The 222787-nt window shown below is 71.0% G+C and carries 228 protein-coding genes, 1 tRNA gene, 1 other RNA gene, 7 pseudogenes, 1 riboswitch and 1 other annotated feature (2 of these 239 running past the window's edge); of the genes and pseudogenes, 148 read left to right on the top strand and 89 right to left on the bottom strand.

Features of this window, described 5'->3' with window-relative positions; translation table 11 throughout:
• From deoC to ABD213_RS03620, 3 genes are all read left to right on the top strand, one after another.
• On the top strand, positions 1–50 hold the final stretch of the coding sequence (gene deoC / locus ABD213_RS03630; protein WP_344324427.1) for a deoxyribose-phosphate aldolase. 670 nt of this gene lie to the left of the window's left edge; 50 of the gene's 720 nt are visible here — the last part of the coding sequence; the start codon falls outside the window, past its left edge; it ends in the stop codon at positions 48–50.
• Between the two features lie 280 nt (positions 51–330).
• Complete coding sequence (locus ABD213_RS03625; RefSeq protein WP_344324424.1) at positions 331–2556, top strand: bifunctional metallophosphatase/5'-nucleotidase; 2226 nt, start codon at positions 331–333, stop codon at positions 2554–2556.
• Positions 2553–5327, top strand: a complete 2775-nt coding sequence (locus tag ABD213_RS03620) for an ExeM/NucH family extracellular endonuclease (protein WP_344324421.1) — start codon at positions 2553–2555, stop codon at positions 5325–5327. The genes ABD213_RS03625 and ABD213_RS03620 overlap by 4 nt, the downstream gene beginning before the upstream one ends.
• Positions 5328–5435: 108 nt before the next feature.
• Here ABD213_RS03620 and ABD213_RS03615 read toward each other — a convergent pair whose 3' ends face one another.
• Together ABD213_RS03615 and ABD213_RS03610 are read right to left on the bottom strand one after the other, a co-directional pair.
• Positions 5436–7109, bottom strand: a complete 1674-nt coding sequence (locus tag ABD213_RS03615; RefSeq protein ID WP_344324418.1) for a phospho-sugar mutase — start codon at positions 7107–7109, stop codon at positions 5436–5438.
• 9 nt (positions 7110–7118) lie between these two features.
• Complete coding sequence (locus ABD213_RS03610) at positions 7119–7910, bottom strand: purine-nucleoside phosphorylase (RefSeq protein ID WP_344324415.1); 792 nt, start codon at positions 7908–7910, stop codon at positions 7119–7121.
• Positions 7911–7965: 55 nt separating this feature from the next.
• On the opposite strand from ABD213_RS03610, the gene ABD213_RS03605 reads away from it, so the two are divergent.
• The 3 genes from ABD213_RS03605 (at position 7966) to ABD213_RS03595 (ending at position 13291) form a co-directional block, all read left to right on the top strand.
• Positions 7966–9333 (top strand): NAD(P)H-quinone dehydrogenase, encoded by a 1368-nt coding sequence (locus ABD213_RS03605; RefSeq protein WP_344324412.1) that lies wholly within the window; start codon positions 7966–7968, stop codon positions 9331–9333.
• Between the two features lie 170 nt (positions 9334–9503).
• A complete protein-coding gene (locus ABD213_RS03600; protein ID WP_344324408.1) occupies positions 9504–10430 on the top strand; it encodes a peptidoglycan recognition protein family protein in 927 nt (308 codons plus the stop codon).
• Positions 10334–13291 (top strand): SpoIID/LytB domain-containing protein, encoded by a 2958-nt coding sequence (locus ABD213_RS03595; protein WP_344324707.1) that lies wholly within the window; start codon positions 10334–10336, stop codon positions 13289–13291. Before ABD213_RS03600 ends, ABD213_RS03595 begins: the two co-directional genes overlap by 97 nt.
• 71 nt (positions 13292–13362) lie before the next feature.
• Here the strand turns inward: ABD213_RS03595 and ABD213_RS03590 are convergent, their stop codons facing one another.
• Positions 13363–15144 (bottom strand): acetyl/propionyl/methylcrotonyl-CoA carboxylase subunit alpha, encoded by a 1782-nt coding sequence (locus ABD213_RS03590; RefSeq protein WP_344324405.1) that lies wholly within the window; start codon positions 15142–15144, stop codon positions 13363–13365.
• A 136-nt stretch (positions 15145–15280) separates the two neighbouring features.
• On the opposite strand from ABD213_RS03590, the gene ABD213_RS03585 reads away from it, so the two are divergent.
• Positions 15281–16447 (top strand): acyl-CoA dehydrogenase family protein, encoded by a 1167-nt coding sequence (locus ABD213_RS03585; RefSeq protein ID WP_344324402.1) that lies wholly within the window; start codon positions 15281–15283, stop codon positions 16445–16447.
• Between the two features lie 36 nt (positions 16448–16483).
• On the opposite strand, the gene ABD213_RS03580 is transcribed toward ABD213_RS03585, so the two are convergent.
• Positions 16484–16702 (bottom strand): hypothetical protein, encoded by a 219-nt coding sequence (locus ABD213_RS03580; RefSeq protein WP_344324399.1) that lies wholly within the window; start codon positions 16700–16702, stop codon positions 16484–16486.
• A 73-nt stretch (positions 16703–16775) separates the two neighbouring features.
• Positions 16776–17378 (bottom strand): Maf family protein, encoded by a 603-nt coding sequence (locus tag ABD213_RS03575; protein ID WP_344324396.1) that lies wholly within the window; start codon positions 17376–17378, stop codon positions 16776–16778.
• Positions 17379–17467: 89 nt separating this feature from the next.
• Here ABD213_RS03575 and ABD213_RS03570 point away from each other — a divergent pair, with 89 nt between their 5' ends.
• The gene (locus ABD213_RS03570; RefSeq protein ID WP_344324393.1) at positions 17468–18673 is read left to right on the top strand and encodes a hypothetical protein; all 1206 of its coding nucleotides are present in this window, start codon (positions 17468–17470) and stop codon (positions 18671–18673) included.
• A gap of 138 nt (positions 18674–18811) precedes the next feature.
• Here ABD213_RS03570 and ABD213_RS03565 read toward each other — a convergent pair whose 3' ends face one another.
• The 3 genes from ABD213_RS03565 to ABD213_RS03555 form a co-directional block, all read right to left on the bottom strand.
• Positions 18812–19468, bottom strand: a complete 657-nt coding sequence (locus ABD213_RS03565) for a hypothetical protein (protein ID WP_344324390.1) — start codon at positions 19466–19468, stop codon at positions 18812–18814.
• Between the two features lie 151 nt (positions 19469–19619).
• On the bottom strand, positions 19620–19868 hold the full coding sequence (locus ABD213_RS03560) for an acyl-CoA carboxylase subunit epsilon (RefSeq protein ID WP_344324387.1): 249 nt from the start codon (positions 19866–19868) through the stop codon (positions 19620–19622).
• Complete coding sequence (locus tag ABD213_RS03555) at positions 19865–21460, bottom strand: acyl-CoA carboxylase subunit beta (RefSeq protein ID WP_344324384.1); 1596 nt, start codon at positions 21458–21460, stop codon at positions 19865–19867. The genes ABD213_RS03560 and ABD213_RS03555 overlap by 4 nt, the downstream gene beginning before the upstream one ends.
• A 97-nt stretch (positions 21461–21557) precedes the next feature.
• On the opposite strand from ABD213_RS03555, the gene ABD213_RS03550 reads away from it, so the two are divergent.
• The 5 genes from ABD213_RS03550 to purE are packed head-to-tail and all read left to right on the top strand — an operon-like array spanning position 21558 to position 25663.
• Complete coding sequence (locus ABD213_RS03550; RefSeq protein ID WP_344324381.1) at positions 21558–22394, top strand: biotin--[acetyl-CoA-carboxylase] ligase; 837 nt, start codon at positions 21558–21560, stop codon at positions 22392–22394.
• Between the two features lie 54 nt (positions 22395–22448).
• Positions 22449–22955, top strand: a complete 507-nt coding sequence (locus ABD213_RS03545; RefSeq protein WP_344324378.1) for a PH domain-containing protein — start codon at positions 22449–22451, stop codon at positions 22953–22955.
• Positions 22939–23961, top strand: coding sequence for an adenylate/guanylate cyclase domain-containing protein (locus ABD213_RS03540; protein ID WP_344324375.1), 1023 nt, complete (start codon positions 22939–22941; stop codon positions 23959–23961). The genes ABD213_RS03545 and ABD213_RS03540 overlap by 17 nt, the downstream gene beginning before the upstream one ends.
• Before the next feature lie 43 nt (positions 23962–24004).
• The gene (locus tag ABD213_RS03535; RefSeq protein WP_344324373.1) at positions 24005–25159 is read left to right on the top strand and encodes a 5-(carboxyamino)imidazole ribonucleotide synthase; all 1155 of its coding nucleotides are present in this window, start codon (positions 24005–24007) and stop codon (positions 25157–25159) included.
• A 9-nt stretch (positions 25160–25168) separates the two neighbouring features.
• Positions 25169–25663: a 5-(carboxyamino)imidazole ribonucleotide mutase gene (gene purE / locus ABD213_RS03530; RefSeq protein WP_344324370.1), complete on the top strand. Its 495-nt coding sequence runs from the start codon at positions 25169–25171 to the stop codon at positions 25661–25663.
• 24 nt (positions 25664–25687) lie between these two features.
• Here the strand turns inward: purE and ABD213_RS03525 are convergent, their stop codons facing one another.
• Complete coding sequence (locus ABD213_RS03525; RefSeq protein WP_344324367.1) at positions 25688–26305, bottom strand: MSMEG_1061 family FMN-dependent PPOX-type flavoprotein; 618 nt, start codon at positions 26303–26305, stop codon at positions 25688–25690.
• Positions 26306–26325: 20 nt separating this feature from the next.
• Positions 26326–26913 carry a hypothetical protein gene (locus ABD213_RS03520; protein WP_344324364.1) on the bottom strand — a complete coding sequence of 196 codons (588 nt, stop codon included), beginning with the start codon at positions 26911–26913 and terminating at the stop codon, positions 26326–26328.
• Between the two features lie 98 nt (positions 26914–27011).
• Here ABD213_RS03520 and ABD213_RS03515 point away from each other — a divergent pair, with 98 nt between their 5' ends.
• Complete coding sequence (locus ABD213_RS03515; protein WP_344324361.1) at positions 27012–28175, top strand: acyl-CoA dehydrogenase family protein; 1164 nt, start codon at positions 27012–27014, stop codon at positions 28173–28175.
• An 18-nt stretch (positions 28176–28193) separates the two neighbouring features.
• Here the strand turns inward: ABD213_RS03515 and ABD213_RS03510 are convergent, their stop codons facing one another.
• On the bottom strand, positions 28194–29285 hold the full coding sequence (locus tag ABD213_RS03510; RefSeq protein ID WP_344324358.1) for an LCP family protein: 1092 nt from the start codon (positions 29283–29285) through the stop codon (positions 28194–28196).
• A 301-nt stretch (positions 29286–29586) separates the two neighbouring features.
• Here ABD213_RS03510 and ABD213_RS03505 point away from each other — a divergent pair, with 301 nt between their 5' ends.
• Both ABD213_RS03505 and ABD213_RS03500 read left to right on the top strand, forming a co-directional pair.
• Positions 29587–31065 (top strand): LCP family protein, encoded by a 1479-nt coding sequence (locus ABD213_RS03505; RefSeq protein WP_344324355.1) that lies wholly within the window; start codon positions 29587–29589, stop codon positions 31063–31065.
• Between the two features lie 82 nt (positions 31066–31147).
• Positions 31148–32608 carry an LCP family protein gene (locus ABD213_RS03500; protein ID WP_344324352.1) on the top strand — a complete coding sequence of 487 codons (1461 nt, stop codon included), beginning with the start codon at positions 31148–31150 and terminating at the stop codon, positions 32606–32608.
• Positions 32609–32646: 38 nt separating this feature from the next.
• On the opposite strand, the gene ABD213_RS03495 is transcribed toward ABD213_RS03500, so the two are convergent.
• Both ABD213_RS03495 and ABD213_RS03490 read right to left on the bottom strand, forming a co-directional pair.
• A complete protein-coding gene (locus tag ABD213_RS03495; protein WP_344324349.1) occupies positions 32647–32958 on the bottom strand; it encodes a hypothetical protein in 312 nt (103 codons plus the stop codon).
• A 66-nt stretch (positions 32959–33024) separates the two neighbouring features.
• Positions 33025–33690, bottom strand: a complete 666-nt coding sequence (locus ABD213_RS03490; protein WP_344324346.1) for a TIGR03089 family protein — start codon at positions 33688–33690, stop codon at positions 33025–33027.
• 161 nt (positions 33691–33851) lie between these two features.
• Between ABD213_RS03490 and ABD213_RS03485 the strand changes: the two genes are divergently transcribed.
• Genes ABD213_RS03485 through ABD213_RS03475 form a run of 3 tightly spaced genes read left to right on the top strand, consistent with a single transcriptional unit; the run spans position 33852 to position 38280 of the window.
• Entirely contained in the window at positions 33852–34106 is a 255-nt protein-coding gene (locus tag ABD213_RS03485) for a WhiB family transcriptional regulator (protein WP_344324343.1), read from the top strand.
• Between the two features lie 44 nt (positions 34107–34150).
• Positions 34151–36955 carry a glycosyltransferase family 2 protein gene (locus ABD213_RS03480; protein ID WP_344324340.1) on the top strand — a complete coding sequence of 935 codons (2805 nt, stop codon included), beginning with the start codon at positions 34151–34153 and terminating at the stop codon, positions 36953–36955.
• Complete coding sequence (locus tag ABD213_RS03475) at positions 36952–38280, top strand: DUF5719 family protein (RefSeq protein WP_344324337.1); 1329 nt, start codon at positions 36952–36954, stop codon at positions 38278–38280. Before ABD213_RS03480 ends, ABD213_RS03475 begins: the two co-directional genes overlap by 4 nt.
• A 24-nt stretch (positions 38281–38304) precedes the next feature.
• Here ABD213_RS03475 and ABD213_RS03470 read toward each other — a convergent pair whose 3' ends face one another.
• On the bottom strand, positions 38305–38760 hold the full coding sequence (locus ABD213_RS03470; RefSeq protein ID WP_344324334.1) for a metallopeptidase family protein: 456 nt from the start codon (positions 38758–38760) through the stop codon (positions 38305–38307).
• A gap of 48 nt (positions 38761–38808) precedes the next feature.
• Here ABD213_RS03470 and ABD213_RS03465 point away from each other — a divergent pair, with 48 nt between their 5' ends.
• The 12 genes from ABD213_RS03465 (at position 38809) to secA (ending at position 52544) form a co-directional block, all read left to right on the top strand.
• The gene (locus ABD213_RS03465) at positions 38809–39153 is read left to right on the top strand and encodes a DUF3499 domain-containing protein (protein WP_344324331.1); all 345 of its coding nucleotides are present in this window, start codon (positions 38809–38811) and stop codon (positions 39151–39153) included.
• Positions 39153–40550 carry a phosphomannomutase/phosphoglucomutase gene (locus tag ABD213_RS03460; protein ID WP_344324328.1) on the top strand — a complete coding sequence of 466 codons (1398 nt, stop codon included), beginning with the start codon at positions 39153–39155 and terminating at the stop codon, positions 40548–40550. Before ABD213_RS03465 ends, ABD213_RS03460 begins: the two co-directional genes overlap by 1 nt.
• Positions 40551–40559: 9 nt before the next feature.
• Positions 40560–40727, top strand: coding sequence for a Trm112 family protein (locus ABD213_RS03455; protein ID WP_344324325.1), 168 nt, complete (start codon positions 40560–40562; stop codon positions 40725–40727).
• 48 nt (positions 40728–40775) lie between these two features.
• A complete protein-coding gene (gene ahcY / locus ABD213_RS03450) occupies positions 40776–42236 on the top strand; it encodes an adenosylhomocysteinase (protein ID WP_344324322.1) in 1461 nt (486 codons plus the stop codon).
• Between the two features lie 79 nt (positions 42237–42315).
• Positions 42316–43011, top strand: a complete 696-nt coding sequence (gene mtrA / locus ABD213_RS03445) for an MtrAB system response regulator MtrA (protein WP_344324319.1) — start codon at positions 42316–42318, stop codon at positions 43009–43011.
• Between the two features lie 7 nt (positions 43012–43018).
• On the top strand, positions 43019–44563 hold the full coding sequence (gene mtrB / locus ABD213_RS03440) for an MtrAB system histidine kinase MtrB (protein ID WP_344324316.1): 1545 nt from the start codon (positions 43019–43021) through the stop codon (positions 44561–44563).
• A complete protein-coding gene (locus ABD213_RS03435) occupies positions 44560–46245 on the top strand; it encodes an LpqB family beta-propeller domain-containing protein (RefSeq protein ID WP_344324313.1) in 1686 nt (561 codons plus the stop codon). Before mtrB ends, ABD213_RS03435 begins: the two co-directional genes overlap by 4 nt.
• Positions 46246–46309: 64 nt before the next feature.
• Positions 46310–46972: a ComF family protein gene (locus ABD213_RS03430; RefSeq protein ID WP_344324310.1), complete on the top strand. Its 663-nt coding sequence runs from the start codon at positions 46310–46312 to the stop codon at positions 46970–46972.
• A gap of 121 nt (positions 46973–47093) precedes the next feature.
• Complete coding sequence (gene hpf / locus ABD213_RS03425; protein ID WP_344324307.1) at positions 47094–47711, top strand: ribosome hibernation-promoting factor, HPF/YfiA family; 618 nt, start codon at positions 47094–47096, stop codon at positions 47709–47711.
• Between the two features lie 87 nt (positions 47712–47798).
• Entirely contained in the window at positions 47799–48461 is a 663-nt protein-coding gene (locus tag ABD213_RS03420; protein ID WP_344324304.1) for a response regulator, read from the top strand.
• A gap of 64 nt (positions 48462–48525) precedes the next feature.
• A complete protein-coding gene (locus ABD213_RS03415) occupies positions 48526–49755 on the top strand; it encodes a winged helix-turn-helix domain-containing protein (RefSeq protein ID WP_344324301.1) in 1230 nt (409 codons plus the stop codon).
• 68 nt (positions 49756–49823) lie between these two features.
• Positions 49824–52544, top strand: a complete 2721-nt coding sequence (secA, locus tag ABD213_RS03410; protein ID WP_425546011.1) for a preprotein translocase subunit SecA — start codon at positions 49824–49826, stop codon at positions 52542–52544.
• A 30-nt stretch (positions 52545–52574) separates the two neighbouring features.
• Here the strand turns inward: secA and ABD213_RS03405 are convergent, their stop codons facing one another.
• Together ABD213_RS03405 and ABD213_RS03400 are read right to left on the bottom strand one after the other, a co-directional pair.
• Positions 52575–52907 carry an Rv3235 family protein gene (locus tag ABD213_RS03405; RefSeq protein WP_344324298.1) on the bottom strand — a complete coding sequence of 111 codons (333 nt, stop codon included), beginning with the start codon at positions 52905–52907 and terminating at the stop codon, positions 52575–52577.
• Positions 52908–53059: 152 nt separating this feature from the next.
• On the bottom strand, positions 53060–53929 hold the full coding sequence (locus tag ABD213_RS03400) for a LysM peptidoglycan-binding domain-containing protein (protein ID WP_344324295.1): 870 nt from the start codon (positions 53927–53929) through the stop codon (positions 53060–53062).
• Between the two features lie 138 nt (positions 53930–54067).
• Here ABD213_RS03400 and ABD213_RS03395 point away from each other — a divergent pair, with 138 nt between their 5' ends.
• Positions 54068–54577, top strand: coding sequence for a hypothetical protein (locus ABD213_RS03395; protein WP_344324292.1), 510 nt, complete (start codon positions 54068–54070; stop codon positions 54575–54577).
• Here ABD213_RS03395 and ABD213_RS03390 read toward each other — a convergent pair.
• On the bottom strand, positions 54567–54809 hold the full coding sequence (locus tag ABD213_RS03390) for a helix-turn-helix domain-containing protein (protein WP_344324289.1): 243 nt from the start codon (positions 54807–54809) through the stop codon (positions 54567–54569). The genes ABD213_RS03395 and ABD213_RS03390 overlap by 11 nt on opposite strands.
• Before the next feature lie 109 nt (positions 54810–54918).
• On the opposite strand from ABD213_RS03390, the gene ABD213_RS03385 reads away from it, so the two are divergent.
• The 4 genes from ABD213_RS03385 to ABD213_RS03370 are packed head-to-tail and all read left to right on the top strand — an operon-like array spanning position 54919 to position 58562.
• Positions 54919–55569: a hypothetical protein gene (locus tag ABD213_RS03385; protein WP_344324286.1), complete on the top strand. Its 651-nt coding sequence runs from the start codon at positions 54919–54921 to the stop codon at positions 55567–55569.
• The gene (locus ABD213_RS03380) at positions 55566–56765 is read left to right on the top strand and encodes a CpaE/TadZ family protein (protein WP_344324283.1); all 1200 of its coding nucleotides are present in this window, start codon (positions 55566–55568) and stop codon (positions 56763–56765) included. Before ABD213_RS03385 ends, ABD213_RS03380 begins: the two co-directional genes overlap by 4 nt.
• A 47-nt stretch (positions 56766–56812) precedes the next feature.
• Positions 56813–58225 (top strand): WS/DGAT/MGAT family O-acyltransferase, encoded by a 1413-nt coding sequence (locus tag ABD213_RS03375; RefSeq protein ID WP_344324280.1) that lies wholly within the window; start codon positions 56813–56815, stop codon positions 58223–58225.
• A 40-nt stretch (positions 58226–58265) separates the two neighbouring features.
• On the top strand, positions 58266–58562 hold the full coding sequence (locus tag ABD213_RS03370) for a hypothetical protein (protein ID WP_344324277.1): 297 nt from the start codon (positions 58266–58268) through the stop codon (positions 58560–58562).
• A 20-nt stretch (positions 58563–58582) separates the two neighbouring features.
• Here ABD213_RS03370 and ABD213_RS03365 read toward each other — a convergent pair whose 3' ends face one another.
• From ABD213_RS03365 to ABD213_RS03350, 4 genes are all read right to left on the bottom strand, one after another.
• On the bottom strand, positions 58583–59071 hold the full coding sequence (locus ABD213_RS03365) for a DUF2505 domain-containing protein (RefSeq protein WP_344324274.1): 489 nt from the start codon (positions 59069–59071) through the stop codon (positions 58583–58585).
• A gap of 91 nt (positions 59072–59162) precedes the next feature.
• Complete coding sequence (locus ABD213_RS03360) at positions 59163–59954, bottom strand: PspA/IM30 family protein (protein WP_344324271.1); 792 nt, start codon at positions 59952–59954, stop codon at positions 59163–59165.
• Positions 59955–59977: 23 nt separating this feature from the next.
• Positions 59978–61729, bottom strand: coding sequence for a TPM domain-containing protein (locus tag ABD213_RS03355; RefSeq protein ID WP_344324268.1), 1752 nt, complete (start codon positions 61727–61729; stop codon positions 59978–59980).
• A 53-nt stretch (positions 61730–61782) separates the two neighbouring features.
• Positions 61783–62994, bottom strand: a complete 1212-nt coding sequence (locus tag ABD213_RS03350; protein WP_344324265.1) for an HNH endonuclease signature motif containing protein — start codon at positions 62992–62994, stop codon at positions 61783–61785.
• A 164-nt stretch (positions 62995–63158) separates the two neighbouring features.
• Here ABD213_RS03350 and ABD213_RS03345 point away from each other — a divergent pair, with 164 nt between their 5' ends.
• The 8 genes from ABD213_RS03345 to ABD213_RS03310 are packed head-to-tail and all read left to right on the top strand — an operon-like array spanning position 63159 to position 68300.
• Positions 63159–64436: a TadA family conjugal transfer-associated ATPase gene (locus ABD213_RS03345; RefSeq protein WP_344324262.1), complete on the top strand. Its 1278-nt coding sequence runs from the start codon at positions 63159–63161 to the stop codon at positions 64434–64436.
• On the top strand, positions 64433–65284 hold the full coding sequence (locus ABD213_RS03340) for a type II secretion system F family protein (protein ID WP_344324260.1): 852 nt from the start codon (positions 64433–64435) through the stop codon (positions 65282–65284). The genes ABD213_RS03345 and ABD213_RS03340 overlap by 4 nt, the downstream gene beginning before the upstream one ends.
• Positions 65281–66183: a type II secretion system F family protein gene (locus ABD213_RS03335; protein ID WP_344324258.1), complete on the top strand. Its 903-nt coding sequence runs from the start codon at positions 65281–65283 to the stop codon at positions 66181–66183. Before ABD213_RS03340 ends, ABD213_RS03335 begins: the two co-directional genes overlap by 4 nt.
• Before the next feature lie 25 nt (positions 66184–66208).
• Complete coding sequence (locus ABD213_RS03330; RefSeq protein ID WP_344324255.1) at positions 66209–66376, top strand: hypothetical protein; 168 nt, start codon at positions 66209–66211, stop codon at positions 66374–66376.
• Positions 66376–66756: a TadE family protein gene (locus tag ABD213_RS03325; RefSeq protein WP_344324252.1), complete on the top strand. Its 381-nt coding sequence runs from the start codon at positions 66376–66378 to the stop codon at positions 66754–66756. The genes ABD213_RS03330 and ABD213_RS03325 overlap by 1 nt, the downstream gene beginning before the upstream one ends.
• Positions 66753–67184, top strand: a complete 432-nt coding sequence (locus ABD213_RS03320) for a TadE/TadG family type IV pilus assembly protein (RefSeq protein WP_344324249.1) — start codon at positions 66753–66755, stop codon at positions 67182–67184. Before ABD213_RS03325 ends, ABD213_RS03320 begins: the two co-directional genes overlap by 4 nt.
• Positions 67181–67585: a Tad domain-containing protein gene (locus ABD213_RS03315; RefSeq protein WP_344324245.1), complete on the top strand. Its 405-nt coding sequence runs from the start codon at positions 67181–67183 to the stop codon at positions 67583–67585. The genes ABD213_RS03320 and ABD213_RS03315 overlap by 4 nt, the downstream gene beginning before the upstream one ends.
• A gap of 28 nt (positions 67586–67613) precedes the next feature.
• A complete protein-coding gene (locus tag ABD213_RS03310; protein ID WP_344324242.1) occupies positions 67614–68300 on the top strand; it encodes a hypothetical protein in 687 nt (228 codons plus the stop codon).
• A gap of 22 nt (positions 68301–68322) precedes the next feature.
• Here the strand turns inward: ABD213_RS03310 and ABD213_RS03305 are convergent, their stop codons facing one another.
• Both ABD213_RS03305 and ABD213_RS03300 read right to left on the bottom strand, forming a co-directional pair.
• Positions 68323–68877 carry a hypothetical protein gene (locus ABD213_RS03305; protein ID WP_344324239.1) on the bottom strand — a complete coding sequence of 185 codons (555 nt, stop codon included), beginning with the start codon at positions 68875–68877 and terminating at the stop codon, positions 68323–68325.
• 84 nt (positions 68878–68961) lie between these two features.
• Entirely contained in the window at positions 68962–69378 is a 417-nt protein-coding gene (locus tag ABD213_RS03300; RefSeq protein ID WP_344324237.1) for an HIT family protein, read from the bottom strand.
• Positions 69379–69431: 53 nt separating this feature from the next.
• On the opposite strand from ABD213_RS03300, the gene prfB reads away from it, so the two are divergent.
• The gene (prfB, locus tag ABD213_RS03295; RefSeq protein ID WP_344324235.1) at positions 69432–70547 is read left to right on the top strand and encodes a peptide chain release factor 2; all 1116 of its coding nucleotides are present in this window, start codon (positions 69432–69434) and stop codon (positions 70545–70547) included.
• Positions 70548–70563: 16 nt separating this feature from the next.
• Here the strand turns inward: prfB and ABD213_RS03290 are convergent, their stop codons facing one another.
• A complete protein-coding gene (locus tag ABD213_RS03290; RefSeq protein ID WP_344324701.1) occupies positions 70564–71073 on the bottom strand; it encodes a DinB family protein in 510 nt (169 codons plus the stop codon).
• 149 nt (positions 71074–71222) lie between these two features.
• Between ABD213_RS03290 and ftsE the strand changes: the two genes are divergently transcribed.
• The 9 genes and pseudogenes from ftsE (at position 71223) to ssrA (ending at position 77688) form a co-directional block, all read left to right on the top strand.
• Positions 71223–71912: a cell division ATP-binding protein FtsE gene (gene ftsE, locus ABD213_RS03285; protein WP_344324232.1), complete on the top strand. Its 690-nt coding sequence runs from the start codon at positions 71223–71225 to the stop codon at positions 71910–71912.
• 10 nt (positions 71913–71922) lie between these two features.
• The gene (ftsX, locus tag ABD213_RS03280; RefSeq protein WP_344324229.1) at positions 71923–72837 is read left to right on the top strand and encodes a permease-like cell division protein FtsX; all 915 of its coding nucleotides are present in this window, start codon (positions 71923–71925) and stop codon (positions 72835–72837) included.
• 85 nt (positions 72838–72922) lie between these two features.
• Positions 72923–74257: a peptidoglycan DD-metalloendopeptidase family protein gene (locus ABD213_RS03275; protein ID WP_344324226.1), complete on the top strand. Its 1335-nt coding sequence runs from the start codon at positions 72923–72925 to the stop codon at positions 74255–74257.
• Positions 74258–74537: 280 nt separating this feature from the next.
• A complete protein-coding gene (gene smpB, locus ABD213_RS03270) occupies positions 74538–75014 on the top strand; it encodes an SsrA-binding protein SmpB (protein ID WP_344324223.1) in 477 nt (158 codons plus the stop codon).
• A complete protein-coding gene (locus tag ABD213_RS03265; RefSeq protein WP_344324220.1) occupies positions 75011–75925 on the top strand; it encodes an amidohydrolase family protein in 915 nt (304 codons plus the stop codon). The genes smpB and ABD213_RS03265 overlap by 4 nt, the downstream gene beginning before the upstream one ends.
• A gap of 43 nt (positions 75926–75968) precedes the next feature.
• Positions 75969–76121: pseudogene (locus tag ABD213_RS03260) on the top strand (cryptochrome/photolyase family protein); the annotation flags it as partial.
• A 124-nt stretch (positions 76122–76245) separates the two neighbouring features.
• Positions 76246–76470, top strand: a pseudogene (locus tag ABD213_RS03255) (hypothetical protein); the annotation flags it as partial.
• On the top strand, positions 76464–77222 hold the full coding sequence (locus tag ABD213_RS03250; RefSeq protein ID WP_344324217.1) for a cryptochrome/photolyase family protein: 759 nt from the start codon (positions 76464–76466) through the stop codon (positions 77220–77222). The pseudogene ABD213_RS03255 and the gene ABD213_RS03250, both read left to right, overlap by 7 nt.
• Positions 77223–77317: 95 nt before the next feature.
• Positions 77318–77688, top strand: a transfer-messenger RNA (tmRNA) gene (ssrA, locus tag ABD213_RS03245).
• A 196-nt stretch (positions 77689–77884) separates the two neighbouring features.
• Here the strand turns inward: ssrA and ABD213_RS03240 are convergent.
• Positions 77885–79060, bottom strand: coding sequence for a serine hydrolase domain-containing protein (locus tag ABD213_RS03240; RefSeq protein ID WP_344324214.1), 1176 nt, complete (start codon positions 79058–79060; stop codon positions 77885–77887).
• Between the two features lie 223 nt (positions 79061–79283).
• On the opposite strand from ABD213_RS03240, the gene ABD213_RS03235 reads away from it, so the two are divergent.
• The 9 genes from ABD213_RS03235 to ABD213_RS03195 all read left to right on the top strand — a co-directional run bounded on the left by ABD213_RS03235 (position 79284) and on the right by ABD213_RS03195 (position 86522).
• Positions 79284–80255: an alpha/beta hydrolase gene (locus ABD213_RS03235; RefSeq protein WP_344324211.1), complete on the top strand. Its 972-nt coding sequence runs from the start codon at positions 79284–79286 to the stop codon at positions 80253–80255.
• Between the two features lie 27 nt (positions 80256–80282).
• On the top strand, positions 80283–81332 hold the full coding sequence (locus tag ABD213_RS03230) for a helix-turn-helix domain-containing protein (protein ID WP_344324208.1): 1050 nt from the start codon (positions 80283–80285) through the stop codon (positions 81330–81332).
• A gap of 217 nt (positions 81333–81549) precedes the next feature.
• Positions 81550–81957 carry an SRPBCC family protein gene (locus tag ABD213_RS03225; protein WP_344324204.1) on the top strand — a complete coding sequence of 136 codons (408 nt, stop codon included), beginning with the start codon at positions 81550–81552 and terminating at the stop codon, positions 81955–81957.
• A gap of 7 nt (positions 81958–81964) precedes the next feature.
• Positions 81965–82786: an alpha/beta hydrolase gene (locus tag ABD213_RS03220; RefSeq protein ID WP_344324201.1), complete on the top strand. Its 822-nt coding sequence runs from the start codon at positions 81965–81967 to the stop codon at positions 82784–82786.
• Between the two features lie 38 nt (positions 82787–82824).
• Positions 82825–83994, top strand: a complete 1170-nt coding sequence (locus ABD213_RS03215; RefSeq protein WP_344324197.1) for a serine hydrolase — start codon at positions 82825–82827, stop codon at positions 83992–83994.
• A gap of 17 nt (positions 83995–84011) precedes the next feature.
• Positions 84012–84848, top strand: coding sequence for an alpha/beta fold hydrolase (locus tag ABD213_RS03210; RefSeq protein WP_344324194.1), 837 nt, complete (start codon positions 84012–84014; stop codon positions 84846–84848).
• A gap of 25 nt (positions 84849–84873) precedes the next feature.
• Positions 84874–85161 carry a 4a-hydroxytetrahydrobiopterin dehydratase gene (locus ABD213_RS03205; protein WP_344324191.1) on the top strand — a complete coding sequence of 96 codons (288 nt, stop codon included), beginning with the start codon at positions 84874–84876 and terminating at the stop codon, positions 85159–85161.
• Between the two features lie 233 nt (positions 85162–85394).
• A complete protein-coding gene (locus ABD213_RS03200; RefSeq protein ID WP_344324188.1) occupies positions 85395–85913 on the top strand; it encodes a hypothetical protein in 519 nt (172 codons plus the stop codon).
• 9 nt (positions 85914–85922) lie between these two features.
• Entirely contained in the window at positions 85923–86522 is a 600-nt protein-coding gene (locus tag ABD213_RS03195; RefSeq protein WP_344324185.1) for a DUF998 domain-containing protein, read from the top strand.
• Positions 86523–86529: 7 nt separating this feature from the next.
• On the opposite strand, the gene ABD213_RS03190 is transcribed toward ABD213_RS03195, so the two are convergent.
• Together ABD213_RS03190 and ABD213_RS03185 are read right to left on the bottom strand one after the other, a co-directional pair.
• Entirely contained in the window at positions 86530–87309 is a 780-nt protein-coding gene (locus ABD213_RS03190; protein ID WP_344324181.1) for a DNA-formamidopyrimidine glycosylase family protein, read from the bottom strand.
• Positions 87296–91915 carry an ATP-dependent helicase gene (locus ABD213_RS03185; RefSeq protein ID WP_344324178.1) on the bottom strand — a complete coding sequence of 1540 codons (4620 nt, stop codon included), beginning with the start codon at positions 91913–91915 and terminating at the stop codon, positions 87296–87298. Before ABD213_RS03185 ends, ABD213_RS03190 begins: the two co-directional genes overlap by 14 nt.
• Before the next feature lie 90 nt (positions 91916–92005).
• Here ABD213_RS03185 and ABD213_RS03180 point away from each other — a divergent pair, with 90 nt between their 5' ends.
• On the top strand, positions 92006–93010 hold the full coding sequence (locus tag ABD213_RS03180; protein ID WP_344324175.1) for a DUF3048 domain-containing protein: 1005 nt from the start codon (positions 92006–92008) through the stop codon (positions 93008–93010).
• Here the strand turns inward: ABD213_RS03180 and ABD213_RS03175 are convergent.
• Positions 93001–93717, bottom strand: a complete 717-nt coding sequence (locus ABD213_RS03175; RefSeq protein ID WP_344324172.1) for a TetR/AcrR family transcriptional regulator — start codon at positions 93715–93717, stop codon at positions 93001–93003. The genes ABD213_RS03180 and ABD213_RS03175 overlap by 10 nt on opposite strands.
• 140 nt (positions 93718–93857) lie before the next feature.
• Here ABD213_RS03175 and ABD213_RS03170 point away from each other — a divergent pair, with 140 nt between their 5' ends.
• Entirely contained in the window at positions 93858–94385 is a 528-nt protein-coding gene (locus ABD213_RS03170; protein ID WP_344324169.1) for a hypothetical protein, read from the top strand.
• Here the strand turns inward: ABD213_RS03170 and ABD213_RS03165 are convergent.
• Positions 94343–95197 (bottom strand): MerR family transcriptional regulator, encoded by an 855-nt coding sequence (locus ABD213_RS03165; protein ID WP_344324166.1) that lies wholly within the window; start codon positions 95195–95197, stop codon positions 94343–94345. The two genes, ABD213_RS03170 and ABD213_RS03165, sit on opposite strands and share 43 nt — an antisense overlap.
• A 17-nt stretch (positions 95198–95214) precedes the next feature.
• Between ABD213_RS03165 and ABD213_RS03160 the strand changes: the two genes are divergently transcribed.
• From ABD213_RS03160 to ABD213_RS03125, 8 genes are all read left to right on the top strand, one after another.
• Complete coding sequence (locus tag ABD213_RS03160) at positions 95215–95766, top strand: YqgE/AlgH family protein (protein WP_344324163.1); 552 nt, start codon at positions 95215–95217, stop codon at positions 95764–95766.
• 67 nt (positions 95767–95833) lie between these two features.
• On the top strand, positions 95834–96112 hold the full coding sequence (locus ABD213_RS03155) for a DUF3039 domain-containing protein (protein WP_344324160.1): 279 nt from the start codon (positions 95834–95836) through the stop codon (positions 96110–96112).
• A complete protein-coding gene (locus ABD213_RS03150) occupies positions 96105–97805 on the top strand; it encodes a DEAD/DEAH box helicase (protein ID WP_344324157.1) in 1701 nt (566 codons plus the stop codon). The genes ABD213_RS03155 and ABD213_RS03150 overlap by 8 nt, the downstream gene beginning before the upstream one ends.
• Before the next feature lie 58 nt (positions 97806–97863).
• Positions 97864–98802: an alpha/beta hydrolase gene (locus ABD213_RS03145; protein ID WP_344324153.1), complete on the top strand. Its 939-nt coding sequence runs from the start codon at positions 97864–97866 to the stop codon at positions 98800–98802.
• Positions 98803–98854: 52 nt separating this feature from the next.
• Positions 98855–99757 (top strand): oxygenase MpaB family protein, encoded by a 903-nt coding sequence (locus ABD213_RS03140; RefSeq protein ID WP_344324150.1) that lies wholly within the window; start codon positions 98855–98857, stop codon positions 99755–99757.
• On the top strand, positions 99732–100337 hold the full coding sequence (locus tag ABD213_RS03135) for an acyltransferase (RefSeq protein ID WP_344324146.1): 606 nt from the start codon (positions 99732–99734) through the stop codon (positions 100335–100337). Before ABD213_RS03140 ends, ABD213_RS03135 begins: the two co-directional genes overlap by 26 nt.
• 49 nt (positions 100338–100386) lie before the next feature.
• Positions 100387–101358 carry an LLM class flavin-dependent oxidoreductase gene (locus ABD213_RS03130; protein ID WP_344324143.1) on the top strand — a complete coding sequence of 324 codons (972 nt, stop codon included), beginning with the start codon at positions 100387–100389 and terminating at the stop codon, positions 101356–101358.
• Between the two features lie 74 nt (positions 101359–101432).
• The gene (locus ABD213_RS03125; RefSeq protein ID WP_344324140.1) at positions 101433–101573 is read left to right on the top strand and encodes a hypothetical protein; all 141 of its coding nucleotides are present in this window, start codon (positions 101433–101435) and stop codon (positions 101571–101573) included.
• Between the two features lie 4 nt (positions 101574–101577).
• Here the strand turns inward: ABD213_RS03125 and ABD213_RS03120 are convergent, their stop codons facing one another.
• Both ABD213_RS03120 and ABD213_RS03115 read right to left on the bottom strand, forming a co-directional pair.
• Positions 101578–102174 carry an isochorismatase family protein gene (locus ABD213_RS03120; protein WP_344324137.1) on the bottom strand — a complete coding sequence of 199 codons (597 nt, stop codon included), beginning with the start codon at positions 102172–102174 and terminating at the stop codon, positions 101578–101580.
• A complete protein-coding gene (locus ABD213_RS03115) occupies positions 102167–103483 on the bottom strand; it encodes a nicotinate phosphoribosyltransferase (protein ID WP_344324698.1) in 1317 nt (438 codons plus the stop codon). The genes ABD213_RS03120 and ABD213_RS03115 overlap by 8 nt, the downstream gene beginning before the upstream one ends.
• Before the next feature lie 46 nt (positions 103484–103529).
• On the opposite strand from ABD213_RS03115, the gene clpS reads away from it, so the two are divergent.
• The 11 genes from clpS to rdgB all read left to right on the top strand — a co-directional run bounded on the left by clpS (position 103530) and on the right by rdgB (position 110677).
• Entirely contained in the window at positions 103530–103829 is a 300-nt protein-coding gene (gene clpS / locus ABD213_RS03110; RefSeq protein WP_344324134.1) for an ATP-dependent Clp protease adapter ClpS, read from the top strand.
• Positions 103826–104407 carry a DUF2017 domain-containing protein gene (locus ABD213_RS03105; protein ID WP_344324131.1) on the top strand — a complete coding sequence of 194 codons (582 nt, stop codon included), beginning with the start codon at positions 103826–103828 and terminating at the stop codon, positions 104405–104407. The genes clpS and ABD213_RS03105 overlap by 4 nt, the downstream gene beginning before the upstream one ends.
• Positions 104408–104468: 61 nt before the next feature.
• Complete coding sequence (locus tag ABD213_RS03100; protein ID WP_344324128.1) at positions 104469–104963, top strand: M67 family metallopeptidase; 495 nt, start codon at positions 104469–104471, stop codon at positions 104961–104963.
• A 1-nt stretch (position 104964) separates the two neighbouring features.
• The gene (locus tag ABD213_RS03095) at positions 104965–105270 is read left to right on the top strand and encodes a MoaD family protein (protein ID WP_344324124.1); all 306 of its coding nucleotides are present in this window, start codon (positions 104965–104967) and stop codon (positions 105268–105270) included.
• Positions 105267–106217 (top strand): PLP-dependent cysteine synthase family protein, encoded by a 951-nt coding sequence (locus ABD213_RS03090; RefSeq protein WP_344324121.1) that lies wholly within the window; start codon positions 105267–105269, stop codon positions 106215–106217. Before ABD213_RS03095 ends, ABD213_RS03090 begins: the two co-directional genes overlap by 4 nt.
• Positions 106218–106286: 69 nt before the next feature.
• Positions 106287–107264 (top strand): ribose-phosphate diphosphokinase, encoded by a 978-nt coding sequence (locus ABD213_RS03085; RefSeq protein WP_344324118.1) that lies wholly within the window; start codon positions 106287–106289, stop codon positions 107262–107264.
• 117 nt (positions 107265–107381) lie between these two features.
• Positions 107382–107660: a hypothetical protein gene (locus ABD213_RS03080; protein WP_344324115.1), complete on the top strand. Its 279-nt coding sequence runs from the start codon at positions 107382–107384 to the stop codon at positions 107658–107660.
• A gap of 69 nt (positions 107661–107729) precedes the next feature.
• Positions 107730–108539 (top strand): glutamate racemase, encoded by an 810-nt coding sequence (gene murI, locus ABD213_RS03075; RefSeq protein WP_344324112.1) that lies wholly within the window; start codon positions 107730–107732, stop codon positions 108537–108539.
• On the top strand, positions 108536–109285 hold the full coding sequence (locus ABD213_RS03070; protein WP_344324109.1) for an MBL fold metallo-hydrolase: 750 nt from the start codon (positions 108536–108538) through the stop codon (positions 109283–109285). Before murI ends, ABD213_RS03070 begins: the two co-directional genes overlap by 4 nt.
• A 43-nt stretch (positions 109286–109328) precedes the next feature.
• Positions 109329–110051: a ribonuclease PH gene (gene rph, locus ABD213_RS03065; RefSeq protein WP_344324106.1), complete on the top strand. Its 723-nt coding sequence runs from the start codon at positions 109329–109331 to the stop codon at positions 110049–110051.
• Positions 110051–110677 (top strand): RdgB/HAM1 family non-canonical purine NTP pyrophosphatase, encoded by a 627-nt coding sequence (gene rdgB / locus ABD213_RS03060; protein ID WP_344324103.1) that lies wholly within the window; start codon positions 110051–110053, stop codon positions 110675–110677. Before rph ends, rdgB begins: the two co-directional genes overlap by 1 nt.
• On the opposite strand, the gene ABD213_RS03055 is transcribed toward rdgB, so the two are convergent.
• The 5 genes from ABD213_RS03055 to ABD213_RS03035 form a co-directional block, all read right to left on the bottom strand.
• A complete protein-coding gene (locus ABD213_RS03055) occupies positions 110670–111359 on the bottom strand; it encodes an SGNH/GDSL hydrolase family protein (RefSeq protein WP_344324100.1) in 690 nt (229 codons plus the stop codon). The two genes, rdgB and ABD213_RS03055, sit on opposite strands and share 8 nt — an antisense overlap.
• Before the next feature lie 110 nt (positions 111360–111469).
• On the bottom strand, positions 111470–112417 hold the full coding sequence (locus tag ABD213_RS03050; protein WP_344324097.1) for a glycine betaine ABC transporter substrate-binding protein: 948 nt from the start codon (positions 112415–112417) through the stop codon (positions 111470–111472).
• A gap of 42 nt (positions 112418–112459) precedes the next feature.
• Positions 112460–113248 carry an ABC transporter permease gene (locus ABD213_RS03045; protein ID WP_344324094.1) on the bottom strand — a complete coding sequence of 263 codons (789 nt, stop codon included), beginning with the start codon at positions 113246–113248 and terminating at the stop codon, positions 112460–112462.
• On the bottom strand, positions 113245–114432 hold the full coding sequence (locus ABD213_RS03040; protein WP_344324092.1) for a betaine/proline/choline family ABC transporter ATP-binding protein: 1188 nt from the start codon (positions 114430–114432) through the stop codon (positions 113245–113247). Before ABD213_RS03040 ends, ABD213_RS03045 begins: the two co-directional genes overlap by 4 nt.
• The gene (locus ABD213_RS03035) at positions 114429–115073 is read right to left on the bottom strand and encodes an ABC transporter permease (protein ID WP_344324090.1); all 645 of its coding nucleotides are present in this window, start codon (positions 115071–115073) and stop codon (positions 114429–114431) included. Before ABD213_RS03035 ends, ABD213_RS03040 begins: the two co-directional genes overlap by 4 nt.
• 154 nt (positions 115074–115227) lie before the next feature.
• On the opposite strand from ABD213_RS03035, the gene ABD213_RS03030 reads away from it, so the two are divergent.
• A complete protein-coding gene (locus tag ABD213_RS03030) occupies positions 115228–116379 on the top strand; it encodes an acyl-CoA dehydrogenase family protein (RefSeq protein ID WP_344324088.1) in 1152 nt (383 codons plus the stop codon).
• Positions 116380–116414: 35 nt separating this feature from the next.
• Here ABD213_RS03030 and ABD213_RS03025 read toward each other — a convergent pair whose 3' ends face one another.
• Positions 116415–116879, bottom strand: coding sequence for a tRNA (cytidine(34)-2'-O)-methyltransferase (locus ABD213_RS03025; RefSeq protein ID WP_344324085.1), 465 nt, complete (start codon positions 116877–116879; stop codon positions 116415–116417).
• 26 nt (positions 116880–116905) lie between these two features.
• On the opposite strand from ABD213_RS03025, the gene ABD213_RS03020 reads away from it, so the two are divergent.
• Positions 116906–117331, top strand: a complete 426-nt coding sequence (locus tag ABD213_RS03020) for an SRPBCC family protein (RefSeq protein ID WP_344324083.1) — start codon at positions 116906–116908, stop codon at positions 117329–117331.
• 2 nt (positions 117332–117333) lie between these two features.
• On the opposite strand, the gene ABD213_RS03015 is transcribed toward ABD213_RS03020, so the two are convergent.
• Positions 117334–118251 (bottom strand): carbohydrate kinase family protein, encoded by a 918-nt coding sequence (locus tag ABD213_RS03015; RefSeq protein WP_344324081.1) that lies wholly within the window; start codon positions 118249–118251, stop codon positions 117334–117336.
• 77 nt (positions 118252–118328) lie between these two features.
• Between ABD213_RS03015 and ABD213_RS03010 the strand changes: the two genes are divergently transcribed.
• Positions 118329–119561, top strand: coding sequence for a Fic family protein (locus ABD213_RS03010; RefSeq protein ID WP_344324079.1), 1233 nt, complete (start codon positions 118329–118331; stop codon positions 119559–119561).
• A gap of 23 nt (positions 119562–119584) precedes the next feature.
• On the opposite strand, the gene ABD213_RS03005 is transcribed toward ABD213_RS03010, so the two are convergent.
• From ABD213_RS03005 to bcp, 3 genes are all read right to left on the bottom strand, one after another.
• Positions 119585–120013: a GAF domain-containing protein gene (locus ABD213_RS03005; protein WP_344324075.1), complete on the bottom strand. Its 429-nt coding sequence runs from the start codon at positions 120011–120013 to the stop codon at positions 119585–119587.
• 16 nt (positions 120014–120029) lie between these two features.
• A tRNA-Leu gene (locus ABD213_RS03000) sits at positions 120030–120111 on the bottom strand.
• Positions 120112–120273: 162 nt separating this feature from the next.
• A complete protein-coding gene (bcp, locus tag ABD213_RS02995; protein ID WP_344324073.1) occupies positions 120274–120750 on the bottom strand; it encodes a thioredoxin-dependent thiol peroxidase in 477 nt (158 codons plus the stop codon).
• A 47-nt stretch (positions 120751–120797) separates the two neighbouring features.
• Between bcp and ABD213_RS02990 the strand changes: the two genes are divergently transcribed.
• From ABD213_RS02990 to ABD213_RS02980, 3 genes are read left to right on the top strand one after another with little or no spacing between them, the layout of a single operon-like run.
• The gene (locus ABD213_RS02990) at positions 120798–121046 is read left to right on the top strand and encodes a DUF3618 domain-containing protein (RefSeq protein ID WP_344324071.1); all 249 of its coding nucleotides are present in this window, start codon (positions 120798–120800) and stop codon (positions 121044–121046) included.
• Positions 121047–121077: 31 nt separating this feature from the next.
• Positions 121078–121371: a GroES family chaperonin gene (locus ABD213_RS02985; protein ID WP_344324695.1), complete on the top strand. Its 294-nt coding sequence runs from the start codon at positions 121078–121080 to the stop codon at positions 121369–121371.
• A gap of 11 nt (positions 121372–121382) precedes the next feature.
• Positions 121383–122498: an FUSC family protein gene (locus ABD213_RS02980; RefSeq protein ID WP_344324069.1), complete on the top strand. Its 1116-nt coding sequence runs from the start codon at positions 121383–121385 to the stop codon at positions 122496–122498.
• On the opposite strand, the gene ABD213_RS02975 is transcribed toward ABD213_RS02980, so the two are convergent.
• Positions 122444–123022, bottom strand: coding sequence for a hypothetical protein (locus tag ABD213_RS02975; RefSeq protein WP_344324067.1), 579 nt, complete (start codon positions 123020–123022; stop codon positions 122444–122446). The genes ABD213_RS02980 and ABD213_RS02975 overlap by 55 nt on opposite strands.
• A gap of 349 nt (positions 123023–123371) precedes the next feature.
• Here ABD213_RS02975 and ABD213_RS02970 point away from each other — a divergent pair, with 349 nt between their 5' ends.
• Both ABD213_RS02970 and ABD213_RS02965 read left to right on the top strand, forming a co-directional pair.
• Positions 123372–124019, top strand: a complete 648-nt coding sequence (locus tag ABD213_RS02970; protein WP_344324064.1) for a TetR/AcrR family transcriptional regulator — start codon at positions 123372–123374, stop codon at positions 124017–124019.
• A gap of 550 nt (positions 124020–124569) precedes the next feature.
• On the top strand, positions 124570–125784 hold the full coding sequence (locus ABD213_RS02965) for an HNH endonuclease signature motif containing protein (protein WP_344324062.1): 1215 nt from the start codon (positions 124570–124572) through the stop codon (positions 125782–125784).
• Between the two features lie 23 nt (positions 125785–125807).
• Here ABD213_RS02965 and ABD213_RS02960 read toward each other — a convergent pair whose 3' ends face one another.
• From ABD213_RS02960 to dapD, 4 genes are all read right to left on the bottom strand, one after another.
• On the bottom strand, positions 125808–126686 hold the full coding sequence (locus tag ABD213_RS02960) for an HpcH/HpaI aldolase/citrate lyase family protein (RefSeq protein ID WP_344324060.1): 879 nt from the start codon (positions 126684–126686) through the stop codon (positions 125808–125810).
• A gap of 11 nt (positions 126687–126697) precedes the next feature.
• A complete protein-coding gene (locus ABD213_RS02955) occupies positions 126698–127747 on the bottom strand; it encodes an HpcH/HpaI aldolase/citrate lyase family protein (RefSeq protein ID WP_344324058.1) in 1050 nt (349 codons plus the stop codon).
• A 78-nt stretch (positions 127748–127825) separates the two neighbouring features.
• Positions 127826–128665 carry a hypothetical protein gene (locus tag ABD213_RS02950; RefSeq protein WP_344324056.1) on the bottom strand — a complete coding sequence of 280 codons (840 nt, stop codon included), beginning with the start codon at positions 128663–128665 and terminating at the stop codon, positions 127826–127828.
• 6 nt (positions 128666–128671) lie between these two features.
• Positions 128672–129613, bottom strand: coding sequence for a 2,3,4,5-tetrahydropyridine-2,6-dicarboxylate N-succinyltransferase (gene dapD / locus ABD213_RS02945; RefSeq protein WP_344324053.1), 942 nt, complete (start codon positions 129611–129613; stop codon positions 128672–128674).
• A 35-nt stretch (positions 129614–129648) separates the two neighbouring features.
• Here dapD and ABD213_RS02940 point away from each other — a divergent pair, with 35 nt between their 5' ends.
• Positions 129649–130593 carry a quinone oxidoreductase family protein gene (locus ABD213_RS02940; RefSeq protein WP_344324051.1) on the top strand — a complete coding sequence of 315 codons (945 nt, stop codon included), beginning with the start codon at positions 129649–129651 and terminating at the stop codon, positions 130591–130593.
• Positions 130594–130639: 46 nt separating this feature from the next.
• On the opposite strand, the gene ABD213_RS02935 is transcribed toward ABD213_RS02940, so the two are convergent.
• Positions 130640–131716: a fatty acid desaturase family protein gene (locus tag ABD213_RS02935; RefSeq protein ID WP_344324049.1), complete on the bottom strand. Its 1077-nt coding sequence runs from the start codon at positions 131714–131716 to the stop codon at positions 130640–130642.
• The gene (locus ABD213_RS02930) at positions 131713–131847 is read right to left on the bottom strand and encodes a hypothetical protein (protein ID WP_344324047.1); all 135 of its coding nucleotides are present in this window, start codon (positions 131845–131847) and stop codon (positions 131713–131715) included. The genes ABD213_RS02935 and ABD213_RS02930 overlap by 4 nt, the downstream gene beginning before the upstream one ends.
• 426 nt (positions 131848–132273) lie before the next feature.
• On the opposite strand from ABD213_RS02930, the gene ABD213_RS02925 reads away from it, so the two are divergent.
• Together ABD213_RS02925 and ABD213_RS02920 are read left to right on the top strand one after the other, a co-directional pair.
• Positions 132274–132741 carry a DUF5994 family protein gene (locus ABD213_RS02925; RefSeq protein ID WP_344324043.1) on the top strand — a complete coding sequence of 156 codons (468 nt, stop codon included), beginning with the start codon at positions 132274–132276 and terminating at the stop codon, positions 132739–132741.
• Positions 132742–132789: 48 nt separating this feature from the next.
• The gene (locus ABD213_RS02920) at positions 132790–133137 is read left to right on the top strand and encodes a cupin domain-containing protein (protein ID WP_344324041.1); all 348 of its coding nucleotides are present in this window, start codon (positions 132790–132792) and stop codon (positions 133135–133137) included.
• A gap of 165 nt (positions 133138–133302) precedes the next feature.
• Here the strand turns inward: ABD213_RS02920 and ABD213_RS02915 are convergent, their stop codons facing one another.
• A complete protein-coding gene (locus ABD213_RS02915; protein WP_344324039.1) occupies positions 133303–133608 on the bottom strand; it encodes a HigA family addiction module antitoxin in 306 nt (101 codons plus the stop codon).
• Between the two features lie 25 nt (positions 133609–133633).
• Positions 133634–133915 (bottom strand): type II toxin-antitoxin system RelE/ParE family toxin, encoded by a 282-nt coding sequence (locus ABD213_RS02910; protein ID WP_344324036.1) that lies wholly within the window; start codon positions 133913–133915, stop codon positions 133634–133636.
• Between the two features lie 140 nt (positions 133916–134055).
• On the opposite strand from ABD213_RS02910, the pseudogene ABD213_RS02905 reads away from it, so the two are divergent.
• Positions 134056–134900: pseudogene (locus ABD213_RS02905) on the top strand (transposase).
• Positions 134901–134986: 86 nt separating this feature from the next.
• On the opposite strand, the gene ABD213_RS02900 reads toward ABD213_RS02905, so the two are convergent.
• Positions 134987–135928: a GlxA family transcriptional regulator gene (locus ABD213_RS02900; RefSeq protein WP_344324033.1), complete on the bottom strand. Its 942-nt coding sequence runs from the start codon at positions 135926–135928 to the stop codon at positions 134987–134989.
• Positions 135929–136036: 108 nt separating this feature from the next.
• Here ABD213_RS02900 and ABD213_RS02895 point away from each other — a divergent pair, with 108 nt between their 5' ends.
• Positions 136037–136348, top strand: coding sequence for a putative quinol monooxygenase (locus tag ABD213_RS02895; protein ID WP_015748766.1), 312 nt, complete (start codon positions 136037–136039; stop codon positions 136346–136348).
• 243 nt (positions 136349–136591) lie between these two features.
• On the opposite strand, the gene ABD213_RS02890 is transcribed toward ABD213_RS02895, so the two are convergent.
• The 4 genes and pseudogenes from ABD213_RS02890 to ABD213_RS02875 all read right to left on the bottom strand — a co-directional run bounded on the left by ABD213_RS02890 (position 136592) and on the right by ABD213_RS02875 (position 139956).
• On the bottom strand, positions 136592–137416 hold the full coding sequence (locus tag ABD213_RS02890; RefSeq protein WP_344324024.1) for a hypothetical protein: 825 nt from the start codon (positions 137414–137416) through the stop codon (positions 136592–136594).
• Positions 137413–138156, bottom strand: coding sequence for a helix-turn-helix domain-containing protein (locus ABD213_RS02885; protein WP_344324022.1), 744 nt, complete (start codon positions 138154–138156; stop codon positions 137413–137415). The genes ABD213_RS02890 and ABD213_RS02885 overlap by 4 nt, the downstream gene beginning before the upstream one ends.
• Positions 138153–138608 (bottom strand): tyrosine-type recombinase/integrase, encoded by a 456-nt coding sequence (locus ABD213_RS02880; RefSeq protein WP_344324692.1) that lies wholly within the window; start codon positions 138606–138608, stop codon positions 138153–138155. Before ABD213_RS02880 ends, ABD213_RS02885 begins: the two co-directional genes overlap by 4 nt.
• Positions 138609–138642: 34 nt before the next feature.
• Positions 138643–139956, bottom strand: a pseudogene (locus ABD213_RS02875) (IS3 family transposase).
• Positions 139529–139678, bottom strand: a sequence feature (AL1L pseudoknot). (Overlaps the previous pseudogene by 150 nt.)
• 151 nt (positions 139957–140107) lie before the next feature.
• On the opposite strand from ABD213_RS02875, the gene ABD213_RS02870 reads away from it, so the two are divergent.
• Positions 140108–140383, top strand: a complete 276-nt coding sequence (locus ABD213_RS02870; RefSeq protein ID WP_344324020.1) for a sulfate permease — start codon at positions 140108–140110, stop codon at positions 140381–140383.
• A gap of 754 nt (positions 140384–141137) precedes the next feature.
• Here the strand turns inward: ABD213_RS02870 and ABD213_RS02865 are convergent.
• From ABD213_RS02865 to ABD213_RS02840, 6 genes and pseudogenes are all read right to left on the bottom strand, one after another.
• Entirely contained in the window at positions 141138–141665 is a 528-nt protein-coding gene (locus ABD213_RS02865) for a hypothetical protein (RefSeq protein WP_344324017.1), read from the bottom strand.
• A gap of 36 nt (positions 141666–141701) precedes the next feature.
• On the bottom strand, positions 141702–142880 hold the full coding sequence (locus ABD213_RS02860) for a cytochrome P450 (RefSeq protein ID WP_344324015.1): 1179 nt from the start codon (positions 142878–142880) through the stop codon (positions 141702–141704).
• A gap of 23 nt (positions 142881–142903) precedes the next feature.
• The gene (locus tag ABD213_RS02855) at positions 142904–144790 is read right to left on the bottom strand and encodes an MMPL family transporter (protein ID WP_344324013.1); all 1887 of its coding nucleotides are present in this window, start codon (positions 144788–144790) and stop codon (positions 142904–142906) included.
• Positions 144791–144817: 27 nt separating this feature from the next.
• A pseudogene (locus ABD213_RS02850) lies at positions 144818–145060 on the bottom strand (MMPL family transporter); the annotation flags it as partial.
• A 39-nt stretch (positions 145061–145099) separates the two neighbouring features.
• Positions 145100–146452 carry an IS256 family transposase gene (locus tag ABD213_RS02845; protein ID WP_425546018.1) on the bottom strand — a complete coding sequence of 451 codons (1353 nt, stop codon included), beginning with the start codon at positions 146450–146452 and terminating at the stop codon, positions 145100–145102.
• 36 nt (positions 146453–146488) lie between these two features.
• Complete coding sequence (locus ABD213_RS02840) at positions 146489–147346, bottom strand: MMPL family transporter (RefSeq protein ID WP_344324010.1); 858 nt, start codon at positions 147344–147346, stop codon at positions 146489–146491.
• A 164-nt stretch (positions 147347–147510) separates the two neighbouring features.
• Here ABD213_RS02840 and ABD213_RS02835 point away from each other — a divergent pair, with 164 nt between their 5' ends.
• Together ABD213_RS02835 and ABD213_RS02830 are read left to right on the top strand one after the other, a co-directional pair.
• On the top strand, positions 147511–148140 hold the full coding sequence (locus ABD213_RS02835) for a TetR/AcrR family transcriptional regulator (RefSeq protein WP_344324008.1): 630 nt from the start codon (positions 147511–147513) through the stop codon (positions 148138–148140).
• Positions 148137–148625, top strand: coding sequence for a PaaI family thioesterase (locus tag ABD213_RS02830; RefSeq protein WP_344324005.1), 489 nt, complete (start codon positions 148137–148139; stop codon positions 148623–148625). Before ABD213_RS02835 ends, ABD213_RS02830 begins: the two co-directional genes overlap by 4 nt.
• Positions 148626–148965: 340 nt before the next feature.
• Here ABD213_RS02830 and ABD213_RS02825 read toward each other — a convergent pair whose 3' ends face one another.
• Positions 148966–149985 (bottom strand): helix-turn-helix domain-containing protein, encoded by a 1020-nt coding sequence (locus ABD213_RS02825; RefSeq protein WP_344324003.1) that lies wholly within the window; start codon positions 149983–149985, stop codon positions 148966–148968.
• A 109-nt stretch (positions 149986–150094) separates the two neighbouring features.
• Here ABD213_RS02825 and ABD213_RS02820 point away from each other — a divergent pair, with 109 nt between their 5' ends.
• The 7 genes and pseudogenes from ABD213_RS02820 (at position 150095) to ABD213_RS02790 (ending at position 159098) form a co-directional block, all read left to right on the top strand.
• On the top strand, positions 150095–150415 hold the full coding sequence (locus tag ABD213_RS02820) for a 2Fe-2S iron-sulfur cluster-binding protein (protein WP_344324001.1): 321 nt from the start codon (positions 150095–150097) through the stop codon (positions 150413–150415).
• A 22-nt stretch (positions 150416–150437) separates the two neighbouring features.
• Positions 150438–151823, top strand: a pseudogene (locus ABD213_RS02815) (cytochrome P450); the annotation flags it as partial.
• An 11-nt stretch (positions 151824–151834) separates the two neighbouring features.
• Entirely contained in the window at positions 151835–153037 is a 1203-nt protein-coding gene (locus ABD213_RS02810; protein ID WP_344323997.1) for an NAD(P)/FAD-dependent oxidoreductase, read from the top strand.
• Positions 153038–153120: 83 nt separating this feature from the next.
• Positions 153121–154749, top strand: coding sequence for a long-chain fatty acid--CoA ligase (locus tag ABD213_RS02805; protein WP_344323994.1), 1629 nt, complete (start codon positions 153121–153123; stop codon positions 154747–154749).
• Positions 154750–155062: 313 nt separating this feature from the next.
• Entirely contained in the window at positions 155063–156571 is a 1509-nt protein-coding gene (locus ABD213_RS02800) for an aldehyde dehydrogenase family protein (RefSeq protein WP_344323991.1), read from the top strand.
• Positions 156572–156585: 14 nt separating this feature from the next.
• Positions 156586–157413: an SDR family oxidoreductase gene (locus ABD213_RS02795; protein WP_344323989.1), complete on the top strand. Its 828-nt coding sequence runs from the start codon at positions 156586–156588 to the stop codon at positions 157411–157413.
• 23 nt (positions 157414–157436) lie between these two features.
• Positions 157437–159098: a GMC oxidoreductase gene (locus ABD213_RS02790; protein WP_010832713.1), complete on the top strand. Its 1662-nt coding sequence runs from the start codon at positions 157437–157439 to the stop codon at positions 159096–159098.
• A 219-nt stretch (positions 159099–159317) separates the two neighbouring features.
• Here the strand turns inward: ABD213_RS02790 and ABD213_RS02785 are convergent, their stop codons facing one another.
• Positions 159318–160436, bottom strand: coding sequence for an acyl-CoA dehydrogenase family protein (locus ABD213_RS02785; RefSeq protein WP_344323986.1), 1119 nt, complete (start codon positions 160434–160436; stop codon positions 159318–159320).
• A gap of 153 nt (positions 160437–160589) precedes the next feature.
• Between ABD213_RS02785 and ABD213_RS02780 the strand changes: the two genes are divergently transcribed.
• Entirely contained in the window at positions 160590–161267 is a 678-nt protein-coding gene (locus ABD213_RS02780) for a TetR/AcrR family transcriptional regulator (RefSeq protein ID WP_229662973.1), read from the top strand.
• Between the two features lie 4 nt (positions 161268–161271).
• On the opposite strand, the gene ABD213_RS02775 is transcribed toward ABD213_RS02780, so the two are convergent.
• Positions 161272–161601 carry a PaaI family thioesterase gene (locus ABD213_RS02775; RefSeq protein ID WP_344323982.1) on the bottom strand — a complete coding sequence of 110 codons (330 nt, stop codon included), beginning with the start codon at positions 161599–161601 and terminating at the stop codon, positions 161272–161274.
• Between the two features lie 444 nt (positions 161602–162045).
• Here ABD213_RS02775 and ABD213_RS02770 point away from each other — a divergent pair, with 444 nt between their 5' ends.
• Entirely contained in the window at positions 162046–162828 is a 783-nt protein-coding gene (locus ABD213_RS02770) for a lysophospholipid acyltransferase family protein (RefSeq protein ID WP_344323980.1), read from the top strand.
• Here the strand turns inward: ABD213_RS02770 and ABD213_RS02765 are convergent.
• Both ABD213_RS02765 and ABD213_RS02760 read right to left on the bottom strand, forming a co-directional pair.
• Positions 162762–163433, bottom strand: coding sequence for a transglutaminase-like domain-containing protein (locus tag ABD213_RS02765; protein WP_344323978.1), 672 nt, complete (start codon positions 163431–163433; stop codon positions 162762–162764). The genes ABD213_RS02770 and ABD213_RS02765 overlap by 67 nt on opposite strands.
• Complete coding sequence (locus tag ABD213_RS02760; protein ID WP_344323976.1) at positions 163433–164509, bottom strand: BtrH N-terminal domain-containing protein; 1077 nt, start codon at positions 164507–164509, stop codon at positions 163433–163435. The genes ABD213_RS02765 and ABD213_RS02760 overlap by 1 nt, the downstream gene beginning before the upstream one ends.
• A gap of 140 nt (positions 164510–164649) precedes the next feature.
• Here ABD213_RS02760 and ABD213_RS02755 point away from each other — a divergent pair, with 140 nt between their 5' ends.
• Positions 164650–165264, top strand: a complete 615-nt coding sequence (locus ABD213_RS02755; RefSeq protein ID WP_344323974.1) for a TetR/AcrR family transcriptional regulator — start codon at positions 164650–164652, stop codon at positions 165262–165264.
• A 263-nt stretch (positions 165265–165527) separates the two neighbouring features.
• On the top strand, positions 165528–165683 hold the full coding sequence (locus ABD213_RS02750; RefSeq protein ID WP_344323972.1) for a hypothetical protein: 156 nt from the start codon (positions 165528–165530) through the stop codon (positions 165681–165683).
• 508 nt (positions 165684–166191) lie between these two features.
• Here the strand turns inward: ABD213_RS02750 and glnA are convergent.
• Entirely contained in the window at positions 166192–167613 is a 1422-nt protein-coding gene (glnA, locus tag ABD213_RS02745) for a type I glutamate--ammonia ligase (RefSeq protein ID WP_344323970.1), read from the bottom strand.
• 174 nt (positions 167614–167787) lie between these two features.
• Between glnA and ABD213_RS02740 the strand changes: the two genes are divergently transcribed.
• A complete protein-coding gene (locus ABD213_RS02740) occupies positions 167788–168147 on the top strand; it encodes an RDD family protein (protein WP_344323968.1) in 360 nt (119 codons plus the stop codon).
• 9 nt (positions 168148–168156) lie between these two features.
• On the opposite strand, the gene ABD213_RS02735 is transcribed toward ABD213_RS02740, so the two are convergent.
• Complete coding sequence (locus ABD213_RS02735) at positions 168157–168867, bottom strand: DUF4191 domain-containing protein (protein ID WP_344323966.1); 711 nt, start codon at positions 168865–168867, stop codon at positions 168157–168159.
• Between the two features lie 16 nt (positions 168868–168883).
• Positions 168884–169855, bottom strand: a complete 972-nt coding sequence (lipA, locus tag ABD213_RS02730) for a lipoyl synthase (RefSeq protein ID WP_344323964.1) — start codon at positions 169853–169855, stop codon at positions 168884–168886.
• A gap of 43 nt (positions 169856–169898) precedes the next feature.
• Here lipA and ABD213_RS02725 point away from each other — a divergent pair, with 43 nt between their 5' ends.
• The 4 genes from ABD213_RS02725 to ABD213_RS02710 all read left to right on the top strand — a co-directional run bounded on the left by ABD213_RS02725 (position 169899) and on the right by ABD213_RS02710 (position 174009).
• Positions 169899–171200, top strand: a complete 1302-nt coding sequence (locus ABD213_RS02725) for a sensor histidine kinase (protein WP_344324689.1) — start codon at positions 169899–169901, stop codon at positions 171198–171200.
• A complete protein-coding gene (locus ABD213_RS02720) occupies positions 171197–171850 on the top strand; it encodes a response regulator transcription factor (RefSeq protein ID WP_344323963.1) in 654 nt (217 codons plus the stop codon). Before ABD213_RS02725 ends, ABD213_RS02720 begins: the two co-directional genes overlap by 4 nt.
• A gap of 93 nt (positions 171851–171943) precedes the next feature.
• The gene (locus tag ABD213_RS02715; RefSeq protein ID WP_344323962.1) at positions 171944–172822 is read left to right on the top strand and encodes an ABC transporter ATP-binding protein; all 879 of its coding nucleotides are present in this window, start codon (positions 171944–171946) and stop codon (positions 172820–172822) included.
• Entirely contained in the window at positions 172819–174009 is a 1191-nt protein-coding gene (locus tag ABD213_RS02710) for an ABC transporter permease (protein WP_344323960.1), read from the top strand. Before ABD213_RS02715 ends, ABD213_RS02710 begins: the two co-directional genes overlap by 4 nt.
• On the opposite strand, the gene lipB is transcribed toward ABD213_RS02710, so the two are convergent.
• Positions 173990–174775, bottom strand: coding sequence for a lipoyl(octanoyl) transferase LipB (gene lipB, locus ABD213_RS02705; protein WP_344323958.1), 786 nt, complete (start codon positions 174773–174775; stop codon positions 173990–173992). The two genes, ABD213_RS02710 and lipB, sit on opposite strands and share 20 nt — an antisense overlap.
• Before the next feature lie 64 nt (positions 174776–174839).
• On the opposite strand from lipB, the gene ABD213_RS02700 reads away from it, so the two are divergent.
• Positions 174840–175268, top strand: a complete 429-nt coding sequence (locus tag ABD213_RS02700) for a hypothetical protein (protein ID WP_344323957.1) — start codon at positions 174840–174842, stop codon at positions 175266–175268.
• Positions 175269–175289: 21 nt separating this feature from the next.
• Here the strand turns inward: ABD213_RS02700 and ABD213_RS02695 are convergent, their stop codons facing one another.
• The 3 genes from ABD213_RS02695 to lpdA are packed head-to-tail and all read right to left on the bottom strand — an operon-like array spanning position 175290 to position 179451.
• The gene (locus ABD213_RS02695; protein WP_344323955.1) at positions 175290–176180 is read right to left on the bottom strand and encodes a TIGR01777 family oxidoreductase; all 891 of its coding nucleotides are present in this window, start codon (positions 176178–176180) and stop codon (positions 175290–175292) included.
• 7 nt (positions 176181–176187) lie between these two features.
• Complete coding sequence (sucB, locus tag ABD213_RS02690) at positions 176188–178041, bottom strand: 2-oxoglutarate dehydrogenase, E2 component, dihydrolipoamide succinyltransferase (protein WP_344323951.1); 1854 nt, start codon at positions 178039–178041, stop codon at positions 176188–176190.
• A gap of 15 nt (positions 178042–178056) precedes the next feature.
• Positions 178057–179451: a dihydrolipoyl dehydrogenase gene (gene lpdA / locus ABD213_RS02685; protein ID WP_344323949.1), complete on the bottom strand. Its 1395-nt coding sequence runs from the start codon at positions 179449–179451 to the stop codon at positions 178057–178059.
• Positions 179452–179575: 124 nt separating this feature from the next.
• Here lpdA and ABD213_RS02680 point away from each other — a divergent pair, with 124 nt between their 5' ends.
• Entirely contained in the window at positions 179576–180148 is a 573-nt protein-coding gene (locus tag ABD213_RS02680; protein WP_344323947.1) for a hypothetical protein, read from the top strand.
• Positions 180149–180522: 374 nt separating this feature from the next.
• On the opposite strand, the gene ABD213_RS02675 is transcribed toward ABD213_RS02680, so the two are convergent.
• Together ABD213_RS02675 and ABD213_RS02670 are read right to left on the bottom strand one after the other, a co-directional pair.
• Positions 180523–181863, bottom strand: a complete 1341-nt coding sequence (locus ABD213_RS02675; RefSeq protein ID WP_344323945.1) for a serine hydrolase domain-containing protein — start codon at positions 181861–181863, stop codon at positions 180523–180525.
• Entirely contained in the window at positions 181860–183305 is a 1446-nt protein-coding gene (locus ABD213_RS02670; RefSeq protein ID WP_344323943.1) for a leucyl aminopeptidase, read from the bottom strand. Before ABD213_RS02670 ends, ABD213_RS02675 begins: the two co-directional genes overlap by 4 nt.
• Before the next feature lie 43 nt (positions 183306–183348).
• Between ABD213_RS02670 and gcvT the strand changes: the two genes are divergently transcribed.
• Complete coding sequence (gene gcvT / locus ABD213_RS02665; protein WP_344323940.1) at positions 183349–184461, top strand: glycine cleavage system aminomethyltransferase GcvT; 1113 nt, start codon at positions 183349–183351, stop codon at positions 184459–184461.
• A 19-nt stretch (positions 184462–184480) separates the two neighbouring features.
• Entirely contained in the window at positions 184481–184675 is a 195-nt protein-coding gene (locus tag ABD213_RS02660) for a hypothetical protein (protein WP_344323938.1), read from the top strand.
• A 10-nt stretch (positions 184676–184685) separates the two neighbouring features.
• Here the strand turns inward: ABD213_RS02660 and ABD213_RS02655 are convergent, their stop codons facing one another.
• Positions 184686–185249 (bottom strand): DUF3043 domain-containing protein, encoded by a 564-nt coding sequence (locus tag ABD213_RS02655; RefSeq protein WP_344323936.1) that lies wholly within the window; start codon positions 185247–185249, stop codon positions 184686–184688.
• A 56-nt stretch (positions 185250–185305) separates the two neighbouring features.
• Here ABD213_RS02655 and ABD213_RS02650 point away from each other — a divergent pair, with 56 nt between their 5' ends.
• The 11 genes from ABD213_RS02650 (at position 185306) to ABD213_RS02600 (ending at position 195699) form a co-directional block, all read left to right on the top strand.
• Complete coding sequence (locus tag ABD213_RS02650; RefSeq protein ID WP_344323934.1) at positions 185306–185986, top strand: PspA/IM30 family protein; 681 nt, start codon at positions 185306–185308, stop codon at positions 185984–185986.
• The gene (htpX, locus tag ABD213_RS02645) at positions 185961–186842 is read left to right on the top strand and encodes a zinc metalloprotease HtpX (protein ID WP_344323932.1); all 882 of its coding nucleotides are present in this window, start codon (positions 185961–185963) and stop codon (positions 186840–186842) included. The genes ABD213_RS02650 and htpX overlap by 26 nt, the downstream gene beginning before the upstream one ends.
• Positions 186839–187417 (top strand): PspA-associated protein PspAB, encoded by a 579-nt coding sequence (gene pspAB / locus ABD213_RS02640; RefSeq protein WP_344323930.1) that lies wholly within the window; start codon positions 186839–186841, stop codon positions 187415–187417. Before htpX ends, pspAB begins: the two co-directional genes overlap by 4 nt.
• 24 nt (positions 187418–187441) lie before the next feature.
• Positions 187442–188713 (top strand): aspartate aminotransferase type Ic, encoded by a 1272-nt coding sequence (locus tag ABD213_RS02635; protein WP_344323927.1) that lies wholly within the window; start codon positions 187442–187444, stop codon positions 188711–188713.
• Positions 188714–188732: 19 nt separating this feature from the next.
• On the top strand, positions 188733–189836 hold the full coding sequence (locus ABD213_RS02630) for a glycerate kinase (RefSeq protein ID WP_344323925.1): 1104 nt from the start codon (positions 188733–188735) through the stop codon (positions 189834–189836).
• Between the two features lie 115 nt (positions 189837–189951).
• On the top strand, positions 189952–190320 hold the full coding sequence (locus tag ABD213_RS02625; RefSeq protein WP_344323923.1) for a HesB/IscA family protein: 369 nt from the start codon (positions 189952–189954) through the stop codon (positions 190318–190320).
• 65 nt (positions 190321–190385) lie between these two features.
• Positions 190386–191369 (top strand): carbohydrate kinase family protein, encoded by a 984-nt coding sequence (locus ABD213_RS02620; RefSeq protein WP_344323921.1) that lies wholly within the window; start codon positions 190386–190388, stop codon positions 191367–191369.
• 128 nt (positions 191370–191497) lie between these two features.
• A complete protein-coding gene (ctaC, locus tag ABD213_RS02615; RefSeq protein ID WP_344323919.1) occupies positions 191498–192343 on the top strand; it encodes an aa3-type cytochrome oxidase subunit II in 846 nt (281 codons plus the stop codon).
• Positions 192343–194100 carry an aa3-type cytochrome oxidase subunit I gene (gene ctaD, locus ABD213_RS02610; protein WP_344323917.1) on the top strand — a complete coding sequence of 586 codons (1758 nt, stop codon included), beginning with the start codon at positions 192343–192345 and terminating at the stop codon, positions 194098–194100. Before ctaC ends, ctaD begins: the two co-directional genes overlap by 1 nt.
• Before the next feature lie 3 nt (positions 194101–194103).
• The gene (locus ABD213_RS02605; protein WP_344323915.1) at positions 194104–194499 is read left to right on the top strand and encodes a cytochrome c oxidase subunit 4; all 396 of its coding nucleotides are present in this window, start codon (positions 194104–194106) and stop codon (positions 194497–194499) included.
• 45 nt (positions 194500–194544) lie between these two features.
• Positions 194545–195699: a L,D-transpeptidase gene (locus ABD213_RS02600; protein WP_344323913.1), complete on the top strand. Its 1155-nt coding sequence runs from the start codon at positions 194545–194547 to the stop codon at positions 195697–195699.
• Between the two features lie 174 nt (positions 195700–195873).
• Here the strand turns inward: ABD213_RS02600 and qcrB are convergent, their stop codons facing one another.
• The 4 genes from qcrB to ctaE form a co-directional block, all read right to left on the bottom strand.
• Complete coding sequence (gene qcrB, locus ABD213_RS02595) at positions 195874–197574, bottom strand: cytochrome bc1 complex cytochrome b subunit (RefSeq protein WP_344323911.1); 1701 nt, start codon at positions 197572–197574, stop codon at positions 195874–195876.
• Positions 197571–198641, bottom strand: a complete 1071-nt coding sequence (gene qcrA / locus ABD213_RS02590) for a cytochrome bc1 complex Rieske iron-sulfur subunit (RefSeq protein ID WP_344323909.1) — start codon at positions 198639–198641, stop codon at positions 197571–197573. The genes qcrB and qcrA overlap by 4 nt, the downstream gene beginning before the upstream one ends.
• The gene (gene qcrC / locus ABD213_RS02585; protein WP_344323907.1) at positions 198638–199477 is read right to left on the bottom strand and encodes a cytochrome bc1 complex diheme cytochrome c subunit; all 840 of its coding nucleotides are present in this window, start codon (positions 199475–199477) and stop codon (positions 198638–198640) included. Before qcrC ends, qcrA begins: the two co-directional genes overlap by 4 nt.
• A gap of 99 nt (positions 199478–199576) precedes the next feature.
• A complete protein-coding gene (ctaE, locus tag ABD213_RS02580; protein WP_486303320.1) occupies positions 199577–200215 on the bottom strand; it encodes an aa3-type cytochrome oxidase subunit III in 639 nt (212 codons plus the stop codon).
• A 24-nt stretch (positions 200216–200239) separates the two neighbouring features.
• Here ctaE and ABD213_RS02575 point away from each other — a divergent pair, with 24 nt between their 5' ends.
• Together ABD213_RS02575 and trpD are read left to right on the top strand one after the other, a co-directional pair.
• Positions 200240–200650, top strand: a complete 411-nt coding sequence (locus ABD213_RS02575) for a response regulator (protein ID WP_425546009.1) — start codon at positions 200240–200242, stop codon at positions 200648–200650.
• The gene (trpD, locus tag ABD213_RS02570; RefSeq protein ID WP_344323903.1) at positions 200643–201707 is read left to right on the top strand and encodes an anthranilate phosphoribosyltransferase; all 1065 of its coding nucleotides are present in this window, start codon (positions 200643–200645) and stop codon (positions 201705–201707) included. Before ABD213_RS02575 ends, trpD begins: the two co-directional genes overlap by 8 nt.
• Positions 201708–201725: 18 nt before the next feature.
• Here trpD and ABD213_RS02565 read toward each other — a convergent pair whose 3' ends face one another.
• Together ABD213_RS02565 and ABD213_RS02560 are read right to left on the bottom strand one after the other, a co-directional pair.
• The gene (locus tag ABD213_RS02565; RefSeq protein ID WP_344323901.1) at positions 201726–202001 is read right to left on the bottom strand and encodes an Lrp/AsnC family transcriptional regulator; all 276 of its coding nucleotides are present in this window, start codon (positions 201999–202001) and stop codon (positions 201726–201728) included.
• 23 nt (positions 202002–202024) lie between these two features.
• Complete coding sequence (locus ABD213_RS02560) at positions 202025–203695, bottom strand: DEDD exonuclease domain-containing protein (RefSeq protein ID WP_344323899.1); 1671 nt, start codon at positions 203693–203695, stop codon at positions 202025–202027.
• Positions 203696–203768: 73 nt separating this feature from the next.
• On the opposite strand from ABD213_RS02560, the gene ABD213_RS02555 reads away from it, so the two are divergent.
• The 3 genes from ABD213_RS02555 (at position 203769) to ABD213_RS02545 (ending at position 206498) form a co-directional block, all read left to right on the top strand.
• The gene (locus ABD213_RS02555; RefSeq protein ID WP_344323897.1) at positions 203769–203990 is read left to right on the top strand and encodes a hypothetical protein; all 222 of its coding nucleotides are present in this window, start codon (positions 203769–203771) and stop codon (positions 203988–203990) included.
• Positions 203991–204126: 136 nt separating this feature from the next.
• A riboswitch (cyclic di-AMP (ydaO/yuaA leader) is annotated at positions 204127–204263 on the top strand.
• 4 nt (positions 204264–204267) lie between these two features.
• Entirely contained in the window at positions 204268–205254 is a 987-nt protein-coding gene (locus ABD213_RS02550; RefSeq protein ID WP_344323894.1) for a C40 family peptidase, read from the top strand.
• A gap of 5 nt (positions 205255–205259) precedes the next feature.
• A complete protein-coding gene (locus ABD213_RS02545) occupies positions 205260–206498 on the top strand; it encodes a gluzincin family metallopeptidase (RefSeq protein ID WP_344323892.1) in 1239 nt (412 codons plus the stop codon).
• Here the strand turns inward: ABD213_RS02545 and ABD213_RS02540 are convergent.
• The gene (locus ABD213_RS02540; RefSeq protein WP_344323890.1) at positions 206465–208222 is read right to left on the bottom strand and encodes an AMP-dependent synthetase/ligase; all 1758 of its coding nucleotides are present in this window, start codon (positions 208220–208222) and stop codon (positions 206465–206467) included. The genes ABD213_RS02545 and ABD213_RS02540 overlap by 34 nt on opposite strands.
• Positions 208223–208280: 58 nt before the next feature.
• Between ABD213_RS02540 and ABD213_RS02535 the strand changes: the two genes are divergently transcribed.
• From ABD213_RS02535 to ABD213_RS02515, 5 genes are read left to right on the top strand one after another with little or no spacing between them, the layout of a single operon-like run.
• Positions 208281–208694, top strand: a complete 414-nt coding sequence (locus ABD213_RS02535) for a hypothetical protein (protein ID WP_344323888.1) — start codon at positions 208281–208283, stop codon at positions 208692–208694.
• Positions 208694–209128 (top strand): SRPBCC family protein, encoded by a 435-nt coding sequence (locus ABD213_RS02530; RefSeq protein ID WP_344323886.1) that lies wholly within the window; start codon positions 208694–208696, stop codon positions 209126–209128. Before ABD213_RS02535 ends, ABD213_RS02530 begins: the two co-directional genes overlap by 1 nt.
• A complete protein-coding gene (locus ABD213_RS02525) occupies positions 209118–209339 on the top strand; it encodes a hypothetical protein (protein ID WP_344323883.1) in 222 nt (73 codons plus the stop codon). The genes ABD213_RS02530 and ABD213_RS02525 overlap by 11 nt, the downstream gene beginning before the upstream one ends.
• Positions 209336–210319 (top strand): ROK family glucokinase, encoded by a 984-nt coding sequence (locus tag ABD213_RS02520; RefSeq protein WP_344323881.1) that lies wholly within the window; start codon positions 209336–209338, stop codon positions 210317–210319. The genes ABD213_RS02525 and ABD213_RS02520 overlap by 4 nt, the downstream gene beginning before the upstream one ends.
• Positions 210319–211398, top strand: a complete 1080-nt coding sequence (locus tag ABD213_RS02515) for an ROK family glucokinase (RefSeq protein ID WP_344323879.1) — start codon at positions 210319–210321, stop codon at positions 211396–211398. The genes ABD213_RS02520 and ABD213_RS02515 overlap by 1 nt, the downstream gene beginning before the upstream one ends.
• On the opposite strand, the gene ABD213_RS02510 is transcribed toward ABD213_RS02515, so the two are convergent.
• Together ABD213_RS02510 and ABD213_RS02505 are read right to left on the bottom strand one after the other, a co-directional pair.
• Positions 211304–211738: a hypothetical protein gene (locus tag ABD213_RS02510; RefSeq protein WP_344323877.1), complete on the bottom strand. Its 435-nt coding sequence runs from the start codon at positions 211736–211738 to the stop codon at positions 211304–211306. The two genes, ABD213_RS02515 and ABD213_RS02510, sit on opposite strands and share 95 nt — an antisense overlap.
• Positions 211731–212501 (bottom strand): alpha/beta hydrolase, encoded by a 771-nt coding sequence (locus tag ABD213_RS02505; RefSeq protein WP_344323875.1) that lies wholly within the window; start codon positions 212499–212501, stop codon positions 211731–211733. The genes ABD213_RS02510 and ABD213_RS02505 overlap by 8 nt, the downstream gene beginning before the upstream one ends.
• An 81-nt stretch (positions 212502–212582) precedes the next feature.
• On the opposite strand from ABD213_RS02505, the gene ABD213_RS02500 reads away from it, so the two are divergent.
• From ABD213_RS02500 to ABD213_RS02490, 3 genes and pseudogenes are all read left to right on the top strand, one after another.
• Entirely contained in the window at positions 212583–213335 is a 753-nt protein-coding gene (locus ABD213_RS02500; RefSeq protein WP_344323872.1) for a lysophospholipid acyltransferase family protein, read from the top strand.
• Between the two features lie 25 nt (positions 213336–213360).
• Positions 213361–213702, top strand: a pseudogene (locus ABD213_RS02495) (DUF427 domain-containing protein); the annotation flags it as partial.
• A gap of 78 nt (positions 213703–213780) precedes the next feature.
• The gene (locus ABD213_RS02490; protein WP_344324683.1) at positions 213781–215115 is read left to right on the top strand and encodes a class II 3-deoxy-7-phosphoheptulonate synthase; all 1335 of its coding nucleotides are present in this window, start codon (positions 213781–213783) and stop codon (positions 215113–215115) included.
• Between the two features lie 22 nt (positions 215116–215137).
• Here the strand turns inward: ABD213_RS02490 and ABD213_RS02485 are convergent, their stop codons facing one another.
• The 3 genes from ABD213_RS02485 to ABD213_RS02475 all read right to left on the bottom strand — a co-directional run bounded on the left by ABD213_RS02485 (position 215138) and on the right by ABD213_RS02475 (position 218781).
• Positions 215138–215665, bottom strand: coding sequence for a carboxymuconolactone decarboxylase family protein (locus ABD213_RS02485; RefSeq protein WP_344323870.1), 528 nt, complete (start codon positions 215663–215665; stop codon positions 215138–215140).
• Between the two features lie 34 nt (positions 215666–215699).
• Entirely contained in the window at positions 215700–217679 is a 1980-nt protein-coding gene (gene pknB, locus ABD213_RS02480) for a Stk1 family PASTA domain-containing Ser/Thr kinase (RefSeq protein ID WP_344323868.1), read from the bottom strand.
• A gap of 61 nt (positions 217680–217740) precedes the next feature.
• On the bottom strand, positions 217741–218781 hold the full coding sequence (locus ABD213_RS02475) for a polyprenyl synthetase family protein (RefSeq protein ID WP_344323866.1): 1041 nt from the start codon (positions 218779–218781) through the stop codon (positions 217741–217743).
• 23 nt (positions 218782–218804) lie between these two features.
• On the opposite strand from ABD213_RS02475, the gene metF reads away from it, so the two are divergent.
• Positions 218805–219701 carry a methylenetetrahydrofolate reductase [NAD(P)H] gene (gene metF, locus ABD213_RS02470; protein WP_344323864.1) on the top strand — a complete coding sequence of 299 codons (897 nt, stop codon included), beginning with the start codon at positions 218805–218807 and terminating at the stop codon, positions 219699–219701.
• Positions 219702–219707: 6 nt separating this feature from the next.
• Here metF and ABD213_RS02465 read toward each other — a convergent pair whose 3' ends face one another.
• Positions 219708–220994 (bottom strand): phytoene desaturase family protein, encoded by a 1287-nt coding sequence (locus ABD213_RS02465; protein ID WP_344323861.1) that lies wholly within the window; start codon positions 220992–220994, stop codon positions 219708–219710.
• 9 nt (positions 220995–221003) lie between these two features.
• Here ABD213_RS02465 and ABD213_RS02460 point away from each other — a divergent pair, with 9 nt between their 5' ends.
• From ABD213_RS02460 to mraZ, 3 genes are all read left to right on the top strand, one after another.
• Positions 221004–221777: a class I SAM-dependent methyltransferase gene (locus tag ABD213_RS02460; RefSeq protein WP_344323859.1), complete on the top strand. Its 774-nt coding sequence runs from the start codon at positions 221004–221006 to the stop codon at positions 221775–221777.
• Positions 221764–222171 (top strand): DUF3040 domain-containing protein, encoded by a 408-nt coding sequence (locus tag ABD213_RS02455; protein WP_344323857.1) that lies wholly within the window; start codon positions 221764–221766, stop codon positions 222169–222171. The genes ABD213_RS02460 and ABD213_RS02455 overlap by 14 nt, the downstream gene beginning before the upstream one ends.
• 298 nt (positions 222172–222469) lie before the next feature.
• Positions 222470–222787, top strand: the 5' portion of a protein-coding gene (gene mraZ, locus ABD213_RS02450) for a division/cell wall cluster transcriptional repressor MraZ (protein ID WP_344323855.1). It continues 132 nt past the right edge of the window; 318 of the gene's 450 nt are visible here — the first part of the coding sequence; it begins with the start codon at positions 222470–222472; its stop codon lies off the right edge, out of view.

Genomic DNA, 222787 nt, shown 5'->3' with positions numbered 1-222787 from the left:
GCCACGAGGGCGAGGCGCCCACGGGCGCGGAGGACACCTCGTCCTACTGAGCCCGACCTGCTGAGCCCGTCGCGCTCGACCGGCCCTCCCGTGGATCGACGACGGGTCCGAGGCGCGGCGAACTTCACCGGATCGACACCGCCTCGTCACCGACCGACCGTTGACGCGGCCGTGGCTGGTGAGGTGTGATCGTTCCTGGTCCGGCACCGCCAGGTGCTCGGGGGGCCTGCAGTGCCGTGATCCTCGACGGTGACGTCGAGGCGCGTCTCGACGTCGTCCTCCGTCCCCGGAGTCCCCGGACCGGTCCGTCCGACCGACTCGAGGAACACCGTGACTGCCCCCTCCTTCATGCGTCGTGCCGCTGCTGCCCTCAGCCTGGCCACCGCCGCCGCCCTGCTCACCGTCTCGCCCGCCTCGGCCGCCGAACCGGTCGACATCACCGTGCTCGGCTTCAACGACTTCCACGGGCGCATCGACGCCAACACCGTCGCCTTCGCCGGCACCATCGAGGAGCGCCGCGCGGCAGCCGGCGAGGACTCCACGCTGCTGCTGTCCAACGGCGACAGCATCGGCGGGTCGCTGTTCGCCTCCTCGGTCCAGCAGGACCAACCCACCATCGACGTCCTCAACGCCCTCGGGCTGCAGGCCAGCGCCGTCGGCAACCACGAGTTCGACCGCGGGTTCGCTGACCTCACCGACCGGGTGATCCCGGCGAGCGACTTCCCGATCCTCGGTGCCAACGTCCGGAACGCCGACGGCTCGCCGGCCCTCGAGGCCTACGAGGTCGTGGAGGTCGGCGACCTGACCGTCGGCGTGATCGGCGCGGTCACCGAGGAGACCCCGAGCCTGGTCAGTCCCTCGGGCGTCGCCGACATCACCTTCACCGATCCCGTCGACGCCGTGAACGACGCCGTGGCCGAGCTGGAGGCCCTGCCCGACGCGCCGGACGTCATCGTGGCGCAGTACCACGAGGGTGGCGCCGGCGCGACGCTCGAGGCCGCCGTCGGAGCCAGCGAGGCGTTCCGCAGCATCGTCGAGGACACCGACCCCGCCGTCGACGCGATCTTCACCGGCCACACCCACCAGGTCTACGCCTTCGACGCCCCCGTCGCGGGCGGCGGCTCGCGTCCGGTCGTCCAGGCCGGCAGCTTCGGCGAGAACATCGCCGAGGTCACGCTCAGCATCGATCCCGACTCCGGTGACGTGGCCGCCCACGCCGCGGAGATCGTGCCGCGCACCACGACGTCGCCGACCGACCTCGTCAACGCCTTCCCGCGCGTGAAGGAGGTCAAGGACGTCGTCGACGAGGCGATCGCCCTGGCCGACGAGATCGGCCGCGAGCCGGTCGGCGAGATCACCGCCGACATCACGACGGCCTTCGCGAACGGAGCGCGTGACGACCGCGCGAGCGAGTCCACCCTCGGCAACCTCGTCGCCGAGGCGACCTTCGACCAGGTGTCCCGGATGCCGGCCGGCGCCGACCTCGCCGTCGTCAACCCCGGCGGGCTGCGCGCGGACCTGCTGGTCGAGGGCGACGGAGGTCCTGGGGTCGTGACGCTCGCCGAGGCCAACGCCGTGCTGCCGTTCGTCAACAACCTCAGCTCGGTCACCATGACCGGCGCGTCGCTGAAGACGGTCTTCGAGCAGCAGTGGCAGCGCGACGCCGCCGGAGCGGTTCCGTCCCGCCCCTACCTGCAGCTCGGGACGTCGGACAACGTGCGCTACACCTTCGACCCCACCCGTCCCGAGGGCGACCGCATCATGTCGCTTCGCGTCGACGGCGAGCCCATCGACCCGTCGGGCTCCTACCGCGTCGCCGTGCCGACCTTCCTGGCCGGCGGGGGCGACAACTTCCGTGCCTTCACCGAGGGGACGGCCGTCGACACCGGCGTCCTCGACTTCGAGGCGTGGTCGACGTACCTGCGCGAGAACCAGCCGCTCTCCCCGGACTTCGCCCGCCACGCCGTCCGTGTCGAGGGACTCCAGGACACCTACGAAGCCGGTGACACCGTCTCCTTCGAGCTGCCGAACCTCGACCTCACGTCGCTCGGCAGCCCGTCCAACACCGACGTGAGCCTCACCCTGGTCCAGGGCGACGAGGAGACCCCGCTCGGCACGTCGCCGGTCGCCGGTGGCGCCTCGAGCCCGGAGCTCACCCTGCCCGGCGGCGTGTCCGGTGACGCGGTCCTGAGGGTCGAGGCCACCCCTAGCGGCACCGTCGCCGATCTGCCGATCACGATCGAGGCGGGGGACGAGGTCCTGGCACCGGCGCGCGTGCAGGCCGACGCCCTCCCGGCGACCGTCCGCGGCCTACCGGTCCCGGTGCTCGTCCGGGTCGACGGTGACCAGGGCCGGGCGACCGGCCGGATCGAGGTCCACTCCGGCGAGACCCGCCTGGCCGCGGCCACGGTCCGTGGCGGCGTCGCCCTGGTGATCGTCGACAGCCGACGTCTCGGCACCGGACGCCAGAGCCTCGACGTCCGCTACCTCGGCGACGAGACCTACGCCCCGTCGAGCACGACGGTCGACGTCCGCGTGCTGGGACTCTTCCGATGAGGCGCCTTCGGTCGCTGACGGCGAGCGCGCTCGCCGTCGCCGTGGCCGGTGGCGCACTCGTCGCGGGTGGCGTCTCGGCTGAGGCCGCTCCTGACGGGTCCGGCCTGGTCATCTCCGAGGCCTACCTCAACGGTGGGAGCGCCGGGGCGACGTACCGCAACAAGTTCGTCGAGGTGCACAACCCCACCGACGAGGCCGTCGACGTCTCCGGGTGGTCAGTGCAGTACCGCGCCTACTCCTCGACCTCGCGCTTCACCGGTGTCATCCCGCTGGGCGACCGGCGCGTCCCCGCCGGCGGCACCCTGCTCGTCAGCGGCAACAGCAACGCCGCCAACGGCGAGGTGCTGCCGACCCCCGACGTCTCGTCCTCCATCGCGTTCTCCGGGAACACCAACGGGGGCACCCTCGCCCTCGTGAGCTCCGGCACCGCCCTGGAGGGTGACCGCGACGCGGTCCTCGCGGCCGACGACCTCGTCGACCTCGTCGGGTACGGCGCGTCCACCACCTTCGAGGGCGCGGCGCCGGCGAGCGGGTACTCCGTGACGTCGTCGTTGAACCGCACCGAGGGTCGCGACACCGACGACAACGCGGCCGACCTCACGGCGGGAGCACCGACGCCCACGCCCTGCGGCGCGGCGTGCGACCCCGAGGCGGCCGAGCCCGTCGACCCGACGCCGATGCAGATCGCCGAGATCCAGGGTCCTGGCGCGAGCAGCCCCGTGCAGGGCGACACCGTCGTCACCACGGGTGTCGTCACCGCGGCCTACCCCACGGGTGGCTTCGACGGCGTGTACCTGCAGACCGCCGGCACGGGCGGCGAGGACCTGGACGACCTCACGGCGTCGCACGCCGTGTTCGTCTCCTCGCTCGACCTCGCCCGCGACGTCCAGGTGGGCGACCACGTAGAGGTCGTCGGCGTGGTCGAGGAGTCCTTCGGCCTGACCCGCGTCGTCGCCGACGAGCGCTACCGCGTCCTCGACGAACCGGCTGCGTCCGTCAAGGCCACCGAGCTGGCCCTCCCGCTCGACGCCGCCGAGCGTGAGCGGCTCGAGAGCATGCTCGTCGCGCCCGTCGGCGACCTCACCGTGACCGACAACTACTCGACCCACCAGTACGGCGAGATCGGTCTCGCCTCCGGTACCACGGCGCTGCCGCAGCCGACCGACGTCGAGCGACCCGGCACGGAGGCCTACCGGGCCCTCGTCGCCGAGAACGAGCGCAGGCTCGTGACGCTCGACGACGGCCGCGGCACGAACTTCCTGTCCGGCACCGCGCGCAACGAGCCCGCGCCGTGGTTGCGGCCCGACAACGAGGTGCGCGTCGGGGCGCCGGTCACGGTCACCGACCCCGTGATCCTGGACTTCCGGTTCGGACTGTGGCGGTTGCAGCCGACGGCACCCTTGACGGCCGAGGAGGAGCCGGCGACGTTCGGCTCGACCCGCAGCGCCGCCCCGTCGGTCGACGGCGACGTGAAGGTCGCCGCCTTCAACGTGCTGAACTACTTCGTCACGACCGGCGCCGACTACGAGGCCAACGGCCTGGGCACGTGCACGTACTACACCGACCGCGCCGGCGCCCCGGTCACCGTCAACCGTTGCACCGGGGTCGGGCCGCGCGGAGCGGCCGACGACGCCAACCTCGCCCGCCAGGAGGCGAAGATCGTCGCCGCGATCAACAGCCTCGAGGCCGAGGTCGTCGCCCTGCAGGAGATCGAGAACTCCGCCGCGTTCGGCATCGACCGCGACACGGCGCTGCGGGCGCTCGTCGCAGCGCTGAACGAGGACGCCGGCCGCGAGCGGTGGAGCGTGGTCGCCTCGCCGGCCGACGTGCCCCAGCCCGAGGACGTCATCCGCACGGCGTTCATCCACGACACCGACGCGATCGAGACGGTGGGGGAGTCGGTCATCCTCGACGACCCGGCCTTCGACAACGCCCGTGACCCCCTGGCGCAGACCTTCCGACCCGTCGGGGCCGGCGCCGACGACGACTTCGTGGTGATCAACAACCACTTCAAGTCCAAGGGCTCGGGGACGGGGGAGGACGCCGACGCCGGCGACGGCCAAGGCGCGTCGAACGCCTCGCGCGTCCGTCAGGCCCAGGCGTTGACGACGTTCGCCGCAGAGCGCGCCGAGGCCGCCGGGACCGACCTGACGTTCCTCACCGGCGACTTCAACTCCTACAGCCGGGAGGACCCTGTCGAGGTGATCCGCGACGCCGGGTTCGTGGACGCTCCGCGCGAGCTCGACGCGGGAGCCACCTACCTCTTCGGTGGACGGGTCGGTTCGTTGGACCACGTGTTCGTCTCCGAGGCGGGCTTCGAGCGTGTCACCGACGCGGCGATCTGGAACATCAACGCCGTCGAGTCGGTGGCTCGCGAGTACAGCCGGTTCAACGGGAACGTCACGAACCTCTACGACGCGTCGGTGTTCCGGGCCAGCGACCACGATCCCGTCGTCGTCGGGTTCTCCACCACGTCGGACCCGGGACCGGAGCCCGAGCCGGGTCGGTCGCCGTCGACGATCACGGTCGAGTCGGCCAGGATCGGCCTCCTCGGTCGCCTCGCGGTCACCGTCGACACACCGGGTCGAGTGGTCGACTCCGGTCTCGTCGTCGTGCAGCGCGGCTTCCTGCCGGTCGGGTTCGGCATCGTCCGCGACGGCCGCGCGACCGTGTACGTCGCTGGGTTGAGAAGCGGCGTCGACTGCCGCCTCACCTACTCCGGCGACCGACGGACGGCGCCGTCGTCGCTGATCCACCGCGTGGCGCGATAGCGGCGGTGGACTCCGAGACCCCGTCCGCCCGGGAGCCCCGCTGGGGGGCGGGTCCCGGGCGGACGGCCAGGACCGCGCACGACCACGCTCTGCGGAGAGCCCTGACGTTCAGAGGCCGAGGGCGACGGCGAGGTCGTCGCGCAGAGCCGCGGTGACACCCTCGGCGCGCTCGCGTGCGGCATCGAGCCCACCGTCGGTCGACGCGACGACCTCGAGGTAGCACTTCAGCTTGGGCTCGGTGCCCGACGGGCGGCAGATGATGCGGACGCCGTCGATGCCGTCCCCGGGAGCGAGCTCCAGGCGGATCCCGTCGGTCGCGGGCAGGTCGCGCCAGCCCGTGGCGAGGTCGTCGATCGTCGTCACCTGCAGTCCGGCGAGGCGGGACGGGGGAGCGCTTCGCAGCGTCGTCATGGCGGCGGCGATGATCGCGACGTCCTCCACGCGCACCGAGAGCTGGGCGGTGTGGTGCAGCCCGTGCTCGCGGTAGAGGTCGTCGAGGCGGTCCAGCAGGGTGCGCCCCTCGGCCTTGAGCTCGGCGGCGAGCTCGAGCACGGCGAGCACGGCGGTGACACCGTCCTTGTCCCGTGCGATGTGCGGGGCGACGCTGTAGCCGAGCGCCTCCTCGTAGCCGTAGGCGAGGTCGGCGATCTTGCCGAGCCACTTGAAGCCGGTGAGCGTCTGCTGCCATGCGCCGCCGTCTGCCGACACGACCCGCCCGAGCATGTCGGAGCTGACGACAGACGCCGCGTAGGTGCCCGAGACCCCGCGCCGCAGCAGCAGGTCGCCGAGGAGGACGCCGACCTGGTCGCCGCTCAGCATCGTGACCGTCCCGTTGGCGGCACGGACGCCGACGGCGCACCGGTCGGCGTCCGGGTCGTTGGCCAGCACGAGGTCGGCCTCCACCTCGGCCGCCTTGGCAAGGGCGAGGTCCATCGCGCCCGGCTCCTCGGGGTTGGGGAAGGCGACGGTGGGGAAGCGAGGATCGGGCTCGGCCTGCTCCGCCACGACGTGCAGGGGCGCGAACCCCGCGTCCTCGACGACGCGGACGACCGTGTCGCGTCCGACGCCGTGCATGGGGGTGTAGACGGCGCTGACCGCCCGCCGGTCGGTGCCGCTGGCACCGAGGGTCTGCGAGAGGCTGACTGCCGCCGTCCGGTAGGCGTCGGCGACGTCGGGGCCGAGCACCGTGTGAGCGTCGCTGCGCTCGAGCTCGTCGACCCTGCCCACGGCGTCGATCGCCGCGGAGATGTCGGCGTCGGCCGGCGGGACGATCTGGCTGGTGTCGGCGAGGTAGACCTTGTACCCGTTGTCCTGCGGCGGGTTGTGCGAGGCGGTGACCATGACGCCGGCAGAGCTGCCCAGGTGTCCGATGGCGAAGGCCAGGACGGGGGTCGGCGTCGGCTCGGGCAGGAGGTAGGCGTCCAGACCCAGCCCCTGCGCGATCTCGGCGGTGTCGCGGGCGAAGACGTCGGAGTTGAAGCGCGCGTCGTAGCCGACGACGATCGACGGGCGTCCACCCTCGCTCGCCTGGTCCAGCAGGTACCGGCACAGGCCCGCGGCCGCCTGCGCGACGACGACCCGGTTCATGCGGTTCGGGCCGGCACCGAGAGCCCCGCGCAGTCCCGCGGTGCCGAACTGCAGTCGTCCGGCGAACCGGTCCTGCAGCTCGGCGACCGCGTTGCCGCGGAGGAGGCCCGTCAGCTCCTCGCGCGTTACCGGGTCGGGGTCCTGAAACAGCCAGTCCTCGGCGGCGGAACGCAGGTCGTCGGGCAGGGTCTCCATGGTCGCTCCTCAGATCCGGGGCAGGACGCGTCCGAGCAGGTCGCCCATGCGGGTCGCCGCGGTGCGTCCGGCCTCGAGCACCTCCTCGTGGTTCAGGGGCTCACCGGACATGCCGGCGGCGGCATTCGTGACCAGGGACAGTCCGAGGACCTCCAGGCCCGCCTCGCGGGCGGCGATCGCCTCGAGGACCGTCGACATGCCGACGAGGTCGCCGCCGAGCGTGCGGATCATGCGGATCTCGGCCGGCGTCTCGTAGTGGGGGCCGGGCAGCTGGACGTAGACACCTTGGTCGAGGCTCGGGTCGACCTCGCGGCACAGGTCGCGCAGGCGCGGCGAGTAGGCGTCGGTGAGGTCCACGAACCGTGCACCCTCGATGGGCGACGTGGCGGTGAGGTTGATGTGGTCGCTGATGAGGACCGGGGTACCGGGTGACCACGCCGGGTCGAGACCGCCGCACCCGTTGGTGAGCACGACCGCGCGGCACCCCGCGGCAGCGGCGGTGCGCACCCCGTGGACGACGCTCGCGACGCCGTGACCCTCGTAGAAGTGGGTCCGGCCGAGGAAGACCAGCACGTCGAGGTCGCCGGCGCGGACCGAGCGGACGGTGCCGCCGTGCCCCTCGACCGACGGCGCCCGGAAGCCGGGCAGGTCGGCAGCGGGCAGCTCGGTGCGGGTCTCGCCGAGCCGGTCGGCCGCGGGCAACCAGCCCGAGCCCATCACCAGGGCGACGTCGTGCCGCTCGACGCTCGTGCGCCGGGCGAGCTCGGTGGCGGCCTGCTGGGCGAGTTCTGCGGTTCTCACCTGCCGAACCCTAACCGAGACCCGACCGCCCGGCGTCGGCTGCGACAATGGGCCCGTGACTCATGTGGCGATCGTCGGTGGAGGCCCCGGAGGATACGAGGCGGCGCTGGTCGCTGCCCGCCTGGGAGCGAAGGTCACCCTCGTCGAGAGGGACGGGGTGGGCGGCTCGACCGTGCTCACCGACTGCGTGCCGAGCAAGACGCTCATCGCGACGTCCGACCTGCTGACCGAGGTCGAGTCCTCCGCCGAGCTCGGTGTCGAGGTGCCGTCCACCGTCCGTGCCGACCTCGCCGCCGTGAACCACCGCGTGATGCGCCTGGCCGCGGCCCAGTCCGAGGACATCGCGACGCGACTGGACGCGAGTGGCGTGACGGTCCTCGACGGTCGCGCCCGACTCGTCGACGCCACCTCGGTCGAGGTCACCACCGAGGAGGGGACGCGGGTCGTCGACGCCGACGCCGTGCTCCTGGCCACCGGTGCCCACCCGCGCGTCAGCCCCGACGCGCAGCCCGACGGTGAGCGGATCCTGACGTGGGAGCAGGTCTACGCTCTGCGGGAGATCCCTCGGCACATGATCGTCGTGGGCTCCGGCGTCACGGGCGCGGAGTTCGCCAGCGCGTACAACGGGCTCGGCGCCGAGGTCACCTTGGTCTCCAGCCGCGACCGGGTGCTGCCCGGCGAGGACGAGGACGCCGCCGCGCTCATCGAGGAGGTCTTCACCGAGCGTGGGATGACGGTGATGGGCACGTCCCGCATGGCCGCGGTGGAGCGCTCGGGCGACGGCGTCGTCGTCACCCTCACCGACGGCCGCACCGTCGAGGGCTCGCACTGCCTCCTCGCGCTCGGCTCCATCCCGAACACCCAGGACATGGGTCTGGAGGAGGCGGGCGTCGTCCTGGACGACGGTGGGTTCGTGCGTGTCGACCGGGTCTCGCGCACGTCGGTCCCGGGCGTGTACGCCGCCGGCGACTGCACGGGCGTGCTCATGCTCGCGTCGGTCGCCGCGCAGCAGGGGCGCATCGCCATGTCGCACCTGCTCGGCGACGCCGTCCTCCCGCTGGATCTGCAGAAGATCTCGAGCAACATCTTCACCTCGCCCGAGATCGCGACGGTCGGGCTGTCCCAGCGTCAGATCGACGAGGCCGAGATCCACGTCGAGTCGACGATGCTCCCGCTGGCTGCCAACGCGAGGGCCAAGATGCAGGGGGTGCACCACGGCTTCGTCAAGCTGTCGGCGAGAGCCGGCGGCGGTGGCGTGGTCGGCGGCGTCGTCGTCGGGCCCCGGGCCAGCGAGCTCGTCCACGCGCTCTCTCTGGCGGTCTCGACGGGTCTGACGGTCGATCAGGTCGCGGAGGCGTTCACGGTCTACCCCTCGCTGTCCGGGTCGGTCGCCGAGGCCGCGCGCCGCCTGCACCGGCTCTGACGGACCCGTCGATCGGCGTCGGCGCGACGCATTGCCCCTGACCTGCGGAAATGACACCAATGTAGTTCTGCAGATCAACCGATTGCGGTGGACAGAGGCCCACCCGGCGGGTGAGGATTCGAGTCACGACTCGTCACATTCGTCACACCAGTCACACGATCGGCTTCCCCATGATCCCCTGGTCATCCGTCCACCGAGCCCTGGCGCTGGGCCTCGTCGGTGCCGTCGCCGCGGCGACGGTCCTCGTCGGCCCGAGCGACCCGAGCGACCCGTCCGACACCACTCCCGTCTCGGCGGAGGGTGAGGACTCCACCCTGCAGGAGCAGGCCGTCCCCCTCGTGGACGACCCGGAGGCCGAGCAGGCACCCCCGGAGACGCTGCAGGAGGACCCGCAGGAGGACCTGCAGGAGCCCCAGGACGACGCCGGCGGCACCGGCCGGGGCGGGGGAGACCCCGAGGCCCCCGTCGCCGAGCTCGAGCGGACCACGACCGACCCCTTCAACATGGTCGGCGTGACGTGGGAGGGCGGCGCCGACCTGCGCGTCGAGGTCAGCTACCGCACGGCGGGGCAGTGGAGTGCGTTCGAGGACCTGGAGGTGGAGCCGGTCGACCCCAACGAGGGCGGGCGAGCCGGCACCGAGCCGTTGTGGATCAACGACGGCGCCGACGGGGTCTCCGTCAAGATCACCTCGGCCAGTGGCGAGCTCCCGCGCGACGTGAAGGTCGCGACCATCGACCCCGGTGAGGACGGCCTGATCGCGCCGACCTCCGGCGCCGCAGGCCAGCCGCCGATCATCATGCGATCGTCCTGGGGTGCGAAGTCGGCGAGCTGCTCCACGGGCCGCCCCGCCACCCGTGGCGCGACGATCCACCACACCGCGGGCAACAACACCTACAGCCAGGCGCAGGTGGCCGGCATCCTGCGCAGCTACCAGGACTACACCGCAGCCGCGGGTGGTGCGACATCGGCTACAACTTCCTCGTCGACCGCTTCGGCCGGATCTACGAGGGCCGCATCGGCGGCATCACCAACATGGTCCGCGGCGCCCATGCCGGGACGAACGACGCCAACACCTACACCGTCGGCATCGCGATGATGGGCACCTTCACGAACGTGCAGCCGGTCCTCGCGACGCGCGCAGCCGTTGCCGACCTCGTCGCCTGGCGCTTCCGCCTCGCCGGCCTGCCGGCCCGTGGCACCCACACCCTCGACGGCAAGTCCGTGCAGCGGATCATCGGCCACCGCGACGTCAAGGCCACCGAGTGCCCGGGACGGCTCGGCTACGCCTGGGTCACCAGCGGACTGCGCAGCTCGGTCCATCAGCGGCTGTCCGCGGCACCCCCTGCTGCCAATCCGGCTCCGACCCCGACGTACCGATGGCCGGCCCCCAGCAACCTCCGTGTGACGGGCTCCGACGCCTCATCACTGTCGTTGGCATGGAACCAGGTCGAAACGGCCAAGGAGTACGTCGTGCAGGTCTCGACGAACGCGTCCATGTCAGGTGCGACGTCGCGGGCGTTCTCGACCACCTCGGGGCGCATCACCGGACTGAAGGCTTCGACGACCTACTACGCGCGGGTGATGGTGCGCCACTCGAAGGACGGGTCCGCGTTGAGTCCATGGACGGCGCCGCTGTCGCGCCAGACGGCCGCTCCGGCGCCGACGTATCGGTGGCCTGCTCCGGCGAACTTCAGGGTGACGGATCGTCAGGCGACGTCGTTGGCCTTGGCGTGGAACCAGGTGTCGACGGCGAAGAAGTACGTCGTGCAGGTTTCCGAGAACGCGTCGATGTCCAAACCGATGCACTTCGCCTTCTCGACGAATAGCGGCCGGGTGACGGGGTTGAAGCCGTCGACCACGTACCACGTGCGCATCGTGGTCAGGCACTCGACGACGAACGAGGCGCTCAGTCCGTGGAGCTCCGTGATCTCCGGGTCGACGTTCCGTTGGCCGGCTCCGGCCAACCTGCGGGTCACGGGGTCGGACGGCACGTCGCTGGCCCTGGCGTGGAACCGGGTCGACACGGCGAAGAAGTACGTCGTGCAGGTCTCCGAGAACGCGTCGATGTCCAAGCCGAGGTACTTCGCGTTCTCGACGACCAGCGGCCGCGTGACGGGTCTCGACCCGTCGACCAGGTACCACGTGCGGGTGGTGGTGCGGCACTCGATCACCAACCAGGCGCTCAGCCCGTGGTCGCCCGTGGTCTCGGAGACGACGACCGCCGACGTGCCACCACCGCCGACCTACCGGTGGCCGGCGCCGGCGAACTTCAGGGTGACGGGCTCGGACGCGACGTCCATGTCGTTCGCCTGGAACCGAGTCGAGACGGCGAAGAAGTACGTCGTGCAGGTCTCGAAGAACCCGTCGATGTCCAAGCCGATGCACTTCGCCTTCTCGACGAACAGCGGCCGGGTGACCGGCCTCGACCCGTCCACGACGTACCACGTGCGGGTGGTGGTGCGGCACTCGATCACGAACCAGGCGTTGAGTCCCTGGACGTCGACGGTGACGGGTTCGACGACGGCGCCCGCTCCGCCCGGTCCGACGTACCGGTGGCCGGCGCCGGCGAACTTCAGGGTGACGGGCTCGGACGCGACGTCGATGTCGTTGGCGTGGAACCAGGTGGAGACGGCGAAGAAGTACGTCGTGCAGGTCTCCAGGAACGCATCGATGGCCAGCCCGCAGCACTTCGCCTTCACCTCCCCGAGCGGTCGGGTGACGGGCCTGGACCCGTCGACGACGTACCACGTCCGAGTGATCGTGCGGCACTCCGTGTCGAACGAGGCGCTCAGTCCGTGGACGGACGTGGTCTCCGGCTCGACCAAGGCGGCCGCCGGCGGGTCCGGGGTGAACGATCGCACGATCGGCTCGGCCACGAGCATCCCCTTCAAGGGACGCGGGTTCGGGCACGGGATCGGGATGAGCCAGTACGGCGCACTCGGGGGCTCCCAGAGCGGAGCGATGGCCTCCACCATCCTCGCGCGCTACTACCCGGGTACGACCCTCGCCGACAGCTCCCGGTACATCAGGGTGCTCGTCACGGCGGACAACGACGGCTCGCTGGCCGTGCTCGCCGCCTCGAACCTGCGCTTCCTCCAGGGCTCGCGCTCCATCGCCCTGCCGACCAGCGTCAACGGCGCGAAGGTCTCGCACTGGCGCATCGAGCCGCTGGCCTCGGACCGGCGCCAGTCGACGCTGCGCTACAAGTCGGGCTCGACGTGGCGCACCTACCAGGACATGACCTGGAGCGGAGCGGCCGACTTCGCCGCCCCGACCATGCGGTTGGCCATGCCCGGCGGTGGGACGGTCACCTACCGCTACAAGCTGCGCGCGGCTCAGGCCAGCTCGACGTCGACGACGCGCCAGACGGTCAACGTGGTGCACCTCGACGACTACGCCCGCGGCGTCGTGCCTCGCGAGGTCCCGGCCTCCTGGCCGGACCAGGCGCTGCGAGCGCAGTCCATCGCCGCGCGCACCTACGGGCTCCGCTCGATCAGCTCCGGTGGCTGGTACGACATCTGCGACACGACGTCGTGCCAGGTCTACGGTGGCGCGTCCGCCGAGACGGCCAGGACGGACGCCGCCGTCGCGTCCACCGCCAAGCGGGTGCTGCTGTACCAGGGCTCTCCGGCGTTCACGCAGTTCTCGTCCTCCTCCGGTGGCTTCACCAACCAGGGGTCGCAGCCCTACCTGCGTCCGGTCAACGACCCCTGGGACGCCACGACCGCGAACCCCAACCGGTCCTGGACGCAGAACGTCCCCGTCTCGACGATCCGCGCGCGGTACCCGAGCATCGGCACGCCGCAGCGGCTGCGGATCACCCAGCGCAACGGTCACGGCGCCGACGGTGGGCGCGTCACGTCGATGCAGATCATCGGCAGCTCAGGCACGGTGACGGTGACGGGACCGGCGGCCCGAGCGGCCTTCGGGCTGAAGTCGGACTGGTTCGCCTTCTGAGCCGGTGACACGACGAGGGGCCCGGTCCGATCGGACCGGGCCCCTCGTCGTCGGCCTGGGACGGGTGCGGCCTACTCGGCGTCGACGATCTCGGCGATGACCTCGCCGGCACCGACGGTGGCGCCGATCTCGGCCTTGAGGCCGGTGAGCGTGCCGCTCTTGTGAGCGGTGATGGGCTGCTCCATCTTCATGGCCTCGATGACGACGACCTGGTCACCCTCGGCGACCTGCTGGCCCTCCTCGACGGCGATCTTGACGACGGTGCCCTGCATGGGCGAGGTGAGGGAGTCGCCGGAGACGGCCGCGGCGCCACCGCCACCGCCCTTGCGCTTGGGCTTCTTGGCAGCGCCGGCCGCCGGAGCGGCGGCACCCAGCCCGCCGGGCAGCACGACCTCGAGGCGCTTGCCCCCGACCTCGACGACGACGCGCTCGCGCTCGGAGGGCTCCGCGGACTCCGACCCGCCACCGTACGGCTCGAGCTGGTTGTCGTAGTCGGTCTCGATCCACGTCGTGTAGACGTCGAAGGAGCCCTCTCCGTCCTGCGTCGGGAGGGCGTTGTAGGCCGGGTCGTCGAGGACGTCGCGGTGGAACGGGATCACGGTGGGCATCCCCTCGACGACGAACTCGTCGAGCGCGCGCCGCGACCGCTCGATCGCCTGCTCGCGGGTGCGCCCGGTGACGATGAGCTTGGCGACGAGGGAGTCGAAGGCGCCGGGCACCGTCTCGCCCTCCTCGTAGCCACCGTCGAGGCGCACGCCGGGGCCGGCGGGGGGAGACCAACGGGTCAGCGTGCCGGGGGCGGGCAGGAAGCCGCGTCCGCCGTCCTCGGCGTTGATGCGGAACTCGATGGAGTGTCCGATGATCTCCGGGTCGTCGTACCCGAGCTCCTCGCCCGCGGCGATGCGGAACATCTCGCGGACGAGGTCGATGCCGGTGACCTCCTCGGAGACGCAGTGCTCGACCTGCAGACGCGTGTTGACCTCCAGGAAGCTGATGGTGCCGTCGCGGGCGACGAGGAACTCACACGTCCCGGCACCGACGTAGCCGGCCTCCTTCAGGATGGCCTTGGAGGAGTCGTAGAGACGCTGCAGCTGGTCGTCGGACAGGAACGGCGCGGGCGCCTCCTCGACGAGCTTCTGGTGGCGGCGCTGCAGCGAGCAGTCACGGGTGGACACGACGACGACGTTGCCGTGCTGGTCGGCCAGGCACTGGGTCTCGACGTGGCGCGGCTTGTCGAGGAACTTCTCCACGAGGCACTCCCCGCGACCGAAGGCGCCGACCGCCTCGCGCACAGCGGAGTCGAAGGCGTCGGGGATCTCCTCGAGGGTGCGCGCGACCTTGAGACCGCGGCCGCCGCCGCCGAAGACCGCCTTGATCGCCACGGGGAGGCCGTTCTCCTGCGCGAACGCGACGACCTCGTCGGCGTCGGCGACGGGATCCTTCGTGCCGGGAGCGAGCGGCGCGTTCGCACGCTCGGCGATCTGCTTGGCCTTGGCCTTGTCACCGAGGGCGTCGATGGCCGCGGGCGGGGGACCGATCCAGATCAGCCCGGCGTCGAGGACCGCCTGGGCGAAGTCGGCGTTCTCCGCGAGGAACCCGTACCCGGGGTGGACGCTGTCTGCGCCTGAGCGCTTCGCGACGTCGACGATCTTCTCGATCGAGAGGTAGGAGTCGGCGGGGGTGGCGCCCTCGAGCGAGTAGGCCTCGTCGGCCATGCGCACATGGATCGCGTCCCGGTCGGGCTCGGCGTAGACCGCGACGCTGGCGATCCCGGCGTCCTTGCAGGCACGGATGACGCGTACGGCGATCTCGCCGCGGTTCGCGATCAGGACCTTCTGCAGGGGCTTGCTCACGTGGTGCTCCTCGTCTCGACCGACACGTCTGCGAGCCGAGTGTAGGGCCAAGCATGGACGTCCGACCGATGAGGTACGTCACGCCCGGTGGAACGACCGACGCCCACACAGGTTAACGAGTGTTAACCTTGGGCGCATGGCTGCCCTCTCCACGAACGAGCACGAGGACTTCCGCCGCATGGTGCGTGAGTTCGCCCGGACGCGCATCGCCCCGCACGTCGCGCAGTGGGACAAGGACCACCACTTCCCCGTCCACGTGGTGCGCGAGATGGGCGACCTCGGTCTGTTCGGCATCACCGCCCCGGCGGCGTACGGCGGCTCCGAGGCCGACTTCACGAGCCTGTGCATCGCCATCGAGGAGCTCGGTCGCGTCGACCAGTCCATCGGCATCACCCTCCAGGCGGGCGTCGGTCTTGGCATCAACCCGCTCGTCGCGTACGGCAGCGAGGAGCAGAAGGAGCGCTGGCTGCCCGACCTCGTCGCCGGCCGGGCGCTCGCCGGCTTCGGCCTCACCGAGCCGGGCGCCGGCTCGGACGCGGGCGCCACCCGCACCAGGGCGGTCCTCGACGGCGACGAGTGGGTCGTCGACGGGGCCAAGCAGTTCATCACGAACTCCGGCAGCGAGATCACCTCCCTCGTCACGGTCACCGCCCGCACCGGCGAGCGGGCTGACGGGCGTCCCGAGATCTCCGCGATCTGCGTGCCGGCCGGCACGCGCGGGTTCGTCGCCGAGGCGCCCTACGACAAGCTCGGTTGGCACATCTCCGACACCCACGCCCTCACGCTGACCGACGTCCGCGTGCCCGCCGACCACCTCCTGGGCGAGCGCGGACGCGGGTACGCACAGTTCCTCGCCACGCTCGACGACGGCCGGATCGCCATCTCGGCCCTCGCCGTCGGCTGCCTGCAGGCGTGCCTCGACCTCTGCGTGGAGTACGCCGGCCAGCGCGAGACGTTCGGCGTCCCGATCGGCGCCAAGCAGGGCGTGGCCTTCCAGGTCTCCGACCTCGCCGTCATGCTCGAGGGGGCGCGAGCGCTCACCTACCGTGCGGCCCGGTTGAAGGATGCGGGCGCTCCGTCGGCGGAGGTCAAGCAGGCCGCGTCGATCGCCAAGCTCTACTCCACGGAGGCCGCCGTCACCGGGTCGCGCATCGCGACGCAGGTCTTCGGCGGCTACGGCTTCATGGAGGAGTACCCCGTCGCACGGTTCTACCGTGACGCGAAGATCCTCGAGATCGGGGAGGGAACGAGTGAGGTCCAGCGGATGCTCATCGCCCGTGGGCTGGGGCTGCCGGTCGAGTGAGCGGCGGCAGCGACCGGCACTCGTCAGTGCCGGTGCTCAGAGGTGCTCGAGGCGTGACGTCGGCAGGATGATCCGCCGCACGGACCCGGCGAAGTCCACGGTGACGGCCGTGGCGCGCTCCACCGACACGACGCGGCCGATGCCCCAGCCGTCGTGGGACACCCGTTCGCCCACCTCGTACACCGGATGGACCACCTCCGGCTCGGCCTGGAAGGGGCTGGACGCGTGGTAGCGACGGCGCGGCGTGGGAGGCATCGTGCTCCATTGTCCACCTTCGCACCCAGGATCGTCGTCATTGGCCCCACCCGGTCGCGTGCCTGGAGCCGGGTCAGGACCGGGGTGGCACCGCCCACAGCTCGGTCCACCGGACCTCGACGTCGGCGAGGAGGTCGCGCAGCATCGGGAGGCTGATGCCGACGACGGTGTGGTGGTCGCCCTCGATGCCCCGCACGAACGCACCGCCCAGGCCGTCGATCGTGAAGGCTCCGGCGACGTGCAGCGGCTCCCCGGTGGCGACGTAGGCGTCGATCTCGTCGTCGGTGACGTCGGCGAAGTGCACGATCGTCGAGGCACCGTCGACGACCTCCTTGCCGCCTCGGCGGACGCAGTGACCGGTGTGCAGCACCCCGGAGCGTCCGCGCATGCGATGCCAGCGGGTCCGGGCGACGTCGGCCGTGAGGGGCTTGCCGAGGATCTCGCCCTCGAACGCGAGCACCGAGTCGCAGCCCACGACGACGGCGTCGGGGTCGTCGATCTCGGCGGCGACCGCCCGGCACTTGAGCTGGGCGAGCGCCGCCGCCAGGTTCGCGGCGTCGTGGGTGGTCACCTGCGACTCGTCGACGCCGGAGACGACCACCTCCGGCTCGACGCCGGCCGACCGCAGCGTCGCGAGCCGGGCCGGGGACTGGGATGCGAGGACGAGCCGGACCATGGCACCATCATGCCGCTGCCCCGTGCCGGACGGCCGGACGCCCGTGCCGATGCGAGGGGGCCCTGCCGCCCGTTGCCTCGAGGGGACCCATGAGCGACGAGCCCGACCCGCTGCACACGACGACGACCCGCGCGGACCTGCTGGCCGCGTGGCGAGCACGGGAGGTCGCCCTGCGCGCGCGCCTGCTGGCACCGGGGGCGGTCCTCGCCGTGCGGCGGCTGCCACTGCTGATGGCCGTCGTGAGCCTGCTCGCCGTCGTCCCGGCGGAACCGATGGCGGTCGCCATCGCCCTCGAGATCCTCACGTGGTGGGCGACGGCCCGATTCCTGCCGGGTGGGCGGATCGTGCGACACCTCGCAGGGGCGGCGGCAGCGCTCGTCGCGGCCGTCGGCTACCTCCTCCTCCCCGGTGCCGACACGTCCGCGGTGGCCGAACCCGTGGCCGCGGCGCTCGGTGTCCTCACCGTCGGTCTGTGCCTGTCCTCGATGATCCGCGACGTGCGTGAGCAGGTGGCTGTCCGGCGTGAGCTGGAGGACGGGCTGCAGCAGCTGCGCCGTCCGGCGGCCAGAGATCTCCCACCCGGCGGGGTCGGCCGGCACGACGGCGAGGTGCACGACCTGCGTGACGACCCCGACGGCCTGCTCGCCGCCGACGGTCCACTCGCACGGGCCCACGCGCGCATCGCTCCTCCCGCCGCGGCGGTCGTGGCGCTCCTCGGCGTCCTGGCCGGCACGGCGACGATGCTCATGGGCTCGTTGCCGTTCGTCGCGGGGCCGGCGAACCTGGTCGCGGCAGCCGTCGCTGCCGGTGCCGTCGCACTCGGTCTGGTGGTCCTCCTGTGGGCCGCCCTCTTCTCCTCGCTGGTCCTGCCGTGGTCCATGAACCGGGAGCTCGGGCGGTCCCGCGTGGAGGCCGAGGTGCATCTCGCGCGGGTCGCCGTCGCGCGTGGCCAGGAACGTCCCGCGGTGCGTCACGGTCCCGCGCCTCGAGTCGCCGTGGTCGCGATGCTGCTCGTGGGGACCGGCCTGCTCGTGGCGCGGCTGGTGCTGGACCCCACGGTCGGGATCGTCGTCGGTGCGGTCGGTCTCGCCGTGGTCGTCGCCGCAGTCGTCACCGTCGTGGCGGTGCGTGCGCGCGCCACGCGGACGATGCCGCTGCACGGTCGTTGTGACGACGTCCGCGGTCTGCCGTCGACGCGCGTCGAGCTGGTCCTCGACGACGCCGTCCTGACCGTGCGCCCGACGGCCGGGACCGTGCTCCGTGGAGCATCGATCGCGCTCAGGTGGTGGCGGTGACCCCGGTTTGGCCGGGCGTGCTCGACTCTCGAGGAATCGGCATCGCGACCGCCGGCGGCGACGTGCTGGTCGTCGTCGGGGGCGGCGTCCGCCGACATCGGGCGGTGCTGGCCCTCGATCGGGACCTCCGGTCGCGGCTCAGCGAGGTGAGCCCGGCTCCCGAGGTGCCCACGGGTCCGTGGACCGCGCCTCCAGCCCGCCGTTCCTGAGCAGGGCCTCCGCGAGACGTGCCGAGCCGCCGACGGTGAGCTCGTCGGCGTCGACGTCGGAGGCGATGCACCAGGCCCGATCAGCGGGCCAGGTGAACGACGCCTGGGGCAGGTCGGACGGCCACCCCGGTCGCGGCGGACGCGCGGGCCAGGCGCCGACGTCGTGCGTGGCACCGACGAACAGCAGGTAGGACCGCACGCCGCAGAGGTCGACGCGCGGCCCGGCGAGGACGTCCGGACCGAAGGCCGGCACGGCCTCGACCGGGCGGGGCGCCGAGAACATCCGTCCGAACAGCCGATCGGAGTCCATCGCGGTGTAGGTGCGGCCGCCGTCGATCTCGCCCCAGCCGTCCCACAGCGCGAACCAGGCGCGTTCCGGCGTCGTGGTGTGCTCGGCCGCGAGACGCGTCACCTCGGCCACCAGCTCCGGATCGGGTCGGTAGTGGTCCGTGTCGTCACCGTCGAACCGGACCGTGACGTAGGCCTCGAAGCCGGGCGGCCCGTGCGCGGCGAGGACGTCCCAGGGGGCGTCGGCGGCGACGATCCAGTCGGCGACCGACACCTCGGGCTCGTGGCGCAGGCTCATGGTCGGGTCGTGTACCTCTTCGCTCGGTCTCGGCGAGTGGCGCAGTCACGGACTCGAGTGGCGCAGAGGCGCCCCCGAGTGGCGCACCGTGGGGCGACACGCCGTCTCGGAATCCCCGGATCGCGCCACTCGCGGGACCCGGGGCCGGGCGTCACGCCCAGGCGGAACGCCGCCAGGCGTCGGGGCCGACCCGGTGGGGGGTGCGGTGCGCGCGGACCGGGTGCCCCCACTCGCTGCGCGGACGAGGACGCGCCGCCGCCGCGGCCGCGTGGGCGGCCGCGGCATTGCGGGCGGCCACGACGGCCACGAGCGCCGCGAGCTCCTCCGGCGTCGGGTCGCCCTTGACCACGCGCAGGACCGGCTGAGCCGACGTCGCGGCGTCCTGGTCGTCGCCGCTCACAGCGGGATGTTCCCGTGCTTCTTGGGCGGCAGCGTCTCGCGCTTGGTGCGCAGCAGGCGCAGGGCCTTGACGACCTCCGCACGCGTCTGCTGCGGCTCGATGACCGCGTCGATGTAGCCCCGCTCCGCTGCGATGTACGGGTTGCAGAGGGTGTCCTCGTACTCCGTCATCAGCTCGGCGCGACGCGCCTCCGGGTCGTCGGCCCCGGCGATCTCGCGGCGGTACAGGATGTTGACGGCGCCGGAGGCACCGACCACCGCGATCTGTGCGGACGGCCAGGCGATGTTGATGTCCGCACCGAGGTGCTTGGACCCCATCACGTCGTAGGCGCCGCCGTAGGCCTTGCGCGTGATGACGGTGACCAGCGGGACGGTGGCCTCGGCGTAGGCGTAGATGAGCTTGGCGCCGCGTCGAATGATGCCGTTCCACTCCTGCTCCGTGCCCGGCAGGAAGCCGGGCACGTCGACGAAGGTCAGCACCGGGATGTTGAAGGCGTCGCACGTGCGCACGAAGCGGGCCGCCTTCTCGGAGGCGTCGATGTCGAGGCAGCCGGCCAGCTGCATGGGCTGGTTGCCCACGACGCCGACGCTGCGGCCCTCGACCCGGCCGAAGCCGATGACGAGGTTCGGGGCGAACAGCGGCTGGACCTCCAGGAAGTCCTCGTCGTCGAGCGTGGCCTCGATGACGGTGCGGATGTCGTACGGCTGGTTCGCGGAGTCGGGGATCAGCGTGTCGAGTGCGCGGTCGGTGTCGGTGGGCTCGAGGTCGTAGTCGGAGGCGTCGTAGGGGTCGGCCTCCTCCATGTTGTTCTGCGGCAGGAAGGACAGCAGCGCCTTGACGTACTCGAGCGCGTCGTCCTCGTCGGTGCCCATGTAGTGCGCGTTGCCACTGCGGGTGTTGTGCGTGCGGGCACCCCCGAGGTCCTCCATCGAGACGTCCTCGCCGGTGACCGTCTTGATGATGTCGGGGCCGGTGATGAACATGTTGGAGGTCTTGTCGACCATCACGACGAAGTCCGTCACGGCGGGGGAGTAGACGTGACCGCCGGCGTTCGTGCCCATGATGAGGCTGATCTGCGGGATCACGCCGGAGGCGTGCACGTTGCGCTGGAAGATCTCGCCGTACAGGCCGAGCGAGACGACCCCCTCCTGGATGCGGGCGCCGGCGCCCTCGTTGATGCCGATGATCGGGCAGCCGGACTTGATCGCCAGGTCCATGACCTTGACGATCTTCTCCCCGTAGACCTCCCCGAGGCTGCCACCGAAGATCGAGAAGTCCTGCGCGAAGACGCAGACCTGGCGGCCGTCGATCGTGCCGTAGCCAGTGATGACGCCGTCGCCGAGCGGACGGTTCTCCTGCAGGCCGAAGGCGGTGGAACGGTGGCGGGCGAGCGCGTCGAGCTCGACGAAGGATCCCTCGTCGAAGAGCTGGTCGATCCGCTCGCGGGCACTCTTGCGGCCCTTGGCGTGCTGCTTCTCTGCCGCGCGCTCGGCCACCTCCACCGTGGCCTCGTCGCGCCGCCGCTGGAAGTCGGCCAGTCGGCCGGCGGTGGTGTGCAGCTCCGGGTGTTCTTCGATCTCTGCTTCGCTCACGGGTGCCCTCGCAGTGTCGTCGGGCGCCGACCGGCTCGTCGGCGCTCGCGCACAGAGTAGCGATGGATCGCGTGCGCCGATGTGTGAGGCTGGTCCCATGGATGGGCCTGGACGCTTCGCCGACCTCGACCGACCGCCGTTGCAGGCCGACGTCCTGACCACTTCCCTGGTGCGAGAGGCGGGCCTGTGGCGGCGCGTGGACGTCGTCGAGAGAACGGCCTCGACCAACACCGATCTCGCCGCGCGCGCCCGCGCCGGCGCGGCTGAGGGGGAGGTCCTCGTCGCCGAGACCCAGACGGCCGGCCGCGGCCGGCTCGACCGATCCTTCACGATGCCCGAGCGGTCCGGTGTCATCGTCTCGGTGCTCCTGCGACCGCCGTCGTCGGTCCCGGCGTCGAGGTGGGTCTGGCTGCCGCTGCTCGCCGGCCTCGCGGTCGAGGCCACCGCCCGCGAGTGCGGCCTCGAGGCCGGCCTCAAGTGGCCGAACGACGTCCTCGTCGACGACCGCAAACTGTGCGGCATCCTCCTCGAGCGCGTCGAGCCCGACGCGGGGTCCGACGTGGGACCCGCCGCGGTGGTCGGCATCGGGCTCAACGTCACGATGACCGAGGCCGAGCTGCCCGTTCCCACCGCGACGTCGATGCGCCTCGCCGGAGCGGACCAGACCGACCGCACGGTCGTCCTGAGGGTCCTGCTCCGCGCGCTGGAGCGGCTCTACCTCGCCTGGGTGCGCTCCGACGGCGACCCGGCGGCCGGCGTGGCCGACTCCTACCGCCGCCGCTGCCTCACCCTCGGCTCGAGCGTCCGGGTCGAGCTGCCCGACGGCACCAGCCTGGAGGGCACCGCGGACGACGTCGACGAGCACGGCCGTCTCGTCGTCGACGGGCGGGCGCTCAGCTCTGGCGACGTGACCCACGTGCGCCGGCTGGCGTGACGTGGCTGGACCGATCGGCTGCCCGACGTCCTCGCGGCGTGACAAGATCGGGACATGGCGCTGTCGTCGAAGTTGTTGATGCCGGGGGAGACGGTCCTCGAGACCACCCGCACCCACGTGAAGGTGCTGCTCGTCCCCCTGCTCGTGCTGCTCGCCTGCAGCTTCGCCGGCGGGTTCCTCGCCGCGCAGGCGGGCGGCTCCGGCGACGGCTGGGTGCGGTGGGGCGTCGTCGCCCTCGCCGTCGGCATCGCGCTGTGGTTCGCGGTGCTGCCGTTCGTCCGGTGGTTCCTGTGGACCTACACGCTGACGAGCAAACGCATCGTCGAGCAGAAGGGCATCCTCACCCGCGAGGGTCGCGTCATCCCCCTCAGCAGGGTCAACGACGTCTCCTTCGAGAAGAACCTCAACGACCGCCTCCTGCGCTGCGGGACGCTCATCGTGCACACCGCGTCGGAGGAGCAGGGGCTGCTGCTGCGCGACATCCCGCGCATCGAGGACTTCCACCGCACCGTCAGCACGCTCGTCTACGAGGCTCACCGCCGCCATGACGAACCGATCTGAGCTGCGCGAGGAGCTCGCACGGCTGCTCCTCGGCGAGGAGCCCACGCTCACCGGACTCGAGGCCACCGAGCGCGGTGGGCTCGGGGTCGAGCAGGGCGAGCGGCTGTGGCGGGCCCTCGGCTTCCCCAACGCCGGCGAGGCCGCCGCCTACGGCGAGCGTGACGTCGAGGCGATCGAGGTCGTCGTCTCGATGATGCGTGACGACCTCGTCGACGAGGCCACGGTCTTCCGGCTGACCCGTGCGCTCGGACAGACGATGGCCAAGCTCGCCGACTGGCAGGTCGCGACGATCGTCGACCAGGTCGAGAACGACGTCGCAGCCGGTCGTGCCGAGAGCCGCCTCGTCGAGTCGGTCGAGATCGCCCAACGGATCGCACCTCGCTTCGAGGCTCTGCTGCTCTACGCCTGGCGGCGCCACCTCGCCGCCGCCGCCGCGCGCCTCGAGGCCCTCGGCGCCGTCGACGCCGAGCTGCTGAGCACCACCATGACCGTCGGGTTCGCCGATCTCTCCCGCTTCACCGCGATGTCCAACGCCCTGGACCAGGCAGCGCTCGGGGCGCTCGTCGAGGACTTCGAGAACCGTGCCACGGACGTCATCGCCTCCCACGGTGGCCGGGTGATCAAGGCCCTCGGCGACGCGGTGCTGTTCGTCAACACCGACCCGGCGGCGGCCGTGCGCACCGCACTGGAGGTCGTGCAGCACATCGGCTCGCGCGAGAACCTGCCCGACGTCCGGGTGGCACTGGCCACGGGCTCGGTCGTCAGCCGCCTGGGCGACGTGTTCGGCCCGCCGGTCAACCTGGCGGCGCGGTTGTCGCACGTCGCACGGAGCAACCGGGTCCTGATCGACGACGTCACGGCCGCCGGCCTCGGCGACGGCGAGTTCGAGATGCGTGCCCTCCCGGCGCGGCCGCTGAGGGGCTTCGGCAACGTCTCGCCCATCACCGTCTCGCGGCGGCGTGGCTTCCGGCCCCGTGTCAGCGCGCGTCCGAGCCTGCCGACCTGAGGCGCCGCCGTCGCGTCCGGGTACCGGCGTCTAGTCTGGACGGGTGCGCGCACCAGACCTGGCCGTGATCGGAGGCGGGCAGCTGGCCCGCATGATGCAGCAGGCCGCCATCGGGCTCGGCGTCCGCATCCGGCTCCTGGCCGAGGGCCCCGACGTCAGTGCCGCGCAGGTCGTGCCGGACCACCGGGTCGGCGACCACACCGTCCTCGCGGACCTGCAGGAGGTCGCCGGGCAGGCGCCGGTCGTCACCTTCGACCACGAGCACGTGCCGCCGGAGCACCTGAGGGCGCTCGCGGCGCAAGGTCACGTGCCCCGACCAGGACCGGACGCACTCCTGTACGCGCAGGACAAGGGCGAGATGCGAGTCCGCCTCAGCGTCCTCGGAGTGCCCTGCCCGCTGTTCGAGCTGCTGTCCGGCGACGTCGAGGAGGCGGTCGACGAGCTGGCCGACTTCGGCTACCCGGCGGTGCTGAAGACGACGCGTGGCGGGTACGACGGCAAGGGCGTCTGGGTCGTGCACGACGAGGCGCAGGCGCGCGAGGTGCTCGCCCTGGGGCAAGAGCTGATCGCCGAGGAGCTGGTCGACTTCCGACGCGAGCTGTCGGCCCAGGTGGCGCGGCGCCCGAGCGGTGAGGTCGAGACCTACCCGGTCGTGGAGTCCCGCCAGGCCGACGGCATCTGCAAGGAGGTCGTCGCACCCGCGCCCGACCTCGATCCGAGTCTTCGCGAGCAGGCCCAGGCGGTCGCACGGCGCGTCGCCGAGGAGCTCGACGTCACCGGCATGCTCGCGGTGGAGCTCTTCGAGACCGCCGACGGGCGGATCCTCGTCAACGAGCTGGCCATGCGTCCGCACAACACCGGCCACTGGAGCATCGACGGTGCCGTGACGAGCCAGTTCGAGAACCACCTGCGCGCCGTCCTCGACCTCCCCCTCGGCCCGTCCACCCCGCTGCGACCGTGGTCGGTCATGGTCAACGTGCTCGGTGGGGCGGTGCAGGACCTCCTCGCACAGCGCGCCGTCGTGCTCGACGAGGTGCCGGAGGCGAAGATCCACCTGTACGGCAAGGACGTGAAGCCCGGGCGCAAGGTCGGCCACGTGACGGTCGTCGGCGACGACCTCGAGGACGTCCTCGCGACCGCGCGCCGCGCCGCCACGCTCCTGCAGGACGGTTCGGCTGTGGGAGCGGTGGATCGCTAGGATCGCGCCATGAGCGCTGCGCCACGGGTCGGGATCGTCATGGGGTCGGACTCCGACTGGCCGGTCATGGAGGCCGCCGCGAGCGCCCTGCACGAGTTCGGCGTCCCCTACGAGGCCGACGTCGTCTCCGCCCATCGGATGCCCGACGAGATGCTCGCCTACGGGCGCGACGCGCACGGGCGCGGGCTCGAGGTCGTCATCGCCGGTGCCGGGGGAGCAGCGCACCTGCCCGGCATGCTCGCCGCGGTCACGCCGCTGCCCGTGATCGGCGTCCCGGTGCCGCTGAAGCACCTCGACGGGATGGACTCGCTGCTGTCGATCGTGCAGATGCCGGCCGGCGTCCCCGTGGCCACCGTCTCGATCGGCGGCGCCCGCAACGCCGGGCTGCTCGCGGTCCGCATCCTCGCCGCCGGCGACCCCGCACTGACCGAGCGGATGACGCAGTTCCAGGAGGATCTCGCCGACTTCGCGCGCGCGAAGGGCGCGGCCCTGCGTGATCGGTGAGGGGCGATCGGTGAGCCCCGCACCTCAGTACAGGTCGGCGCCCTCGTCCCTGCCCGCGTAGTACTCCTCGACCTCGGCCAGCGGTTGGTGAGCGCGCTCGAGGGCATGGGCGATGTGCGCCCGAGACGGCACGGCGTCGGGGTCCCACGTCCGCGGGTCCCACAGCGTCGAGCGCAGGAACGCCTTGGAGCAGTGGAAGAACGTCTGCTCGACCCGGACCTCGCAGATCACCACCGGACGGTGCCCGCGGACCACGAGCCGGTCCGCGTAGGGGGCGTCGTCGAGCAGACGGGCCGTGCCGTTGACGCGCAGCGTGTCACCGCGTCCGGGCACGAGGAACAGCAGTCCGACGTGGGGGTTGTCCAGCAGGTTGACGAAGCCGTCGGCGCGACGGTTGCCGGGACGTTCGGCCAGCGCGATCGTCCGGTCGTCGACGACGTGCACGAGCGAGCCTGCCGGGTCGCCCTTCGGCGACACGTCGCACGTGCCGTCCCTGCCCGAGGTGGCGACGAGGCAGAGGGGCGAGGCCGCGAGCCACGCGACGTGCGCGTCGGACAGCCTGTCCCGGTCCTTGGTGGCCGCGGGGCCCTGCGGGTGGCCGAGCAGCGCTCGGAGGTGTCGGAGGTCGGTGATCTCGGACATCCGCCGAGCATAGGTGGCGGTCAGGGCAGGTGGACGAACGACGACAAGCGCGTGAGGGTGGGTCGCCGCGGTGCGGAGCCGAAGCCGAAGCGAACCGGTGGCGTGACGTCCGCGAGCGGACCGAGGTCGTCACCCTTCCAACCGACCCGCGCCGACCGGACGGCCCAGGCATCGCGCGCGGCGTACCACTCGGTCCGGCCGTGGCCGGCCGACCCGTACGTGCTCACCCCGGGCATGACGCGCCGCGCGACCGGGTCGCACAGCCGTGCCCACGATCGTGACCGCCCGACCGGGCGCGGCACGAGCCGTAGGAGGTGGCCCACGGGGGCACGGCCCCCGGGTTCCCACGCGGCGCGCAGGGGTCCGGCACTGATCGACCACCCGCTGGTGCTCACCGGCACGACGAGGATCTCGTCGAACGTGTACGTCGAGGCGACGAAGTCGGCGACGTCGTCGTCCGGGGCCAGGAGGGTGCGGTGGCCGGTGGCGTCCTCGACCATGGCGTCGGCGAAGTGTCCGAAGGGCGACTCGGGCCAGATGCCGACGACGACCCGCGTCCCCGACGCGGTGCCGAGGCCCACGATGTGTCCGTCGAAGTGGAGCAGCACCCCTCGAGTCTCGACGATGGCGGGGAGGTCGGCACGGCAACGCGTGACCTCCGGGGTAGAATTACTATGACTTCCTACTACTTCGTCTGGAGACCACCGTGTCCGACCTGTTCGCCCTGCCCGAGGAGCACCGCGCGATCCGCGAGGCGGTTCGCGCCGTCGCCGAGGCCAAGGTGGCGCCGCACGCCGCCGACGTCGACGAGCAGGCCCGGTACCCGCACGAGGCCCGAGCGGCGCTCGTCGCGGCCGACTTCCACGCCCCGCACGTGCCCGAGGAGTTCGGTGGGGCAGGAGCGGACGCGCTCGCGACGGTCCTGGTCATCGAGGAGATCGCCCGGGTCTGCGTCTCCAGCTCCCTGATCCCTGCCGTCAACAAGCTCGGGTCGCTCCCGGTCATGCTCGGTGGCAGCGACCAGCTGAAGAAGAACTACCTCTCGCCGCTCGCCAGCGGGGACGGCGACTTCTCCTACTGCCTCTCCGAGCCCGACGCCGGCTCCGACGCCGCCAACCAGCGCACCAGGGCCGTGCGCGACGGTGACGGCTGGCGTCTCGACGGCGTCAAGCGGTGGATCAGCAACGCGGGGGAGTCGCGGTTCTACACCGTGCTCGCACAGGTCGACCCCGAGCGCCGCAGCAAGGGCATCACGGCCTTCGTCGTCGAGGCCGACGACGAGGGCGTCTCCTTCGGTGCGCCGGAGCGCAAGCTCGGCATCAAGGGCTCGCCGACCCGCGAGGTGTACCTCGACGGCGTGTGGATCCCCGAGGACCGCATCATCGGGGACGTGGGCGAGGGGTTCTCCCTGGCGATGCGCACCCTGGACCACACGCGGGTCACGATCGCCGCCCAGGCGGTCGGCGTCGCGCAGGGCGCCCTCGACTACGCGCTGGCGTACGTCCAGGAGCGCCAGCAGTTCGGCAAGCCGGTCGCGGACTTCCAGGGCCTGCAGTTCATGATCGCGGACATGGGCATGAAGATCGAGGCCGCCCGCCAGCTCACCTACGCCGCCGCGGGGCGCTCCGAACGCGGTGACGACGACCTGACGTTCTTCGGAGCCGCCGCCAAGGCCTTCGCCTCCGACACCGCGATGCAGGTGACCGTCGACGCCGTCCAGCTGCTCGGAGGGTACGGGTTCACCCGCGACTACCCGGTGGAGCGGATGATGCGCGATGCCAAGGTCACCCAGATCTACGAGGGCACCAACCAGGTCCAGCGCATCGTGATGGCCCGCCAGCTCCTGGCGGGGATCCAGTCGACCCTGTGAGTCGCGCTCTCCCCGTCCTCAGCCGCGAGGCAGGCCGTCGGGGGTGCAGAGGTCGCCGATGCTGCCGGTGCGGTCGGCGGCGATGAGGTCGAAGACCCGCTGGCTGCGCTCGGGATCCCACCGGACGGAGAAGTCCGCGACGGGCACGGTGCAGCTCAGGCCGCCGCCTCCCATCGCCCCGCGCAGAGCGAGCGCGAACTTCGCCAGCCCGTACGGGCTGGTGTCCTCGCCGACGACCACCGACGAGGCCGCACCGTTGTTGACGCCCCAGTAGCGGACCGGGTTGATGAAGGTCCAGGGCGAGGCGACCTCGCTCGCGATGCCCGACATGACCTCGCGCTGGTTCTGCACCCGCTGGATGTCGCCGTCGCCGAAGGTCTTGCGCGAGCGGGAGTAGCCGAGCGCGGTCTCGCCGTCGGCCTCCTGGCACCCGCCGGCGATGTCCAGCTCCGCGTCGGGGTCCTGGATCGCCTCCGGCGGACAGATCTCGATGCCTCCGACGGCGTCCACGACGTCGACGAGGCCGTTGAAGCCGATCTCGACGTACTCGTCGACGCGGATGCCGGTGTTCAGCTCGATGGTCTGCACGAGCAGCTCGGCTCCGCCGTAGGCGTAGGCGGCGTTGATCTTGGTGGTGCCGTACCCGGGGACGTCGACCATCGAGTCGCGAGGCAGGGAGAGCATGATCGACGGGCCGGCACCGGAGTGCAGCAGCATGATCGTGTCGGTGCGGCCGCGGTCCCCGCCGCTGCGGTCGTCAGAGCGGCTGTCCGAACCCACGAGCAGGAAGGTGGTGCCGCGCTGGTCACCGGGTCGCTCGCCGTCGGGAGTCGCCGGCACCGTCGCCATCGTGGAGTAGGCGTAGAGGGGCGTCGCGACCATGAAGACGAGCCAGGCGGCGACGAGGAGGGCGACGATGCGGCCACGACCGCGTCGGCGGCCACGGCGCGCGCCCCCGTCACCGTCGTCGACGCGTCGTCGCCCGCCCGGGGGCGGAAGGTTCGGCGGTGGGAGGTTCGTGGGCGCGTCGGGGCGTGCCGCGGAAGGCCGTCGAGCCTGCCCGTCGTCGCCGTACAGCCATCCGTAGCGGTCGTCGCCACCCTGGGTCATGGCCCGAACCGTAGCCGACGCGGGTGTCCCGTCCGGACCGAACGAGCGGTCCGTCGGCGTGTCGCGACGCGGGCTCGACCTCCGCTCGAGGGTTGTGTGTGACGATCGTGGGGCTTCGCTTCCCCACCACCTCACGTCCCACCCGAGCGACCGTCGGCCCCCTGCGGCAGGCTCCGGCCGAGTGGGTCGCGAGTCGGTCTCGAGCACGTCGGGGGAGTGGACGGACCCGCCGACCGCCACCGAGACAGTGCGCCGGTGTCCATGCCCCAGGGGGCCCGGACGCCGCACCAGGGAGGACAGCATGAGCGACGTGCACCCGTCGGCCCCGTCGGCGGCCCCGGCACGGTCGGACGTCCGCGTCCGCACGCTCAGCCCCGTGCGCCGGGCCTCGGACCGGGTGCAGTTCCGCCGCGGCCTCACGCTCACGCTGATGACCCTGCTGATGCCCGGGTCGGCACAGCTCGTCATGGGCAACCGACGGGTGGGCCGCATCGCGGTGCGCGTGTGGCTCGGGTGCCTGGCGTTCGGCCTGCTCCTCGTCGTCCTCGCCCTGACCTCCCGCTCCACGCTCTTCATCTTCGCCACGAACCCCCGGATCCTCACCATCGGCCGGGTGCTGCTGATCGCGGGAGCCTTGGCATGGGTGCTGCTGCTCCTGGACGCCTGGCGGTTGGGTCGACCGCTGCAGATGGGCAGGAGCCACCGGCTCTGGATGACCGGGCTCAACGCGGCGCTGTGCTTCTCCACTGCCGGGGCACTCTTCTTCGCCGCGCACCTGGTGGGGGTGCAGAACGGCCTGATCGGCACCGTCTTCGCCGCGCAGACCTCGGCCGACCCGAGCGAGGGTCGCTACAACATCCTCCTGCTCGGCACCGATGCCGGCGACGACCGCGAGGGCATGCGTCCGGACTCGCTGCAGGTCGCGTCCGTCGACGCCGAGACCGGACGGACCGTCCTGATCGGACTGCCGCGCAACCTCGAGGACGTCCCCTTCCCGGAGGGGTCGGTCATGCGCCGCGAGTTCCCGGACGGCTTCGACTGCGACGGTTGCTACCTCAACGCGGTGAACACGTGGGCCCTCGACCACCGCGAGCTCTTCGGCGACCAGCCCGACCCGGGCATCCGCGCGACGATGGAGGCGGTCGAGGAGATCACCGGCCTCACGCTGAGCTACCACGTCATCGTCGACATGGCGGGCTTCGCCTCGCTCGTCGACGCCGTCGGCGGGGTCGAGATCGACGTGCCGGAGCGGCTCGCCAAGTTCGGCGCCGAGGACTCCTGGCGGCAGGAGTACATCGAGCCCGGGCGTCAGCGTCTCGACGGCGACGAGGCGCTGTGGTTCGCGCGCAGCCGTGTCCAGAACGACGACTTCTCCCGCATGGGACGCCAGAAGTGCCTCATGAGCGCGATGGTCGCCCAGCTCGAGCCCACGACGGTCCTGATGAACGTGCAGAAGATCGCGGAGTCGGGCAAGGCGCTGCTGACCACCGACATCCCGGCCAAGGACCTCAACGTGCTGGCCGACCTCGCCCTGAAGGCACGCGCACAGGACATCTCCAGCGTCTCCCTGACGCCACCGGTCATCGACACCGGCAACCCCGACTACCCCAAGGTGCGCCGGATCGTGGCCGACGGCATCGACACCGCCGAGGGTCGCGCCCCGAGGAAGCACGGCCTCGAGCGGGCGAGCCTGCCGGCGGTGAGCGCGCCGGAGTCTGCCGCCGCGCCGAAGGACCTGCGCAAGGTCAACCAGGCCGACGATGTCGCCGCCGCCTGCTGATCCACGCGACGGGCTGTGGGGCCCCGGGGTTGTGATGGTCGGCAATAATGAGCCGTCGTTGAGTCCACGTTCGAGGAAGCCCATGACCCGACGCCGTGCGAGGCTGCTCAGCCGTGGCACCGAGGCCGACCGCCTCTCCCCACGACTGAGGTTCCGTCGTGCGTTGGCGCTGGTCCTGATGTCCGGTGCCGTGCCCGGGTCCGCGCAGGTGGCCGTCGGACGGCGCAGCATCGGCTGGCTGGGTCTGTTCCTGTGGGCGGCGGCCCTCGCCGCGCTCGCGGTGGTCGCGTGGCGCTTCCGTGACGACCGTGCTGGGCTCATCGGGCTCGCGACGGACTCGACCGTCCTCATGGGTGCACGGATCGGTCTCGTGGTCTTCGCCCTCGTGTGGCTCGCCTACCTCGTCGACGCCCTGCGACTGGCCCGTCTCTTCACCTTGCCCGTGTGGCGCCGTGGCGTGGTCGTGCTCACCAGCATGGCCCTGCTGCTCGGCGTCGCCGGAACGGCCGCCTACGCCTCGCAGATCGCCGGCGTGCAGCGCAGCGTCGTCAACGAGGTCTTCGCCGAGACCGAGGTCACGAGCCCGTTGCAGGGTCGCTACAACATCCTGCTCATCGGCTCGGACTCCGGCGTCGACCGGGAGGGAGTGCGTCCGGACTCCTTGATCGTGGTCAGCGTCGACGCCGAGGACGGCGAGCCCGTGCTCGTCTCCCTGCCCCGCAACCTGCAGAACGTCCCGTTCCGTGAGGACTCGCCGATGCGGCAGGTCTACCCGTTCGGCTACACCTGCGGCGAGGAGTGCTTGCTGAACGCGGTCTTCACCGAGGGAAGGACCTACGCCGACCTCTACCCCGATGCCGACGACCCGGGCCTGGAGGCCACGATCGATGCGGTCGAGGGCGCGACGGACCTCTCGATCAACTACTACGTGATGATCGACCTCGGGGGCTTCGAGGGCCTGGTGGACGCGCTCGGCGGCGTCGAGATCGACGTCCCGACGCGGCTGGCCAAGTTCGGCACCGAGGATGCCTGGCGCCAGGAGTACCTCGAGCCCGGCCGCCAGCTGCTCGACGGTGAGGACGCCCTCTGGTACGCCCGTAGCCGGATCCAGTCCGACGACTTCACCCGGATGGGTCGGCAGAAGTGCCTGATGGCGGCGATGCTCGACCAGCTGAGCCCGCAGAAGGTCATCCTCAACGCCGCCGACATCGCCCGTTCCGGCGGCCGGGTCCTGAGCACCAACATCCCGGCCAGCGAGCTGGGCGCGTTCGGTGACCTCGCGCTCAAGTCGCGTGAGCACAGCGTCGCGACCGTCTCGCTGGTTCCGCCGGAGGTGAACGTCGCGAACCCGGACTGGGACGAGGTGCACCGGATGATCCGCGTCGCCATCGGGGAGGAGGCGCCCGAGCCGACCCCGAGCCCGACCCTGGAGTCGCCTGCGCCGGAGCCCGAGGTGGAGGTCCCGGGGGTCGAGGACCCGCAGGAGGAGAACCGGCGTCAGGCGGCGGCCAACAACGCCGACGACCTCGCCGAGACCTGCTGAGGCCCGTCGGCCCGCGCGGCCCGGCCCGCGCGGACCGGTCATCGGGACCGGTCGTGGCGTCGCTTTGTCTCGGCCGGCGTCCCCGGCGCGGCGGCGACGTCCTCGAGGTCGCGGCTGGTCTGCAGGACCCAGCCGAAGATCAGTCCGTAGATGCCGGCGTCGAGCAGGGGTCGCAGCACGACCCACGCGATCCCGGGCCGGTCGCGGTCGTTCTCGGCCTGGGTGCGGAAGCGGGCGAGGGTCATGACGAAGGCGCGCCGTCGCCACACCTCGAGCAGGTACCTGCCGAGGGTCGGTCGAGCGCCGACCCGCTGCAGTCCCGCCGCCGTCGCGTCCGCGACGTGGGTCATGGCACTCCCTTCGCCGGCGGCACGACACCGGACGGTGTCGCACCGGGCGACGGTAGGGCAGGGCGGTCAACGCCGTACGGCGCGCTCCTGAACGGCGATCGTCGTCATCGTGGCGTCGTCGGCGCCGGTCGCCAGCACGATCGACCCCCCGCCGACGAGCACGTCGACCAGCAGCCGGACGTCGTCGACGATCGTCAGGGGCGGGGTCAGGACGCGGTTCGAGCAGGGCACGGCCGAGGTGAGGAGCTCGGCGTGCGTGGCGGTCAGGCCAGGCAGGTCGACGGCTGCCGTCGAGTCCTGCGGCGGGTCGAGCGGGACGAACACGTCCCCGTGGCCGGGGACCTCGGCCCCGACGTCGACGAACCCCTCGGGCGGCTCGGCGAAGCGTGCGCCCAGCGGTCGGAGCGAGGCGGCGACCCGCTCCGGCTCGTCGGCGCGCAGGTCGGGTCCGCTCAGACCGATGTCGGCCGAGTCGGTCGCGACCGTCGCCCCGACGGTCCAGCACGACAGCAGCCAGACGTAGCGCAACCAGTGCGGCGGCAGACCGATGCGCACGCGGGTGCCGGGTCCGGCGTCGAGGTCGTCGGTCAGGAAGTTGGCGGTCTTGGCGACCCAGTTGGCCGTCGTCGTGCCACTGAGCTCGACCCGCTCGCCCGTGCGGCGGTCGTCGAAGGTCAGGAGGGGACGGGACGGGTCGTCCATGCGGGACAGGAGGTCGGCGAGGGTGGACACGCTGCCATCGTCGCACTCGTCGCACTCGTCGTCCGGCGGGTGCCGGTGGAGGCGACGCCGGACGGAGGCGGGTGCTGGGACAGCGGGCGACACGCCGACGAACCCGGGCATTGTGGAAATTCGGCTTGACGTATGGCAGCCACAGGCGTGTAATTACCGACATGTCATTCGATCTGGGTTGGCCACTCGAGCAGGACGAAGAGCTCATGTGGCAGGAGCGTGCCCTCTGCGCCCAGACGGACCCCGAGGCCTTCTTCCCGGAGAAGGGCGGATCCACGCGTGAGGCGAAGCGAGTCTGTCTCACGTGCGACGTCCGCGGGGAGTGCCTCGACTATGCCTTGGCGCACGACGAGCGCTTCGGCATCTGGGGTGGTCTGTCCGAGCGCGAGAGGCGCAAGCTCAAGAAGCGCGCCTGACGCGTCGCGAGCGCACGAGGACCGGTCCACTAGGCTCGGCCCCCATGGAGGACGTCGAGGAACAGGTGCGCCCCTGGCGGTCCTCACCCCCCAGCGTCGGTGCGGTGCTCGTCACCCACGACGGCGCCCGCTGGCTGCCGAAGGTCCTCGACTCCTTCGCCGCCCTCACCTACGGGCCCACCGCCTGGCGAGTCGTCGACGTCGCCTCGACCGACGAGGGCGCCGCCATGGTCCGCGCCGCCTTCGGCGCCGAGCGCATCACCTACGCGCCGTCCGGGACCGGCTTCTCGGCGGCCGCGCGGGTCGGTGTGGACGCCCTGCCACCCACCGACTGGATCTGGTTGCTCCACGACGACGCCGTCCTCGAGCCGGGGTCACTCGCGGCGCTCCTCGACGAGGCCACCTCGGCCCCGGACGTCGCGGTGGTGGGTCCCAAGATCCGCGAGTGGCCGTCGTTGCGACGCCTCGTCGAGGTGGGGTTGAGCATCACCTCGACCGGCGCCCGCGAGACCGGTCTCGAACCCGGTGAGCCCGACGCCGGTCAGCACGACGCCCCGCGGGACGTCCTGGCCGTCAACACCGCCGGGATGCTCGTGCGACGCGACGTCTGGGACGAGATCGGTGGCCTGGACGAGGGCCTGCCGCTGTTCGGGGACGACCTCGACCTCGGGTGGCGGGTGGCCCTCGCCGGGTACCGGACCCGCACCGCACCGGCCGCCGTCGCCTTCCACGCCGAGGCGTCGCGCCGGGGGGTGCGTCCTCACCGCGCTGGTGACCCACCGGCCTGGGAGCGACGGCGTGCCGCCCTGCGCACGCTCCTCGTCAACGTGCCCGGGCGACGTGTGCCCTGGACCTGGACCCGGTTGCTGGTGGGTTCCCTCCTGCGCTTCCTCGGCTTCCTCGTCGCGCGCGACGCCGAGTCCGCAGGGGACGAGCTGCTCGCCGTGCGCTCTGTCCTGCTGCGCCCCGGGGAGGTGCGACGGGTGCGGCGCGAGCGTGCGGCCGTCCGGCGCGTGCCCCACCGCGAGATCGCCCACCTGTTCCCGCCCTTCTGGTTGCCGTACCGACACGGGTGGGACGCCTTCCGCGACCTGGTGGCAGGGCTCGTGCGGCCCGAGACCGTCGAGTCCGTCGGACGCCGGTCCACGTCCGGCTCCGGGGACCCCGACGACACCGACGAGCTCGTCGAGCTGCCGCCGCTGTGGCAGCGACGACCGTGGCTGCTCACGGTCCTGGCCCTTACCGCGGGTTCGGTCCTGGCCGCCCGAGACCTCTGGACAGGCGCCCAGGGAGCGGTGCTCCTCGGCGGCGCACTGCCGCCGGCTCCCACCGACGCAGGCCAGTGGTGGGGCCTCGTCCTGACCGGCGCGCACGACGTGGGCCTGGGCAGCACGACCTTCGGGCCGACGTTCGCGCTGCTGCTCGCCGTCGTGGCGACGCCGGTGTGGGGCTCGCCGGGGGTCGTCGTGTCCGTCCTCGTGCTGCTGGGCGTCCCGCTCGCCGGCCTGGCCGCACACCGTCTGGGACGCATGCTCACCCCGCGCCGCGGACTGCGCATCGTCTGGGCCGGCACGTACGCCCTGTCGGTGGCGGCGATCGGCCCAGTCGCCCAGGGCCGGATCGGGACGATCGTGGCGCTGGTCGTCCTGCCGATCGTCGTCAACACCGCGCTGCAGCTCATCGAGCAGGCGAGCTGGCAGGTGGGTCTGCGGCTGGGGATCTGGATCGCCGTGGGCGCAGCGTTCGCCCCGGTGCTGCTCGCGATGTCCACCGTCGCGCTCGTCGGGCTCGTCCTGCTCGAGCGACGTCTCCTGCGTCCGGTCGCCGTGGCACTCGTCGCGGCCGTGCTCCTGCTCGGTCCGTGGGCCGTGCAGCGGGCGCTGCGCCCGCGCCTGCTCTGGTGGGAGGCGGGGTTGCCGGTCCCCGGCCAGGGGACCGGGGTCCACGAGGCGATCTCCCTGCTGCTCGGCCGTGCCGGCGGACCGGGGCAGGCGCCCCTGTGGCTCGGTGCGGTGATCGTGCTGCTGGCGGTCCTGGCCCTCGTGCCGAGGCCGACACGGACGGTCGTGACGGTGTGCTGGTCGGCGGCCCTCCTCGGCCTGGCGTTCGCCGTCCTGGGCTCGTTCGTCGCCTTCACGGTGCCCGGTGGAGGGGAGTCGATCTCGGCCTGGGTCGGGGTGCCGGTGGGTGTGTGGGTCCTCGGCCTGCTCACCGCGATCCTCATGGCCGCCCCCGAGGCAGCGGGCCGGGCACGCCCCGTGGTCGCAGCCCTCGCGGCCGCCGCGCTGCTCGTGCCGCTCGGTACCGCGACGTGGTGGCTCGCCAGGGGGGTCGACGACCCGCTCGCGCGGGAACGTCCGACCGTCGTGCCCGCCTTCTTGACCGAGAGCCCTGGCGACACCCTCGTGGTCCGCGGGACGCTGGCCGACGGCGTCGACGTGACGGTCGTGCGCGGTGCCGGCCCCACGCTCGGCAGCGAGGCGCTGTTCCCGGCGCAGGGGCGTCGCGAGGAGGTCGTCGAGGCGGCGCAGGCCATCGTGTCCAGCGGTGCGAGCGCCGACGTCCGCCGACTCGGGGACCTCGGGATCCGGTCGGTGTACGCACCCGACGTCGATCCCGACGTCGAGCAGCGCATCGACGCCGCCCCGCTGCTGGAGCAGTCCGGCAGCGACCGGCCGGGCTCGCGGGTGTGGACGGTCGCGGTGGACGATCCTGCCGTCGACGGAGCCGGCGCCCCCTGGCGTGCCGTGGTCGGTACCGCGCACGCCCTGCTGTGGGCGGGTGCGGTCGTCGCGACGGCCCCCGTCCGCCGCCGCCAGGGCGACCGCGTCGCGCAGGAGCGGCCATGAGACGCGCACTGACGGCCGTCCCGGTGCTGGTCGCCCTCCTGCTCGCGACCCTGGTCGCCGTGGTGCCGGGTGGCGAACGCGAGCCCCGCGGACCGGTCGACGTACCGGTCGAGGTGACGAGCTACGCCTGTCCGGGGGGGCCGGGGCGGTCGGTCGTGCTCGGTCAGGTCGAGCCGGGCGACGAGGCCCAGGTGGTGCGCGGTGACGACGCCGAGCCGGTCGAGGAGCTCCTCGACCCGCGGGTCGCCCGGTCCGCGGACACCGGACGCGCCGACCTGCTGGTGCGTCAGTCGGGAGCGGGGTCGGGTGCCGTCGGGCACACGGGCGCTCGTCGCGGCGGGACCCTCGTCGTGCAGCGGTGCCCGGGGATCGTCGACGAGGCCTGGTTCGTGGACCTCGCCTCCACGAGCAGCCACGACTCCGTCCTGGTGCTCTCGAACCTCTCGGCCGCGACGGCCGTCGTCGACCTCGCCCTGTGGGGGCCCGATGGCGAGGTCGAGGGCGTCGGGACCTCCGGCGTGGTCGTCGAGCCGGGCGAGGTGCGGCGCCTGCCCATGACCGAGCTCGCCGCCGGCGAGGAGACCCTCGCGCTGCGGGTCGACCGCGAGCGCGGGGCGGTCGCCGCCGTCGTCGAGGACACGGCACCGCGGGGACGGGAGCTCCTGGCCGCAGCGCGGGTCCCGGGGCGCTCACTGGGCATCGGCCCCCTCCCGGCCGCGGGCGAGGATCGTGTCCTGACCCTCGTCAACCCGACCGACACGTCGGGGCGGGCGCGGGTCGACGCCCTCGGGCCGGACGGCCTGTTCGTGCCGGAGGGACTCGACGAGATCGAGCTGCCGAGCGGGTCCGTGACCTCGGTCGCCCTGCCCGAGGGACTCGGGGAGGAGCCCGTCAGCCTCGCGATCGACTCCGACGTCCCCGTCACGGGGGCCGTCCGCACCGCGGGTTCGGGCGACGTCGACGTCGTCGGTGCCGCGGACGCCTGGTCCGGCGATGCGCTCGTCCCCTCCACGGTGGCTGGTGCGCCGCTGAGCGACCTCGTCGTCGCGTCGGTGGACGGAGCCGCCGTGACCCTGCAGGGCCGCAGCGGCGACGGTGAGGTGCTGGCGACGCAGGAGCTCGACGTGGCCGGCGGCACCAGCGTGGAGGTCGCGCTCGAGGAGCTGGTCGTCGACGGGGTCGTCGAGGTCCTCGTGCGCAGTCCCGACGGTCTCCTCGCTGCGACGGCGACCTTCAGCCGCGACGGGCGCGCGTCGGTGTCGGTGCTCCCGGCACCGGTCACGGCGCTCGGTCCCGACGTCCGCTGGGGCCGTCCCCGGCAGTAGCCGCGATCGCCGCGAGGACGCGACTCAGCGGCGCGGGTCGAGGTCGTCGGGGTCGAGGTCCCAGATCCGCGCCAGATGGGTGAGGACGGCGCTCCACACGAGGTCCTCGAGCTCTTCGGCCGAGGCGGCGCGACGCGTCAGGGGCACCCGGTAGAGCACGAGACGGGTGGCCGTGCCGTCCTGGACGACCGCGCCGTGAGGGATGGGATCGCTCCACGACGACGGGAGCAGGGGGACGTCCTCGACGACGACGTCGACGGCGACGCTCTCGGCCTCGAAGTGTCGCTCCAGCGCCCGCAGCACCCCCGAGACGAGCAGGTCGAAGCGCTCGCTCGGGGTCCGGTGCACGGGCACCGACCCGGACGTGAGGGGGCCGGGCAGTGCCAACGGTCCGCGGCGTCCGCGCCCGCGACGCCCCCGCATGCGTCCTGGCCGCGGGCCGCTCACGGTGCCGCGCAGGTGGCGCATCCGGCTGGTCACACGGTGAGCCTAACCAAGGCCGTCGGACGCTGCGGCTACCCTCGCCGCGTGGGTGCGATCAGACGATGCACGCGATCGGCGTGCTCCCAGGCTGCGGTGGCGACGCTGACGTACGTGTACGCCGACCAGACGGCGGTGCTCGGCCCGCTCGCCACGACGGCCGAGCCCCACACCTACGACCTCTGCGCCGAGCACTCGCAACGGTTGTCCGCGCCGCGGGGCTGGGACGTCCTGCGCCTCGCACCGGACCCGGCGACGGTCGAGCCCACCCACGACGACCTCCTCGCGCTGGCCGACGCGGTCCGCGAGGCCGGTCGCCCGCGGCGCGAGGACCCGGCGCAGGGTCCGCCGTCGCTGCGTCTCGTCCGCGACGACCTCCCGAAGGACCACTGATGCACCCACGACTGCGCGACATCGTCAAGGCCTACGACGTGAGGGGCACCTCGCCCGGCCAGCTCGACGTCGACGTCGCACGTGCTCTCGGTGCGGCCTTCGCTGCCGAGACCGGGATCGACGGCGGTCGTGGACGCGCGGTCGTGGGTCGCGACATGCGGGCGACCTCCCCGCAGATCGCTGCGGCGATCGGCGAGGGCATCCGCTCGGTCGGGGGCGGGGTCGTCGACGTCGGTCTGGCCTCCACCGACCTGCTGTACTGCGCCTCGGGCGTCCTCGACCTCCCGGGGGTCATGGTCACCGCCAGCCACAACCCCGCCGGCGACAACGGCCTGAAGATGTGCCGCGCCGCGGCCCGGCCCATCGGGCTCCAATCCGGCCTGGCCTCGATCGCCGAGGCGGCCGGACCCCTCCTGGACGCCCCACCCGGCGGCCGGTCCGGCACCTCGTCCGGTGCCGGGCAGGATCGGGCCACCACGGAGGACCTCGACTTCCTGCCCACCTACGTCGAGACGCTGCTCTCGCTCGTGCCCGTGAGCGGACGACGCCTCAGGGTGGCCGTCGACGCCGGCAACGGGATGGCTGGCCACACCGTCCCGGGGGTCTTCGAGCGGCTCGACGTCGAGCTCGTCCCGCTCTACCTCGAGCTCGACGGCTCCTTCCCGAACCACGAGGCCAACCCGCTCGACTCCTCGACCCTCGTCGACCTCCAGCGGACGGTGCGCGAGCGGGGGTGCGACGTCGGCCTGGCCTTCGACGGCGACGCCGACCGGTGCTTCGTCGTCGACGAGCGCGGCGACGTCGTCACGCCCTCGGCGATCACCGCGCTGGTCGCCGCCCGGCACCTGGAGGCCGAGCCCGGCGCCACGGTGCTGCACAACGTCATCTGCTCGCGCGCCGTGCCCGAGATCATCGCCGAGCGCGGGGGGACGGCGGTGCGCACGCCCGTGGGCCACTCGCTCATCAAGGCCGAGATGGCCCGCACCGGGGCCGTGTTCGGTGGCGAGCACTCCGGACACTTCTACTTCCGCGAGTTCTACCTCGCCGACTCCGGGATGCTCGCCGCCCTGCACGTCATGGCAGCGCTGGCCGGGAGCACCGCGCCGCTCAGCTCGCTGATGGCCGAGTTCAGCCGGTACGCCGCCTCCGGTGAGATCAACAGCCGCGTGGCCGACGCGGACGCGGTGCTGGAGGCGATCGCCCGCACGTACGCCGACCACCGCCTGGACCGCCTCGACGGCCTGACCGTCGAGGCGGACGACTGGTGGTTCAACGTCCGCGCGTCGAACACCGAGCCGCTGCTGCGCCTGAACGTCGAGGGTGTCGACGAGTCCACCATGACCCGGGTGCGCGACGAGGTGCTGGCGCTCGTCCGCGCGGACCACACGGCCCCCTAGACTGACCGCATGAACCTCGACCCGGCGCTCCTGGAGATCCTCGTCTGTCCCCGGTGCCGGACCACGTTGTTCGTCGACACCGACGCCGCGGAGCTGGTCTGCAACGACTGCTCTCTCGCCTACCCCGTGCGCGACGACATCCCGGTGATGCTCGTCGAGGAGGCGCGCCGACTCTGATCGCGGACTGCCCGGTTCGCCGCCTGCGCGCCCGGTATCATGGTCGCCATGGATTACAACGTCGCTGACCTCTCCCTGGCCGAGTACGGCCGCAAGGAGATCGCCCTCGCCGAGCACGAGATGCCCGGACTCATCGCCATGCGCGAGCGCTTCGGTGACAGCCAGCCGCTCGCCGGTGCACGGATCGCCGGCTCCCTGCACATGACGATCCAGACCGCCGTGCTGATCGAGACCCTCGCGGCTCTCGGCGCGGACATCCGCTGGGCCACGTGCAACATCTTCTCCACCCAGGACCACGCCGCCGCCGCCGTCGTCGTCGGCCCCGACGGCACCCCCGACGACCCGCAGGGCGTTCCGGTCTTCGCCTGGAAGGGCGAGACGCTCGCCGAGTACTGGGACGAGGCCGAGAAGGTCTTCGACTTCACCGACGCCGACGGCCGGGCCATCGGCCCCAACGTCCTGCTCGACGACGGCGGTGACATCACCCTGCTCCTGCACAAGGGCGTGGAGTTCGAGAAGGCCGGCGTCGTGCCGCCGCAGGACTCGACCGACAACGAGGAGTACAAGGAGGTCCTGCGGGTCCTGGCGCGCTCCCTCGACAACGACCCCCAGCGGTGGACGCGCCTGGCCGAGGACATCCGCGGCGTCTCCGAGGAGACCACGACCGGTGTGCTTCGCCTGTACGAGCGCTTCCGCGAGGGAACGCTGCTGTTCCCGGCGATCAACGTCAACGACTCCGTCACCAAGAGCAAGTTCGACAACAAGTACGGCTGCCGTCACTCCTTGATCGACGGGCTGAACCGAGCCACCGACGTCATGATCGGCGGGAAGGTCGCGGTCGTGTGCGGCTACGGCGACGTCGGCAAGGGTTCGGCCGAGTCGCTGCGCGGCCAGGGCGCGCGCGTGATCGTCACCGAGATCGATCCGATCTGCGCCCTCCAGGCCGCCATGGACGGCTACGAGGTCCGCCGCCTCGAGTCCGTCGTCGAGACCGCCGACATCTTCATCACCACGACCGGCAACTTCGACATCATCACCGTCGAGCACTTCATGAAGATGAAGAACCAGGCCATCGTCGCGAACATCGGCCACTTCGACAACGAGATCAACATGGCCGGCCTCGCCAAGATCCCCGGCATCGTCAAGGACGAGATCAAGCCGCAGGTCCACCAGTGGATCTTCCCCGCGGAGGACGGCGAGCAGCAGGGCAAGAAGGTCATCGTCCTGTCCGAGGGTCGCCTCATGAACCTCGGCAACGCCACCGGTCACCCCTCGTTCGTGATGTCGAACTCCTTCACCAACCAGGTGCTGGCGCAGATCGAGCTGTTCACGAAGGCCGACCAGTACGAGATCGGCGTGCACGTGCTCCCCAAGCACCTCGACGAGGAGGTCGCGCGCCTGCACCTCGACGCCCTCGGCGTCGAGCTCACCGAGCTCACCAAGGAGCAGGCCGCCTACCTCGGCGTCGACGTCGCCGGACCGTACAAGTCCGAGCACTACCGGTACTGACGGCGACCACGCCCGTGCGTGAGGTCCACCGGCACGTCGCTCGTGCGGCCACGTCCCCCGGCGAACGGGGCGTGGCCGCATGAGCTACCGGCGCAGCAAGCGCGACCGGGTGCTCGTCGTCGACGACGACGCCGCTCTCGCGGAGATGCTCGCTCTCGTGCTCGAGGGTGAGGGCCTGACGACGTCGGTCTGCCGCTCCGGCGACGCCGTCATGACGGCCTTCTCGACCTTCCGGCCGGACGTGGTGCTGCTGGACCTCATGCTGCCGGGCGTCGACGGCATGTCGGTGTGCCGGCGGATCCGCGAGACGTCGGCCGTGCCGATCATCATGCTCACCGCGAAGTCGGAGACGGCGGACATCGTCAAGGGGCTGGAGGCCGGTGCCGACGACTACGTCACCAAGCCGTTCAAGAACTCCGAGCTCGTCGCGCGCGTCAGGGCGCGGCTGCGACGCTCCGACGCGCTCGCCGAGCCGCTCACCTTCGGCGACATCGTGCTCGATCCCGGCGCGCACACCGTCACCCGGGCCGGCCAGCCCCTGGAGCTGACACCGCTGGAGTTCGATCTCCTGGCCTGTCTGCTCGCCAGCCCCGACCAGGTGTTCAGCCGGGAGACGCTGCTCGAGCGCGTCTGGGGCTACCACCACCCGGGGGACACGAAGCTGGTCAACGTCCACATGACGCGACTGCGGTCCAAGATCGAGGACGACGCCGACGCGCCGAAGGTGATCCGCACCGTGCGCGGCGTCGGCTACCAGGCGATCGCCCCCGCGTGAGCCCCCCGTGAGCAGGCTGCTCGGGCTGTGGCGCCGCTCGCTGCAGGTGCGGGTGGTGCTCAGCACCGTCCTGCTCAGCTCGTTCGTGATCGGACTGACCGGGTCGGCCCTGCTCACGAGCGTCGCCGCGGGGCTCGCCGAGCGCCGCCAGGAGGTGGTGGTCGCCGAGGCGCGCTCCGGGCTCGACGCCGCGCAGGCCCAGCTCGACGCCGAGGTGGAGTCGGTCCCGACCGCCCAGAGCATCTCCCTCGCGCAGATCGTCGACACCCTGACGCAGACCGACCCGTCGGCGCGGGCCTACGAGCTCGTCCTGGACGGTCCGTTCGGTGCGGAGGACCGCACCGCACCGCGCCGCTCCTCGACCGCCCTGGACGCCGACGCGGTCCCGGCCGACCTGCAGCAGTCGGTGCGCTCGGAGCCCGGGCTCTTCTGGCGCTACGCCGAGCTGTCCGTGCTCGGGGCCGGCAACGACGTCCCGACCGTCGTGGTCGGTCGCCAGCTGACCTCGCCCAGCACCGGGGACACCTACGCGATGTACTACCTGTTCCCGCTCGTCGAGCAGCAGACGACCGTCGACCTCGTCCGCAGGGCGCTCCTGGTCGGGGGACTGGTCATGGTGCTGCTCGTGGGCGGCGTCGTGCTGCTCGTCTCACGCCAGGTCGTCGGCCCCGTCCGGCTCGCCCGTCGTGTCGCGGAGCGCTACGCCGCCGGCAACCTCGAGCAGCGGATGCACGTGGAGGGCGAGGACGACATCGCGCGCCTCAGCACCTCGTTCAACCAGATGGCGGCGAGCCTGCAGAGCCAGATCCGCAGGCTGCAGGACCTGTCGCGGCTGCAGCAGCGCTTCGTCTCCGACGTCTCCCACGAGCTGCGCACGCCCCTGACGACGGTCCAGATGGGAGCGCAGATGCTGTTCGACGCGCGCGAGACCTTCGACCCGAAGACCGCCCGTGCGGCCGAGCTGCTGCGCACCGAGCTCGGTCGCTTCGAGCGACTGCTGTCGGACCTGCTGGACCTGAGCCGCTTCGACGCCGGTGCCGCCCAGCTCGAGCTCTCCGAGGTCGACCTCGCCGACATTGCCCGTCGTACCCGCTCGGACCCGGTCGCCGGCCGCCTGGGGGTGCGCGTCCAGGTGATGGGGGCGGCCCGCCCGGTCAAGGTCGAGGCCGACGTCCGCCGGGTGGAGCGGATCGTCCGCAACCTCGTGCAGAACGCGGCCAAGTACAGCGGCTCCCCGGTCATCGAGGTCGAGGTCGGCCAGCGCGCCGACCGGGTCTCTCTGGTCGTCCGCGACTTCGGCGTCGGGTTGGACGACGACGAGAACCTGCGGGTCTTCGACCGCTTCTGGCGGGCCGACCCGGCGCGCACCGAGGGTGGGACCGGACTCGGCCTGGCGATCGCCCGCGAGGACGCAGGTCTGCACGGCGGCACCCTGCGGGCGCACGGACGCCCCGGCGAGGGTGCGGAGTTCGTGCTCACGCTGCCCCGGCGGGTCGAGCGACCGGAGGGCGAGGTCGCCGACGAGCCCGCCGTCGCCCTGAGGTTCGCATGACCGGCCGCATGCCCGGCCGTGGGCTCTGCCGTGGCCTCGTCCTGGCCGTCGCCGCGATCGTGCTCACCGGGTGTGCCGGGCTGCCGCAGGACGGCACGGTGCAGCGCGTCGAGGTGGAGGACGAGCTGGCCGGGAGCACGGCCCGCTACCAGCCGGTGCCACCGGCTCCGGGCGCCTCGCCCCAGCAGGTCGTGCGCGGCTACCTCGACGCGATGCTGGCCTACCCGGTGAGCCGGGCCGTCGCGTCGGAGTACCTCACGCCGGCGGCGGCGGAGCAGTGGCGGCCCTCGGGACCCATGGAGGTCTACGCGGACCCGTCGGTGGTCGCCGTCGCCGGGTCGCCGGACGTGGTCCGTCTGGAGCGCTTCGTCGAGGCCACCCTCGACGAGCAGGGGCGCAGGACGACGCGGGAGCAGACGGTCGGGACCGAGCTGCGTCTCGACCGCGTCGACGGCGAGTGGCGCATCGCCGACCCCCCGCCCGCCCTCCTGGTGACCGAGCGGTTCGCCGAGGACTACCTGCGGCCCTTCACGATCCACTTCTTCGACGAGCAGGCCCGGGCGCTCGTGCCCGAGCTGGTGCACCTCGTGGTCGGCGAGACCCTGCCGACCGCCCTGGTCTCCAGCCTGGCTCGCGGACCCGACGCGGACTCCTCCCTGCGCACCTTCGTGCCCGACGTCGCCGACCTCCGCCCGTCCGTCACGATCGGACCGGACGGTGTGGCCGAGGTCGAGTTCACCGGCGGGATGGAGGAGCAGTCACCCGTCGACCAGCAGCGGGCGTCCGCCCAGCTCGTCTGGACGCTGCGCCAGATCGAGGGCGTCACGGCCGTCCGGTTCCTCGGGGCCACGGCGTTGAGGATGCCCGGTGGCGACACGGTGCAGCGGGTCGACGCCTGGGGGCGGTACGAGCCCGACAGCCCGACGGGGAGCCCGTGGGTGCTTGCCGAGGACGCCCTGCGCGAGGTCGTCGACCTCGCGCTCGGACCCGTCGAGAGCGACCTCGGGGGCGCGACGGCGGCCGTCGTCCGCGACGACCTGGTGGCCTCCGTCGTGTCCGAGGGGACCGACGTCCTGATCGGTGCACTCGGCGCGGACGGGGAGTCGGTGCCCGCCGAGGAGGTCAGGGACCTGTCCTGGGGTCCCACCGGTGAGCTCGCGCTGCTGGACGCCCCTGGTGGCCAGGCCCGTCTGCGCACGTGGCGTGCCGGTGAGGTCGTGGACGCGGACACGAGTGCCGTCGGTGACCTCCGGTCGGTGCGGCTGTCGCCGGAGGGTGCCCGCTACGTCGGTCTGGTCGACGGGGTCCTCGTGGTGGGGGCCGTGCTGCGCGGGGACGGCCGCCGCACCGTGGCGCTGGCGGCACCGGAGGTCATCGACCTCGACCTGTCCGCGCTCGGGTCGCCGACGTGGACCTCGTCGACGCGGGTGGCCTTCCTCGCCCGGACCGAGCTCGGGCGGCAGGTCCACTCCGTCAACGTCGACGGCTCCGACCTGCGGGGCGGCCTCCGCGGTGGCGCCGCCCTCCTGCCGGACGTCGACTCGCGGATCCTCGTCAGTCGGATCGACGACGGTCGTGCCTGGGTGCTCGATGCGCGAGGGCGGGTCTGGACCCGCGCCGCAGGCGGTGCCTGGACCCAGCTCGACGGGGGACCGGTCTCCTTCCTGGCACCGCCGGGCTGACTCCCGTCCACAGGGCGCACGCCGGCGCCTTCCGTCCCCCGGCACCGGCTGCCAGGCTCGTCGGGTGCAGTCCTCCCCGTCGCTCGCCACGGCCGCCGCCGACCTGCTGCTCGGTGCGACGTGCCCGGGGTGCGGGACGCCGTCGCGCACGGTGTGCCCGACGTGCCTGCGCGAGCTCGTCCCTGCCCCGCGCGTCGTGCTCGACGACCCCGTGCCGATCGTCTCGGGCGGATCGCACGCGGGGACGCTGCGCGAGGTCGTCATCGCCTGGAAGGAGCACGGGCGACGCGGCCTCACGCCGGTCCTCGGACACCTGGCGGCCTCGGCGGCTCTCGAGCTGGTCGAGGCCGCACCCGCCATCTCGCTGGTCCCGGTCCCGACGAGCCGGCGCAGTCGACGTGCCCGGGGTGCGGACGTCGTCGCGGCGCTGGCGACGGCGACCGCGCGGCTGCTGACCGACCTCGACGTCGACTGCGCGACCCGGGGGCTGCTCCACATGCGGCGCCAGACCCGCGACCAGGCGGACCTCGGCGCTCGCGAACGTGCCGCGAACCTGTCGGGCGCCTACCTCGCGTCCGCGCCGCGCACCGCGCCCGGACCGCGGCGGGCGGTGGTGGTGCTCGACGACGTCGTCACGACCGGTGCGACGCTCGCCGAGGCGGTGCGCGCCCTCCGTGCAGCCGGGCACCCCGTCCTCGGCGCGGTCACGGTCTGCTCGCGCGACTGAACCGACCTCGAGCGACCCGACCTCCGGCGGTCGAAAGTCCCGGTTCCCCTGGAAAGTCCTCACGCCTCGGACTACGGTCGAGGCATGTGACACTGCCCGCACCCCAACGCAGGAGGACCCCATGGACATCGTGGTCAACGGTCGTAACAGCGAGATCTCCGATCGCTTCCGAGCTCACGTCGAGGACAAGCTCGCCCGGATCGACAAGTACGACCAGCGACAGAAGATCCACAGGGTCGAGGTGGAGGTCACCCACGCTGCCAACCCCCGCCAGCACGACCAGACGGCCCGCGTCGAGATGACGTTGAGGTCGAAGGGGCCGGTCATCCGCGCCGAGGCGGCGAGCACGGACCAGCACTCGGCCCTCGACCTCGCGGTCGACAAGCTCGAGTCACGCCTGCGCCGCGTCAACGACCGCAAGCGGATCAGCCGCGGCAAGCACCGTCCGGCATCGCTCGCCGAGGCCCTCCCGCCGGAGCTGGCCAACCCGGTGCCGGAGGAGGAGGACCCGCTGGTGCGCGACGTCGCCGGCATCCAGGTCCAGGGGGACGGCCCCATCGTGGTGCGGGAGAAGACCCATGCCGCCGAGCCGATGACGCTCGAGCAGGCGCTGTACGAGATGGAGCTCGTCGGTCACGACTTCTACCTCTTCGTCGAGAAGGACTCGATGCGTCCCAGCGCCGTGTACCTGCGCAAGGGCTACGACTACGGCGTCATCCACCTCGACGTCTCCGAGTGAGCCCGTCCACCTCGTCGGCGCGGTGCCGCCGCGCCGACGAGGTGCGCAAGGGGTGGCGCCTGGGCACCTCGCCACTACCATGACGGGGTGACGATCCAGGGCCCGCACATCCGTGTTCTTCTCGTCGACGACCAAGAGCTGTTCCGTCGGGGTGTCTCGATGGTGCTCGGCGCCGACGAGTCCCTCGAGCTGATCGAGGTCAACGATGGCGACCAGGCGATCGCCGCGGTCGAGGAGACGCCTCCCGACGTCGTCCTGCTGGACGTGCGGATGCCGGGTCGCAGCGGCGTGGAGGTGTGCGCGGCGATCAAGGCCATCTCGCCGTCGACCGGCATCATCATGCTCACCGCGAGCGACGAGGAGCGCGACCTCTACGACTCGATCAAGAGCGGGGCCTCGGGCTACCTGCTCAAGGACGGGTCGACCTACGACCAGGTGGCCGAGGCGGTGCGTCTCGTGGCGGCGGGCCAGTCGTTGATCAGCCCGAGCATGGCCACCAAGCTGCTCGAGGAGTTCGTGCAGATGTCGAGGGGGCCGGCTCCAGGGGCCGGCAACCTGACGGCCCGCGAGCTGCAGGTCCTGCGGCTCGTCGCCCGCGGCCAGAGCAACCGGCAGATCGCCGAGGAGCTCTTCATCAGCGAGAACACGGTCAAGAACCACATCCGCAACATGCTGGAGAAGCTGCAGATGAAGTCGCGCATGGAGGCCGCGATGTTCGCGGTCCGCTCCAACCTGCTCGACGAGTCCTGACCGCCCGCGCCCGGCCGCGGCTCCCGAGCTCCGGCGTGTCGGTGTCCTCCGGCACGATCGGACCATGACGTCGACGCAGACCATCGGGCCGGCCGAGGCGCGGCGCATCGCCCTCGGTGCCCAAGGCTTCACCCGTGCACGTCCGGCGTCGGTGACCCGGGCGCACCTGCGCCGCACGCTCACCCGGCTCGGCTTCTTCCAGATCGACTCGGTCAACGTCCTGCAGCGGGCGCACCTCGTCCCCCTCTTCTCGCGCATGGGCCCGTACGACGTCCAGATCTTCCACCGCGCCGCCGGCCGCGCGCCGCGTGTCATGGTCGAGTACTGGGCGCACGTCGCCACGTACGTCGACGTCGACCTCTGGCCGGCCATGCGCCACCGGATGCTCGAGCGGCGCGAGCTGTGGAGCGGTCCGCGCGAGGTCGCGCGCGACCACCCCGCCCACGTGCGGGCGGTCCATCGCGTCGTGGCCGACGAGGGTCCGCTGACCGCCCGCGAGGTCGACGCCCTCCTGGGTGGGACCGCCGAGCGCGACCGCAGCCACTGGGGCTGGAACTGGTCGCTCACCAAGCAGGCGCTGGAGTACCTGTTCTTCGTCGGGGAGGTGACGTCGGCACGACGCAACGCCCAGTTCGAACGCCTCTACGACCTCCCGGAGCGGGTCCTGCCGGCCGACGTCCTGGCGCGCCCGGCCCTCGACTCCTCCACGGCGCACCGGGTGCTCGTCGAGCACGCCGCACGGGCCCACGGCGTGGCCACCGAGCCCTGCCTGCGCGACTACTTCCGCACCGCGCCGGGACCCACCCGGCGCGCCGTGGCCGAGCTCGTGGAGGCCGGGACGCTCGAGCCGACGCGGGTCCGGGGCTGGGACCGTCCCGCCTGGCTCCACGCCGAGGTCGCCCGCCCTCGCCAGGTCGGTGCGAGGGCGTTGCTCAGTCCGTTCGACCCGCTCGTGTTCGAGCGGGCGCGCACCGAGGCGTTGTTCGACTTCCGCTACCGGATCGAGATCTACGTCCCGGAGCACCGGCGAGAGTTCGGTTACTACGTCCTGCCGTTCCTGATGGGTGAGCGTCTCGTCGCGAGGGTGGACCTCAAGGCCGACCGGGGTGCAGGGCGCCTGCACGTGCGGGGCGCCTGGAGCGAGGCCACGGCACCGTCGCACACCGCGGAGCAGCTCGCGCTCGAGCTGGTCGAGATGGCACGGTGGCTCGGCCTGCACGGGATCGACGTCCACGATCGTGGCGATCTCGCCGGGGCGCTGCGCGCCGCGATCGCCTCTGCCCTCGGTTCCTGAGGTCGATGGTCCTAGACTCGCAGTGCCCGTCATCCGAGGGGCCCACGATCCGAAGGAGTGCGTTCCAGGTGCCCAAGGTCATCGACAAGATCCTCCGCGCCGGCGAGGGGAAGATCCTCCGGCAGCTGCAGGCGATCGCCAAGCAGGTCAACGCCCTGGAGGAGGAGTTCTCCGCCATGAGCGAGGAGGAGCTCCAGGGGATGACCCAGGAGTTCAAGGATCGTCTCGCCGCCGGGGAGAGCCTCGACGACATCATGCCGGAGGCGTTCGCGACGGTCCGCGAGGCCGCGAGCCGCGTCCTCGGCCAGCGCCACTTCGACGTCCAGGTCATGGGTGGGGCAGCGCTGCACCTGGGCAACATCGCCGAGATGAAGACCGGTGAGGGCAAGACCCTCGTCGCGACCCTCCCGTGCTACCTCAACGCCCTCTCAGGCAAGGGCGTGCACGTCGTCACCGTCAACGACTACCTCGCCCGCTACCACGCGGAGTGGATGGGTCGGGTGTACACCTACCTCGGCCTGAGCGTCGGCATGGTGCTCCCGAGCATGCGTCCGGCGGAGCGTCGCGACGCCTACGAGTGCGACATCACGTACGGCACGAACAACGAGTTCGGCTTCGACTACCTGCGCGACAACATGACCGACGACCTCGCGAACTGCGTCCAGCGCGGGCACAACTTCGCGATCGTCGACGAGGTCGACTCCATCCTCATCGACGAGGCTCGCACGCCGTTGATCATCTCCGGTCCCACCGAGGACGAGGTCAAGTGGTACGGCGAGTTCTCGCGCATCGTCGGTGCGATGACGCGCGACGAGCACTACGAGGTCGATGAGAAGAAGCGCACCATCTCCGTCACCGAGGAGGGCATCGACCGGGTCGAGGACGCGCTCGGCATCGACAACCTCTACGACGCCGTCAACACCCCGCTGATCAGCTTCCTCAACAACGCGATCAAGGCCAAGGAGCTGTTCCGTCGCGACAAGGACTACGTCGTCATCGACGGCAACGTGATCATCGTCGACGAGCACACCGGACGCATCCTCGACGGGCGCCGCTACAACGAGGGCCTGCACCAGGCGATCGAGGCCAAGGAAGGCGTGCGGATCCGCGAGGAGTACCAGACCCTCGCCACGATCACGCTGCAGAACTACTTCCGCCTCTACGACAAGCTCGGTGGCATGACCGGTACGGCCATGACCGAGGCGAGCGAGTTCGACAAGATCTACAGCCTCGGCGTCGTGCCGATCCCGACCAACCGTCCGGTGGCGCGCATCGACCAGCCGGACCTCGTCTACCGCACCGAGGCCGCCAAGTTCAACGCCGTCGTCGACGACATCGCCGAGCGGCACGCGAAGGGCCAGCCCGTCCTCGTCGGCACCACGAGCGTCGAGAAGTCCGAGCGGCTCGCCCAGCAGCTGCGCAAGCGGCGGATCCCGCACGAGGTGCTCAACGCCAAGCAGCACGAGCGGGAGGCCTCCATCGTCGCGATGGCGGGGCACAAGGGGGCCGTCACGGTCGCCACGAACATGGCCGGCCGCGGCACCGACATCATGCTCGGCGGCAACGTCGAGTTCCTCGCCGACCAGGCGCTGCGCAAGAAGGGCCTCGACCCCCTGGAGGACTCCGAGCAGTACGAGGCCGCCTGGCCCGACATGGTCAAGGAGATGGAGCGCCAGGTCGAGCGGGAGAAGGTCGCGGTCGGCGAGGCCGGCGGGCTCGCCGTCATCGGTACCGAGCGGCACGAGTCGCGTCGCATCGACAACCAGCTCCGTGGCCGCTCCGGCCGACAGGGCGACCCGGGCGAGACCCGGTTCTACCTGTCCCTCGAGGACGACCTCATGCGCCTGTTCAAGGCCGACTGGGTCAACTGGGTCCTGCAGACGATGAAGATCCCCGACGACGTCCCGATCGAGAACAAGCGCGTCACCGGTGCGATCGCCTCGGCCCAGAGCCAGGTGGAGGCGCAGAACTTCGACACCCGCAAGAACATCCTGAAGTACGACGACGTCATGAGTCGTCAGCGTGAGGTCATCTACACCGAGCGCCGTCGCGTGCTGGAGGGTGAGAACCTCCAGGACTGGGTCCGCTCGATGATCACCGACACCGTCGGTGCGTACGTCGACGGGGCGACGGAGGGCTACCCCCAGACGTGGGACCTCACCCAGCTGTGGACCGCCCTCGGCACGCTGTACCCCATCTCGGTCTCCGCCGACGCCATCGAGACGGAGGCGGGCGGACGCGAGAAGCTGACCCGCCAGGTGCTGCGCGCCGAGCTCGAGAAGGACGCGTTGGCCGCCTACGACGCCCGCGAGGCCGACCTCGGCTCCCCGGTGATGCGCGAGCTCGAGCGACGAGTCCTGCTGAGCGTCCTCGACCGCAAGTGGCGCGAGCACCTCTACGAGATGGACTACCTCCGCGAGGGCATCGGCCTGCGCGCCTACTCCCAGCGGGACCCGCTCGTGGAGTACCAGCGCGAGGGCTACGACCTCTTCCGCGCCATGATGGACGGGATCGCCGAGGAGTCCGTCGGCTTCCTGTTCAACCTCGACGTCCAGGTCACCGAGGCCGAGGGGTCCGGCGACGACGAGCCGCAGCTCGAGGCCAAGGGTCTCGGTCAGCGCAAGGAGCAGGCCTTGTCCTACTCCGCGCCGAGCGAGGACGGCGACGTCGAGGTGCGTGCCGTCGAGGACGATCCCGACGACAACGAGAAGCAGCGCCAGAACAACGCCAAGAACAAGGCTCGGCAGAAGGCGAAGGCCCAGCGGAAGTCGCGCAAGCGCAACCGCTGAGCCGGCGCCCGGGGCCGGATCGCCTGGTCGTCAGGCCCACTCGAGCGCCGTGCAGATCCAGTGGGTCGCGCCGCGGTGGTTGGTGAGCAGCTCCAGGCGCACGGCGATGGCGCGCGAACGGCCGCGGTGCACCATGCGTCCGGCCACCTCCATCGTGCCGTCGTCGATCATCGCGACGTGCGCCGAGACGAGCCGGGCCCCCGAGCGTCGGGCCCGCGGGGCCGCGCGGGTCACCGCCACGAGCCGCGAGGCGAGGTCGTCGTGCACGTCGGGGGTCATCCAGGCCGTCATCTGGCGCACGGGACGCTCGCCGGTGAGGACCTCGGTGAGTGCCTGCATGAACCGTGCGACCGGTTGCTGCATCGCGCGGCGGCTGAGTCCCGGCGCGGATCGATCCACCGGCACGGGAAGGACCGCAGGTGCGCCGGGAAAGGGCAAGGGTGCCTGTCCGGGGCTGATCTGACCTGCCGGGTCGATCCAGCTGTGATGGCGGGGGGCGAGGGTGACCGCTGACCTCATCGTCCGGCTCCGTCCGTCGTCGGGAGGGCGAGCCGCTGACCCGGCCGGATGAGGTCGGGGTCGGCGCCGATGACGTCACGGTTGGACCGGTGGAGTGCCTCGACCTGACAGTGGACGTCCTGGGGTGAGGCCGAGGGGCCCAGGGTGCTCGCCGCGAGGGCCCAGAGGGTGTCACCGGGGGCGACGACGTGCCGGGTGGTCGGCCCGTTCGACGCCCTGCCCGTGCCGGTGGGGCCGGAGCCATCGCTCGATGCGCCCGTCCCGCCGGTGTGGTGTCGCGCGATGCCGGGTTCGCCCGGCGCCGGGGGTGCGACCCGTTCCGCCGGCTCGGTCGGCAGGGACCACCCCGGTGGGTCGACCGACGGTGACGGCGCCACGGCAACGCCCTGCGGTACTGGCTCGGGCCCCTCCTCAGGGAGCGGGTCGTGCCCGGTCCTCGGCACCCGCTCCGGCACTGTCTCCGGCACTGTCTCGGGGACTGTTTCGGGCACTGTCTCGGGGACGGGGGACGGTCCGACGAGGGCTCGCTCGGGCAGGCGCAGGCCCTCGACCGGCCAGTCGGTCGACTCGGCGTGGGCGACGCCGCCGAAGCCAGCGCCGACGACGCCGACGAAGACCGTCGTCCTGACTGCTGCGGGGACGAGAGCCCGGCCGCACCGCCCGAGGGCGCCAGGAGCGGCCGTCAGTGCCACGGCCACGAGGAACCAGACGGACACCCCGAGCAGACCCAGCTCGAGGACGGCGCCGAGGACGGTCGCCGGGTCGGCTGCACCCAGTGACGAGAGGGTCTGCGGTACCCGTGGTCCGGCGACGGCTGTCGCAGTGACGGAGAGGGCGAGGCCGACGCGGCCGGTCGTGGTGAGCATGTGGTCCCCGATCATGACGTTTGATGACGTTGAGTGACATGAAACGACCATCGACGCTGTGCGTCAACACCTCGTCCTCACGACGAGCGCCCGCGTCCTCTCGCGCGACGGCGCCGACAGCACCACTAGGGTGGGCCCATGCGGTGGGAGCGGCTCTTCGCCGACCTCGAGGGCCAGGCCGAGGACGAGGCTCTGGCGGAGCGGGACGCCCTCGCCGCCGACCTGCGGGACGAGCACTGGGGGTCGCTCGCCTGGCGTGACCTGCTGGGGGAGACCGTCACCCTCGACGTCGTCGGTGTCGGCAGGATCTCCGGCGACGTGGTCGCGCACAACGCGACGCTCGTGCACCTGCGCACCCCCGCACTCGACCACGTCGTCGCCGTGGCGGCGATCTCGGCGATGGTCGCCACCCATGGGGAACCGAGGCCCCAAGGGACGCTCACCCAGCGTCTCGGGTGGGCGCACGTCTGCCGCAACGCACGAGAGGACGCGGACGACGTACGCATCGCCCGCCTCGACGGTGGGACCCACGACGGCGTCGTCGACGTCGTCGGACGCGACTTCGTCCGCCTGAGGTCGGCGTCGACGTCCGACGCGACCGTCCTCGTGCCCTACGGGGCGATCGGCGTGCTGTCGATCAGGCGTTGAGGTCGTCGACGGTGTCGAGACCGGAGTCGGCGAGGGCCTGCTCGGTCTTCGCGTACTGGCGCTCGATGTAGCGCTCCAGCTCGCTGTTCTCGACCCTCCACACGCCGCGACCCCCGATCTGGATGCCGCGCAGCTCGCCGGCGTGCAGGAGCGAGCGCACCTGACGGACGGTGACGTTGAGGACGTCGGCGACGTCGGCCAACGTCAGGAAGCGCGGTTCGGCGGGGGGCACGTCACCCAGTTTCCCACGTCGGGTCGGGACGGGCGACCACCCGACGCGCCCTGTGGAGAACGGGCCGAGGCCTGGACGGGAGGCGACGGAGTCGGTAGAAACGGTCAGCATGAAGACGTGGCGGGGGCCTCGTGGACGAGGACGGACGACCAATCGACTCCAGCACCGGACGTGGACGGATCCTCGGCTCCTCCTGGGCATCGTCCTGGTGCTCGGCGCCGCCGTGCTGGGCGCCCGCACCGTGGCTGCGGCCGACGACCGGGTCACCTACTGGGCAGTGGCCGACGACGTGACCGCCGGCTCGTCGGTGAGCACCGAGCAGCTGACGCCGACGCGTGCATCGCTCGAGGGGCGGGTCTCCGACGGGGTCCTGCGCACCGACGAGGAGCTGCCGGCGCCGGTGGGAGAGCTGCGGTGGTCCCAGGACCTGCCGGCGGGGACGCTCCTGTCCGCTCAGCACCTGGATCGCTCGACGGACGTGGACACGACGCAGCTGCCGCTGTCCGTCGCTTCCGGGGCGGCACCCACCGACCTGGCGGGTGGCGACCTCGTCGACGTCTGGATCGGTCCCGCGCCCGGTGAGACGACCGCCGACCCGGCACGGCTCGTCCTCGAGTCCGTGCGAGTGGTCAGCGAGGGCACGGGCGTGGACGGTGCCTCGGCTCGGACCGTCGTGGTCGAGCTGGGCGAGGTGGACCTCGACGGCGAGGTGGTCGCGTCGCTCAGCACCGGGCACGTCACCCTCGTGAGGCGGTCGTGAGCGTCGCCGCCGTGGCGGTCGTCGCCGCAGGTGCGCCGTGGGAGTCCGTGGTCGTGCGCGAGGTCGAGGCAGCCGAGTCGTTGCGACTCGCGCGCCGCTGCATGGACGTGGCCGAGCTGCTCGCCGTGGCGGGCGTCGGGGTGGACGTCGCGGTCGTGGACGCGACCATGACGGGGTTGAACCTCGACGCGGTCGAGCTGCTGCGCGGCCGCGGGGTCCTCGTCCTCGGCGTGGGGGAGCGGCCGCGCCTGACCGCTCTCGGCATCGAGGTGGCCGTCGAGCCGGGGTCCGTGGCCACGACGGTCGCCGAGGCGCGGACGTCCGCCGTGGCGTCGTCTGCTGGGCCGTCGTCCGTCGGGCCGTCACCGGCCGGGTCGATCGTGCGTCCCGACCAGCCGGACGGTCCTGCAGTTGCCGGTCGACTCGTCGCGGTGTGGGGGCCTCACGGCGCGCCGGGGCGTTCCACCCTGGCCCTGTCCCTCGCGTCGCTGCTGTCGACGCGGGAGTCGACCCTGCTCGTTGACGCCGACGTCTACGGCGGGTCGCAGGCCCAGCAGGTGGCGCTGCTCGACGACGTGTCAGGACTGCTGGCCGCGGCCCGCTCGGCCAACCGCGGCGACGGCGCCGCCATCACCGACCACACCGTCGCCGTCGGCGAGCGGCTGGACCTCCTGAGCGGGGTCGTGAACGCCCAGATGGGGGCCTCCCTGCGGCCCGCAGCCGTCGAGCGCGTGCTCGAGCAGGTCCGACGCGCCTACTCCCAGGTCGTCGCCGACTGCGGGTTCGGGCTCGACGCCGCGGGGCCGCCGCCGCAGCGGGACGAGGTCACCCTGCGCCTGCTGCGGGGTGCCGACGTCGTCGTGGTCGTCGGGCGGGCCGACCCGGTCGGGCTCGCCCGACTCGTGCGCGGCCTGCACGACGTCCGCGAGGTCACGCACGCCGAGCCGGTCGTGGTGCTCAACCGGGTGCGCTCCGGTCTCGGCTGGAGCCCACGCGAGCTCGTGAGCACGGTCCGCCGGCTCGCCGGGGTGGAACCGGCGGTCCTCGTGCCGGAGGATCCCGCGACGGTCGATGCGGCCGTGATGGCCGGTCGTCCGCCGACGAGTGACGGTGCGTCATCACCGTTCGGGGCCGCGGTCCGGGAGCTGGCCGACCGCATCGCCCGCCCGGCCGTGACATCGTCCACACGGGCCTGAGTCCGGGCCCGAGTGGTAGATTCGGGCGTCGAGCCGCTAGGAGATCGATGCAACGCCTGAGCCCGCTGGACGCCATGTTCCTCAACCGGGACACGCCGACGACGCCGCGTCAGATCGCGTCTCTGGCCATCGTGGAGGGCGGCACCGGCTCGCTGGACCACGACCGCCTCGTCGAGGTGATCAGCGAGCGTCTCGACATCGTGCCGCGCTACCGCCAGGTGCCGCGCAAGGTCCCCGGGGCCCTCGGCACCCCCGTCTGGGTCGACGACGAGGACTTCGACATCGGCCGCCACGTCAGACGATCCGCCCTGCCTCGCCCCGGGACCCGCGACGCCCTGCACGAGCTCGTCGGTCGGCTCGTCGCGCGACGCCTGGACCTCGACCGCCCGCTGTGGGAGCTGTACCTGATCGAGGGGCTCGAGGACGGTCACGTCGCGCTGCTGTTCAAGGCCCACCAGGCGCTGGTGGACGGCTCGGAGACGATCGACCTCGCCCAGGTCCTCCTGGAGGAGACCGCACGGGTGCGCGAGATCCCCCACGAGGAGTGGTCACCGCGGCCGGCTCCACGGGCGGCGGGTCTCGTCCGCTCCACGCTCGACCGCAACGTCCGGCACCCTGGCGAGGCGCTGCGCATCACGGAGTACAACCTCGCGCGCGTGGCCCGCAAGGTGCCCGTGCCGCGCTCGTCCGCTCCGGCCTACCGGGGGGTGCTGACGGCGCCGGCGACGCGGCACCGCCGCTTCACCTCCCTCGCGACCGACCTGGACAGCTACCGCAAGATCCGCGAGGAGCACGGCGGCACCGTCAACGACGTCATCCTCGCGGTGATCGCCGGAGGGCTGCGCGGGTGGATGCTCACCCGGGCCGAACCGGTCACCGCGAAGACGAGCTTCCGCGCGATGGTGCCGATGTCGGTGGTCGCCGACGACGGACTCCCGACGTCGCTCGGGTCGAAGGTCCGCGGGCACCTGTTGTCGCTGCCGGTCGGCGAGACCAACCCGGTCGTCCGGCTGCACCAGGTCTCCTACGCCCTCAAGGACCACCGTGAGACGGGCTCGGCGGTCGCCGCCAACCAGCTGGCCTCCCTCCCCGGCTTCGCCACCTCGACCTTCCACGCCGTCGGGGCGAGGGTCGCGGCGGCGGAGAGCGGCCGCGGCTACCAGCTGCTGATCACGAACGTCCCCGGCCCGCAGGACCCGGTCTTCATGGCGGGCCAGCAGGTCGCCGAGGTCTACCCGTGCCTGCCGCTGTCGCACCACCGTGCCCTGTCGGTGGGGGTCACGTCGTACCGCGGCCGGGTGTTCTACGGGATCGTCGCCGACCGTGACGCGGTGAGCGACGTCGACGTCCTCGCCCAATGCATCGACGAGGCCCTCGAGGAGCTGGTCGAGACCGTCGGCAAGCGCCGGGGACGAGCTCCGCGGGGTCGCTCGCGCCCGTCGCGCTCGACCCGCGCATGACGACAGCACACCGGGCGACCGACCACGTGAAGGAGCTGGCATGAGGGTCTGGACAGGCGTGGACGCCTCCGCGCTGCTGAGGCTGCGCGAGGGCGGGACCCTCGCGGGCTCGCCGGTGCGCGCCGCCAGCGAGGACGAGCAGGACGAGCACGACGCCCTGCTCGCGGCGGCCGAGGACGGCCCGGTGGTCGTCGTGGCGGAGGTCGCCGACGGCGCCGACGTCGACCTCGACGCGGTCGAGGCGTTCCACGTCGACGCCGACGGCAGCGGGCAGCTCGCCTGGTACGCGACGCAGGAGCTCGACCAGGTCCTGGAGGTCCTCGACGCCGAGGGCTGAGCCCTCGTACTGCCGCTGGGTCAGAGGCGCGAGGTGCCGAGCTCGACCTCGTGCTTGAGCGATGCCTTGATCGCCTTGGCGACCTCCGGCTCGACCTTCTTGCCGATGAACGGGATGCTGACCTTCACGTCGCCGTCGACCGTGAACTTCGTGCCGCCGCCCCCGGCGGAGGTGAGGACGGCCTTGCCGACCATCTCGGCGGGCTGGCCGATGATGCTGACCTTCACGTCGGCCTTGCGGGTCCCGTCGGACTCGGCCGGACCCCACTTCTCGGTCTGCTTGACCTTGACGGTGTCGCCGGTGAGCTTCTTGACGAAGTCGGGCATGTCGGCCGGCTGGGTGCGCACGATCGTGACCGTGTGTCCGCCACCGGACTCCTGCACGTTCACGTCGAGGTCGGTCGCGCCGACGTCCTCGGCCGCCTCGACGCGGAAGTCCTCGCTCGTGATGAGGGAGTAGACCGCCTCGACGTCGGCGTCACCGTAGGAGTGGGAGTCGTTGAACTTCATCGGATGTCCTTCTCTGGTGGGGCCCCTGGTGGGTACCCGATGGGGTGCGGACGGCGGGTCGTCGCCCGGGGCGTGCGGGGTCGGGGCAGGCTCAGGCGGGGTTCTCGTCGGTCTGCTGCTCGTTCTGCTGCTGGCCCGGGTCGATGGCCGACTGCGAGCCGCCGGAGCCGAGCTGGCCCTTGAGCTCGGCGAGGCGCGCTTCGATCTCGAGCTGGGCGGTGTCGGCCTCGAGCTCCTCGAACTGGGCGTCGATGCTGTTGTTCGCGAGCTCGGCGTGGCCTGCGACGCGCGCCTCCTCGCGGCGGACCTTCTCCTCGAAGCGGGAGAGCTCGCTCGTGGGGTCGAGGACGTTGATGGACCGTGCGGCGTCCTGCACCTTGGCCTGGGCCTGCACCGTCTTCTGGCGCGCGACGAGCTGGTCGCGCTTGGCGTGCAGCTCGTCGAGCTTGGAACGCATCTGCACGAGGCCGGACTTGAGCTTCTCGACCTGCTCGCCCTGGCTCGCGATGGCGGGTGCGGCGGACTTGGCGTCGTTCTCGTACGTGATCTGCTTGCCGATGGCGACCTTCGCTAGCTGGTCGAAGCGATCGGCCTCGGTGGTCTGTCCCGAGGACCGCATCGCGTCGGCCTTCTGCGAGGCGGCGATGGCCTTGGCCCCCCACTCCTTCGCCGAGGCGACGTCGTCGGCATGGTCGGCCTCGGCGAGGCGCAGGTTGCCGATCGTCTGGGCCACCGCGTCCTCGGCCTCGCGGATGCTCTGGGTGTAGTCGCGGACGAGCTGGTCGAGCATCTTCTCGGGATCCTCGGCGCGGTCGATCAGGGCGTTGACGTTGGCGCGCGTCAGCTGGGAGATGCGACCGAAGATGGACTGCTTCTGTGCCATGGTGAGCTTTCCTTTGGTGGTGGTCAGAACCTACCGCCGCGGGAGCGTCGGGCGGAACCACCCGAGCTGCGGCGTCGTGTCGTCGAGCGGCTGCGGCCGCCCCTGCTGCCGAAGGTCGATCGGGTCCGTCGCGACGAGGAGGTCGACGTCGAGGACGTCCACGACCGGCTGACGGACCGCCCGCGCGTCGTGCGACGGGGTCCGGTGAGGCCGCCGAGCAGGAGGGCGTCGAGGGCGCCGGGCCGTGCACCGACGGGCGCCGCGGCCTGGTCTGCGGTCCGTGCGGCGTCGGCGCGGAACCGGGCCACGTCGGCCTCGGCGATCTGCTGGGCCTCCTCGACGAGCTCCGCCGACCGCTCGAGGGCCGCCGTGCCCTCCACGACGACGCCCGCGGGGCTCTGCAGGAGCCTCTCGGCCTCGGACAGGCGAGTGCGCGCGGCTGTGCCGACGGCACCGCGGTGCGTCTCGACGAACGTCTGGACGGCGGCGAGCCGGGCCGTGAGGCGAGCTGCCTCGTCGTCGAGGGTCGCGAGCCCGGTGGCGAGGTCGTCGACGGCTCGCAGCTTGGCGGCGGCCTGCTCGACGGCTGCCTCGGCGGTGCGGACGTGCAGGGCGGCCGCGCGCTGGTCGCCCGGACGGGCGGTGCGTGCGTCGGTGAGGGCGGCGGCGGCGGCGTCGAGCAGCTCCTGGGCCTCGGCGGGGTTGTCCTGGACGGCGGAGATCTCCGCGCGGGGGTGGTTGGCCCGCAGCTGCGCGAGGGCCGATCGCCCGGGCTCGAGGCGGCCACGGACGTCGTCGAGGCGGTCGTCGACGGACGACAGTGCGGTCTCGAGGTCGGCCTCGATGGTGCGGAGGCGGTCGATGTCGTCGGTGTGCTGGTCGAGGTCGGCCTCGATCTGCTCGGCGATGGCGATGATCTGGGAGCACAGGCGTCGCCGTTCGGCGTCCGTCTCGGGCTCGGCGTCGTCGAGTCGCTGGTGCAGGGTGAAGGCCTCGCGGGCGCGTTCGCGGTTCGTGGTCAGCGCGCCGCGCAGGGCGGTGGTGGACTCGGCCCCGAACTGCGCCTCGGCGAAGCCGACCTCCTGCTCGGCGGTGCGCAGGGCGTCGTCGGCGGCGAGCAGGGCGGCGGAGGCGGCCTGCTCGAGCTCCTCGTCGGTGAGGATCGCGGCCGGGTCGACGGGGTTGCCGTGCTCGTCGAGGACGCGGTGGGTGTGGTCGTAGCGTCGGCGGGTGCGGTAGACGCCGTAGGCGCCGGCACCGAGGACGGCGAGGCCGCCGAGGGCGATGGGCGTCCAGGGGATGTCGACGCCCTCCTGGACGGTGGTGAAGCCGTCGGCCGCGGCGATGGCGGCTCCGTCCCAGTCGTCGTTGCGCAGGGCGGGCAGGACGAACTCCCGCTCGACGCGTTCGAGGTCGGCGTCGCTGATGTCCTCGGGGACGTCGAAGCCGTAGGCGCGCTGCTGGGTGGCGACGACGAGCAGGATGTCGGCGACGCCGAGGCCGGAGGTCTGGGCGGTCTGCGCGGCCCACTCCGCCCCGCTGAGGCCGTCGAAGGTCTCGACGTAGACGACGAAGATCTGGCTGCGGGTGACCTCGAAGTGGGCGTCGAGGGCGGCGTCGACCTCGGCGCGTTGGTCGTCGTCGAGGACGCCGGCCTCGTCGGTGATGGTGCCGGCGACGTCGAGGGGTGGTTCGCCGGTGGCGACGGCGGGGGTCAGCAGGAGGAGGGCGCCCGCGAGGAGCGTCGTGACGGCGCTGTGGGGGAGGCGGAACACGTGTCGATCTTGGCCGATGGGTGGTGAGGAGACAACTCACCGCGCGGCTGGACTCAGCCGGACCGGGCCGCGCGTGCCGGTGCTCGGGCTCGGACGGCGCCCAGGTCCGGGAGCCTGCCGGGGGACCGTCGGCGGACGGTGGCCTCGATGCGGCGGGTGCGGGGGTCGATGCGCAGGCGCCCGGCGTGGACGAGGCGGTGGCAGGCGGGGCACAGGCCGATGAGGTTGCTGAGGTCGGTCGGCCCGCCGTCGGACCAGTGGCGGATGTGGTGGACGTGGACGACGGGTGCGTGGCAGCCGGGTCCGGCGCAGGTGCGGTCCTGCTGCTGGCCGACGGCGCGGCGTTGGTGGGGTGTGGCGAGGCGGGCGCGCCGGCCGACGTCGAGGGTGGCGTGCTTGCCGGCGGTGAGGATGGGGGTGAGGTCGCCGCCGCAGAGGATCTGTTGGAGCTGGGCGGGGCCGATGCTGCCGAAGCCGGCGAGTCGGCCGGTGGTGGTGTCGGCGTCGGTGGCGAGCTGGGCGAGGTCGACGGTGAGGTCGATGTGGGGGCGGACGCCCTTGTCGGTGGGGAGCCCGTTCTCGAGGATGCCGGCGAGCAGGGTGTCGAGGGCGGTGATGCGTCGTTCGGCGGCGGGGCGGTCGTCGTCGGCGCAGGTGGGGGCGGAGAGGGAGCCGAGGATGGCGCGGAACGCGGCGCCGGTGTCGGCGGGCAGGAACCCGGTGAGGTGCCAGCCGTCGGCGACGGGGCTCAGGCGGATGTCGTGGCGGTCCATGCCGCGGATCCAGGCTTCGTCGAGCTCGTCGGGGTAGGCAGCTTCGCGCAGACGGACGGTGGCGTCGCGCAGGGTCTTGGGCGGGGCGTGGCGGGCGAGGTCGATCATCCAGTCCTGGGCGTCCTCGACGATGCCGGGGTCGAGGTGGCGCAGGGCGTAGGAGAAGGAGCGCAGGTGCTCGGGGGAGAGGGCGCCGGTGTCGGCTGCGTCGGCCACGCGGGGCAGGCGCCGCAGGGTGCGTCCGGCGTCGACGAGGCGGTGGGCGGCGGCGCTGTCGAGGCGTAGCTGGTCACGCAGCCAGTTCTTGATGCTGGAGCAGCCCTCGGCCTCGTGGTCTCCGCGCTCGGCCACCTCGGCGACGAGCTCGACCTGCGCGGCGGCGATGGCGTTGAATGCGGACTGCAGCACGCGCAGCGCGTCGGTGCCGGGCGGGAACGAGCGCAGCATGGCCGCCACCTCCTCGAGGTGGTCGGCGAGGGATGAAGCGCTCATGTGATGATCATAACAGAACGTGTGATCGAATACCAGGGGTTGGGCCTGGCTCTTTCGTTCGGACGGACCGTCGGACGTCTGTCCACAGTTCGGTCGGTGGGGGTTCCGGCAGGGCGGGTTCTGCGGCATGATGCCGGGCATTCGTTGAGCTTTCGGGGGAAGGCATGGACGTGGACTCATCGACGTCGTCACCAGCAGGTCCCGACCTGTCCGAACGGGTGCGCCAGATGGTGCGGGACCGGCGGATCGACCCGCAGCGCGATGCCGGCGCGGTGCGCCAGGCCGCCGTCGACGTGGTGGCCGAGCACGAGCGACGTTCGCTCACCGGCGCGGTGCGGTCCCTGGAGGAGCCCGAGCGGGTGGTGGGCCAGATCGTGGCCGACGTGGCCGGGTTCGGCCCGTTGCAGCCGTTCCTCGACGACCCGACGGTCGAGGAGATCTGGATCAACCAGCCGGACCGGGTCTTCGTCGCCCGCGAGGGCCGGCCGGAGCTCACGTCGGTGATGCTGACCGCCGCACAGGTGCGCGAGCTCATCGACCGCATGCTGTCGACGTCAGGTCGCCGGCTCGACGTCTCCCAGCCGTTCGTCGACGCGATGCTCCCCGGTGGTCACCGTCTGCACGTCGTGCTGGAGGGGATCAGTCGGGACTTCGCGGCGGTCAACATCCGCAAGTTCGTCGCCCGTGCCCACTCCCTCGACGACCTCGTCGGGCTCGGCACCATCGACGAGCCGGCAGCATGCTTCCTGAACGCGTGCGTGAGGGCGGGCTTGAACATCGTCGTCTCCGGCGGCACCCAGGCCGGCAAGACGACCCTGCTGAACTGCCTCGCCGCGGCCATCCCTGCTAGCCAGCGGCTCATCACCGTCGAGGAGGTCTTCGAGCTGCAGTGCGGCCACCCCGACTGGGTCGCGATGCAGACCCGACAGGCGGGCCTGGAGGGGACCGGTGCGATCGACCTGCGAGCCCTCGTGAAGGAGGCGCTGCGCATGCGCCCGAGCCGCATCGTCGTCGGCGAGGTCCGCGCCGCGGAGTCGCTCGACATGCTCCTCGCCCTCAACGCAGGACTGCCCGGCATGGCCAGCCTCCACGCCAGCTCCGGACGCCAGGCGCTGGTCAAGCTCTGCACGCTGCCGCTGCTGGCGGGGGAGAACATCGGCTCCGCCTTCGTCGTGCCCACGGTCGCGACGTCCGTCGACGTCGTCGTCCACACCGGCCTCGACGCCGAGGGTCGACGGCGGGTGCGCGAGATCCTCGCCGTCACGGGCAGGGTCGAGAACGGCAACGTCGAGGCCGACCCGGTCTTCGTGCGCCGTGACGGCGTGATGGTCCGAGGCCACGGCGTGCCCACCCGGCGAGAGGCGTTCGAGCTGGCCGGCGTCGACCTCGACCAGGTGCTCGGGCTCACCCGCACCGGCGCGGACGACGGCGGCCGACGATGAACGTCGTCGTCGGCCTGATGCTGGCCTCCGGACTCCTGCTCGTGCTGTCGTGGTGGTTCCTCCCACCGGTGGGTCGGCGCGGCGAGTCGCGGGTCCCGGGTCGTGACCTCCTCGTGGCGGCGGGCCTGCCCCACGCGCCCGGCTGGAGCGTGCTCGCCGGCTGTCTCGGGTCCTTCGCCGCTGCCTTCTTGGCGATGCTCGTTCTCTCGGGCGTAGCGACGATCGCCCTGGCCTTCGGGCTCATGGCCGCGACCCTGCCGGTGGCGATCCTGCGAGGACGGGCCCGTCGGCGTCTGCGCGAGCACGCCGAGCTGTGGCCGGACGCCGTCGACAACTTGGCCTCGGCCGTCCGCGCAGGGCTGTCCGTGCCCGAGGCGCTCGTCCAGCTCGGCGAGCGAGGTCCCGAGGGCCTGCGCGAGCAGTTCCGTGCGTTCGAGCGCGACTACCAGGCCTCCGGTCGCTTCGAGGAGTCGCTGCAGCGTCTGAAGGACCGGCTCGCCGACCCGACAGGAGACCGCGTCGTCGAGGCGTTGCGGCTCGCCCGTGAGGTCGGTGGGGGAGATCTGGGCCGGATGCTGCGCTCGCTGTCGGCCTTCCTCCGAGCGGACCAGCGCACGCGCGCCGAGCTCGAGGCGCGGCAGTCCTGGACCGTCAACGCGGCGCGACTCGCGGTGGCCGCACCCTGGGTGGTGCTCCTCGCGATGAGCCTGCAGCGCGACGTCGTCGCGCGCTACTCCAGCGGGACCGGGGCGGTCGTGCTGGGCGTCGGCGCCGGCGTGTGCCTCGTGGCCTACCGGACGATGATGTGGCTCGGCCGGCTGCCCACCGAACGACGGGTCCTGGCGTGACGGGCGCGGCCCTCGGGGGCGCCTTCGGGCTCGGCGTCGTCCTGCTGCTCGCAGGGGTGAGGCGCCTCAAGGCGCCGAGCCTGGCGTCCCGCGTCGCGCCGTACGTGCGCGACGTGGTCGCCTCACCGGCCGCCGACCCCACCAGCGGGGTGTCGGCGGCATGGCTGGTCGTGCGGACCCGCACGGCCAGGGTCGTCGGAGAGCTGTCCGGAGGTGCGGAGAGCGTCCGTCGGCGGTTGGACCGACTCGGGAGCGAGGACTCGGTCGAGGAGTTCCGGGTGCGTCAGTCGGTCTGGGGATTCACCGGATTCAGCCTGTGCGCAGCACTCAGCATCCTCGCCTGGTCCGGCATGGCAGTGAACGTGCCCGCCCTGCTGGTCCTCTGCGGGCTCGGCTTCGTCGTCGGGGCCCTCGCCTGTGACCAGCACCTGACCTCGAAGGTCCACCGTCACGAGCAGCGCGCCGCCGAGGAGTTCCCGGTGGTCGCCGACCTCCTGGCCCTCGCGGTCGCAGCCGGCGAGAGTCCGGTCGCCGGACTGGAGCGGGTGCTGCGGGTCAGCCGCGGAAGCCTCTCCGACGACCTCGGCCGCGTTCTCGGAGAGGTCCGAACCGGCACCCCCGTCGCCGATGCCTTCCTGCGCCTGGCCGCCCGCACCGGCGTGCCGAGCATCGCCCGCTTCAGCGAGGGACTCGCCGTCGCCGTCGAAAGGGGAACACCGCTGGTCGACGTCCTTGCGGCCCAGGCTGCCGACGTCCGCGAGACCACTCGCCGACAGCTCATCGAGGCCGGCGGCCGCAAGGAGATCACCATGATGCTCCCGGTCGTCTTCCTCGTCCTTCCCGTCACCGTCGTCTTCGCCTTCTTCCCCGGATACATCGGCCTGACGATGTCCACCTGACCGACCAGCACGAGAGGACCGACCGATGAACGCAGCGATCCGAGGACTACCCGAACGCGACGAACGGGGCGACGTCCCTGGCTGGGTCATGATCACCGTCATGTCCGCGGGTCTCGTCGCCATCCTGACCGCCGTGGCCGGACCACAGCTACGGTCGATGCTGGAGAGCGCCCTGTCGGCCGTCGGCGGCTGATGATCCGACGCGAACGCGGCTCAGCGGTCGTCGACTACGTCCTGGTGATGATGATCCTGATCCCGCTGGTGCTCGGGATCGTCCAGCTCGGCCTGGTGCTGCACGTGCGCAACACCCTCACCGCCGCGGCCTCCGACGCAGCCCGTGCGGGAGCACCGCTCGGGGCCTCGCCGCAGGACGCCAGGGCCCGGGCGGTCGACCTCGTGCGCACCACGCTCGCCGACAGGTACGCCGACGACATCACCGTGTCCGAGACGACCGTCGCCGGGGCGCCGGCCGTGCGGGTCCGGATCCGTGCCGAGGTGCCGGCGCTCGGGCTGTTCGGTCCCGCGGTCCCGCTCGACGTGCGTGGGCACGCGGTGAAGGAGGTCGAGCCGTGACGCGTCGCAGGGGCCAGCGCGGGTCGGCGTCGGTCGAGTTCGTCTGGGTGACGCTGATCCTCCTCGTGCCCTTCGTGTACGTCCTCCTCGCGGTCTTCGAGACACAGCGCGCTGCGTACGCCGTCTCCACCGCGAGCAAGTCCGCCACCCGCGCCTACCTCCTCGCACCGGACGTGGCCACGGGGGAGCGGCGGGCTCGCCAGGCCGCGCGGGTCGCCCTGGACGACCAGGGTGTCGACGCGCGGATGACGCTGCGCTGCCTGCCGGCGGCCGACTCCTGCCTGCAGCCGGGCTCGTCGGTCGAGGTGACGGTGCGAACCGTGCAGCCCCTGCCGCTCACACCATCGGTCCTGGGGGACCAGCTCGGGGGGATCGCGGTCGACGGGGCCCACCGTGAGCCGTTCGGCACCTTCCAGGAGGGACGATGAGGGCCCGCGGGGAACAGGGGAACGTCTCCGTCACGACCGTCGGCTTCCTCGTCGTGATCGGCTTGATGACGGTCCTCGTGGTCAATGCGTCGGCGGCCTTCCTCGCGAAGCAGGAGCTGAACAACCTCGCCGACGGAGCCGCGCTGACCGCGGCCGACGGCCTCGACGAGGCGGGCTTCTACGCCGGGGCCGACGTCCGGCTCGAGCCGTCGCGAGCGCGCGAGCTCGTCGGTCGCTACCTCGCAGGTCGCTCCGTGCAGGTGGTGGACGTCGTCGTCGACGACGACACGGTCCGCGTGGCGCTCGAGCGTGACCTGCGCCTGCTGCTGGTTCCCCCGGGTTGGTTCGACTCGACACGCGTCACGGCCGAGGCGACCTCACAGCTGCGACAGCTGCCCTAGCTCCCTCACGGCCCGATAGGATCGGTGTGTGGCCCCGCTCGAGATCACCACCACGATCGTCATGAGCTTCCGTCACGACGGACAGGTCGCGCTCGAGCTCGGTGACGCCCGCCGACGCGTGCTCGACCGACGGGTGGGCGACGTCCTCGACGTGAGGGCGACGATGATGATCGTGCGGGACTGGGCGCTCGACCGGCGACTCGCGCCGCACCGAGACCTTCAGCTGAGCCCGGAGCCCTGGGACCACGAAGGCACGTACCCGATCACCCTTGCGGCGCGACCGACGGCCGACCTGCACCGCTTCACCTCGCGAGCGGACGGGCTGTGTCGGTCCTTCCGTGCCGCCTTCGCGCGGGAGCGCTCCGCCGACCGGTCGACGGTAGCCGGGTTCGCCGACGAGCTCGCCCACGAGATGAAGAACTTCGTCCTCGGCTGTCGCAGGGCAGCCGTCGCGCGGGCGGCTGGCGGCCGCTACGTGGACATTCTCGAGACGTACCTGCAGGAGATGAGCGCGGCCCGTGCGAAGCAGGACCAGACCTACTACCGGGACTCGATCTCCTCCGGGGTCGGCCCCATCCTGCTGGACGAGAAGTACCTCCTGCTCAGCGAGGACGAGCACCTGCGCGACCTCTACGTCGCGCTGCGGCGCGAGGCGACCGCGCTCTACCAGTGGTACACCGACCTCGCGAGGAGCGGCTACCGAAGGGAGTGGTGAGCGGTCGGTCCCGGTCGCGTGGCTACTCCCCGGCGCCGTTCTCGATCGCCACGGACTCGTACTCGCTGCCCACGGGGGACTCCAGGTAGAGCTCGTCGCACGCGTCGGCGTCGCCGTCGACGCAGTCGTCGTGGAGCGCGTCGAGCCGCGGGTCCGACCCGTACGTCCCGCCGAGGTCCTCGGGGAGCACCTCGTCGTCGAAGAAGTCCTCCTCCGAGAACTCCTCGTCGAACGGGTCGTCCTCGTCGAAGATCGACTCCAGCTCCGTGGTGGCCCGGTCGGCGGCGGCGTAGGCGACGGTCCCGATCACGAGGTACGGCAGCACGAGCGCGATCGCCACGAAGGTGGCGCCCTGACCGCGGGTCGACGCCAGGTACCCCAGCGTCGTCAGGACGACCAGCAGGACGACGAGGATCACGGCAGCCACCTCGACCGGCGCCGGGGCGAACCGGAACGCCAGCCACGGCGCGACCACCAGCAGCACCGCGACCCCCACACCCGCGGCAGGCAGGAGTCGCGGGCGGTCCTCGCTCGCATCGACCCCCTCGGGCAGGTCCCTCACGGCCTCGTTCTCCACGGCGTTCCCCTCACGACGACTGGTGCGACCCCTCGGACCCTAGGACACCGTGCTGACGATGTCCGGTGTTCGTGCAGGCGGTCGTCACCGCCCGGCGAGCACCGAACGCAGCCGCGCGGCGTGCTCCGCGGCGTCGGCCTCGTCGTCGTACCGGGTCCGCGGCCAGAAGAATCCACGCAGTCCGTCGCCCTTGGTGCGCGGCACGACGTGGACGTGCAGGTGCGGGACGCTCTGGGACACCACGTTGTTCATCGCCACGAACGTCCCCTCCGCGCCGAAGGCCTCCGTGACGGCCGCCGCCACCCGTTGCGTGGTCGTGAACAGGGGCTCGACCATCGGCGCCTGCAGCCCGAGCAGCGTGTCGACGTGCTCGCGCGGCACCAGCAGGACGTGACCCTTGAAGACCGGTCGGACGTCCAGGAATCCGACCACGTGCTCGGCGTCGAGCACGACGTGGGCAGGGGCGTCACCGTCGACGATGCGGCAGAAGAGGCACGCCATGGGACGATCACACCATGGGGATCGCGCGACGGCTCGGCCTGTAACCTCATCGGGTGGCCACGACCGACTTCCCGACCCGTCTCAAGGAGCTCGGGGCGACCCTCACCTCGATCGAGAAGGTCCTCGACCTCGAGAAGATGCGCACCGAGATCGCCGACCTGCAGGAGCAGGTCGGTGCCCCCGACCTGTGGGACGACCAGGCCAACGCCCAGCGCGTCACCGGACGCCTCTCGGCGCTGCAGGCGCAGCTGGAGCGGATCGAGGGACTGCGTCAACGACTCGACGACGTCGAGGTGCTCGTCGAGCTCGCGCAGGAGGAGGCCGACGCGGACTCCATCGCCGAGGCCGAGGCCGAGCTCGGTCGTCTGAGCGCGTCGATCGAGTCGCTGGAGGTCCGCACCCTGCTGTCCGGCGAGTACGACGAGCGGGACGCCATCGTCACGATCCGCTCCGGTGCCGGCGGCGACGACGCCACCGACTTCGCCGAGATGCTGCAGCGCATGTACACCCGCTGGGCCGAGCGCCACGACTACGCCGTGGAGGTCTACGACACGTCGTGGGCCGAGGGGGCGGGCATCAAGTCGGCGACGTTCGCGGTCAAGGCCCCGTACGCCTACGGCACGCTGTCCGTGGAGTCCGGCACCCACCGCCTCGTCCGGATCTCGCCGTTCGACAACCAGGGTCGGCGCCAGACGTCGTTCGCCGCCGTCGAGGTCGTCCCCGTCCTGGAGCAGACCGATGAGATCGACATCCCTGAGGACGAGGTCCGCGTCGACGTGTACCGCTCCTCCGGTCCCGGCGGGCAGAGCGTCAACACGACGGACTCCGCCGTGCGCCTGACGCACATCCCCACCGGGACGGTCGTCAGCTGTCAGAACGAGAAGAGCCAGCTGCAGAACAAGGCGAGCGCCATGGTGATCCTCAAGGCCAAGCTGCTCGCGCTGAAGAAGGCCGAGGAGCGGGCCCACCTCGACGAGCTGCGCGGAGACGCGAACGCCTCGTGGGGCGACCAGATGCGCAACTACGTGCTCAACCCGTACCAGCTGGTCAAGGACCTGCGCACCGAGCACGAGACCGGCAACACGCAGTCCGTCCTCGACGGGGAGATCGACGACTTCATCGAGGCCGGCATCCGGTGGCGACGCAACACCGAGGACGCACCCGCCTGACGCCCGGGAGGACGGATCAGGGGCTGGTCGACCGTTCGGCGGCCTCCCGCGCGGTGCGGTCGACCTCGGCGACGTGCTCGGTCCAGGTCCTCCCGTCGGGCTGGCTCGACGCGTCCGGACGAAGACCCGTGGAACCGTCGAGCTGCTCGCGCACGACGTCGGCGTGACCGGCGTGCCGATGGGTCTCCGCGACCATGTGGACCAGCAGTGGCTCCAGCGTGACGTCGGCCGCGGCGCCGGACCACCACGGCACCCGACCCCGAGCACGCAGGGGGAGGGCCGCGATCGAGGCGTCGGCGTGGGCCCACGCACGATCCACGAAGTCGAGCGCTTCGGCGAGGTCGATGTCGGCCGGCGCCACGAAGTCGGCATGCGGGTCGGCGTCGACGTCGGGGAGAGGTTCGGGGAAGGGGTGGTCGAGGACCTCGCCGAAGTACCCCGCGGCGCACACCGCGACGTGGTGGACGAGACCGGGCAGGTTGAGGCCGGTAGGCGTCAGGCTGCGGCGCGCGTCGAGCTCGGACAGCCCGTCGAGCTTCTACCGCAGGGCGTCGCGACCGACGTGAAGGCAGCGCTGCAGGTCCTGCGTGCAGGTGTCCATGGTCACCAGCCTGCCACCGTGGTGGCGGGCGTGGGAGCACCGTGTCCTCGGGCCGGCTGCATATAGTCGGGCGAGTGATTCGCTTCGACAAGGTGTCCAAGACCTACCCGGGGCAGAAGCGTCCTGCGCTGGAGTCCTTGGACCTGGAGATCGCCAAGGGCGAGTTCGTCTTCCTCGTCGGGTCCTCCGGGTCGGGCAAGTCGACGTTCCTGCGCCTCGTGCTCCGTGAGACACGGCCGAGCACCGGACGCGTCCACGTCGCCGGCAAGGAGATCAACCGGCTGTCCGGCTGGAAGGTGCCCAAGCTGCGCCGCCAGGTCGGGACGGTGTTCCAGGACTTCCGCCTGCTGCCGAACAAGACCGTCCACGAGAACGTCGCCTTCGCGTTGCAGGTGATCGGCAAGTCCCGTTCCGACATCGACGCCCTCGTCCCCGAGACGCTGGAGATGGTCGGGCTCGAGGGCAAGGCGCACCGCATGCCCGACGAGCTCTCCGGCGGCGAGCAGCAGCGCGTCGCCATCGCGCGGGCGTTCGTCAACCGTCCGATGATCCTCATCGCCGACGAGCCCACCGGGAACCTCGACCCCACCACGAGCGTCGGCATCATGAAGCTGCTCGACCGCATCAACCGCACCGGCACCACCGTCGTCATGGCCACCCACGACTCCTCCGTCGTCGACCAGATGCGCAAGCGCGTCATCGAGCTCGACGACGGGCGCATCGTGCGCGACGAGGCCCGCGGCATCTACGGCTACCAGTCCTGAGGACGCACCCATGCGAAACATCCTGAGCGAGCTGCGCGCGAGCCTGTCGCGCAACACCTCCATGACGATCTCGCTGATCGTCACCATGACGGTCTCCCTGCTGCTGGCGGCCATCGGTCTGCTGATGCAGGCGCAGGCCGAGCGCACCGAGCAGTTCTTCGGCGACCGTCTGCAGCTGCAGGTGAACCTGTGCACCGACAACTCCCCGGCGGCGACGTGCGTGGGCGGGGCCGCCACCGACCAGCAGCGCGAGGCGGTCCAGGAGGCCTTGTCGACCAACCCGGAGGTGCGGTCGTTCGAGGTCCGCACCCCGGCCGACAACTACGAGCGCGCCCAGGAGGTCCTGGGCCAGTCGGAGTCGGGTCGCCAGCAGCTCGAGACCGTCGGCCCGGAGTCCTTCCCCGAGAGCTACTACGTCACCCTCGAGGACCCGCAGCGGTTCGACGGCGTCGTCAGCCAGGTTTCCGGGATGGACGGGGTGGGCAGCGTCAACTCGCTGCGCGAGCTGCTCGGTCCGCTGTTCGAGATCCTCGGCAACCTGCAGTGGGTGGCGATCACCATCTCGGTGCTGCTCGTCGTCGCCGCGATCCTGCAGGTCTCCAACACCATCCGCATGACCGCCTACGCCCGTCGACGCGAGATCGGCATCATGCGTCTGGTCGGCGCCTCCAGTTGGCACATCCAGCTGCCGTTCGTGCTCGAGTCGTTGCTGGCCGCGTTGATCTCCGCGGCGCTCGCCGCCGCCGGCATCGCTGCCTTCATGTACGTCGTCGTCTACGGGTACCTGCGGACGACCTTGGACCAGCTCACCACGTGGATCCGCTGGCAGGACGCGGCGCTCGTGATGGGCTACACGACCGTCCTGGCCGTGCTGCTCGCGCTCATCCCCACGCTGGTGATGACGCGCAAGTACCTTGACGTGTGAGCCACAGCCACTAGAGTCACACCAGTACCAAGCGTCACATCGACACCATCGGGGCCCCCGGTGGACCTTCCCCGAGGTCGAGGACATGGCTTTCAGTTCACCCAAGGCGGCCTTCGCCGCTCTCATCACCGTCGGTCTCCTGCTCGGCTTCACCGCGCCGGTGGGAGCGGCCGACTCCCGCGACGAGCTCGAGCGTGAGCGTCGAGGGGTCAGTGGCAAAATCGACGGTGCGCAGCGCAGCTACGACCAGTCCAGCAAGGAGTACGCCGCTGCGGCGAGCGCGCTGCAGGAGGCGCAGGGACGCCTCGCCTCCGCCCAGCAAGCACTGGGTGAGACGCGCGGTCAGCTGGCCGTGGCCGAGGCCGAGGACGCCCGCATGCAGCGAGAGCTCGACGCCGCGCAGAAGCGGCTCGAGGAGGCGGAGGCACGCCTCAAGCGTGGCGAGGCGCGGCTCGCGGCCTCGGAGAAGAGGGTCGAGCAGTTCACGGTGGAGTCGCTGCAGGAGGGTGACCGCGGCATGCGCACCTTCGGCGAGCTGCTGACCGGCGCCGACCCCTCGGACTTCACCGAGCGCATGAGCCTCAACAACTCGGTCAGCGACGCCCAGGTCGCAACCATGCAGCGCCTCGCGGCGGCCCGCGTCATGCTCGAGCTCAACCGCGGCGAGGTCGAGAAGCTGCGCAACGAGGTCGCCGTCGCCCGCGAGGCCGCGGCGGCGAACCTCGTCCAGAAGCAGGAGCTCGAGGCTGCTGCGGCCGCCCAGGCGGCCGAGGTCGCCGAGCTCGTGGCCGACCGCGAGGCCAAGAGTGCCGACGCCAAGCGCATCCAGGACTCCGACGCACAGACCCTGCGGGCCTACGAGGCCGAGCGCGACAACCTCAACGCCAGGCTGGCGGCGCTGGCGGCCCGTGAGCTCCGCGAGCAGCGAGAGCGGGAGCGTCGTGAGCGGGAGCGGCGCGCCAACAGCGGTGGCGGCGGTGGCGGCGGTGGCGGCGGGGGGTCGTCCTCCGGCGGTGGAGGTGGGGGAAGCACCCTGTCCTACCCCGTCAACGGACGGATCACCTCCTCGTACGGCATGCGGGTCCACCCCATCACCGGCGTCTACAAGCTGCACGACGGCACCGACTGGGGCTCACCCTGCGGCACGCCGATCCGAGCCGCCGCGGGTGGGAGGATCATCGAGCAGTACTACAACGCCGGCTACGGCAACCGCGTGATCATCTCCCACGGCGTCATGCGCGGCCAGAGCGTCGTCACGACCTACAACCACCTCTCGCGCTACGCCAAGAGCCGCGGGTCACGCGTCAGCCGGGGCGAGGTCATCGGGTACGTGGGCACGACCGGCTACTCGACCGGCTGCCACCTGCACTTCATGGTCATCGCCAACGGCCGGGTCACCAACCCCATGGGTTGGCTCTGAGTCGTGCCGCTGGTCCGCTCCGCGATCGACCTCCCGGTCGATGCCGCGCGTACACCCCGCCGCGCGTACATCCCGCCTCGCCACGTCGGGGTGCGGATGGTTCAGGGGCCGTGGTTCCTCGACGTGTTCGTTCCCGGCCGGCGGTTCGAGGACGACCCGACTCCCGCCCAGCACCGCGTCCTGGCAGTACAGCGTCCGGGGCCGGCCCCGGTGGCCGTCGCCGATCGTCGAGCAGGTCGGCACCTGGGTGCTCCGGCAGTGATCTGAGAGACTGGACGGCATGCCCAAGGAGACCGGGCGCAAGATCATTGCGCAGAACAAGAAGGCGCGCCACGACTACCACGTCGAGGACACCTACGAGGCCGGGCTCGTCCTGACCGGGACCGAGGTCAAGTCGCTGCGCGCCGGCCGCGCGTCGCTCGTCGACGGGTTCTGCGACATCGACGGCGGCGAGGCATGGTTGCACAACGTGCACATCCCGGAGTACGCGCAGGGCACGTGGACCAACCACCTCACCCGGCGCAAGCGCAAGCTCCTGCTGAACCGCCACGAGATCGACAAGATCGAGCAGCGGGTGCAGGCCAAGGGTCTGACGCTCGTCCCGCTGAGCCTGTACTTCCGCGACGGCCGGGCCAAGGTCGAGATCGCCCTCGCACGAGGCAAGAAGCAGTACGACAAGCGGCACGCGATCGCCGAGCGCCAGGCCAAGGCCGACGCCCAGCGCGAGCTCGGGCGACGGCTCAAGGGCATCCGGTGAGTCCGCGCCCCGCGACGGCGCGCCCTGACGCCGTGCTGAGGGACGAGGACCTGCCGGCGCTCTGGCAGGACCTGGGACTTCCGGGCCTGCTGGACGTGCACGTGCACTTCATGCACCCGAAGGTGCTGGCCAAGGTCTGGGCCTACTTCGACGCGGCCGGCCCGAAGCTCGGTCGGTCCTGGCCGATCACCTACCGCGGCAGCGACGAGGAGCGGGTGGCCCACCTGCGCAGCATGGGGGTGCGGCGGTTCTCGACACTGTCCTACGCCCACCGTCCGGGGGTCGCGACGTTCATGAACGACTGGACCCTCGCGTTCGCGGCCGCGACACCCGACGCCTGGCGCTCCGCGACCTTCTACCCCGAGCCCGAGGCGGCCGGCTACGTCCCGGCGCTCGTGGAGGAGGGCGTGGACGTCTTCAAGGCGCACCTTCAGGTGGGGGAGTTCGCCGCCGACGACCCGCTCCTGGATCCGGTGTGGGGCACCCTCGCCGAGAGCGGGACGCCGATCGTGCTGCACGCGGGGTCGGGCCCGGCTCCGGGCGCCCACACCGGGCCGCAGGGTGTCGAGCGGGTGATGGCACGGTTCCCCTCGCTGCGGTTGGTCATCGCCCACCTCGGGATGCCGGAGTACGCCGAGTTCCTCGACCTCGCGGACCGGTTCGAGAACCTGCGCCTGGACACGACGATGGCGTTCGTCGACTTCTTCGACCCACCGGACGACCCGTCGCTCCCGTCGCGGCTGCGCGACCTGGCGCCGCGGATCCTGTTCGGCACGGACTTCCCGAACATCCCGTACGCCTACGCCCACCAGGTCGAGGTCCTGCAGCGCCTCGACCTCGGCGACGACTGGATGCGCTCGGTGCTGTGGCACAACGCGGCCGACCTGCTGGGAGCGACGCCGCACGAGTGACGCGATGAGTTGCCGCTGCGCCAGGAGGTCCTAGCGTCGTGGCATGCGACGGATGCTCTTCGGCGACCAGCTCGGGCCGCACTTCACCGACGACGCCGACGACGTCGTGCTCGTCGACGCCGCCGACGAGCTGCGCCGACACCCCATCCACCGCCAGCGCGCCCACCTGTTCCTCTCGGCCATCCGGCACCGAGCGGCGGAGCTCGACGTCGAGGTGATCCGGGCGCCGTCCGGGAGGCGGTCCAGGGCCTCGGCGACCTGGAGACCCCGAGGGGGGTCGGTGGAACTTCGACCACGACAACCGCGAACCGGCACCGAAGGACCGCTCCACGCTCGGACTGCCTGCTCCCTGGCGGCCTGCGGAGGACGAGATCGACCAGCAGGTCCGCGCGGACCTCGACGCGATGGTCGAGGACGGGGTCGAGTTCCTCGGCGCTGACGGCCGCGGGCCTTCGCCGCCACCCGCGACGAGGCGCTGGAGGCGCTCGATGACTTCGTCCAGCACCGACTCGCGGAGTTCGGGCCGCACGAGGACGCGGTGCTGACCGACGACCCGGTCATGGCCCACTCGCGCCTGAGCGTGCCGATGAACCTCGGCCTGCTCCACCCGATGGAGGTCGTCGAGGCCGTCCTGGACGCCTACCGGTCCGGCGACGCACCCATCGCCAGCGTCGAGGGGATGGTGCGCCAGGTGATGGGGTGGAGGGAGTGGGTCTGGCACCTGTACTGGCACCTGGGGCCGGACTACACGTCGTCGAACAACCACCTGGGCGCCACCGAGCCGCTGCACGAGGCGTACTGGGAGCTCGACGGGGAGGCCGTCGAGGCGGCGTGCCTGTCGCACGCGCTGGAGCAGGTGGGGGCGACCGGATGGCTGCACCACATCCAGCGGCTGATGGTGGTCGGCAACTTCTCCCTCCAGCGTGGTCACGACCCACAGGCCCTGACCCGATGGTTCACCGACGCCTTCGTGGACGGGACCGAGTGGGTCATGCCGGCGAACGTCGTCGGCATGAGCCAGCACGCCGACGGAGGGATCGTCGCGACCAAGCCGTACGCCGCCGGCGGCGCGTACCTGAGTCGGATGACCGACCACTGCGGGGGCTGCGTCTTCGATCCGAGGAAGCGACTGGGGGACGACGCGTGCCCCTTCACGGCGGGCTACTGGGCCTTCCTGCACCGCGTCGAGGACAAGGTCTCCGGGAACCACCGGATGGGCCGCCCGCTGGCGAGCATGCGTCGCTTGAAGGACCTGGAGGACGTCGTCCTGCAGGAACGGGAGCGCTCGCGCTTCTGAGCATCCGTCGCGGGGTGGTCCTGGTCGAGGAATACCCAGTGTCGGTCCCCGGTTGTAGACTGGTGTGGCCCCGCGAGGGGTGTGACAACTCAAGAGGGGCTGATCGGTTTCGACTGTGGTCGTACGGATCAGGTGAAGCGGGTAGAGAAGGCAACGTCATCTCTCAAACGATCGTTGCAAACCCACAAGTGCCGAGAACAAGCGCACTGACTTCGCCCTCGCTGCCTGACAGCGACTGGTGAAGGGCAGACCCGGGAGCGTCCCCGTCCCGGATCGTCTGTCTCATCGAGGGGACTTGCTGGTCACGCTGTGTCGCAGGGCGTGATCGGGACTTCACTGTGACTGGGCCTGTCGGTGACGCGTTCGTCCGAGCGCCGGGGCCGAGAAAATCGTCAGACGGACTGCACCCGGAGAAGCCCTGATGCTGCGCCAGAGGACCCGGGTTCGATTCCCGGCAGCTCCACCATGACAAGACCCCCACCCCGTTTTTGGGTGGGGGTCTTGTCGTGGTGATTCAGTGGGGTGAATCGAGTCGGCCCCTGCCGCGAGGAACGAGCGGTAGGGATCCCGGCAGCTCCACCATGACAAGACCCCCACCCCGTTTTTGGGTGGGGGTCTTGTCGTGGTGATTCAGTGGGGTGAATCGAGTCGGCCCCTGCGTCCTACAGCGCCGCGTAGAGTGCCTGCTCGAACTCCACGTACGTCTTCCACGCGTCCTCGTAGGTGATGAACGGCAGGGAGTTCGTGTAGATGCTGGCGCAGATGCCGGTGGTGCGGTCGATGAAGAAATGGGTGTTGAAAAGACCGGCCCAGGAGCCGGTGCCGGCACGCCGACCGCCGGGGACGTCCTCGGTGTTCAGCAGGAGCCCGTGACCCCACTTCCAGCCCGGACCAGCGTGCATGGTGTCGGTGATGGCCGGGTCGGCGGTCGGGATCTCAGCAGGGAAGTCCAGGTCGCCGATCTGGTTGGTGAAGGCGGCATCGACCGTGTCCTCCGACAGGATGCGAACACCGTCGAGCTCGCCACCGCGCAGCAGCGCGCGCTCGAACCGGATGTAGTCCCTCGGCGTGGAGTAGAGGCCGTGGCCACCGGCGTACCACTCGGGCGCCTGGTTGAGGATCTCTCCGGCCGACGTCCACGCTCCGTCCTCACCCTTCACGTGGACCGTCACGGCGTTGGCGTAGCGGGTCTCGTCGAGGATGAACGCGGTGTCGGACATGCCGAGCGGGTCGGTGATGTTGTCGGCGATGACGGCATCGAGCGTCTCGCCCGCGACGGCCTCGACGACGCGGCCGAGCCAGTCGGTGTTGATGCCGTACACGTACTCGGTGCCGGGGTCGGCGACCATCGGCGCCTTGAACGCGTCCATCGTGCCGGGCACGACGTTCGGGGTGCCGGTCGCGGCCTCGTACCTGACGAGCTTGTCGTTCCAGAACCAGTAGGCGAGGCCGGAGGTGTGCGTGATGAGGTGGTGGACCGTGGCCTTGCTGGCCGGTTCGCGCAGGACGGGAGTGTCGCCGTCGAAGCCGTCGAGCACCTTCACCTCGGCGAACTCCGGCACGTACTGCTCGACGGGGGCATCGAGGTCCAGCTCGCCCCGCTCGACCTGCTGGAGTGCAGCCGCCGTGCAGACCATCTTCGTCATCGACATGATGCGGAACTGCGTGGAGGTGGTGACCGGGTCGTCGGACTCGCCCGCGACTCGCACCCCCGCGCCACCTTCGTAGAAGACGCCGTCGGCGTCAGCGGCAATGGCAGCGATGTGCGGTAGCGCGCCTCTGTCCACGGCTGCGTCGAGCACCCGGTCGATGCCGGTACCGTCGATGGTCCTGCTCATGGTGACCTCCTGGGTCGTCGGGCCCGCGGCGGTCGCAGGCCGTGTTCTAGGTCACACTGGTCGTGTGCTGCCCAAGGTGGAACCGTCGGTGTGACGAGGATCGGCGGTCGCGGCCCGCCATCTGGCGGGTAGAGCAACATGAGGCCGCCACCATCGTGGACACGGCGCGCGAGCGGGGTAGCGGGGGTAGCCTGCGAGGACGTCCGATGCGAGAGGAGTGCTCGTGACCACCCTGCCGACGCCGCCGCGTCCCGCGTTCGACGCCGAGCTGAAGGCCGGACTGGCCGTGGTCGGTGGCATGTTCCCACCGACCATCACGCCGGACCTGATCGACTTCATGCGCACGTCCTACGCGTCCCCACCCCTGGACGACGTCTTCTCCGAACGTCGCATCATCAGGCAGGACCACACCATCTCCAGCCACGACGGCTCCCCGATGCTGGTCTCGGTCCTGCGGCACGCCGAGGCGACCGGCGTCGTCCCAGCCGTGCTCTACGCCCACTCCGGTGGCCTGATGTTCGGCGACCGCTTCAGCGGCATCGATCTGGTGCTCGACTGGGTCGACCAGCTCGGCGCCGCACTCGTGACGGTGGAGTACCGGCTTGCGCCAGAGCACCCCGACCCCCACGGCCGTGAGGACATGTACGCCGCTCTGCTGTGGTTGGCGGAGCACGCCGGCGCCCTGAATGTACGAGCCGACCGCGTCCTCGTGGCCGGCGCCAGCGCCGGTGGAGGTCTCGCGGCAGGCGTCGCCCTCGCTGCCCGCGACCGCAACGGACCCGCCCTCTGCGGACAGGTGCTCGACTACCCCATGCTCGACGACCGCTGCGCAACCCCCTCGACCGCGCAGTTCGACGGCGTCGGGGTCTGGGATCGGGTCAGCAACCTGACCGGATGGGACGCCCTGCTCGGTGCGGCGCGCGGCTCGGCCCACGTCTCGCCCTACGCGGCGCCGTCACGGGCCACCGACCTCGGGCACCTGCCGCCCGCCTTCATCGACGTCGGTGCTGCCGAGATCTTCCGCGACGAGGCGATCGACTACGCCCGGGCCATCTGGAGTGCCGGCGGCGACGCCGAACTGCACGTGTGGTCCGGCGCGTTCCACGCCTGCGACATCTTCGCGCCCCACACGGCCGTCGGACGCAGCATGATCGCCACACGGAACGCCTGGGTGGAGAAGACCCTTGCCGACTGACATCGCGACCCAGGCAGGAGGGCGCTGATGCAGGAGCTTCTGGGGCGCATCGCGCGACTCGACCCGAGCGCCAGCCTCGGGCTGCGTGTCATCGCCTGCTTCGACGAGCTGGTCGTCGGCCGGGTGAACACTCGGGCACTGCTCGCCTCAGCCGCGTCGCTCGCAGCATGTACTGCCGGATTCGAGCAGCGATCTCCCGCGCGAGTGGTTCGCATCGCCCCGGACGGACACCGCGACGACACGCTCGCGCCGTCGCGCCGTTCGGAGCTGACGGCCCACGCCACCGAGGACTTGCGGGTGTGGCTCGAACGCGAGGGTCCTCAGCAGCCCAACGATGCCATCATCCTCGAACGGCTGGCCCTGGCCGTCCGCATCCGGCACGGCCACGGGCGCAGGGAGTTCGACAACCGGCGCTACGTCGGCCTCCTGGTCGATGAGACCGTCGAGGAGGAACAGCGCTGCATCTCGGCCACCGCCCTCGGCCTGGTCGCAGGACGCCGCTACCGCGTAGCCGTCGCCCCTCTGTTCGCCGTCTGGACCACCCACCCCGCAGGGCCCGAGGACGTCGTGCCCACACCGTTCGGCCCCGTGCACGCTGTCGTCGTGCCGGCCGACCACGGAGAGCTCGATGCAACGCCCTGCGGCATCGGCTCACCGACCCACGTGAGCGAGCTCCACCACTCGTTCCGCACCGCCATGGTCGCGCTGCGCCTGTGTGACCCTCCTTCTAGCCCGCGGGTAAGGGCCGACGACCTCGGCGGCATCGTCGGCCTCCTCGCCGACTCCGCAGGCGCCGGCCACCACCCCGACGTCGAACGACTCGCAGCGGTGTTGGAGCACCCGTGGGGTGCCGCCACGATCGACGCCATCGTCCGCACCGGCACCGTCCGCCAGGCCGCGCGCGACATCGGGATCCACCACAGCACGATGCAGGACAGGGTCGAGACGATCGAACGCATCCTCGGCTTCGACCCCATGGACGGGTTCGGCCGCACCCGCATCGGTACAGCACACATCATGTGGCGGCTCGAGAACTCCCGCGTCCTCGAACTGCCGCCTCCACCGGCAGGACGGTGACGCCGTGACAGCCCAGCGACCCGGCCAGGTCCCACCGTGCGAGCCTGTGGCCCGACCCGGGTGTCGGCGAGGCCGACGTGCTCGTCGAGGGACGTCGACGTCGTCGACGCCGAGGGTGTTCATGGTGGCCCGCTCGGGACGAGGACGACGTCGTGCGGACACGATTCGCTGCAGTCGACGCCGTGCCGGTGCCGATCGCTCTGCCTAGGCTGGTCGCATGCGACGCACCTGCTCGGTCCGCTCCGCCGCCGCCCCCGACGAGGTGTGGCGACTGATGGCGCGCCCGGCCGAGTGGTCGACGTGGGCGCCGCACGTCCGGGGCGCCTGGGGTCTCGGCGACCCGGAGGTCGAGGTGGGCCGCAGGGGTGCAGCACGGCTGCTCGGCGCTCTTCCCGTCCCCGCACGTATCGACGCCGTCGACCCGGGGCGCTCGTGGACGTGGTCGGTCGGTCCGGTCCGCCTCGAGCACTCCGTGGACCCGGCGGACGCGGACGGGGAGGTCGACGGGGTGCGCCGGCGATCGGTCGTCACCATGACGGTCGAGGCGCCGGCGCCGATCGCAGCCACCTACGCCCCGGTCGTCGCGTTCTTCACGCACCGGCTCGCGCGCGTGGCCGAACGATGAGACCCGCGTGAGTCGCTCGGCACGTCGAGCGATGATCCTGCTCGGGACCGTCGTGGCCGCGAGCGCGGCCCTGCTCGGGCTGCTCTGGGCCTTCCAGCGGTCCCTCGTCTACCTTCCCGACACCGCGTCCGTCCAGGCGCCGCCCGAGGTTCGCGAGGTCGACCTCGCGACGACCGACGGCCTGCGCCTCGAGGCGTGGATCGTCGAGCCCGACGCCACCTCCGACCGTTCCACGGCCGTGCTCTACGCGCCGGGCAACGCCGGCAACCGTGCCGGGCGGCTGGACATGGGGCGTGCCCTGGCTGCGGAGGGGTTCACCGTGCTGCTGCTGGACTACCGAGGCTACGGCGGCAACCCGGGGCGGCCGACGGAGGACGGCCTGGCCAACGACGCCCTCGCCGCGGCCGACCTGCTGGTCGCAGAGGGCTTCGAACCGGCGCGGACGGTGTACGTGGGGGAGTCCATCGGCACCGGCGTCGTGGCGCGGCTGCAGGCCGACCGACCGCCGGCCGGGATGCTCCTGCGCTCGCCGTTCACGGACTTCGGTGCGGTCGCCGCGCACCACCTGCCCTGGGCGCCGACGGGGCTCCTGCTCCGCGACCGCTTCCCGCTGCTGGACGACCTGGCCGGGTCCCAGGTGCCGGTCTCCGTCGTGCGCGGTTCGAAGGACGAGGTGGTGCCGACGCAGCAGAGCGCAGACGTGGCGCGCTCCGTCGAGAACCTCGTCGAGGAGGTCGTCATCGACGGGGTCGGCCACAACGACCCTGAGATGTTCGGGGAGCCGGTCGTCGCCGCGACGGTCCGGCTGGCGGACCGGGTGGTGGGTTGAACGTCGCGGGCGGCGAGCCCGGGGTCTAGGGTGAGCGCATGCAGACCAGGCGTCCCGCCCGGCCGCGGGGGAGCCGACCTCTGCTGGCCCTCGTCGTCCTCACGCTGACCCTCACGGGACTCGGCGGCGCCGCCGTCGCCGACGAGGCCCCGCCGCCTGCTCCCGAGAGCGAGCCGGCGCAGGTGGAGTCGCAGGACGCCTCGACGCCGAGCCCGTCCACGACACCGACACCGACACCGACACCGACACCGTCGCCCAGCCCGACGCCGACGCCGACGCCGACGCCGACGGTGAGGCAACAGGCAGTGAGCGTCTCGTTGACCACTCGCTCGAGCCTGCCGGCGGTCTCCGTGCGCAGCCGGTCGGGCAAGCGCACGGTCTTCGTCCTGCAACGCCACGACGGGCGCCGATGGGTCTCCCTGCGCACGCGCACCAGCGATGCGAACGGGCGGCTCGTCTTCGCCCGGAAGGTGCCGTTCTCCACCCTGCGGGTCCGCGCCAAGGCAAGTCCCGGCTGGACGGACGCGACGTCGAAGAAGATCAACTCCCGCACGAAGTGGTCCGCGGGGTACTCCTCGCTCAAGATCAAGAACGCCAGCGTGGCGGTCACGCCCCTGGGGTCCGGCAGGACGCTGACGGTCGGCGACCACCGCCGCGACTTCGCCTGGTCGACCATCAAGGTGCCGATCGTCGTCGCTGCGGACTCACGACGCACCGGCAGCAGGGCCGACAAGTCGGCGGCTCTGCGCTACTCCAACAACGCTGCCGCCCGTCGGGTCTACGACTCGCTCGGGTCGTCCCGACGGTCCATCCTCAACCGTCACCTCCGTGCCCACGGAGACCCCTCGACCCGCATGAGCGCGGTCGGCCCGGGCCTCACGTACTGGCACGTGTCGCACCAGTCGCGGTACGCCTCGCGCATCGCGTGCGCCCCCAAGGCCCGTCCGGCACGCATCGAGATGAAGAAGGCCCGACCGTCCTACCCGTTCGGCCTGCTCCAGACGAAGCTGAGGTCGAGGACCATCCAGAAGATCGGCTACGGAGGCACCGAGGTGCGCCAGCTCGCCATCGTCACGCTCAGCGACGGCCGCAAGTACGGTGTCTCGATCCTGGCCGACGGGGGCTTCGCGCGGGCGCGGGCCAAGGTCGACCGGATCGCCCGGTGGGTGGCGAACCGTCTCGACCACGTGCCCGCCCGACGGTGCTGATGGCCTAGGTTGCCTGCATGACGGTGCACCGCATCTCCACCCACCTGCACGACGGACTGCGCTTCGACGTGAAGGACGAGGGACCGAAGAGCGGGGAGGTCGTGCTGCTGCTGCACGGGTTCCCCCAGACGTCGAGCTGCTGGGACGCGGTCGTGCCGCTCCTGAATGCACAGGGGTACCGCACGATCGCCCTCGACCAGCGCGGGTACTCACCCGGTGCTCGTCCCCGTGGACGCTGGTCGTACCGGACCGATCTCCTGGTGGCCGACGTCGTGTCGCTGATCGAGCGCGTCGGCGCCCCTGTGCACCTCGTCGGGCACGACTGGGGGGCGGTGGTCTCGTGGGGCGTCTCGGTCGCCCGTCCCGACCTCGTGCGCACGCACACCTCGGTCTCGGTCCCGCACCCGGCGGCCTTCGTGAAGTCCTTCCTGACCAGTCGGCAGCTGCTGCGCTCCTGGTACATCCTGTTCTTCCAGCTGCCGGTGCTGCCCGAGCTGGTCATCACCCGCGTGCCGGGCGTCTTCGCCCGGCTGCTCGCGAGCTCGGGCATGGACGCCGAGCTGTTCGAGCGCGTGCAGGCCGAGATCGTCGAGTCCGGCGCGCTGTCGCCGGCGATCGGCTACTACCGCGGCCTCCTGCTGTCGCCGGGTGCGGCGCGGGGACGCAGCCGGGTCCCCACGACCCACGTCTGGAGCTCCGGCGACTCCGCGCTCGACCGGGCCGGCGCCGAGCTCTGTGGGGACTACGTGCGGGCGCCGTACCGCCTGGAGGTGATGGAGGGTGCCAGCCACTGGATCCCCGACCAGGAACCCCAACGGCTGGCGGAGATCATCGGCGAGCGCGCTCGCGGATGACGCGGTGGTCCTCTAGCGTCGTGCCATGAGTGATCCCTACGACCAGCGCGCCGTCGACGACGCTCTCGCCGGACTCGACGGTTGGGCCGGTGGTCCCGACGCCCTGACCAAGACGTACGAGTTCGAGAGCTTCGTCGCGGCGATGGCCTTCCTGCACCGTGCGACAGGACCCGTCGACGAGATGAACCACCACCCGGAGTGGACGAACGTGTACTCGCGGGTGGACGTACGGCTCACCAGCCACGACGCCGGAGGGGTCACCGACGCCGACGTGCGCCTCGCCGGACTGCTCGACGACCTGGCACGGGCGTGAGTGGGTCGTCCGCCTACCCGCCGTACCCCGGGGAGGATCCCGGACCCGTGCTCCCACCCGAGCACTGGGGCCCACCGCGTCAGCCGTCGCCGCCACCCCGTCCGCCGGTGTCGGCACCGCCCGGGCCGCAGCCCGGACCGCCCGTCCCGTCGGGACGGTGGGTGCCGCCGGAGCCGCCGAGGCCGCACCCAGTCCCACCACGGCCCGGTGCGCTGACCGCGGCGGTCCGCCTGATGTACGTCGGCGCCGTCCTGGCCCTCGCCTCCGGGGCGCTGTTCCTGCTCGACCTCGGTCTCGTGCGAGAGGCGATGTACGTCGACATCGACCCGGCCGACCCGACCTTCGGCCCCGAGTACGACGCCTTCGTCGATGCCTTCGTCGTCGCCATCGGGGCGTTGACCGTCCTGTGGGGTCTCGTGGCGGCCTGCGCATGGGTCTGGATGGCGGTGATGAACCGACGCGGTCGAGCCTGGGCGCGCATCGTCGCCACCGCCTTGGGCGGCGTCAACGTCCTCACCTGTCTGGCGAGCCTCGGCACCGGCGTGGTGGCGCAGGCGGCGCCGAACCTGCTCGGGCCGACGCCGGGGGTCGGTCCGGTCGCGCTGGTCGTGACCGGTGTCTACCTGCTCGTCTCGGTGGCCGCGATGGCGCTGCTGTGGCCGCGGCGGGTGACCGAGCACGTCCGGGCCGTGAGCGCACAGCGACGCTGGCAGGACTGGCAGGCGACCCACGGGCGGGGCGGATCCCAGTAGGGTCGAGGCGTGCGCGACCAACCCCTCTCGACGTCGGCGGCGATCGGGACCGCTCTCGCGCTCGTCGGACTCTGGACCACCGGCCTGCTGGGCGAGGGACTCACCGTCGAGGTCGCCCGTGCGGTCGACCTCGGTGCCCTTCCCGCCTGGCTGTGGCGTGCGACGTGCCTGGGAGCAGGGGTCGCGGTCGTGCTCGCGTCGCGACCCGCGGTCCGGCGTCTCGACCCGAACGCGCGAGCCGGGGCAGCGGCACTGCTGCTGCAGCTCGGTGGGGTGGGACTCGTCCTGCTGGCGTCCGTCCCGGAAGGTGCGCGGCCGGGCGAGGCGTCCGGCTCGTGGGAGACGGTGGCGTTGCTGTGCCTCGGGGCGCTGGTGCCGGCGGCCGGCTTCCTGCTCGCGGCACGGTGGCGACGCGAGCCGGTCATGCGCACCGAGACGGTGGTCGGGTTCGTGGCCTCGACGGTCGCCCTGTGGGCGATGCTCCTCGCCTCCGGTCAGGGCGACTGGACGGGTCTGGCCCAGCGGGTCGCCCTGACGGCGGCGCTGGGCTGGATGGCGTGGCTCTTCACACGATCGCTCGACCCCGACGCGAGGTCGGTCCGGGGCTGACGCGCCCTCACGGCTGGCAGTGCGGGCACCAGAACGTGTTGCGCTCCTGGGTGGGGACGTCACCGAGGCTTCCCGACCGCAGTCGCGTCCCGCATCGTCGGCACCGCCCGCGTTCGCGCCGGTAGACCCACCGTTCCTGACCGGGGCGGGTGATGCCCGTGAAGGTGCGCTCGACCCGCGACTTGTTGGTCTGCAGGAGCAGGTGACCTCGCCGGAGGAGAGCCTCGAGGTCGCCGACCGCTCCGACGGGCCGCTCGGGGGCGAGTCCGGAGAGGAAGAGCAGCTCGTTGACGTACTCGTTCCCCAGCCCGGCGAGGTTGCGTTGGTCGAGCAGGGCGAGGAAGACCGGGCGGTCGGGTTCCGTGCCGACGCGTCGGACCGCCTCCTCGAGGTCCCAGTCGGGGCCGAGGACGTCGGGGCCGAGGTGCCCGACGGCTCGGTCCTCCTGGTCACGCTGGAGCACCTCGAGGATGCCGAGGGAGTAGCCGACCGCCTGGTGCTCGGCCGTCTCGAGGACGGCCCGGGCCTGGTGGGCGGGTCGACGCCACCGTGTCCCGAGCCGGTGGACGTGCCAGGCGCCCTCCATCTTCAGGTGCGAGTGGATCGAGGCGTCGCCCGTCCGGATCAACAGGTGCTTGCCCCGGCTGAGCACCTCATCGACCACGCGCCCGGACAGGTCGAGCGTGGCGTGGGCGGGCACCCGGAAGTCGGTGCGGGTCAGCTCGCGGCCCGCGAAGACCTCGTGCAGGTGGTGGGCGGCGCGCCATACGGTGTCACCTTCGGGCATCGAGCCGCAGTCCCTTGGGGTGGCGCTCGAAGCCGGCCTCGAGCAGGGCGTCGCCGAGCGCGGAGGACGTGACGCCGCGCCCGGCGAGGCTCTCGATCGTGAGCCGGGGGACCCGGCCGGACCGCACGGCGCTGGCGAGGGCGCGAGCCGCAGCCTGCAGCCGCGCCGGCTGGACGTCGAACAGGAGCCCGGTGCGCCCGCCCCGCTCGAGGTAGAGCACGGCGTGCCCGTCGTGCACGACGACGAGGGCACCGGCCTTGCGTGCCGGTCGGGCACGGGTGCCGTCGGCGGGGTCGTGGACGTCGGGCCAGGGAAGGGCTGCACCGAAGACGTTCGCGGGGTCGGTCGCCGCGAGCACGACGGCCTCGACGTCGGCGGGCGTCTCCTCGTCCCGCTGGAAGGTGCGCAACCGGTCGACGGTGGCCGGGGCGGCGAACTGAGCCGCTCCCAGTCCGTCGACGTAGTACCCGCGAAGACAGGCGCCGGTCTGCTCCAGCTCACGCAGCACACGGTAGGCCGCGGCGAAGCCACCGGGGGTCTGCTCGGCCATGACGGGGCCGCGGGTGACGATGCCGTAGCGGCTCAGGAGCGTCTCGGTGCGGGCGAGCTGCAGCTCGGTCCCGGTGAGGGGTTGCGGAACGGCGAACCAGCGGCCGGAGGCGGTGGGGGGTCCGAGCCGCGCGCGTCGGAGTCCGGCCCCACGTCCTGGGCCCCGCCCGGGTCGAGCACGGGCCGACGGTCCACGCGTGCGGTGCGCTCCGCGTCCGCCCAGCCGGCTGCGGATCGGGGTGAAGGAGTCGCCGGCCACCCGCCCCGCCCAGACCAGCTCCCACAACGCCTCGACGACGACGGTGTCCTCGACCATCGTGGGAGCGTGGACGGCCAGGTGGTCGACGAGCTGACGGAACAGGTACGCACCCCCACCGTCCAGGGCCCCGAGGAGCTGCTCGGCCACGGCGGAGAGCTCCGGCGTGTCCTTCGCGGCGGGCAGCACGAGGTCAGCCGGGTGGAGCTGCACCCACCCGTCCTGTCCTGGCAGCGAGCCTGCGCCCGTCCACACGATCTCACCGGCACCCAGCAGTTCGTCGAGCATGCCGGGGGAGTAGTCGCGGACGCGGCTGGGCAGCACGAGCGACTCCCACGCCGAGGCCGGGAGGGAGACCCCGGCGAGCTGGTCGACGGCCGAGAGCACGGCCTCCGGACCGCGCGCTGAGCCCTGCACCCCCATCCAGGCGGGGACGAAGCGAGCGAGTGCCGGTGGCTCGACCGGTTCGATCTGCTGGCGGGCGGCGGCGAGCGAGCGACTGCGAAGGCGCCGCAGCACCCCTGGCTCGACCCACTCGCTGCCGGTCGCGGTCGGGCGGAACTCGCCCTGGGTCAGTCGGCCGTCGCGCGAGAGCCGACCGAGGACGTCGGCGACGACGGCCGTCCCGAGCCCGAGCCGTCGCGCGGCCTCCGCCGTGGTGAAGGGTCCGTGGGTGCGGGCGTAGCGGGACAGGAGGTCGCCGAGGGGGTCGGCGACGGACTGCAGGTGCGCGTCGGGGACGCCGAGCGGCACTGCCGCGCCCAGGGCGTCGCGCAGCCGACCGGCGTCCTCGACCGCCGCCCAGTGCGTGGCTCCGGCGACGGCCACCTCCAGGGCACGACGCGATGCCTGGAGCTCGACGAGCAGCGGGGCGGCGTCGTCGTCGGTGATCCGCGCGGTGACCTCCTCGACGGTGAGCGGCCCCAGCAGGCGCAGGAGGTCGGCGACCCCCTCGACGCCGCTCAGCCGTCGGTCCTCGGCGAGCCGTTGCAGCTCGGCCTCGGTGCGCTCGAGCACCTCCGGGTCGAGCAGCTCGCGCAGCTCCGCGCGGCCGAGCAGCTCGGCCAGCAACGACGGGTCGAGAGCCAGGGCGGCGGCCCGGCGCTCGGCGAGGGGGGTGTCGCCCTCGTAGAGGAACGAGGCGACGTAGCCGAACAGCAGGGTCTGGGCGAACGGGGACGCCCGCTCGGTCGTGACCTCGCTCAGCCGGATCTCACGCCCCTCGATCCGCTTCATCAGGCCGAGGAGGGCCGGCAGGTCGTAGACGTCCTGCAGGCACTCCCGGGCGGTCTCGAGCAGGATCGGGAAGTCCGGGTACGTGCGCGCGACGTCCAGCAGCTGGGCCGCGCGCTGGCGCTGCTGCCACAGCGGAGCGCGCGCCCCGGGGTTGCGACGCGGCAGCAGCAGCGCCCGGGCGGCACACTCGCGGAACCGCGCGGCGAACAGCGCGGAGCCGCCGACCTCCACGGTCACGAGCTGCTCGAGCTCGTCGGCCTCGAAGACGAACAGGTCGGTGCCCGGCGGCTCCTCGCCGGCACCGGTGACGTCCGGGACCCGCGCGACGATCCCGTCGTCGCTGGCCACGACGGAGCCGTCGACCCCGTGGCGCTCGAGCACCCGCGCACCGACGGCGAGCGCCCAGGGGGCGTGGACGCGTCGACCGTACGGGGAGTGGAGCACGAGACGCCAGTCGCCGAGCTCGTCGCGAAAGCGTTCGAGGACGAGGTCGCGGTCGGTGGGCAGCACCCCGACGGCGGCCCGTTGCTCGGACAGGAAGGCCGTGAGGTTGCGGCCGGCGCGTTCGTCGAGGTCGGCCGGGGTGGCACCGTCGCCGGCGCGTCGGACGAACTCGCCGATCGCCTCGCCCAGCTCGGCGGGCCTGCCCTCGGCGTCGCCGCGCCAGAACGGGAGTCGGGCCGGTTCGCCGAACGCCGGGGTGACGACGACACGGTCGTGGGTGATGTCCTGGATGCGCCAGCTCGTGGCACCGAGGGCGAAGACGTCGTTGACGCGTGACTCGTAGACCATCTCCTCATCGAGCTCGCCGACCTTGCGTGGCGCGGAGGCGTCGTCGGCCCCGTCGGCGAGGACGACGGAGAACATGCCGCGGTCCGGGATGGTCCCGCCACTGGTCACGGCCAGGCGCTGGGCCCCGGGTCGGCCCGTGAGGGTGCCGGCGTCGCGGTCCCAGACCAGGCGCGGGCGCAGCTCGGCGAAGGCGTCGGAGGGGTAGCGCCCGGCCAGCAGGTCGAGGGTGGCCTCGAAGATCGAGCGGGGGAGCGTGGCGAACGGGGCCGCCCGCCGGACGAGGTCGAACCACTCCTCGACGTCGAGCGGCTCCAGGGCCGCGGCCGCCACCGTCTGCTGGGCGAGCACGTCCAGCGGGTTGGCGGGCACGGACAGCTGCTCGATCGCACCGGCGCGCATGCGTTCGGCGGTGACGGCCGAACCGACGAGGTCGTGCCGTGTGGTGGGGTACATGAGGCCGCGCGAGGTGGCTCCGACCTGGTGCCCGGCACGGCCGACGCGCTGCAGCCCGCTCGCGACCGACGGCGGCGTGGAGACCTGCACGACGAGGTCGACCGCACCCATGTCGATGCCCAGCTCCAGGCTGGAGGTGGCGACGACGCACCGCAGCCGCCCCGACTTGAGGTCGTCCTCGATGAGCGCACGCTGCTCCTTGCTGACCGAGCCGTGGTGGGCGCGCGCGAGCGTCGGCTCGGCCCCCGCGGACGTGCCGCTGGCGCCGCCGACCTGCGTGGGTGCGGACCCGGCGTCGCGCACCGGCGCGTGACCCTCGGCGTTCTCGATCCGCTCCGCCCAGCGTTCGTTGAGGTGGGAGGTGAGACGCTCGGCCTGGCCCCGGGAGTTGCAGAAGACGATGGTGGAGCGGACCTGCAGGATCCGCTCGATGACGTCGTGCTCGACGAACGGCCAGATGCTGCCCCCCGCGTCGTCGCCGACGCTGCGCGCGGCCGAGCGGCTGACGTCGTCGGCCGGTTGCTCGACCGGCGGTCGGGAGAGGTCGGTCATGTCGTCGACGGCGACGACCACGTCGAGCTCGAGCAGCGACGGTGTCCTCGGCGCGACGACCTCCACGCGCCGCCGGCCGCCGAGGAACCGCGCGACCTCCTCGTGCGGGCTCACGGTGGCGCTCAGACCGATGCGCTGAGGACGCGTCGCCGCCTCCGGCGCGTCCGGGTCGGCACCCGCGCGCAGGGCGTCGAGACGCTCGAGCGAGAGGGCCAGGTGGGCACCGCGCTTGGTCCCGGCGACGGCGTGGACCTCGTCGATGATGACGGTCTCGACGCCGAGCAGGGTCTCCCGCGCCGCGGACGTGAGCATCAGGAACAGCGACTCGGGAGTCGTGATGAGGATGTCCGGCGGACGCGTCGCGAGGCGTCGACGTTCTTGCTGCGTGGTGTCGCCCGAGCGGACTCCCACGCTCACGGGGGTGTAGTCCTCTCCGAGCCGTGCCGCGGCCTGGGTGATGCCCACCAACGGCGAGCGCAGGTTGCGCTCGACGTCGACGGCCAGCGCCTTGAGCGGGGAGACGTAGAGGACGCGGGTGCGCCGCATCGGGTCCTGCGGCGGCGGAGCGTGCAGGAGCGAGTCGACCGCCGACAGGAAGGCCGCCAGCGTCTTGCCCGACCCGGTGGGCGCGACGACGAGGACGTCGGCCCCGGAGTCCAGGCCCGCCCACGCGCCCTCCTGGGCCGGGGTGGGTGTCGCGAACGCGTCGGTGAACCACGACTGCGTGGCCGAGGCGAAGCGGCCGAGCGCGGCATGGGTCGACACCATGGTCAGCATCCTCCCAGGCAGGTCCGACACTCGCCTCCGACGCGGGTGGGGCTGCGCGGACCGGCCACTGCGGTGAGGCATCCTGGGCCCATGATGTCCCGCTGGATCCGATCGTCTCGAACCGTCGCGGCCCTCGCCGCCGCCACTCTCGTCCTCGCGGCCTGCTCGGCCGAGACCGAGGAGCCCGAGGCCGACCCGAGCCAGGGTGAGGGGGCCACGCTGGTGGAGGTCTCACCCCTGACCGGCGAGCCGCTCGACGGCCCGCTGCCCGAGCACCCTGTCATGGTCGTCAAGATCGAGAACACCTCCGCCGGTGCGCCGCAGACCGGTCTGGACCGCGCCGACCTGGTCGTCGGACAGCTCGTCGAGGGTGGGCTGACCCGGCTGGCCGCGTTCTACCACTCCAGCCTTCCCTCGGGGGTCGGTCACGTGCGCTCGCTGCGCACCACGGACATCTCCCTCGCCAAGCCGGTCAACGGCACCATCGTCGCCTCCGGTGGTGCGGGCGGGGTCGTCGAGCGCGTGAAGGGCAACCGCCTGGGGGTCGTCGTCGAGGACGAGGGCGGCGCCGGCTTCAGTCGCGACAGTGCTAAGTCGGCCCCCTGCGACCGGCTGATCGACCTCGGGGCCGCCGCGAAGCGCGCCAAGAAGGCCTCGATCCCCGGTCCGTACTTCGCCTGGACCGCCGAGGGCGAGGCATCCGGCGCGCCCGAGCCGGCGAAGGCGTCGCGCGCGACCGTCCGGTTCTCGGCGAGCACCGAGACCCAGTGGCGCCTGTCGAAGGGCACGTGGAAGCGCACCAACGGCTTCGCGACCAAGGAGTTCGCCGCGGACAACCTCGTCGTCCTGGAGGTCCCGGTCAGCGACGCCGGCTACACGGACCCGGCCGGCAACCCCGTGCCCGAGACGATCCTGAAGGGCTCGGGCGCGGCCACGATCCTCACCGCGGACGGCGCGGTCGAGGGCACGTGGGCCAAGGACGGGATCGGCGGGTCGATCACGTTCGCCGCGGACGGCGAGGAGTTCACGCTGGACCCGGGCAGGACGTGGATCGAGATGATCCCTCGCGGGTCGGGGTCGGTCTCCTACCGCTGACGTCGACGCGGCGAGGCGGCGAGGTCGTCGGGGACCTCGCCGGCCGATCCGCCGTCCGTCGGCAGGGGCACGCCGAGACCGGCCAGGGACCGCATCCCGGCCAGGATGGCGCTGATGGCGGCCTGGACCTGCTCGGCGGCCTCCTCGGCGTCCCCGGCATCGGCGACGTACTCCGACGCCGAGCGGATCGCGCCGTAGAAGATGGCGGCCAGGGCGTCGGCGAGCTGCTCGCCGCCGCCGAGGTCGGCGAGGAGGCCGTCGACGGTGGTCTTGACCAGTCCGAGGGAGGCGGCGCGCTCGGCGTCGGCCCAGCGCTCGTGTCCCAGGGCGACGGGTCCCTCCTGCATGCAGATGCGGCGAAAGTGCGGTTCGCGGCACGCCTCCAGGAAGGCCGCGAGCCCCACCTGTGCCCGCTCCCAGGGATCACCCGCCGCGTCGATGCGGCGAGCGATCTGCTCGGAGGTGTCCTGCTGGATCCGCAGGAAGACGCTCTCGAACAGGGCCAGCTTGCTGGGGAAGTGGTGGTAGAGCGCGCCCTTGGTCACGCGCGCGGCGGCGACGACCTCGTCGAGGGAGGTTCCGGCGTACCCATGGGCGGTGAACAGGGCCTCGGCGTTGTCCAGCAGCGAACGCTTCGTGCTGGAGGAGTAGTCCTGGCGTCGGGTGGTCTTGCGGGCCGCGCGCAGCACCTTGGCCGGGTGAGTCATGACACGGAGTCTACGCCGGTGCCCGACCGTGCTGACCCTCACACGTGTCTCGAGTGGCCTGAACTGCGAAGACTCGCCATACTGAGAGTACGTACCGAGGGTATGACCTCACTCTCGGGGCGAACGAAAGGAGCACCTCCATGACCTGGGATGCCTACCACCGCCGCCAGGACGCCCTGCGCGACGTGCTCGCCCTCGCCGACCGCCGCGACGAGCCGAGCCTCGACGACCTCCTCGACACCGTGCCCGGAGCCCGACAGGCCTACCCCGACCCCGACCTCGCGCTGCTCGACGCGCAGATGGCGTTCGTCCAGCGGCTGCGCGGTAGCGTCGACCTCGCCCTCGGCGACGACCTCGAGGACGTCGCGACCGAGCGCGAGGAGATCGTCGTCCGCGCGTGGGCGGAGACGGCCGACGCGATGCCGGGCGCCCGCGCCCTCCTCGACGCCGCGGAGTCCGAGGGACGGCTCGCCGCGACGTTCCAGAGGGAACGTGCCATCCTCGCGGGTCTCGCGGGGTCCACCGTGCACGGCCCGCGCCTGGTGGAGCACGGTGACCGGATCCGTCGCAAGGCTCGCCGACGGGTCACCCGACGCGCCGGCGACCCGACGGACGCGACCGTCCGTCAGGGACTGTTCGGCCGGTTGCGCGACGCGCTCGCGGCCTGATCCCCGCCCGGGCGCAGCTGGTCGAGGAAGACGCCGATCTCGGCGTCGATCGCCTGTCCGAGCTCGTGCTTGAAGAGGCTGAGCGTCACCTGGCTGGCCACCGACAGCAGGGTCTCGACGGACTCCAGGATCGCGCCCCACTGCTCCTCGGGGAGCCCGGCGTCGACGAACGGCTGGACCAGCCCGGACGCGACCCGCTCGACGAACTCGTCGGCGACGACGCGCAGGTGCGACTGCACCACCGGGAACATGTCGATGATCGTGGAGGCGGGGACTCCCAGAGCGACGGCCGCCGCCCCCGCGCGCACGACGCTCGGAAGGAGCAGCCGGACACGGTCAGGGTCGCCCTCGATTGGCTCGACCAGGCCGTACTCGGTCATGGCGGTCACGAGGGAGTCGTCGTGCGTGATGCCGGCCAGTGACGACAGGGCGTCGACGGTCATGACCTCCGGCTCGACCTCGCGGTGCGGCTGGTCGAGCAGGTTCAGCAGGTCCATCGTGTGGCCGGCGGCCGAGGCCGGGCTGGATCGCACCGCCTGCTCCACGGCGGCCAGCGTGTAGCCGCGGTCGACGAGCTCGCGGACCAGCTGGAGGCGCTGCAAGTGCTCGTGCCGGTAGTAACCGGTGCGACCCTCGAGCCGCGGACCGGGGATCAGGCCGCGTCCGGCATAGGCCCTGACGTTGCGCACCGTCATGCCGGCGCGCGCGGCGAGCTCGTCGATCGTGAACTCCTCGACCTCCACGCCCGGGGCGTCGGCCTGGCCCACGTCGGCGGACGACGTGGGCGCGTTCGCGGACGTCGGCTCGCTCATGCGGGCATCATAGGGGCATGGACTCGCTGCGAGGTCGTCTCCTGGTGGCCACCCCCGCCATCGAGCAGGGCCCCTTCCTGCGCAGCGTCGTCTTCCTGCTCGACCACGACGACGACGGTGCCCTGGGGGTCGTCGTCAACCATCCGCTCGACGCCGACGTCGACGACGTCCTCCCGGCCTGGGGCGGGCGCGTCAACGCGCCGGACTGCCTCTTCGACGGGGGCCCGGTCGCGATGGACTCCGCCCTCGCCGTCGGGGTCCTGTCCACGAGCAGCCGACCGCCCGAGGGGTGGCAGTCGATGGGCGGGAACGTGGGACTCGTCGACCTCGCCGGCCCGCCGCCGGTCGAGGGCCAGCTCGCCGGGCTGCGGGTCTTCGCCGGGTACGCAGGGTGGTCGGCCGGACAGCTGGAGTCCGAGATCGAGGAGGGAGCCTGGCTGGTCACCGACGCCCTCGAGGGCGACCTCCTCTCGCCGAGCCCGGAGAGCCTGTGGCGCGACGTGCTGCGACGCCAGGAGGGCGACGTCCGGCTCTGGACGACCTTGCCGGACGACCCGTCGCTGAACTGAGCCTGGCGTCGCAGGGAGCTCGACGCACGGGTTCGGCACGAGCCGCCCGGGTCGCTACCATGAGCGGGTGGGAATCTTCGGCGGCGGAACGAGCACGGTCCAGGACGAGCGCACCGAGCTGCGCCCAGACCTTCGTCCCGAGGACGGTGACCACGAGCGCTTCTCGCACTACGTGCCGAAGGACACCCTGACCGAGGCGATGATCAACGGCACGCCGTGCATCGCCCTGTGCGGCAAGGTGTGGGTGCCCTCGCGCGACCCCCAGCGCTTCCCGGTGTGCCCGGAGTGCAAGGAGATCTGGGAGAAGATGTCCGGCGACGAGGGAGACTCCGGCTCGGATGGCTAGCCAGCGCCTGCGGGCCTGGCAACGAGCTGCGTTCGACCTCTACTCGCGCACGCAGCCGCGCGACTTCATGACCGTCGCGACGCCCGGCGCCGGAAAGACGACGTTCGCCCTGACGATCGCCGCCGACCTGCTGCACCGCGGTGTCGTCGAGCGGGTCGTCGTGGTCACCCCGACCGACCACCTCAAGACGCAGTGGGCGCTCGCTGCCGCGGGGGCGGGCATCCGCATCGACCCCGCGCTCGCCGGGCACGGCGCACTCGCCAAGGACTTCCAGGGTTTCGCCGTCACCTACGCCGGACTGGGCGTCAACCCGAACGCCTACCGTGTGCGCGTCGAGGCCCGACGGACGCTGGTCATCCTCGACGAGATCCACCACGCCGCCGACGCGCGCTCGTGGGGCGAGGCGGTCCGTGAGGCGTGCGACCCGGCGGAACGTCGACTCGCCCTGACGGGGACGCCCTTCCGCTCCGACGACAACCCGATCCCGTTCGTGGAGTACGCGCCTCAGGGCGACGGGACGCTGCAGAGCGTCGCCGACTACACCTACGGCTACGGCTCGGCATTGCGGGACGGCGTCGTGCGCCCGGTGCTCTTCATGGCGTACTCCGGGGAGATGCACTGGCGCACACGAGCCGGTGACGAGGTCGCGGCCCGGCTCGGCGAGCCGCTCCCGAAGGACGCGACCGCGCAGGCACTGCGGACGGCACTCGACCCTCAGGGCTCCTGGATGCCGACGGTCCTGCAGGCCGCGCACCGACGTCTGCAGGAGGTGCGTCGCGACATCCCCGACGCCGGCGGGCTGGTGATCGCGAGCGACCAGGAGTCCGCACGGCAGTACGCCTCGCTCCTGACGGACATCACGGGCGACCGGCCGACCGTCGTGCTCTCCGACGAGGCCGGTGCGAGCGACCGGATCGCGGAGTTCTCGGCGAGCATGACGCCGTGGCTCGTGGCGGTGCGCATGGTCAGCGAGGGCGTCGACATCCCGCGCCTGGCCGTCGGCGTCTACGCCACCACGGTCGCGACGCCCCTGTTCTTCGCCCAGGCCGTGGGTCGCTTCGTGCGGGCGCGTCGGCGTGGGGAGACTGCGTCGATCTTCCTGCCCAGCGTGCCCGGCCTGCTCGGCCTCGCCGCCGATCTCGAGGCCGAGCGCGACCACGTCGTCGGCCGGCCGGTCTCCGACGAGGACGACCTCTACGCCGCCGAGGCGGAGATGCTCGCCCGTGCCCAGCAGGCGGAGTCGGCCTCCGACGACCAGCTCGGCACCTACCAGGCGCTGGGCAGCGAGGCGTCGTTCGACCGGCTCGTCTACGACGGTGGCGAGTACGGGGGAGCGGCGCGCGAGCTCGACGACGACGAGCTCGACTTCCTCGGCATCCCGGGCCTGCTGGAGCCCGACCAGGTCGCCGAGCTGCTGCGGACCTCGCGCGCCAAGCGCACCCGGGAGACGTCGCGACCGGCGGCGGTCCAGGAGGTCGAGGACGACGCCGCCTTCGAGCGGCGTGCAGAGCTGCGCCGCGAGCTCAACGGGCTCGTCGGCGCCTGGCACCACCGCACCGGCCAGCCGCACGGGGTGACCCACGCGAAGCTGCGCACCGACTGCGGGGGTCCGCCCGCCGCGCAGGCCTCGGCGACGCAGCTGCAGGCCCGCATCGACCGCCTGCGTCAGTGGGCGCTGCGGGCCTCGGGCTGAGGTCCCAGCCCCTCACGGCGTCCGCTTTGAGGACCAGGGCCTCGCTAGGATCCGGCGCGTGACCCTCCTCTCGTCGTTGTTCACCCTGCTCGAGCCTCGACTCTCGACGCCTGTCGACCAGGAGCGCGACTTCCCGGCGAGGCGAGCCTCGCGCGCGACGCTGCAGCGCTCGGCCGTCGGACGCCGGCTGTTCGGCGAGCCCACCGACGCGGTCGAGACCTTCTCGAGGACCGTGACGATCGAGGGTCGACAGCGGCGCGTGCTCGTGCACCGCCCGCACGCCGGAACCGGGCTACCGGGGGTCCTGAACCTGCACGGCGGTGGCTGGGTGCAGGGCAACCCCGAGCAGTCGGCCTGGTTCGCGAGCCGTGTGGCTGCCCGCACCGGTGTCGTCGTGGTCTCACCGGAGTACCGGCTCGCACCGGAGGATCCCTTCCCCGCAGCGGTCGAGGACGCCTGGGCCGCGCTGCAGTGGCTGGCCGAGGAGGCCGAGGGCCTCGACGTCGACCCCTCGCGTCTCGCCGTGATGGGCGACAGCGCCGGCGGCGGCCTCGCCGCGACGGTGGCGCTCATGGCCCGCGACGAGGGCGGTCCCGCGCTGCGCGCCCAGGTGCTGATCTACCCGGGAGTCGAGGCCTACGAGCGGTGGCCGTCGGAGGACGAGCACGCCGACGCCCCGGTGCTGACCTCGCGCAACATGCGCTCCTTCGTGAGGCTCTACCTCGGCGACGCCTACGGCACCACCGACTGGCGCGCCTCGCCGATCCGTCACCGCGACCACGCCGGCCTGCCGCCGGCGCTCGTGGTCGTCGCCGGCCGCGACCCCCTCGCCGACAACGGTCGACGCTACGCCCGCGTGCTGGGCGAGGCCGGCGTCTCGGTCCGCCTGGAGGAGTTCGGCCGCGCCCTCCACGGCTTCGTCAGCCTGCCGGGAGTCCAGCCCGACGCTGCAGTAGCGGTCGAGTCCGTCGCGCACTTCCTCGACGAGCACCTCTGACACTGGGCCGAACCATTGTGACAGCGGTGCTGTCACGAATATGCTCGCGGCCATGAGGCCCTGGCGACGTGACCACTGGCAGCGCGAGACCGACCGGCTCGACGCCGAGACGCAGCACGAGCAGATCGCGCGCATCCTGTCCATGCACGAGTTCCCGTGGGACATCTCCCAGGCGCTCAGCTTCGCGTTGTTCCGCACCTACGCGGTGCCCACGATCGGCGACCTCCTCGACCGGACCGACGAGTTCGGTGCGCGGACCCAGAAGCGCCACGACGACACGGTCATCGTGCTCGAGGCCGTGCTCGAGGGCGGGCTGGAGTCGCGCGACGGCCGTGCCGCCGTGCGCCGCATGAACCAGATGCACGGCAGCTACGACATCTCCAACGACGACATGGTCTACGTGCTCTCCACCTTCGTCGTGACGCCGGCGCGCTGGATCCGCCGTTACGGCTGGCGCAACCTGACCGACCACGAGATCGAGGCCACCACGTCCTACTACCGACGCCTCGGTCGTCTCATGGGCATCAAGGACCTGCCGGCGGACTTCGCGGCGTTCGAGCGGTTCCTCGACGAGTACGAGGCGCGCCACTTCGCGTACCACCCGGGATCGCGTCGCGTCGCCGACGCCACGCTCGACCTGTTCGTCACCTTCTACCCGCGTCCTCTGCGCCCCTTCATGGGCATCTTCGCGAAGGCGATCATGGACGACCACCTGCTGCGCGCCTTCGCCTACGAGGCCCCGCCGGCGTGGGTGCGTCGCCTGGCGCACCTGGGCCTGGAGGTGCGGGGGCGCGTCGTGCGGCTGCTGCCACCACGGGCGAGGCCGTGGAAGGCCTCGGCGTCGCACCGGGTCCGGTCCTACCCCGGTGGCCACCTGGTGGAGCGGCTGGGCACCTTCCCGAGCACCATGCCCGACGACGAGCAGATCGGTGCCCGTGTCGCAGCCGCCCGGTGACCCGACCCGGATCGAGCCCGGCTGGGTCCGCGAGGCCTGGCACACCAGGCGTTGGCTGCACAGCGGGCACGGCTCGCTCGACCGGCTCCGGCTGGCCCGCGAGCTCGCCCGGCGCCGCGTGCTCGCCCGCGGACGGCTGCTCGGCGAGCCGCTGCAGATGCTGCGCGAGGGTCGGCTGAGGATCGGCCCTCACACGCTCCTCGAGCCCGACGTGTGGCTCACCGGGTCCGGTCGCATCACGATCGGGACCGGGAGCTTCCTGAACCTCGGTGTCATGGTCGCCTCGCTGCACGACGTCAGCATCGGCGACCACTGCATGCTGGCCAACGGGTGCGTCGTGACCGACGCCGACCACGCCGTGGTCGACCCGGACCGCCCGATCACCGAGCAAGGTTTCGTCAGCCGCGGTCGCACGAGCATCGGCGACGACTGCTGGCTCGGTGCGCACGTCGTCGTCACCAGCGGCGTCACGATCGGCGAGCGGTGCGTGATCGGCGCCAACAGCACGGTCACGCACGACGTGCCCGCCTGGTCGGTCGCCGTCGGCTCACCGGCACGCGTGGTGCGCAGCCTGCGCTGAAACACGGCCGCCATGGAAGATGTGGACGGGCCGGGGCGTTGACCAGGGCATGCGCCTGTCCGTGCTCGACCTCGTGCCCGTCCGAACCGACCAGACGACCGGTGACGCCCTCGCGGCCTCCACGCGGCTCGCGCAGGTCGCCGACCGCAGCGGCTTCGAGCGCTACTGGGTCGCCGAGCACCACAACATGCCGTCGGTGGCCTCCACGAGCCCGCCGGTGGTCATCGCGCACCTCGCCGCGCACACCCAGCACATCCGCATCGGGTCCGGTGGCGTCATGCTGCCCAACCATGCTCCGCTGGCCGTCGCCGAGCAGTTCGCGCTGCTCGAGGCCGCCCACCCGGGCCGCATCGACCTCGGCATCGGCCGAGCCCCCGGCTCGGACCCCGTCACGTCGATGGCGTTGCGCGGACCTGCCGGCCGCGGCGACGCCGACGTGGCCGAGTTCCCGCAGTACCTCGACGACGTGATGGCGCTCATGGGTGCCGACGGCGTGCGCGTCGCCGTGCCGCGCCAGCACTACGTCCTCAAGGCGACGCCCGCCGCGAGCAGCGTCCCGGCGCTCTGGCTGCTCGGCTCGTCCGCCTACTCCGCCGAGCTCGCCGCCGAGAAGGGTCTGCCGTACGTCTTCGCGCACCACTTCAGCGGCCAGGGCACGGCCCAGGCCCTCGAGCTGTACCGCTCCCGCTTCCGTCCGAGCGAGCACGCCGAGCGCCCGCGCACCTTCCTCACGGTGAACGCGGTCGTCGCCGACGACGCCGCGGAGGCGGCGGCCCTCGCGCTGCCCCACCTGCACATGATGGTCGCGCTGCGGACCGGGGCGCCCATGCGCCCCCTCGCGGTGGTCGAGGACGCCGAGGCCGAGGGGGTCCCCGACCAGCACGCCGGGCTCGTCGACGCAGGACTGGCGCAGGCGGTCGTCGGCGACCCGGTCGCCTCGGTGCGACGCGGTACCGACCCGGCCACGGCGCCGGGCCGCGAGCGCACGGTGGAGCTGCTGGCCAAGGAGCTCATCGGCTGACCGGTGTCCCGACGTTCGCTCGGCGTTCACAGCGTCGCCGACGCAGGTTCGACCACCGCGTCCACGGTGGGGTCATGGTCCTGCGATCCGATGCCGCCCGCTCCGCCGTCGCCGTGCTGACCGTCGTCGCCCTCGGCGGGTTCCTGGCCGTCCTCGAGCCCGACGACGACGTCGCGCCCGTCGACGAGACCGCGGTCCTCAGCAGCAGCCGCTGACGTCTCAGACCCGCACGCCGGCAGCGGCGAGCTCGTCGCGCACCGCCCCGACGCGCCCGGGGTCGACCGCCGCCGTCAGGTCCGAGAGCAGCGTCACCGCGAAGCCCTCCCGTGCGCCGTCGAGGGCGGTGGCCCGCACGCAGTGGTCCGTCGCGATCCCGCACACGTCGATCGCGGTGACACCGTGGCGGCGCAGCCAGGCGGCGAGGCTCTCGTCCTGGGCGTCCGTTCCCTCGAACCCCGAGTAGGCGGCCGTGTACTCGCCCTTGTCGAAGATCGCGGCGAACGCGTCGTCGCGCAGCGGTGCGTGGAGCTCGACGCCGGGCGTCCCGACGACGCAGTGCGGCGGCCAGGAGTCCACGAAGTCCGGCGTCGCGGAGAAGTGCGAGCCGGGGTCGATGTGGTGGTCGCGCGTGGCGACGACGGTCGCGTAACGGCCCGAGCCGATCAGCTCGTGCACCCGACGAGCGACGTCCGCCCCACCGCTGACGGCGAGCGAGCCGCCCTCGCAGAAGTCGTTCTGGACGTCGACGACGACCAGTGCCGTCGTGGCAGGGACGTCGTCGGTGTCGTGGTCGGGGTCGTGGGTCGTCTCACTCATGGCGGTTCCTCTCCTCGTGGACGATGACGGTCTCCAGCGCGGGCTCGCCGCGCGAGAGCTGGGTGGCCGTGGGCGGCAGCTCGTCCATCGCTGCGCGGTGGCGCTCGCGCGCCTGTCCGATGGTGTCGTGGTGGACCCGCCGGCCGGCCCGCACGAGCGGGTGCAGGAGGGCACGGTCGTCGGGTCCGTGCCGGGCGTGCTCGGCGATCGTGACGATCTCGGCGACGGCCCGGCCGTCCGGGTCGAGGCGTCGCGCCGCGTGCTTGCGACCCCCCACCGAGACCTTGTCGGTGCTGCGCTTCGCGACGGCACGCATCGTGCCGTCGTCGTCCTCGCGCGCGACGAGCTTGTAGACGAAGCCCGACGTCGGCGCCCCCGACCCGGTGACGAGTGCCGTGCCGACGCCGTACCCGTCCACGGGGGCTGCGGCCAGGGCGGCGATGGCGTGCTCGTCGAGGTCGGACGTCACGACGATGCGGGTCGAGGTGGCGCCGAGCGCGTCGAGCTGGTCGCGCACGGACCGCGCGAGCGAGGGCAGGTCGCCGGAGTCGATCCGCACGGCCCCCAGGTCCGGGCCGGCCACCTCGACGGCGGTGCGGACCGCCTCGGCGACGTCGTAGGTGTCGACGAGCACGGTGGTGCCCGCGCCGAGGGAGTCGACCTGGGCCCGGAAGGCGTCGTGCTCGCTGTCGTGCAGGAGGGTGAAGGAGTGCGCGCTCGTGCCGGTCGTGGGCACCGCGTGCCGTCGACCGGCCTCGAGGTTGGAGGTGGCGGCGAACCCGGCGACGTGGGCGGCGCGGGCGGCGGCGACGGCCGCCTGCTCGTGCGTGCGTCGCGATCCCATCTCCAGGCACGGTCGCCCCTGCGCCGCACCCACCATCCGCGCCGCCGCCGACGCGATCGCGGCGTCGTGGTTCAGGACCGACAGGACGAGGGTCTCCAGCACGACGGCCTCGGCGAAGGTCCCCTCCACGACGAGCACGGGCGACCCCGGGAAGTACGCCTCACCCTCCAGGTAGCCCCACACGTCGCCGGAGAAGCGGTACCCCGACAGCCACTGGAGCGTGGCGTCGTCGACGACGTCCGCCTCGCGCAGCCAGTCCACGGTCGCCGCGTCGAAGGTGAACTCCTCGAGCGCGTCCAGCAGCCGGTCCGTGCCGGCCACCACGCCGTAACGTCGTCCCTGGGGCAGGCGCCTGGCGAAGACCTCGAAGACGGAGCGCCGCCGGGCCGTGCCGTCCGCGAGCGCGGCCTGCAGCATCGTCAGCTCGTAGTGGTCGGTCAGCAGCGCGGTGGTCACCCTCCCCAGCCTAGGGACCCTTCGCGCTTCGGCGCGGCTGCGTCACAATGGGGGAGTGACCCAGGCAGCCCCCGTCGAGACCGAGGAGCCCGACGTCCAGGACGTCACGGCGCTCCAGAGCCCGTGGGTGACCATCGTCTGGAACGACCCCGTGAATCTCATGTCCTACGTGACCTTCGTCTTGCGCAACTACTTCGGCTACACCGAGGAGAAGGCCACCGAGCTGATGCTCGCCGTCCACCACGAGGGCAAGGCTGTCGTCTCCTCCGGCAGCCGCGAGGAGATGGAGCGCCACGTCCAGGCCATGCACGAGTACGGCCTGTGGGCGACCCTCCAGCGATCGGACGCACCATGAGGTCCTTCGCCCGCCGTCGTCGAGGTGGCATCACGGCGACGTTCGAGCCGGCCGAGGCCCACGTCCTGGCGAGCCTGGCCGGACAGGTCGTCGAGCTGCTGCGCGACCGGCACGGCACCGAGGAGTCCAGCGCCGACCCCCTCGGCAGCGCGCTCGGCATCGGTGGTCCGTCGTTGCCCCCGGACGACCCCGTCCTGCAGCGGCTGCTTCCCGATGCCTACCGCGACGACGACGAGGACGCCGCGGAGTTCCGCCGCTTCACCGAGAAGTCGCTCACGTCGGCCAAGGTCGCGAACGCCGAGCGGCTCATCGGCACGCTCGTCGACGGCGGTCTCGACCCCGACGACGAGGGCGCGGGGGAGGTCGAGGTCGAGCTCGACGACGCCGACGTCCAGGCGTGGTTGCGCTCGCTCACCGACGTGCGCCTCTCCCTCGCGGTCCGTCTCGGCATCGAGACCGACGAGGACACCGAGCACGTGCACCACCGCGAGGACGAGGGGGTCCGCGCCATGGCGGACGTCTACGACTGGCTGGGCTGGGTGCAGGAGTCGCTCATCGCAGCCGTCGACCCCACCTGAGGTCCGTCTCACGCCCTGGCGGCGACCGGCGGCGTGCGGCGGCGTCGATAGACTCGCGGGCGTGCTGATCATCGACCGTGCCATCCACGACGCGATCATCGACCACGCCCGTCGCGACCACCCGGACGAGGCGTGCGGCGTGGTCGCCGGGCCCGCGGGCTCCGACCGCCCGGAGCGCCACGTCCCCATGCTGAACGCCGCGATGTCACCCACCTTCTACGAGTTCGACTCCGGTGACCTGCTGCGCCTGTACCGCGAGATGGACGACAACGACGAGGACCCCGTCGTCGTCTACCACTCCCACACCGCCACCGAGGCCTACCCGTCGCGCACCGACGTCGACCTCGCGTCCGAGCCGGGTGCGCACTACGTGCTCGTCTCCACCCGTGACGGCGCCCACGAGTCCGGACCGGTCGACTTCCGGTCCTACCGGATCGTCGACGGCGAGGTCAGCGAGGAAGAAGTCCGGGTCGTCGATGGTTATGCCGATGTCCCCTCCAGCCCCCACGAGTCCAGCCCCCACGAGTCCAGCACCGACCAGAGAGCGACGTCCTGACATGGCCATCGAGGTCCGGATCCCGACCATCCTTCGCACCTACACCGGCGGCGAGCGTGCCGTCGAGAGCTCCGGCGACACCGTCGCCGAGCTCGTCGAGAGCCTGGAGTCCGCGCACCCGGGCATCAAGGAGCGCATGGTCGAGGACGGCGCGGTGCGCCGGTTCGTCAACGTCTACGTCAACGACGAGGACATCCGCTTCACCGGCGGGCTCGAGACCGAGCTGTCCGACGGCGACACCGTCGTGATCCTGCCGGCCGTGGCTGGTGGTTCCGCCGTCCGAGGCGCGGCGCGTCGTCCTGCATGACCCGGTACGACTCCCTGGTCGACTCCGTCGGCCACACCCCGCTCGTGGGTCTGCCACGGCTCTCCCCGAGCCCGGAGGTCCGGCTGTGGGCCAAGCTCGAGGACCAGAACCCGACGGGGTCCATCAAGGACCGCGCCGCGCTGGCCATGATCGAGCAGGCCGAGGCCGACGGCACCCTGACGCCGGGCTGCACGATCCTCGAGCCCACGAGCGGCAACACCGGCATCTCCCTGGCGATGGTCGCCGCCCAGCGCGGCTACGACCTGGTCTGCGTGATGCCGGAGAACACCTCCGAGGAGCGTCGAGTGCTGCTGCGCATGTGGGGTGCGCGCATCATCGCCTCCCCGGCAGCGGGTGGGTCGAACGAGGCCGTGCGGGTGGCCAAGCGACTCGCCGCGGAGAACCCCGACTGGGTGATGCTGTACCAGTACGGCAACCCCGCCAACGCCGCCGCCCACCAGAACGGGACGGCCCCTGAGGTCCACGCCGACCTGCCGGAGATCACGCACTTCGTCGCCGGGCTCGGCACCACCGGCACCCTGATGGGCGCGGGACGCTACTTCCGCGAGCACGCCCCGCACGTGCGCGTCGTGGCGGCGGAGCCTCGCTACGGCGAGCTGGTCTACGGGCTGCGCAACCTCGACGAGGGGTTCGTGCCGGAGCTGTACGACGAGATGCTCATCGACGCCCGGTTCTCGGTCGGACCTCGCGACGCGGTGCGTCGGGTGCGCGAGCTCATCGCGGCCGAGGGCATCTTCGCCGGGGTCTCGACGGGCGCGATCTTGCACGCGGCCCTCGCACAGGCCGCGAAGTGCGTCAAGGCCGGTGAACGAGCCGACATCGCCTTCATCGTCTGCGACGGCGGCTGGAAGTACCTGTCGACCGGTGCCTACGAGGGCACGCTCGACGAGGCCGAGGACGCGCTGGAGGGCCAGCTCTGGGCCTGATCGCGCCGGCCCGTCCGTCCCGCTGAGACGGGTCTACCCGGCGACCGTCGCCTCGGCTAGCCTCGGGGCGTGCGCGACATCGTGGTCTTCTCCGGCAGTGCCCATCGCGCGCTCGCCGAGGACGTGTGCAGCGCCCTCGGAGTGGGCCTGTCGCCGTCGGACTGCGTGCGGTTCTCCAACGACTGCCTGCAGGTCCAGCTGCTGGCCAACTGTCGTCAGCGCGACGTCTACATCATCCAGCCGCTCGTGCCGCCCACGCAGGAGCACCTCATGGAGCTGCTGCTGATGATCGACGCCGCACGGGGCGCCTCCGCGGCGTCGATCACGGTGGTGATGCCGCACTACGCGTACGCCCGCAGCGACAAGAAGGACGCCTCACGCATCTCCATCGGCGGTCGTCTCGTGGCCGACATGCTCGTCACGGCCGGTGCCCAGCGGGTGGTGACCATGACGCTGCACGCGCCTCAGGTCCACGGGTTCTTCACCGTGCCCGTCGACCACCTCACCGCGATCGGCGAGATCGCCGAGCACTATCGCGGGCAGGACCTCACCGACGCCGTGGTGGTCTCACCGGACCTCGGGAACGCCAAGACAGCATCGCTGTTCGCCCGTCTGCTGGGCGTGCCGGTCGCCGCGGGCAGCAAGCAGCGCAAGGCCGACGACAAGGTCGTCATCGACGCGATCGTCGGCGACGTCGCCGGCCGGCGCGCCATCGTGCTGGACGACGAGATCGCCACGGGCGGATCGATCGTCGAGCTCATGGACACGCTGCAGGAGGAGGGGTGCCACCAGGCGTCCGTCGCCTGCACGCACGGGCTCTTCACCGGCAAGGCCGTGCAGCGCCTGCGCGACCACCCCGGCATCACCGAGGTGGTCACCACCGACACCGTCCCGCCCCCGCCGGACTGGCCGGAGCTGACGGTCCGCTCGGTCGCGCCGCTGTTCGCCGAGGCGATCGCGCGGATCCACGCGGGGGAGTCGGTCTCGAGCCTGTTCGACGGCGTCGACCCCGCGCACGCGCCGCCGCAGCCGAAGCTGCCGCTGTGATCGAATCCGTCGCCGCAACGGCGGGGACCGGGTCCTGACCGGGACCGTCGACAGGACCACGCCGGTCCTCATGATCTCGATCGAACGGGTCGTGACGACCTGTGACCTGGGGTGGACATGTCGCTGTCCAACAGGCGCACACGGTTGTTCGTGCTCTCGACGACGGTGTCGATGCTGGTCGTGTGCCTCGTGGCCACCCCGTCTTCGGTCAGTGGCAGTGGGGCACGCACGTGGTCTGCCGCGACTGGCGTCGGACACGAGCGACGAAGCGGGAGCGGGGTCGTCGCCATCGACGGCGGAGTCGTCGTCGAGCAGGGCCCTCCGGAGAAGGTCATCGCCGACCCCTCGGCCGAGCGGACCCGTCGCTTCCTCGAACGGATCCTGAACATCGGGTGACCAGGACGTCCGTCCGCCCCGGCGGAGGGAGGGTGGTGGCACCCCGGACCGCCCCGTACCCTTGCGTGCGTGGCGGACGCACCCATCGGGATCTTCGACTCAGGCTTCGGGGGCCTGACCGTGGCGCGCGCGGTCATCGACCAGCTGCCGCACGAGGCCGTGACCTACCTCGGTGACACCGCGCGTGCACCGTACGGACCCCAGCCCATCGCTGCCGTCCGCGAGTACGCCCTGGAGTGCCTGGACCAGCTCGTCGGACGAGGCGTCAAGATGCTCGTCATCGCGTGCAACTCCGCGAGCGCCGCAGTGCTGCGCGACGCCCGGGAGCGCTACGACGTCCCCGTGGTCGAGGTGATCGTCCCGGCCACCCGTCGCGCCGCACGCCTCACCCGGTCCGGTGTCGTGGGGGTGCTGTGCACCCGTGCCACCGCCTCCTCCGGGGCCTACGACGACGCCTTCGCGGCCAATCCGGGCATCCGCGTGCACACCCAGGTCTGCCCTCGCTTCGTCGACCTCGTCGAGGCGGGCACGACGAGCGGCCCGGAGGTCGTCGCCGCGGCCCGCGAGTACCTCGAGCCGGTGCGTGCTGCGGGAGCCGACACCGTCGTGCTGGGCTGCACCCACTACCCGCTGCTCACCGGGGCGATCTCCTACGTGCTCGGCGACGCCGTCACGCTCGTGTCGAGCGCCGAGGAGACCGCCAAGGACGTCTACGCTCGTCTCGTGACCGACGGCCTCGAGCGCGACCCCGCCCTTGCTGCTCCCGAGCACCGCTTCCTGACCACGGGCCGGCCCGACGAGTTCGGCGTCCTCGGCCGCCGCTTCCTCGGGCCGGAGGTCGGCGACGTCGACCAGGTCAGCCAGGTGGTGGTCGCGTGAGGCTCACGATCGTCGGCTGCGCCGGTTCGTTCCCCGGACCGGACTCCGCCTCCAGCTGCTACCTGTTGGAGCACGACGGGTTCCGCCTCCTGCTCGACCTCGGCAGCGGCGCGCTGGGCCCCCTGCAGCGGCACGTCGACCTGCGCGACATCGACGCCGTCGCGCTGAGCCACCTGCACGCCGACCACTGCTTCGACCTCACGGGCTTCTTCGTGGTCAGCAAGTACCACCCCGACGGCCAGATGCCGGAGATCCCCATCTACGCCCCCGACGGTGCCGGCCCCTTCCTGGCCAGCTCCTACGGACGCACGGAGGGTCTGCAGCTGGGCGACCAGTTCGACTTCCACGACTGGACCGACGGCAAGAGCGTCGACATCGGACCCTTCACCGTCACGCCGACCCTGGTCGACCACCCGGTCACCGCGTACGCCTTCCGCGTCGAGGCCGGTGGGAAGGTCGTGGCCTACTCCGGCGACACCGCACCCATCGACGCCCTCGTCGACGTCGCCGCGGGCGCCGACCTCTTCCTGTGCGAGGCCTCGTTCGTGGAGTCCAACGAGAACCCGCCGAACCTGCACCTGACCGGGGCCGAGGCGGGGGAGTACGCCGCCCGCGCCGGCGTCGGCCGACTGCTGGTGACCCACATCCCCTCCTGGACCGACGCCGCGGAGGTCGAGTCCGACCTGCTGACCACCTACGCCGGTCCGTACGACATCGTCCGCGCCGGCGACGTGTACGACCTCTGAGCGGGCCATCTGGCCTCCCGACGCGCCTCGGTAGGCTCGAGGCATGACCTCCCGCGAGGACGGCCGTGCCGTCGACGAGCTCCGCCCCATCACCATCACCCGAGGCTGGCTCGACCACGCCCAGGGCTCCTGCCTGATCGAGTTCGGCAGGACGCGCGTGCTGTGCGCCGCGAGCGCTCAGGAGGGCGTGCCGCGCTGGCGCAAGGGCTCGGGACTCGGCTGGGTGACCGCCGAGTACGCGATGCTGCCGCAGGCCACCCACGACCGGTCGCCGCGCGAGTCCGTGAAGGGCCGCGTCGGTGGGCGCACGCACGAGATCTCCCGCCTGGTCGGCCGGTCCCTGCGCGCTGCGGTCGACGACGCGGCGCTCGGCGAGAACACCGTCACCATCGACTGCGACGTGCTGCAGGCCGACGGTGGCACCCGTACGGCGGCCATCACCGGTGCCTACGTCGCGCTGGCCGACGCGGTGGCCCACCTGCGCGGCCTGGGAGCACTGGCCGGGGAGCCGCTGAAGCAGTCGGTCTCCGCGGTCAGCGTCGGCATCATCGACGGCGTCCCGATGCTCGACCTGCCGTACGTCGAGGACGTGCGCGCCGAGACCGACATGAACGTCGTGATGACCGGGTCGGGCTCGTTCATCGAGGTCCAGGGAACCGCGGAGGGTGCGCCGTTCGACCGTGCCGAGCTCGACGCGCTGCTCGCCCTGGCCACGAAGGGCTGCGCCGACCTCACGCGCCTGCAGACCGAGGCGCTCGAACGCTGATGGCCCAGGTGGTGCTGGCGTCGAACAACGTCAAGAAGCTCGCCGAGCTCCAGCGCATCCTCGCGCCCCTCGTCCCCGGCGTCGAGGTCCTGGGACTGGGTGACGTCGCGGCCTACGACGAGCCGGCCGAGACCGAGGCGACGTTCGAGGGCAACGCGCTCATCAAGGCCCGCGCCGCGCTGGCGGCCACCGGCCTGCCGTCGTTGGCCGACGACTCCGGCTTGTGCGTCGATGAGCTGAACGGCATGCCCGGCGTGCTGTCGGCCCGGTGGTCCGCCGGCGTCGTCGCCTCAGGCGCCGAGCGTGGGGTCGTCGACGCCACGAACAACCGACTTCTGCTCGGTCAGCTGGGCGACGTCCCGGACGGACGTCGTGGCGCACGGTTCCGTTGCGTCGTCGCGCTGTGCGTGCCCGGCGGCGTGGAGGTCGTGGAGTCCGGGGAGATGCCCGGGCGCATCCTGCGCGAGGAGCGCGGCGCCGGCGGATTCGGCTACGACCCGCTGTTCGCAGCCGACGGCCACGAGGTCTCCACCGCCGAGCTGAGCGTCGAGGACAAGGACCGCATCAGCCACCGGGGTGAGGCCCTGCGACGCATCGCCCCGCACGTCGCGCGCGTCCTCACCTGAGCGCTGCCGCGACCCGCTCGCCGAGGGCCACGCTGCCCGCGCGCGTCGGGTGGACGCCGTCGGTCGTCCGGTCGGCGCCGGTCAGGGTGCCGGCGGTCGCCACGAACTCCACCCCCTCCCGACCCGCCGCCGTCCGCACGATCGAGGTGAGCCGGCGCTGCTCCCACGGGTCGCGGTCGCCCCACGGCGGCTCGAGGACCACGATGCGCGTGCTCGCAGGGAGTCGCTGCTGGACGAGGCGGAGGTACGTCGTCACGGCCGCGGCGATCTCCGCGTCGCCGGCACGGACGTGCTGTCCGCGCTCGCAGCGCGCCCAGTCGTTGCGCCCTCCGGCGATGACGAAGACCGCGGGAGGGTCCTCGAAGGCGGCGGTCCGGTCGGGGAACGTGTCCCCGGTGCAGCGCAGTCCTCGCCGGAGGTAGCCCGAGCCCGACTGCGCGTAGGTACGGACGTCGGTCCCCAGACGGCGCCCGACGATGCTCCACCACGCCTCGTCGGGGGTCCCTGCGCGGTCGCTGTAGCGCGCGGTGATCGAGTCGCCGACCACCACGATCCCGCGCTCGAACGGACGGTCAACGGCATGGGCGCCGTCGGCCGCACCGCCGACGAACGTGAGGCTCACTGCCAGGACGACGGCCGTGAGCACCGTCAGCCCGGCCCAGCCGACCCCTCTCGTGACCATCTCTCACCCTCCTGCGGCGACTCTACGTCCGGGAGGGGGTCGCTGGATGGCTGCGACGCACGGAGGGCGGTCCCGGTGACCGGGACCGCCCTCCGTGCGTGCAGCAGACCTCAGATGAAGCCGTTCTCGCTCATCCAGTCCTCGGCCACGTCCTGCGGCTGCTCCAGGTCGACGGAGACCCGCTCGTTGAGCTCGGTCATCGCCTCCTGCGTCAGCGCCTCGGCGATGGGGTTGAAGATCTCGTCGAGCTGCTCGCCGTACTCGGAGTAGACCTCGTCGGTGAAGACCGGGCTCGGGTTGTAGAGCGGGAAGAAGCCCAGGTCGTCCTCGAGGACCACGAGGTCGAGCGCGCTCACGCGACCGTCGCTGGTGAAGACCTCGCCGAAGTTGCACGGGTTGCGGTCGGCGGTCGCCGAGTAGACGATCGCGGTGTCCAGCTCGGTGACGTTGCCGGCGGGGAACTCGTAGCCGTACGCCTCCTCCATGCCGGGCAGGCCGTCGTTGCGGGCGGAGAACTCGCTCTCCACGCACAGCGTCGCCAGGTCGGGATCGTTGGCGATGATGTCGGCGAGGTCCGACAGGCTCTCGGGGCTGCCGAGGTCCTCCGCCGCGTCGGCCTGGTAGGCCAGCGCGTAGGTGTTGTTGAACTGCGCGGGCTCGAGCCAGTGGAGCTGGTTCTCCTCGAGGTCGCGGTCGCGCACGACCTCGTACTGCTCGATGCGATCCGGGATCGGGTCCTCCTCCTGGAAGAAGGAGATCCACGCGGTGCCGTTGTACTCCCAGTAGGTGTCGATGTTGCCGGAGGTGAGCGCCGCGCGTGCGACGTCGGTACCGCCGGTGTTGATCTCGTCGGTCACGTCGGCGCCGGCGTTCTCGAGGGCGAGACGGCTGATGTGCCCGAGGATCAGCTGCTCGTCGAAGTCCTTCGAGCCGACGGTGATCGAGGCGCCCTCCAAGATGCCTTCGGTGTCACTGCCGCCGCCGTCGCCACCTCCGCAGGCAGCGAGGCTGGTGATGACGGCGGCCGCGCCGGTCATGGCGAGGAACCTTCTGTTCATGATGCTCCTTTCGAGAGCGTCGGGGGTGGGATGGCCCCGCGGTCACAGACCGCGTGGAGCGAGGAGGCGGCCGACGACGCCGGCCAGGTAGTCGACGACCAGGGCGAGGCCCGAGACGAGCACGACGCCGGTGATCAGCACGGTGGTGCGATTGAGCGTGATGCCGTTGTAGACGATGTAGCCCAGTCCGCCCGCCCCGAAGAACGTGGCGAGCGTCGCCGTGCCGACGTTGATGATCAGGGCCGTGCGGATGCCGGCGATCATCACCGGGACCGCGAGCGGCAGCTCGACGCGCAGCAGGATGGCGAGCGACGACATCCCCATGCCTCGGGAGGCCTTGATCAGACTGGGATCGACCTGCTGCAGGCCGACCATCGTGTTGCGCAGGATCGGCAGGGTCGAGTAGGCGACGAGGCCGAGCACGACCGGCGTGAAGCCGAGCTGGCCGAAGGCCACGAAGATGATGGCGAGCAGGCCCAGCGACGGGATGCCCTGCCCGATGTTCGCCACCGCGAGCACGACGGGGACCAGGGACCGCGCGAACGGTCGGGTGAGCAGGACGCCGAGGGGGATCGCGATCAGGATGACGATCAGCGTGGAGACGGCGGTCAGCTCCAGGTGCTGGATGGTGCGGCTGGTGAGCTGGGCACGGGTCAGGACCCGTTGCTCCACCCCACCGAGCTCCTGGGACTGCACCCAGAGGTAGGTGCCCGTGAAGACGACGGCGAGGAAGATCGGCATGCCGACCCAGGAGAGCACGGAGCCGCGGTCCGAGGCCCTCTCGACCTTGAGGGGTCCCGTCCCACTGGCGACGACCGGTGCGTCGGTCATCGTGCCGCGTCCTCGGGCTGCTGCTTCTGTGCGAGGTAGAAGGCCGAGTGCTCCTCGCGCATGGCGCGGACCGCCACCATGATGGTCTCCAGGTCGACGATGCCCTGGTAGGCGCCCTTGGCGTCGACGACGACGGCGACGCCGCCGTTGGACTCGATCAGCTCGTTCAGGGCGTCCGCGAGGGTCGAGTGCCCCTCGACGACGGCGTGGGCGGGGAGGCCGACCGTGTCGAGCGAGCGTCCCTCCCGGCGCAGGTCGCCGATGGTCACCCACCGCCGGGGGCGACGCTGCTCGTCCAGCAGCAGCATGGCCGTCCAGTCGGACTCGAGGAGCCGCTGGCGCAGCGCGGCGGTCTCCTCGCTGAGCAGACCGGTCGGGGTGTCGGTCGTCATCTCCACGTCGCGGATGCGACTGAGGTTGAGGCGCTTCAGCGAGGCGCCGGCGCCGATGAAGTCGGCCACGTAGTCGTCGGCGGGCTCGGAGAGGATCTTCTCCGGCGTGTCGAACTGGGCGATGTGGGACTGCTCGCGCAGCACCGCGATCCGGTCGCCCATCTTGATGGCCTCGTCGATGTCGTGGGTGACGAAGATGATGGTCTTCTGGATCTCGGCCTGCAAGCGGAGGAACTCGTTCTGGAGCCGGTCGCGGGTGATGGGGTCGATCGCCCCGAACGGCTCGTCCATCAGCATCACCGGGGGGTCGGCAGCCATCGCCCGGGCCACGCCCACGCGCTGGCGCTGACCTCCGGACAGCTCCTTGGGATAGCGGTCGCGGTAGACCTGCGGGTCCATCCCGACCATGCCGAGCAGCTCGTCGACGCGGGCGGAGATGCGGGCCTTGTCCCAGCCGAGCAGCTTGGGCACGGTACCGATGTTCTGGGCGATCGTGCGGTGGGGCAGCAGCCCGGTCTCCTGGATGACGTACCCGATGCGACGACGCAGCTCGTCGGGGTCACCGTTCGTGACGTCCTCGCCGTCGATGATGATGTGCCCCGACGACGGCTCGATGAGACGGTTGATCAGCTCCATCGACGTCGTCTTGCCGCACCCCGAGGGGCCGACGAACACGACGATCTCCCCCCGCTCGATGCTCATGCTCAGCTTGTCGACGGCGGGCTTCCTCTGCCCGGGGAAGGTCTTGGTGAGCTCGACCAGCTCGATCATCGGCCGTTCGGACGTGGTCATCGGATTCCTCGCGAGGTGGTCAGGCGGCGGATCAGGACGAAGACGGCGTCGAACAGCAGGGCGAGCACGATGATCGCCAGGGTCCCGCCGTAGATGAGGTTGGGGGCGTTCGCGTTGGGCACGGACCGGAGTCCGCGGAAGATCTCGTTGCCCAGCCCGGGACCGCCCACGAACACCGCGATGGCGGCGATCCCGACGATGACCTGCGTGGAGACGCGGATGCCGGTGATGATGACCGGCCAGGCCAGCGGCAGCTCCACCTGCAGCAACCGCCGCGCCGGGCCCATGCCCATGCCCCGGGACGACTTGACGACGGCGGGGCTGACGGACCCCAGGCCGGCGATCGTGTTGCTCACGACGGGGAGCAGGGCGTAGAGCGTCAGCCCGGCGATCGCGGGAGGGGCTCCCAACCCGAAGATCGGGATGAAGAGGGCGAACAGGGCCAGGGACGGGAGGGTCAGGAAGAAGGACGTCACGCTGAGGATGGGGGCGCGCAGCAGTCCGCTGCGGTGTCCAAGGACCCCCAGCGGGATGCCGATCGCGACGGCGATCAGCATCGAGATGACGACCAGCTGCGCATGCTCGATCGACAGCTCGATCAAGTTCTCCCAGTTGCGCTCGAGGTACTCGAGAAAGGTCACGTGGCTCCGGTCTGGTTCGGCGTCAGTGGCTGGTACGTGCGGGTCTCGGGGGCTGGTTGATGGGTCACGATACGCGGTCCGCTCCGTCGACGGGCCGAAAGGTCGAGATCCGCGCCACGCCGAGGGTGTCCAGCGCCGCAGTAGATTGGCCGTCATGGACCTGGGACTCACCGAGGAGCAGACTGCGTTCCGGCGCCTCGCGCGCGACTTCTGCGACGCCGAGATCGTGCCGTTCCGCCGCGACTGGGACCGGGCCGAGTCCGTCGACCTGGACCTGCTGCCCAAGCTCGGCGAGCTCGGGTTCTTCGGCCTCACGATCCCCGAGGAGCACGGCGGCGTCGGCGGCGACCACCTGACGTACATGCTGGCCATGGAGGAGCTCGGACGGGCGGACTCGTCGGTGCGGGGCATCGTCTCGGTCTCGACGGGTCTGGTCGCCAAGCCCCTGCTGGCGCACGGCACGGACGCGCAGAAGGCCGAGTGGCTGCCACGGCTGACCGCAGGAGCCGCCCTGGGCTGCTTCGGGCTCACCGAGCCCGGCCACGGGTCCGACGCCGCCCACCTGCGCTCGCGGGCGCGTCGCGACGGTGACGACTACGTCATCGACGGCAGCAAGATCTTCATCACCAACGGCACGTGGGCCGAGGTCGCCCTCGTCTTCGCCCGCACGGGGGACGACGGGCCACGCGGGATCTCGGCGTTCCTCGTGCCGACGGACGCCCCGGGCTTCTCGCGGACCACCATCGAGGGCAAGCTCGGCCTGCGCGGCCAGGCCACCGCCGAGCTGTCCTTCGACGATGTCCGCGTGCCGGCCTCGGCGATGCTCGGCGAGGAGGGTCGCGGCTTCGCCATCGCGATGGAGACGCTCGACAAGGGTCGTGTCGCGATCGGCGCCAGCTGCACCGGGATCGTGCAGGGATGCCTGGAGGAGGTCGTCGCGTACACGACGACCCGCGAGCAGTTCGGCAAGCCGATCGCGAGCTTCCAGCTGGTCCAGGAGATGGTTGCCGACCTCAGCCTCGACGCCGACGCCGCCCGGCTGCTCGTGTGGCGCGCGGCCGACCTGATCGACCGCGGGGAGCCGTTCGGGGTCGCCGCGTCCAAGGCCAAGCTGTTCGCCTCCGAGGCAGCGGTGCGAGCCTCGAACATCGCGATGCAGGCCTTCGGCGGCTACGGCTTCATCGACGACTACCCGGTGCAGAAGTACCTGCGCGACGCGCGCGTGATGACCCTGTACGAGGGCACCAGCCAGGTGCAGAAGCTCCTCATCGGCCGCGCCGAGACCGGCATCAACGCCTTCACCTGAGACTCAGCTGCTCCTGGGTCTCACCGGCGCTGGTCTCACTGGGCGCCGGGGAACCCGTGCTGGCGCCAGGCCTCGTACACGGCCACCGCGGCGCAGTTGGCCAGGTTCATCGAGCGACGCCCCGCCAGCATCGGCAGCCGGAGCCGGTCGGTGACGCGGGGGTGCTGCTGGACGGCCTCGGGCAGCCCGGTGGGCTCGGCGCCGAACATCAGCACGTCCCCCGGCTCGTAGGCCACGTCGGTGTAGGTCCGGGTCGCCTGGACGGTGAAGGCGAAGACCCGGGCCCCGTCCATCGCCGCGAGCGCCGTCTCGAGGTCGGGGTGGACCGTCACCGTCGCGAGGTCGTGGTAGTCCAGCCCGGCCCGCTTGAGCTTGGCGTCGGACAGGTCGAAGCCCAGGGGCTCGACGAGGTGCAGCTCGGCGCCGGTGGCGGCGGCGAGGCGGATCGTGTTGCCCGTGTTGCCCGGGATCCTCGGCTCGTGGAACAGCATGCGGAACATCAGGACGACAGCCTAGAGTGACGGCCATGCCTGCTCCCGTGCGCGTCGACCTCACCCACACCTTCCGTTCCGACCCGGCCACCGTCCACGCGGCTCTCAGCGAGCACGAGAACCTCGGTCCGGTCTTCGGCGCGTCGGTCACGCGGGTCCGCGACGGCGAGACCGAGCGCAACGGCGTGGGCTCGGTCCGTCGCCTGAAGATCGGGCCGCTCCCGGCCTTCGAGGAGACGGTGACCGAGTCCGTCCCCGGCGAGCTCATCGCCTACCGGATCACCAAGGGCAGCCCGCTGAAGGGCCACTGGGGCGAGCAGCGGCTGTTCCCCACCGCCGACGGCGGGACGCGTCTGGAGTACCGCATCGGCTTCGACGCCGCGGTCCCCGGCTTGGCGCAGGTCGTCGCCCTGGGGCTGCGCCAGCGCATCCCGGCGGGACTGGCCAGGCTGGTCCCCTGAGCTCAGGGCCCGTCGCTGCCGAACAGCTCCTCGCGCCACGGTGGCTGTGAGCCGGCCCGCGCGACCACGATCGCGGCGGAACGTGACGCCACGGCGGTGACGCGGCGCCACATGACGAGATCGGCGGCGTGCAGCTCGGCGCTGCCCGTGATGCCCATCAGGCCCTCGTGGACGAGCGCGCCGACCAGGCCGGACATGAACGCGTCCCCCGCGCCCACGGTGTCGACGACACGCTCGGGCGAGGAGGGCATGGCGAGCGACCCGTGATGGGTGTAGGTACGGGCTCCCCGCGCGCCGAGGGTGACGATGACCGCGGCCGGTCCCTCGGCCAGCCAGCGCTGGGCCACGAGGTCGACGTCGGCGTCCGGCTCGAGCCAGGCGAGGTCCTCGTCGCTCACCTTGACGATGTCGGCCAGCCGGGTGAACGCCGCCACCTGCTCCCGGGCATGCTCACGATCCGGCACGAGCGCGGGCCGGACGTTGGGGTCGAACGTGACGATCGACGTCGGGGCGTGGCGCCGCACGAGGTCCTCGACGACGTCGGCGCCGGGGGAGAGGTAGGCCGCGATCGACCCGGTGTGGATGATCTCCGGCGGCCTGCTCGGGGTGATCGTCCCGGGGTCCCAGGTGAGGTCGAAGGTGTAGGACGCGCTGCCGTCGTGGGTGAGCGTCGCCTCGGCCACCGCCGTCCTGCTCGGGACGTCCAGTCCGTCCAGGAGACGCACGCCGGCGGTCTCGAGGTGGCGTCGCAGCAGCGTGCCGTGCTCGTCCTCGCCGATGGTGGCGGCGAGGTCGACCGGCAGCCCCAGGCGGCCGAGCCCGACCGCGACGTTGGCGGGCGACCCCCCGGGGTGGACGGACGTGCCGGAGCCCGGTCGGCGCACGACGTCGACCAGGGCTTCTCCGACGACGAGGATCATGTCTGCATCCTGCCCCATCGAGGCCGATCGGACCCGCGGTCGCGGACGACGGGGCGCTCGTCTGGGATGATGGTGGGGTGTTCCCGCCGCCCTCGGGGCCGATGGACTGGCCCCCGCACACGCCGGAGCGGCGGGCGTGGCAGCAGAGCGTCAAGCGCGGGCCCAAGGCCGATCGCGAGCTGCGCGAGATCGTCGTGCAGCGGCCGCCGTTCATCGCGGACGTCGGGTACACCGCCGACCGCCCGCTGCACGTCACGATGGGCAACACCGTCGGCGGCATCGCCCAGCTGGACCGCACGCACCGCGGTCGCCTGGGCGGACTGAGCCAGCTGCTCCTGCGCACCGAGTCCGTGGCCTCGTCGAAGATCGAGAACGTCGAGGCGAGTCTCGCTGACTACGGCCGGGCCGTCATGGGGAGCTCGGCCAACGCGTCGGCGGTCTCGATGGTGGCGGCGACCGAGGCGCTGCAGGGGATCATCCGCGACGTCGACCGCACGGGCCAGATCCGCAAGGAGGCACTGCTCGCCGCCCACCACGACCTCTTCGGCAGCCATCCGTCCGAGCACCACCGGGCGGGACGGGTGCGCACGGTGCAGAACTGGATCGGCGGCAGCGACTACACGCCCCGCAACGCCCTGTACGTGCCGCCGCCGCCGGAGACCGTCGCGGACTACCTCGACGACCTGTTCGCCTTCGCCAACCGGGACGACGTGCCGGTGATCGTGCAGGCGGCGGTCGTGCACGCGCAGTTCGAGTCGATCCACCCGTTCATCGACGGCAACGGTCGGATCGGCCGGACCCTCATCCACGCCGTCCTGCGTCGACGCAAGGTCACCCGTCACCTCACGGTGCCGATCGCGTCCGGTCTCGTGGCGCATCGCGAGCAGTACTTCGACGCCCTCAACGACTACCGCGCCGGACACGCCTACACGCTCGTCGCGATGCTCAGCTCGGCGATGACGATCGCGACGCACGAGTCGCGGCGCACGGCGTCGAACCTGTTGGAGGTCCGCCAGGAGTGGGACGCGGCGCTCGGCCCGGTCCGTCCCGGGACGGCGCTGCACCGCATCGTGGAGTCGTTGCCGTCGCAGCCGATCCTCACCGCCGACGAGGTGGCCGAGCGTCTCGGGTTGTCCAGCAGCGCGGCGCACGCGGCCATCACGCGGCTGCACGAGGCGGGCGTGCTGGAGCCGTCGTCGCGGCGGCAGCGGGGACGCGTCTGGTCGGCGCAGGCGATCCTCGACGAGCTCAGCGACCTCAACGACCGCATCGGTGCGCTGAGCCGCAGCAAGAGCCGCTGGAGCGAGTGAGAGCCCGGAGAGGGTCGACCAGGTCAGGAGAGCGCGTCCCAGACCGCTGCGGTGCGCTCGCCCGCGCCGGGCGTCCCGATGCGCTGGAGGTTGCGCCCACCGCGCGAGAACGCGTAGGAGACCTGCTCGGGGACGAGTGCCGGGTCGACGGGGTCGGGCAACCAGTCGCACGCGCGGACGTGCACGAGGTCGACGCGGGCGGCGTCCTCGGTCGTGTCGACCTGGTGGGGTCCGACGATGCGTCCCAGGTGCAGCCCGGCGCCGGTCTTGGTCCACGCGTACGAGCCGTCGGGAACGGCAACGAACCGGTCGAGCCGCCTCTCGGCGCGTTCGTCGCGGGCGGCGCCCATGCCCACCAGCCCGAGGCCCAGCGCGCGCTCGAGCGTCGCGTCGTGGTCGACACGGTCGTCGCGCGAGCGCATCGGGGCTCGCAGCGTGACGGTCGCGTCCATGGATCTCCCTCCCGGGTGCCGGTGACAGGACTCGAACCTGCACGCCGCGAGGCACAGGAACCTAAATCCTGCGTGTCTACCAGTTCCACCACACCGGCCCGGAGCCAAGAATAGTGGACGCCCGTGTGGTCCTGCCCCTCCGTCGAGGTCTCTGGCGGGGACAGCGCAACGGCCATGGCCGACCGAGCCCAGGCTCCCGCGTGGCGGCCCCTGTCCCGCCGGTGGTGGCCGGGGTTGCGCTCGGTCGCGCCGCGCCCGTCTCAGGCCGCGTCGAGCCCAAGATCGCGTCGCAGCTTGGCGACGTGGCCCGTGGCCTTGACGTTGTACTGCGCGACCTCGACGACACCGTCGGCGTCGAGCACGATCGTCGAGCGGATGACGCCCTGGACGACCTTGCCGTACATCTTCTTCTCCCCGAACGCGCCCCATGCCGTCATGACCTCCTTGTCGGGGTCCGACAGCAGGGTGATGCTCAGGCCCTCCTTCTCGCGGAAGCGGGCGAGCTTCTCGGGCTCGTCGGGGGAGATGCCGACCACGGTGTAGCCCTCGGTGGTCAGGTTCTCCAGGGAGTCGCTGAAGTCACAGGCCTGCTTGGTGCAACCGGGGGTCATCGCGGCGGGGTAGAAGTAGACGATCACCTTGGTGCCGCGCAGGTCCGACAGCGTCACGGTGTCACCGGTGTCGCTGGCGAGGGTGAAGTCGGGTGCGGTGTCACCGGGCTGCAGTCGCGTCGTCATGGGGCCTATCCTTGCAGCGACCCATCCAGTGCGACGAGAGGCCGTCCGTGAGCCGTTCCGACATCGATGCCGACGTCGACGAGATCGAGGCTGCGCTCGAGCGCCTTGCGGGGTCCGTCGACCTGCTCGTGGACCGTGCCCGGCCCACGAGCATCGCGCGACGAGGCCTGGCCAGGGTGAAGGGTCGCTTCGTCGATGAGCTCGGCCAGCCGCGCTACGAGACGATCGTCCCCGTCGCCGTCGGGACCGTCGCCGTCGTCGCCACGATCATCGGCATCCGCCGCCTGGTGAGCTGAGGTGTCGGACGCCGGCGGCCTGCCCATCCGGATGCTGCACGACCGGTTGCTCGTCCGCGTCGACGACGCCGCCGACCGGCGCTCGTCCGGCGGCATCCTGATCCCGGCGACGGCCTCGATGGGGCGTCGCCTGACCTGGGCGCGCGTGGAGGCGACGGGTGCGCACGTGCGGGCGGTCGAGATCGGGGACCGGGTGCTGTTCGACCCGCAGGACCGTGCCGAGGTGGAGGTCCGCGGAGACGCCTTCGTGCTGCTGCGCGAGCGCGACCTGCACGCGGTGGCCTCCGAGCGGATCGAGGAGGGCCAGACCGGCCTGTACCTGTGAGGGGAGCGAGCATGGGTGGACGGGACGTCCCTCTGCGCCGCGTGCGCCTGAGGCGCCCTGCCGTGTCGCTGCGCGGTCGGCTCGCGCTGCTGCGGCGCCGGTGGAGGTTGCTCGTGCGGCTCGCCGTGGCGCCGGCGCTCGCCTACCTCGTCGCGACGACCGTCTTCGGTCACCAGCAGGCGTTCTTCGCGCCGATCGCCGCCATCCTCGTCATCACCGCCGGTGCGGGTCTGCGGGGGCGCACGCTCGCCGAGATCGTCCTCGGCGTCTCCGTGGGCGTCCTGGTGGGCGAGCTCATCATCCTCACGATCGGTCGGGGGACGGCGCAGATGGCACTCGTCGTGGTGCTGAGCGTGACGGTCGGCATCCTGGTCGGCATCAAGGGCCTGGCGCTCACGCAGGCGGCATCGTCGGCGGCCCTGCTGACGGCGGTGCTCCCGGTGGCCGGGGCGGGAAACCCGGCCGTGACACGGTTCATCGACGCCCTCGTCGGCGGGCTGTGCGGCATGGCCATGGTGCTGCTGCTCCCGCGCAACCCGGTGCGGGACATCGACTCCGAGGTCCAACGCATCCTGCGCCAGCTCGCGTCGGTGCTGCGGGGGACGGCACGCGCGATCGCCGAGCGAGACCCGGAGCCAGCGGACGCGGCCCTCGGTCGTGCGCGCGGCCTGCAGCCGGACCTGAACGACCTCGAGTCCACGGCGCAGAACGTCAGCGAGATCGCCCGGATGTCGCCGGTGCGCTGGCGTCAGCGCACCCAGCTCGAGCGCTACGTCGGCGCCGTGCGCGACGTCGACAACGCCATCCGCGACGCCCGCGTGCTGGCCCGGCGCACGACCGCCATGCTGCGCCACGACGAGCCGTGCCCCGGCGAGCTGGGGGAGGCGATCGAGGCGCTGGCCGACGCGGTGGACGTCTTCGCCGACGACCTCTCCGAGGACGACGACTTCGCCGAGGCGCGTGACCTGCTCGCCGAGGCGGCGCGGCTCGCCGTCCTGGCGCTGACGGAGCGCATCACCCTCAACACCGCCGCCATCGCCGCGCAGGTCCGCTCCCTCGCGGCGGACCTGCTCTACGCCTCAGGCTCGACACGCGACGAGATCGACGCGCTGCTCGACTTCGACTGACCGTCCTCGAGACGGCCGAGGGCCGGTGCCGCGGCGGCGACGGGCCCGGTGAGGGCGGCGAGCCAGAACGCCCCGGGCAGGCCGACGCCGCCGGCGACGGCAGCGAGGGCGGTCGATCCGATCGCCTGACCGACGACCAGAGCGACGAAGAACGCTGCGGTGGCGGCCCCTGCGCGCGACGGGGAGACGTCGGCACCCCAGGCGATCAGCGCGGACGTCGCGGCGACGAAGGACCACCCGAAGAGCGCACACGCCAGGACGGCCCCGACGGCGACGGACCCGACGACGTCGGATCCGGCCGCGAGGGCCAGACCGGCCGTGGCGGTGCTGACGCCGGCGAGGTCCAGGGACCATGCCGCTCGGGGCCCGAGTCGGTCCAGCGCTCCTGCCGTCAGCGCCGCGACCGCTCCGCCGGCACCGATCGCCATCCAGGCGATGGTGGAGGTCGACGCGCTCGCACCCTCGGCGACCAGGAGCACCCGCCCGAAGGTCCACGTCGCGGCGGAGGTGGTTCCGAGCAGCACGGCGCACGTGAGGGGCACCCACCACCGACGAACCTGCGAACGTGCCGGCGCGTCCGGCGCGTCCGGCGCTGCGTCGTGCGCGGAGCGGGCCCGGGGGCCGGAGGACCGCGAGGGCGCCCACGGCCACGAGGCCGGGTCCGGTCCCGGTGTTGACGACGGCCTGGGCCGCGGACCGGTGCGTGTCCTCGACCCCCCGGGCGACGAGGGCGACCATCGCCGGCGAGGCCAGGCCGGCGCCTATGGAGGCGACGACGGTTGCGGGGGTGAACGTCGCGACCGTGGGGGACAGGGCCATCGCGAGCGACCCACCGGCCGCGGTGAGGATCGCCGCGACCACGAGCCGACAGGGGTGACGGTCCGCGCCGAGGCCGAGGGCTGCGCCCAGGCAGTACGCGACCGACGCACCGGAGGAGATCATCCCGGCGGTGGCGTCGTGACGATCCGCGACTCCACGCTCGCACGGCTCCTCGACGCCACCGACGAGCTCGTCTTCTCCGGCGGTATCGCGAACAGCCCGGTCGATGCGATCCTCGCCCGCGCAGGCGTGTCCCCGGCGACGATGTACCGCGCCTTCGACAGCAAGGAGGCGCTCGTCGCCGCCGCCCTGCGGCGCCGTCACGAGCGGTGGCTGGCGGTGTGGGACGAGGAGGTCGAGCGCGCGAGCGACGACGTCGACCGCCTCCTGTCGATCTTCTCGGCCCTCGAGCGGTTCCATGCCCAGCGCACCGCGGCCCGCTGGTGCGCCTTCCTCGGCACGTCGGCGGAGTACCCCGAGCCGCCGGAGCCGCTCGCGGCGGCACTGCTGGAGGAGACCCAGGCGATGCGGCGACGCCTCCACGACCTCGCAGTCCCCGTCGTCGGCGCGGGTGCCGCAGCCGAGCTCGCCGACCGGCTCGTGCTCGTCGCCTCCGGTGGGCTCGCGATGCGGTTGCGTCCACACGCCGAGGCCGGCACCGACGTCGCGCGCTCCCTCGTGGCGCAGGCGCGCACCGCGTGACGCGGCCGGAGGTGGCGCAGCAGGGCGCTCGTGCGCTGGCGTGAGCCGCCGCACATCGCACCAGGAAGGAGGGCCGACCATGAACGCACCGTTCATCGCCGTCGCCGCGCATCGCGCCGCGACGACGCCCACCGGACCCTCCCGCGAGGTCGTGCCCGTCTAGCCAGCCCCTGCCTGGCCACCCGTTCCCGTCGTCGGCGCGTCCTCGGCGAGTCGTCGCCACTCGATCGGATGATCGTGCCGGAGACCGTCCGGCGCAGGCGTCAGGCTGCCGCGACCAAGAGCGCGGTGCAGACCGACGTCGCCCGAGCGCGCGGACTGCGCTGAGATCCGGTCCGCCGGGCGGTCCCTGCGAGGGTCGCCCGGTGGGCGCCGGGCCCCACGCCCGCACCCGCCACCTCCTTCCCTGTCTCGATGGTCGAGTAGCGGGCGCGGCGACGAAGGAGCTCGCGGACGCGTATCGAGACCGGCACCGTCCATGCCGTTCTACCTCTCGACGACGGCCCGCCGAGCGCAGAGGACTGTCAGTGGTCGCACGTATGTTCGTTTCATGGACATCGGAGTGAACCGGCCCAAGGGGTCACTCGGCCTCGCGGCGCGGGCGCTGGCGATGGCCGAGGCGTCGTCCTACGTGGCGATGGTCCGGTTCCGTGACGCCGAGGTCGCCAGGATCGAGGCGTCGGCCTCGCCGATGCGTGCCATGGTGGAGCGGTCGATGATCGTTCTGGAGATCGGGCAGGAGATGGGCCTGTCGGAGCAGCAGGTCAATGCTCGGCTCGCCATCGCGGACCGGATGATCGAACGCGCTCCGCGATGCTGGGTGGCTTTCACCGACGGTCGGATCGACGCCTCCCGGGTTCGGGAGATCTCCACCGGCCTGGACCGGCTCGAGCGAGAAGAGTCCTGGACGCGGTTGGACGAGTCCGTGCTGCGGTACGCGACGACTCACACGACGGCGGAGGTGCGGGCGTGGGTCAAGCGGTTCGTCACCCGCGTCGAGCCGGAGGAGGCGCTGGACCGGGCAGAGAAGGCCCGCGCGGACCGGCACGTGCAGGTCACCCACGTCGAGGACGGCATGTCCTGGCTGTCGGCCTCCCTGCCGTCCCATCAGGCGGTGGCCGTGATGAAGCGCCTCGACCGCGCCGCCCGCGCACCCGTCGACCCCGACGACAGCCGGACGCTGTCCCAGCGCACCACCGACTTGTTCGTCTCATGGCTCACCCACGGCGAGACCACTGACCTGCCCACCGTGACCGGTGACATCGCCGTGACCATCGAAGCGGATGTCCTCACAGGCCTGGTCGACGGTCACGCCGAAGCCTCCGACGGCAGCTGGGAGGTGCCCGCGTCGTGGATCCTCGATGACCTCGATGCCGACGAGACGTTCTGGCACCGCATCATCACCGACCCGGTCCACGGGAACACGTTGGCTCACGATTACGTCGGCCGGTTCGCCCCCGAGATGTTGGCGAAGGCCATCCGATTCCGTGACGGGGTCTGCCGAGCACCCGGGTGCCGGGTTCCGGCAGAGAGGTGCGACCTGGACCATCGAGAACCCTGGCCCATCGGGGCGACCAACGGATCGAATATGTGGGCACTGTGCAGGCGGCACCACTCGATGAAGGGTCACGGCGTCCTGCGCTGGACCCTGCCCACCGGCCGCACCGTCGAGACCACCACGTCCGAGCACGACCCCCGCCCCGCACCACCGACGATCCTCGGCGAGGGCCTCGCCCGCATGATCATCGAGTACGCCGCCGCGTGACGGCGACGCCACCCGGTCCGGCGTCAGCGTGCCTGGATCGCCTCGTGGAAGGCGAGGATGCGGCGGGCGTCGCGGACGTGCAGCTCCTCGACCATCCGGCCGTTGAACGTCACCACGCCCTGGCCGTCGGCCTTGGCCTGCTCGAAGGTCTCGATGAGCTGCTCGGCGCGCTCCACGTCCTCGGCCGAGGGGGCGAAGATCGTGTTGGCCGGCTCCACCTGGCTCGGGTGGATGAGCGTCTTGCCGTCGAAGCCCATCTCGCGGCCCTGCCGTGCCTCGGCCTCGAAGCCCTCGGGGTCCTTGACCGCGTTGTACACGCCGTCGATGACCACCTTGCCGGCCGCGCGACACGCCAGCAGCGTCCACGCCAGCGACGTCAGCACGGTCGCGTTGCGGCCCGGCACGTGCAGCCCGAACGTCTCGTTGACGATGTCGTTGGTGCCCATCACGATCACCGTCAGGCGCTCGTGCGCTCCGGCGATCTCCTCGGCGTGCAGCAGGGCGCGCGGGGTCTCGATCATCGCCCACAGCTGCGTGTGCTCGGGGGCACCGGCGGCCTCCATGGCGGCGACGAGATCCTGCACCTGCTCGGCCGACTCGACCTTGGGCACGAGGATCGCGTCGGGACCGGCCTGGGCAGCGGCCGTGACGTCGGCGTCGTGCCACTGCGTGCCGATGGAGTTGACGCGGATCGCCAGCTCGCGGTGGCCGTACTCGCCGGAGCGGACCGCGGCGACGACGTTCTCGCGCCCGGTCTCCTTGGCGTCGGGCGCCACCGAGTCCTCGAGGTCGAGGATGAGGGCGTCGGCGTCGATCGTCTTGGCCTTCTCCAGCGCGCGCTCGTTGGCGCCGGGCATGTAGAGGACGGAACGGCGGGCGCGGAGCGTGGGGGTCTCGGACATGGGAGGTCTCCTCAGAGGTCGTAGGCGTCGGCGAGCTCGGGGTCGCGCTCGGCGAGCGCACGGGCGAGGTCGAGCATCACCAGGCACTGCTTGCAGGACGCGTCGTCCTCCATCTTGCCGTTGATCATGACGGCGCCGGACCCGTCGCCCATGGCCTCGACGACCTCCTTCGCGTGCGCGACGTCGGCGGGGTCGGGGGAGAAGACGCGCTTGGCGATGTCGATCTGCACCGGGTGCAGGCTCCACGCGCCGACACAGCCGAGCAGGAAGGCGTTGCGGAACTGGTCCTCGCAGGCCACGACGTCCTTGATGTCCCCGAAGGGCCCGTAGAACGGCAGGATGTCGTTCGCGGCGCACGCGTCGACCATGCGCGCGATCGTGTAGTGCCACAGGTCCTGCTGGTAGGTGGTGCGTCCTTCGGTGAGGTCCTCGCCGGTCGGGTCCTGGCGGACCAGGTAGCCGGGGTGACCACCGCCGACGCGCGTGGTCTTCATGCGTCGGCTCGCCGCGAGGTCGGCCGGGCCGAGGCTGATGCCCTGCATGCGCGGGCTGGCACCGGCGATCTCCTCGACGTTCGCGACACCCTCTGCGGTCTCGAGGATGGCGTGGACGAGGATCGGCCGCTCGAGCCCGGCACGTGCCTCCAGCTGGGCGAGCAGACGGTCGACGTAGTGGATGTCCTGCGCGCCCTCGACCTTCGGGACCATGACGACGTCGAGCTTGTGCCCGATCTCGGTGACGAGGGTGATGAGGTCGTCCAGGACCCAGGGGGAGTCGAGGCTGTTGACCCGCGTCCACAGCTGCGTCTGGCCGAAGTCGGTGGCCTTCGCGATGTCGACCAGACCCTGGCGGGCAGCTTCCTTCTTCTCGGTCTTCACCGCGTCCTCGAGATTGCCGAGGATGATGTCGACCTTCGCCGCGATGTCCGGCACCTTCGCCGCCATCTTCTCGTTGCTCGGATCGAAGAAGTGGATCATCCGGGACGGCCGGAACGGGACATCGGCGGCCGGGGCGGGAGCACCGACGGCCAGCGGACGGAGGAAAGCACGGGGGTTGCGCACGTGAGGACCCTTCGACGGACGGCTGGGTTACGCGTCAGTATGGCGGGCGGCGTGCCCACTGCGACCGGAGGGTGCGGCTCAGCCCAGCGTCACGGTGACCGTGCTCGGCGGCTCGGAGCCCTGGACCGCCTCGCCCTGCCAGCCGTCGGCGGACTCCTCGGCGGTCCACGTGCGACCGTCGACGTCGACGCTGCCGAGTCCGAGTCTGCTCGCGTTCGCCACGAGGTAGTGGGCGTACGACCACGCGAGCGCCGAACGGGACTCGGGCTCGCCCCCGGTCGGCACCGTCACCGTGAGGGTCCCTGCCTCGGCGGCGGTCTCGACCCGACCGAACGCGGTCGCGAGGTCGTCCTCGAGGTCCTCCAGCGAGCCACCGCCGGTCGGCTCGACCTGGCAGGAGAACGCGGCGGGGGAGAACCCGCGCAACGACGAGGCGAGGGCTCGCGCGTACGGCTCGTGCTGGGCGTAGGCCTCCGGGAAGGCGGAGCGCTGCACCTCCTGCGCCGCGACGGTGATCTCGAGGTCCTCGTACCCGTCGACCTCGACGAGCCCGTCGTAGAAGGCGCCGATCGAGTACACGGGGTCCATGATCTGCTCGACCGAGCCCCATCCCTGCGACGGCCGCTGCTGGAAGAGTCCGACGGAGTCACGGTCGCCGTAGTCGATGTTGCGGATCTTCGACTCCTGGAACGCCGTGGCGATGGCGATGGTCGTGGCCCGCGGCGGCAGGCCGCGTGCCTGCGCCATCGCCGCCATGAGGGACGACCAGCGTGCCTGCTCGGGGTCGACCTGGGCGCGGGTGCCGCCCACGTCGGCCTCGCAGTACTCGTCGCGCAGGCTCACCCGGTCACGCAGGGCGAAGACGGTCACCGCGACGACCACCACGGCGAGCACCAGCACCAGCGTGCGGGTCCTCATGGTCGTTCAGTTGGTGTGGAGCTCGGAGTTGAGCTCGATGCCCGCGCGGCCGTCGCGCGGCCGCGCCTCGACGGCGCCGGTCTCGCTGTTGGTCAGGAACAGCAGGTTGTCCTGACCGGAGAGCTCGAGGGCCTTGACGACCGTGCCGTCCGGGGTGCGCACCTTCGTGCCGGCGGTGACGTAGCAGCCGGCCGCGACGACGCAGTCGTCGCCGAGGGAGATGCCGATGCCGGAGTTCGCGCCGAGCAGCGAGTTCTCGCCGATGCTGATCGTCTCCGTGCCACCGCCGGAGAGGGTGCCCATGATCGAGGCGCCACCGCCGATGTCGGTGCCGTCGCCGACCACGACGCCGGCGGAGATGCGGCCCTCGACCATCGCGTGGCCGAGGGTGCCGGCGTTGAAGTTCACGAAGCCCTCGTGCATCACGGTGGTGCCCTCGGCCAGGTGCGCGCCGAGGCGGACCCGGTCGGCGTCGCCGATGCGCACGCCGCTGGGCACGACGTAGTCGGTCATGCGGGGGAACTTGTCGATGCTCGTGACGTTGATGTCCTTGCCGGCGGCCCGGGCGCGGGCGCGGGTGAGCTCGAAGCCGGGCACGGCACAGGGGCCGATGGTGGTCCACACGACGTTGGTGAGCAGCCCGAACTGTCCGTCGAGGTTCAGCCCGTGGGGCCGGACGAGCCGGTGGGAGAGCAGGTGGAGGCGCAGGTAGACGTCGTAGGCGTCGGCGGGCGGTTGTGCGAGGTCGTCGATGACGACGTGCACGACGGCTCTGCGGACCTCGCGGACGGGATCGTCGCCGCTCAGCGCGCTGAGTCCGTCGGGCTCGAAGTCGTGCTCCGACGGCGCGCCGAGACGCGGCTCGGGGAACCAGACGTCGAGGACGTCGCCGTCCCAGGTGACGGTGGCGACGCCGTAGGCATGGGCTCCTGGATGCTGCTCGCTCATGGTGCCAACGGTATCGAGTGGGGCAGCATGGAGTCATGGCCACCGTCGTCCAGTTCACCCAGCCCGGTCCGCCCGACGTCCTCGAGGTGGTGGAGGTCCCTGTGCCCGAGCCCGGCGCCGGACAGGTCCTCGTCGAGATGTCGGCGGTCGGGGTCAACCCGTTGGACACCAAGATCCGCTCCGGCGTGCGACCCCTGCCGCCGGGGGGCGGTCCGTACCGACCGGGGTTCGACGGCGCCGGCGTCGTCCGGACCCTGGGGGAGGACGCCACCGGGTTCAGCGAGGGGGACCGGGTCGTCGTGGAGCGCACGCCCGGCACCTACGCGAGTCACGTCGTGGCTGACGCCTCGGCGCTCGCCCCTCTGCCCGATGCGGTCTCCTTCGCGCAGGCAGCGGCGCTCGGCATCCCCGTGGCCACCGCCTACCAGTCGCTCAGGTCCCTCGACGTCCGTCCCGGCAGCACGCTCGTGGTCCACGGCGGTTCCGGTGCCGTCGGCCAGGCGGTGCTGCAGCTGGCGGCGGCCGACGACGTCACGGTGGTGGCCACCGCCGGCGAGGCCAACCACGACCGCATCCGCGAGCTCGGTGGTCACCCCGTCGTCTACGGCGACGGACTGCTGGAGCGGCTCCGCGAGGCGACGCCGCAGGGCGTCGACCGGGTGCTCGACATCGCCGGCACCGACGAGGCCCTCGAGGCGTCCCTCGCGCTCGTCGAGGACCCCCAGCACGTCGCGACCCTCGTCATGGGCGCGCGTGCCGCCGAGCTCGGCATCCAGGCCTACCTGGGCGGCAGTCCCGAGCCCCTCACCGAGGAGCAGCAGCGCCTGCGCGCCGAGGCGGTGCCGGCGGTGCTGCCGCTCGTCGCCGACGGCCGGTTCGTCGTCGAGGTCGCCCGCGAGCTGCCGCTCGGCGACGCCGCCGAGGCCCACCGGCTCGTCGAGGCCGGAGGGTTGCGCGGCAAGATCGTGCTGCGTCCCTGACCCGTCCGCGTCACGTGCGTGATCGAGTTCGCGTCGTGGTCGGTGCTCAGGCGCGCAGGTCGGCGGCGAGGGGGCAGTCGAACGGGTCGCGGGCCTGCAGGCCGACGTGGTTGAGGTAGTCGATCACCAGCACGTACGACCTCAGCAGGCCGACCTCGACGTAGGCGATGCCTTCGCGCTCGCAGTGCGCGCGCACCAGCGGTCGCGCCCGCTTCAGGTTGCACCGCGGCATGTTGGGGAAGAGGTGGTGCTCGATCTGGTAGTTCAGCCCGCCGATGGCCGTGTCGATCCCGCGGTTGCCGCGCACGTTGCGCGAGACCATCACCTGTCGTCGCATGAAGTCCAGCTGCATCGTCGAGGGGACGATCGGCATGCCCTTGTGGGCCGGCGCGAACGAGGCGCCGAGGAGGACGCCCGTCACGGCAAGCTGGACCGCGAGGAACGCTGCCGCCAGGCCCGGTGGCAGCACGAGGAACGCGACGGCGGGGAAGGCCGCGAGGCGCACGAGGACGATCGCCAGCTCCGTCCGTCGCCACGGCGTCCGGCGGCTCGCGCCCAGGGCGCTGCGCACGCTCGCCACGTGCAGGTTGAGCGCCTCGAGCGTGAGCAGGGGGAAGAACAGCCAGCCCTGGTGCCGCCCGACCCAGCCGGCGGCCCCCCGTCGTTCGGCGAGGATCGCGGGGGTGAAGGCGATGGCACCGGGACCGATGTCGGGGTCGGCGCCCTCCTGATTCGGGGCGCGGTGGTGGCGGGCGTGCTTGGCCCGCCACCAGCCGTAGCTGAGGCCGGCGAACGCGCCGGCCAGGATCCGCGCGGCCCACGCGTTCCACGACGCCGAGGCGAACATCTGGCGGTGCGCGGCGTCGTGCCCGAGGAACCCGAACTGGGTCACGACCACCCCGAGGGCGGCGGCCAGCAGCAGGTGCCATCCCGACGGGGGGAGCAGGACGGTCGCGGCCCAGATCGCCGCGAAGGCCGTGACCCACACGCTGATCTGTCCCCAGTAGTAGGCGTGCCGGCGGTCAAGCAGCCCGGCCGCGCGGACCTGCGCCGACAGCTTTGCGTACCGAGCCGTGGAGGCATGCGCCTGCGGGAACCGCGCGGTGGGTCGCCCGGTGCTCATCGTGAGGGTCGTCGTCCGCTCGACGTCGGTGCCGGGGGCTCGCTCGCCGACGTCCGCTTGTCGGCGCGCTTCTGCTTCAGTGACCGGCCGGACTTCTTGGACAGGTGCTGGCGGGGTGACTTGTCGCTCATGGGGTGCTCCTGGTGCTGCGGGTCGGATGCTGCGGTCGGTGGACGGGGAACCGCCGGGCGACGTCGATCGGTGAGTCGAGCCCTGGATCCAGTCGAACCCGGGATCCACCCGTGCCGGCAGGCGACGGGGTGCCGGGCGCGCGCACGAAGGCAGTCATCGGTCTCGTGCCGGGTGTGAGGGCATCTCACGGCCGCCTCGTGTCGCTGCCGCCGCGAGGCTCTTCGATGCGAGGACGCCGGTGAGCTCGCGGGCGAGCAGTACTGATCTCGACGGTAGACCCGATGCGAGGGGTCGGCAGGCTGAATCGGCCCGAGCCTCGAGGCCCGGAGGGCTTGCGCTCGCGCGGTATCCTGAGGTCACGACCATGGACGTCAGGTCACTCCACGACCCTGACAGTGATGGCGACACGTCAGGCGGTGGGCCCGATGGCCTCACCATCCGAGCAGGACTCACGACTCCAGAGCTCGACTACCGCGCGCGTCGTCTTCGACGCCGATCCCGCCGACCGCTCCGCCGACCCCCTCGTGGGCCGCTGGTGGCCGCGCACCCGCTCGCTCATCGAGGAGCTCCCGGCTCTCGTCGACGCGTGGTCGCCGGACTCGACCCGCATCCAACGCGTCCTGTACTCGCCGCCGGACTGGGACGACCGCCCGCGATCGGTGCCGCTGAGCAGTCGATGGCTCAAGACGGGCTCGTTCCCCCGTGACGACACGCACCTCCTGACGATCACCTTGGCGAACCGTTCCGAGTGCCTCGTCACGGTCATCCCGCCGGCCACCACCGACGCCGCCGCCCGTCGCCTGCTCGCAGGCCGGACGCAGGCGCGCGGTGACGAGACGGCGAGCCGCGGTTGGGACAACGAGGGTGGCGCGGTCGGGACGCGGCGAAGCTGATCGCACGACGTCGTCGCCCAGCCCACACGTTCACGGAGAGGACCCGTCATGCAGAAGATCTCCCTCACGGCACTGGCACGGCAGCATCTCGACATCGCCCGCGGCGCGTCGAGCGGACGTAGTGCGCGCACCCTCTACGGCGGGCACGAGCACGTCCTGAGACAGACCCTGATCGCGCTGCGAGCCGGATCGGACCTCAGCGAGCACGAGAACCCGGGGGAGTCGACCCTGCAGGTGATCCAGGGTCGAGTGACGCTCGTCGCCGGTGAGGTGCGGTGGAACGGCTCTCCCGGGGACCTTCTGTTCCTGCCCGACGCCCGGCACGCCGTGGAGACCGAGGAGGACTCGGTCGTCCTGCTCACCGTCGCCAAGCTGGACGTGCCTCCCCGGGCCTGAGACCCTCCCTGGAACGACGGAGCCCCACCGTGCGACGTGCGCGGTGGGGCTCCTCGGACCTGATGACTCAGATGTCGTAGTAGTGACTGGTGCACCCGGTCTGACCTGCGCAAACGCTGATCTGGGTCACGCTGGGGCCGCGGTGGGGCCTCCGGCGGCCGACTTTCAGCTCGCCACCAGGGCGGTCACCTTGGCCAGCTCGTCGCTGTGGAGGTCGCGCTCGACTTCGAGGTCGTAGTCGGTCTGGATGTTGATCCAGAACCTGTCGTCGACGCCGAGCGCCTTGGACAGCCGCAGTGCGGTGTCGGTGGTGATGGCGCGCTTGCCGCGGACGATCTCGCTGATCCGGGTCTGGGGGAGCCCGGTGGCCTGGGCGAGGCGGTACTGGGTGATGCCCAGCGGCTCCAGGAACTCGGTCAGCAGGATCTCGCCCGGGGTGATCGGGTCGTGTGCCTTCGTTGTCGCAGCCATGGTCGGGTTCTCCTTTCTCGCTCGGTCAGTGGTAGTCGGTGATCTCGACGTCGGTGGGACCGGTGTCGGTCCAGTTGAAGCAGATTCGGTACTGGTCATTGATGCGGATGGAGTGTTGTCCGGCGCGATCCCCGACCAGTTTCTCCAGGCGGTTGCCGGGCGGCACTCGCAGGCTGTTCAGTTCGGCGGCCGCGTTGAGGAGGCGGAGCTTCTTCTGCGCGGCCCGCTGTAGTTCGGGTCCGAAGGCTCGGACGTGTTCGCGATTCCAGACCTTCTCGGTGTCGGTGTTCTTGAAGGACCGAATCACGACACAACCCTAACGCGAAACGATACTAACGGCAAGCGTAAGTATCGGCAGTTGAGTCCCCGCTAGTGGTGTAGCGCGGTCGCTGAGTTCGTGATCCTTCGAGTTCACCTACCAAAGCTCTCTCGAATGGAGTCATCACGATGACCGCTCCACACATTGTCGACCCTGCCGGCCTGCTGGGCGAAGCCCTGTCCGAAGCATCACCTGATCTGATGCGTTCGTTGTTGCAGACGATGATCAACGCCCTGCTCTCGGCCGACGCCGATGCGGTCGTTGGTGCCGAGTACGGCCGCCCGTCCCCGGACCGGGTGGCCCAGCGCAACGGCTACCGCCATCGGCGCTGGACACCAGGGTCGGGACGATCGACGTGGCCATCCCGAAACTGCGACGGGGGACGTACTTCCCCGAGTGGCTCCTTGAGCGCCGCAAGCGAGCCGAGACGGCGCTGATCACCGTCGTGGCGAACTGCTACCTCGCCGGTGTCTCCACGAGGCGGATGGCCAAGCTCGTGGAGACGCTCGGAATCGACAGCTTGTCGAAGTCGCAGGTCTCGCGGCCGGGCCGTTCACGTTCGTCGTTGCCGACGCGCTGGTGTTGAAGGTCCGCGAAGGCGGGCGATGCCGCACCCACTACTCAGCGAACCTGATGTCCGCGCCCCCGAAGACCAGCTGGCCGTGGGTCAAGGCGCTGCTGCACTCCATCTACGACCAGCCCGACGCCGACGCGGTCCACGCCCAGTTCGACCGTGTCGTCGACGCCCTGCACGAGAAGCTCCCCACCGTCGCCGAGCACCTCGAAGACGACCGCGCCGACATCCTCGCGCCGCGAGATCCGCCGCCGCACCGACGTGGTGGGGATCTTCCCGGACCGGGCCAGCATCATCTGCCGCTACCTCGGACTCGACGTCCTCGCCCGAGCCCACGCCGTCGACAACTCCACCGCCGAGGAGGTGAGCGAGCACGAGCTTCAGGCACTCACAGCCTGAGCGACACGCCCAACCGAAGGATCAACCTCGTACACCACCCCAGCGGACTTGACCGCTAGGACACCGACTATAGGCATGGCGGTAGGTCAGGACCGGCGTCGCTCCCTGCGCAGGAGGGAGCGCAGAGTCTCGGCGTTCGCGTAGCCGACCCGTAGCGCGATCTCGGCGGAGGTGAGGTCCGTGGTTGCTGAGAGGTGCCGAGCTCGTTCGGCGCGAAGCCGTTGGACGAAGCCGAGCGGAGTGAGGTTGAGCGCCGCACGGACTCGTCGTTCGAGGGTGCGCCGGCTGGTGCCGAGCGACCGCGCGACGAAGGCGACGTTGAACGGTTCGTCCAGGCGGGCGCGCACGAAGCGTTCGAACTCGACGACGATCGGGTCCTCGTGCCGGAGATGTTCGTAAGCGACGAAGGCCGCCTGCGACGGGCGCTCGTCGATGATGAGGAGCTTGGCGACATGTTGGGCCAGGTCGGGGCTGATCGATCGCACGAGTGAGAGCGCGAGGTCGATGTGGGCGAACGCGGCGCCGGCGGTGACGAGGTTCCCGTCGACCACGACCATGGTGTCGAGATCGAGGGCGACGGTCGGATAGCGCTTCAGGAACTCCGGCCCCAGGAACCAGCTGGTCGTCGCCCGCCGATGATGCATGCGTCCGGTCTCGGCGACGGCGAACACGCCGGTGCACGCCGCGGCGATCCGGGTGGTCGCGTCGTCGAGGCGCCCGAGCGAGGCGATGACCGAACGAGCATCTCGACTCTGGAGGGCGTCGTGGGTAGCGGCGGCCGTGAGGGTTCCGAGCGCAGGGACGACGACCACGTCGAACTCTCCGGACTCCGACAGCGGGTGGTCCACCGACAGGGACATCGATGCCGTCGTGGTCACTCGCCGTTTCGGTCCGAGGATGGCGAGTTCGATCGGGTCGATCCGCGGGTCGACATCGCCGCGGGCTCCGTCGGCCACACGCAGGATGTCGATGACCGACGCGACCGCCGAGCCGAAGCAGCCGTCGATCGCGATCAGTCCGATACGCATGGCGCGAACAATAGCAATACTGCCGTATACGCCACTTCTCACATGCTCTTGCTCGTCATACGCTGAACTCGCTTCACCAAGAAACCTCGACACCTAGGAGAACCCCTCATGTCCACACCCGCATCACTTCCGTATGCCTTCGTCGCCAAGATCGTCGCGGCCGATGGACAGCACGACGCGCTCGCCGATCTGCTCGCCGGCGCTGTCGCACTCGCCAACGAAGAAGAAGGAACGATTGTCTGGTTCGCGGTCAGGACCCACGCCGACACCTTCTGGATCTTCGATGCGTTCCCCGACGAGGCCGCTCGCGACGCCCACGCCAACGGCGCCATCGTCGCAGCCCTGATGGCCAACCAGCACCTCCTCGGCGCAGCACCCGAGATCCTGGCGGCCGACGTCCTCGCGTCCAAGCTCCCGTAGTCCGCCAACGCACGAGACGATCGCGCCCCGCCGAGTCGTCGGACCTGGCCGCGTTGCTGCCCGCGGCGCCGACACGGCCCATGGAGCCGACCATGCCGTGACGGTTGAGAGCGGCCACGAACTTCCGGCTTCGACATGGCGTGCACTGGTGAGCACCTATAAGCAGGTCAGCGAGACCCCGGAATCAGATGTCGTAGTAGTGACTGGTGCACCCGGTCTGACCTGCGCAAACGCTGATCTGGGTCACGCTGGGGCCGCGGTGGGGCCTCCGGTGGCCGAATCCTCGTCGCTCCTGGCGAGGAGCTCCAGGGTCAGTTGCGCCTGAGTGCGGTGGTCCTCCGGTAGTGCCCGCCAGGCCGGGTGCGCGCCATCGAGGCGCGTCGCCAGAGTAGCGATGCGACGCCGGTCGGAGCCGGTGAACTCGGCCCGCTCGGCGAACGGGTCGTCGATGCAGGCGAGCAACGCAGCGGCATCGAACAGGTGGCGCTCCTTGTCGCGCGAGTCGGTCGTGTAGGCAGCTGACTTCAGGATCAAGGCGCCGAATGGGCGTGGGACGGAGATCATCGCAGTAGTGCCGGGCGTGATCTCAAACTGCGCGTTCACTGTCCGACGTAGGGCTTGGGTGCCACCCTCGATGCGGATCATCTCGTGGCCGCGCAGTCGCTCGATCACGCGAGGTGCCGGGTGGTCGGCGATGAGCACGTCGACTTGATCTTCGTGGGCTCCGGCGACCAGGTCGACCTTCGTGGTGCCGCGGACGAAGCGATGCGCGGTGTTGTTGCGCGGGTCGATGCTCGGCTGGAACTGATAGCCGAGCGCCTCCAAGGCGGCGGCGACCTTGTTCGGCACGCCGCGCATGGTCTCAATGTGCAGCACGATGTCGACATCGTTGGTCGGGCGGACGATGCCGAGTCCGTGGTGGATGGTGTGGAGCTGTGTCATCAGTCCGCCGACCAGCGTCCAGCTCTCGGCTGGGAGGGTCTCGGCCAGTTCCGCGACGCTGGGCCACGGATCCGGCCAGCCGCCAGGGGCGGCGCTGACTTCGATGCTGGGGCGGTCGGTGCTCATCGGTACGACTCCAGCAGCTCGGCCAGTGTCCGGCGGCCGACGCCCCGGACGCGGGGGTCGATGCTGGTGGCCGCATCGAGCGCGGCGACGACAGAGGTGTCGACCAGGGCGCGGACGTGGTCGAAGTCGAAACCGGTTACGCGCAGCGTGACGGGTCCGCTCGCGTCGGCGCGTAGGCCGAGGGTCCGCACCAGGGCGTCGAGGTCGTCGGCGGCGACGTAGCCGTCGATGCTCTCGTCGACTGCGTCGGTGATGCCGAGAGATCTCGTGTTGGTTGCCGCCACGGTCTCGCGGAGTCGGGGGAGTGCGGCGCGGTGGGCCTCGTAGGTGTGGACCTGGGCGCGGTCGCGCATCCGAGTTGCGAGGTCATCGACATCGTGGGCGGCGGCGATCTCGCGCAGGTTGTGCCGTAGCCGAGAGGTTTGGGGAGCTCCCAGCCACGCTGCCTCCTGGCCAGCGAGCAGGGCAATGGCTCCCCAGGCGGTGTGCTCAGCCCAGGAGCGGGTGCGGCCCTGGCGCTGGGATTGGCGGTAGCGATCGACCGAGGTCCGGTCGATCAGTCCACGCGCAACCCGGCTGAGGGCCCCGGAGTCGGCCAGGCGGCGGGCATGACGGGTCGACACCCCGAGGGCGTTCGCAGTTTCCTCGATGGTGAGGAACTCCTGGCCAGCCATAACAGTTAATGTCTCATAGCGGACGCAATCTGTAAAGATCGGCTTGGTGTCGAGCGCGGATGTCATCGCGGAGCCTCGTGGTCTTCCTCGTCGCTCTCCGGGTCATCGTCGTTGCTGGACTTGCCCAGGAATGCGGCGTCGATGGCCCGCTTGGTGCGTTCGGAGCTGCCTTCCATCAGGTGGGTGTAGGTCCGCAGCGTGAAGCCGGGGTCGGCGTGACCGAGGTACTCGCTGACTGCCTTGATGGTCTCGCCCTCGTGGAGTGCGGTGCTGGCGAAGAAGTGTCGTAGCGCATGGCAGCCGTTCTCCCGGAGGTCGGGCACTCCAGCGCTCTTGAGAGCAGGACGCCAGAGGAAGGTGTTGAAGTAGTTGCGTCCCAACGACTTCTTCTCGCGCGACGTCAGCAGCAGAGACACAGTGGTCGACTTGCCGTCGACCACCATCCACGGCAACGCGACCTCCCTCGGCGGATAGGCCGTCATGTAGGCAGTAATGGCGTCCCGAACCGCGTCCGGCAGCGGGTGAATCGCCCCGGGTTTCGTGGAGGCTCGGTTAGTTGGATCCGGCCTCGGTGAGGACCGGGTTCTGACGGTAGTGCTTCGCGGGCTGGGATGCCCAGTGGCAGGCCTCGAACTCGGCTGGCGGGACGAGCCCGATCTCGCCGTGAAGCCGTCGGTGGTTGAACCAGTCGACGTATTCGGCGACGGCGATCTCGACGTCGCCGACGTTCTTCCGGCCGCTCTTCGGCCGCATGACCGGGTTGCGGATGCACTCGGCCTTGAACAGCGAGTTCAGCGCCTCAGCCATGGCGTTGATCGACAGTCTCACAGTCGTAGGAGTCGCCACGGCTCCCGACAGACGCGACAGCCTCAGCTTCAGCGAGCCGCTCGGTGTAGCGAATCGCTCGATACTGGACTCCTCTGTCGCTGTGGTGGATCAGGCCGGTGACGTCCTGGCCGACGCGCTGCCGGGCCCACAGCCCCATGTCGAGGGCATCCAACGCGAGGTCGGTGCGCAGCGACGTGGACACCTGCCAGCCGACGATCATCTGGCTGGAAACGTCCAGGACGAACGCAACGTAGGTCCAGCCCGCGTGCGTGCGTACGTAGGTCAGATCGGCCACCCACAGCTGGTTCGGCGCGGTCGCGACGAACTTCCGCTTGACCTTGTCCTCGGGCCGCTCAGTCTCAGCGCCGCCGCCGACCGTGGTCTTGCGGGTCTTCTCCCGCGGGATCCCACGCAGGCCCTCGGCGCGCATCAGCCGCTCGACGGTGCACCGGGCAACCGTGACGCCCTCACGGTTGAGCTCAGCGTGGATCTTGCGGGCGCCGTAGACACCGAGGTTGGCCTTGTGCGCAGTCTTGATGTCGACGACCAGCTCGGCGTCTCGCACCGCGCGTGCCGAGGGCGGCCGCTTCTTGGCGGCGTAGTAGGTGCTCGGGGCGATCTGCACGCCGGCGTCCTTCAGCACAGCGCAGAGCGGCTCGACCCCGAACCGGTCGCGGTGCTGGTCGATGTAGTCGACCAGCACCGCGGTGGGCACCTCTACTTGATTTTGCGGTCGAGCTCCGCGGCCGCGAAAAAAGCCGCGCTCGTCTTCAATATCTCGTTGGCCCGGCGCAGCTCGCGGACCTCACGCTCGAGCTCGGACAGTCGCTGCGCGTCGTCGGTCGTGGTGCCCGGTCGAACGCCGCCGTCGATCTCGGCCTGGCGGACCCAGTTCCGAAGCGCTTCGGGGTGAACGGCCAGCTGATCGGCGACCCGCTTGATCGCCCCACGAGCGGACCCTGGGTCCTTCCGGGCGTCCATCGCCATCCGCGTCGCTCGTTGCTGGAGCTCAACGCTGTACTTCCTCGGTGCTGCCATGACTCTCATCATCCTTCCCAGGATTGAGAGCCTCCATCAGACCCGGGGCGATTCACCCCAACGTGACGCGCCGCTTGCGGCAGACCCTCTGGGTCACTCTCTGACGCACCGCCTCGCCGGTCATATCCGTGCGACAGAGAGGAACGTCATCATGATCCGGCTCCTTTGGGCAGCGAGCGTCCGTACTCGTGACTACCTGCGGTTCTCTATGCCCACCAACATCGCTCTCGACGCGATCCGTAGCCGCCGGGGTCTCAAGTGGGGTGTCCCGGTCATGCTCTTGGCGGTCCCGTACCTGTATGCGGCGAGCATCTGCACCAGCATCCTGGCGGACGGCGGGCCGGGCTGGCTCAACTTGCTGGTGCTGTTGTTCATCTACAACGCGATGAAGTTCACCTTCATGGGACCGGTCAGCTCGTCCTGTTGATACGAGCCCGAGTCCATGAGTACGCCGAACGACGCCGCGCCGCGCGGTACGTGACGGTTCCGGCGCAGGGCTGATATGAGATGGGTTGTCACGTCCAGGAGTCCTTCGCATCGGGCACGGGCGACCTGTTCTGGTTACACACTGGTGACACATGCCAACGAAAAACGGCGACTGACGCTGGAAGACGTCGGAAGACGTTTCCGCAGGTCAGCCGCCGTTTTCGGCAACTACTGACAGAGGATGAAAACCCTCGGATCAGATGTCGTAGTACTGACTGACTGACCCATGCTGACCTGCGCAAACGTCGAGGACTTTCGACAATTTGTACCACGCTTGTAACGGATGCGGGTCTGCTAGGGAGTCGGGGCCATCGCTCCGAGCCGTCGAGCTCCGTGCCCTGTATCGGATCTTCCTGGCGGGCGGGGGAGTGGACGCAGTCGATGCGCCCGCCCATGGCAGCCATGAGCGAGCGACCGACGGGCGCGAGATTCTCACGGCATGGCCGATCGGGACGACCTGCCCGCCGTCCTTGGGGAGGGCGAATACTTGGTCGCCAACGACTACAGGATGGGCGGGTTCTGGGGGAGTTCTCATCGCTCCTTCTGAGGAAGCCATCCGCGCGAAGACCCCGAACTCATCATCGCCAGGACCCGACCGAAGTGGATGGACGAGGCCGCGCTAGAAGCAAAGCTGAGAGACGCCGTGGTGGTTGGACGACCACGCGCCGCAGGCTCTGCTTCTGGGCGCTGGTGCCTCAACCGGTGATCATGGCTTTGACCTTACCGAGCACGGTGCGCGGCCCAGGCGTGCGAGCGGTGCTTTGCTCCACGATGTTGCGTCGTCGCGCTTCGATCTCGAGACGGTGGCCGACTCGAACTGCTGGTTCATCGAAGGCACTGGCCAGCCCGGCTGCGACGGCCATGGCGGCCCAGTCGTTGTGCGCGGTCGCGCGGACGGCATGAGCAACTTCTTCGGTGGGAGGGTGGTCCGCGAGGTCGTCGATGACCTTCCGCACGCCCCAGTAGATCCAGGTGGCGTGCCGCCAGGCCTCGACAACGGCCTCTTCGCGGTCCTCGGGCTCGTCGGCGAGTCCCCGCTCTAGCGATGCCACCAGGCGGGTGTGCCATCGAAGCAGAAGAGCGTTCGCGAGGTCTTCGATGCCGTCGAAAAATACGTCGATGCCTTCGATGTCGGTGGGGATCTGTCCGTCCTTCCGGACAAGGATCTCCTCGATCACCTCGTGCAGGACCCTGGCGCGGCTTGGCTTCGGTCCTTCCTTCATGGCTGCTCCTTCCGAAGATGAGGTGGTGCGCCTGACCTACTGCAGGGCCAGCGAGACGTAGCCGCGGATCGGACCGGAGCGAAGTCGGACCGCTGAGTCGAGGTCGACGTTCCAGTCGCGATGGCGGGCTAGGAGTGCCTGTAGAGCGATGCGTGCTTCGAGGCGGGCCAGGGATGCGCCCAGGCAGAAGTGGATGCCGCGTCCGAAGGCGACCTGTCGTTCGGGTGCGCGGTGGATGTCGAAGTGGTCGGCGTCGGGGAAGGCGTGGTCGTCTCGGTTGGCCGAACCGAAGAGCAACAACACGGTGTCGCCGGCTTTCATGCGTTGCCCGTGCAGGTCCACCGGTCGGGTGACAGTGCGCGCAAGGCCCTGGACTGGTGAGTCGTAGCGGAGAAGCTCCTCAACCGCGGCCGGCACGAGATCTGGGTTGTCTGCCAGCTGCCGTCGGCTCTCGGGGTGAGCGGCGAGTATAGCGGCGCTGTTGGAGAGCAGGTTGGTGGTGGTTTCGTGCCCGGCGACGAGCAGCAGCAGGCAGAAGCCGAGAAGTTCCTCCTCGCTGAGATGCTCGCCGTCGACCTCGGCTTGAACAAGAGCTGTCATGAGGTCGTCTCGGGGGTGCGCGCGTCGCTCGGCGAGGAACGCAGAGAAGTACTCGTAGAGCGCTGCGGCGGCGTCCAAGCCGGGGCCGAACTCTCCGCGGACGGGGTTGGACTGGATGAGCGTGGTGGACCAGGTCCGGAACTGTTGGCGGTCTTCGCGCGGGACGCCGAGCATGTCGGCGATGACGATGGCCGGGAGCGGCCCGGCGAACCCTGAGACGAAGTCCCAGGCTCCGGTCTCCGGGGTCTTGTCGAGGAGGTCGTCGACGAGGGTCTGGATGTGCGTCTCAAGCCCGGCGATGCGGCGTGGGGTGAAGGCTTTGCTGACGAGGTGACGCAGTTGGGTGTGCCGGGTTGGGTCGCTCATGATGAGCATGGGCAGGAACAGGTCGGTCATGTCCACCCCGGGCGGGGTGGGGAATATCCCGGATGCCGAGGAGTACGTCGCCGGGTCGGCGAGGGCGGCCGAGACGTCGTCGTAGCGGCTGAGTACCCAACAGCTCGCCTGCGAGGACCAGTACGCGGGAGCGTGGTCGCGCAGCTCGCGGTAGACGGGGTACGGGTCCGCCATGACCTCTGGGTCGAACGGGCTGTAGGTCAGCTGCTGGTTGGTCATGGGGATCGCTTTCGGTCGTCGGTTCATGCGTGTGCGTCGGATGTGGTCGCTGGCTTTAGTGCGGACGGTGCGCGTGTCGGCCTCCGGTGTGGCCACCAGCTGCGGTCCTCGAAGAGGGCTGCGCAGGCGGGTACGACCAGGGTGCGGACGATGAAGGTGTCGAGCAGGAGTCCGGCGGCGACGGCGAAGCCGGTCTGGGCGAGCGCCTCGACGGGGGAGAACAGCAGCGCGACGAAGGTGGAGGCGAAGATGAGACCGGCTGCGGTGATGACGGGTCCGGTGGCGGTGACGGCGCGGGCGACCTCGTCGCGGTCCAGTGCGAGACCGCTTTCGCGCATCCGGCTCATGAGCAGGATGTTGTAGTCCGCACCCACGGCGACGAGCAGGACGAAGACGATGACCGGGACGGTGAAGTGGATGTCTTGTCCGGCCAGGTGTTGAAACATGAGCGTGGTCAACCCCAGGGCCGCTGCACAGGACAGCACCACGGAGGCGAGCAGGTACAGCGGTGCGGCCAGGGCGCGCAGGGTGAGGATGAGGATGAGCAGCACCATGAGCAGGACGGCGAGGACCACGAGGACTGCGTCCTGGGCGAGGTAGTGGGCCAGGTCTGCGCCCAGGCCGGCGGCGCCGGTGGCGAGGATCGTGGAGTCCTCGAGGCGGGTGTTGTTCATGGCCTGTTCGGCGGCGTCCTGGACTTCGTTGTAGCGCTGCTGTCCGGCGGGGGTGAGCGGGTCGGTGTCGCCCGTGACCTGGATGCGCGCGAGCTTCCCGTCCTCGGAGAGGAACTGGTTGCGGGCCAGGGCGAAGTCGGGCTTTCCGAGCGCGGAGGCGGGCAGGTAGAAGCCGCCGGCCTCGGGGGTGTCGGCGCGCTGGTTGACGGCCTGGAGGTAGTCGCCGGAGTCGTCGAGCCCGTTGCGTAGCTTCTCGGTCTGGGTCAGGAGCTGCTCGATGCCCGGTGCGATGCCGGCGGCACCGGTGGCGAGCCGGTCGGTGCCGCCCTCGAGCTCGCCGAGCTTCTCGCTCAGCAGCGCCTGGCCGTCGGCGATCCGGTTGCTGCCCGACTGTGCTCGGCGCAGGCCGGCGGCGAGCTGGTCCAGCCCCGTCGCGAGACGTCCGTTACCGGCGGCGAGGCGTTGGGCGCCGGCGGCTGCTTGGGCCAGCCCGGGCAGGAGCCGGTCGCGTTCGCCGGTGTAGATCTTTCGCAGGCCCTCACGGGAGCGTTTGCAGATCGGATCGGCGGTGCAGATCGGATCGTCCTCCAGGGCTTCCACGATCATGCCGAGACCCTCGACGGCCTGGGCGACCTGGTCGTGTGCGGTGCGGAGCCCTGCGGCCAGTGCGGCGGCGCCGTCGCGTAACCGGCGGGCGCCGTCGGCGGCCCGGCCGGTGCGATCGGCAGCCTGCCCCAGACCACCGGCGATCCGACGGCTGCCGTCGCTGAGCTTCCCGGCGCCGTCTTGGGCCTTCCCGGCGCCTGCGGAGACCAAGTCGAGGGCGTCTCCGAGGTCGCCGGTCCCTGACGCGAGTCGCTCCAGGCCGGGCTCTCCGGACTCCAGCCTGCGGTCGGCCTGGTGGAGTCCTTTGGCGAGTTTCCCGAGCTGGGCGGCGATGGAGGCGGGTTCCAGTCGCTCGCCGGCTGGCTGGGTGATGCTGCGGACCTGGTCGACACCGTCGACCTTGGCGACCGCGGTGCTGACGGAGTTGATGACGGCCAGGTCGCGGGTGTTGGCCATGTCGTGGTCGGAGCGGATGAGCAGGTAGTCGGGCAGGGTTTGGTTGGGCGGGAAGTGCTCGGCCATCGCGGCCAGGCCGAGGTTGCTGGGGGTGTCGGGCGGTTGGGCGGCACGTTCGTCGAAGGACAGTTCCATCATGGGTAGCGCGAGCGCGAGGAGGACCAGGACCGTCACCCCGACAACCAGGATCCGGGCGGGGTGGCGGCCGACGAGGCGGCCGGTGCGGGCCCACCTTGAGTCCGGACGCGCTTTCGGGGAGGGCCCGATGTGTGGCCCAAACCAGCGGATCAGGGCGGGGGTGAAGGTGAGGCTGACTGCGACGGTGACCGCGATACAGATCGCCATCGGGGGGCCGGTGGTGGCGAAGATGGCCAGGTCGGTGAAGCCCAGGCAGATGGCGCCGAGGATGACGGTGGCGGCCGAGGCCAGCAGCGCCGGCCCGACCCGGGAGAGAGCGTGTCAAGTTTTCTGTGTAAGTGCCGGTCAGAGGTGGGGGTTGATTCGGTCGGGGTAGGCGATGGCGAGCTGGGCCAGGGCTTGCTTCCAGTTGGTGACGATCTGGCCCTCGACGAGGCGTCCGGGGGCTTTGCGTTCTGCGGGTGGTCGGCCCTTCTCCTTGGCGCGTTGTCGGGCTCTCTTGTCCTCGATGTTGCAGATCGCGAGCCAGAGCAGCTTGATCACGGCTTCGTCTGAGGGGAAGTGGCCGCGGTTCTTGATGATCTTGCGCAGCTGGTAGTTCAGCGACTCGATCGAGTTGGTGGTGTAGATGACTCGACGCAGCATCGGCGGGAACGCCAGGAACGGGATGAACCGCTCCCACGCGTTCTCCCAAGTCGCGACCGCGTGCGGATACTTGATCCCGAGTTCTGAGGCCTTGAAGGTCTCGAACGCGGCCCGGGCGGCGTCGGCGTCCGCGGCGGTGTAGATGGGTTTGAGCGCCTTCGCGACGGCCTTGCGGTCCTTGTAGTTCACGAACCGCATCGCCGCGCGGATCAGGTGGACCACGCAGGTCTGGACCGTCGCTGCGGCCCAGGTCGCTTCGATGGCCTCGGGCAGGCCGGTCAGACCGTCGCAGCAGACGATGAGCACGTCGCTGATGCCGCGATTGGCCAGATCGGCGCAGACTCCGGCCCAGAACTTTGCGCCCTCGGTGGCCTGGACCCAGATTCCCAGGACGTGCTTGATGCCTTCCATGTCGACGCCGACCGCGATGTGCGCTGACCGGTTGCCCACGTGGGCGCCGTCGCGGACCTTGACCACGATCGCGTCCAGGTAGATCACCGGATAGAACGCTTCGAGCGGGCGACGCTGCCAGGCCGTGACTTCCTCGGCGACCTCATCGGTGATCTTGGAGATCGTCTCGCGACTGAGCTCGGTGCCGATCGTGGTCGCCAGATGGTGCTCGATATCGCGGACCGTCATCCCGCCGGCATAGAGCGAGATGATCATGTCGTCGAGCCCACCCAGACGCCGCGAGCCCTTCGGGACCAGCTTCGGCGTGAAGGTGCCGTCGCGATCGCGCGGCGTCGCGAGCTCGAATTCACCCACCTGGGAACGCATCGTCTTCGACGTCGCCCCGTTGCGCGAGTTCGTGAAGAACGGCGCTTCCGGCGCGCCCTTGTCATAGCCCAGATGATCGGTCAGCTCGGCCTGCAGGCCTCGCTCGAGCGCAGCCTTGATCAGCGCGGGGATGAAGCCGTCGCTGCCGGTCAACTCGATCTCTCCGGCGTCGATCTGCGCGAACAACTCATCCATGCCGCCAGAAGCCGCGAACGCTGCCGCCGCTTCAGAGCCAGAGGCCGGCGACGATCTCTCCTCGCCCGTTGCATCGGTCATAAGGTCCATCTTCATTCCTTTCAGACGGACCAGCGCTTACACAGAACATCTGACACCCCCCCGGGAGACCGCCTCGGCTACCGCATCGAGGGGTTCGAGGCCGTTGCCGTACTCCTCCCGGAACCGGGAGATGAGGAAGACGCAGTAGTCGGTCCCTGCCCCCAAGGTGATGGCCACCACGAAAGCGTCGGTGTAGGTGGACAGGGCCAGCCCTTGCTCACCTGCCCAAGCCAGGGCGCCGCGGGTGCACAGCAAGGCGACGCCGATGGTCACCAACGACACCAGCACCGTCGTGACCCGGCGGTAGACCAGCCACAGGATTCCGACCAGCAAGAACAGCGAGACGGCGGTGATCTTCAGCGAGGCCTCGTTCACTGCCGTGGTCAGGTCGGAGATCATCGCCGGGTCTCCGGTGACGTGCACCTCTGTCCCGGGTGGAGCATCGAGGTCCTCGACGGCCGAGCGGAGCCACTTCACGTCCTCATCCGAGGCCGGGGAGCCGACCGCGGATCGCAACCCGACGACCAGGTAGGTCGCCTGACCGTCCTTGCTGGTCATCGAGCGCCGAGCCTGCGGTTGGCCGAGGTAGTCCTGGACCTCCGAGACCCGCTCCGGCTCGTCCTCGAGGGTGCTCACGAGGTCGGCGTAGACGCGACGCTCCCCGTCGCCCAGGCCGTCGTCGTCGGTAATGACCACGAAGACGTAGGACTGGGTGTCACCGGACCCGAACGCGGTGTCCATCACCCGCAACCCCTGCAGGGTCGGTGAGTCCTCGGGCAGGAACGCGGTGCTGCTCCGTTCGACCACGGTCCCCAGCGGGGTGACCAGCAGCGAGAGCGCGGCGGCGGCCAGCACCCAGCCGAGCACCACGATGGCGGGGAAGCGGTGTCCCACTCCGAGGGCAGACCTCAGCGGTCCGCTGCTCCCGGCTCGTGGTCCGCGACCCATCACCCGCACCAATGCTCTGGACTGAAATGTTGTACTGGCAGTACAACATAGGATGTGGTCGACGTCGAGGCCGGTTGGCACGGTGGGGCACAAGGGGAGGAGCGAGAGCGGTGAGGAAACTTCCGGCGAAGCTGGCCAGCCAGCTCTACGGCGCGGCCGAGCTGATCGCCGAGCGCGGTCTGGACGGCACCAAGATCGACGACATCGCCGAAGCCACGGGTATCCCGAAGGCCACGATCTATTACCACCTGGACGGCAAGAACGGGGTGCTCGCATTCCTTTTGGGAGACCTGCTCGACCTCATCGCTGGCGAGGTCGGTGTCGCAGTCTCCACTGAAGAGGACGCCCGAACCCGGCTCGAGGCCGCCGTCGCGGCCCAACTAGGCGTGATGGTCGAGCATCCGTTCCTGTGCCGGGCGCTGGTGGGGGACCTCGGCCGCGCCACTCGGCTGCCCGACCTCGCTGAGGCGTTGCGCAGCGCGTTCTACCAGCCGATCGAGAAGCTCCTGTCCGAGGGCGTCGCCGACGGCTCGCTGCGCCAGGTCGCCGATCCGGGTGCCGTTGCGATGAGCGTCTTCGGTGCCATCACCGTGGCCGGTCTCAGCGCCGCGGTCGAGGGGTCTTCAACTGAGGCGTCCGCAGATGCGGCACGCTTCTCCGCGGCGATCTGCGAACTGATCCTCGACGGTCTCGCGACACGTCGCACTCGCGATGACCACGAATCGGGTGAGCGGCCGTGACCAGCCTGGATGAGCTCCTCGCGAGCTGGAATGAGAAGTTCCGGCCGCACGAGGACGGCGCTCGGCTTCCGCCGCACCACGATCACTGCCTCGCCTGCGGACCCGACAACCCCCACGGCCATCACCTCACCGTCCAGCGTCGCGGCGACGAGGTGCATGCGGTTCACGTCTTCGACGAGCGCCACGTCGGCGCTCCCGGGATCGCGCACGGAGGCGCCGTGGCAACGGTCCTCGACGACTTGTTCGGGTTCCTGCTCTACCTCACCGGCAGTCCAGCGGTGACCCGGAAGCTCGAGGTGCGCTACGACTCGCCCGTCATCCTCGGCACCACCTACGAGCTCGCGGCCAGGGTCGTCCGGACAGAAGGGCGCAAGCTCTTCGTGGAGGCCGACATGAGTGAGACCGCAGGACCAACTGTCGCCTTCGCTTCGGCCCTTTTCCTGAGGGTGGACGTGACCCACTTCGACCAGGGCAGGCCGCGATGACTAAGACGTGGGTGGGCCGCTTTATCCCCGAAGTTCCCGTGGGCGCCACGGTCGCAAGCGCACCGTGGCGGAGGGACTCTGCGGGATCTCAGCGCGGTCGGGTTCGACACGGGCGCGACCGGCACTCCCGGCCGGTACTCCCGGCTGGTGCCTGTTCCTCTGCCGTGTGACGACGGAAGGGTGCGAGTCGCACGCTGGGCTGACATGGCTGTCGGCGTGCGTGTCGGGAGGGATGACGCCCCCACTTGGATCGTGAACGGTGACGTGACTGCGTGAACAACGCCGCGAGCGTGCTGCTTAAGTGGCGCGAAGCGAGCGAAGGTTGGTAGCCGGGCCCTACCTAGCCCGGTTCGCGGCGACCGAACTGACGGAATTCGCTTGGCGACTGCCCGGTCCAGCGTTTAAAGGCATGCGAGAAGTTGCCCAGGTCGCTATAGCCGAGATCTATGGCGATCTGACCGACCGTCAGCGATCGGTCGAGCAGGCGGACGATCGCCCTCTCGCGCAACAGCGATTGCTGTACGTCGCGGAAGGTCGTGCCCTCCTCGTGGAGGCGCCTTTTCATGGTGCTCGGGGAGACTGCGAGGAGCTCAGCGATGTCATGGCTGCTGATGTGTCCGGGGTCCTCCTCGAGCAATCGCCTCACGGTCTCGGTAAAGCTGGTGGCAGCGGTGTGACGATCGAGGCTTCGGCGCAGTTCGCCGATGGCCATGCGATAGGCGACAGGGTCGGGGAAGCGACAGGGTGCTCGGAGGATGTCGACGGGAACGTCGATGAACGACGCGCGTGCGCCGAACACCAAGCGTCCGGCCAGCGCGCCGGCGATGCGCTGAGGGGACTGGGGTGTCTTCCAAGCCAGGTTCATCGTGACGCCTGGCAGCGGGCCCGTCAGCATGTCGAGGAGCCGCAGCAGTGCCGCTCCGCCGTAGGTGATGACTAGGCAGTCGAGATCACGGTCGCCGGTGTGGCCGGTGAGGCCCACGGTTAGGCTGCGCTGGCTGCGGTGGAAGTGGGGGCGCAAGGCGCTCGAGATGATCGGAAGATACCCGAGCAGCTCGAAGACCTCGGCCACGGAGCCGGAGCTGACTAGCGGCAGGCTGAGCGGGCCGAACGACGTCAATTGCGCGTGCTCGGCGAAGGAGAGCCCGAGGCTTGTGGCTTCGTCGTGGTCGAGTCCGGGGTAGACCTCACGGAACCACCGGATCGGCACCTGTCGGTCGCGCTGGACCAGCTCCAGTTCGGAAGTCCCCTCGCGGTCGATGATCGCGCGGAAGCGACCTACGGCTTGAGGACCGAGAGCATCGCTGTTCAAGAGCTGGACGAACGCCAACGGAGGCACCCCGGGCTCGGGGGACTTCATGGGCAGTGACCTCCTGAGCCGAAATCACAACATATTGACTCGAGTGACCATAGCCACAGCATGTCCAGAGTGCCAACACTTGACTCACGTTCGAGCAAGGAGTCGTTCCATGTCAGTTGTCACCTTCATCTCCCACGACGGGGAGAAGCGCGAGGCACCCCTCGAGGAGGGTGCGTCCCTAATGCAGATCGCCGTAGACAACATGGTGCCCGGGATCGACGGCGATTGTGGCGGGGAGGCCGCGTGTGGCACGTGCCATGTGATCGTCGAGGACCAGTGGATCGCCGATGTCGGCCGTTCGGGTCCGGTCGAGGAGGAGATGCTCGCCATGAACCCCGAGCGCGAGCCGACCTCGCGGCTCTCGTGCCAGATGCGGGTGAGCGAGAGCTGGGACGGCCTCGTCGTCCGACTCCCCGAGTTCCAGATGTGACTGTCGAGAGGAAGACTGCACCATGACGACCCTGACTACCGTGACCGACGCCGTGGCTGAGCGAGCCCAGTCCTTCATCCCGATGGAGATCCAGATCCGCGGGGCGCACCTGTACGACAAGACCCGTCGCTTCGTGACACGGACCAACGGGAAGAGGATCTTCGTCGAGGAGCCCATTCCCCCCGTGGAGGACGTCGCCCTCGCCGACATCGACCTGAGCAACCCGTTCCTCTACCGTCAGGGCAAGTGGCAGTCCTACTTCGAGCGCGTGCGCAACGAGGCACCCGTCCACTACCAGGCCGACAGCCCGTTCGGACCTTTCTGGTCCGTCACTCGGCACGCCGACATCATCGCGGTCGACAAAGACCATGAGACCTTCTCGGCTGAGCCCTTCATCATCATCGGCGAGCCCCCACGGTTCATGGATGTCGCGATGTTCATCGCCATGGACCCGCCCCGACACGACCGCCAGCGAGCCGCGGTCCAAGGCGTAGTCGCCCCCAAGAACCTGCGCGAGATGGAGAGTTTGATCCGCACGCGGGTCCAGGAAGTACTGGACGAGCTCCCGGTAGGTGAGCCCTTCAACTGGGTCGACCGCGTCTCGATCGAGCTCACCGCGCGGATGCTCGCGACCCTACTCGACTTCCCATACGACCAACGCCGCAAGCTCGTCGAGTGGTCGGACCTGGCCAGCTCCATGGAGCAGGCCAACGGCGGACCATCCGACAACGACGAGGTCTTCCGGGGCTTCGTCGACGCGGCGCGGGGACTGAGCGCGCTGTGGCGGGACAAGCAGGCGCGACTCGCGGCAGGTGAGGAACCCGGGTTCGACCTGATCACCATGCTCCAGAGCAACGAGCACACCAAGGACCTGATCGACCGCCCGATGGAGTTCCTGGGCAACCTGGTGCTCCTGATCGTCGGCGGCAACGACACCACACGCAACTCTATGAGCGGGGGTGTGCTCGCCCTCAATCAGTTCCCCGACCAGTTCGAGAAGCTCAAGGCCAACCCGGACCTCATCCCCAACATGATCTCAGAGATCATCCGCTGGCAGACGCCGCTGGCCTACATGCGTCGCGTTGCGAAGAAGGACACGGTCCTCAACGGCCAGTTCATCCGTGAGGGCGACAAGGTGGTCATGTGGTACGCCTCGGGAAACCGCGACGAGCGAGTGTTCGAACGTCCGGACGATCTCATCATCGACCGCAAAAACGCACGCAACCACATCGCGTTCGGTTTTGGCGTCCACCGGTGCATGGGCAACCGTCTGGCCGAGCTGCAGCTGCGGATCCTGTGGGAAGAGCTGCTCCCGCGCTTCGAGAAGATCGAGGTCGTGGGTGAGCCGGAGTATGTCCAGTCCAACTTCGTGCGCGGGATCAGCCGGTTGATGGTCCAGTTGACGCCGAAGACCGACGCGTGACCTCGGGGAGGGCGCTGATCGTCGGGGCCAGCCACGCCGGGGCCCAGTTGGCCGCCAGCCTTCGCCAGGAGGGGTGGGCAGGTGAGGTTGTCGTCATCGGTGACGAAGCCGCGCTTCCGTACCAGCGGCCTCCCCTGTCCAAGGCCTACCTTGCCGGCAAGAGCAGCTTGGAGGAGCTCGCCATCCGCAAGGCGGAGTTCTACGACAAGCAGAAGATCCGCCTGTTGCGGGCGACGGTCACCGAGATTGATCGTGCGGCCGGAGAGGTCGTGCTGAGCGACGGTGAGACGCTCGCCTACGACGGCCTCGCGTTGTGCACCGGGGGCCGGGCGCGTCCGCTGGCTATTCCTGGCATCGATCTGCCGGGCGTCTTCTACCTGCGGACGTTCGCGGACGTCGAGGCGATCCGTGAGGCCACGGCCTCGGGTCGCCGAGCCGTGATCGTCGGCGGGGGCTACATCGGGCTGGAGACCGCCGCGTCGTTGCGCGCCCTCGGGCTGGAGGTAACGGTCCTGGAGGCCGCCGAACGTGTCCTGGAGAGGGTCACGGCTGCTGAGGTGTCGATGTTCTACGAGCGCATCCACCGCGACGCCGGGGTCGTGGTGCGGACGGGCGCTCTCGTCGAGGCCGTGGCCGGCGACGGCCGAGCCCGCGAGGTGGTGCTAGCCGGGGGTGAGCGGATTCCCGCAGACCTGGTCATCGTGGGTGTGGGCTTGGTCCCGAACACCGAGCTCGCCTCTGAGGCGGGCCTGCAGGTCGAGGACGGTGTCGTGATCGACGACTTCGCCTCGACCAGCGATCCCAAGATCGTCGCGGCGGGGGACTGCGCCATCCATCACATTTCTCGCTACGGCCGGCGGGTGCGACTTGAAGCGGTGCCCAGCGCGGGTGAGCAGGCGAAGGCGGCTGCCGCCACGCTGTGCGGCAAGGAGCGGCCCATCTCGGCGCTGCCGTGGTTTTGGTCCGACCAGTACGACCTGAAGCTGCAGATCGCGGGACTGAACACGGGCTACGACGAGATCGTGCTAAGCGGCGACCCCGCGCGCGATCGCGACTTCACCTGCTACTACCTCCAACGTGGGCGGTTGCTCGCCGCGGACTGCGTGAACCGTCCCCGGGACTTCATGAAGGCCAAGAGAACGCTCGGCCAGGGTCTCGACGTCGATCGGGCGGAACTGCAACGGCCCGCCGCCTCCTGATTCACAGTGCCGGGCGCGCGCCTCGGCGAAGCCCCGCACCCCATCACCGCCCCCCTCAACACCCCATCGCCGGAGGACTACTCGTGCAGAGCACCATGATGAACGTCCAGCTGACGACGGCAGCCATCCTGCGGCACGGTGCCCGTGTGCACGCCACCGCGCGCGTGCGCACGCTCCAGCCCGACGGCTCGGTTAGGACCGGCACGTTCGCCGAGGTGGGACGCCGCTCGGCGCAGCTGGCCCACGCGCTGCGGGCCTGCGGGGTCGTGGGGGACGAGCGGGTCGCCACCTTGATGTGGAACAACCAGGAGCACGTCGAGGCCTACTGTGCAGTGCCCTCCATGGGGGCAGTCCTGCACACCCTCAACCCCCGACTGACCCCCGAGCAGCTGGTCTACATCGCCAACCACGCTGACGACCGGGTGGTGATCGTCGACGGTACGCTCGCCCCGCTCCTGGCGGCGGTCCTACCGCAGCTCGCCGAGGTGCACACCGTGGTCGTCACGGGGGGTGTCGATCTCGCGCCGCTCGAACGTGACGGCCTCACCGTTGTCGGTTACGACGACTTCATCGGAGGTCACCTGGAGACGTTCGAGTGGCCGGAACTCGATGAGCTCTCCGCTGCGGCCATGTGCTACACCTCGGGCACTACCGGCAACCCCAAGGGCGTGGCCTACAGCCACCGATCGACCTACCTCCACTCGATGGCTGCGTGTGCCGCCGACGGGCTGAGCGTCACCGGTGACGATGCCATCCTGGCGATCGTGCCGATGTTCCATGCCAACGCCTGGGGACTGGTCTACGCGGCTTTGATGGCAGGAGCCGACCTGGTCATGCCCGAACGGTTCCTTCAGGCCGAGCCACTGGTGCGACTCATCAGCAGCGAGCGCCCCACGATCGCCGGAGCTGTGCCGACGATCTGGAGTGACGTCCTGAATCACCTCGACTCCAACCCCGGTCACGACATCTCGTCGCTGGGGCTGGTGGCCTGCGGTGGATCGGCCGTGCCGCTTCATCTAATGAAGGCCTTCCAGGAGAAGTACGGCGTGCAGATCGTGCAGGCGTGGGGGATGACCGAGACCTCGCCCCTAGCCGCTATCGCTCGGCCGCCGGCAGCGGTCGAGGGCGAGGAGCACTGGGCACTGCGGGCCTCCCAAGGTCGTCCCGTCGCCGGGGTCGAGCTGCGACTGATCGACGACGACGGTAACGAGGTGCCGCACGACGGGAAGTCAGTCGGGGAGATCCAGGTTCGCGGCCCATGGATCACGGGGTCCTACATCGGTGACGAGGACGCGGAAAAGTTCGACGACGGATGGCTGCGCACCGGAGACGTGGGACGCATCGACGAGCGTAGTTTCGTCACCTTGACCGACCGGGCGAAGGACGTCATCAAATCGGGCGGCGAGTGGATCTCGTCAGTGGAGCTCGAGTTGCTGCTCGCAGGTCACCCGGATGTGCTGGAAGCGACCGTCATCGGCGTTCCGGACGACAAGTGGCAGGAACGGCCCCTGGCCGTGATCGTCGTTCGGGACGGGTCCGAGGTGACTCCCTCCCAGTTGCGGGACTTTCTCGAGGGCAAGGTCGCCAAGTGGTGGCTGCCCGAGCGGTGGTGCTTCGTGCCCGACGTGCCCAAGACCTCGGTCGGCAAGTTCGACAAGAAGCTGCTCCGCGCCCGGCACGCCGACGGCGACCTCGCTGTCATCGATCTCTGACTGCATGGGAAGGCATCACGGCGCGAGGCGCGATTGGTGGACGAGCTCGCGGCCGAGTCCGGCCAGGAGTTGCCGCCGCTGCCGCCGATCCCGTTCCAGCAGGAGCCGTCCAACGGCATCCCGCGCCGCTCCCAGCGCGAGCCCGGGGCATGGTGCCGCGAGCACGGGATCACCCCGCCTGCGTACTCCTTCGCCAGCGACTTCGCAACTGCTGCTGTCCCGCGCACTCCGCTGCAGGCCCACGGCGGCCGTCGTCTGACCGCGCAGCAAGCCAGGCCCTCCCGGGCACCGTCACCGACCTCGAGGAAGTGTCATGAACGCCCCGTCCGCACCCACCCTGCACATCCGACGTCCCGCCGACGGCGAAGTACTCCGATCGGTCCCGATCGTCGACGGCGACCGCGTGCGCGCCGCCGCTGAGGACCTGCGCGCGGCGCAGCTCGCGTGGCGCGACATGGGTCCTGCTGCGCGAGCCACCTGGCTGCGCAAGTGGCGGGGCTGGATCCTCGACCACACCGATGAGCTCACTGACCTGCTCGTCGCAGAGACCGGCAAGGTCCGCCCTGACGCCTTGGTGGAGACGACCGCTTCGTGCGAGTTCATCTCCTTCTACGCCGACCATGCGAAGGAGTTCCTCGCCCCCGAACGAGTGGGGGCAGGAGGGCTGCTCAGCCTTCCGAAGCGGCTGACCCGCAGCTATCGGCCCTACCCGTTGGTCGGACTGATCATCCCGTGGAACTTCCCGATCACCCTGTTCCTGATGGATGCAGCGCCGGCGCTCGCAGCGGGATGTGCGGTGCTGACGAAGTCGTCGGAGATGACCCCGCTGACTTGCGCGCGCATCATCGAGGGATGGCACGAGATCGGCGCCCCGCCGGTCCTCCTGCACGTCGCGGGGGCCGGGGACACTGGAGGAGCGGTGGTCGAGGCTGTTGACTTCGTTCAGTTCACGGGCTCGACGGCGACGGGCCGTCGGGTGGCCACGCGCTGTGCTCAGCTGCTCAAGCCGGTCAGCCTGGAGTTGGGCGGTAAGGACGCTGCCATCGTGCTCGAGGATGCCGACCTCGATCGGGCCGCGCACGGGATCGTCTGGGGCGGGATCTTCAACTCGGGGCAGGTCTGCATCTCGGTCGAGCGGGTCTACGTGGTGGACGCGGTCTACGACCGGTTCGTGGAGAAGGTGGTGGCGGCCCTCGGAGCGCTGAAGCAGGGCTGTCGAGCCCGCGATGATGTCGGCGCCATGGTGACCCGGGCGCAGGTGGACACGGTTGAGCGGCATGTGCGGGAGGCTCAGGAGTCCGGTGCGCGCGTGCTTGTCGGCGGGTCGCGGGGCGACGAAGGCAACTTTTTCGCCCCCACGCTGCTGGTGGACGTCGACCACAGCATGGCCTGCATGACCGAGGAGACGTTCGGGCCAACACTGCCGGTCATGCGGGTGGCCGACGAGGCCGAGGCTGTGGCCCTGGCCAACGATTCCGCGTACGGGCTCTCGGCCACCGTGTGGACACGAGACGTCTCCCGAGGGCGGCGCATCGCCGACCAGCTGGAGGTCGGTGCGGTCAACATCAACGACGTCTTCAGCAACCTCTTCGCCGTGGGGCTACCCCACAGCGGCTGGAAGTCCTCGGGCCTGGGGGCTCGCCTCGGCGGCGCGCAGGGTCTGCGGAAGTACTGCCGCGTCCAAGCGATCACCGAGCCGCGGATCCCGCTGACCACCAAGGAGCTCACCTGGTACCCGTACTCCGCCCGGCGTACGGCGATCGCCGGCCGAGTGCTGCGCCTGGCCGCTGGTCGCGGCCTGCGGCAGCGACTCGGCCTCTGAAAGGAAGCGGAACCATGACGACAACGAACAGGCGACGGGTGGTCGCCATCACCGGGGGCGCCCGGGGGATCGGATATCACACCGCGGAGGAACTCATCCGGCGCGGTCACCGGGTCGCCATCGGGGACATCGACGAGATCCAGCTCAAGGTGGCCGCCGAGGAGCTCGGCCTCGACGTCGCGGTGCGTCTGGATGTCACCGACCCTGCCTCCGTGGCGTCCTTCCTCGACGTGACCGAGGAAGCACTGGGGCCGATCGACGTCCTCATCAACAACGCGGGTGTCATGCCGACGGGGCACGTGCACGAGGAGACCGACGAGGTCACCCGCCGGCAGGTGGAGATCAACATCCTGGGCGTCATCTTCGGCACCAAGATCGCCCTGCAGCGGATGCTGCCACGGCGACAGGGACACATCATCAACACGGCTTCACTGGCCGGGGAGCTCCCGGTCCCGGGGCTGGCGACGTATTGCGGGACCAAGTTCGCGGTCATCGGGTTCACCGAGGCCGCCCGGCAGGAGTACCGCAGGTCGGGTGTCACCCTGTCCACTGTGCGTCCGACCTTTACCAACACCGAGCTGGTCGCGGGGACGAGCGGGGCCAAGGGCATGCGCAACGCAGAGCCGCAGGAGATCGCGCGCGCCACGGCGGCTCTCATCGAGCGCCCGCAGCCCTTCGTGCGAGTCACGCGTATCGCCGGCACGATGGTGGCGGCGATGAAGTTCGTTCCCGAGCGGATCGCGACCCAGCTCGGGGCGATGCTCGGGACCGACACGGTCTTCCTCGACCGCGTGGACTCCGCGGCGCGTCAGGCCTACTTGGAGCGGGTCGGTCGCAGCTGATGCCACAGAAGGATCCACATCCCATGACCTCGGCCCACTACGACGTGCTCATCATCGGCTCCGGCTTCGGCGGCTCGGTGACCGCCATGCGCCTGGCGGAGAAGGGCTACCACGTCGGGGTGCTCGAAGCAGGCAAGCGCTACGACACCGACGACCTGCCCACCTCGTCCTGGGACACCCGTCGGTTCGTCTGGGCGCCACGGCTCGGCTGCTTCGGCATCCAGCGCATCCACCTGCTGCGCGACGTCGTCATCTTGGCGGGCGCCGGCGTCGGCGGCGGTTCGCTCAACTACGCCAACACCCTCTACCAACCTCCTGCCCCGTTCTTCAACGATCCACAGTGGGCGCACATCACCGATTGGCACGCCGAGCTGGACCCGCACTACCAGACGGCACGGCGGATGCTGGGTGTCACGCAGAACCCCCACGTGACGCCTTCGGACGAGGTGCTGCGCGAGGTCGCGCGCGACATGGGTGTGGAGCACACCTTCACACTGACCCCCGTCGGCGTCTTCTTCGGAGAGCCCGGCAAAGAGGTTCCCGACCCGTTCTTCGGCGGGGCGGGGCCGCGCCGCACCGGCTGCACCCAGTGCGGGTCGTGCATGACCGGGTGCCGGGTCGGGGCGAAGAACACCCTGGACAAGAACTACCTGTACTTCGCGGAGAAGCTCGGGGCCGAGGTACGTCCCCTGACCACCGTGGTCGACGTGCGCCCGCGCAAGGGAAGCGGGTACGTCGTCGACACCGTCCGCACCGGCAGGTCCGCGCGCCGTCGCCGCAACCGGCAGTCATTCACGGCCGACCACGTCGTCTTCGCAGCGGGCACCTACAACACCCAGAAGCTGCTCCACCGACTGAAGGCCACGGGCTCCCTGCCGCACATCTCCGCCCGACTGGGCACCCTGACCCGTACCAACTCCGAGTCGATCCTGGGGGCGAAGTCCCGCGATCGATCCAGCGACTTCACGCGCGGCGTGGCCATCACATCCTCGATCCACCCCGACGAGTTCACCCACATCGAGCCGGTGCGCTACGGCAAGGGCAGCAACGCCATGTCCCTACTCCAGACCGCGCTCACCGACGGGGACGGCCATGGCCCCCGGTGGTGGCGCTGGCTGCGGACAATCGCGACCCAGCCCTCTCACCTGACGTGGTTCAGCCCGCGACGGTGGTCGGAGCGCACAGTCATCCTGCTGGTCATGCAGACGCTGGACAACTCCATCACGGTGCGGTCGAGGAAGACCCTCCTCGGTCGCCCCACGATCACCTCGGGACCTGGCCACGGGGCGCCCAACCCCACCTGGATCCCCGTCGGCAATGAAGTCACCCGTCGCGTCGCCGAGAAGATCAACGGCGTGGCCGGCGGGTCCACGGGGGAGATCGCCAACATCCCGATGACCGCTCACTTCATCGGCGGGTGTGCCATCGGTGACTCCCCGGAGACCGGGGTCATCGACCCCTACCACCGTCTCTACGGGCACGACGGGATCTTCGTCGTCGACGGCTCCAGTATCACGGCGAACCTGGGGGTTAACCCGTCGTTGACGATCACCGCGCAGGCCGAGCGGGCAGCCTCCCTGTGGCCCAACAAGGGCAATCGGGACGAGCGTCCCCCGTTGGGCGCCGGCTACCAGCGGATCTCCGCCATTGAGCCGGAGCGGCCGGCCTTCGCCCCCCGGACCTGATGCCCGTCGTCGAGGGCGGCCAGCACCCGGCCTAAGCCACGGGACAGGAGACGACCGCGAGCGCCACGCGACGCTCGCGGTCGTTTCGGATGATCCGTGGCGCGCGATCGCGCCCTGTGGGCGTCCTGTGCCGTTGCTCAACGCGGAGGATCCCGCGGGGCTCGGCGCACAAGGCCCGGCCCGCCGGCTCCAGCGGTGCCGCCGGAGCCGGGTCGGTCCTCACAGGGACCGGCTGATGATCTCCTTCATGATCTCGGAGGTGCCGGCGTAGATCTGGGAGACGCGCATGTCGGCCCAGATGCGGGCGATGGGGTACTCGTTCATGTACCCGTAGCCGCCGTGCAGCTGGAGGCAGGTGTCGGCGACGCGCTGCGCTCGTTCGGAGCACCACAGCTTCGCCATGGCGGCGGTGGGGATGTCCAGACCCTCGCCGACGTGGAGCTGGATGCACTCGTCAACGAAGGACCGTGCCACGCGAGCTTCCGTAGCGACCTCTGCCATTTTGAACTTGGTGTTCTGGAACCCCCAGATCGGCCGTCCGAAGGCGCTTCGGTCGCGCACGTAGGCCAGTGTCTCGGCCAGGCAGAACTCCATGGCTGCGACGTTCGACACTGCGACCAACAGCCGCTCCTGGGGGAGCTGCTGCATGAGCTGCACGAAGCCCTGGCCTTCGGTGAGGCCCAGCAGGTTGGTGACCGGGACGCGGACGTTGTCGAAGAAGAGCTCCGAGGTGTCCTGCCCCTTCATCCCGATCTTGTCGAGCACCCGACCGCGGGAGAAGCCCTCCGTGCTGGTGGGGACCAGCATCAGCGAGATGCCGGCGGCGCGGTCGTCCGGATCGGTCTTGACCACGGTGAGCACCAGGTCAGCCTGCGAGCCGTTGGTGATGAAGGTCTTGGAGCCGCTGACAAGGTAGTCGTCACCCTCGCGCACCGCCTTGGTCTTGATGTTCTGCAGGTCCGAGCCGGTCCCGGGCTCGGTCATCGCGATCGCGCCGACGACCTCGCCGGACGCCATCTTGGGAAGCCACTGCTGCTTCTGCTCCTCCGTGCCGTAGGCGAACAGGTAGTGGGCGACGATGCCGTTGTGCAGGGACGCCCCCCAGGAGCTGTCGCCGACCCGTGCCTGCTCCTCGATCAGGATGGCCTCGTGGGCGAAGGTGCCGCCGCCGCCGTACTCCTCGGGGATCGACAGGCAGAGCAGACCGACATCACCAGCGCGGTTCCACAGTTCCCTGTCGACGTGCTTGTCGGCGATGAAGGTCTCGATGTGCGGTTTGATCTCCTTCTCACAGAACGTACGTGCCAGGTCGCGCACGTCGTCGAGGTCTTTGTCCATCCAGGGGGAGCGACGAGTGGGCAAGGGGTGCCTCCGGCAGGTCGGGTACAGGGTGTACCAATCTGACCACACCCGTCGCCCTGGGTACAAGGTGTTCCATGCATGCGGACCCGGGAGTCGTTGGTTTCGTCGAACCCGCATAGGCTGCCTCTTGTGGTCGAGGTCGGGCGATGGGTGGATTCGACGGTGCGGCGCCGGTCGTCGCGCGATGATCAGGTCCGGGCGCGGCGACGACAACAGGTGGCGAGCGCCGCTCTGCAGGTCGTTGACGAGGCAGGAGTGGGTGCCGGCACGGCCCTGATTGCCGAGCGGGCTGGCATCCCGAGGCCGCACGTCTACCGCTACTTCTCCAGCCGTGAGGACCTAGATGACGATGTGGTACGCCTCGCCGCGCAGGACCTCATTGCCTGCGTCCGGCCCCACCTGACTCGGCGCGGCACGCCCTCACAGGTCGTCGAGGGGCTGGTCCACGCCTGCGCCACCTGGGCCGACGTCCACCCTCACCTCTTCCGTTTCCTAGCCGCACGGGGGCAGAGTCGCACCCTTCACCGCGCTCGGATGGGTCGCTCGCGATTGCTGGACGAGATCGCTGCGGCGGCTCGCGGCTATACCAACTCGGCCGAGGAGACCTTTCCCGAGGGCATCTTGGTGGGCGTGATGGGGATGGTCGACGCGACAATCATCTGGTGGCTCGACCAGCGCGACGAAACCCTCGAGGTCATGGTGGGGCGCCTCTCGCGCCACGTCACTCTAGTGCTGCACGATGCCTTGGCCGCACACGGAATCGACCTCGACCCAGCGGTCGAGCTGGAGCCGTTCATCGGCGGGTGAGTCATCAACGGCCCGCAATATTGCCCTGCTCAAAGTGCTCAACATCGACGACGACGAATGTCGCGTGTGCGGTGGCGACCGGGTTGCCGTCCGCATCCAACGCCGCGGCTTCCACGTGTAACCGCCGTCCCGAGCGGTCCCGGACGTGGGCAGAGAACTCGTAGTCGGTCCTCAGCAGCACCGGACGGAGGTACTCGACGGTCAGGGACCTCGTCACGGCAAGCTCTCCGACCCGGTAGAGGAGGAAGCCGAAGAGGTCGTCGAACGCTGCAGCGACCAGGCCGCCGTGGGTGATCCCGGGCGCCCCTTCCTGACGGTGGTCGAAGCGGTGCACGGCGCGAACGCCGACCTCGGTGGCGTCGACCTTCAGTGCAAGACCGGCAGGATTCTCCGTCCCGCATCCCGCGCAGGTGGGGGAGTGCGAGGGGAGGCGTCCCTCCGCCGACGGCTCGGGCCGCGACATCGAGCGGATCCACGCCTCCAATGCCGACATGGCGCCCCCGTCGGAGCGTACCTCGTTCGCCGGGGCGGTTTGCTCGCCTGCGCCGGAGGCGCCTCGTAGCGGGTCGCGCATGGAAAGCTCCTCAGATTCAAGACCGACGGGCGCGGAGGCACAACGTCGCATCTGTCTCTCTCGCATACAGGATCAAGTCGTCGTCGTGACGAGAGTGGCCTATAGCCGAAAGTCAATGACCCGCCGTTCGCCAACGCACGAGACATGATGGCATATTTGTATTCACGTAAGACGTTGGGGCTACATTTGTCTACACTCGTCGCTATGCGGCTCATCTGGACACCTCACCGTCCTCAAACCGATGCCGAGCGACGTGGCCTTGCCTGGTGGGTGGCCGTGCTGAGCTGCAAGCCGTTCCTGATCGTGCTGCGCCGGCCGGACTGGCGCGGGGTCTCAGGGATCCCGCGGTCGGGTGGGGCAGTGCTGGCCGCCAACCACGTCTCGCACATCGACCCTCTGCTAGTCGCGGAGCTGGTGCTGGCCTCGGGGCGGGTGCCGCGGTTCTTGGCGAAGGACAGCCTCTTCCACGGTCCGATCGTGGGCAGGTGGTTCCGTGCGGCCGGCCACGTCAAGGTCGACCGGGCTGCCGGACGCGCAGGGTACGACGACGCGGTGAAGGCGGCACGCTGTGGTCAGCTCCTTCTGGTGTATCCCGAGGGTTCTATCAGCAAGCGGGAGGACGGTATGCCGATGACGATGAAGTCAGGGGCGGTTCGCATCGCCCTCGAGGCGTCGGTCCCGCTCCTCCCGGTGGCCCAGTGGGGTGCCCAGGAGATCCTGCCCGCATACAGCGGGCGGTTGCGATGGGGTTGGCGACGGCAAGTGAGCGTGTTCGTCGGCGCTCCCGTCCCGCTCGAGGACCTCCTTGACCTGGAGCCCGCACGTGCCGTCGAAGTGGGCCGTCAACGGCTCGAGGACGTCCTCATCACGATGGTGTGCGAGCTGCGTGGAGCCACCGCGCCGGCGCGGCCCATCCGTGCTCAGGCGCCGAAGGCGGGATCCTCAGGGCGCGAGGATCCCGAGCCGCGCACCATCGCGGGGCCGTAGGTGTCCAGCAGTGTTGCCATCAGCTCATCGAACGGTAGGTCCACGAACATCCCCCGCTCGCGGACGTACTCCATGTGGCGGCGGCCGGCGCCGTCGGCTGCGTGGAGCAGGGCGTCCTGCGATCCGTCGAACTCCAACGGAGGTACGCCGAAGCGGCGGCACAGCTCGGAGTTGAAGGCCGGCGAGCCCTTGCGCCACCGGCCGTTGACGTACGCCGCGCTCCACCCGTGGAACACGAACAGGTCCGTGCCCATCAGCTCCAGCAGCGCCTCGCTGTTGAGGTGGTTGCGGACATCGGAGAACCCCAGCACGGCCGGGATCCCCGCAGCGCGCAGGCTCGCCGTGAGCAGCACCGCCTTCGGGACGCACCAGGTGGGGCCACCGTCAAGGATCGCGCTGGCGCGGTAGGTCGGGGGGGCCGCGGTGACGCTGTAGGGGTCGTAGCGGAGTCGGTCGCGGACCTCCGCGAAGAGCAGCCCGACCCGCTCACGCGGATCCTGGACACCTCGCACCACGGACTCGGTGAAGTCGCGCACGTCGTGGTGGTCGCTGTCGATGAACCCGGTCGGGGCGAGGGCCTGCCGGGGGTCGAGCTCGTCGCCCATCAGGCACTGACCTCGGCATCCTGGGGTGCGCCGGCCGCCCCGAGGGCCGTGACGAGGTCCCGCTCGAGCGACGGGAGGGCGGCAGCTGCGAGGGCGGCTTGCTCCGCCCGGCCCCGGGCCGGACCCTCCTGCCGGCCCAGCGACGCGACCAGTGACCATGTCTCCGCGCAGAGGTGCGCAGCGTTGGCGACTTCGCTCGCGCGAACGTCCCCGGTCAGACGCGCGATGTCGGCGGCGCCGCTGGAGAGCAGTCGCCGGAACAGCCCACCGCCGGTGCCGGCCTTCTCCACGAATGCGCTGAGTCCCTGGAGCGCCAGGTCCAAGACCTCGTCGGGGAAGACCTCTGGCCATCGAGCGAGGTCCTCGGCGAACAGGTCGACGGCGGCCAGCCCCGTGCCCCCGGTCGCCGTGTCCTTCCCGGTGACAATCGAGGGACCGGTCGAGGTGGTCATCGCGACAGCCGCCTGGGCGAACGCCGCCCGGGCGACGGTGGCCAGGTCGGGCAGCGAATCGGGCCAGGCGATGTCGAAGTAGGTGTGGCGCGTCGGGACCGGAAATCCTCGGGAGGAGCGAGCCCGAGCCAGAGCCTCGTAAGGCACTAGCTGCACCTCGTCGCGGTCGTTGTCGACGACGTGCGCGAGCTGCTGCACGTCGTCGTAGCCGATCACGACGATGTCATGGCGACTCATCTGAAGGCGCACGCGCAGGTAGGGCAGCTCTGCGATGTCGGCCCACACAAGGGCTGGGCGACCGGCGCGCACGGCATCGCGCACGTAGGTCCAGCCCACCTGGGGGTCCTCCGTGGCGTGCACGGTGACCACGGCGCCGAGTCGTGTCGGGAGATCGGTCTCCAGGTCCCCGCCCCGACCCACGAGGTACACCGGTGGCATGAGCGCTGCATTCCGGACGTAGGAGAGGTCCAGCGACCCGCTCAGCGCGAAGACGAGGCCCTCGTCGGGCGGGCCTTCCCAGCCGAGCCCGGCCCATTCGAGGAGGTCGCGCATCGCGCCCGAACCGCAGTGGCCGCCACGTCGGTGCGGGTAGGGAACCACGACGGCGTCGATCGAGCTAGCCATGGAACTCATTTCATAAAGACAATTTGCATGATTTGTTCCAACCTAAGGCACGGGCATCTCATTGTCATGGCCAGGTCCGATGTGACATGAGTCCGTTGGGCAACACGGTCGCTATCGTGTCCACCGTGTCATCCCCCTCCATGCGCGAGCGCTACCGCGAGCACGTCCGCACGGCTGTGGTGGAGGCTGCTCACGACCTGATCGCCGATCGAGGCTGGGAGCGAGTCCGCATGGGTGAGATCGCCGAGGCAGTCGGGATTTCACGCGCCCTGCTCTATAAAGAGTTCGGCGACAAGCCCGGATTGGGAGAGGCCGTCGTCCTGAGGGAGGCGGCGCGCTTCATCGAGGGCATCGAAGGAGTGCTCGCGCACCACGACGCCGATGCTGCTCGCGGCCTCGCGGCCTCGGTGGAATTCGTGCTCGAGGAAGCTGAGAACAGCTCTCTACTCAGGGCGGTGCTGATCGCCAACCGCGATTCCTCCCCGACCGCGACGGGCATTCTCCCCCTGCTGACGACCTCCGCGCAGCTGCTGGAACTGGCCTCGAACTCGTTGGCCCGGTGGCTCATGGCTCACGTGCCCGGGGTGCAGGCCGACGATGTGGCGGACGCTGCGGAGGCTCTGGTGAGGCTCACCGTGAGCCATCTAGCCCTGCCCACCATGTCCCGCAAGGACACTTCACGGAAGATCACCGAGGTCGGACTGAGGTACCTCGGGCTCTCCGTCGAAGCGGCGACGTCCGAAGCCACGACCTGACGTCCACTCTCAGCCGGTGATCGGGTCCGCCGCCACCCCAAGGACCAAAAACCAGAGCTTCTACGGCCACTTCTACATCGAGCACAACCGGGGCCATCACGTCCGCGTCGCCACACCGGAGGACCCCGCCAGCAGCAGGTACGGCGAGAACTTCTACCAGTTCTGGCCGCGTTACGGTCGGTGGTTCCCTCAAGAGTGCCTGGAACATCGAGAAGAAGCGCTACGCGCGCAAGAAGCAGCACCCGTTCCGGATCGGCCACGACGTGCTCAACGCGTGGCTGATGTCGGCGGTGCTGTGGGGCGCGATGATCGCGTGGCTCGGTGTCGGCATCACGCCGTACCTCGTCATCCAGGCTGTCGTGGGATTCTCGCTCCTCGAGGTGGTCAAGCACATGGAGCACTACGGGATGGTGCGCTAGAAGGTTGGCGCACCCGGCAAGGAACGCTTCGAGCGTGTCGACCCCAGCCACAGCTGGAACTCCAACAACATCGCGACCAATGTGCCCCTGCACCACCTGCAGCGGCACTCCGACCATCACGCCAACCCGACCCGGCGCTACCAGACACTGCGCGACTTCGAGGAGTCGCCGGTCCTGCCCACCGGCTACGCCGGCATGATCGTCCTCGCCCTCTTCCCCCCGGTGTGGCGAAGGGTGATGGACCACCGCGTGCTCGCCCACTTCAACGGTGACCTCACGTGCGCCAACCTGAGCCCCCGCAAACGCGACAAGATCCGCACCAGGTATGCCGCACCGGAGACGACCCCGACCCGGGAGTCAACGGATGCACTCGGTTCGGGGGCCGCACCAGCGTGCATATTGTCCCGAGGGCGGACATCCTCGCGCATGCCTCCGATCGTGGGAACCAGGCCCACAAGCCCGGCGCCTCTTGGTCGGCCTCCGAGTTCGAGCTCTACGTGAAAAGTGACTACAGGTCGTAGTACAGCTCGAACTCGTGCGGGTGCGGACGCAGCTGGACCGGGAGGATCTCCTCGGTGCGCTTGTAGTCGATCCACGTCTCGATGAGGTCGGGCGTGAACACGTCGCCGGCGGTGAGGAACTCGTGGTCGTTCTCGAGGGAGTCCAGGACGGCGTTCAGCGAGGTCGGCACCATGTCGATCTCGTTGTACTCCTCCGGCGGGAGCTCGTAGATGTTCTTGTCGATCGGCGTGGGCGGCTCGATCTTGTTCTTGATGCCGTCGAGGCCGGCCAGCAGCAGCGCCGAGAAGGCGAGGTACGGGTTGGCCGACGGGTCGGGGCAACGGAACTCGATGCGCTTGGCCTTGGGGTTCGCACCGGTGATCGGGATGCGGACGCAGGCGGAGCGGTTGCGCGCGGAGTACACGAGCGCGATCGGCGCCTCGAAGCCCGGCACCAGGCGGTGGTAGCTGTTGACCGACGGGTTCGTGAAGGCCAGCAGGCTCGGCGCGTGCTTCAGGATGCCGCCGATGTAGTAGCGCGCGGTGTCCGAGAGGCTGCCGTAGCCGGCCTCGTCGTAGAACAGCGGCTTGCCGTCGTTCCAGATCGACTGGTGCACGTGCATGCCCGAGCCGTTGTCGCCGAAGATCGGCTTCGGCATGAAGGTCACCGTCTTGTCCGCGGCCCACGCCGTGTTGCGGACGATGTACTTGAACTTCATGACGTCGTCGGCGGCCTTGAGCAGCGTGTCGAACTTGTAGTTGATCTCGGCCTGGCCGGCGGTGCCGACCTCGTGGTGGCCGCGCTCGAGGACGAGACCGGCCTCGGCGAGGTTGCTCATCATGTCGTTGCGCAGGTCACCGAGCGTGTCGGTGGGCGCGACGGGGAAGTAGCCACCCTTGTAGCGGACCTTGTAGCCACGGTTGTCGACGACCTCGTCGCCGGTGGACCAGGCGGCCTCGACCGACTGCAGCTCGTAGAACGACTTGTTGGCGCTCGTGCCGTAGTTGACGCGATCGAAGATGTAGAACTCCGCCTCGGGGGCGAAGAAGGCGGTGTCGCCGATGCCGGTGGTGGCCAGGTAGGCCTCCGCCTTGCGCGCGATGTTGCGGGGGTCGCGCGAGTAGGCCTCGCCGGTGATCGGGTCGTGGACGAAGAAGTCCATCGCGATGGTCTTGCGGGTCTTGAAGGGGTCCACGTAGGCGGTGCCGAAGTCCGGGAACAGGACCATGTCGGACTGGTCGATGCTCTGGAAGCCGCGGATCGAGGATCCGTCGAAGGCGACGCCGTTCTCCGCGGCCGACGCGTCGAAGGTCCATGCCGGCAGCGTGACCTGCTGCTGGATGCCGGGCAGGTCGGTGAAACGGACGTCGAGGTACTCCACCCCCTCGTCCTTGACGAACTTGAAGAACTCGTCGGCATTGCCGAACATGGGGCCTCCTCGGCCACGGTCAGTGGCGTCGTTAGTCGAACACGGCGGGTGCACAGTGGTGACACTGCTGACGACGACAGTAGGGACAGGCAGTTTCCCGACCGTCACCGCTTTGTTTCCGGCATGTTACAAGTCGACCGGCGAGGTCGCCCGGCCACTCGCTAGGCTCGCTGCGTGTCCACGGTCTCCCTCGGTCGACGTCTGCTGGCCCTGATCATCGACTGGTTCGTGGCGCTGCTGAGCGTCGCGCTGCTGACGGGGTCGCCGTTGTCCGGCGAGGGGAGCGTCAACCCGCTCTGGAACCTCGGCATGTTCTTCGTGCAGGTGTGGGTGCTGACGGGGCTGCTGGGATACACGATCGGCAAGCGGCTGCTGGGGATGCGCGTCGAGGGGCCCGACGGTCGGCCCATCGGGCTGGTGCGCGCGGCCGTGCGCACGGCGCTGCTCTGCCTCGCGGTGCCCGCCCTGCTGCAGAACGACGAGGGACGCGGGTTCCACGACATCGCCTCGACGTCGCGGGTCGTCAGGGTCTGACCGACGGCCTCAGCCGCGCATCATCTTGCGGGCGCCCTTGACGCTGGTGGGCATGGGCCCGCGCGGCATGGGGGCGGCCGGACGCATCGCGTCGAGGGCCTTCAGCTTGTTGACGACGGCGGTCTGCTCGCCCGGCTTGATCTTCTTCGGCAGCTTCTTGACGTGCTTGAGGAGCTTGGGCAGGGGCACTTCGCCCTCGCCGCGGCCGACGACGATCGTGGTCACCGGGATCTCCTCGCCCACGATGCGCGCGTGCTTCTTGCGCTCGGCGACGAGGAGGTTCTGCACCCGCCCGCTGCTGGAGCCCTCGCCGATCAGGACGACGCCGGGACGTCCGACGACACGGTGGACGACGTCCTGGCTCTTCGTGAACCCGACGGCCGGCTTGACCAGCCATCCGCGCCGCAGCATCTGCAAGGCACCCGCCGCTGCTCCCGCCTGGCCCTCGGCCTGGGCGTACATCGAGCGCTCGGCGCGACGACCGAAGACGATCAGCACGGCCAGCAGGCCCGACAGCAGGGCGAACAGCGTCGTGCTGACGATGCTCAGCCAGTGCGTGCCGAAGACGAGGTACCCGAACGCTCCGGTCGCGGCGGCGACGCCAACGAACCAGGCCAGCAGGATCAGGCCGATGCGCTTGTCGGTCCGCTTGGTCAGGCGGTAGGCCTGCCGCATCTGGCGCAGGCGGCCCTTCTCGGGGGCGGGTGCGGGGGAGGACATGGCGGTCAGTCTACGGTCAGTCGCCGGCGGCGGAGGCGCCGTGGTGCAGCACGACCTCGCCGCTGGACTCCCGACGCTCGACGGCCTGCTGGTAGAGGCGCCCGGCGCGGTAGGAGGAACGCACGAGCGGTCCCGACATGACGCCGGCGAAGCCGATCTCGTCGGCCTCGTCCTTGAGCTCGACGAACTCCTCGGGCTTGACCCAGCGCTCGACCGGGTGGTGGCGCGGCGAAGGGCGCAGGTACTGGGTGATCGTGATGAGGTCGCAGCCCGCGTCGTGGAGGTCGCGCAACGCCTGGCTGACCTCCTCGCGGGTCTCGCCCATGCCGAGGATCAGGTTGCTCTTGGTGACCAGGCCGTAGTCGCGCGCCTGGGTGATGACGTCCAGCGAGCGGTCGTAGCGGAAGGCCGGTCGGATGCGCTTGAAGATGCGCGGCACCGTCTCGACGTTGTGCGCGAGCACCTCGGGGCGGGAGTCGAAGACCTCCTCGAGCAGCTCGGGCTTGCCGTTGAAGTCCGGGATCAGGTTCTCCACGCCCGTCTCGGGATTGAGCTCGTGGATCTTGCGGACCGTCTCGGCGTAGAGCCACGCGCCGCCGTCGGGGAGGTCGTCGCGGGCCACGCCGGTGATCGTGGAGTAGCGCAGCTGCATCTTCTGGACGCTCTCGGCGACGCGGCGCGGCTCGTCACGATCGAGCGGAGCGGGCTTGCCCGTGTCGATCTGGCAGAAGTCGCACCGACGCGTGCACTGCTCACCACCGATGAGGAAGGTCGCCTCCCGGTCCTCCCAGCACTCGAAGATGTTGGGACAACCGGCCTCCTGGCAGACCGTGTGCAACCCCTCGCCCTTGACGAGATTCATCAGCTCGTTGTACTCCGGGCCCATCTTCGCCCGGGTCTTGATCCAGGCCGGCTTCTTCTCGATGGGGGTCTCGGCGTTGCGTGCCTCGAGCCGCAGCAGCTTGCGTCCTTCGGGTGCGATGGTCACCCGTCCAGCGTACGCCTCGTCGCCTAGGCTCTCGCACGTGACGATGCTCGACAGGTCCTGGACGCGCCCGGCCCCGACGCGCGCGCAGGTGAGGGTCGATGTCGTGATCGGCGTCGTCACCGCGCTCGTGGCGATGGCGTCCGTGGAGCTCTTCCGCAGCGCGTCCGGTGCCGAGCTCGGCTGGCGAGGCGTCGAGGCCTTCCTCTGGTTCGGTGTCGCCGGTCTCGTGCTGGCCGGTCGGCGGCGGTTCCCGCTGACGGTCCTGGTCGTGCAGTCCGTGGTCTTCGTGGTGGTGGGCGAGCGGCTCGAGCAGCTGGGGGTCGTGTTCACCATCCAGATGACGCTGTTCGCCGCGCTCTACTCGGCCTGGGCGTGGTCGCGTCGTCCGCGGGAGCTGAGGATCCTGACGGTGGTCGTCCTCCTCGGGATGTTCGGCTGGCTGCTGTGGGTGCTGCGCGAGCCCGAGGGCATGAACCTCGCGGACGACCCGGGGCTGCTGCCCGCCCACGTGGCGATCATCGTCTACAGCATCGCCATCAACATCGTCTACTTCTTCGGGGCCATCGCGTGGGGGCAGGCGGCCTGGCTCAGCGCACGCCGGCGCAGCCACATCGCCGAGCAGATGCGGCGCGAGCGGGAGCAGAACGAGCAGGAGCGGCTGCGCGCGGTCCAGGGCGAGCGGATCCGCATCGCCCGCGACCTGCACGACGTCGTGGCCCACCACGTGAGCGGCATCGGCGTGCAGGCCGCCGGGGCCGCACGACTGCTGCACCGCAAGCCCGAGGCGGCCGAGTCGGCCCTCGAGACGATCGCAGCGTCCTCGCGACAGGCCGTCAGCCAGATGCACCAGCTCGTCGGCCTGCTGCGTCAGGCCGACGACACGGCAGGCGGCAGGGGTCCGCAACCGGGCCTCGCCGACCTCACCGACCTCGTCGCGTCCGTCGAGGGTCCCGAGACCAGCCTGCGGGTGGTGGGGGAGCCGCACGACGTCCCCGCGACCATCGGGCTGACGCTCTACCGCATCGTGCAGGAGGCGCTCACGAACGTGCAGCGTCACGCCGGCGCGCGCACGGTCACGGTCACGGTCCGCCACCTCGGGTCCGACGTCGAGGACGACGGGCGTGCCGGGCCGAGCGTCGAGGTGGAGGTGCTGGACGACGGTCGCGGGAGCTCAGCCGGTGCCGGACCCTCCGGCGGGTTCGGCCTGACCGGGATCGCCGAGCGGGCCGCGATGCACCGCGGCGAGTCCGAGGTCGGTCCCCGACCGACGGGAGGCTTCCGGGTGCGTGTGCGCATCCCGCTCGACCCGACGTCCTCCCCGCCGACGACCCAGGAGCAACCATGACCGATCGCACCTCGGTGCTCCTCGTCGACGACCAGGAGCTCATCCGCAAGGGCTTCGCCATGATCCTCGACGTCGAGGACGACATCGTCGTCGTCGGTGAGGCGCGCGACGGTGCCGACGCCGTCCGCAAGGTCGCGCAGCTGGCGCCGGACGTCGTCCTCATGGACGTGCAGATGCCGGACATGGACGGCATCGCGGCCACCGAGCGCATCGTCGCCGAGCATCCGGCCACCCGCGTCGTCATCCTCACGACGTTCGACGACGACGAGTACCTGTTCGCGTCGCTCGAGGCGGGTGCGAGCGGCTTCCTGCTGAAGAACTGCCCACCCGACGAGCTCGTCCAGGCCATCGGCCGAGAGGGGCACTCCCTGCTCGCACCCGAGGTGACGCAGAGGGTCATCGAGCGCTCGACCTCGCGGGCGCCGCGAGAGCGCGACCCGCGCCTGGAGACCCTCACCGATCGCGAGCGCGACGTGCTCGTCGCCATGGCGAGGGGGCAGAGCAACGCGGAGATCGCCGCAGGACTGTTCGTCAGCAGCGCCACCGTCAAGTCGCACGTCTCGAGCATCCTGGCCAAGGTCCAGGCCCGGGACCGGGTCCAGGCGGTGATCCTCGCCCACGAGTCCGGGCTGATGGACGACGCCGACTGACCTGCGGACCGGCACGCCTCCGTCGCGGGGACGAGGGCTGGTTCGTCCCCGTGGCCGATGACGTCGGGTGTGCGACTTCCTAGCGTGGTCACCATGATCACCGTCAACCACCTCAGCCGGGTCTACGGCGAGACGACCGTCGTCGACGACGTGTCCTTCTCGGTACGCCCGGGCCGTACCACCGGCTTCGTCGGCGCGAACGGCGCGGGCAAGACCACCACGATGCGCATGATCATGGGAGTGCTCGCCCCGAGTGCCGGTGAGGTCCTCTGGAACGACGCCCCCATCACCGCGCAGGACCGTCGTGCCTTCGGCTACATGCCGGAGGAGCGCGGGCTGTACCCCCGGTCCCCGATCGGGGAGCAGCTGCGGTACTTCGCGCGGCTGCACGGGATGAGCGCCGCCCGCGCGACCGAACGGGTCGACGAGCTGCTCGAGCACTTCTCCCTCGCCGATCGCGCCGACGACATCCTCGATGCGCTGTCCCTGGGCAACCAGCAACGGGTCCAGATCGCCGCGTCGCTGGTCCACGAGCCGAGCGCCCTCATCCTGGACGAGCCGTTCAGCGGCCTCGACCCGGTCGCCGTCGACACGATGGTCGACCTGCTCGCGCGCGAGGCCGCCGACCTGCCGCTGCTGTTCTCCAGCCACCAGCTCGACCTCGTCGAGCGGCTGTGCGACGACCTGATCGTCCTGTCCGCCGGTCGCGTCGTGGCGTCCGGATCGGTCGAGGAGCTGCGCAGCCGCGGCGCCGACCGCTACCGGGTCGAGTTCGCGTCCAGCGACGCCGCCTGGCTGCGCGACGTCCGAGGGCTCGACGTCCTCGACGTCGACGGCACCACGGCACTCGTCGACCTCGAGGGCCTCGACGCGACCGAGCTGACCCGTCTGGTGGTCGAGCGGGCGCCCGTCGTCGAGGTCGCTCGAGCCCGTCCACCGCTGTCCGAGATCTTCCGGGAGGTCACCCGATGAGCACCACCGACACCACGCCGAGCACACCCGCCTGGCGCCTCGTCGCCGAGAACGAGGTGCGCACCGTCCTTCGTCGCAAGTCCTTCCTGATCACGACGGCCATCTCGGTGCTCGTGATCGTCGTCGGCATCGTCGCGGCAGGCTACTTCGCCGACCGGCCCCAGGACCGCACGGTGGCCGTCGTCGACGACCCGGCCGCCCAGGTGGTCGAGTCCGCCGAGCAGGTCGGCCAGGCCACGAACGACCGCCTGACGATCGAGGTCCTGCGCGTCGACGACACCGCTGCAGCCGAGCGGGCGGTCACCGACGGCGACGCCGACGCGGCGCTGCTCAGCACCGACCCGGGCTTCGAGATCGTCGGCGACGACGGTGTGCCGAGCGAGCTCGCCGGAGCGCTCACCGCCGCGGCGAGCACCACGGCACTGCAGTCCAACGCCGCCGAGGCCGGGGTCGACCTCGCCGACCTCGAGCAGGGCACGGAGGTGCCCGAGCGTCTCCTCGACGCCAACGAGGACGACGGGCTGGGCACCGCGACCGGATTCGTCTTCATCATCGTGTTCTTCCTCATCGCCATCAGCTCGGGGATGATGATCGCCGGGGCCGTGGCCCAGGAGAAGGAGAGCCGCGTCGTCGAGATCCTCGCTGCGACCGTCCCGATCCGGGACCTGCTCTGGGGCAAGATCGCCGGGCACACGGTCATCGCGGTAGGCCAGGTCGTCCTCTACCTCGCGGCCGGAGCCCTTGGCCTGGCCGTCTCTGGCATCGACGCCGGCCTCGAACGGGTGGGTGGCGCCATCGCCTGGTACGTCGTGTTCTTCGTGCTCGGCTTCATGGCGCTCGCGAGCCTGTGGGCCGTCGCCGGGGCACTCGCGTCGCGACAGCAGGACCTGCAGTCGACGACGGCACCGGCACAGGCACTGCTGTTCATCCCGTACTTCGCGTTCTTCTTCGGCAACAGCACGGTCCAGGAGGTCGTGTCGATGTCTCCCATCGTCTCGGCGATGGTGATGCCAGCACGCATGGCGCAGGAGGCCGTCCCGCTGTGGCAGACCGCGGTGGCGATCGCGGGCACGGTGGTCGCGATGGTGCTGATCATCCGCGTCGCGGCTCGCGTCTACGAGCGCACCCTGCTGCGGACGGGCGACAAGATCTCCTACCGCGAGGCGCTCACGATGTCGGCCGACTGAGGCCGAGAACCGGGACCCCGGAACCGCGCCCACGAGCGTCGGTGCCGGGGTCCGTCGCGTCGGTGTCCGTCACGCCGGTGTCCGTCACGTCGGTGTCCGTCACGTCTGGGGACGGCGTGTAGGGACCCCAGGCGAGCAGCTCGACCAGGTGAGGGCGCACGAGGCCGGCGGCCTCCTCGACGCCGAGCGTCCGACCGAGCTCGACGGACAAGGTGGTGACGCCGGCGTCGGCGATCCCGCACGGCACGAACCGGTCGTACCAGGCGAGGTCGACGTCGGCGTTGAGGGAGAAGCCGTGCATGGTGACGCCACGCGCCACCCGGATGCCGATCGCCGCGACCTTGCGCTCGGGACGACCACCGCCGGCGGCGAACCAGACCCCCGAGCGACCCGGGACGCGGCCGGCGGTCAGTCCGACGTCGGCCACCGCCCGGATGAGTGCCTCCTCCACCCGGCGGACGTAGTCGACCACGAGGACGTGCGACGGCAGCCGGGTGATCGGGTAGCCGACGAGCTGCCCGGGTCCGTGGAAGGTGATCTTGCCGCCCCGGTCGACGTCGACGACGGGGGTGCCGTCGACGGGCCGCTCGTGCGGCTCGGTGCGCTTGCCGGCGGTGTAGACCGGCGGGTGCTCCAGGAACAGCGCGGTGTCCCCGATCTCGTCCGCCGCCCGCTGCTCGTGCAGCGACCGCTGCAGGTCCCACGCCTCGGTGTAGTCCAGGGCGCGATCTCCGTAGCGCCCCTCGACGATCGTCAGCTCGTGCACCTCGCCAGCCTACGCCTGTGGACGAGGACTGGCCCCACGTCGCCGGAGTGCGCACGCTGGCTGTGTGACCGAGTGGCTGGTGCAGGTGGCGGCGATCCTCAGCACCCTCGTGGGTACCGACGACGCCGACGAGCACTGCCTGCGCCTCGGCGGGCTCGACGCCCTGCGCGTCGAGGCGCTCGCCGCCGGCGACCCGCGGTCCCTGAACCAGGTGCACGCCGGCACGGCGGGCCGCGCCGCCGACGCCGCCGTCATCGCCTCCTACCGCGAGCGCGGGCTCCGGATCCGTGGAGCGGCCCTGCACCGGCTGGTCTGCGAGGCGCGGCACGCGGGCGAGTCGTCGACGGTGCTCGACGTGGTCGAGGTGCTCGGCCCCACGTGGGTGGTCGACGATCGTGGACGCTGGCGACTGCTTCCGGCCCCCGAGCCCGTCGCACGGAGCATCACCCTGACTCGCACCGACGACGGGTGGCGGATCGCTGCGGCTCGCTGAGTCCGATGCCGTGCGGACGGGTCAGGCGACGGCGGCACGCACCGTGCTGTGGAGGTCGGCGTGCTCGAAGCGGAAGCCGGAGTCGAGCAGCGACTGCGGCACCATGCCGACCGACCCGAGCAGGTCGTCGGCGAGCGCGCCCAGCACGGTCCGCAGGGCGAACCGCGGCGCCACGAGGACGGTGGGACGCGAGAGCGCGTCCCCGACCGCGTCGGTGAAGGCGGCGTTCGTGACCGGCTCGGGCAGCGAGAGGTTGAACGGCCCGCTCAGGTCGTCGTGCTCGAGCAGGTGCGTCACCGCCCGGACCCAGTCGTGCAGCGCCAGGACCGACATCAGCTGGCGGCCGTCGCCGAGCCGGGCGCCGAGCCCGGCCTTGAACGCCGGGAGCAAGGGCTTGAGCATGCCGCCGTCACGGTGCAGCGGCAGTCCGGTGCGCAGGAAGACGACCCGGTGCCCGGCCTCCCTGGCCGGGGTCGTCGCCCCTTCCCATGCTCGGCACAGGTCGGCCAGGAAGCCGTCGCCCTGCGCGGCGTCCTCGCTCAGCCGCTCCTGCCCGCGCTCGCTGCCGTAGATGCCCATGGCCGAGGAGGACAACAGCGCGGTGCCGGTGTCGGCCTGGACGATCGCCTTGACGATCGTCGTCGTGGAGTCGACCCGCGAGTCCCACAGCACCCGCTTGTACTTCTCGGTGCGCGGCCACCGGGCGATCGAGGCGCCGGAGAGGTTGACGACCGCGTCGGCCCGCCCGACGAGCGTGCCGTCGATCCGTCCCGCGGCCGGGTCCCAGGAGGACGCGTCCGCCGACGTCGCCTCGCCGCGCACCAGCCGGGTGACCTCGTGACCCTGCTCGCGCAGGTGTGCCACGAGAGCGGTCCCGAGGAAGCCGGACGCGCCGGCGACGACGACGTGCATCAGCGGCTCAGGACCCGAGCTCGGACTCGAAGCCGCCGCCCTGCAGCCGCTCCTTGACCGAGGTCAGGAACCGTCCCGCGTCGGCACCGTCGACGATGCGGTGGTCGTAGGTCAGGGCCAGGTAGACCATGCTGCGCACCGCGATGCTGTCGCTGCCGTTCGCGTCGGTGATGACCACCGGACGCTTGACGACCGCACCGACGCCGAGGATCGCGACCTGCGGCTGGTTGATGATCGGCGTGTCGAAGAGGGCACCGTTGCTGCCGAGGTTGGTGATCGTGAAGGTCGCGCCCGACAGCTCGTCCGGACCGATCTTGTTCGTCCGGGTCCGCTCGGCGGAGTCGGCGATCTTGCGAGCCAGTCCGGCGATCGAGAGGTCGCCGGCGTCCTTGATGGTCGGGACGATCAGGCCCTTCTCGGTGTCGACCGCGATGCCGAGGTGCTCACCGGCCGGGTAGGTCACGGTGCCCTCGTCGAGGTCGAGCTGGGCGTTGACCTTCGGGTGGGCCTTGAGCGCCTCGATCGCGGCCTTGGCGAAGAACGGCAGGAACGTCAGCTTGACGCCCTCGCGCTCGGCGAACGCGTCCTTGTGCTTGGCGCGCAGACGCGCGACCTCGGTGACGTCGACCTCGTGCACCTGCGTGAGCTGGGCCGAGGTCTGCAGCGACTCCACCATGCGCGAGGAGATGATCTTGCGCAGGCGGCTCAGCTTCTCGGTCTTGCCGCGCAGCGGCGACTCCTCGGCCGGGGCCGACGACGGAGCGGACTGCTGCGGTGCGGAGGTCTGCGTCTCGGACGCAGCCCCCTTGGCCTTCTCGGCGGCGTCGAGGACGTCCTGCTTGCGGATGCGCCCACCGACGCCACTGCCGCTCAGGCTGTCGAGGTCGACGCCGTGCTGCTTGGCCAGCTTGCGCACGATCGGGGTGACGTAGGTGTCGCCGCCGCCCTGCGTGGCCGAGCCCGTGCCGTTGGAGGAGGACTCGCTGCTCGAGGACTGGCTGCTCGAGGACTGGCCGCTCGAGGACTGGGCTGCCTCCTGCGACGGTGCCTGCTTCTCCTGCTCCGCAGCCTCCTCGACGGCCTCGGCCTGGTCGGGGTCTTGAGCCGGGTCGCCCTCGGGCTCGGACGGCTTCTGCCCAGCATCCTCGCCGGCGGAGTCGTCGGAACCTGATCCGGAGTCCGCGGAGTCGGGGTCGCCGATGATGGCCAGCTCGGCGCCGACCTCGACGGTCTCGTCCTCGTCGGCCTTGATCTCCAGCAGGGTGCCGGCGACGGGGGAGGGGATCTCGGTGTCGACCTTGTCGGTGGAGATCTCCAGGAGGGGCTCGTCGACCTCGACGGTGTCGCCGACGCTCTTGAGCCACTGGGTGACGGTGCCCTCGGTGACGCTCTCGCCGAGCTCGGGCAGCGTGACGGCGGTGCCGGAGCCGGTGCTCTTCGTCTCCAGGTGCGGTTCCTCGCCCTCGGCGTTGCGGACCTCACCCTCCTCGTCGGCGCCGTGGTCGGCGTCGGTCGCCGGACCGCTGGCGTCACCGTCGGCCTCGGACTCCTCGACCTCGGTGTCGGTGGTCTCCTCCGGCTCGGCGGGGGCCTCGTCGTCGCCTGAGTCGGCGCCGGACTCGTCGGCGTCGCCGATCAGCGCCAGCACGGCGCCGACCTCGACGGTCTCGTCCTCGTCGGCCTTGATCTCCAGCAGGGTGCCGGCGACGGGGGAGGGGATCTCGGTGTCGACCTTGTCGGTGGAGATCTCCAGGAGGGGCTCGTCGACCTCGACGGTGTCGCCGACGCTCTTGAGCCACTGGGTGACGGTGCCCTCGGTGACGCTCTCGCCGAGCTCGGGAAGGGTGACTTCGGTTGCCATGGTGGGTCCTTCGTCTCAGGCGTGGGAGTGCAGGGGCTTGCCGGCGAGGGCCAGTGCGGCCTCGCCCAGGGACTCGTTCTGCGTGGGGTGGGCGTGGATGAACTGGGCGACGTCCTCGGGGTAGGCCTCCCAGTTGACGATGAGCGAGCCCTCGCCGATCTGCTCGCCGAAGCGCGAGCCGATCATGTGGACGCCGACGATGGGTCCGTCCTTCTCCCGCACGAGCTTCACGACGCCGGCCGTGGCGAGGATCTGGCTCTTGCCGTTGCCGCCGAGGTTGTACTCGACCGTCTCGACCTCGCCGTACTTCTCCTTGGCCTGCGGCTCGGTGAGACCGACCGAGGCGACCTCGGGCTCGCAGTAGGTGACGCGCGGGATGCCGGAGTCGACGACGGGCATCGGGTCCAGACCCGCGATCTCCTCGGCCACGAAGATGCCGTGGGCGAAGCCGCGGTGCGCCAGCTGGAGGCCGGGGACGAGGTCGCCCACGGCGAAGACGCCGTCGACGTTCGTGCGCAGCCGCTCGTCGGTGGGGACCCAGCCGCGGTCGACCGTGATGCCGGCCTCCTCGAAGCCGAGGCCCTCGGACCGGGGTCCGCGTCCGACCGCCACGAGGACGAGGTCGGTCTCGAGGGTGTCGCCGTTCTCCAGCGAGACGGTGACGCCGTTGTCGGTCTGCTCGACGCCGGTGAACTTGGTGCCGGTCTTGAAGGCGATCTTGCGCTTGCGGAAGGCGCGCTCGAGGAGCTTGGAGAGAGCGGGGTCCTCCAGCGGGACGAGATTCGGCAGCGCCTCGACGATGGTGACCTCGGAGCCGAAGGAGCGCCAGACCGACGCGAACTCCACGCCGATCACGCTGCCGCCGATGATGACGACGCTGTCCGGGACCTCGCTCATGCCGAGGGCCTCGTCGCTGGTCACGACCCGGCCGCCGATCTCCAGACCGGGCAGGGTGCGCGGGTACGAGCCGGTCGCCAGCACGAGGTTCCTGCCGGTGTAGCGGGTGCCGTCGACCTCGACGGTGCCGCCGCCGCCCTCGGCGGAGACGACCTTGCCCTCACCCTCGACGACGGTGATCCCACCGGACTTGATGAGTCCCTGCAGACCCTTGTAGAGGCGCTCGATGACGCCGTCCTTGTACGTGTTGACCGCCGGCATGTCGATGCCCTCGAAGGAGGCCTTGACGCCGAAGGTCTCGGACTCACGTGTGTTGTCGGCGACCTCGGCGGCGTGCAGGAGGGCCTTGGTGGGGATGCAGCCGTTGTGCAGGCAGGTGCCGCCGAGCTTGCCCTTCTCCACGAGCGCGACGCTCAGGCCGAGCTGGACCGCTCGCAGTGCGCACGCGTACCCGCCGCTGCCGCCCCCCAGGATGACGATGTCGAAAGTGTTGTCCGCAGCGCCGTCGGCCACTGTTCCTCCTCGTGGATGGTCTCCTGTCATCTTGTCACCAGGGTGGTGGGTCCCACCACCCGGGTGAGCGACTCGCGAGTAGGGACGAGAAGGGCTGCGACCGGGGGTCCGGCACACTGTGCGCATGGCACTGTTCGGCCGACGACGAGGCACCGGAGACCGTCGCGCGACCCGCGACGACCTGGCGACGATGCGTGACTGGGTCGCCTCGCGACGCGGCGTGGAGGCCTACGTCGAGCCACGCACGACGGTCTCGGAGACGACCGTGGTGCTCGTCGCCTCCGACGGCGAGTCCCTGCGCCGCCGGGTCGCCTCGCCGAAGGCCGCCGCCGACTTCGCCCGCAAGGCCGCCATACCGATCTACGACGCCAACCGCACCGGGTACCCGCAGCGCATGCGTGACTACGCGGTCCGGCAGAAGGCGCGGCAGTCCGGCACCTCCGCAGGGACCGGCCCTGCCGGTCGTGCGTCCCGGCCGTCCGCCGGCCGTCCGCTGTCGTCGGCCGAGCGTGACGCGATCGTGACGCTGCAGGTCTCCGCAGGCGTGGAGTCGACGGCCCCCGGCCGACCCGACGAGCAGACGCTGCGTCAGTGGTGGAAGCAGGCGCGCGTGCGCTCTCACCCCGACCGTCGTGGCGGGGACAGGACCGAGTGGGACCAGGTGGAGTCAGCCGCGGAGACCCTCGGGCTCACGTGAGCGGATCGGCGACCTCCGGCGGCCACACGACCGCGAACCGCTCGAAGACGATTTCGACGCCGTCGACATCGGCGTCGTCACGGCGGCCGAGCACGCGACGCACGTACCGTCGGTGCTCGCGCAACCACGACGCGCGGGTGCGGTCGTCCTCGCCCTCGTCGTGGGCGAACTCGTCGTCGACGCAGTCCAGTCGGCCGGTCCGCCGACGCGCACGGGGTCGGCAGGGTCGGGAGGCCCGGACGTGGCGCGCTTGACACCGGCCACGACGAGCGCGAGCAGCTCGTCGGCCAGCGCGGGGGAGTCGCCGAACGGGCCGCGCGCCGGTTCCTCGCCGACGTGCTCGGGACGAGCTCGCGTGTAGTCGTGCCACAGGCTCACGACCAGCCGCCGTCCGTGCCGCCCGGGACCTCGCCGGCGGGGTCGTAGGGCGTCCGCGTGAAGACGAAGGACGCCAGCTCCAGGCGCCGTGCGACGCCCGCACCGTCGCGGTGGACCACGAGGCGCTCCCCGCTGTAGTAGCCCTCCAGCCCCCGCCAGGCGTCGCCGTCGCGCTCGAACCGGGCGCCGCGACCGACACCCGGCTCGCCGAGCACGAGGTGCTCGCCGCGTCGGGTGAGCGGGAAGCGCGCGGTGCCCCAGAACCAGTCCCCGAGCAGGTCGAGGTCGTCCCGGTGGTCGCGCGAGGCCGTCCACGGTGTCACGGCCGCCGGCTCCCGCTCGGCGAGCAGCGCGAGGAGGTCGGCCGCGAGCGGACCCAGCCCGGAGGTCGCGTTGGCGAGGACCACCACGCCGTCGCCGGACTCGACGTCGACCCGCAGCTGGGCCAGGAACCCGGGCATCGAGCCGCCGTGGCCGACGAAGCGTCGACCGTCCTTGACGCTGACCTGCCAGCCGAGGGCGTGGGCCGTGGTCCATGCGTTCGTGGGGTCGTCCCACAGGGCGACGGCGCGTTGCGACTCGGCGAGGGTCCCGGGGTCGATCACGTCCGCGGTGTGGCCGGCGGCGAAGGCCGCCCACCGGGACAGGTCGTCGACGCTCGACCACAGCTGACCGGCGGGAGCCATCGCGACCGCGTCGTGCTCCGGCTCGTCGTGCAGGACGTCGGCGAACGGGTGGACCGCCAGGCCGGGCGCCGTCGGCGACACCGGCCGTGGCGTCGTGCGGCGCATGTCGAGCGGCTCGAGGACCTCCGCCGCCACCACCTCCGCCCAGGGTGCCCCCCGCAGCCTCGCGACGAGCTCGCCGAGCACCCCGAAGCCCACGTTGGAGTAGTGGAACCGCGTGCCGGGCGCATGGAGCAGGCGGCACGAGGACCGCAGCGCCGACCAGTCGTCACCGGCCGTCCGCTCCCACCACGGACCGTCGGTCTCGGCCTGCAGACCCGACGTGTGGCTGAGCAGCTGGGCGACCGTGACGGGGAGGTCCAGGTCGGGCAGGTGGCGGTGGATCGGGTCGGCGAGACCGATCAGGCCCTCGTCCCTCAACCGCATGACCTGCACGGCGACGAACGTCTTCGTCAGCGAGCCGATCCGGTACTGCGTGTCCGTGTCGGCGACCGTGGACCCCGGCCGGCCGGACGGGTGGCCGACCGCCGCGGACCACACCCGTCGTCCGTCGCGCACCAGCGCCGCGGCCACCGACGGCAGCCGCCGCTCCGCCTGCTCCGCGGCGAGCCTGCGGTGCAGGACCTCCGCAGTGCCGGACGCGAGGCTCATGCGCCGGCGAGGTCCTCGGCCAGGCGGACGAGGGTGCGCACGGCAGCGCCCGTACCACCGGTCGGCGTGTAGTCGCGGACGCCTCCGTCGTTCCACGCCGGACCGGCGATGTCGAGGTGCGCCCACGCCTTCTCGCCGACGAACTCGCGCAGGAACGCAGCGGCGTAGAGCGTGCCGCCGTACGGCTTGGGATTGTGCTGGCGGACGTCGGCGATCGTCGAGGAGGTGACCGCCTTGCCGATCTCCTCGGGGATCGGCAGCGGCCACATCGGCTCGCCCGCGAGCTCGGCGGCACCGAGGACCCGCTCGCGCAGGTCGTCGTCGTTGCCGAGCACACCGGTCGTGCGCTCGCCGAGGGCGACCAGGCAGGCGCCCGTCAAGGTGGCGACGTCCACGACGTGGTCGGCGTCGGACTCCGCCGCGAGGGCCAGGCCGTCGCCGAGGACGAGGCGTCCCTCGGCGTCGGTGTTGTGGACCTCGACGGTGCGTCCGCCGCGCAACGTGAGGACGTCACCGGGGCGTGTGGCGGACCCGCTGGGCATGTTCTCGGCGAGGCAGGCCCACGCGGTGACGGCGACCGGGAGGCCCAGCTCGGCGATCGCGGTGGTCGCCGCGACGACGGCAGCCGCGCCGGCCATGTCCATCTTCATGGTCTGCATCCCGGGACCGGTCTTGATCGACAGTCCACCGGAGTCGAAGGTGATGCCCTTGCCCACGAGGGCCAGGTGCTGCGTCGCCCCGGCAGGGGAGTAGGTCATGCGCACCAGGCGGGGCGGCACCTCCGAACCCGCCGCGACGCCGAGGAGTCCGCCACAACCCTCCTTGGCGAGGCGCTTCTCGTCCCACACGCTGACGTCGACGCCCTTGGTGCCGAGACCGGCGATGGCGTCGGCGAACGCCGGCGGGCGCAGGTCGCCGGGCGCGGTGTTCACCCAGTCGCGGGCGGCGTTGACCGCTCGGGCGACGACGACGGCCCGCTCGGCCGCTGCCGTGGCGGTCGTCTGACGGCCGAACGGCGTCAGCACCTGGACGGACTCGATGTTCGTCCGCGAGTCGTCGTCGGACGTCTTGTACCGGTCGAAGCGATAGGCGCCGAGCCCCGCTCCCTCCGCGATCGCCCCGACCTCCTCGACCCCTGCCGGGTGGAGCGCCATCGCGACGCTGGACGCCTTGGCGGCGCTGGCCTTGCGCAGCCCGACCGCCGCGGCCCGGCGCAGCTGCTCGGCCGTCGGCTCGGCCGGCAGTCCCACCGCGACGACGGTGCGGACCTTGCCGAAGTCGCCGGCCGGGAACACGGCCGTCTCACCCTCCTTGCCGGTGAAGCCGACGGCGGCGAGAGCCTCGGAGACCTCGGCGCCGTCGTCGTCGGATCGCACCCCGAGGACGAGGGCGTCGGCGCGGACGGTGCTGGGCTTGGACGTGCTGACGGTGACCTCGAGCATGACCGCCACTGTAGTGGCGCACCCATGCCCTAGGTTGGGGGTCATGGACCTGCTGCACTCGCCGTTGCACGAGCGGCACCTGGCCCTCGGTGCCAAGATGGCGGAGTTCGGTGGGTGGTCGATGCCGCTGGAGTACCCCGGCGACGGCGGGGTCCTCGCCGAGCACGCCGCCGTGCGCGAACGGGTCGGCCTGTTCGACGTCAGCCACCTCGGCAAGGCGAGCGTCAAGGGCAGCGGCGCGATCGACTTCCTCAACGGTTGCCTCACCAACGACCTGCGTCGCATCGGTGCGGGGCAGGCGCAGTACACGCTGTGCTGCGACGCAGGCGGCGGCACGGTCGACGACCTCATCGCCTACGTCCGCAGCGAGTTCGAGGTCCTCCTCGTGCCCAACGCCGCCAACACCGCGGGCGTCGTGCAGCGGCTGCGTGCCGCGGCTCCCGCCGGCATCGAGGTGACCGACCGTCACCGCGAGTACGCCGTCCTGGCGTTGCAGGGTCCGTCCGCCGACGCCGTCCTGGCCGCCATGGACGTCGCCGTCGACCACGCCTACATGTCGTTCGTCGAGTCACGGGTCGCAGGCGTCGAGGCCATCGTGTGCCGCACCGGCTACACGGGCGAGCGCGGGTACGAGCTGATCGTGCGGGCGGAGGAGGCGGCGACGGTGTGGGACGCCGTGCTGGAGTCCGGTGCCGAGCACGGCATCCGGCCCTGCGGTCTCGGTGCCCGCGACACGTTGCGCACCGAGATGGGCTACCCGTTGCACGGGCACGAGCTCTCCGCGGAGATCAGTCCCGTCATGGCACGCGCGGCCTGGGCCGTGGGCTGGGACAAGGAGACCTTCTGGGGCAAGGAGGCCCTCGTCGCCCAGCGCGAGGCCAGGAGCGGCCCCCTGCTGCGCGGCATCCGGGCCGAGGGGCGCGGGATTCCCCGACCGGGCATGACCGTGCGGACCGTCGGTGCCGACGGCGAGACCGCCGAGGTGGTCGGCGAGGTCACCTCGGGGACCTTCTCGCCGACGCTGCGCGAGGGCATCGGTCTCGCGCTGCTGGACCGTTCGGTGCGCGAGGGCGACCAGGTCCTGGTCGAGGTGCGGCGCCGTCAGGAACCCTTCATCGTGGTGAGACCGCCGTTCGTGGACAACACGACCGCCTGAGCGAGACAGGGAGACGACGATGGCCTGGACCTGGACCTACGAGACCGCCGACGGACGCGAGACCGGGCGCTCCGCCGAGTTCGAGACCCGTTCGGACGCCGAGTCGTGGGTGGGCGAGGCGTTCGGCGAGCTGCTCGAGCAGGGCGTGGACCAGGTGCGGCTCTTCGACGGGTCCGACGAGGTCTACGGCCCGATGTCGCTGCACCCGGCCTGAGCCCTCTCGCTCAGTACCTCTCGCGAAGGGGCCCGCCGCGGGCGATCTGCACCTTCGGCAGACGGAAGCGACGCAGCTGCGTCGAGCGCAGGACGGCGTAGCCGGTCGTACCGCGCTTGGCGTCGTCGCCGAACCGGTCGCCGACGGCCTGCTTGACCGCCCGCACCATCCGGATCTCGTCGAAGATCGTCAGCAGCACAAGACCGAGCCAGGCCAGCACGATGAACGCGTCGACCTGCGGGTCCTGGATGACGGTGCTGTTGAGGAGGTTCAGGACGATGATGAGCAGCAGGATCGGGAGCAGGTACTCCGCGACGTTGAAGCGGCGGTCGACGACGTCGCGCACCAGCGCCTTGACCGGGCCACGGTCACGCGGCGGGAGGTAGGCGTCGTCGCTCCCGCCCGAGCGCAGGGCCTCCTGCGTCTTGCGCTTCTCGCGCATGCGCCGCTCGCGCTCGCGCATCATCTGCTCGCGGCGAGAGAGCGGCTGCTTCATCGCCTTCTTGCGAGCGAGCTCGGCCTCCTTGCGACTCGGGGTCGGCTTGCCCTTGGCGTTGCTGCTCTCCTCGCTCACGGGGGCAAGGGTACTAGGCAGCCGCCGGTCTCCCGCGGGCCCCGTATCCTGGCGACATGGGTATCGCCGCGCGCCTCAGAGCCGTGTTCCGGGCCGAGCGCGGCGCTCGCGCCCAGGCGAACCTCGCCGAGGACCTCGACGGCGTCTACCGGCGCCAGCTCGCGCAGCTGCAGCAGGTCCGCCGTGGCGTGGCCGACGTGACCACGAGCCGCAAGCGCGTCGAGGTCCGGCTGCGACAGATGCGGACGCAGGCCGATGCGCTCGACCAGCAGGCCGCCGACGCCGTCGCCCGCGGTGACGACGCCGCGGCGCGGACCGTGCTCGGGCGCAAGGTCACCCTCGAGGCGGGCATCGCCGACCTCCAGGAACGGCACGCCGCGCTCGCTGCCGAGGAGACGGCGCTCGGCGACGCCGCGACCTCCTTGGAGGACGCCATCGAGGACTTCCGCACGCGCAAGGACACCCTGCGCGCGCGGCATGCCGCGGCCACCGCCCGGGTGGAGGTCACCGGCGCCGGGAGCGGCATCACCTCCTCGATGAGCCAGGTCAACCAGCAGATGGCCGAGGCCGAGCGACACACGCGCGAGCTCGAGGCCCGTGCCGACGCCGTCGACGAGCTGGTCGCCGAGGGGATCATCGCCCGTCCGGGCGAGAGCATCGAGGACATCGAGAAGCGTCGCTTCGACGCCGAGCTGGACGGAGGGACCGACGATGGCCCGCACCAGATTTCGCAGTGACCGCGGCCTGAGCCTGCGGATGGGGGGAGTGGGACTCGGGCTCGGGCTGCTCTACGTCGTCTTCGGCGCCGTGCTGATCTCCGCCACGAACTTCGCCTTCGGGCTCGTCATCGTGCTCGCGATGTCGCTGGGGCAGTGGTACTTCTCCGACTCCCTCGCCCTGAAGTCCATGGGCGCCAAGGTCGTCACCCCCGAGCAGGCCCCCGAGCTGCACGCCATGATCGACCGGCTGTGCGTGCTGGCCGACATGCCCAAGCCCAAGGTGGCCGTCGCGCAGACGGACATGCCGAACGCCTTCGCCACCGGCCGCACCCCCAACCACTCCGCCGTGTGCGTCACGACGGGCATCATGAAGCGGCTCACCGCCGAGGAGCTGGAGGGCGTGCTGGCGCACGAGCTCGCCCACATCGCGAACCGCGACGTCTCGGTGATGACGGTCGCGTCGTCCATCGGTCTGCTCGCGGGCTTCATCACCCGGTGGGGCTTCTACCTCGGTGGGCGCAACCGCAACGGTGCGCCGTTCATCGTGGTCTTCCTCGTCAGCGTCGTCGTCTACTTCGTCAGCTACCTGCTCACGCGGGCCCTGTCGCGCTACCGCGAGCTCAGCGCCGACCGCAGCGGCGCCTACCTCACGGGACGACCCTCCCAGCTCGCCTCGGCCCTCACGAAGATCAGTGGCGAGATGAGCCGCATCCCCACCGACGACCTGCGCGACAAGCAGTCCATGAACGCGTTCTTCATCACCCCGGCGATCAACCGTCAGTCGATGGGCGCACTCATGTCCACCCATCCGCCGCTGGAGCAGCGGCTGCAGAACCTGGCGAAGGTCGGCGCCGAGCTGTCGGAGCCGATGTGAGCTGGCTCGACTCGCTGCTGGGGCGCACCAAGCCGCCCCAGGCCGACCTCGACGTCCTGTTCGGGCTCCCGCAGGCGGCCATCACGCTCCAGGCCGGTGGGTTCGCGGCCACCGGACAGGGGGCGGTGTGCTTCCGCGACGTCGACGGCACCCACGACGACGCCGTCGTCGACGGCGTCCTCGAGGTCATCGCCACGGACGTCACCGCGCGGACCACGCTCACGACCGACGCCCACGGCTACCGCTGGCTCACGGTCACGCGGCCCGGTCCGGACGTCACCGGGCTCGTGACCGACCTGCACGCCGCCAACTCCGCGCTCGCCGACGCCGGGTACGGGCCGTCGTTGCTGTGCTCGACGGTCCTTCTCGCCACGCCGGCCGGAGGTCCCGCCGCTCTCGTCTACCTGTTCAAGCAGGGCACCTTCTACCCGTTCGTCCCGCTCGCGGGTCAGCGCCGCGACAACGCTGCGGAGCTCCAGCTGCGCAGTCTCGCGGAGCGCGACGTGCCGATCGAGCAACGCCTCGAGCGCTGGCTCGCCCTGTGGGGAGCACCCGGGCTCGACACGGCCCGCTGACGACGCGGCCGATAGTCTGACGGCGTGAGCCTGCAGAGCCGAAGCGCCGACGAGATCCGCACCCTCCACGCCGAGATGGAGCAGGCCTACGCCGCGCTCCAGCAGGCGGGGCTGACGCTCGACCTCACGCGCGGCAAGCCCTCGCCGGACCAGCTCGACCTCGCCTCGGCGCTGCTCGAGGAGCCCGGCCAGGACTTCAGGGACTCCGCCGGGACCGACACCCGCAACTACGGGGGCCTGGTCGGCAACGCCGACCTGCGCGCCACCTTCGGTCCGCTCATGGGTGTCCCGCCCGAGCAGGTCGTCGCCGGTGACAACGCGAGCCTGGCGATCATGCACGACCTGGTGGTCTTCGGCCTGCTCAAGGGCGTCGTCGGGTCGCCCCGCCCGTGGGGCGAGGAGGACGAGGTCGTCTTCCTGTGCCCGGCGCCGGGTTACGACCGCCACTTCGCGATCTGCGAGCAGTACGGCATCACGATGCGAGCGATCGAGATGCACGACGACGGACCCGACGTCGAGGCCGTCCGGCGGGAGGTCGCCGACCCCGCCGTGAAGGGCATGTGGATCGTGCCCACCTACGCCAACCCGACGGGTGCGGTCGTGAGCGACGAGGTCGCCACGGCGCTCGCGCAGATGCCGACCGCCGCTCCCGACTTCCGGATCTTCTGGGACAACGCCTACGCCGTGCACCACCTCACCGAGGAGCGCACGCCCACCGCCGACATCCTCGGGCTGTGCGAGCGGGCCGGTCACGGCGACCGTCCGTTCGTCCTGGCGTCCACCTCCAAGATCACCTTCGCCGGGTCCGGGGTGAGCTTCTTCGGCGCGTCGGCCGACAACGTCGCCTGGTACACCGGCCTCATCGGCAAGCGCACGATCGGTCCGGACAAGGTGAACCACCTGCGCCACGCCCGGCTCCTCCCGGACGCCGAGGCCGTCCACGCCCACATGGACGGCCACCGCGCGATCCTGGCCCCGAAGTTCGCGGCGGTCCAGGAGATCTTGCAGGACCGGCTCGGGGGCCACGACGTCGCGACGTGGACGGACCCGGCCGGCGGCTACTTCGTGAGCCTCGACGTCCCGGACGGCACGGCCTCACGGGTCGTCGCCCTGGCCAAGGAGGCGGGCATCGCCCTGACCCCGGCGGGCGCCTCCTTCCCCCATGGGCACGACCCCCGGGACCGCAACATCCGGATCGCGCCGTCCTTCCCGAGCATGGCCGACCTCCGCGCGGCGATGGAGGGCCTGGCCACGTGCGTGCTGCTGGCGGCCACCGAGCAGCGGCTCGACGCCTGAGCCGGTCCAGGACCTGCCGATGAAGGTGCTCGTCGCGCCCGACGCGTTCTCCGGCACCCTGTCGGCCCCCGAGGCGGCGCGGGCGATCACCGCCGGCTGGCAGCGGACCTCGCCGGACGACGCCCTCGTGGCGATGCCGATGTCGGACGGCGGCCCGGGATTCACGCAGACCGTGCACGCCGTCCTGGGCGGGGAGGTGGACGTCCTGACGGTCCCCGACCTGGCGCGTCGAGCCGCGCCGGTGACGGTGCTCCGGTCGGGGCGCGCCGCCTACGTCGAGGCCGCCGAAGCCACCGGCCGTCAGCTCGCCGCCGCCGCGGATCCGTGGCGCTCGACCTCCGTCGGCGTGGGTCGTGCCGTCGACGCCGCGGTCTCCTCTGGTGCCTCGACGGTCGTCGTCGGTCTCGGTGGCACGGCGACGCTCGACGGGGGAGCGGGTCTGCTGGCCGGTCTCGGTGCCACCGCCGACGTCCCGCTCGACCAGGGACCCCGGTCCTTGCGGGGCATCGGCCGCATCGACCTGGAGCCCGTGCTCGACCGGCTCGAGGGGGTGCGACTCGTCGCGGCGGTCGACGTCGACCTGCCGCTGCTGGGGATGTTCGGCACCACGCGGGCCACCGGCGCGGACCTGGGGCTCGACGACGGTGACGTCGTGGAGGTCGACGGCGTCCTCGACGCCTGGGTCGACGTCCTGTGCGGGCCGAGTCCGTCTCAGCGACGGGTGGCCGACGCCAAGGGCGCCGGGGCTGGCGGCGGGCAGGCGCTGGCGCTGGCCCTGCTCGGCGCCGAGCTGCGACCGGGTGTCGAGCTCGTCGGTGACGTCGTCGGTCTCGACGCGGCCTGTGCGGCCCACGACCTGGTGGTCTCCGGCGAGGGCCGCTACGACCACACGTCGCGCGCCGGCAAGGTCGTGCACGGCGTCGCGGCCTGCGCAGCAGCACGGGCCCGACCCTGCATCGTGCTCGCCGGCGAGGTGACGGTCGGGTCTCGCGAGATGCGCGCGATGGGGGTCGAGTCCGCCTACGGGACCGTCGACCTCCTCGGTCGCGACCGAGCACTCCTCGACCCCGCGGCGGCCCTGGCCGACCTGGCCGAGCGGGTAGCGCGCACGTGGGCGCGGTGACACCGCGACGCGAGCGTGGGGTGGAACCGTTCGTCACGACACGTAGGATGGGAACAGACTCGCGCACGGGCACGTTGACGCCCGTGGACGTAACCCCCGAAGCGACGGAGAAGACATGAGCGTCGACAGCACCACCGAAGTCCAGACCGAGAAGCCGGCCGACGGCGTCACGCTCACGGGCGGTGCCGCCGAGAAGGTGCGCAGCCTGCTGGCGCAGGAAGGACGCGACGACCTCGCGCTGCGCATCGCCGTGCAGCCCGGTGGCTGCTCCGGCCTGCGCTACCAGCTCTTCTTCGACGAGCGCTCCCTCGACGGTGACGAGATCCGCGACTTCGACGGCGTGAACGTCGTCGTGGACCGGATGAGCCTTCCGTACCTGCACGGCGCGACGATCGACTTCGTCGACACCATCGAGAAGCAGGGCTTCACGATCGACAACCCCATGGCCACGGGATCGTGCGCCTGCGGTGACTCCTTCCACTGACCCCTGACGCTCGAGCGACGACGGCCTCCCGCCCCGGCGGGAGGCCGTCGTCTATCGTTCTGCGGGTGCACCTCGCCATCGCCGGGTCCGTCGCGACGGACCACCTGCAGATCTTCTCCGGCAAGTTCTCCGACTCCCTCGTGCCCGACCAGCTCGACAAGCTGGCCGTGTCGTTCCTGGTCGAGGACCTCGACGTGCGCCGGGGCGGTTGCGCGGCGAACATCAGCTTCGCGCTCGGGTCCCTGGGGCTCCGGCCCACGCTCGTCGCCTCCGTCGGCAGCGACTTCGCCGCCCAGGGCTACCGGACGTGGCTCGAGGACGCCGGCGTCGACTGCAGCCTCCTGCGCGTCTCGCCGACCCTCCACACGGCGCTGTGCACCATCACGACCGACGACGCCCACGCCCAGATCGTGACGTTCTACCCCGGTGCGATGTCGGAGGCTCGTCACATCGACGTCGCGGCGATCCACGCCGACCGTCCCATCGACATGCTGCTGATCGGCCCCGACGACCCCGCCGGCATGCAGCGTCACACGCGTACGGCCCGCGAGCAGGGGATCCCCTTCGCCGCCGACCCGTCGCAGCAGCTCGCGTGGGCCGACGGCGAGCTCATCGCCGACCTGATCGACGGCGCCGCCTACCTGTTCAGCAACGACTACGAGGCGGCCCTGATCGAGAAGAAGACCGGGTGGAGCTCCGCGGAGGTCCAGTCCCGGGTCGGCATCAGGGTCGTGACCCGCGGCAAGGGCGGGGTGTCGGTCTACCCCGCCGAGGGCGACCCCATCGAGGTGGCGGCCGTTCCCGACGTCGAGGCGGTCGACCCGACGGGCGTGGGCGACAGCTTCCGCGCCGGGTTCCTCGCCGGTGTCTCCGCCGGCCTCGGACTCGAGCGTGCCGCTCAGATCGGTTGCACGATCGCCGCCGGAGTCGTCGAGACCACGGGGACCCAGGAGTACACGCTCACGCGGGAGGGCTTCGTCGCCCGGATCCGCGGGGCCTACGGCGAGAGCGCGGCGCAGGATGTCGACGCAGCGCTGAGCCTGCCGTGACGACACCCCTTCAGGGGGCCGAGGCAAGGGTGCCCTCACCTGAGCCGAACGGCACGCCTCAAGATACAGTGACCTGGTCAACGGGCGGTGCTCCGGACAACGGATCGCCCAGAGAAGAAAGGCGCCTCGTGGGTCGCAGAAAGCTCGCGGTACTCCTTGCCGTGGCCGCCGTCGTGCTCAGCGCGTGCGGCAAGATGGACGACAGCCAGATCATGCGTCTCGCCCTGCCCCAGGCGGCGAGCGATCGCGGCGACGCGGTCTGGAACCTCTGGCTCGGCACCTGGATCGCCGTCCTGGTGATCTTCCTGCTCGTCTTCGGGCTGATCATGTACGCCGCGGTCCGCTACCGCCGTCGCAGCGACGACGAGATCCCCACGCAGGTGCGCTACAACCTGCCGATCGAGGCGCTGTACACGATCGCACCGATCGTCATCGTCGCCGTCTTCTTCTTCCACACCGTCACGGCGCAGAACGAGATCATCGCCGACGTCGAGAACCCCGACCACACCATCCAGGTCGTGGGCTCGAAGTGGCAGTGGACGTTCAACTACCTGGAGCCCGAGGCCACCAACGGCGAGCCCGTCTTCGACTTCGGCGACACCGAGAACCTGCCCGAGCTCACGCTCCCGGTCGGCGAGTCCGTCCGCTTCGAGCTGCGCAGCCCCGACGTGATCCACTCCTTCTGGATCCCGGAGTTCTACTTCAAGATGGACGTCGTGCCCGGCGAGGGCCCGCAGAAGAACCGCTTCGACATGACGCCGACGCGCGAGGGCACCTTCACCGGTCGGTGCGCCGAGCTGTGCGGGCTCTACCACAGCCGGATGATCTTCCGGGTCAACGTGGTCTCGCCCGAGGAGTACCAGGCCCACCTGCGCGACCTGCAGGCCCGCGGCCAGACCGGTTCGCCCGCAGGCCAGATCAGCGCGGACACCGTCGCCGGCCTCGGCGACAGCGAGAGTGGAGTTGAGGACTGATGGCGACCAGCACTGCCTTCGAGGAGTCGCGCACCGAGGCGACCCCCCGGTCGGACCGCTCGGCCTCCTTCGGCCAGCGCGCCGTGATCCTGCTGACGACGACCGATCACAAGGTGATCGGCAACATGTACCTGGTGACGTCGTTCTTCTTCTTCATCGTCGGCGGCATCCTGGCGCTCGCGATCCGCGCCCACCTCGCGCAGCCCGGTTCCTCGGTGCTGAGCGACGAGGCGTACAACCAGGCCTTCACGATGCACGGCACGATCATGCTGCTGCTGTTCGCGACGCCGCTGTTCTTCGGCTTTGCGAACGTGATCATGCCCCTGCAGATCGGCGCGCCCGACGTCGCCTTCCCGCGCCTGAACATGTTCAGCTACTGGCTGTACCTGTTCGGTGGCACGATCGTCGTCGCCGGGTTGTTCGTGCCCGGCGGTGCGGCGAGCTTCGGGTGGTTCGCGTACGCCCCGCTCTCGGACAGCGTCCACAGCCCCGGCATGGGCGGTGACCTGTGGGTCATGGGCCTGTGGCTCGCGGGCCTCGGCACGATCCTCGGTGCGGTCAACTTCATCACCACGATCTTCTGCATGCGCGTGCCCGGCATGACGATGTTCCGGATGCCGATCTTCGTCTGGAACACCCTGGTCACCAGCCTGCTGGTCATCATCGCGTTCCCGATCTTCGCCGCAGCGCTGTTGGCGCTCGCCGCGGACCGGATGCTCGGGGCCAACGTCTTCGACCCCGCCACCGGCGGACCGATCCTGTGGCAGCACCTGTTCTGGTTCTTCGGCCACCCGGAGGTCTACATCATCGCGCTGCCGTTCTTCGGCATCGTGACCGAGATCCTCCCGGTCTTCAGCCGCAAGCCCATCTTCGGCTACGTCGGCCTGGTGGCCGCCACACTGATGATCGCGGCGCTGTCGGTCGCGGTGTGGGCGCACCACATGTTCGTCACCGGCGCCGTCGACCTCGCGTTCTTCAGCTTCATGACGTTCCTCATCGCCATCCCGACAGGCGTGAAGTTCTTCAACTGGATCGGCACGATATGGGGTGGCAGCGTCTCCTTCGACACCCCGATGCTGTTCTCCCTCGGCTTCCTCGTCACCTTCCTCTTCGGTGGCCTGACGGGCGTCATCCTGGCCTCGCCGGCCCTGGACTTCCACCTCTCCGACAGCTACTTCGTCGTGGCCCACTTCCACTACGTCGTCTTCGGCACCGTCGTGTTCGCGATGTTCGCCGGCTTCTACTTCTGGTGGCCGAAGTTCACGGGCAAGATGCTCGACGAGAAGCTCGGCAAGATCCACTTCTGGCTGCTGTTCGTGGGCTTCCACATGACCTTCCTGGTGCAGCACTGGCTCGGCGTGGAGGGCATGCCGCGCCGTTACGCCGACTACCTGCCCACCGACGGCTTCACGACGCTCAACGAGATCTCCTCGATCGGTGCGTTCCTGCTCGGAGCATCGACCCTGCCGTTCTTCTACAACGTCTGGGTCTCGCGAACCAAGCCGCTCGTGCAGCTCGACGACCCGTGGGGCTGGGGCCGGTCCTTGGAGTGGGCGACCTCATCGCCGCCGCCGCGGCACAACTTCCACTCCCTGCCGCGCATCCGCTCCGAGAGCCCGGCGTTCGACCTGCACCACCCGGAGATCGCAGAGCTGGAGCTCATCCACAACCCCGACGAGGACTCGGTCTTCGCCGACGCGCCCGACGTGAACGGCAAGGCCGACGTCACCGGACACGACGAGACGAAGGATCGCTGATCGATGAAGGTCGAGTACTGGACCATCGCCTCCACGGGCATCTTCTTCGCCTTCATCGCCCCGGTCTACTGGTTCCTGACCGCCGACTGGACCGGGACGACGGCGCTGGTCATGACGTTCCTGCTGTGCGCACTGCTCGGCTTCTACCTCTACGTGGTCGCCAAGCAGATCGACGACCGTCCCGAGGACCGCAGCGACGGTGAGATCGCCGACGGTGCCGGCGAGCAGGGTTTCTTCCCGCCCTACAGCTGGTGGCCGCTCTACGCCGCGGGAACCCTCGCCACGATGGTGCTCGGCACCGTCATCGGGTGGTGGTTGTTCATCATCGGCGCAGTCTTCGGCACCGTCACCGTGCTGGGCTGGGTCTTCGAGTACTACCGGGGTGTGCACGCTCACTGACGGCACGGGTTCGGTCCGCGCGGTTCGATCACGTACCCTGATCGAGTGAATCGCCTGGTCCTGCCTGTCCTCGTGGGCACAGTCGTGCTCGCCGGTTGCTCCGCCGACGCCGTGCGTGATGTCGTCGAGCGAGAGCCCGTCGACGTCACGTTCCAGACCAACGTCGAGGCCGACGCCGCCGACGTAGTCGTCGACACGCTCGTCGAGCTCACCGCCACCGACGGCACGCTCGAGGACGTCAGCGTCACGAGCGAGGACGGTGAGGAGACCATCGAGGGCGAGGGCAGCGGCGAGCGGTGGGTAGCGACCGACCGGCTCGAGCCTGCCACGGTCTACGTGGTACGGGCGACCGGCGTCAACGACGACGGCGAGACCCCCTTCGAGGCGACGTTCACGACCGTCGCCCTCTCGCTGGACGAGCAGACCTATCCGGCGGTCTCGCCGATCGACGGTGAGACGGTCGGCGTGGGCATGCCGATCGTCGTACGGTTCGACCTCCCCGTCACCGAGCGCGAGCTGTTCGAGAAGAACATGCACGTGCGCACCGACGCCGACGTCGAGGGCTCGTGGCACTGGTACAGCGACAACGTCGTGCACTACCGCCCCAAGGAGTACTGGCCCGCCGGGACGGAGGTCACGGTCGCGCTCGACGTCAACAGCCTGCCCGCCGGCAACGGCATCTACGGTCAGCAGGACCAGGAGGTCTCCTTCACGGTCGGTTCGCGCGTCATCACCACCGTCGACACCGCCCGTCACACCATGACGGTGGAGAGGGACGGTCAGGTCGTGCGCACCATGCCGGTCTCCACCGGACGCTCGGGCAAGGAGTCCCGCAACGGCATCAAGGTCATCATGGAGAAGTTCGACTCCGTCGACATGGACGCCGCGAGCACCGGCGTCTCCGAGGACGACCCCGACTACTACAACCTGAGCGACGTGAAGTGGGCGATGCGCGTGACGAACTCCGGCGAGTTCATCCACGCCGCCCCGTGGTCCGTCGGGTCCCAGGGACGTGCCAACGTGAGTGCCGGGTGCGTCGGCATGAGCACCGCGGACGCCTCGTGGCTGTACCAGAACTCCAAGCGTGGCGACGTGGTCGTCTACACCAACAGCCCCCGCGGGCTGGAGGCACAGAACGGCTGGACCGACTGGAACGTCGACTGGGAGACCTGGAAGGCCGGCTCGGCCCTCGCCGGCTGAGGGAGTCCTCAGCCGGCCGTTCGACGTCGCCCAGGACGATCACCAGGTCCACCGTGCAGACCGCTCAGGTCGTAGGCACCCTCGCGGCGATCTCGGCGACCAGCTCGACACGACGAAGCCCCCTCCCCGTGGGGGAGGGGGCTTCAGCCAGCGCCTCTGTCGCAGAGGAACCGCTCAGTGCGACTTCGGGACGCCGGTCTCCGAGACTCCGCGGAACTCCTGGCCGAGCGCCGCCGGATGGCCGTCGAACTCGCCCAGGTGCTCGTCGGCGTGCTCCACGTCCTCGGCCGTGGGCTTGTCGACCACGCCCTCCCAGTAGAAGCGTCGTGCGCGCGCCTTGAGCCTCGCCCGCCGCGACGCCGGGACGGCCACGCCGTTCTCGTCCGTCTCGCCGGCGGCCTCGAGGGCCGGAGCCCGGTCGTGCGCCGTGATCGTGTAGCGGTCGAGCTCGGGCAGCGGCTGGTGACGCTCGGAGTAGCCGCCGTCGGGAGTCCGTTCGATGATGCCGGTCTCGTAGCCGTGCAGGACCTTGTCGCGGTCCTGACGCTGCAGCCCGATGCAGATGCGACGGGTGATGACGAAGGCCAGGATCGGACCGACGATGATCGCGACCTGCAGGAAGCGGATCATGGCGTAGACGTCGAGGCCGAACTGCGTGGCGATGATGTCGTTACCGCCGGCGATCCACGCCAGGCCGAACCAGGTGATGCCGGCGACGCCGAAGGCGGTACGGGTCGGGGCGTTGCGGGGACGCTCGAGCAGGTGGTGCTCGCGCTCGTCACCGGTGATCCACCGCTCCACGAACGGCCAGACGCCGAGGGCGGTGAACAGGAAGGCCATGCCACCCAGGCCCGGGATCATCACGTTCCAGCTGAAGGTCCAGCCGAGGATCGTGCTCTCCCAGTTCGGCATGAGGCGCAGCAGACCCTCCGCGAAGCCCATGTACCAGTCCGGCTGGGAGCCGGCGGTGACCTCGGCGGGGTTGTACGGCCCGTACACCCAGACCGCGTTGATCTGGAACAGCGCACCCATGAGGGCGGTGAAGCCGAAGACGACGAAGAAGAAGCCGCCGGCCTTGGCCGCGTAGACCGGGAACATCGGGTAGCCGACGACGTTCTTCTCGGTGCGTCCGGGCCCGGGCCACTGCGTGTGCTTGTGGTAGACGAGCAGCAGCATGTGCGCGGCGATCAGGCCGAGGATGAGCGCCGGGATCAACAGGATGTGCGCCATGTAGAGGCGGGGGATGATCACGTCGCCGGGGAACTCCCCACCGAACATGAAGAACGAGAGGTAGGAACCGACGACCGGGACCGAGAGGATCATGCCCTCGGCGATCCGCAGGCCCGTGCCGGACAGCAGGTCGTCCGGCAGGGAGTAGCCGGCGAAGCCCTCGATGATGCCGAGGGAGAGCAGGCCGATGCCGATCAGCCAGTTGAGCTCGCGCGGCTTGCGGTAGGCGCCGGTGAAGAAGACGCGCAGCATGTGGGCGAGCATCGCTCCGATGAACAGCGCCGCCGCCCAGTGGTGGATCTGCCGCATGAGCAGGCCACCGCGGATGTCGAAGGAGATGTGCAGGGTCGAGGCGTACGCCTCGGACATCTCCAGGCCGCGCATGGGCGCGTAGGAGCCGTCGTAGACGACCTCGGCCATGCTCGGCTGGTACCAGAACGTCAGAAAGACGCCGGAGACCAGCAGCACGACGAAGCTCCAGAGCGCGATCTCGCCGAGCATGAACGACCAGTGCTCGGGGAAGACCTTGCGCAGGTTCTTCTTGGCCACACCCGCCAGACCGAGACGGTCGTCGAGCCAGCCGACCGGGCCGGCGGCCTTCTTGCCGCCCGGAGTGTTCTCAATGGGGGTGTAGGTGGCGCTCATGACTCAGAATCCAACTTCTCCTGGTGACGGGCAATCTCCGGGTAACTCGGTCCCTGGATGTCGAGGAAGTCGCTCTGTGCAACCAAGTAACCCTCCGAGTCCAGCATAAGCGGAAGTTGGGGAAGCGGCCGGTGAGCTGGACCGAAGATCACCTTTCCGTTGTCCGCGAGGTCGTAGGTCGACTGGTGGCAGGGGCACAGCAGGTGGTGCGTCTGACGCTCCCACAGGCTGATCGGGCAACCGACGTGCGTGCAGATCTTGGAGAAGCACAGGATGCCGTCGATGCCCCAGTTCTCCTTGCCGGCCTCGGGCGTGATGTCCTCCGGGCGCATGCGCACCACGATCACGGCGGCCTTGGCCTTCGGTGCGAGCTGCGAGTGGCCCGAGATCTCGGCCTCCTCCTCGCCGTCCTGGGGGAAGAAGATCGCCGGCTGGGCGTTGACCAGCTGCCCGACCTCGATCTCCGAGGGCCGGATCGGCAGGCCCGAGACGTCGTTGACGACGCGCATGCCCGGCTCCCAGACGGTGCTCTCCTGGTCGTAGGGCAGCGGACCGAGGTCGCGCAGGAGCACGACCGACGGCGCTGCCAGCGCACCGAGGGACAGCAGCAGGCTGTTGCGGATCATCGGGCGACGGCCGAGGGTGGACTCCTCGATGCCGGCGTTGATGTCCTTCATGACCGCCTCGCGGTCCTCCTTCGAGGAGGCCGCGGGGTGGCGCATCTCGACCATCTCGTGGTCGGCCATGAGCTTCTTGGCCCACTGGATGATGCCCATGCCGATCAGCAGCAGGCCACCGCCCAGCGTGACGCCGAGGGCGATGTTGGACGCCGAGTAGTCGAAGATGATCGCGTCGACCTCGACGGCGAAGTACGCCACCACGAACAGCACGAACAGCAGGGCCGCGGTCAGGAACATGCCGGTGACCTGACGCTCGGCACGCCGCTCCTGGGCGGGGTCGACGTCGGTGGGGCGCCACTGGTGCTCGGGCAACCCCGGGTCGGCGATGGGGTCGGCCGCGGGGAGGTTCTCGCCGTCGCGGCCGCTCTTGTCCAGATCGTCGCTCATGACTTCTTCTTCACTCTCGCTCCGTGGGCGCCGATCCAGATCGCGAACAGGACCAGCCCGCCGATTCCGACGATCCAGACGTAGATGCCGTCGACGACGGGTCCGAGGCGGCCACCGACGCCGCCGTAGCTGGGCTCGTCCTGGACGGCCTTGATGTAGGCGATGACGTTGCGCTTGTCCTCGGGGGAGATGACCTCGTCACTGAAGGACGGCATCTGCTGCGGACCGGTGAGCATCGCCTGGTAGATGTGCCTGGCGCTGACGCCGTCGAGCTGCGGGGCGTAGCGTCCGCTCGGCAGCGCGCCGCCGGCTCCGACCGAGTTGTGGCACGCCGTGCAGTTGGTGCGGAAGAACTCGCCGCCGCGGGTGACGTCCTCCTCGGTGGCGGCCGCGTAGTCGAGCCAGCGCTCCTCGGGGATGGCCGGTCCGGGACCGAGCGAGGCGACGTAGGCCGCGAGCTGGCGGGTCTCCTCCTCGGTGTAGTCCGGGGCCTTGCGGGGCGCCTGCTGTGAGCTCTGGGCCATCGGCATGCGTCCCGTGCCGACCTGGAAGTCGACCGATGCTGCGCCGACACCGATGAGCGGCGGACCGTAGTTGCCCCCCTGCCGGGTGTCGATGCCCTGGGCGTTCACGCCGTGGCAGCTCGCGCAGCCGACGAGGAACAGCTCTTGGCCGGCCTCGACGTCACGGGCACTGACCGTGTCGGTCTCGGCCGTGGCTGGGGACAGGACGGCGTACTGGACGACGGCGTACACCGCAGCAGCGGCGAGCAGTCCGAGCAGCAGGACGGCGGGGCCCGCCAGGCGATGGCGGCGTCGGGTCGACAGAGTCCGCACCGAGGACCTCATTTCTGGGGTAGGTGGTTCCAGGATACCCGCTGGTAGGCAGGCTGCTGGGGGGTCTGGTTGTGGGCTGCTGGGGACGAGGCGTGAGGGTCAGCGGATCACGTAGATGGCGAAGAACAGGGCCACCCACACGATGTCGACGAAGTGCCAGTAGTAGGACACGACGATCGCGCTGATGGCTTGCTCGTGGGTGAAGCGGCGGGCGACGAAGGTGCGGCCGATCACGAGCAGGAAGGCGAGCAACCCGCCGATGACGTGGATGCCGTGGAAGCCGGTGGCGAGGTAGAAGACCGAGCCGTAGCCGGAGGACTGCAGCGTGAGGCCCTTGTGGACGAGCTCGGCGTACTCGAAGGTCTGTCCGCCGATGAAGATCGCGCCCATGACGTAGGTGGTGACGAACCACTCGCGCATGCCCCACTGCTTGACGTCGAGCAGGCCGCCGGCGCGTCCCACGCGGCCACGCTCGGCGGCGAACACGCCGAACTGGCAGGTCAGCGACGACAGCACGAGGATCGTGGTGTTGACGGTGGCGAACGGCAGGTTGAGCAGCTGGGTCTCCTGCGCCCACAGCTCCGGCACGACGCTGCGGATCGTGAAGTAGGCAGCGAAGAGGCCGGCGAAGAACATCAGCTCGCTCGCCAGCCAGACCACGGTGCCCACCGTGACCATGGAAGGCCGGTTCTCGGTGCCGTGGAGTCGGGACGCAGGGATCACGGAAGAAGTCGCCACGCGATCATTATGTACGATTCGATCGTGACTGAGCACGAGGCCCTCCGCGTCCTGATCTACAGCGACGATCGCGACGTGCGCGCCGCCGTCGTCGCAGCGCTCGGGACCCGCCCGCACCCCGACCTCCCGCCCTTCGAGTACGTCGAGGTCGCGACCGAGCCGGTCGTGTGGCAGCACCTGGACGAGCGTCGTGATCGTCCCGACCTCGTGATCGTCGACGGGGAGGCCGTCCCTGCCGGCGGGCTCGGCATCGCTCGACAGATGAAGGACGAGATCTACCAAGCACCGCCGGTGCTCGTCCTGACCGGACGTCCGCAGGACGCGTGGCTGGCGACGTGGTCGCGCGCGGAGGCCGCCGTGCCCCACCCGATCGAGCCGATGCGACTGGCCGAGGCCGTCATCGACCTCGCCCGCGGTGTGCTCGCTCGTGCCTGAGGCCGCCTCGCCGAGCACGTCCGGGCTCACCTGGCCGACGGTCCTCGGACCCCTGGTCCGGGGCGACGACGTCGGGCCCGAGGGGGCCGCCTGGGCGATGGAGCGGATCCTCGCCGGCGACGCCACCGCCGCGCAGGTCGCGGGCTTCGCCGTCGCCCTGCGGGCGAAGGGGGAGTCGGTCGCCGAGCTCACGGCGCTGGCCGACACGATGTTCGCCCACGCGCGACGCCTGGAGGTGAGCGACCGCGTGGTCGACATCGTCGGCACGGGCGGCGACCTCGCGCACACCGTCAACATCTCGACGATGTCGGCGGTGGTCATCGCCGGGGCCGGTGCCGGCGTCGTCAAGCACGGCAACCGCGCGGCCTCGTCCAGCAGCGGCGCGGCCGACGTGCTCGAGGCGCTCGGCGTCCGCCTCGACGTGCCCGTCGAGAACGTGCTCGACGTCTACCGCGAGGCCGGCATCACGTTCTGCTTCGCTCCGCTGTTCCACGCCTCGTTCCGCCACACCGCCGCGCCGCGACGCGAGCTCGGCATCCCCACCCCGTTCAACCTGCTGGGCCCTCTGACCAACCCGGCCAGGCCCGCCGCCATGGCCGTGGGGTGCGCCGACCGCCGCATGGCCCCGGTCGTGGCGGGAGTGCTCGCCGGTCGCGGGACGGACGCCCTGGTCTTCCGCGGTGACGACGGCCTCGACGAGATCACGGTCAGCACGACCACCACGGCGTGGGTGGCCGCCGGGGGAGCGGTCCGCGAGGCGACGATCGACCCCCGGGCTCTCGGTCTCGACCTGTCCCCGCTGGAGGCGCTGCGCGGGGGCGAGCCGCAGGAGAACGCCGCCGTCTTCCGTCGCCTGCTCGAGGGAGAGCCCGGCGCGGTGCGCGACGCCGTCCTGATGAACGCCGCGTCGGCACTGGCCGCCCACGCCGGCGACCTCGACGACCTCGACGCCGCCATGGCCCGCGGCATCGAGCGGGCGCGCGAGTCGATCGACTCCGGGGCCGCGAGCCGCGTCCTGCAGGGGTGGGCCGAGGCCACGAGGCGACACCTGCCCTGAGCGCGGGGTCTGCGGCGTCTACAGGCCGATGCTGAAGGCGTCCTCGAGGTCGTGACGGCTGTGCACGCGGTACGCGATCTGGGTCTGGGTGGCCAGGACGCCGTCGACGGTGTTGACCCGGTCCGCCACGACGGCGGCGACGTCGTCGATGTCCTTGACGCGGACCATGGCGACGAGGTCGAGGTCACCGGTGACGGAGTAGACCTCGCTCACGCCGTCGATGTCGGCCAGGGTCGCGGCGACCTCGCCCAGGCGGGAGACGTCGGCCTCGATGAAGACGATGGCGGTGATCACCGGCCCAGCCTATCGCCGACCCCTCACGAGGACGGGAGCAGCGAGAGGTGCCGTGCCGCCGAGGCGAGGTCGCTGTGCCAGGCGCCGCGCGCCATCCGTAGCCCGGGCTGCTCCATCCAGCGCAAGATGGTCTCGGTCTCCTCCGCCGTGGCCGCCGGCAGCGGGCCCGGCCCGGGCTCGACCGACTCGGCCGTGGACAGGAGGGCGTCGACGAAGGGTGCCGGGGGTCGTCCCGGGGGCAGGACGCCCGAGGCGCACAGCCGACCGTGGCGGACGACGTGGACGTCCCAGCCGCCCGAGCCCGGTGCCGCGGCGACGAGCTCGGCCTGCCCGGCGAGCTGACGCAGCCTCTGGGTGCGGTGGACGCCGCGCAGCAGGGCCGCGAGCCGGTCACGCCACCGTCCGGCGTCCTCGTAGCGCTCGTCGACGGCGAGCTCGCGCATGCGGGCGCGCAGCGCGACGACGATCTCCTCCGGGTCGGCCGTCATCGCTCGACGCACCCGGACGACCTCGGCCTGGTAGTGCTCCTGCGTGACGGACCCGTCGCAGGGGGACAGGCACCGGCCGAGCTCGGCCAGCGCGCAGGCCGATCCGCGAGGGGTGCGAGGGAGTCGACCGGCGCAGCGTCGGACGGCGAAGACCTCGTGCAGGCAGGCGAGGGCCTCCTCGGCGAGCGCGCGGCGACGGAACGGTCCGAGGTAGTCGGCGTCGTCGTCGAGGACGCGCGCGACGACGCTGACGCGCGGCCACGGCTCCCGGGTGAGCTTGAGCCACGTGACGCGATCGGGGAAGCGCGAGCGGCGGTTGTAGGGAGGGCGGTGGGCCGCGATGAGACGCAGCTCGCGGACCTGGGCCTCCAGTGCGGTGGCGCACACGATGGGCTCGACCCGCTCGGCGAGGGAGACCATCTCACCCATCCGGGTCCGGGTCTCGGACTCGGTGAAGTAGCCGCGGACGCGTCGGCGCAGGTCGCGCGAGGTGCCGACGTAGAGGACCTCGTCGTTGCGGTCGCGGAACAGGTACACGCCCGGCGCGTGGGGGAGCGGGTCGGCCAGGTGGCGCTTGCGGCGCTGCTCGGGCGTCACGCGGGACGTGAAGCCGGCGAGGTCCTCCATGGAGTGGACGCCGAGGTTCCCGAGCCGCTCGAGGAGGCCGTGCAGGACGTCGACGGTCGCGCGCGCGTCGTGCAGGGCGCGGTGGTCGGGCGTCGTGGTCGCGCCGAAGTGCCGCGCCAAGGTGGCCAACTTGACGTTGCGCACCTCGTCGCGCTGCAGGGCGCGGCGCGCGAGCACCGCGGTGTCGAGGACCTCGAACGCCGGCCACGGCACCTCGAGCCGTCGGGCGGCGTGCTTGAGGAAGCCCGTGTCGAACGGGGCGTTGTGCGCGACCAGCACCGTGCCCGCGGCGAACTCCAGGAACGACGGGAGCACCTCGGCGATGCGCGGGGCCGCGACCACCATCGCGTCCGTGATGCCGGTCAGGACGGTGATGAAGGCCGGGACGGGTCCTTCGGGGTCGACGAGCGTCTGGAACTCCCCGAGCACCTCGCCGCCGCGGACCTTGACGGCCCCGATCTCGGTGATCATGGACCCCTTGGCCGCCGACGCACCCGTCGTCTCGAGGTCGACGACGCAGAAGGTGACGTCGCGCAGGGGGCGGCCGAGGTCGTCGAAGGACTGCTGGATGCCGAGCACGTGCCGCACGCTAGGCGCGGCTCCCGACAAGACCGTCCCGGATTTGTCGGCGACGGTCCCTAGCGTCGTCGCCATGAGCACCGAACCCGTCGTCATCGACTGCGACTCCTGCCTGGTGCGGAGCCCGAGCGCCTGCGGCGACTGCGTCGTCACCGTCCTGCTGGGCGCGCCGCCCGAGGGCGTCCACCTCGACCCCGAGGAGGTGGCGGCCCTCGACGAGCTCGCGAGGGGCGGCCTGGTGCCGCCGCTGCGTCTCGTGACGCCGGTCCCGTCACCCCACCTCCACGCCGGGTGATCCGCATCACACTCGTCCGCGCTGTGAGCGGGTCGGTTGATGCCTCGCCACGGGTTCCCTAGACTCGGGCATCGTGCATTCGTGGTATGCCGTCCGCCCTGGACGGCAGCGGGTGCGCCGCCGAATCGCGGTGGACGTGGGGAAGACGCCCGCCGCGGACCGGGGACCCACGTGCAGTTCTGGGGTGAATCGGAGTCGTCGCCCGACGGCGCCGTAGGGCAGACCTTGGCCCGAACCCGTCAGCTCACCCGGTAGGCGACGAGGAGTAGGAGAGTGCGTGACCCGTCACGACACCACCGGGCGGACCCGTCGAGTCCTCGCCGTGTCCGCCGCCACCGTCCTGACCACCGGCCTGATCGCCACCGCGGCCTCCGCCGATCCCGACGTCACCGCCGACGACGTCCGCGAGGCGATGAACGCGCTCTCCGCGGCCAACGAGGAGATCAACGCGATCTCCGAGGAGATCGACCGCTCGTCCGCCGACATCCGCGCCCTCGAGAAGGACATCGCCGCCCAGCAGGGCGAGTACGACGAGCAGCGTGAGGTGCTCGCGCAGTCCGTCGTGCGGCAGCAGATGGACGCCCCGCTCGGTGCGACCGTCAGCCTCTTCGGCAGCGAGGACCCCGAGGCGTTCATCGACGGCCTCGGCGCGAAGCTCGCTCTCGACACCACCCAGGCCCAGCGCCTGCAGGCCTTCGCCGACCTCTCCCGCGCGTTGGAGAACCGTCGCACGGCACTGGAGGACCGCAAGGCCGAGCTCGTCGAGGACCGCGAGAGCCTGCAGGAGCGCCAGGAGCGCCTCGAGGCCGAGCACCGCGAGGTCGAGGCGCAGCTGCGCCAGCTGGACGCCGCCGAGCAGGCCACCGCGACCGGTGCCGACCAGAGCATGGAGCTGGAGGACATCGACCTCAGCGAGGTCTCCGGTCGCGGCGCCAAGGCCGTGGCGTTCGCCCGCGCGCAGCTCGGTGACCGCTACGTCTACGGCGGCACGGGCCCGGACGCCTGGGACTGCTCCGGCCTCACCCAGGGCGCCTGGGCTGCCGCGGGCGTCTCCATCCCGCGTGTCGCCGGCGCACAGTACTCCGCCGGTCAGTCGATCCCGATCAGTGCGGTCCAGCCCGGTGACCTCGTCTTCTACGGCGACATGTCGCACACCGGCATCTACGTCGGCGGCGGGCAGGTCATCCACGCCGCCAACCCGCGGCGCCCCGTCGAGGTGACGAGCATCGGCTACGGCTTCACCCGGGCCGCTCGAGTCGGCTGACGGCCGTGCCGCGACGGCCGTCCGCCAACGCCGTCGCGGCACTCGTGCTGCTCGCGCTCGGGGCCGGCCTGCTGCTCTGGCAGCAGCCGTGGTCGAGCGAGGGGCAGGCCCCGGCCGCCGCCATCCCTGCCGACGCGTCGGACCGCCTCGACCTCGCGCTGCGGGCGATGAGCTCGGCCGAGGACGAACGAGCCTTCACCGGCGCCCTCGACGGCGACGAGCGCTCCCGCGAGATCCTCGCCGACGCGTGGCAGGCCCGCGAGGTCCTCGGGGTCGGGTCCGTCGAGCTGCGTCTCGTCGACGTCTCGACCGCCCCCGACCGCCCGGACGGCACTGCGCCCGCGCGCGCCAGGGTCTCCTGGACCACGGAGGAGGACTCCGTCCTCGCCGGCACCACGGTCCGCGAGGTCGAGGTGGAGCTGCGCTTCACCGGGACGCCGGACGGTGACGTCGCCCTGCGCGGCGTCGACGCCCTCGACGACCCCCTGCCGCTGTGGCTCGCCGGACCCCTGGAGCTGCGCACCGCCGACGACGCGCGCGTGGTCCTCGTCGACGGGGGTGACCCGACGGTCGACGTCGCCCGGCTCGCCGAGCGCGCAGCGCGCACCGTGCGCGCCCAGGTGCCCACCGGCGACGACGTCCTGACGGTCGTCTCGCCCGCCACCGCGGACGGTGCGGCCGCTCTCCTCGGGCGCACGCTCGAGCAGGTGGAGCGGGTCGCGGCCGTCACCACGACCGTCGACGGCACGGCGGACACGCCGCGAGTGGTGGTGCTCAATCCCGATCTCTTCGCCTCGATGGACGAGCGGGCCGCCCAGGTCGTCGTCAGCCACGAGGCCGTCCACCAGCTCACCGGTGTCGTCGGCACGCAGATCGAGCCCTGGGTCGCCGAGGGATTCGCCGACTGGGTGGCCCTGCGCGACGACGAGGTGCCGGTCCGCGACAGCGCGGCACAGGCGCTGCGCCGCGTGCGCGACGAGGGTCCGCCGCCGCGGTTGCCGACGGAGGAGGACTTCGCCTCGGCCGAGCACGGGATCGGCGCCGTCTACGAGTCGGCGTGGCTGATCTTCCTGACCTTGGAGGACCTCGGTGTCGACGAGGACCGCATCATCGCCTTCTACGAGGCGGTCGTCGGTGGGGACGGCACCGCGGCCGCGGCCGAGCGACACCTGGGTCTCGGGATCGCCGAGCTCACCCGGAGCTGGCAGGACTACCTGACGAACAACGCCTCGACCCTGTCGTGAAAGTCGCGCAGCACCGCGTTGCGCTTCACCTTGAACGACGGTGTGAGGTAGCCGTTGTCCTCCGTCCAGTCGTCCTCGAGCACGACGAAGCGCCGGATGGACTCCGCCTGCGAGACCTGCGTGTTGGCGTCGTCGACCGCACGCTGGATCTCCGCCTGCAGCTCGGGATCCTCCAGCGAGCCGGTCCACGCCTCGGGGTCGACGGTGATCATCGCGGCCACGAAGGGCTTCCCGTCGCCGACGACGAGGCACTGGCTGACGTAGGGATGAGCGCGCACACGGTCCTCGAGCACCGCCGGTGCCACGTTCTTGCCGCCGGCGGTGACGATGATCTCCTTCTTGCGACCGGTCACCCGGACGAAGCCGTCGGCGTCGACGTCGCCGAGGTCCCCGGTGGAGAACCAGCCATCGGGATCGAGGATCTCGGCCGTGGCCTCGTCGTTGCCCCAGTAGCCGGCGAAGACCTGCGGTCCCCGGAACTGCAGCTCGCCGTCGCCGGCGACGCGGACCTCGGTGAGCGGGAAGGGACGACCGACCGTGCCGATCCGCTGCTCGGTCGGGGTGTTCACGGCCAGCGCCGCCGTGGTCTCGGTGAGGCCGTAGCCCTCCAGGACGGTGACGCCGATGCCGCGGTAGAAGTGCGCCAGACGCTCACCGAGCGGCGCACCCCCGGAGATGGCCCACTCGGCGTGCCCGCCCAGGGCCTGGCGGAGCTTGCCGTAGACGAGCCGGTCGAAGAGTGCGTGACGGGCCCTGAGCACCGGTCGGGGTCGACCGTCGTCGAGTGACTTGCTGCGCGCGATCGCCGTCTTCACGGCCTGGTCGAAGACCTTGCCCTTGCCGTCGGCGTAGGCCTTGGCGCTGGCACTGTTGAAGACCTTCTCGAAGACGCGCGGCACCGCGAGCACGAAGGTCGGCTGGAACTCACCCAGGTGCTCGACGAGGTCGGTCACGTCTGCGGTGTGCCCGAGGCGCGCTCCGGCCCGGACGGCCCCGACCTGGATGATCCGTGCGAACACGTGGGCCAGGGGGAGGAAGAGCAGCGTCGAGGCCCCCTCGCGCTCGAAGAGGTCGGGCAGCCGCTCCAGGGCCCCGCCCAGCTCGGCGCGGAAGTTGCCGTGCGTCAGGCAGCATCCCTTCGGCCGACCCGTCGTGCCCGAGGTGTAGATGATCGTGGCGAGGGACGTCGAGGTCAGGCCGCCACGAGCCCGCTCGAGGTCGGCGTCGTCGACGGCCGCACCGGAGACGGTGAGATGGTCCACCGCACCCACCGCCGCCGCGGAGGCCGACGACGGGACCTCGATCGCCCACACGTGGCGCAGGTCGGTGCCCGAGCGCACCGACTCGATCCGCTCGACGTGCTCGGCGGTCTCCGCGATGGCGGCCACCGCACCGGAGTCCTCGAGGATCCACCGGACCTGCTCGGCCGAGGAGGTCTCGTAGATCGGGACCGTGACGGCCCCGGCCCACCAGATGGCGTAGTCGCAGATCGTCCACTCGTAGCGCGTCTTGGACATGAGGGCCACGCGGTCACCGGGTCGGACCCCGGCGGCGAGGAGCCCCTTGGCCACCGCCGTCACCTCGCGATGCATCTGCTCGACCGTGACGTCGTGCCACTGGCCGTCACGGCGTCGGGCGAGGACGACGGCCTCGGGGCGGGACGCCAGCAGGTCGAGGACGTCGTGGGTCAGGTTGCCGAGGTCGAGAGCACCGGGGGAGGACACGTACGGCAGGCTACCTCCCGAGCGCGGACGCGCTCCGGGTGCCGAGGAGGTGGAACCGATGCCGTTGCTGGACGTGATCGACCAGACCTTCGTCGTGGCACCTGCGTCGGTGCTGCGGCCCCAGCTCTGCGACGAACGGATGTGGGCCGGTGCCGGCATCGTGGCCACCGTGCGCGAGGACCGGGGGCTCCTCGGTGTGCGGTGGGACGTCTGCGGAGCGGTCCGGGGGACGTCGGAGATCTGGCTGGAGCAGGCCCACGGTGGCACGCTCGTCCACCTGTTCCTGCAGGCCGATCCGGTGCGGGCGACGTCCTCCAGCAGGGCGCACCGCCGGCACGTCGCCCCGGTGAAGCGGTGGATCCTGTCCGTCAAGCGCCGACACGACATGCACCGTCCGGCCGCCGTGCTGCCCGCCCCGCCTGCGCCCCCCTCTACGATGGACCCGCATTCCCACGACCCCCAGGAGAGCTGATGGCCAGGACCGCCAGCGACATCGTCATCGATGCCGATGCCGCCCGGATCATGGACGTCATCGCGGACTTCGACTCCTACCCGTCGTGGGCGACGGGCGTGCGGTCCGCAGAGGTCACCGCCGAGGGTGCGCAGCGTCCCGAACGGGTGCACTTCGTCCTCGACGCCTCGCCGATCAAGGACGAGTACGAGCTGTCCTACACCTGGCAGGGCGACGAGGCCGTCTCGTGGCACCTGTCCGAGAAGGGTTCCATGCTCACGGCGATGGACGGCTCCTACGAGCTCGAGCCTGCCGACGGAGGCACCAGGGTCACCTACCGCCTCGCCGTCGAGGTCGCCGTCCCCCTGCTGGGGATGCTCAAGCGCAAGGCCGAGAAGGTCATCATCGACACCGCCCTGACCGGCCTCAAGCGACGGGTCGAGCGTGACGGCTGAGCCGATCGAGCCCGACCACGCGCAGGTCGGCACCGTCGGCCAGGAGCTGGCGCTGCTCGTCCAGCTGCTCGCCTCCCGGTCCACGGTCCCGAGCCCGGTCACGACCCTCCTGCGCGAGCACCCCGAGCTCGTGGAGACGGCGGCCGACACCGTGCTGGCGTGGGTGAGGACCGCGCAGGACGTCCTCGGCGACGCGGGCTCGCCCCGATGACCGCCGTCGAGCCGGCCATCGGCGTCGACATCGGCGGCACCAAGGTCGCCGCGGCCCTGGTCGAGGCCGACGGGACGGTCCTCGACTCCGCGGAGGTCCCCACCCCCTCCGCCGCCGACCAGGTGGCCGAGGCCGTCGCCGACCTCGTCGCGAGGTTGAGCGCGGACCACGCCCAGATCGCCCCCCGGGCCACCGTCGGCGTGGGGGCGGCCGGGTTCGTCGACGTCGACCGCTCGACGGTGACCTTCGCGCCCAACATCGCCTGGCGCGACGAACCCCTCGGTCGCCGGCTCGCACAGCTCACCGGTCGCTCGGTCGTCGTGGAGAACGACGCCAATGCCGCCGCGTGGGGGGAGTTCCGCTTCGGCGCCGGGTCCGACATCGACGACATGGTCCTCGTGACCGTCGGCACCGGCGTGGGGGGCGGGATCGTGCACCGGGGCGAGCTCGTGCGCGGCGGCTTCGGTGCCGCCGGCGAGATCGGCCACCTGCGGGTGGTGCGCGACGGTCGCCCGTGCGGCTGTGGTCGCCGCGGGTGCTTCGAGCAGTACGCGAGCGGCTCGGCCCTCGTGGCAGCAGCGCGCGAGCGTCTCGCCGACGGTGGACCAGGGACGACGGCCCTCGCCCGCGCTGCGGACGACTCCGGCGTCACGGGCCCGATGATCACGACGCTCGCGCAGGGTGGCGACCCCCTGGCGATCGACCTCCTGGCTGAGCTCGGGCGCTGGCTCGGGGAGGGGTGTGCCGACCTGGTCGCTGTCCTCGACCCGCGCGTCATCGCCGTCGGAGGTGGCGTCGCCGCCGCCGGGGAGCTCCTGCTGCAGCCGGTGCGCGAGGCCTTCGAGGCGCACCTCCCGGCCGCAGGGCACCGGCGAGCCGCGCAGATCCGGCTGGCGACCCTCGGTCAGCGAGCCGGACTCCTGGGGGCGGCCGACCTCGGACGACGCGCTCCTATGACGACCCGAGAGAGAGCACAGTGATGGCGACCCAGCGTCCCGCGCCCGCCCGTCCGCAGAAGACCCGTCTCCTGGCCGAGCGCCTGGCGATCGGCGTGGACATCGGTGGCACGAAGATCGCTGCCGGCGTGGTCGACGAGGACGGTCGGATCCTGGAGCGGACCCGCACCAGCACCCCCACCACCGACCCCGACTCCGTCCTCGACGCGATCGTCGAGGTGACCGAGACCCTGCGCGAGAACCACGTGGTGAAGGCCATCGGCATCGGCGCGGCCGGTTTCGTCGACGCCACCCAGTCGACCGTCGTCTTCGCCCCCCACCTGTCGTGGCGCAACGAGCCGTTGCGTGACCGGGTCGCACGACGCACGAAGCTTCCGGTGCTGGTCGACAACGACGCGAACGCCAGCGGCTGGGCGGAGTGGCGGTTCGGAGCCGCGCAGAACGAGCCGGACCTCGTGCTCATCACGCTCGGCACGGGCATCGGCGGCGCGATCGTCATCGACGGCCAGACCTACCGGGGCAGGTACGGCATCGCCGGGGAGTTCGGGCACATGCGTGTCGTGCCCGACGGTCGCCGCTGCGAGTGCGGCAACGTCGGCTGCTGGGAGCAGTACGCCAGCGGCCGGGTCCTCAGCCGGTTCGCGGCGGCAGAGGTCGAGGCGGACTCCGCACTCGGTCGTCGGCTCGTCGAGGTCGCCGGTGACGCGCCCGTGGACGGACCGCACGTGACGGCGCTGGCCGAGGACGGCGACGAGTCGTGCCGCGAGAAGATCGCCGAGGTCGGGCACTGGCTCGGCATCGGCATGGCCGACCTCGCCGCCGCGCTCGACCCCGGCATGTTCGTCATCGGCGGCGGCGCGAGCGCAGCGCGCGAGATGCTGCTGGCGCCGGCGCGGGCCAGCTACGAGGAGCAGCTCACCGGCCGGGGCTACCGACCGACGGCGCGGATCGTGGGCGCGCACCTCGGACCGGAGGCGGGCCTCGTCGGCGCGGCCGACATGGCGCGCCTCACAGCACGGCGCCGTCGTCCGGCCAGTCCGGGTGGGAGGGTCCGCGTTCGGGGAGCTGGGAGATCAAGTAGATCGACCCGGCGACGACGGTGAGTCCCGCGGTCAGCAGCACGGGTCGGGAGATCCAGATGCCGGCCACCAGGCAGATCGCGAGGACCGCCGGGGTGCCGAGCACCCCGGCCCACGCGAGCGCTCGCCCGCGGTGGATCGGACGCACCGGTCCGTCCCCGACGCGACGGTAGAACTGCTCGTCGACCGGGTCCGGCTCGGCGTCGAGGTCGGGCTCGCGCTCGAGCTCCGGGGGAGTCTGCGACTCCGGGGTGCCGAAGGCGATGACCCCCGGGTCGGACCAGTCCATGTCGAGACCCCGGACGATGTCGTCGAAGGCGTCGCGCGGGGCGTCGGGGTGGGGGTCCTCGTGCGGATCAGCCATCGTGGCCACCCGTGTGCGTCGCGATGAAGGCGGCGGAGCGCTCGACGATGAGGTCGGCGTCGTGGTCCAGGGTGGCGACGTGGTAGCTGCGCGGCAGCTCCACGAACTCGGCCACGGGGGAGCCGATCCGGTCGCGCACGAGGTCGATGGTCAGTCCGTCGACGACGTGGTCCTGCGGTGAGCGCAGGAACAGCAGGGGAGCGGTGACGTCCCCGAGCAGGTCGGCCGTCTCCCGCCACAGCTGCGTCCCCGAGTGCAGGGCCTTGAGCGGGGTGCGCGGGTAGGCGTGCTCGTCCTGACCGGGCTTGGCGATGTCGTTGCCGATCGCCGGCAGCGACGGCACCAGGTGCTTCAGGACGGGGAGCAGGCGCAGGCGGGGGTCACCCGAGGCGAGCGCCGGGTTCACGACGACCACCGCGTCGACGGTCTCGGGGTGGTCGGCCGCCAGGCGCAGGGCGAGCGCACCACCCATGGACAGGCCGCCGACGACGACGCGCTCGCAGCGCTCGCGCAGCTCGACGAGCTCGCGCTCCAACCCGTCGTACCAGTCGGTCCAGCGGGTCGCGTTGAGGTCCTGCCAGCGCGTGCCGTGACCGGCGAGCAGCGGCACGCGCACCGTGTGGCCACGGTCCGCGAGAGCGCGACCCCACGGGACGATGGAGGCCGGCGAGCCGGTGAAGCCGTGGCTCAGCAGGACCCCGACCGGTCCGCCGTCCGCGGAGAAGGGTTCGGATCCGGGGAGCCTGGAGACGTCGGCGTTCATGGGTCCCATCTTCTCCCATGGCGTGCATCGGCAACAGGCCGATGGCGGAGTAGAGTGCGGGCGACGCACAGGAGGCGCCGAGTGTTCTACTGGTTCTTGAAGTTCCTGGCCCTGGGGCCGATGTTGAGGGTCATCTTCCGCCCATGGGCCGAGGGCACCGAGAACGTCCCCACCGAGGGGCCGGCGATCCTCGCGTGCAACCACCTGTCGTACAGCGACTGGTTGTTCATGCCGCTGGTGCTGCCGCGACGGATCACGTTCGTCGCGAAGGCGGAGTACTTCGAGACGCCCGGCGTCAAGGGGTGGTTCCAGAAGAAGTTCTTCTCCGGATCGGGTCAGGTCCCGATCGACCGGACCAGCGGCAGTGCAGCCGCCGGCGCCATCGCCACGCAGCTGCGTCTGCTCTCCGAGGGGGAGGTCTGCGGCATCTTCCCCGAGGGCACCCGCTCCCACGACGGTCGGCTCTACCGCGGGCGCACCGGCGTCGCGCGCCTCGCGCTCGAGGCGAAGGTCCCCGTGATCCCGGTGGCGGTGATCAACACCGAGGTCATCGCGCCGCCGGGCAAGGTCTTCGGCAAGCTCGCGCGCCCGGGGGTGCGGTTCGGCACCCCGCTGGACTTCAGTCGCTACGAGGGCCTGCAGGACGACCGCTTCATCCTGCGCGCCATCACCGACGAGATCATGTACGAGATCATGCACCTGTCCGGCCAGGAGTACGAGGACCTCTACGCCCAGGACGCCAAGAAGCGTGAGCGCGAGCAGCAGCGGGCCGAGCAGCGGGCCCGGGCGCAGGCGGAGTCCGACGAGGTGTGGGAGGAGATCCGGCCCCTCTGACCGGGTGCTGGGTAGCGTCGACGTCATGAGCCGAGCCGAGCGTCCGGTCGAGAACGTCTGGGACTATCCCCGTCCGCCGGCGCTGGTGCGCAGCGACGAGCGGATCGTGGTCGAGGTCGGGGGCGCGGTGCTCGCGCGCACCGAGCGTGCCTGGCGCGTGCTCGAGACGAGCCACCCTCCCACGTACTACCTGCCGTGGGAGGACGTCGACGACGACCTGCTGGTGCCGAGCGATCGCCGCTCGTGGTGCGAGTGGAAGGGTCGCGCCCGCTACTTCGACGTCGTGGTCGGCGAGCTCCGCCTGCCGGACGCGGCCTGGACGTACCCCGACCCGACGCCGGCGTTCGTGCCCATCACCGACCACCTGGCGCTCTACCCCGGCCGGGCACGTCGGGCTGGTGACGGCCGATTCGGTCGCCCCGGTGGGCCCGCGTATCCTTGGCGGGTGAGCATTCCGAGCCTCGACGACCTCCGGGCGATGGGTGCGGCGCAGCAGCCGACCTACGCCGATCCTGCCGCTCGCGACGCTGCCGTCGCGACCTTGCGCCGGATGCCCCCGCTGGTCTTTGCCGGCGAGTGCGACGACCTGCGTGACCGCCTGGCCTCGGTGGCGCGGGGCGAGGCCTTCCTGCTCCAGGGCGGCGACTGCGCCGAGACCTTCGAGGGGGTCACGGCCGAGAACGTGCGCAACAAGCTGCGCGTGCTGCTCTCGATGGCCGTGGTCCTGACGTACGCCGCCAGCGTCCCGGTCGTCAAGGTGGGACGGCTCGCGGGCCAGTACGCCAAGCCGCGCTCGAGCGACACCGAGACCCGCGGCGACGTCACCCTGCCGGCCTACCGCGGTGACGCGGTCAACGGGTTCGACTTCACCCCCGAGGCCCGTGCGCACGACCCCCAGCGCCTCGTCGACGTCTACAACGCCTCCTCGGCGACCCTCAACCTCGCACGCGCCTTCACGACCGGTGGCTACGCCGACCTGCGCCAGATGCACGTGTGGAACACCGACTTCGTGAAGCGGAGCCCCGTGGGGGTCAGTTACGAGCGGGTCGGGGCCGAGATCGACCGCGCGCTGGCGTTCATGGACGCCATCGGTGTCGATCCCGACGAGTTCCACTCGGTCGACTTCTACTCCTCCCACGAGGCGCTCGTCCTCGAGTACGAGCACGCCTTGACCCGCATCGACTCGCGGACCCAGAGCCCCTACGACGTCTCGGGCCACTTCGTCTGGATCGGGGAGCGCACGCGACAGCTCGACGGCGCCCACGTCGAGCTGCTCAGCCACATCGCCAACCCGATCGGCGTGAAGCTCGGTCCCACGACGACGCCCGACGACGCCATCGCGCTGTACGAGAAGCTGAACCCCGAGCGCACCCCCGGCAAGGTCTCCTTCATCACGCGCTTCGGCGCCGGTCGCATCCGCGACCTGCTGCCGCACCTCGTCGAGAAGGTCACCGCTGCCGGCATCGACGTCGCCTGGATCTGCGACCCCATGCACGGCAACACCTTCGAGGCGTCCTCGGGCTACAAGACCCGCGAGTTCGACGACGTCATCGACGAGGTGCGCGGGTTCTTCGAGGTGCACCGCTCCCTCGGGACGTGGCCCGGCGGACTGCACGTCGAGCTGACCGGCGACGACGTCACCGAGTGCGTGGGAGGGGGAGCGCGGCTCTCGGCCGACGACCTCTCGCGTCGCTACGAGACGTTGTGCGACCCGCGGCTGAACCGCGAGCAGTCGCTGGAGCTGGCCTTCCTCGTCGCCGAGATGCTCCGCGACCGCTGAACCCCTCGTCGACGGGAGCGTCTCAGTCGGGCTGGACGCGCAGGGTCAGCAGGGTGGTCGCGAGCGCGTCGTAGTGCCCGCAGAGCATGAGCCACTCGATCGTGCGCGCCTCGTCGAGGATCGAGCGCACCGACGCCCACGTGTCGTCGCCGAGTCCGCGGGTGCGGACCAGCTCGTCGGTGGCGGCCAGGAGGATGCGCTGGCGCTCGCTCCACCCCGACCACGACACGTCACCGGCGTGCTCGACTTCCGCGCGGGAGAGCCCGACGCGGGCGCCGAGGCGCTCGTGGTGGCGGCGCTCGTAGGCGCACTCCCGCACCGTGGCGACGTGCAGGATGACGAGCTCGGTGTCGGTCCGGGGGAGCCGCCCACCGGGCATCATCGTGGCGCTGTAGAGCAGCCAGGCACGGAAGAGGCCGCGGCGGCGACCCAGCGTCGTGAAGACGTTCGGAGGTCCCGACCCGATCGTGCGACCGGCAGCGGTGCTGAGCAGGTGGTTGACGAGACCGATCTCCCGGCGGCCCCCCGGCGCGATGCGTGGTGTCGACATCGAGCCACCCTAGGCCATGGTCCTCGGTCCCGGGTCAGACGAAGATCGTGACGCGCGACCCGACGCGTTGCGTCTCACCGGCGTCCGGCGTCTGGGCCAGCACCGTGTCACCGGGGAGGACGTTGCGGACCCGTACCTCGAACCCCGCCTCCTCGAGGATCTCCGTCGCCCGCTCCTCGGTCTCGCCGCGGACGTCCGGCACGTCCACCTGCTCCGGCCCGCGGGAGACGACCAGGGTGATCGTGTCGCCGCGCACGCCGGTGCCTCCGTCCGGGTCCTGGGAGATGACGTCACCGCGGTCGACGTCGTCGGAGAACTCCTCCTGGACGTCGACCTGGAACCCGGCCGCCTCCAGCGCGGCGACCGCCTGCTCGCGGCTGCGTCCGCTCTGGTCGGCGATCTCGATCGGCTCCGGACCCTTGCTGATCTCGAAGTCGATCGTGGTGCCGCGGCGCACGGAGTCGCCGGCGGCGTGGCTGACCGGGCGGACGATCCGACCCTCTGCGACGCTGTCGCTGAAGACCTCCGTGACCTCGCCGACCTGCAGCGTGAGCGGCTCCAGCTCGCGTTCCAGCTCCTCGAGCGTGAGTCCCTTGGTGCGGGGGACCTCGTACCGCTCCACGCCCTTCGAGACGACCGCGGTGATGGTGCTGCCCGGCAGCAGCCGGTCCCCGGCAGCCGGGTCGGTGGAGATGACGGTGCCGAGCGGCGCGGTCTCGGAGAAGGCACGGCGACCGACGGTGAGCTCGAACCCGGCCTCCTCGGCCTCGGCGACCGCCTGGGCCTCGCTGCGCCCGACCAGCTGGGGGGTCTCGGCGTACCGTCCGACCCCCAGCCAGTACCCGAGGCCGGCGAGGAGGACCGCGAGGACCACGACGCCGATGAGCAGCGCACGACCGCGGCGGGCGCCGGCGCGCAGGGCCGCGACCTGGCCGTACTCCTCGTGCGTCGGCGGCTCGCCCGGGGGGTCGTCGTCGGCTGGGTCGCCGTCCTCGTCGTCGTGCCAGTCCCGCGTGCTCCACTGCATCGTGGGCTCGGCGTCCGCACCCGCGGCGGCGACGGCTGCGGCACCGCCGACGGGGATCGGTGCCGTGGCTTCCTCGTCGGGGTCCAGGGGCGCACGGGGGGCGAGGTCGGCGACGAGCTCGGGATCTGCGGCGAGACCCGCGTCCAGGGCGCCGATGACCATGCGCACCTGGTGGAGCAGGACACCGGCGTCCGCCGAGCGCTGTGCTCGGTCGCGGGCGGTGGCGCGCGCCACGAGCGCGTCGACGTAGTCCGGCAGGTCGGGCACGACGCTCGACGGAGGCGCGATGTCCTCGTGCACGTGCTTGTAGGCGACGTGGATGGGCGTGTCGCCGGTGTGGGGCTTCTCGCCCGTCACCATCTCGAAGAGCATCGCCCCGCACGCGTAGACGTCGCTGCGACGGTCGACACCGTCGTTGACCACGATCTCCGGAGCCAGGTACGACACGGTGCCCATGAGCGTCCCCCCGGTCGCCGTCGTGGCGCTGCTCACGGCGCGCGACAGTCCGAAGTCGGCGACCTTGACCTCGCCCTCGGGCGTGATGAGCACGTTCTCGGGCTTGACGTCGCGATGGATGAGGTTCTCGCGGTGCGCGACGGCCAGTGCCGCGAGCACGTCGGCGAGCAACCCCAGCGCGCGGCGGGGCGGCATGGGTGCCTCGTCGCGCATCACGTCGCGCAGGGTGCGACCCGGGACGTACTCCATGACGAGGTAGGTGACGTCCCCGTCGTGACCCTGGTCGAAGACCGCGACGACCCCGCGATGGTTGAGCTTGGCGGCGGCGCGCGCCTCCCGCTCGAAGCGCTGGGTGAAGGTGCCGTCGTCGCCGAGCCCCGAGTGCATGACCTTGATCGCGACGCGACGGTCCAGCCGCTGGTCGGTGCCCAGGAACACGCTGGCCATGCCGCCGCGTGCGATCCGTTCGCCGACGAGGTAGCGGTGGTCGAGCAGTCGGCCGACGAGCGCTTCGTCGCCTGTGACGGGCACGTCGGCCTCCTCTCCTGGTCGTCCACGCAGCAGGGCCGAGTGTAGTGAGTGTCGGGCAGGATCAGCGGCTGCGGCGCGTGCCGACGAGCAGCAGGGGCTCGATGGCCGCGCGGGCGGCCTGCGGAAGCAGGTCCAGAGCGTCCCGGGCGGCCTGCTCCCGATCGGCGATGTCCTTCTCCACGGCGGCGAGAGCGCCCGAGCGGACGATCATGTCGCGCAGGGGCGCGATGCCCTCGCGCGTCCCGAGGAGGCGGCGCAGCTGCTCACGCTCCTGCGGGCCGGCGCGTTCGACCGTGCGGGCCACGAGCACGGTGCGCTTGCCCTCGCGCAGGTCGTCACCGGCCGGCTTGCCGGTGACCTCGGGATCGCCGAAGACGCCGAGGACGTCGTCGCGCAGCTGGAACGCCTCGCCGAGGGGGAGGGCCACCGAGCTCAGGGCGTCGACGAACGCGTCGTCGGCGCCGGCCAGGGCGGCACCGATCTGCATCGGCCGCTCGACGGTGTAGGTCGCAGCCTTGAAGCGGACGATGCGCAGGGCCTCCTCGACGCCGACCTCGGGGCGGGTCTGGGCGAGGACGTCGAGGTACTGGCCGGTGGCGACCTCCGAGCGGCACAGGTCCAGCAGGTCGAGGCCGCGCCCCACGGTCGGTAGGGCCGAGGCGCGCAGCTGCTGGTCGGCCCAGGAGAGCAGCAGGTCGCCCAGCACGATGGCCACGGCACGACCGTGGGCGGCGGCGTCCCCGCTCCACCCGCCCTCGCGGTGGGTGGACTCGACGGCCCGGTGGACGCTGGGACGACCGCGACGGACGTCGGAGTCGTCCATCACGTCGTCGTGGACGAGGGCGCTGGCCTGCAGCCACTCCAGGCCCGCGGCGGCGACGTCGATGCGTCCGTCGTCGGGGTCGCCGCCGGCGGCGAGCCAGCCGGCGCGGCAGAACGTGGGTCGCAGGCGCTTGCCGCCGGCCACCGCGTCCCGGGCGAGGTCGAGCAGGGCCGTGGCATCGGGGCCCAGCGGCTCGAGGTCACGACGCCGCTCCTGCACGAACGCCTCGAGGGCGGCGTCGACGGCGTCTCGACGAGCGAGTTCCTCTCCGGGGATCACGTCCGGGACGATACCTTTGCCTCGTGCCCGACCTCCCCTCGCCGTCGATCCGTGCCGACCTCGAGTCGTCCCGTCCCAGCTACTCCTTCGAGTTCTTCCCGCCGAAGGACGACGCCGGTGAGGACCTGCTGTGGCGCACGATCGCCGAGCTCGAGACGCTCGAGCCGACGTTCGTGTCGGTCACCTACGGTGCCGGTGGCACGAGCCAGGAGCGCACCGTGCGCGTCACGTCGCGCATCGCCGAGCAGTCGGGGATCCGGGCGGTCGGGCACCTGACGCTCGTCGGACAGAGTCGTGACGAGATCGCCGTCGTCCTCAAGCAGTACGCCGAGGCGGGGATCGACCACGTCCTCGCCCTGCGCGGCGACCCCGAGGGTGGACCCCGCGCGCCGTGGCAGGCCCACCCCGGTGGCATGACCCACGCGGTCGAGCTCGTCGAGCTGGCCCGCGAGACCGGTGACTTCCGCGTCGGTGTCGCGGCCTTCCCGGAGGGTCACCCGGACGCCGCGGACCTGCAGGCCGACGCCGAGGTGCTCGTCGCGAAGGCCCGCGCCGGTGCCGAGTTCGCGATCACCCAGCTGTTCTTCCGCGTGGCGGACTACTGCGGCCTCGTCGAACGGGTGCGGGCGCTCGGCTGCGACATGCCGATCGTGCCGGGCATCATGCCGATCCTGAACTTCAAGCAGGTCTCACGGATGGCCGAGCTCTCCGGCGCGGCGATGCCGCAGGAGGTCCTGCGCGAGATCGAGCCGCTGGTCGACGACCCGGCGGCCGTCCGGGCGAAGGGGATCGAGCTCGCCACCCAGCTGTGCCGCGACCTGCTCGCGGAAGGGGCGCCGGGACTGCACTTCATGACGCTCAACCGGTCCAAGGCGACCCGCGAGATCTTCACGACGCTGCGCGACGAGGGACTGCTCTAGCAGCACTCAGCGGGGGACCGGTCCGAGGTGCTCGGCGACGGCCTCGGCGGCCAGCCCGACGAGCTCCAGGCTCGAGCCGGGGTGCGCGTGGGCGCCGACCATGAACAGGCCCTCCGGACCGGGCCGTGACGGACGGTCGACCTGGGACCGCCATCCTCGCCACTGCCACCCCCAGTGCCCGGCGCGCACCAGGTCCGACGGACTGAGGTCGTGGCGTTCCTCGACGTGCTCGCGCAGGTCGAGTCCGACCCGGGCGAGGGCGACGAGGGGGTCCTCGGCGTTGTGGTGCGCGATGGTCCAGCAGTCTGAACCGTCGGACCACAGGTGCAGGGGAGGATCGGTGTGCGCCATCACGTCGCGCGGCATGCCCGGCGCGTCCGGACCGAGCCGGACGAGGGTGCGGGCGGCCGGGATGCGGGGGAGGAGCCGCGGTGCTGCGAGCGGCTGCGGCCACCGTCCGGCGGCCCAGACCACGTGGTCGGTCTCGAGCGTGCCGCCGTCGGTCACCACCCGCGCCACCGTGCCGCCCGGTCCGGTCTCGACCCCGGTGGCTCGCTCGCCGAGCCGCGTGGTGACCTTGCGCTCGACGAGGCGACGGGTGAGCGCGTCGGCCAGCGCAGGCATGCCACCGACGACCCGCCAGCGGCCGAAGGTGCGCTCCAGGTAGTGGTCGACAGCCGTGAAGGCCGGGGTCACGCGGTCGTCGTCCCCCGCGAGACGGACCGGGTCGAGCACGAGGGCGCGCAGGCGATCGTCCTTGAACCGCGAGCGGACCTCGCGTCGCAGGGACCGACGCGCGCGCAGGAGGGCCCGGTCGTCGCGGGAGAGGTCACCTGCTCCCGTGGGCAGGCGGTGGACGGTCCGTCGTCGCAGGACCTCCCAGGTCTCGGACATGGTGTCCAGCCACGGGGACCAGGGATCGGAGCCGAGCAGGTCCCGGATCGCGTCGTGCTGGTCCGAGCGCCGTCCCATGGGCAGGTCGAGCACGGTGCGGTCGTCGAAGACGTGCCGCCGGCCGGTCGTGATCTCGAGCTCGAGGACGGCGTCGAGCGGGCGACCGGACTTGCGGAACAGGTCGCGGACGACACCGGGCATGGTCATCGTGTCCGGGCACACGGGCCAGCGCCCCGTCCCGAGGACGATGTCGCGGAGTCGACCGCCGAGCTCCTCGCCCTGCTCGAGGAGCGTCACCTCGTGGCGCAGCTTCGCCAGTCGCGCGGCGGCCGCCATGCCGGCGAACCCCCCGCCGACCACCACCACGCGTGCCATGGCCGAAGGGTAGCCGTATGACACAGTGGCGCCATGGGTCCGGTGCGTGGCGAGATCATGTGGCAGGCGGTGCTGGAGGCCGTGGCGACGGTCGGCGGAGACGGGCCGCTGGACGTGCTCGACGTCGGGGGTGGCACCGGTGGCGACGCCGTGCGGCTCGCCGCGCTCGGTCACCGCGTGACGGTCGTCGACCCGAGCCCGGACGCCCTGGCCTCGCTGAGTCGTCGCCACGCCGAGTCCGCGAGCTCGTCGGGCTCGGTCACCGGCGTCCTCGGCGACGCCGCGGACGTGGCGCAGGTCGTCGCGCCGGCGTCGCAGGACCTCGTGATCTGTCACGGGGTCCTCGAGCACGTCGAGGATCCCGCCGGCGCCGTGCGCGCGTCGCTCGCGGCACTGCGCGACGGCGGCCGCTTCAGCGCGGTCGTGCCGGGCCGTCCGGCGGCGGTCCTGTCCCGCGCGATGGCGGGGGACTTCGAGGCGGCGCAGCGCCTCACGACCTTGCGCGCCGACGACTGGGACGTGCGGGCCGACGGGCCGCGGCGTTTCGTGGTCGACGAGCTCGACGCGTTGCTGCGGGGGGCGGGGCTGCGGCCGGAGCGGACGGCCGCGCTGCGCGTCTTCAGCGACCTCGTGCCGTCGGCGATCGTCGATCTCGAGCCCGGCGGACGGGACCGGCTGCACGCGCTCGAGCGTGCCGTGCGGGACAGTGCGGACTTCTCAGGTATCTCGGGTGGTCTGCAGTGCATCGCGTGCCTAGACTTGTCCTCACCACCGACCGACCGAGGAGACCAGCATGCCGCTGTCTGAGGAAGAGGCTCGTCTGCTCCACCAGCTGGAGCAGTCGCTCGCAGCGGAGGACCCGGACTTCGCCTCCACCCTCCGTGGCTCCAAGCAGGCTGCGCGCAACCGCCGGCTGGCCGCCGTGGCCGGCCTCGGCTTCGCGATCGGCATCGTCGTGCTGTTCGTCGGTGCCCTCTCGGCGGTGGCATGGGTCGGCGTCGTCGGTTTCGTGGTCATGCTGGCCGCGACGTACGTGTTCGTCACCGCGTGGCGCGGGGGCCTGACCGGCGTCGAGGACGAGAACGCCCAGGCCGGCGGTTCCGGTCGTGGCACGCCGAAGGCTCCCAAGCAGTCCGGTGGTTCGTTCGTCGATCGCATGGAGCAGCGCTGGCAGCGTCGTCAGGACGGCGACGACCGCTGATCCTGCGCTAGACCCGGACGTCAAGGGCCACCTCGTCACCACGAGGTGGCCCTTCGTCGTGTGCTGGGGCTCCACAGGTCCTCCACCCCGCTCCACCCGAGACCGCCAGGCCGGTCCTGCCGGGACCGAGTGCTGCGAGCGCAGGGATTCGAGCCGATCTGCCCGTCGCCGTTCGTGCGCGACATGCCGGGCCGATCGGCCGATGTCGCCTTGACAGTGGAGTGATGTGGAGTACTGTGGTGCGCAGTGGAGGAGCTGGTCGACGGCCGATCCCGTGACCGGCCCGAGGAGGAACGAGGTGAGCGTCGATGGCCAGAACTTCTTTGGGACGTTCACCCCTCGCTTGGACGAGAAGTCCCGTCTCTTCCTGCCGGCCAAGTTCCGACCCCGCCTCGAGGACGGCATCGTGCTGACGCGCGGGCAGGAGAAGTGCATCTACGGCTGGACCACCCAGAGCTTCACCGCCTTCACCGACCGCATCCGGGACACCCCGTTCACCAACCGCCAGGCTCGCAACTTCGTGCGCATGCTCTACTCCGGCGCCTCCTCGGAGGTGCCGGACAAGCAGGGGCGCATCTCGGTCCCGCAGGTGCTGCGCGAGTGGGCCCAGCTCGAC

The organism is Aeromicrobium halocynthiae (genome assembly GCF_039531385.1).
Classification (GTDB): Bacteria; Actinomycetota; Actinomycetes; order Propionibacteriales; family Nocardioidaceae; genus Aeromicrobium; species Aeromicrobium halocynthiae.
Note: the sequence above shows the minus strand (reverse complement) of the source record. Positions and strands in the feature narration are given on the sequence as shown.

What these genes read in the sequence shown, in the direction of transcription:
- ABD213_RS03620 (WP_344324421.1), top strand. Translation starts at nt 2,553, where the DNA reads ATGAGGCGCCTTCGGTCGCTGACGGCGAGCGCGCTCGCCGTCGCCGTG.
- ABD213_RS03615 (WP_344324418.1), bottom strand. Translation starts at nt 7,109, where the DNA reads ATGGAGACCCTGCCCGACGACCTGCGTTCCGCCGCCGAGGACTGGCTG.
- ABD213_RS03600 (WP_344324408.1), top strand. Translation starts at nt 9,504, where the DNA reads ATGATCCCCTGGTCATCCGTCCACCGAGCCCTGGCGCTGGGCCTCGTC.
- ABD213_RS03585 (WP_344324402.1), top strand. Translation starts at nt 15,281, where the DNA reads ATGGCTGCCCTCTCCACGAACGAGCACGAGGACTTCCGCCGCATGGTG.
- ABD213_RS03580 (WP_344324399.1), bottom strand. Translation starts at nt 16,702, where the DNA reads ATGCCTCCCACGCCGCGCCGTCGCTACCACGCGTCCAGCCCCTTCCAG.
- ABD213_RS03575 (WP_344324396.1), bottom strand. Translation starts at nt 17,378, where the DNA reads ATGGTCCGGCTCGTCCTCGCATCCCAGTCCCCGGCCCGGCTCGCGACG.
- ABD213_RS03570 (WP_344324393.1), top strand. Translation starts at nt 17,468, where the DNA reads ATGAGCGACGAGCCCGACCCGCTGCACACGACGACGACCCGCGCGGAC.
- ABD213_RS03565 (WP_344324390.1), bottom strand. Translation starts at nt 19,468, where the DNA reads ATGAGCCTGCGCCACGAGCCCGAGGTGTCGGTCGCCGACTGGATCGTC.
- ABD213_RS03550 (WP_344324381.1), top strand. Translation starts at nt 21,558, where the DNA reads ATGGATGGGCCTGGACGCTTCGCCGACCTCGACCGACCGCCGTTGCAG.
- ABD213_RS03545 (WP_344324378.1), top strand. Translation starts at nt 22,449, where the DNA reads ATGGCGCTGTCGTCGAAGTTGTTGATGCCGGGGGAGACGGTCCTCGAG.
- ABD213_RS03540 (WP_344324375.1), top strand. Translation starts at nt 22,939, where the DNA reads ATGACGAACCGATCTGAGCTGCGCGAGGAGCTCGCACGGCTGCTCCTC.
- purE (WP_344324370.1), top strand. Translation starts at nt 25,169, where the DNA reads ATGAGCGCTGCGCCACGGGTCGGGATCGTCATGGGGTCGGACTCCGAC.
- ABD213_RS03525 (WP_344324367.1), bottom strand. Translation starts at nt 26,305, where the DNA reads ATGTCCGAGATCACCGACCTCCGACACCTCCGAGCGCTGCTCGGCCAC.
- ABD213_RS03510 (WP_344324358.1), bottom strand. Translation starts at nt 29,285, where the DNA reads ATGACCCAGGGTGGCGACGACCGCTACGGATGGCTGTACGGCGACGAC.
- ABD213_RS03505 (WP_344324355.1), top strand. Translation starts at nt 29,587, where the DNA reads ATGAGCGACGTGCACCCGTCGGCCCCGTCGGCGGCCCCGGCACGGTCG.
- ABD213_RS03500 (WP_344324352.1), top strand. Translation starts at nt 31,148, where the DNA reads ATGACCCGACGCCGTGCGAGGCTGCTCAGCCGTGGCACCGAGGCCGAC.
- ABD213_RS03495 (WP_344324349.1), bottom strand. Translation starts at nt 32,958, where the DNA reads ATGACCCACGTCGCGGACGCGACGGCGGCGGGACTGCAGCGGGTCGGC.
- ABD213_RS03485 (WP_344324343.1), top strand. Translation starts at nt 33,852, where the DNA reads ATGTCATTCGATCTGGGTTGGCCACTCGAGCAGGACGAAGAGCTCATG.
- ABD213_RS03480 (WP_344324340.1), top strand. Translation starts at nt 34,151, where the DNA reads ATGGAGGACGTCGAGGAACAGGTGCGCCCCTGGCGGTCCTCACCCCCC.
- ABD213_RS03475 (WP_344324337.1), top strand. Translation starts at nt 36,952, where the DNA reads ATGAGACGCGCACTGACGGCCGTCCCGGTGCTGGTCGCCCTCCTGCTC.
- ABD213_RS03460 (WP_344324328.1), top strand. Translation starts at nt 39,153, where the DNA reads ATGCACCCACGACTGCGCGACATCGTCAAGGCCTACGACGTGAGGGGC.
- ABD213_RS03455 (WP_344324325.1), top strand. Translation starts at nt 40,560, where the DNA reads ATGAACCTCGACCCGGCGCTCCTGGAGATCCTCGTCTGTCCCCGGTGC.
- ahcY (WP_344324322.1), top strand. Translation starts at nt 40,776, where the DNA reads ATGGATTACAACGTCGCTGACCTCTCCCTGGCCGAGTACGGCCGCAAG.
- mtrA (WP_344324319.1), top strand. Translation starts at nt 42,316, where the DNA reads ATGAGCTACCGGCGCAGCAAGCGCGACCGGGTGCTCGTCGTCGACGAC.
- ABD213_RS03435 (WP_344324313.1), top strand. Translation starts at nt 44,560, where the DNA reads ATGACCGGCCGCATGCCCGGCCGTGGGCTCTGCCGTGGCCTCGTCCTG.
- hpf (WP_344324307.1), top strand. Translation starts at nt 47,094, where the DNA reads ATGGACATCGTGGTCAACGGTCGTAACAGCGAGATCTCCGATCGCTTC.
- ABD213_RS03415 (WP_344324301.1), top strand. Translation starts at nt 48,526, where the DNA reads ATGACGTCGACGCAGACCATCGGGCCGGCCGAGGCGCGGCGCATCGCC.
- ABD213_RS03405 (WP_344324298.1), bottom strand. Translation starts at nt 52,907, where the DNA reads ATGCAGCAACCGGTCGCACGGTTCATGCAGGCACTCACCGAGGTCCTC.
- ABD213_RS03400 (WP_344324295.1), bottom strand. Translation starts at nt 53,929, where the DNA reads ATGCTCACCACGACCGGCCGCGTCGGCCTCGCCCTCTCCGTCACTGCG.
- ABD213_RS03395 (WP_344324292.1), top strand. Translation starts at nt 54,068, where the DNA reads ATGCGGTGGGAGCGGCTCTTCGCCGACCTCGAGGGCCAGGCCGAGGAC.
- ABD213_RS03385 (WP_344324286.1), top strand. Translation starts at nt 54,919, where the DNA reads ATGAAGACGTGGCGGGGGCCTCGTGGACGAGGACGGACGACCAATCGA.
- ABD213_RS03375 (WP_344324280.1), top strand. Translation starts at nt 56,813, where the DNA reads ATGCAACGCCTGAGCCCGCTGGACGCCATGTTCCTCAACCGGGACACG.
- ABD213_RS03370 (WP_344324277.1), top strand. Translation starts at nt 58,266, where the DNA reads ATGAGGGTCTGGACAGGCGTGGACGCCTCCGCGCTGCTGAGGCTGCGC.
- ABD213_RS03365 (WP_344324274.1), bottom strand. Translation starts at nt 59,071, where the DNA reads ATGAAGTTCAACGACTCCCACTCCTACGGTGACGCCGACGTCGAGGCG.
- ABD213_RS03360 (WP_344324271.1), bottom strand. Translation starts at nt 59,954, where the DNA reads ATGGCACAGAAGCAGTCCATCTTCGGTCGCATCTCCCAGCTGACGCGC.
- ABD213_RS03350 (WP_344324265.1), bottom strand. Translation starts at nt 62,994, where the DNA reads ATGAGCGCTTCATCCCTCGCCGACCACCTCGAGGAGGTGGCGGCCATG.
- ABD213_RS03345 (WP_344324262.1), top strand. Translation starts at nt 63,159, where the DNA reads ATGGACGTGGACTCATCGACGTCGTCACCAGCAGGTCCCGACCTGTCC.
- ABD213_RS03340 (WP_344324260.1), top strand. Translation starts at nt 64,433, where the DNA reads ATGAACGTCGTCGTCGGCCTGATGCTGGCCTCCGGACTCCTGCTCGTG.
- ABD213_RS03330 (WP_344324255.1), top strand. Translation starts at nt 66,209, where the DNA reads ATGAACGCAGCGATCCGAGGACTACCCGAACGCGACGAACGGGGCGAC.
- ABD213_RS03325 (WP_344324252.1), top strand. Translation starts at nt 66,376, where the DNA reads ATGATCCGACGCGAACGCGGCTCAGCGGTCGTCGACTACGTCCTGGTG.
- ABD213_RS03315 (WP_344324245.1), top strand. Translation starts at nt 67,181, where the DNA reads ATGAGGGCCCGCGGGGAACAGGGGAACGTCTCCGTCACGACCGTCGGC.
- ABD213_RS03300 (WP_344324237.1), bottom strand. Translation starts at nt 69,378, where the DNA reads ATGGCGTGCCTCTTCTGCCGCATCGTCGACGGTGACGCCCCTGCCCAC.
- ftsX (WP_344324229.1), top strand. Translation starts at nt 71,923, where the DNA reads ATGCGAAACATCCTGAGCGAGCTGCGCGCGAGCCTGTCGCGCAACACC.
- ABD213_RS03275 (WP_344324226.1), top strand. Translation starts at nt 72,923, where the DNA reads ATGGCTTTCAGTTCACCCAAGGCGGCCTTCGCCGCTCTCATCACCGTC.
- smpB (WP_344324223.1), top strand. Translation starts at nt 74,538, where the DNA reads ATGCCCAAGGAGACCGGGCGCAAGATCATTGCGCAGAACAAGAAGGCG.
- ABD213_RS03240 (WP_344324214.1), bottom strand. Translation starts at nt 79,060, where the DNA reads ATGAGCAGGACCATCGACGGTACCGGCATCGACCGGGTGCTCGACGCA.
- ABD213_RS03230 (WP_344324208.1), top strand. Translation starts at nt 80,283, where the DNA reads ATGCAGGAGCTTCTGGGGCGCATCGCGCGACTCGACCCGAGCGCCAGC.
- ABD213_RS03225 (WP_344324204.1), top strand. Translation starts at nt 81,550, where the DNA reads ATGCGACGCACCTGCTCGGTCCGCTCCGCCGCCGCCCCCGACGAGGTG.
- ABD213_RS03215 (WP_344324197.1), top strand. Translation starts at nt 82,825, where the DNA reads ATGCAGACCAGGCGTCCCGCCCGGCCGCGGGGGAGCCGACCTCTGCTG.
- ABD213_RS03210 (WP_344324194.1), top strand. Translation starts at nt 84,012, where the DNA reads ATGACGGTGCACCGCATCTCCACCCACCTGCACGACGGACTGCGCTTC.
- ABD213_RS03205 (WP_344324191.1), top strand. Translation starts at nt 84,874, where the DNA reads ATGAGTGATCCCTACGACCAGCGCGCCGTCGACGACGCTCTCGCCGGA.
- ABD213_RS03200 (WP_344324188.1), top strand. Translation starts at nt 85,395, where the DNA reads ATGTACGTCGGCGCCGTCCTGGCCCTCGCCTCCGGGGCGCTGTTCCTG.
- ABD213_RS03190 (WP_344324181.1), bottom strand. Translation starts at nt 87,309, where the DNA reads ATGCCCGAAGGTGACACCGTATGGCGCGCCGCCCACCACCTGCACGAG.
- ABD213_RS03185 (WP_344324178.1), bottom strand. Translation starts at nt 91,915, where the DNA reads ATGGTGTCGACCCATGCCGCGCTCGGCCGCTTCGCCTCGGCCACGCAG.
- ABD213_RS03180 (WP_344324175.1), top strand. Translation starts at nt 92,006, where the DNA reads ATGATGTCCCGCTGGATCCGATCGTCTCGAACCGTCGCGGCCCTCGCC.
- ABD213_RS03175 (WP_344324172.1), bottom strand. Translation starts at nt 93,717, where the DNA reads ATGACTCACCCGGCCAAGGTGCTGCGCGCGGCCCGCAAGACCACCCGA.
- ABD213_RS03170 (WP_344324169.1), top strand. Translation starts at nt 93,858, where the DNA reads ATGACCTGGGATGCCTACCACCGCCGCCAGGACGCCCTGCGCGACGTG.
- ABD213_RS03165 (WP_344324166.1), bottom strand. Translation starts at nt 95,197, where the DNA reads ATGAGCGAGCCGACGTCCGCGAACGCGCCCACGTCGTCCGCCGACGTG.
- ABD213_RS03160 (WP_344324163.1), top strand. Translation starts at nt 95,215, where the DNA reads ATGGACTCGCTGCGAGGTCGTCTCCTGGTGGCCACCCCCGCCATCGAG.
- ABD213_RS03150 (WP_344324157.1), top strand. Translation starts at nt 96,105, where the DNA reads ATGGCTAGCCAGCGCCTGCGGGCCTGGCAACGAGCTGCGTTCGACCTC.
- ABD213_RS03140 (WP_344324150.1), top strand. Translation starts at nt 98,855, where the DNA reads ATGAGGCCCTGGCGACGTGACCACTGGCAGCGCGAGACCGACCGGCTC.
- ABD213_RS03130 (WP_344324143.1), top strand. Translation starts at nt 100,387, where the DNA reads ATGCGCCTGTCCGTGCTCGACCTCGTGCCCGTCCGAACCGACCAGACG.
- ABD213_RS03125 (WP_344324140.1), top strand. Translation starts at nt 101,433, where the DNA reads ATGGTCCTGCGATCCGATGCCGCCCGCTCCGCCGTCGCCGTGCTGACC.
- ABD213_RS03120 (WP_344324137.1), bottom strand. Translation starts at nt 102,174, where the DNA reads ATGAGTGAGACGACCCACGACCCCGACCACGACACCGACGACGTCCCT.
- ABD213_RS03105 (WP_344324131.1), top strand. Translation starts at nt 103,826, where the DNA reads ATGAGGTCCTTCGCCCGCCGTCGTCGAGGTGGCATCACGGCGACGTTC.
- ABD213_RS03095 (WP_344324124.1), top strand. Translation starts at nt 104,965, where the DNA reads ATGGCCATCGAGGTCCGGATCCCGACCATCCTTCGCACCTACACCGGC.
- ABD213_RS03090 (WP_344324121.1), top strand. Translation starts at nt 105,267, where the DNA reads ATGACCCGGTACGACTCCCTGGTCGACTCCGTCGGCCACACCCCGCTC.
- ABD213_RS03080 (WP_344324115.1), top strand. Translation starts at nt 107,382, where the DNA reads ATGTCGCTGTCCAACAGGCGCACACGGTTGTTCGTGCTCTCGACGACG.
- rph (WP_344324106.1), top strand. Translation starts at nt 109,329, where the DNA reads ATGACCTCCCGCGAGGACGGCCGTGCCGTCGACGAGCTCCGCCCCATC.
- rdgB (WP_344324103.1), top strand. Translation starts at nt 110,051, where the DNA reads ATGGCCCAGGTGGTGCTGGCGTCGAACAACGTCAAGAAGCTCGCCGAG.
- ABD213_RS03055 (WP_344324100.1), bottom strand. Translation starts at nt 111,359, where the DNA reads ATGGTCACGAGAGGGGTCGGCTGGGCCGGGCTGACGGTGCTCACGGCC.
- ABD213_RS03050 (WP_344324097.1), bottom strand. Translation starts at nt 112,417, where the DNA reads ATGAACAGAAGGTTCCTCGCCATGACCGGCGCGGCCGCCGTCATCACC.
- ABD213_RS03045 (WP_344324094.1), bottom strand. Translation starts at nt 113,248, where the DNA reads ATGACCGACGCACCGGTCGTCGCCAGTGGGACGGGACCCCTCAAGGTC.
- ABD213_RS03040 (WP_344324092.1), bottom strand. Translation starts at nt 114,432, where the DNA reads ATGACCACGTCCGAACGGCCGATGATCGAGCTGGTCGAGCTCACCAAG.
- ABD213_RS03030 (WP_344324088.1), top strand. Translation starts at nt 115,228, where the DNA reads ATGGACCTGGGACTCACCGAGGAGCAGACTGCGTTCCGGCGCCTCGCG.
- ABD213_RS03025 (WP_344324085.1), bottom strand. Translation starts at nt 116,879, where the DNA reads ATGTTCCGCATGCTGTTCCACGAGCCGAGGATCCCGGGCAACACGGGC.
- ABD213_RS03020 (WP_344324083.1), top strand. Translation starts at nt 116,906, where the DNA reads ATGCCTGCTCCCGTGCGCGTCGACCTCACCCACACCTTCCGTTCCGAC.
- ABD213_RS03015 (WP_344324081.1), bottom strand. Translation starts at nt 118,251, where the DNA reads ATGATCCTCGTCGTCGGAGAAGCCCTGGTCGACGTCGTGCGCCGACCG.
- ABD213_RS03005 (WP_344324075.1), bottom strand. Translation starts at nt 120,013, where the DNA reads ATGGACGCGACCGTCACGCTGCGAGCCCCGATGCGCTCGCGCGACGAC.
- bcp (WP_344324073.1), bottom strand. Translation starts at nt 120,750, where the DNA reads ATGACGACGCGACTGCAGCCCGGTGACACCGCACCCGACTTCACCCTC.
- ABD213_RS02985 (WP_344324695.1), top strand. Translation starts at nt 121,078, where the DNA reads ATGCTGCACGACCGGTTGCTCGTCCGCGTCGACGACGCCGCCGACCGG.
- ABD213_RS02980 (WP_344324069.1), top strand. Translation starts at nt 121,383, where the DNA reads ATGGGTGGACGGGACGTCCCTCTGCGCCGCGTGCGCCTGAGGCGCCCT.
- ABD213_RS02965 (WP_344324062.1), top strand. Translation starts at nt 124,570, where the DNA reads ATGGACATCGGAGTGAACCGGCCCAAGGGGTCACTCGGCCTCGCGGCG.
- ABD213_RS02960 (WP_344324060.1), bottom strand. Translation starts at nt 126,686, where the DNA reads ATGTCCGAGACCCCCACGCTCCGCGCCCGCCGTTCCGTCCTCTACATG.
- ABD213_RS02950 (WP_344324056.1), bottom strand. Translation starts at nt 128,665, where the DNA reads ATGAGGACCCGCACGCTGGTGCTGGTGCTCGCCGTGGTGGTCGTCGCG.
- dapD (WP_344324053.1), bottom strand. Translation starts at nt 129,613, where the DNA reads ATGAGCGAGCAGCATCCAGGAGCCCATGCCTACGGCGTCGCCACCGTC.
- ABD213_RS02940 (WP_344324051.1), top strand. Translation starts at nt 129,649, where the DNA reads ATGGCCACCGTCGTCCAGTTCACCCAGCCCGGTCCGCCCGACGTCCTC.
- ABD213_RS02935 (WP_344324049.1), bottom strand. Translation starts at nt 131,716, where the DNA reads ATGAGCACCGGGCGACCCACCGCGCGGTTCCCGCAGGCGCATGCCTCC.
- ABD213_RS02930 (WP_344324047.1), bottom strand. Translation starts at nt 131,847, where the DNA reads ATGAGCGACAAGTCACCCCGCCAGCACCTGTCCAAGAAGTCCGGCCGG.
- ABD213_RS02925 (WP_344324043.1), top strand. Translation starts at nt 132,274, where the DNA reads ATGGCCTCACCATCCGAGCAGGACTCACGACTCCAGAGCTCGACTACC.
- ABD213_RS02920 (WP_344324041.1), top strand. Translation starts at nt 132,790, where the DNA reads ATGCAGAAGATCTCCCTCACGGCACTGGCACGGCAGCATCTCGACATC.
- ABD213_RS02915 (WP_344324039.1), bottom strand. Translation starts at nt 133,608, where the DNA reads ATGGCTGCGACAACGAAGGCACACGACCCGATCACCCCGGGCGAGATC.
- ABD213_RS02900 (WP_344324033.1), bottom strand. Translation starts at nt 135,928, where the DNA reads ATGCGTATCGGACTGATCGCGATCGACGGCTGCTTCGGCTCGGCGGTC.
- ABD213_RS02895 (WP_015748766.1), top strand. Translation starts at nt 136,037, where the DNA reads ATGTCCACACCCGCATCACTTCCGTATGCCTTCGTCGCCAAGATCGTC.
- ABD213_RS02890 (WP_344324024.1), bottom strand. Translation starts at nt 137,416, where the DNA reads ATGAGCACCGACCGCCCCAGCATCGAAGTCAGCGCCGCCCCTGGCGGC.
- ABD213_RS02885 (WP_344324022.1), bottom strand. Translation starts at nt 138,156, where the DNA reads ATGACATCCGCGCTCGACACCAAGCCGATCTTTACAGATTGCGTCCGC.
- ABD213_RS02870 (WP_344324020.1), top strand. Translation starts at nt 140,108, where the DNA reads ATGATCCGGCTCCTTTGGGCAGCGAGCGTCCGTACTCGTGACTACCTG.
- ABD213_RS02865 (WP_344324017.1), bottom strand. Translation starts at nt 141,665, where the DNA reads ATGAAGGAAGGACCGAAGCCAAGCCGCGCCAGGGTCCTGCACGAGGTG.
- ABD213_RS02860 (WP_344324015.1), bottom strand. Translation starts at nt 142,880, where the DNA reads ATGACCAACCAGCAGCTGACCTACAGCCCGTTCGACCCAGAGGTCATG.
- ABD213_RS02845 (WP_425546018.1), bottom strand. Translation starts at nt 146,452, where the DNA reads ATGACCGATGCAACGGGCGAGGAGAGATCGTCGCCGGCCTCTGGCTCT.
- ABD213_RS02825 (WP_344324003.1), bottom strand. Translation starts at nt 149,985, where the DNA reads ATGAAGTCCCCCGAGCCCGGGGTGCCTCCGTTGGCGTTCGTCCAGCTC.
- ABD213_RS02820 (WP_344324001.1), top strand. Translation starts at nt 150,095, where the DNA reads ATGTCAGTTGTCACCTTCATCTCCCACGACGGGGAGAAGCGCGAGGCA.
- ABD213_RS02800 (WP_344323991.1), top strand. Translation starts at nt 155,063, where the DNA reads ATGAACGCCCCGTCCGCACCCACCCTGCACATCCGACGTCCCGCCGAC.
- ABD213_RS02795 (WP_344323989.1), top strand. Translation starts at nt 156,586, where the DNA reads ATGACGACAACGAACAGGCGACGGGTGGTCGCCATCACCGGGGGCGCC.
- ABD213_RS02790 (WP_010832713.1), top strand. Translation starts at nt 157,437, where the DNA reads ATGACCTCGGCCCACTACGACGTGCTCATCATCGGCTCCGGCTTCGGC.
- ABD213_RS02785 (WP_344323986.1), bottom strand. Translation starts at nt 160,436, where the DNA reads ATGGACAAAGACCTCGACGACGTGCGCGACCTGGCACGTACGTTCTGT.
- ABD213_RS02770 (WP_344323980.1), top strand. Translation starts at nt 162,046, where the DNA reads ATGCGGCTCATCTGGACACCTCACCGTCCTCAAACCGATGCCGAGCGA.
- ABD213_RS02765 (WP_344323978.1), bottom strand. Translation starts at nt 163,433, where the DNA reads ATGGGCGACGAGCTCGACCCCCGGCAGGCCCTCGCCCCGACCGGGTTC.
- ABD213_RS02760 (WP_344323976.1), bottom strand. Translation starts at nt 164,509, where the DNA reads ATGGCTAGCTCGATCGACGCCGTCGTGGTTCCCTACCCGCACCGACGT.
- ABD213_RS02755 (WP_344323974.1), top strand. Translation starts at nt 164,650, where the DNA reads ATGCGCGAGCGCTACCGCGAGCACGTCCGCACGGCTGTGGTGGAGGCT.
- glnA (WP_344323970.1), bottom strand. Translation starts at nt 167,613, where the DNA reads ATGTTCGGCAATGCCGACGAGTTCTTCAAGTTCGTCAAGGACGAGGGG.
- ABD213_RS02735 (WP_344323966.1), bottom strand. Translation starts at nt 168,867, where the DNA reads ATGTCCTCCCCCGCACCCGCCCCCGAGAAGGGCCGCCTGCGCCAGATG.
- ABD213_RS02725 (WP_344324689.1), top strand. Translation starts at nt 169,899, where the DNA reads ATGCTCGACAGGTCCTGGACGCGCCCGGCCCCGACGCGCGCGCAGGTG.
- ABD213_RS02720 (WP_344323963.1), top strand. Translation starts at nt 171,197, where the DNA reads ATGACCGATCGCACCTCGGTGCTCCTCGTCGACGACCAGGAGCTCATC.
- ABD213_RS02715 (WP_344323962.1), top strand. Translation starts at nt 171,944, where the DNA reads ATGATCACCGTCAACCACCTCAGCCGGGTCTACGGCGAGACGACCGTC.
- ABD213_RS02710 (WP_344323960.1), top strand. Translation starts at nt 172,819, where the DNA reads ATGAGCACCACCGACACCACGCCGAGCACACCCGCCTGGCGCCTCGTC.
- ABD213_RS02695 (WP_344323955.1), bottom strand. Translation starts at nt 176,180, where the DNA reads ATGCACGTCGTCGTCGCCGGCGCGTCCGGCTTCCTCGGGACCGCTCTC.
- sucB (WP_344323951.1), bottom strand. Translation starts at nt 178,041, where the DNA reads ATGGCAACCGAAGTCACCCTTCCCGAGCTCGGCGAGAGCGTCACCGAG.
- ABD213_RS02680 (WP_344323947.1), top strand. Translation starts at nt 179,576, where the DNA reads ATGGCACTGTTCGGCCGACGACGAGGCACCGGAGACCGTCGCGCGACC.
- ABD213_RS02675 (WP_344323945.1), bottom strand. Translation starts at nt 181,863, where the DNA reads ATGAGCCTCGCGTCCGGCACTGCGGAGGTCCTGCACCGCAGGCTCGCC.
- ABD213_RS02670 (WP_344323943.1), bottom strand. Translation starts at nt 183,305, where the DNA reads ATGCTCGAGGTCACCGTCAGCACGTCCAAGCCCAGCACCGTCCGCGCC.
- gcvT (WP_344323940.1), top strand. Translation starts at nt 183,349, where the DNA reads ATGGACCTGCTGCACTCGCCGTTGCACGAGCGGCACCTGGCCCTCGGT.
- ABD213_RS02660 (WP_344323938.1), top strand. Translation starts at nt 184,481, where the DNA reads ATGGCCTGGACCTGGACCTACGAGACCGCCGACGGACGCGAGACCGGG.
- ABD213_RS02650 (WP_344323934.1), top strand. Translation starts at nt 185,306, where the DNA reads ATGGGTATCGCCGCGCGCCTCAGAGCCGTGTTCCGGGCCGAGCGCGGC.
- htpX (WP_344323932.1), top strand. Translation starts at nt 185,961, where the DNA reads ATGGCCCGCACCAGATTTCGCAGTGACCGCGGCCTGAGCCTGCGGATG.
- ABD213_RS02630 (WP_344323925.1), top strand. Translation starts at nt 188,733, where the DNA reads ATGAAGGTGCTCGTCGCGCCCGACGCGTTCTCCGGCACCCTGTCGGCC.
- ABD213_RS02625 (WP_344323923.1), top strand. Translation starts at nt 189,952, where the DNA reads ATGAGCGTCGACAGCACCACCGAAGTCCAGACCGAGAAGCCGGCCGAC.
- ctaD (WP_344323917.1), top strand. Translation starts at nt 192,343, where the DNA reads ATGGCGACCAGCACTGCCTTCGAGGAGTCGCGCACCGAGGCGACCCCC.
- ABD213_RS02605 (WP_344323915.1), top strand. Translation starts at nt 194,104, where the DNA reads ATGAAGGTCGAGTACTGGACCATCGCCTCCACGGGCATCTTCTTCGCC.
- qcrB (WP_344323911.1), bottom strand. Translation starts at nt 197,574, where the DNA reads ATGAGCGCCACCTACACCCCCATTGAGAACACTCCGGGCGGCAAGAAG.
- qcrA (WP_344323909.1), bottom strand. Translation starts at nt 198,641, where the DNA reads ATGAGCGACGATCTGGACAAGAGCGGCCGCGACGGCGAGAACCTCCCC.
- ABD213_RS02555 (WP_344323897.1), top strand. Translation starts at nt 203,769, where the DNA reads ATGAGCACCGAACCCGTCGTCATCGACTGCGACTCCTGCCTGGTGCGG.
- ABD213_RS02535 (WP_344323888.1), top strand. Translation starts at nt 208,281, where the DNA reads ATGCCGTTGCTGGACGTGATCGACCAGACCTTCGTCGTGGCACCTGCG.
- ABD213_RS02530 (WP_344323886.1), top strand. Translation starts at nt 208,694, where the DNA reads ATGGCCAGGACCGCCAGCGACATCGTCATCGATGCCGATGCCGCCCGG.
- ABD213_RS02520 (WP_344323881.1), top strand. Translation starts at nt 209,336, where the DNA reads ATGACCGCCGTCGAGCCGGCCATCGGCGTCGACATCGGCGGCACCAAG.
- ABD213_RS02515 (WP_344323879.1), top strand. Translation starts at nt 210,319, where the DNA reads ATGGCGACCCAGCGTCCCGCGCCCGCCCGTCCGCAGAAGACCCGTCTC.
- ABD213_RS02510 (WP_344323877.1), bottom strand. Translation starts at nt 211,738, where the DNA reads ATGGCTGATCCGCACGAGGACCCCCACCCCGACGCCCCGCGCGACGCC.
- ABD213_RS02505 (WP_344323875.1), bottom strand. Translation starts at nt 212,501, where the DNA reads ATGAACGCCGACGTCTCCAGGCTCCCCGGATCCGAACCCTTCTCCGCG.
- ABD213_RS02485 (WP_344323870.1), bottom strand. Translation starts at nt 215,665, where the DNA reads ATGTCGACACCACGCATCGCGCCGGGGGGCCGCCGGGAGATCGGTCTC.
- ABD213_RS02460 (WP_344323859.1), top strand. Translation starts at nt 221,004, where the DNA reads ATGGGTCCGGTGCGTGGCGAGATCATGTGGCAGGCGGTGCTGGAGGCC.
- ABD213_RS02455 (WP_344323857.1), top strand. Translation starts at nt 221,764, where the DNA reads ATGCCGCTGTCTGAGGAAGAGGCTCGTCTGCTCCACCAGCTGGAGCAG.